We start from the raw sequence: 230,089 nt of genomic DNA on the forward strand, positions 1-230,089 counted from the left end.
AGGCAAAGCTCCCAGTGGGGATAAGACTGTGCGATGACCGAGTCGATGCAAGCTTTCAGAAGCGTTTCATCGGTATTGTAAACCGGCACCAACACCGAAATTAATGCAGGACTCTCAAGGCCCTCAAGATAGCTGCGGATGGTTTCAGAGCTCGGCAGGCCATTGACTTCTACCTCATCTATCCATTTCTGGTAGGAGAGTTCGGCCTCGTTGACAATAAAGGTTTCCGCGTACTCTTCGAGAAGGCGGGTCTCGCGTGCGGCGTCGTCCTCGGCATCCGCCAACTCGGCTTTCTTTGCCGTCCCGTCACCTTCATCCGTTTCCGGAGCAGATCTACCCACTCCCGCAAGGACCTCGGCCTTTTTCAAGTCCATGTACTCAGGAGCAGTCTCGACAAGACGCCCGGCAATCGCATCCCAAGCCTCTTCGGCATCGACATTGTCGATGCATAGTCGCTCCAGACGGAAGCTTCCTTCCCGCTCCCATGGGTCAAAGCGTATGTTGACAATACTTCGCTCAAGCTGAATCACCCTTGTCGCCAGTTTCCCTGACTGGAAGGGTATGGGATAGGCGTGAGTTTCACTGAAGCCCTCTCCGTGATCGATATATAGCTTGGCGACCTGGTGCTGATACTCGCCACTGAGAACAAATTCGATACGACACCACCCAGGCTCGATGACTCGACCTCGGCGATGACGAACGACGAAGGCCGGATCGGTACCGTGGGAACGCCAATGGAACTCCCCTTCCAGGCGGCGCTCGAGCTGCTGGGCAGCGGCAAGCGTAAATTCACAGCCTTCGCAGCACTTCAGATATCCATCCAGCCCCGACCAAGGGTGCGGGATCTGTGGCGTCTCGATCTTTTTCAGCACCGGATCCTCCAACCGGAACTCTCCAGGTCGAGTCATCGGGTCCAGCCGCAATGCCTGTGTTCCCATCGGCAAGTAAATGACCAGGCTCTGGTGGCCGCTCTTTTCCACATGACGGGCCCACACGATATCTGCCTGGAAACCATCGCCATAATCAATATAGAGACACTGATCCACTGCCTGAGTCGCCGAAAAGTCGTATTCGAGACTGAACCATCCACCTTGGCGAAGCACAGCGGGATTGATCGGGGTGAGCAGGAACTGTGGATCTCCACCGCGAGATACCCAGACCACCTTGTTATTGCGGGTCATCAGCTCCAGTTCATGGATCGGCAGCAAGTCCATGCGGGAGCATTTTTTGATGTACTTGTGATACAACCCACCGAGATCTCTCAGCGGTTTGGTCGCTCGCCAACTGAAGGAAGTCTGCATTCGCCTCAGGCGTGCCGACAACGCCAGTGTAGCCAAGTGTGGTGATTGCGAAGAGGGAGGGCCGCTTCTTGGTTCATGTTCTACCACGTCTACTTCCTCAGGCAATTACTAGTAGCCAGGAGCCTCGACAAACGACATCCCTCGAGCATCCTTATCGGAAACTCGTGGCTCAATGTTGTCCAATGGCCAGTCGATTGACAGGATAGTATCTGCCCAGTGCACCGACATTTCGTCTGAAGGCGCGTAATAGTCAGTACACTTGTATACAAACTCGGCATCGTCACTGGTAACGTAGAAACCATGTGCAAATCCAGGTGGTACCCAGAGCATCTGCCGGTTGTCTTCGTTCAAGAAAACGCCTACCCACTTACCATAGGTGGCACTGGACGTTCGCATATCAACGGCTACGTCGAATACCTCTCCCCTGACTACTCTCACCAGCTTTCCCTGGGGATGCTTCAGCTGATAATGCAGTCCCCTGAGTATCGAGCGACTCGACCTACTATGGTTGTCCTGAACAAACTTGTGTTCACCACAGACTTCATCAAATGTTTCCTGGCGAAAGGTTTCCATAAAGAAACCTCTTTCGTCACCGAACACTTTTGGCGTAAATAGCACGACATCAGGAATAGCCAGCCTTTCAACTTTCATGCACGTCACCTCCACCATCAGGTAGCCTTGTCACTGACCAACAGCCTTCGCGGCCAGAAGCTGTAGCAGGTATTCCCCGTATCCTGTCTTGGAAAGGCTGTTTGCCTGTGAAAGCAGGAACTCGTCACTGATCCAGCCTTGAGTCCAGGCAATCTCTTCCAGACAGGCTATCTTCAGCCCCTGTCGATGTTCGACTGTCTGCACGTACTGCGCTGCCTCAAGTAAACTGTCATGAGTACCTGTATCCAACCAGGCAAATCCTCTCCCCAAACGCTCTACGTGAAGTTCACCACGGTGTAGATATTCATTGTTGATCGAGGTTATCTCCAACTCTCCCCGAGCCGATGGCTTGACGCTCCGCGCGATGTCCACCACGGAGTTGTCATAAAAGTACAAGCCCGTCACCGCATAGGATGACTTTGGTTTTTTGGGCTTTTCCTCAATAGAGACCGCACGCCCTTTCTCATCAAACTCGACAACACCAAAGCGTTCCGGGTCTTTGACGAAATAGCCGAACACTGTGGCACCTCGAGCCTGGTCGGAGGCTCTCAGAAGTTGCTCGGAAAAGTGTTGTCCGTGGAAGATATTATCGCCAAGGACGAGACAGACAGGAGAATCACCAATAAACTTCTCGCCGATAATAAAAGCCTGGGCCAGTCCCTCTGGCTTTGGCTGCTCTGCGTAGGACAAGGAAACACCAAATTGGTCACCGGTACCGAGCAACTGACGGTAGACCGGTAGATCATCCGGTGTAGATATCACCAGTATTTCTCTTATTCCTGCCAACATTAGCACCGAGAGCGGATAGTAGATCATCGGCTTGTCGTAGACAGGGAGAAGCTGTTTTGAGACCCCATGGGTAATGGGGTGAAGTCTCGTACCGGAGCCTCCGGCAAGGATGATTCCCTTCCGATTCATGGCGGTAACCTCTAGTTTTCGGACAACGCCTTGCGGCGGCAGGCCTACCTTAGGTAGTCCTTCATGGTGAGAGACAACTGTCCCCTCCAGTCAGGGAGCGAGATGTCGAAGGCGTTCTCAAGACGAGAGACCGACAGCCGGCAGTTGGGTGGACGCTTTGCTGGTGTGGGATAGTCCTTCGTCGCCAGACGAGACAGCTGGTCGTCGCAGAGCATGAGAGGAAGGCCGTGCAGACGGGCGAGACGAAAAATCTCTCGGGCAAAGTCATACCAGGACACGAAGCCCCGTGGTGCCAGATGGTAGAGCCCGGTCAGTTCGGGACGAGAGCGGTAGACTTGCCACCCATGCAAGGTCACGTCAGCAATCAGGCGTGCGGGCGTAGGGGCCCCCACCTGGTCGTCGACAATTGCCAGGGACGCCCGCTCCCGCCCCAGACGCAGCATGGTCTTCATGAAGTTGTTGCCCCTGGCACTGTAAACCCAACTTGTCCGGAAGATTTGTGCGTCGCATCTACTGGCGAGCACCGCCTCGTCGCCGGCAAGCTTGGACTGGCCGTAGCAAGATAAAGGGTCGGTTGGACTATCTTCCGTCCAGGGCCGAATGCCATCGCCTGGATAGACGTAGTCGCTGGAATAGTGCGTCAACAGTGCCCCGTGATCGGCACAATAGCGTGCGAGACAGCCAGGCAGCTCTGCATTGAGTCGAAAGGCAGTCGCCGTATCGGTCTCTGCCTGGTCCACCGCGGTGTAGGCAGCAGCATTGATCACCCACTGGGGGCGATAGTGGTCCAGACAGCGTTTCACCGCATCAAGGTCGGTCAGATCCAGGGTCCTGCGGTCAGGCGCATGAAGATCCAGATGGATGGCTAGCGCCTTGTGAAGCTCATGGCCCACCTGGCCCGAGGCACCAAGCAAGAGCCCACTCATGACAACACCCCCAGGCGCTCGGCCCGGTAGCTACCATCCTGCACCGCCTTCCACCACGACTCGTTGGCCAGATACCAGGACACTGTCTTGCGAAGGCCAGACTCGAAAGTCTCTCGTGGCTCCCAGGCCAACGTGTGCTGAATGTAGGATGCATCGATGGCATAGCGCCGGTCGTGGCCAGGCCTGTCGGCGACGTAGGTGATCAGATCACGATATTCGCCCTTGTCCGGAGCCATTTCCGTCAACAGGTCACAGATTGTGTGTACCACTTCGAGGTTGGTTTTCTCGTTATGGCCACCAATGTTGTAGGTATCTCCAACCTTTCCCTCGCTGGCAACCAGCACCAGGGCGCGCGCATGGTCCTCGACATAGAGCCAGTCTCGTACCTGTCCACCATCACCGTAGACAGGAAGAGCCTCTCCATGCAGCGCATTGAGGATCATCAGAGGAATCAGTTTTTCAGGAAAGTGAAACGGACCATAGTTGTTTGAACAATTGGTCACCAGGCAAGGCAAGCCATAGGTGCGCGTCCACGCCCGCACCAGGTGATCCGATCCCGCCTTGCTGGCCGAGTAGGGCGAACTAGGCGCGTAGGGGGTCTGTTCGGTGAACAGGCTGCCATCATTCTGGAGGTCTCCGTAGACTTCGTCGGTGGAGATGTGGTGAAACCGAAAACCATCGGCCTTGTCGCTGTCCTGTTGCCTGATTCCTTCCCAGTACCCGCGTACCGCCTCGAGCAATACCAGAGTGCCCACCACATTGGTCTGAATAAAGGCGCGAGGCCCGTCGATGGAGCGATCAACGTGGCTTTCAGCGGCCAGATGCATCACCACATCGGGGCGGTACTTGTCCAGAATTCTGCTCATTGCCGCGCCATCACAGATGTCCGCTCTCTCGAAGATATAGCGAGGATCGGAGGCGACAGACGCTACGGATGCCAGATTGCCGGCATAGGTCAGCTTGTCCACATTGACGACACGATGAGGGGTGTGGGTAATCAACTCCCTCACCACGGCCGAGCCGATAAAACCGGCACCACCGGTCACGAGAAACGTCTTGATCATGAAAGAACCCCGAGAGGACTGGAAATTCTGCCCGCCCCGCCAGGGAGGACGCTAGAAATGGCATACGGGCGGGAAGGAAGAGAGGATGACAGGAAGCGTGAGCCCTGAGCTCTTCAACATGAAGGGCTTAATTGTGGCAGCCGTCCGACGACAGCTATCGGTAGTTCCATCAGCAAGAGCGTCAGTCTCTGTGGTCCTGGACGATCAGCCACAGCATGCTGGCAATGAAGGCAAGGAACAGAGTGACGATCACAAAGATGGTCAGGTTGTAGAGGCGCTCAGGACGCGTGGCGTACTCGGGCAGTAGAGGGCTCTGCAAGATACTGATCTGCTTAAGCTTGCGAGCAGCCTCGATGCGCGTGCCCTCCAATGCACCGAGAGCGCTGGCATAGGTATCCTGGGCAAAGCGAGCCCGCAGCTCGAGCCGCTGATACTCGGAGGACAGGCGGTTGAGGGAGTCTCCTGTGGCCTTTGCCAGTCGCTCACGCTCCTGATCGATCTGACGACGCAACGCAGTGATTTCGCTCTCGACTCTCACCATGTCCGATGAACGCTGGCTGGAAAAGCTGGCCAAGGCGCTACGCCGAGCTTCCAGTCTTGCCAGCTCACCTTCCAGACTGGCCACCACCTGGTTGAGGCTGTCCACGGTCGAGGTAGGAGACACCAGGCCATGCTCGTTCTGATAGTCCAGGAGATCCGTGCGTGTCTGATCCAACCGATCGGACAGGCGCTCTACCTGAAGCTCGAGGAACCGTACCTGATCCTGAGCCAGGCGCTGCCCCATGGCATTCATGTGCGCTTCACCTTCCGCCAGTAAAAGCGAGGTCAGTTGCTGGGCAAACTCGGGAGAGAAGCCCTGGACCTCCAGCTTCAGGACCCCTGCGTAGTCATCGAGCGTTACCTCTACGCGACTCAGGTAATACTCGTGAAGGTCTTCGATGGGAGCCTCGGCGTCCCACAGACGAGCAGGAAAGTCACCGTTCTCACTGTAATGAGACCTCAGGTCGAGCCGTTCATCAGCCTTCTTGAGCATATCCACAGAAAGCAGATACTCCCGCAAAAGCAACATATCGCTATCGACGCTGGCACCGGAAAGCAGGCTCGAGAAGTCGAAGGTTGGGGCAGCGATCTGTGGGCTTTCCAGTACCACGACGGCCTCGGATACGTACCGATCCTCGGCCCAGACTAGCCAGTAGAAGGACATGGCCAATATCGACAGGCAGGCAAATGCCCAATGGGGCTGCCGAGCAATCCATCGCAACATTATCTTGGCTTCCTTGCTGGAGCGACGTCGCGGGGCATCCGGACGCCTCTGAATGCGAGCACCACCGTCGGGATCTAGTCCTCAGTGAGCGACGCCTTGCCATCGCCTGGTGGCTACCGTTCTTTCTTCTCGAAACCCTTCTCCGACTCCTTCCGCGAATCCTTCCCCGAATCGTCCTTGCCACTGGCGGGTGTGGCTCGCTTTTTCGTCTGTACCGCGCGACGAACCTCATGCAAGCGCTGCTTCGCCAGGTGAAGGCGAGCAATGAGCTCCTGACGGACCCTCGGGTCGACCAGTTCGTCTGCGTTCTCACGCCCCATCTCCAGAGCATCGAGGCGCTTCTGGATACGCTCCAGCTGCTGTCTGCGCTTGCCCAGCAATGCCTTGAGCGTATCCAGGGACATTGTGTCGATACCCGGTGTCGGCGCAGGTGACGGATACCGGGGTGCTTGCGGCTCGCCATCGTGGCGTGGCCCATTGCCGGGGCCGCCGGTGGCCTTGGCCTTGGCCTTGCTGTCACTGTCCTGGTGATAGCTGCGAATGGCGTCTCTGATATCGTCAAACCAGAACGCCTCGCCATGCTTCAGATAGATGCCTGCCTGGCACAGTTCGCGCAGTATGCCTTCGCTGTGGGAGACCATGACCAGGCTTGCGCGATTGACCCTGTCCTTGAAGGCACGGGTCGCCTTGGCCTTGAATACCCGATCGCCCACCGAGGTCGCCTCGTCAGACAGATAGACATCGAAATCAAACGCCAGCGACAGACCAAAATTGAGTCGCGCACGCATCCCGGAGGAGTAAGTACGAATCGGGTCATCGAAGGCCGGCCCGAGCTCTGCAAATTCCTGCACCTTGTCGATGATGGCTCCGACGTCACGACCACCACCATGGACACGGGCAACAAACTTGACGTTCTGACGGCCACTCAAGGCCCCCTGAAAACCTCCGGCCAGTCCCATCGGCCAGGAGACCCGAGCATCGCGCCGGATAGAGCCCCTTTCAGCCGTATCCATGCCGGCAATCAATCGCAGCAGGGTCGACTTTCCCGCGCCATTTCTCCCCAACACTCCAACGCTTACGCCGTGGGGGATGGTCAGGTTGATATCCTTCAACACCCAGTCCCTGACCTTGTGATGGTGATAGCGCTTGTAGAGGTGTTCTATCTGGATCATTGCGCCATCAGCCGATGTCGAAACCGAAGGTGTAGCATCAATCCTAGTGACAGCAGTGCCAGCGTCACCATCCAGTAATAGGGGGCACTGGTACCAGGGACCTGCCAATACCCTTCAAAAAAACCGCCACGTAGTCGCTCCAGACCATGAACAATCGGGTTGAGCAACAGGTACTCACGCATCCAGTGGGGCATGTGATGGATCGGGAAAATGACACCGGATAGGATCAACAATGGCATGATCATCATCCGTAGCACGATCGCCACCTCGGCGATGAGGGTGGCAAGCACGGAGACAATTAGCCCAAGCGCCAGGCCCAGCAGCCAGAGCGAGAGCCACCACGCCAGTGCCAACAGGGCGTCGTCAGGTGCCAGCGCCTCGACCTTGAGCAACATGCCGCCGAAGATGAACAAGAGAAATATCAGTGATCGCAGAAGCCCCTCCAGGGCGTTGCGCACCAACACCGGGTCCACGGGCCTGACCTGCCGATAGGCGAACAGCGCCTGGTTGGCCTTGATGGCTCCCAGCCCTCTAATCATCCCTTCGCGAACCAGAAAGAATCCCATCAGTCCGACCACCATCCATGGGATGAAAGGGGCTCCCACGATAAGGGCGTCTCCGCGGATGAGACTGCGGATGGCCACCATGATCAGTGTGAAGAACACAGGTTCCGCGATCATCCAGAACCAGCCCAGGCGATCCGACATGGTGCGCGCAATGGCCTCTCGCAGGAACATGGCGTACCAGACGCTACGCGTCACCGCCCAGGGGTGGCGTTGCACGGAGTTGCCAATCATCGACATGCTGCCCCCCACTAGAGATCGATCGCCACCTTGGTGGCCACGGCAATCTGATAAAGGATCTGGGTCAGGCTGGTTGCCAACTGAAGATTCTTGGTGGGGACAGCCGGCATCACCAGAATCTCGTCTCCTGCACGCAGGGTGATATCGTCGGCATTCCGCACCGCGCCGTTCTGGCGAACCACCAATATGTTGTCCTCATCGCCACGCTGGGTAAGACCACCTGCGGCATCAAGATAGTGGTCGAGACCAGAACCCGGCTGATAGACCACCGCCTGTGGCACGACCACCTCTCCGCTGATGAGCACCGAATCCATGGCCTCCGGCAACGTGATGACGTCACCGTCCTGCAACCGAATGTCGGCAACCCCTTGATCACTGGCGACCACCAGTCGACCGCTGGGTTCGAGCTGTCGCGCCCGCGCCACAAACATCTGAATCAGCTCGGCCTCGCGAATCCTGATTCTGGCCTCCTCATCGGTGGATGACGATGTTCCCAGATAGGTCGTCTCCAGGCGGCGGAGACTATCCTCGAGCGCCTCTTTCTGCTGCCGTGCTACGCTTTCTCGGCGAATCGACACATTGTGGCTGGCCGACATGTCGGACAGGATGGCGACGGCGTCCAGCAACTCTCCGAGCCGGGCATCCCGCGGCAGGGCAAACCTCGACGGGCCCAGAAAACTCCCCTCCAGGGCAACCACGATGGTGCCTTCCTGATGATCTGCATTGAAGATCACCTCATCACCAGGCTGAACCTGGCGCGCGAGAAATTCGTCGAGCGTCAGGTAGGTGGCAACCGGGCCTGTTGCACGCTCTCCGCGCAGCAATACGTGAGACACACCACTCTTCAGGCGGGCCAGGCTTACCAGATCGCTGCCACTCAACTGGCCAGACTGTAGTTCGTATCGGTAGGCGCGTTCCACATCACCGGTCACCGCGATGGAGGGGCCTCGTTCACCCACCACGATAGTATCGCCGTCGCGCAACTGAGGCCGAGCGATCCTGCCATCCAGCAAAAAGTCGTAGAGATCGAAGCTTGCCAGGCGTTGCCCCTGACGCATCAGGCTGATGCTGCGATAGCTGCCAAGGGCGTTGTCGATCCCCCCGGCCTGATCGAGAAAGTACAGAATCGAATCCGAGGGGGTGCCCGCGTAACGTCCAGGGCTGTGCACATAGCCGGTGACATAGACACCGACGGGCTGAACGCCTTGCAGGTTGGTGTACACCTGCACGTTCTCGGGATAGATGCTCTGGATCGCTTCTCGAACCCGAGCATCCAACTGGCCATGACTCATTCCCTGCACGGCGAGGGGGCCGATCGACGGGAGAAAGATATTGCCCTGGGCATCCACGGGCACCACTCGATCGAATTCCACCGCCCCCCATGCTCTCAGGGTGACCTGATCGCCAGGTTTGATGCGATAGTCACGGTTGAGCCCATCTGCCATGGTGCCTCGAAACCCACCGGTAAAGAGGTTGGCGCCAAAGGGAGGAAGCAGTTCCACATCGATCGGTGACGGTATCGAGGGCGGCCCGTAGCGATCGTTGCTCCAGTTGGCGCGAGGCGAGTCATTGATCGTCCCCTCATCCGTCTGCTCCCGGGCCTGAGGCAAGATATCGTCCGGCAGGGCAATACCCTGCGCAGCGACCGAGTTCGCCATCGACCAGCTCACCATCAGCAACAACACAGGCAACGACAGCCGTCTTGCCAGATACAGCAGCGCCCTGCCGAGCCGTTCATCCATGATCGTCATCACCAGGTCTCCGCTCCGTTGTACAGCGCCGTTACCAGGCGACTGGTAAACCAGGCGCCTTCTCCCGACTTGCAGGCAACGGCCGCCAGTCGATCCCCGTTGCTCCGGCGAGTCACTGTCAAGTGACGACATATGCGCCTGCTGGCAGAGAAGTAGGGGGAGTCAGCCACCACCTCCACATTCGCTCCCCAGGGGCTACTCGATAGTGTGGTGGCGCTCCCGGCGGGGGTTTGGGCAAGAAACCGCGACAAGTCGCTGGAGGCAGGGATCCCGGAAGGCTCGCTCATGATCCCCTGGGCACTGTTCGGCTGAGTAAGCGGACGCTGAACACAGCCAGTGATCAGCACCGTAGCAAGAAGAAGCGTGACCGTGGCACCCCGGCGAAAGACGCTTTTCCTCGAAAGACCCGCCCCCCTTTCAGGCGCCCTTCCATCGGCTGGAATCGACCTTAAAAACGTGCAATATCGAAGCATAATCATAGCGAAATTCCCGACGTCGTCATGCGATAAACGACGAATAACTGTTACAGATGTTTTAGCAATTTCGCAATAATATCTTGCTCGCTCATTATCTCGGTATTGACGGAAACCTCTGGCTTCACAGGCGCCTCATAAGGACTATTGATGCCAGTGAAATCCAGAATCTTGCCTTCCCTCGCCTTCTGATACAGTCCCTTAGGGTCTCTCTCTTCACAGACATCCAGGGGCGTATCGACAAACACCTCGACAAAATCATCGCTAAGAAACAGCGCCCTGGCCGCCTCTCTGTCTGCTCGAAACGGCGAAATAAATGCGGTAATAACGATCACCCCAGCCTCTGCGAACAGCCGAGCAACCTCACCGACTCGCCGAATATTCTCCGCCCTGTCCTGCTCCCCCATGCCAAGGTCCTTGCATAGCCCATGCCGGACATTGTCGCCATCCAGCAGCATGGTGTGATACCCACGTCGATTGAGCTCCACCTCCAGAGCATTGGCGAGGGTCGACTTGCCGGAGCCCGATAACCCGGTAAACCAGACGCAGCAGCCACGGTGGCCATTGATCCTCTCTCGCATGGTCTGGGTTACCGTGGTGCGGTTCCACACCACGCTGGCCTTGCTGTCGTGTTTGCGGAATTCGTAGGGCAGCTCCGCATCCGACGGACTGTGGATCATCCCGGCACCGACGGTAAGATTGCTCAATCGGTCGATCAGAATGAAGCAGCCCGTGCCAGGGTGGGTACGATAGTCGTCGACAGGTATCGCGGTGGTGAGCTCGACACGGCAACGCGCGATAGCATTGAGATCCAGCTGCTCCCCATGCCGTTGCTCCAGGGTGTTGACGTCCACCAGGTAGTCGATGGCGACAACCTTTCCCGCAAGGTCCCGAGTGGCCAGCTTGATGTCATACAATTTCCCAGGTTCCAACGGGGACTCGTGCATCCACACAATATCGGCCACGAATTCCGACCGAAGCGGCACCTGATCATCGACCCCGACGATCCAGTCTCCGCGCGATGCATCGATCTCGTCACACAAGGTGATGGTCACCGCTTGCCCGGGAAATGCCGCATCGAGATCACCATCCATGGTAACGATGCGCTTCACCTGACTGGTGGTACCGCTCGGCAGCACCTTGACCGCCAGTCCGGGAGTCAAGACACCGGAGCTGAGGGTGCCCGCGTATCCCCGGAAATCCAGATTGGGGCGGTTGACGAACTGAACCGGCAAGCGCACATCTCGCAGATTCTGGTCGTGCCTGATCTCGACCTCTTCCAGCAGCGTGAGCAGGCTGGGGCCGTCATACCAGGGCATCTCGCTGCTGGGCTCGACCACGTTGTCGCCTTTCAGCGCAGACAGCGGGACAAAATGTATATCCCGGGCTTCGAGTCGATCCATGACGAGCCGATACTCGTCGACGATCTGCAGATAACGATCTTCGTCATACGCCACGAGATCCATCTTGTTGACCGCTACCACAAGGTGCTCTATGCCCAGCAGGTCGCAGATGAAGCTATGGCGACGCGTCTGGGTCTGCACACCGTGTCGAGCATCAATCAGTATGATCGCAAGACTGGCCGTGGAAGCGCCGGTCGCCATGTTGCGGGTGTACTGCTCATGCCCCGGCGTGTCGGCAATGATGAACTTGCGTCTCTCGGTGGAGAAGAACCGATAGGCCACATCGATGGTGATCCCCTGCTCACGCTCTGATTGCAGGCCATCCACCAGTAGCGCGAGATCCACCTCGTCACCGGTGGTGCCGCTGGTGCGAGATGCCTGGGTGATGGCGGCCAGCTGATCCTCGTAGATCATCTTGGAGTCATGCAGCAGGCGCCCGATCAGAGTGGACTTGCCATCATCGACACTGCCGCAGGTAATAAAGCGCAGCAGGTCCTTGTTCTCGTGTTCCTTCAGGTAGCGTTCGATGTCGCTGGCGATCAGCTCGGATTGATGGGACATGACGAATTCCTGGTAGAGGCGCAAGCCACAGCACCCGGACAAGGATGCCGAGGAGACTAGGGCTGAACCGGAGTGCAATCTGGAGACTGGAAGAGCGGAGCGTGGAGGAATGCGGCGAGCCACGCAGTCGCGGCCTTTGCCGTCTGGTGAAGCGATGGGTGTAGCCGCCTTCCCGGGAACACCCCCATCGGCAATCCGCGAATTCAGTACAAGACGGCAGGCGAACATTCATTCCAACTAATTTAGAAATACCCCTCGCGCTTCTTCTTTTCCATCGACCCCGCCTGATCATGATCGATGGCTCGACCGCTGCGCTCGCTGGTCCGCGTCAGCAGCATTTCCTGGATGATTTCGGGGAGAGTCGCGGCTCGAGATTCCACCGCACCGGTCAGGGGATAACAGCCGAGGGTACGGAATCTTACCCAGCGTTCCTGGGGCGTCTCGCCCTTCCGCAGCGGTAGTCGGTCGTCGTCGACCATGATCGTCATGCCATCCCGCTCCACCACTGGCCGCGGTGCGGCGTAGTACAACGGCACAATGGGGATTCCCTCGAGATAGATGTATTGCCAGATATCCAGTTCCGTCCAGTTGGAGAGAGGAAAGACGCGAATCGACTCCCCCTTGTTCACCTTGGCGTTATACAGGCTCCACAACTCGGGACGCTGGCTCTTCGGCTCCCACCGATGATGCCTGTCACGGAAGGAGAAGATGCGCTCCTTGGCACGACTCGCCTCCTCATCCCTGCGGGCACCCCCAAAGGCTGCGTCGAATCCATGGTGATCAAGTGCCTGCTTGAGAGCGGCGGTCTTCATCACGTCGGTATACTTGGCGCTACCGTGATCAAAGGGATTGATATCGGCCGCGACCCCCTCCTGATTGATATGCTCGATCAGCTCCATGCCGGACTGCTTCGCCATGAGATCGCGAAAGGCGATCATCTCGCGGAACTTCCAGGTGGTGTTCACGTGCATCAACGGAAAGGGGGGCGTGCCGGGAAAGAAAGCCTTGCGCGCCAGATGCAGCATCACCGATGAATCTTTGCCGATCGAGTACATCATGACCGGAGAACGGAACTCGGCTGCGACTTCTCTGATGATATGGATCGATTCGGCCTCCAGCTGTCGGAGGTGTGTCTGGCGATCGGGTAGTAGTTCCATGACGGATCGAAGTCCTCGGAAAGGGAAACACTCGCCGGCGGAATGCGTGGACTCGGCCGACTCGACCCGCGTGACGTAGCCGCAGCCGTTGGCCCGAATAGCCCACAGCAGCACCAAGGCTCCAGGCACCGGAGAGTGGGCGCGGCATGTGATCCGCGAGTTGGTGCAGGAGAGGGGCACTGGACCTGATGGCGATGAAGCACGCTACCGCCCCGGGATGTCACGGACGCCTTCCCATGCCCTGCTTCAACGAATTTTGCCCTCGACCGTGGTAGCAAACAGACGAGTAACATTGATAACGGTTCATTAACACTTGATCACAATCATCGATACTAATGTTTTTGTACTTCTCCATCCAGACACGGGCGAGGTTATTGGCGGGCAATAAACGGTTACTGCATAGAGAGTAATCCGCCTCCCTTTAACTATGCTGCAATACAAAAAAATATCTAAAAGGCCATAATCCACACACGCCAAAAAAATCATCAAAAGATCAAAAAAATCAAAGGCATAACAAAAAAACAAGGACCAGAAAAAGCATGCTCATTGCAATAATGTCGTTACGGCACATTTAAAAGCTTCGTGCCTAGTTCTTCGGTACAATAATTAAAGCAAGTATTGGATAATTTAGGTTAGGCGTGAGTCACGACCGGCATAGAACTTTAATAATTAACTGCGACGGTATTGTTTTTCATTAAAACTTCACCATCTTGGCGAAGAACATTTCTTGATCGTCAGAAGTGCCAGCATCCAACAAATGTAATCTTCTAACGCCCCGCCTCGGCGCCAAGGCCATGAGGGGGCGCCCGGAGGGCCGCTTTTATGAGGGAGTCGCCATTGAGCAGGGCAACTAACTGTGCCGAACTTTAGCTCCCAGGCCGCTCCAGGCGCGCGCTTCCTCCAGTCTGATCCTTCTCAAGGAGGCCCTCCTGGCCCCCAATCGACGTTCCGCCATCACCGGGCACGTGATGACGGGCGCCCTGCAGGGCGCGGAGGAACACAAGAATCAGAAGGCAGAGAGGGACAGAGACAGAGAGGGACAGAGACAGAGAGGGACAGAGGGACAGAGCGACAGAGGGACAGAGGGACAGAGAAAGGTAGAGGCAGAGAAAAGTAGAAAGTAGATAGCGTGGGGCCGGTCATGGGAGAGACCACCAAGGGACACCGCGCGCCCCGGCATCTCTCGTCGAGAGGAGGCCGGGACGCAGAGTGCCTGCTGGCCTGGTGTAACAAGCATGGCAGGGAACAGCTCAGGCTCTGCGCCGCCAGGGGGAAGAACCTGGGCTGGAACTGGAGGGTTGAAGTGGAAGGTTGAAGTGGAGGGTTGAAGCGGGGGCCGGAAAGCCCCGGCCCACTAACAGGGCATCAAGCGGGGGTTGGCGCGGCAACCCGCTCGGGGTGATTGGCCGGCGCTGAGGCAGAGCTGGCAGCCTCACTCAGGGTAAATCCTGCCACCATCCGCCCCAGTCGGTCGGCCTGTTCCAGCAGGTGCTCGGTGGCAGCAGAAGACTCTTCGACCAGACTCGCGTTCTGCTGCGACATGCGGTCCAGCTCCGCCACCGCGATATTGACCTGTGCGATACCTTCGCTCTGCTCTTCCGCCGCCACGCTGATCTCGTCCAGGCTCAACGTGACGCGCCCGACCTGTTGAACGATCTCGCCCATGGTCTCGCCCGCCCGGCGCACCAGCTCGGTACCGCTGGCCACGCGCTCGCCGGAGGTCTCGATCAAGCTACGAATTTCACGGGAAGCCTCGGCGGATCGGGTGGCCAGTTGGCGTACCTCACTGGCCACCACGGCGAAGCCACGGCCATGCTCCCCGGCCCGGGCCGCCTCCACCGAAGCATTGAGCGCCAGCAGGTTGGTCTGGAAGGCGATACCATCCATCACCTTGACGATGGCGCCGATCTGCACAGAGGACTCGGTGATCGACTCCATGGTGTCCACCACCTGGTCCACCACCTCACCGCCTCGCTCGGCGACGTCGGTGGCCTCCCCCGACTGCCGCCTGGCATCGCGCGAGGCCGCCGCCGTATGCGCCACGGTGCTGGTGATCTCCTCGATCGATGCCGAGGTCTGCTGCAGGCTCGATGCGGTCGTTTCGCTGCGCCGCGACAGGTCCTGCCCTCCCAGTGCGATCTCGCCGGCGGCAACCCGCACCGACTCGCTGCTGTCCCGGATGGTGATCATCACCGCCTCCATGCGCGACACGAAGCGATTGAACGCACTCGCGATCTGGGCCACCTCATCCTTGCCGTCCTCCGGCAGGCGGCGGGTCAGGTCTCCGTTGCCACTGGCGACGTCGGCCATGGCATCCCGCGCAATCGACAGTCGCTTGAGCGCGAGGGTCAACAGCACGCTCAGCAGCAGCAGTGCCACCAGGCCGACGATCACCAGAGTCCAGAGCGCTGCCTGTGTCACCTGCTGAAGGCTGGCACCGGCCTCCCGGCTGTCCAGGGCAATCACCAGTCGCCAGTCGGTACCGCTGATGGGCGTGGCGAGAAGCTCGCGCTGCCGTCCGCCGATGTCTACGGTGACAGGGCGTGCCTGGTCACCCAGCTGCGTCAGGAAATCCGGCGTCAGACGCGCAGACAGCTCGGTCGCCGGCGCCAGGCTCAGCGTGGCATCAGGATGCGCCACCAGGGCTCCCTCACCATCGACGAGGAAGGCAAAACTGCTCGGCGTCGGCGCGATGTCGGCCACCACATCGATCACACCGTCGATGGTGATATCGCCACCCGCCACCGCCTCGAGCCTGCCCTCATTAAAGAAGGGCGTGGCGAAGGTCACCACCAGCCCCCCCGTGTTGGCATCCTTGTAGGGAGGGGTCACCACGGTCGCTTCAGCCTCAACGGCCTGCTGATACCAGGGGCGCTGACGCGGATCATAGTCTGCGGGGGCATCCCAGCCGTCGGAGAAGATCGCATCTCCGCTCGCGGCCTCGGCCAGATAGGTGGTGAGAAAGCCGCCACCGGCCTGCAACTGCAGCAGCGCCGCCAGGGGATCGGCATCGGACACTGCCGGCGCCAGTGCCTCGAGCTGGCGTGCGTGGCTCGACACCCACTCATCGATGGCCACCCGATTGCCTTCGGCGACCGAGGCCAGCTGCTGCGCATCCTGGCGCTCCTGATGGTGATGCAGAATGCTGAGGTTGACCGCTCCATTGATGGCCAGGGCCACCACTATGACGGCCACGGTGGTCAGCAGGAGCCGAAATCTCAAGGAATGAATCATGTCGCTCTCTGTCAAGGGTTACGCCTTGCGGCTGCAAGGTCGACACAAGCGACTATCGGCCATCGAGAATGCCTCTTTAGCCCAAGTTTGACGATTACCCCCTTTCGCCTCCCGAATGGCTCCCGAATGGCTCCCGAACGGCTCCCGAGCGACTCATCGACGATAGGGAAACGGGCCGCGCCCGTCAGGCGCTGACACCCTGCGTCAATCGTCTGGCCTGCCGGCGCTCGCGCCAGGCCTGCAGCCCCCGCCACCACGAGCGTTGCGTTCTTACCGTCATCTCGCCGATGCAGGTGTCGTCGTCTTCGTCGGACAGCTGCATGTGCGCACTGGATTGCCCCAGCGCCAGGGCGGTGCCAGTCAGACGTTCGGCTTCCTCCCGTGAGCGCTCGACCATCTGGGCGTTGCGCTGGGTAACAGCATCGATCTCGGCCATCGCCCGATGAATCTGATCGAGGCCCTGATGCTGCTCTCCGGCGGCCTGTTCCAGTTCTGCGATTCGGCCCCCCAACTGCCCGACTGCCGCCGCTATCCCCTGGATCGACAGATCGGCGGCGCGGGACTGCCTCGCGCCATCGGCCACGCTCTTGCTGGAAGCACCGGTCAGGCTGCGAATCTCGCCGGCCGCTTCGGCGCTGCGCGCCGCCAGGCCGCGCACCTCCGCCGCTACCACCGCGAAGCCTCTGCCGTGCTCGCCGGCACGGGCAGCCTCCACCGAGGCATTGAGGGCCAGCAGGTTGGTCTGAAAGGCAATATCGTCGATCAGCTTGACCATCGCCTGCACCTGGTCGGCATGGCGCTGGATCTCGTCCATGGCCGCCGCCACCGCTGCGACGCCCTCGCTGCCCTTGCTGGCACGCTTGCCCACATCGCCCGCCAGGCGGTTGGCGTCCCCCAGATGCTGCACCGTCTGGGCCACCGTCGCCGTCAATTGCTCGAGGCTGGCGACCGTCTGCTCCAGGGCCGATGCCTGGCGCTGGGTACGGGTGGCCAGTTCGCGACCATCATCGAGCATGCGTTCGGCATTGTGACGCAGGTCATCGCTGGTCTCGCGAATCCCGCGAATATTCTTCACCAACGCCCGTCGCAGTGACTCCACGCCCCGATACAGCTGGCCCACTTCGCTGCTGCCCATATCGGGCAGGCGACGCTCGAGTCGGCCCTGGGCCATCGCCTCGAAGTGTTCCAGCAGCTGCTTCAACGGGACCAGCAGGTAGCGTCGAACCGTCAGAGCCATTGCCATGGCCAGCACCAGAGCCAGGGTGAGCGCCGCCGCCAGGGCGAGGTTCATGCTGTCTGCCAGGTGCCTGAAGCCGGCAGCCAGTCCCTCTTCCTGCTCCAGCGCCAGGGTGGAAAAGGCCTCCACGCTATCGACAAAGGCCTGGCTCATGCTGGTCAGTCGAGCCTGGCCCGAATCATAGGCGCCAAGATCTCCCTCCTTGAGCAACATCAGCTGCAGCTCCAGGCCGGTGGATACCAGCGAGCGGAAGTGGCGCTCGAGCGTCGCCTTGTTGTCTGCCTGGGCCTCGCCGACATCGATCGCCATGAAGGCCTCGAAGGCCTCCCTGGCCTCGCTCAGCAGCGTCTCGGCAGAAGCGATCACCGGACCCGGTCGATCGAAGGACGGCACCCGCGTCAGCCTGGCCGCCCGATCCATCTCGACGCGTGAACGAAAGACCCTGGTCTGGGCAAGATTGAGCAGACGGAACTGACCGACGTGCTCGTCGCGCATTACATCGAAAGCCTCTCGTCCCTGCTGGTTGGCATAAAGGCCCAGTCCACCCAGTCCGACCATCAATATCAGGAAGAGAGACAACGCCAGCAGCCCGCTGGCACGTATGGAGAGCGTTCGAAAAGACGTCATGGAGCGAATATCCCTGGTTGCCCCGCTTCTCGGGCGAGCGGGTGCCGAAGGAATATCAGCAAAACATTACATAAAAATGTCGGCAGACGATGGGGGGATCGCCGAGGGGGTAGCCGAGCGCGGCACCTACACCTGCATGTTCATCACATCCCTGTAGGCCGATACCAGGCGATTGCGCACCTGCTGGCCCATCTGAAAGGCCACGCTGGCCTTCTGCATGTCGACCATGACGTCGTTGAGCTCGACCCCCGGCACCCCGGCCTGGAAGGCCTTGGCCTGCGAATCGGCGGTGGCCTTGAGCTCGTTGATGCGCTGGATCGACGACTTCAAGGCGTCGGCGAAGCCGGCGTCGGCCTGGGCCGCCTCGGTGTTGCCCCCCAGTGTCGGGGACGACACCTGGCTGGCCTCGCGGGCCATGGTGGTCATCTGGGCAAGGGCCGATTGCATCGCGGGAGTCGACATGACGGGTCCTGTGTCTCGTTGGCCGGTGACGGAGGCGCATCGCCTCCACGACAGCAAGCCTAACAAGAGCGAGCGCACCGTCATCGAAGTAAATGGCCGTCAAAACATGGGCTATTTCGATCATTGGCTGGCCACAGCCCCGGGATAATGGGCATCAACACAGAACCGGGCACCGCCCGCGGCCACCCGACCCACGGACCACCGGTCATGCCAATGAACAGCCCCCATTTGCCGTCCCCCGACGGGAGTCGTCCATGAGCTCAGCGGCCTCCGCCTCAAGCTCCGGCCCCCTGTCCGGGCTGACGTCCCGCTTACGCGGCAAACCCCTGATTCCCTTGATGATCGGGGGCGCCGCCGCGATTGCTCTGATCATCGCCCTGGTGATGTGGGCTTCGCGCCCACAGTACCGAGTCCTGTTCAGCAATCTCAGCGAAGCCGACGGCGGCGCCATCATCACTGAACTCGATAGCCGCGGGGTGCCTTATCGCTTTTCCGCCGGCGGCCACGCCTTGATGGTGCCGGACGACCAGCTGCACACCCTGCGCCTGCAGCTTGCCGAACAGGGCCTGCCCCACGGCGGCAACGTCGGCCTCGAACTGATGCAGGATCAGGCCTTCGGTATCAGTCAGTTCGCCGAGCAGATCAACTACCAGCGCGGCCTGGAAGGCGAGCTGGCCAGATCCATCGCCTCGTTGGGCCCGGTGGCCAACGCCCGTGTCCATCTGGCCCTGGCCAAGGACTCGGTGTTCGTACGCGAGCGTCAGCCGGCCAAGGCCTCGGTGGTGCTGACACTCGAGCCTGGCCGACGTGTCGGCGAGGGCCAGGTGGCTGCCATGGTCCACCTGGTCTCTTCCAGCGTGCCCGACCTGGCCGGTGAAGACGTCACCGTGATCGACCAGAACGGGCGCCTGCTGTCATCGGCCGACGCTGGTGGGCTGGGGCTGGACGGCTCGCAGCTGGACTACGTCGCCGAAATCGAGCGTTCCTACCAGCGGCGCATCGAGGACATCCTGGCGCCGCTGGTCGGCCATGCCAACGTGCGTGCCCAGGTCACCGCCCAGATCGACTTCTCCCAGCGTGAAGAGACCCAGGAGCGCTACACCCCGAACCAGCCGCCCGCACAGGCGGCGGTCCGCAGCCGCCAGACCAGCCTGGACATCAATGGCCAGGGTGACCTGGCCAGCGGCATTCCCGGCGCCCTGAGCAACACCGCGCCAGGTACCGCCGCGTCACCCATCGACAACGGTGATGCCGCGCAGCCGGACAACGACGAGGCCGCCGCCGATACCGTCGAACAGGAAGAGGCGTCACCGCAACGCCTGCGGCGCGATGACGTCACCAACTACGAGCTGGATCGACAGGTATCGCATGTGCAGTACCAGAAGGGAGGCATCGAACGCCTGTCCGCCGCGGTGGTGGTGAACTACCAGGACGGCGTCGATGAGCAAGGCGAAGCCACCCTCACCCCCCTGTCAGCGGAACAACTCGCCGAGATCGAGGCACTGGTGCGTCAGGCCATGGGCTTCTCGGAAAGCCGCGGCGACGCCCTGTCGGTGGTCAACAGTGCATTCGCCCAGGCACCCGAGGTCGAAGCCCCCACCTGGTGGCAGGACCCGATGGTCCATCAACTGGCCAAGGAACTCGGTCGCTATCTGCTGATCATCCTGGCCGTCGCTCTGCTCTACCTGCTCGTGCTGCGTCCGCTGATCCGTCGTTATACCGAGGCTCCGGTGGCCCCGGCCCCCATGCCCAGCGCCTTCTCGGCACGGGTCGGCGACGACGAGAGCGACGACGAAGAGGCGTCCGAGGGTGACAGCGAGACGACCGACGGTGAGGACGCCACCTACGGCCGCGACAACCGCCGCCGGCGCAAGGCCAGCGCCTACGAACAGAACCTCAACGACCTGCGCGAGCTGGCCCAGGAAGATCCCCGCATGGTCGCCATGATCGTACGCAGCTGGATGAACGCCAATGACTAACATCGAAGCCTCGAGCGGCATCCGCCGCAGCGCCGTACTGCTGCTGGCCCTGGACGAGGACAGCGCGGCGGAAGTGTTCAAGTTTCTCAATGCCAAGGAAATCCAGCAGCTATCGAGGGAGATGACCCAGCTCGGGCAGATCTCCCACGAAGAGATGCGTCGCGTGCTGCACGACTTCCACACCGAGACCGAGGAGTTCATCGGTCTCAACATGAACTCCAGCGAGCACATCCGCTCGGTGCTGACCAAGGCGCTCGGCACCGAACGGGCCTCCAGCCTGATCGAGGACGTCCTCGAAACTGCCGGCACCAGCAGCGGCATCGACGCCCTCAACCTGATGGAGCCGTCCATGGTGGCGGAGCTGATCCGTGACGAGCATCCACAGATCATCGCCACCGTGCTTGTGCACCTCGAGCGCCACCAGGCGGCCGACGTGCTCGAGCTGTTCGACGACAAGCAGCGCAACGATGTGGTGCTGCGCATCGCCACCTTCAGCGGCGTCCAGCCGGCGGCACTGCAGGAACTCACCGAAGTGCTCACCAGCATGCTCGACGGCCAGAACCTCAAGCGCAGCAAGATGGGCGGTGTACGTACCGCGGCGGAGATCCTCAACCTGATGAACACCACCCAGGAAGAGGCCGCCATCGACACCGTGCGCGCCCACAGCGAGGACCTGGCTCAGAAGATCATCGACGAGATGTTCCTGTTCGAGAACATCGGCGATCTGGACGACCGCAGCATCCAGCTGTTGCTCAAGGAGATCGAGACCAACAGCCTGGTCATCGCGCTCAAGGGAGCCCCGGAAACGCTCAAGGCCAAGTTCCTGGTCAACATGTCCCAGCGCGCCGCCGACCTGCTGCAGGAAGACATGGACGCCAGGGGGCCCATTCGCATCTCCCAGGTGGAGACCGAGCAGAAGGCCATCCTGCAGGTGGTGCGTCGCCTGGCCGACAACGGCGAAATCGTGCTCAGCGGAGGCGACGAAGCCTATGTCTAGGACACCTCGATTCAGTGAACCTGGCACGCCGGCGAGGAGGGTCTCGGCATGAGCCAATGGCGCCGCTGGAACATGGGCGAGCTGCCCGAGGAAGGCGACGACGGCACCACCGAGGCCGCAGCGACCCCGCGCCCGCCCACTCGCCAGGAACTCGATGACGAACGCCGCCGGGCCCGCGAGACGGGCCACCGCGAGGGCCATGTCCAGGGCCACCAGAAGGGCTACGACGAGGGCTACCAGAAAGGACTGGCCCAGGGCCTCGAGCAGGGCCTGGCCGAGGGCCGCGCCCGCGCCGAGCAGGAGATCGCCGACGCCCTGGACAAACGCTGTGAAGAGGCCCTGGCACCGCTTGGCCGACTCGTCGACGAGTTCCGCACGGCACTGTCCGAGCTGGACGATGCGGTGGCCGAGGATCTGACCGACCTGGCCCTGGCCACCGGCCGGCAGCTGGCGGATGACGCCCTCAAGGCCCGGCCACGCCAGGTGGTGGAGCTGGTCCAGCGGCTTTTGCACACCGATCCGCCCCTGGTGGGACGCCAGCGCCTGTGGCTGCACCCGCTCGACCTGCGCCTGGTGGAGCGCCACCTGGGCGAGCAGCTCGAGGCCGCCGGCTGGACCCTGCGCGCCGACGAGCGTCTGCACCGTGGCGGCTGCCGGGTCAGCGGCGAACAGGGCGATATCGACGCCACCTGGGAGCGTCGCTGGCAGGCGGTGAATCGCCAGGTGCGCAGAAGGGCCCCGCGCCACACCCCCGAACCAGAGGATCATGGCGTCGCCCACGAGGACGATGCGCCATGAACGGCCCCCAGACCCACCAGCAGCGCTGGCAGCACGCCCTCAAGGCCGTCGCCCATCGCGTCGAGCCCCTGCCCATGACCAGGGCCACAGGCCGCGTGGTGCGCGCCACTGGCATGGTCATCGAAGCCGTCGGCCTGCAGGTGGCGCTGGGTGACAGCTGTCGCATCGAGCTTCCCGGCACGGCAGATCACACCGCTGCCGGCTCAGCGCACGACTACGCCGAGGCCGAGGTCGTCGGCTTCGCCGGCGATCGCCTGTTCCTGATGCCGCTTGGCGAGATCAGTGGACTGATGCCCGGCGCCCGGGTGCTGCCCCTGGGCGACGGTAGCGTCAATGCCTCGCGACGCTTTCCGCTGGGCGAGAGCCTGCTGGGCAGGGTCGTTGACGGCACCGGGGCTCCGCTGGACGGTCTCGGTGAACTGGATGACGCCCCCCGGGCGCCATTGGCCACACCGCCGCTCAACCCCCTGTCTCGTGCTCCCATCGAGGAACAGATCGACGTCGGCATCCGCGCCATCAACGCCCTGCTCAGCGTCGGCCGCGGCCAGCGCATGGGCCTGTTCGCCGGCTCCGGCGTCGGCAAGTCGGTGCTACTCGGCATGATGGCGCGCTACACCCGAGCCGACGTCATCGTGGTCGGACTGATCGGCGAACGTGGCCGCGAGGTCCAGGACTTCATCGACAACATCCTCGGGCCCGAGGGCCGGCGCCGTGCCGTGGTAGTGGCGGCCCCCGCCGACACCTCGCCACTGCAACGACTCAAGGGCGCCGCCTACGCCACCCGCCTGGCCGAAGGCTTTCGCGACGACGGCAAGAACGTGCTGCTGATCATGGACTCGCTGACCCGCTACGCCATGGCCCAGCGCGAGATCGCCCTGGCCATCGGCGAACCTCCGGCGACCAAGGGCTATCCGCCCTCGGTGTTCGCCAAACTGCCGGGGCTGGTGGAGCGCGCCGGCAACGCCGAGCCCGGTGGGGGATCGATTACCGCCTTCTATACCGTGCTGACCGAAGGCGACGACCAGCAGGACCCCATCGCCGACTCCGCCCGCGCCATCCTCGATGGCCACGTGGTGCTGTCGCGCAGCCTGGCGGAATCCGGCCACTACCCCGCCATCGACATCGAAGCCTCGATCAGCCGGGCCATGAACGCCATCGTCGACGACGGCCAGCGCCGCCAGGCCCAGGGCTTCAAGGCCATGTTCTCGCGCTACCAGCGCAACCGTGACCTGATCAGCGTGGGCGCCTACCAGCCCGGCCACGACCCTCGCCTGGACGAAGCCGTGCGCCGCTATCCGGATCTGGAAGCCTTTCTGCAACAGCGAATCGACGAATGCGCCACCCTCGAGGCCTCGCGTCAGGCGCTCTCGTCCACCCTGGGAGGAACCCCATGAGAACCCCTCTGGACACCTTGACCGAGCTGGCCCGGGACGCCCGCGACCAGGCGATGCAGCACCTTGCCAGCGCCCGCCGAGACGAGCGTCAGGTCGCCGATCAGCTGTCGTCGCTGGAACACTACCGACAGGAATACGCAGAGCGTCTGCACCAGAACATGCGCAGTGGCATCGATCCGGCCACCCTGCACAATACTCAGCGCTTCCTGCTGTCGCTTGACGATGCCCTGGCCACCGCACGACGAGCGCTCCAGCAACAGCGCCAGAAGGTCAGCGACAGCCAGCGCGAGTGGCAACACGAACAGCAGCGCCTCAGCGCCTACGACACCCTGGCCGAACGCCGTGCCCAGGAAGGCCTGCGCCAGCAGGCCCGCCAGGAACAGCGCTCCAGCGACGACCTGATCAACAGCCGACTGCAGCGCGGCAGCGCCATGCCCGGCGGCTACTGACCTCAAAGGAACTCACCATGGACCTCACCCTGTTGGGCCTGGCAGGCCCCGTTTCTTCCCAGGCCAGTGGCAGCAAGGGCGCCGCCGCGCCGATCGGTGGCGACTTCGCCCAGCGCCTGGCCGCACTCGGCGGCCAGGCGGCCCCCCTCGACAATACCGGGCGCCCCGCCAATGGCCAGGCCAGCGACACGGCGCTCAGTGATCAGGACCATAGCGAGCCCCAGGACTGGACACTGGCACTGCTGGCCGTTGCCTCATCGGCCCCGGGCCCCCACGGGCAGCCCGCTGCTGACGCAGGCCAGCTGGCGTCATCAGGACTCGGCGCACCAGGCTTGAACGGCGCACCGCGGGACGCTACAGGCGCAGCGCTTGCCGGGCAGCTCCCCGGCGGGGCGCATGCACTGCTGACACAAGGCGGCGCCGCAAGTCAGCAGGCACTACCGCTGGACGTCGCAGCCCAGGCCACACCGGCGCTCGCGACGTCTCCGCCATCAGGGCCGTCGGCGCAGGCTCAGCTTTCGCCCCTGGTTCGGGTCCAGGTCCAGAATCAGGCCCCAGCACTGCAGAGCGCCGCCCTCGACGCCACCGCCGCCACGGAAAATGCGCCCGCCCAGTCACGCCTGGCACAGGACGCGCTCCCGGCGCTGCATCGACTCCCCAGGGCCGAGCATCCGGTGGATCGCGCTCCCTCGGCGGCGCAGCAGGCAGCCATGGCCGCCGGCAGCAATGCGCAGGGTAATTTACAAGGACAGGCACCCGTTGCCCCGGCGGGCCTCGCACCCGGCGCCCTGGCTCCAGACACGTCCGGCTGGATGGCCCAGGGCACAGGGTCAGGCGCTGCGGAACTGCGTCCCGGCGAGATCCTTGCTGGCGCTGCCCGGGGCGAGGCCGACGCTTCGCTGGATGCCGTGCTCTCGCCCACCGCCTCACAGGCACGGGGCGCGTCGCCCTTTGGCTCCTCCCTGGCCGCCGCCATGCCCCCGGGTACCAATGCCTCACTGTCATTCAACCAGGCCGCCTGGCCGCAGCAGCTCGGCCAGACCCTGGCAAGGCTGTCCAGCCAGGGCGGTGCGGGCGAACAGCAGGTCGAGTTGCGCCTGCACCCCGCCGAACTCGGCTCGCTGGGGGTGACCCTCAAGCTGGGCGAGCACGGTGCCCAGGCCCAGTTCTTCTCGGCCCACTCCCAGGTGCGCCAGGCCCTTGAGCAGGCCATTCCCCAGCTTCGCGAAGCCCTGGCCGAACAGGGCATCCAGCTCGGTGACGCCTCGGTGAGCGACCAGGGCGCACAGTTTGGCGGCCAGCAACCCTCGGACTCTCGCGGCCAGCCATCGCTGGCAGCCTCCGGCCAGGGCAAGGGCGAGCCGATGGAGCCGGCCACCACGGCAAGCTCTGCCCCTGACCAGCGCCACGAGTCAGACGATGGCCGCGTGGACATCTACGCCTGACGCATAGGGCTGGACACGCGCCTGACCTGCGCCTGACCCACGCCCTTCCAGGCACCCCCTGCCGCTACACAGCGTGAGCGGCGGGGCTCACCCCACAAATACCCAAGATAGGCACGAACTCGGTGCCTGTTCTCGCCATCGATCGCCGATGCCTGACGGCATACTAAGGTTGCGGCACGCCCGCACGCTAGTACATTACCGCCCCTCGAGGGGCCACAGGCTCAGGACTTCAGGACATGGCGAAATCTCGACGGCTCATCTGGTGTCTGGTGATCCTGGTCATCCTCGCATCCTTCGGTGCCGCGGCCGGGTTCTACCTGCTGTACCAGGAAAAGGCGCACGCAGAATCAGCAGACACCTTCGGCGAGCATATGGCTCAGGCCAGCACCGGCGCGGTTGAAGATACGGCGCCCATCTACCTGAAACTGGAGCCCTTCACCGTCAACCTGGCCGAAGACAACGCCGGACCGCGCCTGTTGTACGCCGGCCTGACCCTCAAGCTCAGCGATGACGCTAGCCTCGAGACGCTGGAACAGCACCGTCCCCAGGTGCGTAACCAGCTGTTGTTGCTGCTGTCGGACCGCGAGGCCGAGACACTGGTCAGCGCATCGGGCAAGAAGGCCCTGGCCGAGGATATCGTCGCCACCCTGGAAGACGTGCTCGGCCCCGAGCGTCCGCGCATCCATATCGATGATGTGCTTTTCACCGAGTTCATCGTCCAATAGGTCGCCCCCATGTCTCAAGACGATCTCCTGTCCCAGGAAGAAATCGACGCACTGCTCAAGGGCGTCAGCGGCGACGACGATGCCGAGGGCGAAGACAATGCAGCTCGAGGGCGCTTGCGCCCCTTCGATCCGGCCAATCAGCAGCGCATCATCCGCGAGCGTCTGCAGGCCCTGGACATCATCAACGAGCGCTTCGCCCGTCACTTCCGCACCGGCATGTTCAACCTGCTGCGGCGCAGCGCCGACATCAGCGTCGACGCCGTGCGCTACCTCAGCTACAGCGAGTTCTCGCGCAACGTGCCGGTGCCCACCAACATCAACATCATCGCCATGAAACCGCTCAAGGGCTCGGCCCTGATCGTGTTTCCCCCGAGCCTGGTGTTCATGGTGGTGGACAACCTGTTCGGCGGTGACGGCCGCTTCGTCACCAAGTCCGAAGGGCGCGAGTTCACCAATACCGAACAGCGCATCATCCAGCGCGTGCTGAACATGGCCATCGATGGCTACAGCGAGGCCTGGAAGTCCGTCTACCCGCTGGACATCAGCTACCTGCGCTCGGAGATGCAGTCCAAGTTCGCCAACATCACCAACTCGCCCAACGAGATCGTGGTCAGTACCAGCTTTCATCTGGAGGTCGGCAACCTCTCGTCCAGCTTCCAGATCTGCATGCCCTACAGCATGATCGAACCGCTCAAGGACCTGCTGACCAACCCGTTGAGCGAGAACAGTCGCGACAAGGACGGCGCCTTCCACCGGCGTATGGCCGGCGAGCTGCGTCATCCAGAGGTAGAGCTGGTGGCCAACTTCGCCACCATCGACTCGCGCATCGCCGAGGTGATGGCGCTGAAGGTCGGTGACATCCTGCCGCTCGAACTGCCCGATACCGTCACCGCCCAGGTCGACGAGGTGCCGGTGATGGAATGCGAATACGGCAGCCAGCGCGACCAGCGCGCCCTCCGAGTCCTGCGGATGTTCGACCACGCCGCCGGTCACCAGCCCAGCAACGCCTTCGTCAAAGGCTCTCGGCCTCCTTCCAAGGAATCGCACCATGACTGACCCCAATAAACCCGACTCCCCTGTCGGCGACGACGACTGGGCCGCCGCCATGTCCGAACAACAGGACGATGCCACCAGCGATGGCGCTGGCGAGGACGACCCCTGGGCCGATGCCATGGCCGAACAGCAGGCCGCCGAGGAGAACCCGGGCGAGCAGGCCCCAGAAGATACCCCTGCCGCAGCGCGCGCCGCAGGAGACAGCGTGTTCCGCCCGCTCGGTGAAAGCACCTCCTCCAGCGCTGCCCGCGAGCTCGACATGATCATGGATATCCCGGTCAAGCTGACCGTGGAGCTTGGTCGCACCCGCCTGACCATCAAGCAGTTGCTGGAACTGGCCCAGGGCTCGGTGGTGGAACTGGAGGGGCTGGCCGGTGAGCCGATGGACATCCTGATCAACGGCTACCTGATCGCCCAGGGCGAAGTCGTGGTGGTCGAAGACCGCTACGGCATCCGTATCACCGAGATCATCACCCCCTCAGAGCGGGTGCAGAAGCTCAACCGATGAACGAGACCACCTCCAGCGCCGCCGTCGACGGACTGGCCCAGGGAGGCGACAGCCTGCTGGGACTGGCCATGCTGGGCAAGACCGCCGCCGCCCTGGCACTGATCATCGCCATTCTGCTGGGCCTTTCCGCCTGGCTGAAGCGGCGGGGCGGCGGCTTTCACGGCCAGCAGTCCCGACTCAAGGTGGTCGGCTCCACCGCCGTCGGTCAGCGCGAGCGCGTGGTGGTGGTTCAGGTCCAGGATCGCTGGCTGGTGCTCGGCGTCGGCGGCGGTCAGGTCAATCGGCTGGACAGCCTGCCCGCCCCGACCGACGAGGCGACGCCCGCCCAGCCGGACGCGCCGCAGGGTGACAGCTTTGGCGAGCGCCTGGGCCAGGCTCTCAAGGCCAACCTTGGTCGGCGAGAGCGGTGATGCGACAGTTGATACTTCTTCAGCACAGCCTCTACTCCCGTCCCTGGACGCCACTGGTGGCCAGCCTCGGACTGGCCCTGGTTGTCTGTCTGCTGGCTGCCGGCCCGGCCCAGGCCCAGCAGATCCCGGGCCTGATCAGTGAACCCATGGCCGATGGCGGGCAGAAATGGTCGCTGTCGCTGCAGACCCTGCTGCTGCTCAGCGCCATGGCCTTTCTGCCCACGGCGCTGCTGATGATGACCAGCTTTACCCGCATCATCATCGTGCTGAGCCTGCTGCGTACCGCCATGGGCACCGCCTCGACGCCGCCCAACCAGGTGCTGCTGGGCCTCGCGCTGTTTCTGACCGCCTTCATCATGTCTCCGGTGCTCAGCGACGTTTACCAGGACGCCTGGCTGCCGCTGTCCACCGACGCCATCGATTTTGGCCAGTTCATCGAGCTCGCCCAGCAGCCCTTTCGCGAGTTCATGCTGGGCCAGACCCGAGAGCCGGACCTCGCCATGTTTGCCCGCCTGTCCGAGGTCGGCCCCCTGGCCGGTCCCGAGGACGTGCCGTTGCAGGTGCTGGTACCGGCCTTCGTCACCAGCGAACTGAAGACCGCCTTCCAGATCGGCTTCACCATCTTCATCCCCTTTCTGATCATCGACCTGGTGGTCGCCAGCGTGCTGATGTCACTGGGCATGATGATGGTCCCGCCGGTGACCATTTCGATGCCGTTCAAGCTGATGCTGTTCGTGCTGGTGGACGGCTGGCAGCTGATCATCGGCTCGATGGCGGAAAGCTTCTATTTATAGGCCCCCGACGACAGGGCCCCGGCGAAGGCCTACGGGCCCAGACAAGGCGGCGCCAGCAAGGAGACTCGTCATGCATCCCGAAACCGTCATGAGTTTGGCCTACCAGGGCATGCGCGTGACCCTGCTGCTGGGGGCGCCGCTGTTGCTTACCGCGCTGTTCACCGGCCTGCTGGTCAGCCTGTTCCAGGCCGCTACCCAGATCAACGAGATGACGCTGTCGTTCATTCCCAAGATCCTGGCCGTGTTTGCCGTGCTGGTGCTGGCCGGTCCCTGGCTGCTGCAGCTGATCATCACCTTCACCCGGGAGCTGTTTACCAGTATCCCGGCGCTGGTGTCCTGAGCCGGGCCGCCTGCGCTGAAGCCACCGGCCCTATCCCCGAGGCGCCCGCGTCCTGATGGTCGAGATCACCTTCACCCAGCTGCATGCCTGGCTCAGCCTGTTCCTGTGGCCGTTCATGCGCATCACCGCGCTGATGCTGAGCGCCCCCCTGTGGGGCCACAGCGCGGTGCCTACCCAGGCCAAGATCGGGCTGGCCGGTGCCATCAGCGTGGTCATCTCGCCGATGCTGCCACCACTGCCCGATGTCCCGGTGGCCTCCTGGGCCGGCCTCGGCCTGGTGGTCGAACAGCTGATCATCGGCGTGGCCATGGGCCTGTGCGTGCGGATCATCCTGGTGGTGGTACAGGCCACCGGTGAGTTTATCGGGCTGCAGATGGGCCTGGCCTTCGCCACCTTCTTCGACCCTTCCAGCGGCACCAACATGGTCGTGATCTCGCGCTTTCTGTACATGATCACGCTACTGATGTTCCTGGCGGTGAATGGCCACCTGATCGTGCTGGAACTGTTGATCACCAGCTTCGAGACCCTGCCCATCGGCATCCAGCGCTTCAACCCTGAAGCCTTCATCCTGCTGGCCCGCTACGGCGGCACCATCTTTGCCACCGGCCTGCTGCTGGCGCTGCCGCTGGTCGCCCCGCTGCTGACCATCAACCTGGCACTCGGCATCCTCAATCGCGCAGCACCCCAGCTGACCGTATTCAATATCGGCTTCCCCACCTCTCTCAGCGTCGGCCTGGCACTGCTGATGGTCCTGATGACCGACCTCGGTCGCTTTCTGCAGCGCCACTTCCACCAGGGTCTGGATTTCCTGCAGTCGCTGCTCGACACCCTGGCGCCCCTGGCAAGCTGACGGTGCCGGAAGCGATTGGAAGCCAGGCGCGATATCAGACTCGCGAACGACCCCGATCAAGCCGTGACTCACCGGGCTGCAGGCAGCGGCACACCCGAGACCAGGGCGGCTAGCGCCACGCTGATACGATGGACCCCCGATCATCGGCGAGATGCAGGCACGCATGGGCGCTTCACCACACACGGACGAGCAGGACAGGCAGCCCACCGCCCTGACGGCGACCTATGCTTCGACAGACAACCATGCCCCGACAGACGACCAGGCCCCGACAGACAACCAGGCCCTGACGGCGACCGATGCCCTGGCCCGGCTACCGATACTCGCCCCCTGCCTGCCGGAATTTTCCCGCATTCGGCCCTGGCGCCAGCGCCACCGTTGCCGCCCCGCCGCCGTGCTCGGCTGGGGCAACCGGGGGACCACCCGTCGCGCCAGGCGCCTGGCGACGGACAAGGGCCTGCCCTTCGTCGCCCTGGAAGACGGTTTCCTGCGCTCCTGGGGGCCCGCCGACGAAGGCTTCGCCAGCCTCTCCCTGGTGGTGGATCATAGCGGCATCCACTACGACGCCTCCCGGCCCTCCGATCTCGAGACCCTGATCAACCACGCCTACATCGACGCCACCGAAGAGGTACGGGCCAACGCCTTGATGGCGCGCCTGCGGCTCGCCCGACTGTCCAAGTACAACCACGCCCCTGACATTCGACTGGAAGATTCGTCCCGCTCCCGGGTACTGGTGGTGGACCAGACCCGGGACGACGCTTCCATTGTCGGCGGCGGGGCCTCGGAGGCCACCTTTGTTCGTATGCTTGAACAGGCCCTGGAAAGCCATCCCGAGGCCGAAATCCTGATCAAGATCCATCCGGAGGTGATCGCCGGGCGACGCCAGGGCCACCTGCTGGGGGCCGCCGGCCGTCCCCGCTGCCGCCTGATCACCGACGACATCAATCCCTGGGCCCTGTTCGACGTGGTCGAGGCGGTCCATGTGGTCACCAGTCAACTCGGCTTCGAGGCGCTGCTGGCGGGCCTGCCGGTCACCTGTCACGGCCTGCCGTTCTATGCCGGCTGGGGCCTCACCCAGGACCGACAACGCTGTGCGCGGCGTCAGCGACCGGCATCCCTGGCCCGGGTATTCGCCGCCGCCTACCTGCGCTACACACGCTACGCCAACCCCTATACCGGCGAGCCAGCGACGCTGGGCGACACCCTGGACCTGCTGGAGGATCAGCGCCGTCAGATACAGCGCGGCGCCGGGCACTGGCGATGCTACGGTCTGTCGCGATGGAAGCGCGGCTTCGTGACGGACTTCCTCGGCCCCCTGTCGCGGGTCGAACAGCTGCCACTGAGCTCGCTGAAATCGACCGATTCATCGTCTGAAACGGCATCCGACCCAGCACCCACGCCAGTGAATCATCTGGTGTGGGGCAGCCAATATCCCCGAAGAGACGATGTCCATCGCATGGAAGACGGTTTCCTGCGCTCGGTGGGGCTCGGTATCGATCTCACTCGGCCGCTGTCGCTGGTCATCGACGGGGCCGGCATCCACTACGACCCCACCCGTCCCAGCGAGCTCGAGGAACTGATCGAGAATGGCGAGTTCAGCCCGCGGGACCACCTGCGCGCACGCAGCCTGATCTCGCGGCTGGTACAACGGGGTCTGTCCAAGTACAACGACGGCCACGACGCCTCGCCCAAGCCCGGTTTGCCAGCGCTGCCCAGCGATCGTCCCCGGCTGCTGGTGATCGGCCAGGTGGAAAGTGACGCTTCGGTACGTCACGGTGCCTGTGAGATCCACACCAATCGCGCCCTGCTTGCAGAGGTGCGCCGCCGCCACCCCAACGCCTTCCTGCTCTATCGTCCCCATCCGGACGTGGTCGCCGGCGTACGCCAGGGCGAGCAGGTTCCCGCCGAGGCCTACGATGTGCTGGCAGCAGAGGGCAACATCACTGCCCTGATCGATCAGGTCGACGAGGTTCATACCCTGACCTCCCTGGCGGGCTTCGAGGCGCTACTCCGCAGTCGCCCGGTGATTACCTATGGCCTGCCGTTCTACGCCGGCTGGGGACTGACCCGGGATGAGGCAGCGACGCCCCCTCGGCGATGTCGGCGCGCCACCCTGGAAGAACTGGTCGCGGCGGCACTGATCCACTATCCCGGCTACGTGGACCCCGCTACCCGCCAGCCGATCAACGTCGAGACCGCGATCACCCTGCTCGAACGCCAACGCCAGCAAGGGCCAAGGCTGAGGCTGTGGCAACGCCTCTACCGACAGGTCCGGCGCTATCTGTACGGGCGCTATTGAGACGGAGCGCCAGTCCTTGCCCCTTGCCCCTTTTCCACCACAGGAGGACTCGACAGATGACGGCCCCCCAGCGCCAGATCCTGATTACCGGTGCCACCGGCGCCATCGGCGGCGCCTTGGCGCGCCACTACGCCAGGCCAGGGCATCATCTGGTGCTTCATGGGCGTCGCCAGGACACGCTGGCAGAGATAGGGCAGCGCTGTCGCGACCAAGGCGCCGAGGTCAGCCTGGCGAGCGGCCCCCTGGAAGACAACGATGCCCGACAGGCCTGGCTTGCGGGGCTGTCACGGACGCCGGATATCGTGATCATGTGCGCCGGCATCAACACCGGCGTGGTCGATCGCCGCGACGGCGAATCGCTTCAGGCAGGACGTCAGCTGATGGAAATCAATCTACGCGTGCCAATGGAAATGGCACGCCAGCTTGCCCCTGCCATGCAGCGCCGAGGCCGCGGCCAGCTGGTTTTCATCAGCTCGCTGGCCGCCTGGCATGGGCTGCCGGTCACCCCCAGCTACAGCGCCAGCAAGGCTGGCATCAAGGCCTACGCCGAAGCTCTGCGCGGAGGGCTCGCCAGCGATGGCGTCGGCGTCACCCTGGTGATGCCAGGCTACGTGGATTCGGCCATGGCCCGGGCGATGCCCGGCCCCAAGCCGTTCACCTGGTCGCCCGAAAGGGCGGCCCGGCGCATTGCCACGGCCATCGATGCCAATCGTCCCAGGGTCAGCTTCCCGCTGCCACTGTGCCTCGCCACCCAGGGACTGACCCTGTTGCCGCCGAGGCTGGCACAGGCCTTGATGCGATGGTTCGGCTACGGCGTGCCCTGATGTCGTCTGCGCAAGACACCAGGGAAGCAGTGGCCACATAGGCCCCTGCTGCTGACGCCCGAATTTCATCAATCACGTCGGTTTTGACACCAAAACTTGCCGATAGAACGCCAACTTTCCCTCGCACAGGCATTATCTGCACAGGATTTCGCACGCCACGCCCCTTGATGCTTAACAATGGCCGTCACTCATGCCAACTCCTGAAGTCGACGTCATCGACCGCTGATCTGCACGATCGCCCCGCCAGCGTCAGACGCTACGCCAGACATCCTGGCAGGAAGCCGGCTTCGCCCATCAAGGATGATCCCATGCACAAGCCACAGTTCTCCCCGCCCCGCAGGACTCCCTGCCATGCCGCCTCGAGGCTGTGTGCCTGGCGATCCCTTCCCCTCGCCCTGATCCTTGGCAGCGCCTCGTCGAGTGCCCTTGCACTTGACGTCGACCTCGCGCCACTCGACCAGAACCCCACCACCTTCGTTGGCACCCTGGAAGATCGCCCCCTGACCCTGGAGTTGCTCGGTCAGCAGGCGGTGACAGGAGGAAGCCGCGTGTTCGTGAGCATCAATGACAGACCCGTCACCCTGAGGCTACCTGCGGGCATCACCCTGGCAGAGGTCGATGGTCAGACCCCGGTGGTGCTCAGCGACGGCGAAGGCAAGGTGCTGCTCGCCGGGCGCCTCGATGCGCTCGGCCGTGATCGCACCCTCGCCCTGGCCGATGCACTGGGCCTGCTGGAACTCGACCAGACCCTGTACGGCGCACAGAAACAGGCTATGGCCCAGAACTTCCGGCCGGTCACCCAGCGCATCGACGCCACCATGGCGCCACTCGGCGACGGCCCCTATCAGCGTCCGCCGGGGATAAGTGTCTGGAGCACCGCCGAGATCGGCGATCTCGACGGCGACACCCGAAGTTCGGACTACTCCGGCGATGGCAAGGTCGCCCTGCTGGGCATCGACTACCGCTACCGCAACCTGCTGGTCGGCGTGGCCGCCGGCAAGAGCGAGATGTACCTGGATGGAAAAAGTGGTGGCCACACCGACCTGGGCGGCGAGATGGTCGCGCCCTACGCCGCCATCGCCCTGCTGAACGACCGCCTGGTGCTGGACGCTACCTTGCTGTTTCAGGACCTGGACGGCAGCGCACGACGCGACTATCTGGTCGAGGGCATCGATCTCGACGGCGATCGCTGGGGCGCGCGCGGCGCCGCCACCTACCACCTGCCGAGCTATCAGCTGACGAGCCAGCACCGGATCGACTCAAGCCTGACCCTGGGTGGGACCTATCTGGATGACGATGTGGATGGCGACTACCTGCAGGCGGAAACCGACTACGGCGAAGAAACCGGCGAAGTCTTTGCCGGAGTTCGACTGGGTGCCGACGTCTTCACCGGCCGCCTGTTCGCCGGCCTGCTCTACCACTACGACGTGTCCAGCGACGTGGACGACGACGCCGACTTTCTCGAAGGGAGCGATGACGATCGTACCGTGCTGGAGCTCGGTGCCACCCAGCGACTAGGCCGCGGCGTGGACGTTACCCTCGCGGGCCAGACGACACTGGGCAGCAGCGCTACCGAATACGACGTGATCAGCGCCTCGCTGTCCTACGACTTCTAGGCCTTCCAGGACCGCCTGGCGCAAGAGGCGTAGGCCCGAGTATTCAAACTAGTCAGGTGCAGGGGCGGACTCGCGCTGGGCCAGTCGCGCCAGCAGCAACAGCGAGGCCGAATAGTAGTCGTCGCCGGGGGCCAGGCCCGCAGGCATCGCCCGGCGGTCGCGGCCGGCCAGCGCGCGAATCGCCAGCACCCCGCGGGAGGCGGCGTACTCCGCCCGGGCCTCGCTGTAGACGTCGATCCAGGCCGGTGGCGGCTGGCGAGCGGGATCGTTCCACAAGGCCAGGATCGGCGAGACACCGGGACGATCGAGCTGGTCTGCCCAGGCCAGGTAGAGCGGGATACGCACCGCATCAAAGCCGAAGCGGGGCGGCCAGCCCGGCGCCGGAGCCAGGCTGCCGTCGGCGTCAAGCCGCAGCCAGTCGGTGGGCAACCGATAGCGACCGAAGCGGCCTTGCTCGAGCAACCTCAGGCCGTCTTCCACCAGCGTTTCCCAGCCCGCACCCGGCTCCGCCTGCGCAAAGTCGAGCAACGCCGGCATCACCCAGTAGGACAGGTTGAGGTCGACGTAACCCTCGCCACGAAACCCCTGCACCCCCGGCAGCAGCACCCGGTAGCCGCCGCGCTGCACCACCAGATACTCGGCGATGGCCTCGCGGATCATCGCGGCCGCCTGGGCGTAGCGGGGTTCCTGCCAACGGCTGGCGGCGCGCTGCAGCGCCCAGGCGATCAGGATGTCGCCATCACTGGCATTGTTGGGGTCCGCCACCGGTGGCACGTTGGTGGGGTCGTAGCGCCAGGAAAACAGCGCCACATCGGTCCGCGCCAGATGCAGTCGGGTCCACTGCCACAGCCGATCGAAGGCCTCGCGATCCCCCTGGGCCTCCGCCAGCAGCATGCCGAAGCCCTGCCCCTCCGAGTGGCTAACGTCGCCGTTGCCGCTGTCGAGAATGCGACCGTCGGCGCTCATGAAGCGGCTCTTGTAACGCTCCCAGCTCTCGTCGGCCGGTGCCGCAAGGGCAAAGGTCAAGGAGGCCACGGCGACCAGCAACATCGCCGTCAATCGGCGCCAACACGGGCCGGCATCAGTGGCCGGCGACTTCTTCCCTTGCATAGACGAACTCCAGAGGTTTTCCCGCCTCTGCCGTCACCACCCGAAGGGGCACCGAGCTATCGCCCCCCTGGCGTTCCAGCCATACACCATAGGCCCCGGCCAGCAGCGCACTGGCGGCACGGGCGCCGCGGGCTCGCTCGGCCTCGCTGTGACCGGCAACGGGATAGGCACCATGTTCGATGGTCAGCCGAGTTTCCCCGGCGGTCAATGACACCCAGCCCCAATCGCGCGCACGCCAAAGCTCGTTGAGGGTTCGCTCGAGCCCCTCCAGGGTCTGCTGGTCGGGCAGCATCAGTTCACTGGCCATTCTGGCCCCGATATGGCGCAGAAAAGTGCCTGCATCCTGCTCGCCGCCGGAGGCATACAACTCTTCCAGCAGGAATCGCAGCACATCGTTCCACTGTGACGCACAGTGGGTGCTGTCGAAGTACGCGAGCGAGCGGCGCCGGGCCGCGTCAAGGTCACTCATCTGCTCCCCCAAGGGTGTAGTCCAGGTACAGCCATGCCGAGGTCTCGTCATAGTCGCCGAAGGTGTCGTAGCCAAGGCGGCCACCCACCTTCATGTCATTGGTCAGCTGGTAGGAGGCGTCGCCTCCCAGGGTCAGGCCAAAGCCGCTTTCGCTGGAGGCGCTGTAGCGCGACTCCACCGCCGCGTCGGCATCGGCCAGGTCATCGAGCAGCGCCTGGGATTCGCCGTCGGTGGGGAAGAAGTCCTCCGCCGCCTCGGAGTAGCTCTGGAAGCCCGGCGACACCCTGGCGGAATAGGACCAACGCCCACGCTGCTCGCTGAAGCTGATCGGAAAGGCCACGCTGATATGGTCCTGCGGGCTGAAGTAGCCCCCGTGCCCGAACGAGTAGCGACTCAGGTTGCGATCGAAGTCGAGGTAGTTGACGTGCACCCCGGCCTTGAGCTCGCGGTCACGCTCGTTGATCGGACGCAGGTAAGCCCCCATGCCTGCCTCCAGCGAGTCGTTGTCGGCCACGTTGTCGCCGGTGTAGCGATAGCCGCCCAGGCTGACGTAGGCACCACTGTCGCCATTGTCGAAGCTGTAACCCAGCGCACCCCCGGTCTTGACCACGCCGCCCCAGTGCTCGCCGCTGACCGGATCGCGGGTGCCGGCGTAGGACAACAGGCTATCCTTCACCGCGCGGCGTTCCGCGGTCAGGGTGAACTCCCCGGAATCGCCTACCTTCGGGTGCAGGCGCAGGCCCCCGACCAGTTGGGACTGGTCGAAGCCCAGCGGAGTGGTGCCGACGTCCACGTCCAGCAGATCGCTGCGAAAGCCCAGTGACAGACCCACCCCGGCGTCGCTCTGGGAATCCGCCGACACGTCCAGGCCGTCGCCCCCCACCTGCCCCAGCCGGGACAGGTAGTCGCCGGTGACCCCGGCGCTGACATCGTCATCGCTTGCCAGCTCACCGATGGCCTCGACGATCGCCATGCGGCCGAAGCGACGCTCGGCGTCGCCGGAGGGCGTACCGGCGGACCCGTAGGCCGGGGTCACCGTCAGCTCGGCGCGGGAGCGACCAAAGACCGAGGAAAAATCGCCGGAGGTGAAGGTGGTGGGTGTTTCCACCCGATCGAACTGACTCAGGCCTTCCTCACCACTGCGCACCACCAGAGCGAGCCCACCCTGTGCCTTGGGCGATACCGCGCGGCGCACCTCGGCCATCATCCGCTCGACCTCATCGATCAGCGGCGAAGCCTGAGGAGCTGCCTCATCGGCCGAGGCCCCAGCCCCTGATCCCGTCCCTGAGCCAGCGCCCGCGGACAACGAGCCGCCAGGCAGCCAGGCGGGCCGTCCGCCACCAGCGCCACCGCTGGCGTTCTCGAAGGGGTTGTCGCCGGTGGTCGTGGCCAGCGCCAGCGACTGCTGCGGATCGGCGCGCAGCTCGCTGCGCGCCTCACGCAACAGCGCCAGGGCCTGGCGGTCCTGGCCCTGGGCCCGGGCCAGCCCCGCCCGCGACAGCAGCCAGCGAGGTCGATCCTGAGCGTTGGCCGGCGGCGCCACCAAAAGCTGCGACGCTCGCACGCTATCGCCCTGGGCCAGGGCCGCGTCGGCGGCCCCCAGGCGGGCGTCATCGCTCTCGGGAAAGCGGCTCAGCGTGTAGTCGTAGAGCTGCCCCGCCTGACGCTGGCGCCCCCCGTCCTGATACAGCCGCGCCATCGCCAGCAGCAGCGCCTGATCTTCGGGGCGTTCGCGCAGGGCGCTGGCCAGCACGTCATAGGCGCTGGCCAGCTGGCCCTGCTGGCGCAGCCGGTCTGCCTGGGCGACCCGGGCGCCGATCATCGCTTCGTCCAGCGCCGCACGAGCCGCCAGGCCAAAGTCGTCGCGCGCCTCGAGTCGCTGCACCAGCGCCTTGGCCTGGCGGTCGCGGCCGGCGCTCGCCAGCACCGCCACGTAGCCGGTGTAGGCTTCCACCGGCGCGTCCAGCTCGCCGGCGGTATCGGCCTCGACCAGCTCGAAGGCCCGGCTGGTCAGTCCCATCTGCTGATAGCGCTGGGCCACCTGGGCGCGGACTCCCGGATCGCTGGTGCTGGTCAGTACCTCATCGAGACGCTCCAGCGCCGAGGCGCGATCCCCCCGGTCCCAGGCCGCTTCGGCGGCCGCCAACGCCGACTGAGCCTCGGCCTGATCGGCCAGTCGCTGGATGTCCTCGTCGCGCAGCGCCAGCGGGATCGCCGCCAGATAGCGTCGGGTCTGGTCCCAGTCGCCCTTTTCACTGGCATACAGCGCCGCGGCCTGAAGCTGGGGCGCGCTGGCCTCGCTCAGGTTGAGCGGGCGAACCAGGTGGCCAGCCTCATCGACGCGCCCCTGGCGGTCCAGCAACCGAGCCAGATCCAGGCGCACCCAGGGGTCCGCGGGCGCCAGCGCCAGCGCTTCGCGAAGGGTCGCTTCCGCCTCGCTGGCGCTCTGACCGGTGGCCTGCTGCCGCAGCGCCTGGGCCCGGGCGGCGCCCAGGTCGCCAAGCTGGGCACGAGCGCTGGCCGGCAGACTGGCGGCCAGCGCCTCGGCCTCGGACCAGCGCTGCTGGCGTCGATAGACGTCGACCAGACCGAGCTTTGCCGAGGTGTCATTGCCCAGACTGAGGTAACGTTGTTCGGCCTGATCGAGACGTCCCTGGCGCTTGAGCAGATCGGCCTGCAGCAAGGTCGCCGCCCGCGCCCCGTCGCCACCATCACGGGTCAGCGGCGTCACCAGTTCGAGCGCACGATCCAGTCGCCCCGCCCTGGCCTGGGCGCGCGCTTCCCCCAGTCGAGCATAAAAGGCCGCGCTTTCGTAGGCGGCCTGCCATTGGTCGCGTCGCTCGGGTGCCAGCCGGATCGCCTGCTCCAGCGCGTCTCGCGCCTCGGCGAAACGTTGCTGGCGCAGCAGGGTCAGCCCCAGCCCGCCCTGGGCATCGGCGTCGTCCGGGGTCTGCTCGAGCACCTGCTGGAACTGCGCCTCGGCCTGGTCCAGCCGCTGCTGCTCCAGGCTGTCGTACCCCTGAGCCCTGGCCTGGGCCGCCTCGCGCTCCGGCGGCAGGGTCATCTTGTCGGCGAACAGCTCGGCGATCTGGCTATCCTCAGGATGCGCCTGCTGATAGGCGGCATACAGGTGCTCGTCTGCGGGGGTCGCCTCGAGCCACTCCAGCGCCTGACGCCAGGCGCGATCGGCGGCCGCATCGCCGGTCGCAGCGCGCTCGGCCAGACGCTCGATACCCTGGCGACGCGTGGCTTCACGGTAGCTCAGCACCTGGCCCAGCGCGGTGGCCAGCGCCGGCTCGTCGGGATGTTCACGCGCCATCGCCGCCAGGCGGTCGCGAGCCTCGCTCCAGCCATTGTCGGTGCCGGCCAGGGTCAGGTAGACCTCCGGCGCCAGCCTCGGCGGAACCGCGTCGCCCTCGAGCACCGCCCGATAGCTGGCCATGGCCTCGGCGTAGTTGCCCGCCGCCGCCTGGGAGCGGGCCTCGGCAAGCCGCTGGCCGTCGGCACGCCGCAGTTTCTGTTCCTGCGCCAGCGCCTCGACCCGGTCATCCTCCGGGGCCACCTCGGCCAACCGTGCCTGCCAGCGACTGGCCTTTTCCATATCGCCATCGGTCAGCGCATATTCCGCCAACAGGTACAGGGCACGCCGGTTGCCCGGGTCGGCATCGAGCACCCGCTCGAGGGACTGCTCGGCCAGATCGGCGCGCTGCCGATCCCGCCAGAAGCGAGCCTGCTCGAACAGCGGCGCCAGGGCCTGATCGGTTCCCTGGGCCTGGGCCGGACTCTGGTCCTGCGCCAGCGCCGGGACGGAAGACAGCGTCAATGACAGCAGGGAGCACGACAGCAGTCCTGTCGCACCGGCGCTGCGAACCTTGAACAAACGCATGTGTTTCATCGGCGTGGCGCTCCCCTGGTGTTGTCACTCTGCCCCTTGCCGTCGGCCACCGGGGTGTCGACGCGGCCTCCAGGAGCGTCGGCCTGGGCTTCAGGAGCGTCGGCCTGGCCCCCCTGCAGGCGCCGTGCAGCACGGCGAGCCAGTCCTCGGTGGCAGACCAGCCCCAGCAGTGTCACCACCACCAGCAGCAGAACCGCCATGGCCACCAGGTTCTGGCCCAGCATCCAGCGCAACCTCATGTGCCAGGGCATCTCGCCGACGCCCTGACGCGGCCCTGCGCGAAAACTTTCGGCACTGCCCTCGACAGGAATAAGCGCCAGATCACCATACACCGAGCGGCTTACCTCATCGTCGCCCAGTCGCGCCACCAGCGACGGCAGCGCCTCGGCGTCGTCGGCGACCGCCGCGACCACGAAGCGCGAACGGTTCAAGGGTGACGGCAGGCTGACCAGCCCCTGGGACACCTCGCTGTCCTGCAGCGCCTGGGCGGCCTCTCGCCACAGCGGCCGCCAGTCACCCAACAGCCAGTAGCGCCAGCGTTCCATCCAGGGCACCTCGGCCACCGCCAGACGCCCCTCGTCGGCCCGGTAAACGCCGGCGTCGAACAGCGACGTCTGCGCCAGACTGTCGAGGTCGGCGACCACCAGCAGATCCTTGTCGGTCAGATCGCCGGTGAGGGAAAGCCCTCGACGCACCTCGATGCCAAGGGCGGGATAACCGGTAGCGCCGGCGATACGGCCCACGCTGGTCAACAGCGCCGATAACTCGCTCTCGTCGGGGGCCTCGGGCACCAGCGCCACGCTGGCACCAAGATCCGCCTGACGCGAGAACGGAAACCCCGCGCTGACGAAGGACGACAGCGACGGCATGACGCTGAAGTGCTCTGCCCGCCGCAGGTCCAGCGTGGTGGTGGGCAGGATTCGGCTGATAGCGTCCTCACCCAGCCCAGGCGCGCAGTCGACCCCGTCTGCCACCGCCAGGTGAAAGTAGAACTGCAGGCGATTGTTGCCGTAGAGCAGGTCCCTGGGCAGCAGGACCTCGGCGCTCTGCTCCCGGCCCGCGCCTACCAGGCGTTGCCACAGCCGCTCCAGCGCCTTGCCCGACTCCACCGGCAAGGCCGCGAGATATTCGCCGTTGAGGCTGACATCGAGGCTCGAGGCGATGGGATCGAGCCAGGGCTCGTCGGGAAAACGATAGTCGACTCTCAGCCGATAGTTCTGACCGGGCCACAGAAACAGATCCGGCGGCACCCTCAGGCTCAGGGCGTGCTCCCGGGCGGACAGCCCGCGTGCCACGAAGCCCTCGGGTTCGCCCAATGAGGCCAGGCTGGCCGGGGTTTCGACATCGACCCAGCGCGGCGCGTCATAGGGCTCGCGAGGGGCTGGCGGGCTCAGTCGTTCGTCATCCAGGCGCAGCCGTTCGCCGCTCAACGTCACCGGCGCTGCGCTATCGAGACTCTCCCCGAGTCCCGACAGCGCCAGGCCGCGGGCGGCCCGGGCCACCTCGACGTCACTGTTGCCCACCACCAGCAGCAGCTTGAACAGCGGGTTGCGCGGATTGGGACGCATCAACAGGGTCGGCCCCTCGACCTGCGGCAGGGTCAATCCCGCCAGACGTTGCCCCGAGCGCCCGATCACCACCGCGTTGTCCAGCGGCAGGCGATCGTAAAGTGCATCGACCTGTAGCTGCCCGGCCTCGGCGTAGCGTCCGAAGTGCGAGGCAATGATGGCCGCCCCGCGCAACTGGGCCTCAGACGCATCGCGGGCCATCACCATCGCCACCCGACTGACATCCGCCGTCGCGGCATCGATAAAGGGCCTCGGCAGGCGGGCCAGCTCGTCGGGGGTCGGCAGCCGCTGCAGGGTCAAGGCCAGCCTGGATTCGGGGGCGATCTCCACCCTGCCGACGGCCTGGTCATCACCGTGGCACTGCTGGGTCGCCTGCCCCAGCAGGCGAAACTCCAGGCGATTGAAGGGCAGGATCAGGGCCGAAGGGATATCCAGGCGCTGGGTCATGCCGCCGGCGTTGAACTGGTCAAGGTCGATGGTCTGAAGCGTCTCGCCGTTGAGCAGCACCCCGAGTTGGCTGTCGGCCGGCAGGTCACTGTGTGACAACGACAGCGACAGCGACGCAGCCACCGCCACCTCATCATCGCGCAGCGAGAATGCAGTACCCGAAAGCCGGGTGTTCGGGGTCAGGCGCAAGGTCTCGTCAGCGGCCAGCAGCGGGATCGACAACTCGCGCCGGGTCGGTTGCAACGGCTGGCTGACGCTGTCCAGATCCAGCCGACCGTCCTCGCCGAAACGCAGCGGAGGCAACGTCTCGCCCGGTACCGAGGTGTCACCCGGCACGTCACCAAAACCGCCGGCCTCGTGCGTCACGCCGATCGTCGGCGCCGGGACCTGGGCCCAGACCCGGTGCGAGACCATCAATACCCCGAGCACGATGGTGGCCACCAGCATCACCGGCGCCAGCCAACCTCGACTAAAGCGCCCCTGGGTCAGCCCCCGCACCGGGCTACGGAAGTGCAGCCCCTTCTGCTGCCACTGGTGGAAGAACAGTCCCACCACCGAGCGCACCACATGCCACAGTGACGCCAATGGCCGGTCCTGGGGATGCGGTGCCTCGGGAATCCAGGCGTCGGCACGCCCCATGACCACCCGCACCAGTTCTCTGCGCTGGCGCAGCGGCAACTCATCGAAACGAAAGCGCAGTGAGTCATCGGCACCGGAAGCATTGACCGAACACACGGGAAACATCAGCCCCCGTCGATTGAAGGTGATCTCCAGGCACTCCACCTCGCTGCCCAGGGCCGAGCGCTTGCCCTCCACCAGGGCGCCCCCCATGGACAGGTTGGCGGTCCAGCTCTGCACCGCATGGCCACTGGCCAGATGCAACACCACCGGAAGACGCGCCTCGACCCGCACCGAGCGCCGCAGCTGGCGCGTTTCCCGTGCCACCGCGATGGCCGCCAGCAGCACCAGAATGCTGACGGAGGCCCACATCACGTTAAACAGCATGACGCTGGTCTGGACATCGAACAGATCATTCCAGAAGACCCGCACCAGCCCCCACACCACCGCCGCCACCAACAGGCCAAGCACGAACAGATGGGGACGCACCGCCTCACCGTCGAAGTAGCCCTCCTCCAGCAGTCCACCCTTCTCGGTGACATTGAACTTGCCCCGACGCGGGCTGAGCAGAGTCACCAGGGTCGGCTTGAGCAAGTGAAAGGCCAGCACGCTTTCGTAGATCTCGCCCCAGAAGGAGTAGCGGAAGCGCCCCACCAGCCGCGAGTTGGTGTAGATCGCGTGAAACAGATGCGGCAAAGCGTAGACGGCGATCATCTGCGGCGACGAGGCAATGACGTGCAGATCAAACAACAGGTAGGCCAGGGGTGCGGTCAGGAACACCAGGCGAGGCATGGCGAACTGGAAGTGCAGCATGGCGTTGAGGTAGCAAAGCCGCTGCGGCAGGCGCAGGCCACGCCCCCACAACGGATTGTCCAGCCGAAAGATCTGGGTCATGCCCCTGGCCCAGCGGGCCCGCTGGCCGATGTGCAGAGACAGTCGCTCGGTGGCTAGGCCAGCGGCCAGGCGCACCCCCAGGAAGGCCGTGTTCCAGCCACGCCGCTGCAGCTTGAGGGCGGTATGGGCATCCTCGGTCACGGTTTCCACCGCGAAGCCGCCGATCTCTTCCAGCGCGCTTCGCCGCATCAGTGCACAGGAACCGCAGAAGAAGGCCGCATTCCAGTAGTCGTTGCCCTTCTGCACCGGCCCGTAGAACAGCTCCCCTTCGTTGGGGATGTCCGCCCCGGCGACGAGGTTGCGCTCGAATGGATCCGGGGAATAGAAGTGGTGAGGCGTCTGCAGCAGTGCCAACCGCTCATCGGCGACAAACTCCCCCACCGTGGCCTGCAGAAAGGCCCGGGTCGCCACATGGTCGCAGTCGAATACGCAGATCAGCTCGCCGTCGGTCAGCCCCATGGCGTGATTGAGGTTGCCCGCCTTGGCGTGGCTGTTGTCTTCCCGGGTGATGTAGCCGACCCCCACCGCCGCGGCGAAGGCGCCGAACTCGGGTCGCTTGCCATCGTCCAGCACATAGATACGCATGCGATCCGCCGGGTAATCGATGTTCTGGGCGGCCAGCACCGTGTCCCGCACCACCTCGAGACTCTCGTTATAGGTGGGGATATAGATGTCCACCGTCGGCCAGCGCGTCGCATCCGGCGGCATCGGCCGGATCGTGCGCTCCAGCGGCCAGGCGATCTGGAAGTACCCCAGCACCAGGATCACCCAGGCGTAACACTCGGCGGCCAGCAGACCGTAGCCGAACACCGCCTCGACCTGGGTATCGAACACCAGCGTCTCGCTCAGACGCCAATACAGGTAGCGGGTAGAGACCAGCACCGACAGCAGCATCATCGCCTGGCGTACCCAGCCACCACGAAGGCGAGCCAGCACCAGCAACGCCAGCATGCCGACACCGGCGAACACCAGCTGGCGCTCCAGGGTCAACGGCGTGGTGACAAGCAGGGCAGCCAGGGGCGCCCCCAGGATCAGCGCCAGCAGACGCGCGCCCAGTGACGCAGAGGAAGAGACGTTCATGGGCATCCTATAGCGCCGGGGCGACCACCCCATGGGACTGGAGTGAGGGGAGCAGACGACTGACGCTGCGGGCCAGGGTGTCGATATCGTGGGCCGCCGCCGAGGCTGGCGCGTAGTCGAAGATCGACTGCTCGCAGGCCAGCGCCTCGGGAATCGCCTCGTCACGATGCACGTTGCCGAGCAACGGACTGCCCAGGCGATCCTGCAGGAAGTCGGCCACGTCGCTGGAAAGCCTGCGGCGTCGATCCACCTGATTGATGATGTAGTAGGGCCTGACACCAGGCCCCATGAAGTCGCCGCCTTCGATACGCGGCAACACCGACAGCGAGGCACTGTCGGCCAGCAGCACCGCCACCTGGATGGCATCGGCAGCGCCCATGGCGGTTAGGCTCGGCGACGGCCCAGGCGGTAGATCCGCCAGCACCACACAGCGTGGCTCGTTCAGCAGAGGCCCCAGGCGCTGGGCCACCGCTTCGGGGTGCGCGCCGAGCCAGGACTCGAACGCCAGGCGCTGGGCGTCGCTGACCTCGCCATAGGGCAACAGCTCGATACCGCTGGCACTGGGCACCAGCAGGCGTCGCCAGTCATCGATCTCCACGGCCTGGGCGACAAAACCTCGCCCCTCGCCGAATCCCAGCCCGAAGTGCAGTCGCAGAGCGTTCTGCACGTCGAAGTCGATGACCACCACCCGGTGCCCGAGACGCTTGAGGGCGTGAGCCAGATTGGCGGTCAGCGTTGTCTTGCCGACGCCGCCCTTGGGCGACGACAGGGAAACCAGATTCATTGAGAGATTCGTTTGAGCAGAGGTTTGAGCGGCGTTTCCTTGCCGGTAGCGGCCTCGGACGACGCCTTGTCCGGGGCACTGCGAAACAGATGGCCAAAGCGCCCGGCAGGCGGCACACGTGCCTCCCCAGGAGGCGAGGCCTCACCCACGCTCAAGGCGTTGGTGGCAGGCGCCTGGTGCTCGACCCGCCGCCCAGCGGGTGGTTCGCTACGCTCAGCGACGGCCGAGGGGGCGGGCCGGGCGGCAGGACCAGAGGCAGGCTCGGGGGCCGGGGCTGCGGGAAGCTTTTCCAGCGTCGCCCAGGCCTTCCCCTTGCGCGCAGGGGCCACCTCGGCTGCCGTTTGCAAGGGCTCTGGGCGAGCACCTGGCTCGGCGCGTGACGGCCTGTCACCAGGATCGACGTCGTGGCCCGAGAGCTGGCCAAGCAGCCCCCAGCGTGGCTGCCCCGCCTCCTCATTGGTGCGACCAAACGCCTGGTAGCCTGCGGTATCGGAACCGGTCTTGCGCAGGAAATCCTGGATATCGTCCGAGGCACTCATCTTCCGTCTCCAACGGGCCAAGGCACGCCTCTCCCATGCCTGGTCCGTCACGGCACCGGCAAGAGAGAATGCGGGAAAGATGCTTCGACCAACGAAGCACATGTCGACCAAAGAGGCATATTACTACCACTTTTGTGCCGCTACCGCAGCAAGCGATCTCTCAACGCGCCTTGCGACAATTGCCTGATTCCTCGTCACTTCTCAAGCATAGCCACGCCAGAGCCTACCTTCAGGCGGGCCAACGGCCGCGCCTCCAGCAAGCAAAAACTCAGAAAAATGAGTGAGAAACCTATGGGGCCAGGACAGCCAGGGATAGCGCACCGCCAAGGGCCACAGCCCTCGGGACACCTGAAACCGCAGAAAGAAAACGATCGATGTGGCAAAAAAAGGCCGATCCGAGCCACGGCCCGAATCGGCATAAATTTCTAGAATTCAAGCGCTACTGTGCCAGGGCGGCAACCAATGCCTGCTCCCAGCGCGCGTCGCGCTGGCCACACACGACAAAGAACGGATTGAGCAGCGACTCACCACGATTGCAGCGCAGCGGCTCAAGGGTCTCTGCGTCCAGCACCAGTCCACCGGCGGCGGTGACCACCGCCTGGGCGGCGGCGGTGTCCCACTCGCAGGTCGGTGCCAGGCGCGGGTACAGATCGGCCTTGCCCTCCGCCACCAGGCACAGCTTGAGCGAGCTACCCATCGAGGTGCACTCGGTGGCCGGCAAGCGTGCACAGAAAGCCTCGAAGGCCTCGGCACCATGGCGGCGGCTACCCACCACCACCCAGGGGGCCTCGCCGGGGTCCGGCAGTTCACGCGCATGGATCGGCTGGCGCGACTCGCCCTCGGATCGCCAGGCGCCATTGTCCTGTTCACCGAACCAGGTCACCCCCAGCACCGGCGCGTGGACCACCCCGAGCACCGGGACGCCATGCTCGATCAGCGCCACATTGAGGGTGAATTCACCGTTGCGATTGACGAACTCCTTGGTGCCATCCAGCGGGTCCACCAGCCAATAGCACGACCACCCAAGACGTGTCTCGGTCGCGATCTCCTCGGATTCCTCGGACAGCACCGGCACCTCCGGCGTCAGTCGTCCCAGCAGCGCCACCAGGGCGTGGTGGGCGGCCAGATCGGCCTCAGTCAATGGGCTATCGTCGTCCTTGTGCTCGACCTCGAAGTCGCGCTGATAGATCTCGAGCACCAGTCGACCGGCCTCTTCCACGCCGGCGACCAGGGCATCCTTGTGTTCACTGCTCAGAGAAACGGGCACGCAAGACTCCTTGATATAAGGCCCGATCGGGGTCGACACGACGGGCCGATACACAGTACCGGGAAGGCCAGGTCTTCCCGGAAATCGTGGTGCCAAGCTTAGCGTGAGTGGCGTATCGAGCGCAGGGCTGCAAGCGGATCGGCACGGGTCCGACGCCGCGTGCTCAGGACGAGATCAGCGGCAGCCACAGCCATAGCGCCAGCAGCGCGGCCAGCAGTACCGGCGGGGTCAGCTTGAGCCCGACCTTCATGTACTGGCCCCAGCTGATGTGGGTGCCCTTTTCCGCCAGCACGTGCAACCACAGCAGAGTGGCCAGGCTACCGATGGGGGTGAACTTGGGCCCCAGGTCGTTGCCGATGACGTTAGCGTAGATCATCAGCTCCCGGGTCAGGTCGCCGACCTGGGCCTGGTCGATGGCGAGTGCCCCCACCAGGGTGGAGGGCATATTGTTCATGATCGAGGCCAGCAGCGCCGAGGCCACCCCGGTACCCAGCGTCGCCACCAGGGTGCCCTGCTGGCCGAGCCAGGTCAGCAGGGCGCTGGCGTCTTCGGTCAGCCAGGCGTTGCCGAGCCCGTAGACCACCAGATACATGCCTACCGAGAACAGCACGATCTGCCAGGGCGCGCCCTTGAACACCCGCGACAGCGAGATCACCGTGCTGCCCCCGGCCTGGTGCCAGCGACCGGCCAGAGCGACCAGCACCAGCGCCGCGCTGCCGGTCACCAGCGCCACCGGCACGCCCAGCGGCGCGGTGACGAAGAACGCCACCAGCAACGTCGCCAGCACCGGGAAGGCGGCGCGGAACACCAGCGGGTCGCGGATGGCGTGGCTCGGCGCCTCGAGGCGTTCGACGTCGTACTGCTCCGGTATATCGCTGCGAAACATCCAGGTCAGCACCAAGAGGGTCGCCGCCAGCGAGACCAGGTCCACCGGCACCATCACCATGGCGTAGTGGTTGAACGAGATATCGAAGAAGTTCGCGCTGACGATATTGACCAGGTTGGAGATGATCAGCGGCAGACTGGTGGAGTCGGCGACGAAGCCGGTGGCGATGATGAAGGCCAGCGACGACTGAGGCGAGAACTTCAGGCGCAGCAGAATCGCCATGACGATGGGGGTCAGCAGCAGCGCGGCCCCGTCATTGGCGAAGAAGGCCGCGATCACCGCCCCCAGCAGCACGATCAGCGGAAACAGGCGGCGTCCGTTGCCACCGCCCCAGCGCGCCACGTGCAGCGCCGCCCAGGAGAAGAACCCGGCCTCGTCGAGGATCAAGGAGATCAGGATCAGGGCGACGAAGGTGAAGGTCGCGTCCCACACGATGTCCCACACCACCAGCACATCGGGCAATTGCACCACCCCGACGGCCAGGGCCACCGCGGCGCCCCCGAGGGCGCTGGTACCGATACCGAGGCCCTTTGGCTGCCAGATCACCAGCACCAGGGTCACGACGAAGATGGCGAATGCCAGCATGGAAAACTCCCTGTCAGAGACTGTCCTGATTGACCCGCGAAGACACCTGCTCGGCGCTTTCGACCCGCTCGGAGTAACGCTGGGTCAGGTAACCGTCACGGCCACGGTTGAGCCAGGTGAACTTCATCAGCTCCTCGCACACGTCGACCACGCGCAGATACAGCGGGGACAAGCGCATCCGCCCCGCCTCGTTGAATTCGTTGAAGGCCTTGGGCACCGACGATTGATTGGGGATGGTCAGCATGCGCATCCAGCGCCCCAGCTGGCGCATCTGGTTCACCGTGTTGAAGCTCTGGCTGCCACCACACACCTGCATCAGCGCCAGGGTCTTGCCCTGGGTCGGGCGAACCCCGCCGAGTGACAGCGGAATCCAGTCGATCTGGGCCTTCATCACCGCCGTCATGGCGCCGTGGCGCTCGGGACTGACCCACAGCATGCCCTCGGCCCAGCTCGCCAGATCGCGCAGCTCGGCGACCTTGGGGTGGTCGGCCTCGGCGCCATCGGGCAGCGGCAGCCCCTGGGGCGAGAAGGTACGCACCTCGGCGCCGAAGGCCGCGAGCAAGCGCCCGGCCTCCTCGGCCAAGAGCCGCGAGTAGGAACGCTCGCGCAGCGAGCCGTACAGCACCAGGATGCGAGGCGCATGGCGTGGCGCGCTGGGCGGGGCCAGCTCGTCCACGGCGATAGGCCGCCACAGCTCCGGATCGATGTTGGGCAGGTCCTTGAGCAGGGTATCGGGGCTCATGTGCGGTTTGCCTCCAGCGTGACGGTCTCGCCGTCTTCCTTGGTGAAGCTGTCGCCCTCGATGGCCGACAGCGGCGCCTCGACCAGCGCCAGTACCCGCTCGGAGGGACGGCACAGCGCCGCGCCCCTGGTGGTCACCACGATGGGTCGGTTGATCAGGATGGGGTGAGCCATCATGGCGTCGATCAAGGCCTCGTCGTCGAGGCGGTCATCGCCGAGGCCCAGCTCGTCGTAGGGCGTGCCCTTCTGGCGCAGCAGTGCCCTGGGCGTGATGCCCATGGCCTCGATCAGCTCGCCCAGGCGCTCGCGGCTGGGCGGTGTCTTCAGGTATTCGATGACCTCGGGCGATTCGCCGGAGGCCTCGAGCATGGCCAGCACGTTGCGCGAGGTGCCGCAGGCCGGGTTGTGGTAGATCAGCGTCATGGGGTCTCCGGGAGGCGCTCTTGGCTATCGAGGCTGTCGTGGCTCAGCAGGTCCTGGTGTCGTCACCGGTGGCGGGGCCCAGCAGGTCGGCCAGGGGGTTGCACACCTCCGGCCGGCTGGCGCAGCAGTCGCGCACCAGAAAGTCGAGGGTGGCCACCATGTGCGCCAGGTCCGCCCGATAGACGATGGAGCGGCTTTCCCGGCGCTGGCTGACCAGCCCCGCCCGGCTGAGCACGCCAAGGTGGGCCGACAGGGTGTTGTGGGGCACCTCCAGGCGGCGGGCCAGCTCGCCGGCAGGCAGGCCTTCGGGCTCGTGGCGCACCAGCAGGCGAAAGGCAGCGAGCCGGGTGGGCTGAGACAGCGCAGCGAAGGTGTCGAGGGTCGGTTGCAGATCGTCTTTGTCCATATGTCCGGAATTATGGACATATTGATGTGCGGGTCAAGTACTTCTTGATCCAGGGCATCTCGCTTGCCGTCACCCTGGCCAAGAACGACAAAGCGGCGACGTCCAGCAAGACGCGCCGCTTTTTGGTTGAGGGGGCTGTCACACGACGACGATAGAGTCGTGCTACCTGCGCGCTATACCAGCGCTACATCGACCCTACATATAGTTGAACAGCGACAGGTCGCGAATGCCGATAAAGGCCTGCTGGGCGGCCTGCATGCCTACCTGACGCATGCTGTACTCGGAGATCGCCTGGTTGTAGTCCAGATCGACCAGGTCCGACATGGTCTGGGCGTAGTTGAGCTCGCGGTTGCCGCTGACCGAGTCGATCACGTCCAGCTCGTTGAGCCGCGCGCCGACCGAGGCCCGCTTGGTCAGCACGTTGTCGAGGCTGGCGTCCAGCTCGCGCATGGCGCCGTTCAGGGTGTTATGCAGCGTCGCCTGCTTTGCGGGGGTGTCGGCGGGGGCTTCCAGCACCGACAGCACCTTCTCGAAGGTGGTGAAGACGTTGGTGTTCATGGTGTCGGCGGGACCGAAGGTCACGCTGTCGCCGGTCGCAGGCGCGCCTTCAAGCTCCAGGCGCAGGCCACCCACCTCGACGCTGGTGCCTTCGGGGTCGTAGGGCTGATCTTCCAGGGCTGCACCGGCGCTTACCCAGGAGCCATCGTCTTGTTCGACCTTGACGCTGTAGGTGGGGGCGTCGTCGGTACCACCGAACTCCACCTGGTAGCGCTTGCCGTGGCCGGCGTCGCTGTTGTCGACCACATCGGGGCCGGCGAAGGTCACACTGCCGCTGTTGTCACCCTGCTCGGCCACGTAGCCCGCGCCGCTGGGCACGCTGGTGAAGATGTCGGCGCCGGTATCCCCCACCGCCATCAGTCGCGAGGCGTCCACCTGCTGCTCGCGCACCTTGTCACCGCCCACGTACTCGATGCCGTTGCCGCTGTCGGTGAAGGGCTCAGCGCCATCGGCGTAGCCACCGAACAGGTAGCGACCGTTGCCGTCGGTGGCGTTGGCCTGACCGATCAGCGTCTCGTAGACGCCGCGCAGTTCACTGGCGATGGACTGCCGGTCGGCATCGCTCAGGGTGTCGTTGGAGGCCTGGATCACCAGCGCCTTGGCGCTGGCCAGGGCGTCGCTTGCGCTGTTGAGCACGCTTTCTTCCTGGGACAGGGCGTTGCGCGCGCTGACCCGGGCATCGGTGTACTGCTGGGTCACCGCCTGGGCCTGGCTGACCGCCACCGCCCGGGACGCCGCCTGGGGGTCGTCGGAGGGATTGACCACCCGCTTGCCGCTGGCGAGCTGCTGGCTCAGGTGAAGAAACTCGGACTGCTGACGGTTGAGCGAGCTGACGCTCTGGTCGTACATGGTGACGGTGCTGATACGCATGCTCTGCTCTCCTTAGCCGCGCAGTCCGAGGATGGTGTCGACCACCGAGGTGGCGGTGTCGATGACCTTGGCGTTGGCCTGGTAGTACTGCTGATAGCGGATCAGGTTGGCCGCTTCCTCATCCAGGTTGACCCCGGACTCGGACAGCTTCACCGCGCTCAACTGCTCGGTCAGCCCCTGCTGGGCCGCCAGATTGACCTGCACCACGTTGGTACGGTTACCCACGTCTCCGACCAGCGAGGCGTAGGCCTGGCTCAGGGTGGCGCTGCCGCCCACGCTCATCTCGTCCTGCAGCCCCTGCAGGGCCAGGGCGTTCTCGTTGTCGCCGCTGGCGCCGGTTTCCCCGGCGGCGGCGATCTTGTCGGGATCGCTGATGGCGGTGTCGAAGCCACCCGCGGCGCGGCGCACCGGCTGCACCTCGAAGCGATCGCCGTCGGCCAGGGCGCTGGGGTCATCGATGCCGAGCGTCACGCCGCCAAAGGTCAGGGTGTTCTCGGTGGCGTCGAAGCTCGCGTCCACCGCCTCGCCGGTGTCCTTGCGGGTGACCTCGAAGGTCGGCGGCGAGGCCGAAGCGTCGCTGACCTTGACCTCGTAGTCGGCCGCCTCGAGGTCTTCGATCTTGTCGATGTTGAAGCTCGCGGTGACCGTGGCGCCGCCGCTGTTGGCGTCGTTGGCAAAGACCCGCGGTTCGCCGATGTCGAACATGTCGCCACCGCTATTGCCATCCAGATCGTAGCCATCGGCGTGCTGTTTATTGAAGGCCACCGCCATGGACACCGCCAGCTGGCCGATCTGGTTCTGGGTGCGATCCAGGGTCTCGGAGCGGAACTGGATCAGCCCGCCGAGCGAGCCGCCCTGCAGGCTGTCCTCATCGAGTCGCTGCAGGCCGCCGCCGGGGTCCTGGTAGCCCACCACCACCCGCTGGGGATCGCTGGCCGAGGCCACCGCCTTCAACTGGTAGGACTCGGTGCCGGCCACCAGCGGCTGGCCGCCGGGCAGGCTGACACGATAGGAAGAACCGTCCTGTACCGTCAGTTCCACCCCGATACGCTCGCTCATCTCGGTGACCAGCTGGTCACGCTGGTTGAGCAGCGCGTTGGGGGCCTCGCCGGTCTTGGCCTTGGCCAGGGAAATCTCGCGGTTGAGCGAGGCCAGCTGCTCGCTCTGGTTGTTGATCTGGGTGATCTCGTCGCGGATCTGGCTGTTGATACCGTCCTGCATGTCCTGCAGGTAGCTGTCGAAGGCGCGGAACTGGGCGCTCAGGGTGTCCGCCGCGCCCAGCACGCCCTGACGGGCGGCAGGGTCCGAGGGGGCCGAGGCCAGGTCTTCCAACGACGAGAAGAAGTTCTGCATCAGCGGTGCCAGACCGGCGTCCTGATCGGCCAGCAGGCTGTCGATCTGGTTGATCTGGGTCTGGTAGGCGTCCAGCGCCGAGCTTGAGCTCACCGCACCATTGAGCTGGTCGGCCACGTACTGGTTGAACTGACGCTCGATGTCGTTGACCTGGACGCCCTGGGTCCCGCCGCTGCCCTCGCCCAGCACCGTGATCTCGCGGTTGTAGCCCGGTGTATAGACGTTGCTGATGTTGTTGCTGGTGGTGGTCAGGGCGTTCTGGGCGGCATTCAGGCCGCTCAAGCCGATGGAGAACATGCTCATGGTGGAATTCCTTTCGCCGATAGCCTGTTTATCGGCCGAATGGCCGCTGGCTTGAGAGCCTCGGTACCGCAAAAACCATTAATTTTCCGGGCGACTAGGCGCTGTCCGAAAAGTCGACGAGCGAAGGTTAGACAAGGCAAAAATCGGTGAGAAAGCGCAGTTTACGGGGTGTAAATGAGCATGTTGATCCGATTTTTAACGCCGTATTACCGAGCGCAGGCACTTTTCAGACAAGCCCTAGAAGACCTGGGTGGGGTTGGCGCTTATATCCGCCCTGGCCAGCCAGTCGCTGCCACGCTCACCCGCGGTGGCACCCGCATCCACCTTCTTGGCGGCTTCTGCTGGCGATGCGCCGACATTCGCGGGTCGAGCCTCGCCGGCCGCCACGCGGGTGGCGCCTGCGCCGTCATCGATCGGGCCGAAGGTGTGCATCACCGCGATCAGCTTGGCGGCGTAGGCCGGGTCGGTGGCGTAGCCGCCCCGCTGTAGCGCGTGGGCCGCGGCCTCGGCGTCCGGCGCGGTGGTGACCTCGGCGTAGCGGGCGTTGTTGCTGATCAGCCTGGCGTAGTCGGTGAAGGCCTCCTCGAAGGAGCCGTAGACCCGAAAGTCATCGCGAATACGCTGGCGTTGGCCGTCTTCCACCTCGTGGGTGGTAATACGGGTGGTGGGGCCGTCCCAACTGCTGCCGGCCTTGATGCCGAACAGGTTGTGACTGTTGTTGCCGTCGGCGGTGGCGATCTCGTGACGGCCCCAGCCGGTCTCCAGCGCCGCCTGGGCCAGGATCAATTCCGCCGGCACGCCGGAGGCGCGGCTGGCGGCCTGGGCCGGGGCGGCCAGCTTGTCGAGGAAGGCCTGGACATGGGCCGGGGTGTCGCGTGCCTCGCGCCCGCTGATGCGCTCCTCGGCCTGGGCGGTGGTCATGCCCTGGCTGACGGCGCCCAGCTCGTCGAGGAAGTTGGTCGGCGCCTCGACCTCGCTGTCTGCCGGCGCGTCCGCTCTCAGGGCGTTGGACAGCGGACGCGGCGTGCCACGGGGAATGCCCGCGATCAGTGCCTCGACATCCTTGGCCTGGCTGGCCTCGGGGCCACGTAGCTGGGCCATGAGCTGGTCGGCCAGGCCGATGCCGCGGCTGGCCATGGTCTGGGACCACTGCTGGTCGAGCAGCGTCTGGTAGAACTGGGTCTGCTTCGAGTCGGTCAGGCCAGAAGACGGCACTGCGTCGCGCATGCTCTTCATCATCATGTTGATGAACATCGCCTCGAACTGGCGCGCCGCCTCCGCCGCCGCCGCCGGGTCCTGCTGGCGGGCGCTGGTCTTGAGTCGCGCCAGCCCCTGCATGTCCAGCGCGAAGCCGGCCTGGCCGACGCTGCCGGTGGCCCGGCTGGCGCCGGACAGGGCAGAACCCGAGAGTCTTGTTGCGGGCCCCGAAGCCAGCCCTGTCATGGGCCCAGATGAAAGATCAGAGATAGCCATCAGATGATCTCCAGCTCGGCTCTGAGCGATCCCGCGGCCTTGAGCGCCTCGAGGATCGACATCAGGTCGTTGGGGGTCGCGCCGAGGGCGTTGAGGGCGTCCACCACGTCGAGCAGATTGGCGCCTTCGACCACCTGCAGGGTGCCCTGACCCTCGTCGATGGTGATATCGGAGTCCGGTACCACCGTGGTCTCGCCGCCACGGCTGAAGGGCGCCGGCTGGCTGACGCCGAAGGCGGTGTCGATGACAATCGACAGGTTGCCGTGAGCCACGGCGGCGCGCTTTAGCGTCACGCTGCCGTTGAGCACGATGGAGCCGGTGCGCGAATTCAGCACCACCTTGGCCCGGGCCGGCATCGGGGTGACGTCGACGTTCTCGACACGGGCCATGAAGTTGACCCGGGAGTTGGCGTTGGTCGGCCCGTTCAGGGCGATGACCCCGCCGTTTCTGGCCGAGGCCACCGGGTAGTCGAAGGTGTCGTTGATCGCCCGGACCACGCGCTCGGCGGTACCGAAGTCGGCCTGGTTGAGCTGCAGCTCCAGCACGCCGTCACGGCTGCCCAGCGCCAGCGGTACCGTCTGCTCGACCATGGCGCCGCCGGCGATGCGCCCGGCGGCCTGGTGGCTGATCTGCACGCTGGAGCCGGCGGACTCGGCGCCGGCACCGTTGATCAACAGGTTGCCCTGGGCCAGGGCGTAGACGTCGCCATCGGCGCCCTTCAATGGTGTCATCAACAGGGTGCCGCCGCGCAGGCTGCGGGCATTACCGATGGAAGACACCACCACGTCGAGGCGCTGGCCGGGCTGGGCGAACGGCGGCAGGTCCGCGGTGACCATCACCGCCGCCACGTTGCGCAACTGCATGTTGGTGCCCGGCGGCACGGTGATGCCGAGCTGGGACAGCATGTTGTTGAGGCTCTGGCCGGTGAACGGCGCCTGCATGGTCTGGTCACCGGAGCCGTCCAGGCCCACCACCAGGCCGTAGCCCACCAGCTGGTTGTCGCGCACCCCGGCGAAGCTGGCCAGGTCGCGGACCTTCTCGGCGCGAGCCAGGTGGGAGAAGGCCGACAGCGCGATCAGCAACACCAGCATCAGGCTGCCGAGGGTCAGGGTGGGGCGACGGGAGACAGGGTTTCTCATCATGCTCGGCCTAGAAGGGGGAAACGTTCAGGAAGAACCGCTGCATCCAGCCCATGTGCTGCGCCTCGTTGATGTAGCCGTTGCCCACGTACTCGATGCGCGCATCGGCCACCGCCGTGGACGGCACGGTGTTCTGGGTGGTGATGAAACGCGGATTGACCACCCCGCCGAAGCGGATGAACTCGGTGCCCTGGTTGATCGCGATCTGCTTCTCGCCGCGCACCCTGAGGTTGCCGTTGTTCATCACCTCGATCACCGAGACGGTAATGGTGCCGGTAAAGGAGTTGTTGGCCTCGGAGCCACCGCCGCCCTCGAAATCTGTATCGCCGTCGATCTCGAAGCCGTAGTCCATCAATTCCTCCAGGCCTTCCGGCACCTGGGAGAAGGTCAGGCTGGAGCCGCCGTCACGGTCGGCGTTGGAGCGGGAGTTCTTGCTGGCGCTGACCTCTTCGTCCAGCACGATGGTCAGGATGTCGCCGACGCTGCGCGGACGACGATCCTCGAACAGCGGCTGATAGCCCCGGGCCTTCTGGAAGATCGAGCCGTTGGCCACCGGCAGCGGTCGATCGGGGATCTCGATCTGCTCCTGCTCGCCCACCACCGAGGCGTGGGGAATCTGGGCGCAGCCGGCAAGCGTCAGCAGCACCAGGGCCAGCGCCAGTGTCGCCAGGCGCAGAACAGCATGAGCCCCACCGTGTGGCGCGCCAGATGATGAGGTCGTGTCAGGGTGCATGGCCGTCTCCAGTGCCACCGAGGGGCGTTGGCAAATTATTGTCGGGGTCATGGCTAGAGTTGTGCCAGGCGCGCCAGCATCTCATCGCTGGTCTGCACCGCCTTGGAGTTGATCTCGTAGGCACGCTGGGTCTGGATCATGCTGACCATCTCCTCCACCACGTTGACGTTGGAGGTCTCCACATAGCCCTGGAGCAGGCGGCCGGCGCCGTTCATGCCCGGCATCAGTTCGTTGCGCGGCCCCGATGAGCTGGTCTCGAGGTACAGGTTGCCGCCGATGGACTGAAGTCCGGTGGCGTTGACGAAGGTGGAGATGGTGATCTGGCCCACCTCGTCGGACTCGCTGGTGCCGGGCTGGGTCACCGAGACCACGCCGTCCTCGCCGATGTCCACCGACAGGGCGTTGTCGGGGATGATGATGGCCGGCTCCAGCGGGTAGCCGTTGGCGGTGACCATCTGGCCGTTCTCGTCGAGCTGGAAGCTGCCGTCGCGGGTGAAGGCGGTGGTGCCGTCGGGCATCAGCACCTGGAAGAAACCCTTGCCGTTGATCGCCAGGTCACGCGAGTTCTCGGTAGCCTCGAGCCCGCCCTGGGTGTGCAGGCGCTCGGTGGCCACCGGACGCACGCCGGAGCCGATCTGCATGCCCGAGGGCAGGCGGTCCTGGACGTTGTTCTGGGCGCCGGGCTGGCGCATGTTCTGGTACAGAAGGTCCTCGAACACCGCCCGGGACTGTTTGAAGCCGTTGGTCGAGACGTTGGCCAGATTGTTGGAAATCACGTCCAGCTGGACCTGCTGGGATTCGAGTCCGGTCTTGGCCGTCCACAGCGACTTGATCATGGTTCTTCTCTCCCTCGGTCAGGAGACTCCCCTGACCGCTCAATAATTCGGCCCTGGCCGTCGGTTGAAGGGCTCAGCCGTTCAACGACAGCAGGCTGTTGGCCTTCTGGGCGTTCTCGTCGGCGGTGCTGATCATCTTGGTCTGCAGCTCGTAGCGCCGCGCCACATCGATCATCGCCACCATGGACTCCACCGGATTGACGTTGCTGCCCTCCAGCGCCCCGCTGACCACCCGTACCTGGTCGGAGGCCGCCAGGGCGGCAGGCTCGCCATTCTCTCCGATGGAGCGAAACAGGCCGTCGCCGCCCCGGGTCAGCTCGCCGGGCTGCGGCTCGACCAGCTTGAGCCGGCCGATCTCGGCCAGGGCGTCGGGGTCCTGGCCCATGCCGATCGCACTGATGGTGCCGTCGGCACCGAGGAACAGCTCGGCCTCCAGCGGCACCTGGATCGGCCCACCCTCGCCGATCACCGGGCGCCCCACCGAGGTCAGCAGGCCGTTGCCATCCACCTGCAGGTCACCGCGTCGGGTGTAGGCCTCGCTGCCGTCATCGCTTTCCACCGCGAAGAAGCCGTCACCGTCGATGGCCACGTCCAGGGTGCGACCGGTGCGGGTGATGGCCCCCGGGGAAAAGTCCGCCCCCGGGGTCGAGGCGGCGGTGGACACCCGGGTGTCGAGACGCGCCTCGCCCTCGACCGGCACCGCGCGCATGGCGTGAAGCTGGGCGCGAAAGCCGGTGGTCGAGGCGTTGGCCAGGTTGTGGCTGACCACCGACTGCTGCTCCATGGTCTGGCGTGCGCCGCTCATGGCGGTGTAGAGCATGCGATCCATCTACGACTCCCCTGGAAGGTGTGAGAGGCCGCTGCCCGAGGCAGCGGTCCGGCGTGGTCATCAGCGCAGGTTGATGGCGGTCTGCAGCACTTCGTCCTGGGTCTTGATGGTCTGCGAATTGGCCTGGTAGGCGCGCTGGGTGACGATCATGCTCACCAGCTCCTTGGCCATGTCGACGTTGGAGGTCTCGATGGCGCCGGACTGAATGCCGCCCAGCAGGCCGGTACCCGGGGCACCGACCAGCTCCTGGCCGGAGGCATCGGTGGCGGCCCAGGTGTTGTCACCGGCGGGTGACAGGCCCTCGGGGTTGCGGAAGCTGGCCAGGGCGATCTGGCCAGCCGGGCGGGTCTGCTCGTTGGAGTAGCTGCGCACTACGGTGCCGTCACTGTCGATGCTGATGCCGACCAGGGCGCCGGAGGTATAACCGTTCTGGTTGAGCGAGGTGGTGCTGGCGTTGTTGCCGAACTGGGTGGAGCCGGAAATATCGAAGGTCAGTGCCATGTCGTTGGCGCCGCCCAGGAAGGGGTCGTTGGGAAAGGTCAGTGCGAACTGGCCGTTACCCGGTGTCGTCAGCTGGCCGTTCTCGTTGAACGTCATGTCCATGGTCTGCGGCTCGGCAGGGGTGGCACCATCCATCAGCACCATGCCGTCCATCGCGGTGGTGGCGGTCCACTGGTTGTCGCCGGTCTTCTCGTAGTAGACGGTGACATTGCGCGGGTTACCCAGCGAGTCGTAGGCGGTGAAGTTGTTGGAGTAGTGGTAATCGACCGGGACACTGGCGGAGCCGTCGGAGCCCGCCAGGGTGACGCTGTTGAGGTCTTCGCCGACGACCTTGCGCGAGTCCAGGTTGAAGGTGGTGGACACCTCGGTGGTGGCGCTGGCCGGCATCTCGTCGGCCTCGATCTGCAGTACCTCGGGCTGGCCGCCCACCTGGACCGCACCGGCGGCGTTGACGCCGTAACCCATGATGCGCGCGCCCTGGGCGTTCTGCAGGTAGCCGTCCGGGGTCATGGTCAACTGGCCGTTGCGGCTGTACACCACCTGGCCGTTCTGCTCCATGCGGAAGAAGCCGTCGCCGCTGATGCCCAGGTCCAGCGGCCGGTTGGTGGACTCCAGGTTGCCGCCGCTGAAGTCCTGCAGCACGGTGGAGACCTTGGTACCCAGGCCGATCTGGGAGTTGGCGAAGACGTCGGCGAACTGCGCACTACCGCTCTTGTAGCCCACGGTCTGGGAGTTGGCGATATTGTTGCCCAGCACGTCCAGGCTGTCGGCGGCGGCGTTCAGACCACTCAGCGCTTGTGAAAAACCCATGTCACTCTCCTTATACGTTTCCCTGCGTCGATGACCCGACGGTCATCCTGCGTTCGCTACAGAATCTGGCGGATATCGCTCAGCGCCACCTGCCCGTAGACGGCACCCAGATCGAGTTGCACCTGGCCGCTGTCATCCGCCGGGGACACCCCGCCGACCTGGGCGTAGTTGAGCGCGGTCACCGCAAGCTCCTCGCCCTCGACACCGGTGGCCTCGATGCTGACGTGATAGGCACCTTCGGGGGCCGCCACGCCTTCACCTGTCATGCCGTCCCACTGGAACGACTCGGTCCCGGCGGAGGCCGGGCCCAGGTTGTAGCTGTTGATGACCTCGCCGGACTCGTTGGTGATGGTCACCTTGACCTCGGCGGCGGGGCTTTCCAGCTCGACGCCAAAGGGCGTGGAGACCGGCGCGCCTTCATCGTTGTGGGCCATGACGATGCGATCCCCCGGCACCAGCACGCCCTTGCCGATCAGCCCGGTGGCCTGCAACGCCTGGCCGGCGTTGATCTGGCCGGTGATCGACGACATGGTCTCGTTGAGAGACTCGATGCCGGAAACCGTGTTGATCTGGGCCAACTGCGAGGTCATCTCGCTGTTGTCCATGGGATTGAGCGGATCCTGGTTCTGCAGCTGGGTCACCAGCATGGTCATGAAGTTGTCGCCGAGCTCGTCGGACGCCTGCTTGGAGCTGGCCTGAGCAGTGGCGGCGTTGACCGACTGGTAAACGCTTGCATCGATGGTGTTGGCCATGGGATCAGCCCTCGCCCAGGGTCAGGGTCTTGAGCATCAGCTGCTTGCTGGTGTTCATGACCTCGACGTTGGCTTGATAGGAGCGGGAGGCGGAGATCATGTTGACCATCTCGCCCACCGGGTCGACGTTGGGCATCGCCACGTAGCCGGCGTCATCGGCCAGCGGGTGCTCGGGGCGATACTCCTGGCGCAGCGGCGAGGGGTCCTCGACCACCTCACGCACACCGACGCCGCCGATGCCATCGCTGGCGGCGCGGGACTCGAACACCGCCTGGCGGGCGCGGTAGGCCTCGCCGTCGGGGCCGGCCACGCTGTCGGCGTTGGCCATATTGCTGGCGGTGACGTTCATGCGCTGGGCCTGGGCGGACATCGCCGAGGCGGAGATATCGAAGATCGAAAACATCGACATGGGGCGCTCTCCCTGCTTGGAAACTGAGATGGACCGGGCTTACTGCTCGGGCTGCATGGCCTGCTTGAGGCCCTGGATGCGACTGTTGAGGATCGTCAGCGCGGCCTGGTAACGCACCGAGTTGTCGGTGAAGGCGGCCCGCTCGCGGTCCATGTCCACGGTGTTGCCGTCGAGGCTGGCCTGCTCCGGTACGCGGTACTTGAGCTCGCTGCCGCCCAGCGACATGGCCTGACCATGGCCCGACAGGTGATGGCTGGACGTCCGCGCCAGGGCCAGACCCGGCTGATTCGCCCCCTTGGTCGCGGCTTCCAGGGCCTGGGAAAAGTCCATGTCGCGGGCCTTGTAGCCGGGGGTATCGGCATTGGCGATATTGCTGGCCAGGACCTTCTGGCGTTCCTGTCTAAGCGACAGGGCCTGCTGGTGAAAAGCGAGCGAGGCCTCGAGCTGATCGATCATCCCGGTGCGCTCCGTAAGCAAGGGAACAAAGAGACAAGGGGTTCGACGATGAAGAATACCCAGGCCCCTGTCTGCACAAAGCCGTGAACAGCCCCCATTACCACGCCCATTTCAGACCATGCGTCGATGCCCGCTTCTCTACACTGGTGTGCCATGGCCCTTGAATGGCCAGGAAAGCGCCCTTGAAACGGCCCAGGGCGCTACAGATCGCACCGACCACCGGTAACCCGATGTCTCGATCCTCATCTCTTGTACAAGCCACTGCTTCCCTGTCCTGGGTCATCGCCCGGGCGGCGCTGGTACTGTGTGTCAGCACGGGCTTTGCCGCCAGTACCGGCCACGCCGCCGCCCAGGCCAGCGGCCAGGCGGTCGATGACGGCGGGGTCGATGCGGGCACCGGGGAAGCGCTGACACGGGTGGAGAGCTTTCTGTTCGAGCAGGCCCTGGCCGACGGCGCCCGGCCAGGCGATCTGGAGATTCAGGTATTCCCGCCGGCGGCAAGCCTCGCCGACTGCCGCCAGCCCGAGCCCTTCCTGCCCCGGGCGGGGAGTCGTCTGGCCGGACGCGTCTCGGTGGGACTTCGCTGCGAGGGTGAGCGCCATCGCAGTCGCTATCTGCAGGCCGAAATCACCCGGCTGGGCGAGCGCCTGGTGGCGGCGCGGGACATCGCCCCCGGCGAGCGCCTGAGCGCCGACATGCTGACCAGCGAGCGCTTCGACGTAAGCCGCCTGCCGTCCCAGGCGCTGACCGATCCACAAGCGGCCATCGGTCAGATCGCCCGACGCGGGATTCGCCAGGGTCAGGCGCTGTCGGCCCATCAGCTGACATCACCCAAGCTGGTGAGACGCGGCGAGCAGGTCGCGGTGGAAGCCAGTGGCCGGGGCTTTCGCATCAGCCGCCAGGGCGAGGCGCTGGAGGCCGGCGGCCTCGGCGATATCGTGCGGGTAAGGGTGGATCGGCGCCAGATCCTCGACGCCCGGGTGGTGGAACACGGCCGGCTGGCGGTAACCTACTAGGACGTTGATGAAAAGTGCCTGCGCTCGGTAATACGGCGTTAAAAACCGGATCAACTTGCTCATTTACTGCTAGTAAACTGCGCTGTCTCTCCGATTTTTGCCTTGTCTAACCTTCGCTCGGCGACTTTTCGTAAAACGCCCAGGACATATCTGCGAAGCGGCTGCGCTCGGCGACTTTTCGGGTGGCGGCCTGGTGGGTTTCCACAGCTAGACGGGCACAAAAATCATCCGTGCCAGCCGGCCAGACCTAAAGTTCTTGTTCTTGCGGCCGATGATGTACATAGACGCAGACATTCGGATCAACGGCGACAGCCAGCGCCTGGTCCCATCGCCATTCTCGTGAGGCCTTGCCCGTGAAGATCGATTCGCAACATCCTCTGACCCGCCCCGCCCACAGCGAGGGGCCGCAGCAGAGCGACAAGCTCCAGCAAAGCGAGACGCAAAAAGCCGCTGGCGCCGGTGTCGAAGCCGGTGCCCAGGCCCACCTGAGCCGCCCGGCGGCGGATACCAGCCAGGACATCGACAGCGCCCGGGTCGAACAGATTCGTGACGCCATCCGCGAGGGTCGCCTGGAAATCCATCCCGAACGCATCGCCGACGGCCTGATCGACAGCGTCCGCGACATGCTCGGCGATGGTTCAGAGGGCTCGCGGTCGTGAGTCTGGCCCGACTGCTCGACCAGCAGCGTGAGCGACTCGCCGAGCTGCTGGCCCTGCTGGGCGAGGAACAGGAGTGCCTGGTCCAGGGCCAGGTCGACAGCGAGGCGCTGGTGGCGCTCGCCGGCCAGAAGTCCGAGATCCAGCAAAGGCTTGCCGAGACGGAAGCGCGCCGCCATCAGGTCCAGTGCCGACTGGGCTACCCCGATGACCGCGAGGGCACCCTGCAAGCCGCTCGCGACGCCGGCTGCGAAGCCGCCTGGCAGGCCACCATGGCACTCGCTAGGGAAGTCTCCCGCGCCAACCTGCGCTGTGGCGAACTGCTGGCCCTGCGCATGGAGCACAACCAGCGCATGCTCGACCAGATCCACCGCATCGCCAACGCCAGCGTCTACCAGCCCGACGGCCGCACCCGGCTGCAGCCTTCTCGGCTCAACGTCTCGGCCTGATTTCCTGGTTCAAGGTCTTGGCTTGCCGCTTGGGCTCTCAGCTTGGACTCTCAGCCTAGACTCTCAACATCGGGCCTGACGCCTCCTCTCGGAAACACCTGCCCGGCTCTGCCACCTTGCTGGCATCAATGCCTGGCTCAGATCGCTATCGCGGGATGCGCGCCGGAGGCCGCCCAGTCCACCAGGGCCTCGCTTTCCAGCGGCGCACCGACAAGACGCCCCTGAATCCGAACCAGCCCCAGCGCCTTGATGGTATCGAGCTGTTCGGCGGTCTCGACTCCCACCGCCACCGCGACGAACTCCAGCGCCTCGAGGCAGCGCATCAGCGCCGCCACACTCTGGCGCATGCTGGTGGAGGGATCGGCCAGGGTCTTGAGGGTATCCGGCCCCAGCTTGCCCAGGGTCACCGGCAGCGAGGCCATGCCGAACAGATCCACCGGGGAGCGGCCCAGCCCATCGACGCCGAGCCGCACGCCCAAAGCGACGATACGCCTTAACAGGTGGGACTGGCGGTGGCCCACCTCGAACAACCCCGCGCCATCCACCTCCAGGCACAACCAGTCGAGGCACTCGTGGCGATAGTGGCCGCCCGCCTCTTTCTCGGCACCCGCCTCCCCCTTCGCGCCAGACTCGCATAGCTGGCGCAGGTAGAGATCCAGGGCGCGGCCATCGAAGCCGTCCTGATCCAGCAGGCAATGGTGAATGTTCACCGAGATATCCCAGTCACCCAGCTCGGAGCCGGCCTCGCGCCAGCGCCGGCGCTGGGCCACGACTTCCTTGAGCACCCAGCGATCTAGCCGGTCGACCAGCTGCATTTCGGCGGCGAGTGCGACAAATTCCCCCGGCGCGACCTCGCCACGCTGAGGATGTCGCCAGCGCACCAGCGCCTCGAGCCCGCAGCAGCGCCGAGTGATCAGATCGAACTGGGGCTGATACACCAGATAGAACTGCTGATCGGGGAACATCAGCGCTTCCTGCAGCTCGTGACGGAAGCGCTGCTGGCGCTCCATCAGACGCTGCAGGCTGCCGTCGTAAAAGGCGAAACCACCAGGCACGGCCTCTTCCAGCGCCTTTTCGGCGTGGGCCAGCAGCTCACCGGCTTCCTCGCCGTCTTCCGGGCACAGGACGATGCCGATACGCGGCTCGATCAGGGCGGGCCGATAGCCGGACAGGGTAAAGGGCGGTTCCAGCGCCTCGAGGCAGCGGTCGGCCACCAGTTGCAGGGTCTCCGGCGTGACCGGATGCTCGAGCAGCACCCCCCAGCGTTCGCGATCGACTTGCACCACGCTGTCTTCCCGGCGCAGCACGTTGACCAGTCGACGTCCGGCCCGGCGCGACACCCGCGACGCCATCTCGCCGCCATGGTCCACCAGGATGCGCGACAGGCCATGCAGCTCGATCAGCATCACGCCCAGGCGCTGGCCCAGACGGTCGGCGCGATCGAAGGCGTGGGACAGGCGGTCCTCGAAGATCCAGGTACTGGCCACATTGCCGATATCGGCATGGCGGCGATCCAGTACCGCGTCGGCGTCGGCGTCGAGATCGACGAAGGTGACCAGCCACATCAGCGGATCGGTGCCGCTGTCCAGAGCCGCATCGGCGCCTCGGTCGAAGGCCACGCAGGACATCAGCCCCAGCCGGGCGCTAGCGCTGTCATCCACCGCAAGCCAGGCCTGCTGCCAGTCCTCGCCGGGTGACAGGGTATGGTAGCTGCCCCGCTCCCCCAGCAGATTGACGAAGGGGCGAAACAGCTCGTTGAGGTTGCGGCCCTGCAGCTCGCCACCGGTGGGACAGGCCAGCTCCGTCAGCGCGGTGTTGGCCCATACCAGGCGGTCGTTGGCATCGATCAGCGCCAGCCCCACCGGGGCGCGGTCCAGCACCAGCCCCGCCACCACCGAGGGGTGATGGGCGACCTTGCCGGCGGAGGCCGCCTGCAACAGCGTCGTCGGGCCCAAGCCCGCTGATCGATCCTTAGCCATGAGCCCTGCCCAGATAGAGGTAAGCGGTGCGCATTACCTAATATAACCACTATCGGCTAGGCCGGCGTACTCTTGAGGACCGACATGAACGGTTTTTACATGAACAGGGCTAGCGCGGACGCAGGCGCAGGGCGTCCATGCCACCGTCCACCGGCAGGCAGACCCCCACCGTCGAGCGATTGGCGGGATCGGCCAGATAGGCCACCGCCTGGGCCACCTCGGCGGCGGCGACCAGCCGTCCGTGGGGCTGGCGGGCCTCCAGCGCCGCACGCTCGGCCTCGGGGTCAGGCGCCTGCGCAAGCAAGCGGCCGATCCAGGGGGTATCCGCGGTGCCGGGCGAGACACAGTTGACCCGAATGCCCTGTTGCAGGTGATCGGCCGCCATGGCTCTGGTCAAGGCCAGCACGGCGCCCTTGGTCGCCGAGTACAGGGCCCTTTGCTGAATCCCCGCGGTGGCGGCGATGGACGCCATATTGACGATGGCGGCGGCGTCCGACTCGCGCAGATGAGGCAGCGCCGCCCGAGACACCCGCGCCATGCCGGCGACGTTGACCTCCCAGGCACGCGCCCACTCCTCATCCGGGTTGCCCGCGACATCGCCCTGGGCACCGATGCCTGCGTTGTTGACCACGATATCGATACGCCCCAGCGCACTGGCGACGGCTGCCACCGCGCGCTCTACCTGCTCGCTGCTGGCGACATCGCACGCTTCCCAATGGTGTTGATTGGCGGGATCTTCGCGATCCAGCACGGCAACGCGGGCGCCTTCAGCGGCCAGGCAGTCGGCGATCGCCGCGCCGATGCCCGAGGCGCCGCCGGTGACGATGGCCACCCGTCCTTCGAATCGAGCTGTCATGGATTAGTCCTCCCAGGCACGAAATGTCTGACGCTGGCGGCCCAGGCCGTCGATCTCCACCTCGACCACGTCGCCCGGCTTGAGGTAGTCGAAGCGCCCCGAGACGGCCACCCCTTCGGGGGTTCCGGTAGAGATGACGTCGCCGGGCTCGAGCTGCATGTACTGCGACAGATCGCGCACGATCTCGGCGCAGCCGAAGATCATGTCCGAAGTGCGGGAGTCCTGGCGCGGCTCGCCGTTAACCCAGGAGCGCAGGCCCACATCGGCGGGATCGAAGGCGTCGGCGGTCACGATCCAGGGGCCCAGCGGCATATAGCCCGGGCTGCACTTGCCCTTGCTCCACTGGCCGCCGGAGACCTCAAGCTGGAACTTGCGCTCCGACAGATCGTTGGCGAGCACATAGCCACCGATGTGGCTGGCCGCTTCCTCCAGCGAGTCGCAGTAGCTGGCGGTGCTGCCGATCACGATGGCGAGCTCGACCTCCCAGTCGGTCTTTTCCGAACCGCGCGCAATGGTGACGGTGTCGTCGGGGCCGGCGACGGTGTTGGGCGTCTTGAAGAAGACGATGGGTTGCTTCGGCGGCTCGGCGCCGGACTCGGCGGCGTGGGCGGCGTAGTTCTGGCCGATGCAGATCACCGAGCCCACCGCCGCCACCGGCGAGCCGTGGCGAACCTCGTCGGCAAGCTCGACGGCGGTCAGCCGTCCGGCGTCCAGCAGCTGGCGAAGACGCGCCACGCCGTTGTCCTTCCAGAAGCCTGGCCCGAAGTCGCCCACCGGTGAGGCGTCGTAGAGCACACCTTCGACCTCGACCAGCGGCATCTCGTTACCCATCGTTCCACGGCGCAACAGCTTCATGTGTTCTCCTTCAGCAGGCCTCGCGCCTGCAGTTCGTTCCAGAAGGCCTCGGGGATATCGCACGAGGCCAGTGCATGATTTCGCTTAACCTGCTCAGGCGAGCGCATTCCGGCCATGACGTTGACCACGGCGGGGTGGCGCCACGGAAAGGCCAGCGCCGCCGCCGGCAGGCTGACGCCGTGGGCTCGCGCCACCGCGGCGAGTTCGCGGGCACGTTCGAGCACCGCCTCTGGTGCCTGGCCGTACTCGTACCAGGCGTCGGCGGGAGGCTCGTCACGCGCCAGCAGGCCCGAATTGAAGGCGCCGACGGCGACCACTCCGACCTGGTGCTCCAGGCAGGCGCTCATCAGTCCTGTCTGCTCCTGCTCCAGCAGGGTGTAGCGACCGGCCAGCATGATCAGGTCGGGCCTGGCCTGATCGACGAAGCGCTTGAGCATACCGGCGTCCTTGGAGCCCACGCCCCAGGCCGCGATCCTGCCCTGCTCGCGCAGGCGTTCGAGCTCGGGGACGGCCCCCGCCAGGGCTTCCTCGAAGCGATCCGTGGGCTCTTCCGGGTCATGGATCCAGAGGATGTCCACCGACGCCATGTCGAGGCGCGCAAGCGAGGCCTCCAGGCTCTGCCTGACGCCCTCGGCGGTGTAGTCACGCCGTCGGGTCAGGTCATCGGCCACGTGGAAGCCGTTGGCCTCGTCGCTGCCCTGGGGGGCAGGATTGGGCTCCAGCAGGCGCCCCACCTTGGTGGAGATGACGTAGTCGTCCGGCGAACGCCCCTTGAGCGCCTTGCCCAGGCGCTGCTCGGACAGCCCGAGCCCGTAGTGCGGAGCCGTGTCGTAAAACCGCAGCCCCAGCTCCCAGGCGGTGTCCACGGCGGCCAGGCAGTCCTGTTCGGGGGTGACCTTGCCCATGTTGCCGAACTGCGCCGCACCGACGCCGAGGCCCTCAAAGGCACGGCGCAGCTTGGGCGGCAGACGGCTGGCGATCGGCGATGTGGTCATCGGGCATCCCTCCTCTGATAGATGTTCAAGGCGTTGTCCTCGGCAACGGCCTGGCGCTTTTCTGCGGGCACCCGCGCCAGCACCCGCTCGCACCAGTCCTTGGGGTCCTGGCTGATCGGGCTGTCGCTGCCGAGCAGGCAGCGCTCGGCACCGAAGGTCTCAAGCGCCACGTCGACGATGTCCGCGGCGTGGCGCTCGAGTTCGTCGGCGTCACGGCACTCCGCCGGCAGACCGGACAGCTTGCAGTGGACCCTGTCGAGCTCGGCCAGGCGCGCCAGATTGCGCTGCCAGGCCTCTCGCGCGACGCCATCACGCGGGTTCGGCTTGCCCATATGGTCGAGCACCACCGTCAGCTCCGGCACCCGCTCGAGCAACGCCAGCAGGCGCGGCAGCTCCCGATCCCTGACGCAGGCATCGAAGGGCAGGCCCCAGTCGGCCAGACGCTTCAGGCCCTCGACCAGGACGGTCGAATCAAACAGCTCGCGGTCCTGCAGCAGGCGTCTGACGCCGACCACCTGGGGCACCTCGGCCAGACTCGCCAGCGCCCGCTCGGCCTGGGGAAGCTCCAGCGCGACGCTCGCCACCACGCCGTGGACCCGCCGGTCCTGCTGGGCCAGCGAGATCAGCCAGGCGGCTTCCTCGGCGGGGTCCGGGGCGTCGGCCTCGACCAGCACGTAGCGGCGGTCCTGGCCATCGGGAATCGGCGCCCGGGCGGGCAGCCCCGCATCGGCGAGCCAGGGAATCCGCACCGCACCGGTGTCCCAGACGTGAAGGTGGGTATCGATCATCACGGAACGCCTATCGTCAGCAGAAAATTGGAGTAGGGGCGGCACTCGCCGGTGGCCACCACCAGGCACACCTCGGGGCCGCGGCAGGCGTCATAGAAGGCCCAGCGATCCAGACTCGACCAGGCGATCTGCTGGCCTCCCCCATGGCGGTGGTCGGCCAGCCGCTGGCGGCACTCGACCACCGATTCGGAGGCGCCGCCCTCGGCGTCGGCCATGTAGGTGACCTCTTCCACGAACACCGCCTGGGCCAGCGTCTCCATCACCGACAGCACCGGCACCATGCCCTCGCACAGGTTGAGGTAGACCCGGCTCGCCGCTGGCGGCGCACCGGTCGAATGCGGATATAGCGCGTCGGCCACCAGCACCCTGGCGCCATGACCCGCGGCGGCCAGGCCCTCGAGCAAGGGCGGATTGAGCAGCGGGCCGCGGATCATGCCGGCACCGCCTGGCGCCGACGGGTCCACTCGGTGCCGTTCGGCCAGGCCCAGGCCGCCAGCGTCTCGGCCTTGATCTCGGCGGAATACCCCGGCTCACGCGGCAATGTATAGGCGCCATCTCGCACGACGCAGGGGTCGACGAAGTGTTCGTGCAGGTGATCGACGAATTCGGCCACCCGCCCGTCCACGGGCCCCGACACCGCGACGTGGTCGATCATCACCAGGTGATTGACCAGCTCGCACAGCCCCACCCCGCCGGCGTGGGGGCAGACGGGCTTGCCGAACTTCCTGGCCATCAGCAGCACCGGGATGATCTCGTTGACGCTGGCAAGACGGCAGGAGTCGATCTGCACGTAGTCGACCGCGTTGGCCTGCAGCAACTGCTTGAACAGCACCCGGTTCATGCCGTGCTCGCCGGTGGCGACGCCGATGCCGAGCGGGCGCACGCCATCGCCGATGCTGCGATGCCCCAGCACGTCATCCGGGCTGGTGGGCTCCTCGATCCACAAAAGGTCGTGATGGGAAAGCGCCTCGACCCGCTCGATGGCCTCGGGCACCTCCCAGATCTGGTTGGCGTCGATCATCAGCGCCACGTCGGGGCCGATCACCGAGCGAGCGATCCCCAGGCGACGTTCGTCGTCCTCCGGATTGGCGCCGACCTTGAGCTTGATATGGCGGTAGCCCTCGTCCATCGCTTCCCGACACAGGCGGGCCAGCTTCTCGTCCGAATAGCCGAGCCACCCCGCCGAGGTGGTGTAGCAGGGAAAGCCCTGCTCGCTCAGCTCGGCGATGCGCTCCTGCTGGAAGGGCCGCTGTTCCTTGAGCATCGCCACCGCCTCCTCGGCGCTCAGCACGTCACCCAGGTAGCTGAGATCCAACTGCTCGACGAGCACCTCCGGCTCCATCTCGCAGACCAGACGCCACAGCGGCAGCCCCGCATGCCGGGCCGCCAGGTCCCAGACGGCGTTCATCACCGCCGCCCGCGCCAGGTGCACCACCCCCTTGTCCGGGCCCAGCCAGCGAAGCTGCGAATCCGCCGCGAGTTCACGATAGACCGCCCCCGGGCTCTTGCAGACCTCGGCCGCGTCCCGGCCGACCAGCGGCTGGGCGAGGGCCTCCATGGCCTGCAGGCAGATCTCGTTGCCGCGACCGATGGTAAAGGTGAAGCCGCACCCATAGAGCGCGCGGTCATCGGTGACCAGCCTGAGATAGGCCGCCGAGTAGTCGGCGTCCTTGTTGACCGCGTCGGAGCCGTCGCTGCTGTCCGAGGTGGGAAAACGCAGATCCACCAGTTCGATTGAGGTGATGACGGACACGTATCGTCCTCCAGATTCATCAGATGTATTAAAGTGCTGCCGAAGTTTTCGATAGAATGGCGGGATTCGATCACCCCTTCCGAGCCGGAGCCCCTGCCATGACGCCGCCGCCCCCGTCCGAAAGCGACCAACGCCGCCCCTCCCAGTACGAGGTGGTGGTGCAAGGCATCCAGGAGATGATCGTCTCCGGTGAAATCGCTTCCGGCGACCGCCTGCCCGTCGAGTCGATCCTCGCCACCCGCTTCGCTGTCTCGCGCAGCTCGCTGCGCGAAGGGGTCAGGGCGCTGGTTGCCATGGGCATCCTCGAGACCCGCCAGGGCTCCGGCACCACCGTTACCTCGCTGGACCCGGGGCTGCTGCTGAAGCCCCTGGAGTTCTGGGCAGGCATCCAGGCCGGGACCTCGTCCCGCGACCTGCACAATGTGCGCCAGGCGCTGGAGGTGGAGGCCGCGGCGGTGGCGGCGCTGCGCCGAACCGACGAGGACATCGAGCGCCTGAAGGCCGTACTGGCCGAGGCCGAGCCCGCCATCCAGGCGCTGGACCACGAAGGTGCCATGGCCGCCGACCTGGAGTTCCACCTCAGCCTGGCGAGGATTTCCCGCAACCCCGTGCTGGTCGCCCTGCTCGAGGCGCTGTCGCGGCCGACCCTGCGGATGCGGCTGTGGCAATCGATCCACCTCGGCGGTCGTATCGCCATCACCCACCAGGAACACCTGGCCATCCTCAATGCCGTCGTCGCCGGCGACCCCAGGGGCGCCCATGCCGCCATGCAGACTCACCTCGCTCAGGTCGCCGTGGTGCTGCGGGACACCCCCGATTCGCGTTAAGGCGCTGCCAGTTCAAGAGACGCCAGCTCAGGCCAGATCACCCTCGTTGCTGGTCTCGGGCCGCGGATGACGCTGCACATAGACGCCGAAGGCCACGATCACCGCGAAGCACACCGCCACCACCAGGTAGCTGGTCTGGGCCGAGGTGATATCGATCAGCCAGCCCTGGGCCAGCGGCACCAGGGCGCCACCGACGATCGCCATCACCAGGCCGGCGGCGCCGTACTTGGTGTCCTGCCCCAGCCCTTCCAGCGAGATGCCGTAGATGGTGGGGAACAGCAGCGAGATACAGGCGCTCAGCAGCACCAGGGCCACCGCGCCGAGCAGGTTGCCGCTGAACACCGCCACCAGCGACAGCGCGACGCCGAGCACGCACATCCCGGTCATCAGCTTGCGCGGGTCCACCCGACCCATGACACCGACCATGACGAAGCGCGACACCAGGAAGACCAGCAGGGAAGCCTGCAGCCAGTAGCCGGCCTCTTCGCTGCCGACGCCCAGCGCCTCGGTCACGTAGTGGATGGTGAAGGTCCAGGTGCAGGTCTGGGCGGCCACGTTGAAGAACTGCGCCACCACCCCGAAGGCATAGCGACGGTTGCGCACCAGCCGGCCGAGGCGACTTCCCGACAGCGCCACCGTCTCGCTCTTGCGGTCCGCCATCAGCGCCTCGTGGCGCGGCACCCGCACCATGGCGATGGCTATCGCGATCACCACATAGACCAGTGCCAGGGTGATGTAGGGCCCCATCACCGCCTGCAATTCCGCCGACTGCATCTCGGTCAGCGCCTCCTGGGTGAGCGAGGCGCGCTGCTCGGCGGTGGCCGGATTGACGTGGGGCAGGATAAACACCGCGGCCAGCAGCACCCCCAGGTTCGACCCCACCGGGTTGAACGACTGGGCGAAATTCAACCGCCGAGTGGCGTTCTCGCGCGGGCCCATCGCCATCACGTAAGGATTGGCCGAGGTTTCGAGGATCGACAGCCCCGCCGCCAGGGTGAACAGCGCCACCAGGAACATCGAGTAGGTCATCATCTGGGAGGCCGGCATGAACAGAAGCCCCCCGGTGGCCGCCAGCAAGAGGCCGATCAGCACGCCACCCTTGTAGCCCAGGCGCGAATTGATCCAGGCCGCCGGGATCGCCAGGGCAAAATAGGCACCGTAGTAGGCGAACTGCACCAGCGACGCCTGCAGCGCGCTCATCGAGAACACCGAGCCGAACACCGACACCAGAGGATCAGTGAGGTTGCCGGCGAGCCCCCAGGCGGCAAAGCAGGTGACGATAAGCACAAAGGGCAAGGTCATGCCCCTGTGCAGAAAAGAGGACTTTTCCGGCGCCGACTGTTGCTCAGCCGCCGCGGTAGAGGATGCATCCACAAGTGACTCCTTGTATGTATTTGTATGTGGTTATCGAGACAATTGATCAGATGAATTTAGCTAGTGAGGGAGAAGCTAGTCGAGGTGCCACGTGAATACAAGAAATGAGAGATAAGACAAACGTCTTAGGGGATACGGCAGAGGTTATTGCAATGCTCTGTTTTAAATGAATTTTTTGTCGCTGCGACGTGGAGCAGAAAAAGCTCAAGACAGAGGCAGCACCAGGGGCGTCAGGCGAATGGCTTAGGCGCTGCCCACCGCCCTTTGCGAAAGATAGATACGATGAATAGGTCAGCCCGGCTGGCTATCGCTATGGGGGGGGGAAAGAGGAGAGAAACCTGAATTCAAGCAACAAGCGCAGCAGCTGCGGTATTCAGGGCTCCTGAATATTCCCCCAGGAAAACCTGTGCCGGTGTGCGATAGCCGAGACGCTTTCGGGGGCGGTCATTCAGCTTCTCGACCCCCTTGCGCAGCTTGGCATCGGTGACCTGTCGAAAGTCTGTTCCCTTGGGAAAGTACTGTTGTATCAGGCCATTGGTGTTCTCATTGGTCCCACGCTGCCCGGAGCAGTAGGGATCGCAGAAGTAAGTCGCTGCCGTTACCGCATTGGCCACGATCTCGTGATCCGCGAATTCCGAGCCTTTGTCCAGGGTGATGGTTAGGACAGCACCGCGGCGAGGTTTTAGCAGCTGAATCATGGCCTTTTGCGTCAGCTCAGCCGAAAGCTTGGGCAACCGTGCCGCCAGCAGATAGCCGCTACGGCGCTCGACCAGCGTGTCCAGGCCCGACTGCTTGTGCCCCCTGGACCACGGTGTCGCCCTCCCAGTAGCCAATGAAGCGCCGTTCATCGATCTCAGCCGCGCGATGCTCGATGCCCACGCGGTAGGGAATCTTACCAAGTCCTGCGCTCTTGGCTTGAGCCCGGTGCTTGCTGCGCCGTTTGGGCTGGCGGAGGTGCTTCCAGAGATCGCCACCGGAGGCCTTGTCATCCCAGATCAAGGAGTAGAACCACTGGGGACTGACGCCGACACCAGACAAGGGCGACATGAAACCGCTGATTTGCTCTGGACTCCATTCCTCTCGCAGCCGGTCGACGACAGCGGCAATCATGCTGGGCAAGCGCTTTGTCCTCTTCCAGGCAGTGCGTCACCGATGATCACTGCAGGATGGCGCTATCTCAGGATCGTAACCGCTGTCGATGGCGTTCCGACGCAACTCCCGGCTGACCGTGCTGTTGTCGATGCCAAGCTCTCTGGCTATCTGGCGTCGGCTCACGCCCAGGTCATAACGGACATAGATCTGGTATCGTTGGGTCTGGGTCAGTTGTCGGTATCCCATGCACTGCTTCACTTTGGACGGTGTGCCGAGATGAGTACCGGCGCTGCCTCTCCTGCCTCTACCTCGCGGGCCAAAGTGCTGCGGTTAATTTATGAATCCAGGTATTAAGTGGCGAAAAAAGTTTGTGTTAATGATAGTCAATACTATTCAATACCAAGCCAAAGCATGCAGATGGTAAGCCGACCTTTCAATATGGGGGATATACAGCCATATCGCCTTGAGTCGGCGCCTCAGCCGAAGGGAAGAACAGGCAGAGGCAGGTAGCAATATAGAAGGAAGAAGGCGTAGAGAGCCGCCTGAGCCGATCTTGATCTATTTTTCGTCCAGCATCGCCAGCGTATGTACCTTCTGGTCGCGGACGGCGCGATCGAGGATGGCGTGAAGCTGTTCAACGTCCTCAGGCATCTCGGACGCCATCCCGGTCGCCTCAAAGCGTTCGAGGGTCTGGTGGGTATCGTCGATGACCGCTTGAAGTTCATCGATTACTTGCTGGCATTCGTCTGTTGTCATATTTGCCTCAAGCTACCCATCAAGTTCTGTCAGAATATTATGTCGAGTTGGCACTACTCATAGCCGTCCAGAAAGCGACATAGCTTCTCGCCAAGCAGGAGAAATAGCGTGATGACCACGGTGATGCCAAGACGCAAGCCAGCAACTTCATAGGCCGCACTACCAACAATCGAAGCCGCTTGTAGGGCCTGAAAGAAGAGATAGACCCCTGCCACCACACTCAGCACTGCGGCCGAACGAAAAGCATTGGCCAAGGTAAAGGGGCTGGATGTCGCGAAAGTGCCGGGCTCATCTTCCTGTGAATGAGACTCGCTTTCGTGAATTTTATCGTTTTGCATATGCTAGCTACTTCTCTATTCAACTTGAAAAAAACGACTTTCCGGAAAGGTCGGCTATCAGTCGTTTCATGTGAATCAAGCGTCCACCATCGTCAGCGTATACTTCCGCTACTGAGTCACAGCTTTTCTTAAACCTCAAGCATCTCAGTACCTATACTCGCTCCCTCGATGCGTCGAGCATGCTGAGTATCTTCGATGGCGGTTTGTAGTTTATCGATGACTTGCTAATAGTCAGTGCTGGTCATTTTTTCTCCAAAATAACTTCCCCTTCAAACACCGAGCCATCGGGTGCCGTATACTTCCCCTTTCCTTTGATAGAGTAACCGTTATAAATCAGGAAAATCAGACTGGCACTCAGGCTTAGGGCCAAAACCGCTGGGGTTAGCGTCGCTCCACCTGCTGCAATTCCCACTGCTCCGGCGGTCCACCCTACAGGGTTCCAGAAACTCACTGCCGCAAAACCGGCACCGCCCACCACTGCGACCAAAGCCACCTTTGATGCTGTTTTTATACGGACAACATTAGCGGCCAAGGACTGGTTGGTAATGATTATGTTTCTTGTCTCAGATTTTAAGGCCTGCTTCAGCTCTTCCTTGCTACTGACCAAAGCATATTCCGTCATGTTGTCACCTGAATAGCTAATAGCATAAACGGGGCCTTTCGGCCCCGTCGTTACTTACCACTTCAGCCTTGCGGCCAAGCCTTAGCTTAGCCCAGCAGGGACAGCACGGACTGCGGCACCTGGTTGGCCTGAGCCAGCACAGAGGTACCGGCCTGCTGCAGGATCTGCGCGCGGGTCATATTGGCCACTTCCACCGCGTAGTCGGCGTCTTCGATACGCGAACGGGCGGCAGACAGGTTGGTCTCGGTGGTGCTCAGATTGGTGATTGCAGACTCGAAACGATTCTGGATCGCACCCAGTTCTGAACGCTGCTCATCGACCATCTTGAGCGCACTATCTATAGTGCCAAGCGGATTCGCTGTTGAAGAAAGACCTGCTGCAACGTCATCGTCATAGGCAGTTGCCAAACTATCAAGATCCGCGGAGTCGGTCGCGTCAATGTTAGCACCGATAGCGAATGTACCAGCCGAAGCATCAAAGGCAATATCATCGGCGGCTGTGCCTGTTGCATCGAGTTTATACAAGTTACCATTATCATCTTCGATGGCATAATTTGCATAGGTCCCGGCGTCCGCATCGAAATCACCGTAGCCACGCAGCGTTAAACTTTGTCCATCCAAAGCCCCACCTGACGCGGTGAGAGCACCTAGCCCAGAGAAGTCGACAGGCGTGGTAGTCTCCACACCTCCCGCACTTGTAGAAGTGATTTCGGTGATGGGACCAGACAAAGCACTGACGTTGAACCCATCAAGCCCAAGGCTTGCACGATCAGTTTTTTCCAAGTTGACACTGATGTTCTCACCATCGTTAGCACCAACTTGGATACTGAGATTTTGCGTACTAGCAAGAACCTTTACGCCATTGAAGTCAGTTTCTTCAGAAATACGATCAATCTCATCGAGACGCTGGTTAATTTCGTCCTGAATGGATTGTTTATCTTCAGTAGAGTTTGTTCCATTCTGGGCCTGAACGGTCAGTTCACGCACACGCTGCAGGTTATCGTTAACCTGGTTGAGCGCGCCTTCAGCAGTCTGGGCAACGGAGATACCGTCGTTGGCATTGCGCTGGGCCTGGGACAGACCAGTGATCTGGGAGGACATGCGGTTGGCGATGGCCTGGCCGGCGGCGTCGTCCTTGGCGCTGTTGATGCGCAGGCCGGAGGACAGGCGCTCCATGGAGGTGGTCAGGGCGCTCTTGGACGCGTTGAGGTTCTGCTGACCAATCATGGAAGTGATATTGGTATTGATCACGGACATGGTGTCATCCTTCCTTAAAGGGTTGGGCTCCATTGGCGGACCGTCTTGGCCTGCCGCAACGGCGCCGTTGGCCGTTACCCTCTTTATCGGTGGCTCGTCGAAAAGCTTTAGCCCTGGCGGGCAAATTTCTTTGGAAGGCTCTTGCCTGGGGGCTTGCTTGACCGCCTGCTGGGCCGCCTGCGGCTGCTTTTCACCGGGTCTGCGCCGGCTCTTTACCGGGGCTGCGCCGCTTTTCATCAGGTCCGCATCAGGCCTGCACTCGCTCTTCACTCGCTCGCCCCCCTCACCGGCTCTTTATCGGCTCTTTATCGGCTCTCCATCGGGTCTTCACCCGCGCTTAATCGGGTCTGTGACTGTTCTGCATGCTTTCCTGTGCCCTCTTTGTGCCCATTCGCTGAAGCATGCCCTCTACGGTTGTCCCCCTCGCGCCCTTGCTGGACGCTGACTCTGGTAGTGGATGCTGACATCAGGGGCTAGCACTCGCGGGTGATTGAGGTATGTTGAAGACTGTTTTGGTGCCATTTCGAGCAAACGCGTCCAGGGATACCGGACCGCCCGTCCAAAGGCGCCTTTGCCTCGGGCGGTAGACGCACCACGGTGGCCGCTATCAACGCTGTCGCCTGCCATGCTGTGAGGATGGCGAGTCTTCGTCATAGCGTCGGAAGGACAAGGAAATGAGCGCCCGGAAGCAGGGTCGCCAAGGGGGTCGTGGGTAGGATGCCGTTTAGACTGCGCGATGTGGCGGAAGATGCCTGGCTGCTGATGGCCTCCAGCGGACTGCTGATGGTCGGCGCTGCGGGTCTCGCCGCCTGGTTGATCCACCCGGTGGAACAGCCGCTGCTGGTCCCCGATGTGGCGCTGGCAAGCCTCGCTGGCGGCGGCGGCGTTCTGCTGCAGGTACTGCGCAGACCGCGTGGCCGCAGCGTCTGCGGCCTGATGATGCTGCTGCTGGCGCTGTACGCCATCGTCCATGACCTGGTCGCCAGCGGCCCTGCCGACGTGCAGTCGCTGCTGACCGGCGGTCCGCGCATGACCAGCTGGGCGGGCCTGGCGATGCTGCCGGGCTGCGTGGCCCTGATGATCGGGGTGGAGCATCGCCAGGGCTCCTTCTGGTGGCGGTTGTCGGGGGGGCTGCTGCTGCTGATCGGCGCGATCTTTACCGTCTGGCTGGTGATTCCTGGCCAGGCACCCAAAGTCTGGGAGGTGACCCGCAGCACCTCGCCCATGGCGGTGTGTCTGCTCTACCTGATCGCCGGCCCGGCCTCGCTGGTGGCTGCCTCACGCCCGCCCAACCGCCCGCTGCGCCTACAACGCGCCAGCATCGCGGTGGCCTGTGCCGGGGTACTGCTCAGCAGCCTGGCCTGGCTGTCGCTCAACCATGTGCGCCAGAGCCACGTCCAGCAGGACGCCGCCAATACCCTGACCAACATCGAAGAGCGCGCACGCGGCCAGATGGCGCTACACCAGCGCTGGCTCGACCGCCTGGCCAACCGTGCCGGCGAGCAGACGACCGACGCCAATACCCTGGCCGACGTCATCACCTTCTATCTGCGAGACGTACAAAGCCTGGAGAGCCTGGCGCTGTATCGCGGCGACCAGCGGCTATGGCTGCGCTCACGGCGTGCCCAGGACAGCGTCTGCCGCTTGAGCGAGGCACTGCCCAGGCCGGCCCGCGGCGAACTACGGCTGGAGTTGCCCGACAACCCGCTGGCGACGTCGGCACGCATGGTCAGGACCCTGGCCGATGAGGATCTGCGCCTGGTCGCCTGCATCGATCTGCCCGGCACCCTGGCCCCCAGTCACCGCAGCGTTGCCGACCGCACCCTGCTGGCCGTCACCGACAGCCAGGGCGTCTGGTGGTGCGGTTTTGGCGAAGACACCTGGCAGGTCAAGGACCCGACCCTACCCAGACTGGCCGAGCAGACCCTGGAGCTGGACGGGCGCACCCTGACCCTGCGCGCGCTGCCAGGCCCCGACAGTGACTGGTGGCTGGCCGGCAGCCTGCCGGCAGTGATCACCTTGATCGGATTGATCATGTCCTACAGCCTGGCCATCAGCCTGTCGTTGATGCGCACCCTGCTGTGGCAGACCCAGAGCCTGGTGGCCGCCCAGGACCAGCTCGAAAGCTACCAGGGCATCCAGTCGATGATCGCCCGGGAGGCGCCACTGACCGAGACCCTGGAGGCCTGCTGCAGGCTGTTCGAGGGCCACCTCCCCAATGCCATCGCGACCGTGTTGACCCTGGACCCCGGCGGCGAGACCCTGAGCCTGACCGCGGGCCACAGCCTGCCATCTGAGATGGCACCACTGCTCGCCAGAACCCCGGTGGGCGGCACCTTCGGCACCTGGGCCAGCGCCGCCGCGGCGAGGGCCCCCCGGGCCAGCGACGACATCACCGAGGACCCGGCCTGCGCCGGCGTGCACCCGCGCCTGCGCGACGGCGAGTTGATGGCCTGCTGGGCCTACCCGGTCATCGCCAGCGATGAACGCCTGCTGGGGGTGGTCAGCCTGTTCTTTCGACACCCGCCGGCACAACAGGCCGAGCCCAGCAGGCGTATCGAGCGCTGCCTGGAGCTGGTCGCCCTGGCGGTGGAACGCGACCAGGACCGCCAGGCGCTGTTCCAGAGCGAACAGCGCTACCGCTCGCTGTTCACCTACAACCCCGACGCCATCTACTCCCTCGACCACGAAGGCATCTTCGTCGCCGCCAACACCACCTGCTCGACCCTTACCGGGGTGCCGCTGGGTGACATCCTGGGGCGGCACTACGAGGTCTTCGTCAAGGAAACGGATCGCTCCTGGGTGCGCGACGCGGTGCGCAAGACGCTCAAGGGCGAGGTGACCCGCTACACCCTGCCCATCACCACCCCCCTGGGCAGGCGGGTGATGGACATCACCAACCTGCCGATCATCATCGACGGCGACATCAGCGGCACCTTCGGCATCGCCAAGGACGTGACAGAGCGCCACGCCCAGGAGACCCAGCTGCGCATCCTGCAGCGCAGCGTCGAGGCCAGCATCAATGGCATCGTGATCGCCGATGCGCGCTCGCCGGAGCTGCCGATCATCTACGCCAACCCGGCCTTCATGCGCATGACCGGCTATCCCGAGGAAGAAGTGCTGGGGCGCAATTGCCGTTTCCTGCAAGGTGAGGAGAGCGATCCACAGGTGGTGGCACGCATTCGTCGCCAGCTGGCAAACCACAGCGAAGTCCGCGCCACCCTGCTCAACTATCGCAAGAACGGCGAGGCCTTCTGGAACGACCTCTACATCTCGCCGGTGATGGACAGCGAAGGTGAGGTCTCTCACTTCGTCGGCGTCCAGCACGACATCTCCGAGCACAAGGCCTACGAGGAGAGCCTGGCCTACCATGCCAGCCACGACGCCCTGACGGGCCTGGCCAATCGCGCCCTGTTCGAGGATCGCCTGCGCCACGATTTCGCCCTGGCCAAGCGCCAGTCCCACCATCTTGGCGTGCTGTTCATCGACCTGGACGAGTTCAAGCCGATCAATGACAGCCTCGGCCACGACGTCGGCGACAAGGTGTTGATCCAGGTCGCCCAGCGGCTCACCGAGGCGCTCAGGCCCGGGGATACCGTGGCCCGCTTCGGCGGCGACGAGTTCGTGGTGCTGCTGCCGGACCTCGACGAGCCCGAGCAGGCGGTGACCCTGGCCGAACGTCTGCTGCCGAAGGTGGCCCAGGCCTACCGGGTCGGCGAGCATGAGCTGCACGTTACCGCCAGCATCGGGGTGGCGGTGTCCAGCGACGTCACCATCGAACCGATGCAGTTGCTGCAGCAGTCCGACATGGCCATGTACCAGGCCAAGCACCAGGGACGCAATGCGCTGCAGCACTTCAGCCAGGACATCACCTGGGGGGTAAACGAGCGGGTGGCGATGCGCCATGATCTGCAGGCCGCCATCGACGGTGACCAGCTACGCCTGCACTACCAGCCGGTGTTCGACAACCACCGGGCGATCATCGGGGTCGAGGCGCTGCTGCGCTGGGAGCACCCGGTACGCGGCCAGGTGCCGCCCCAGGACTTTATCGCCCTGGCCGAGGAGACCGGCCAGGTCATCGCCATCAACCACTGGGTGCTGACCCGCGCCTGCAGCGACCTGCAGCTCCTCAACGAGGCCGGCCTCGAGGGCCTGGCGGTGGCGGTCAACCTGTCGCCGCTGCAGTTCCGCCGGGCCAACTTCCTCGAGACCGTACGCGACACCCTGAACCAGACCGGGATCGAGGCCCACCAGCTCACCCTCGAGCTGACCGAGGGCATCCTGATGCACGACACCCCGAACGCCATCGAGACGCTGCAGTCGCTGCGCGACATGGGTGTCGAGGTGGCCATCGACGACTTCGGCACCGGCTTCTCGAGCCTTGGCTACCTCAAGCACCTGCCGGTCAGCACGGTGAAGATCGATCGCACCTTCGTCCAGGGACTGCCGGACAACCAGGAGGATGGCGCCATCCTCCAGGGGATCATCGCCATGGCCCACCACCTGGAACTGATGGTAGTGGCCGAAGGCATCGAGCACGAGGCCCAGCACGAGTTCCTGCTGCAGCATCACTGCGACGCCTTCCAGGGCTTCCACCTGGCCCACCCCATGCCCTTCGAGCGCTTGACCCGCTTTCTCGGCGAGCATCGCCTGGCCAGCCAGCGCGATGCCATCGACCGCTCCCGGCGCAAGCGTCACTCCCAGGCCTGACAACGCTTGACCTGAGTCACCACCCACGCCGACTGTCTAGCCCGAGCACGGTTGGCAGCCTAAAGATCCGGCACATTCTGCCGATACTCCGAGACAACGTATGCCAGATGTCGTCGAGGAGTCCCGCTGGTGCCGGACCAACAAGAATTCGAGGAAGTACGCGCCCCCCAGGAAATCGCCAGGCTGCTGGACTGCTTGAGCGGCCCCCAGGGGGCCGCACTGGCGTGGGAGGAAGGCAATGGAACGCCGACACCGGTGCTGCTGATGGAGATTGCCCCGGGGGAGTCCATCACCCTGGACATCACCGCGGTGGAGGGGCTTCACCGCCAGCTTAAGCAGGGCAAGTCCTTTCGTCTGGTCGGCTACTGCGAGGGCATGATCACCCGCACTCCGGCGATCACGGCCGCCGACGGCGAGGTGACCACGGCGCCGAGCGAGGCGGCGCTGTCGCGGGAAGCCAGCCGCTCGCCCGGCCAAGGCGTTCCGCTGCGCCGGCTGTGGCGCTGCCCCTACCCGAACCAGCTGGAGCGGCTACAGCGCCGTCAGAGCTTTCGCGCGCGCCTGCGCCTGGGCATGGCCGCCGAGGCGGTGCTCAGAGACGGCGATAGCCAGGACTTGCACGGCGACCTGATCGATCTGTCGGTGGACGGCTGTCGCCTCGACCTCCCGCGCACCGCCGCTCCTGTGCTGACCAACAGAGAGCTGCCGGTGCCGCTGGAGCTGGGCTTTCCCGATGGCACCCGTCTGGCGCTCCAGGCCGTCGTGCAACATCATCGCTTCGACCCCGAACGGCGGCTGGTCGAGGCCGGCTTTCGCTTCGTCGGCGTCGGTGCCCACCAGGATCGCACCCTGTGGAAGCTGGTACGCGAGGTCGAACGCGAGGCCGCGCGCATCGCCGAAGGGGTGGATTCCAGGCGACCGCCTTCGCCGCTGTTTCAGCTACCGGCAGGGCGCCGCGGCCCGCGCCTTGGCCGTCGCGAGGCGGAAGCCTACCCCACCGTCATGACCCAGCGGCTGTCCCGCGTAGCCGGCTACCTGCACGCCCAGGCGATGGAGCTGATTCAGGGCGGCTGCATCCACGGCCCGCGCCTGTCGCGCCAGGCCGACCATCTGCTGGCCCTGTACGACGAAGACCGCGACGGCGTGCTGTTCGCGCTAAGGTTCCTGACCCGTGAGTCCTGGCCGGTACGCCACGGCCTGTCGGTGGCGATCCTGTTGATCGACCTGCTGGAAGACAGCCTGCCCGGCGAGTTGCGCAAGTCCATCGTCGCCAGCGCCATGATTCATGACCTGGGCAAGGTGCTGCTGCCCGAGCCCCTGCGCCTGACGCCGACCTTCGGCGACGCCGAACGCAATCGTCTGGTCCAGCACGTGGGCTGGCTGCGCGAGCGCCTCAGCCACTGCGCCTGGATCAACGCCTCGGTGTTCGAGGCCACCGCCTGCCAGATCAACGAGCGCCTCGACGGCAGCGGCTATCCCGCCGGCATCCGCGACGACGAGCTACGTGAGCTGGCCCGGGCCAGTGCCGTGGTCGACGCCATCGATGCCATGCGTGCCCAGCGCCCCGACCGTCCGCCCTGGCGTCTCGCGGCGATCTACCGCTACCTGCTCGACCACCCCGACAAGTTCGACACCAGCTGGGTCAAGCGCTTTATCCGGCGCTTCGGACTGTACCCGATCGGCTCGCTGGTCCGCTTTGACGACGCCTCGCTGGGCTGGGTGCTGGCGCTGGACGACCAGGACCGACCCTCGCGGGTACAGCGCATGGCCGGCAAGCCGCCCAGCCAGGTCCCACGGGAGCCGCTGATCGGCCCCGTGGTGGAAGGCGAGACACTGGCCGCGCTGGGCGAGATCCAGGCCGAGGTGATCATCGGCGCCTGAGGCTCAAGTCAAATGAGCAACCGCCGATAACCCGATATACCAAGCACAAGGGCGCCTGTTCGAGCCACTGGCCTGCCGGCGTTCTGTCACACTGCCCCCATCACACAGGAAGGACGACATGGCCTCGATCTCATCGCTCGGCATCGGTTCCGGTATCGACCTCAACGGGCTGCTCGATCAGCTCGAGGCGGCGGAGCAAAAGCAGCTGGAGCCCATCGTGGCCCAGCAGGCGAGCTATCAGGCCAAGATCTCCGCCTACGGCACCCTGGAAGGCGCGCTGAACAGCTTCCAGGAGGCGGTCGACAAGCTCGGCGACCCGGCGCTTTACCAGAGCCTGTCCAGCAGCGTCGAGGGCGAGGGGATCAGCGCCAGCGCCAGCGAACTGGCGAGCCCCGGCCGCTACGACGTCGAGGTGACCCGGCTGGCCCGAGCCCAGAGCCTGGCCAGCGACGGCTTCGACGCCAGGGACAGCGAGCTGGGCGCCGGCACCCTGAGCCTTACCGTGGGTGGCGAAGACGTCAGCATCAGCCTGAGCCAGGAAGACAGCACCCTGGAGGGACTGCGCGACGCCATCAATGACGCCGAGGCCGGCGTCAGCGCCTCGATCATCAATACCGGCGACGCCGACAACCCCTACCGTCTGGTGCTGTCGAGCGACAAGACCGGCGCCGAGGCGTCGATCAGCGCCGTGAGCTTCGTGCCGGATGACGCTGCCGATACCGAGCTGCAGGCCAAGCTGGCGTTCGACATCGCAAGCCCCGACCCCGACGACACCGGCGCCGGCATGCACCAGTCGGTGGCCGGTGAAGACGCGGCACTGACGGTCAACGGCATCGCCATCACCAGTGCCTCCAACAGCGTCGAGGGGGCCATCGAGGGCGTCGACCTGACCCTGACGGACGTCGGCGAGACCACGGTCAAGGTCGAGTACAACAACCTGGCCCTGCGTGAAGCGGTCAGCGGCTTTGTCGACAGCTACAACGAGCTCAAGGACACCATGGGCACGCTGACCAGCTTCGACGCCGAAAGCGGTGCCTCGGGCGAACTGCTTGGCGACGCCACCCTGCGCAGCATCGAATCGCGGCTGCGCGGCACCCTGTCCGGCGGCGTGGCCCAGGGTGACTTCCGCACCCTCAGCGATATCGGCATCACCCTGCAGCTCGACGGCACCCTTGAACTCGATGACGAGCGACTCGACGAGGTCATCTCCAGCGAGCGCGGCGACCTGGCCGACTTCTTTACCGGTGGCGAGGACGGGGTAGGTCTTGCCGACAGCCTCGACGACACCCTGGGCGCCATCCTCGATGACGGCGGCCTGCTCGACAATGCTACCAGCGGGCTCGAGACCCGCATGGAAAGTCTCGATCGCCAGTACGAGCGCACCGAGCAGAGCATCGATGCCACCGTGGAGCGCTACCGCAGCCAATTCGGGCAGCTGGACAGCATGATCGCCAGCATGAACCAGACCAGCAGCTACCTGACCCAGCAGTTCGATGCGCTGAACGCCCAGCTGAACCAATAGCCCTGAGCCCGCCAGACCCAGCCGAGGAGACAACCAGTGACACAAGCACAGGCCACCTATGGCCGCGGCGCCGGCGCTTACGCCCGCATGGGGGTGGAGAGCGGCGTGATGTCGGCCAGCCCCCACCAGTTGATCGTGATGCTGTTCGACGGCGCCCAGGCGTCGATTCGCGCCGCCCGCCTGCACCTGGAAGACGGTAATATTCCGGCCAAGGGCGCCGCCATCTCCAAGGCACTGGATATCGTCAACAGCGGCCTGCGCGCGGTGCTGGACGGCGAGCAGGGCGGAGAGGTGGCACTGCAGCTCGACAGCCTCTATGACTACATAGCGCGCCGCCTGCTCGACGCCAACCTGCGCAACGACGCCAGTGGCCTCGACGAAGCCGAACGCCTGATCGAGGATATCGCCTCGGCCTGGCGCGAGATCGGCACCACCACCCACTCCTGAGCGCTTGAGGTCCTAGATGCCACCGCTTGCCGAGTACCACGGCCCAGATACCCAAGGCCCAGATACCCAAGGCCCAGATGTTCAAGCCCCCCTGCTGTCTCGCTATGAGGCGCTGCTGGCGCTGACCGAACAGATGCTGTCGCTGGCCGCCGACCACGCCTGGGACGAGCTGATTGCTATTGAGGGCGACTATGTCAGCCAGGTTGCCGCTCTCGACAGCGCTGCACGTGATGGAGCGACACTCGATGGCGCGGCACCGATGGCAAGCCTCGACGCCGACGAGCGCCAGCGCCTGGGCAGCCTGCTGGAGGCCATTCTGGTCAATGATCTGGCGCTGCGAGAAAAGCTGGTTCACCGCCGTGACGAACTCGGCGAACTGCTCAAGGTGTCGCGCAACCAGCAGGACCTGCACCGCGCCTACGCCGGTGGCCGGGTGGTCAACGCCGGCACCCGCTTTCGACGCGAGACGCCGTGAGCGGCATCACACCGCTGATCGATACCCTGCTCCACCAGGTGCTGGGCAAGCGTGTCGACGTGCCCCCGACCAAGGACCCCAACGCCCCGGTCCAGCCGGTAGACCCGGGACGGGGGCCAGGCGCGGTCCATAGCGACTCGCGCCTGGACGCACGGCGGCCGCAGCAAGCCGCCGCCACCACCGGCCAGCGCCCGGCAACACCGAACGCCGAGGTCCCCACCGACAGCGATCGTCCCGCCTCCACCATCACCCGCTTGAGCGCACCGGGTGCTCGCATCGCCGAGCTGCTGGCGCGTTTTCCGGCGCCGCCCTCGGCGCTGACATCGACGGGTCCCCTGCTGACGGCGAGCCCCGCCCAACAAGCGGCCCCGAGCGCGTCGCCGTCGACGCTAGGCGCCACACACGGCGCCCCGGCCACCACGGCAACCAGCGCAACGGCCGGGCTGGCCACTGGCCCGTCGGGGCCCGCCGTCACGATGCTCGCCGAGCGCCTGGGCGAGCGCGTGCGCGACAGCGGCCTGTTCTACGAGTCCCACCTCAATCGCTGGTTTCACGGCAACCTGGACCGCGCCCAGCTGGCACGGGAGCCCCAGATGTGGCGCGCCCTGGTGTTTCGGCCAATGGCCAGCGAGGCGAATGCTCAGACCTCTGGGCACTCCCCCGTTTCCGGCTCTGGTCAGCTTTCTGCCAAAGCAGACGCAACGCTCGGGCAATCGAACACTCAACCGAGCACTCGACAGAACATTGCGCCCGCCTTCCCGCTGGCGCCCTGGCGCAGCTCCCAGCCGGCCGGCTATCTGCCCAGCCTGGCGACGACGATCGCCGCCGATGCCCAGGGCGTCTCGAGCACGTCGGGCGATGCCGCCGCCGCCCGTCGCGAGGGCGCATCCCCAAGCGGCGTCCACGAGAGCCTCGCTCCGCTGGTGCGCCACCAGCTCGAGATGCTGGCCACCCCGGTGCTGCGCTGGGAAGGCGACGTCTGGAGCGGACTGTTCATGGCGCTCGCCATTCATCCCCCGCAACGGGAGCCGGATCATCAGGGCGGCGGCAAGGGCCGCGATGACAACAAGGACGAGGAACACGCCTGGCGCACCGAGCTGGAACTGGAGCTGGCCGAACATGGCTCGCTCAGGGTGTCCGCGCTGCTCGGTGAAGAGCACCTGAGCCTGCGCCTGGCGACGTCCGCCGAGGGCCTGAGGGATCGACTCGAGCAAGGGCGCGAAACACTGATACAGCGCCTTGAGGGCCATGGCTTCGCCCGGGTGGAGCTGACCATCACCGAAGGTGACAGCAGGTCTGCCGAGGAGCTTCCCAAGTGAGCGATGACCAACCCGCACCCTCACGCCGCCATGCGGTGGCGCTGAGCTATGGTGAAAATGATCAGGCACCGAGAGTGATCGCCAAGGGCTACGGTGATATCGCCGAGCGCATCATCGACGAAGCCCGCCGCCAGGGAATCCACGTCCATGATGAACCGGCGCTGGTGGGCCTGTTGATGCAGCTCGATCTGGACGAGCAGATTCCGCCTCGTCTCTACCAGGTGATCGCCGAACTGCTGGTGTGGGTAGGCGAGCTAAATGCGAGCGACTCGCGAAACAGAATGTAATAAAATGTACAGGACTAATTAAACTTGGGTTTTTTTGGCGTCGTAAATATCGGTTTTCTTTGAATATTCACTTTTCTTGATACACATCAAACGGACACCGTTGAAGCTTTTTCCTCCCTCCTGGCTTGCGCCACACTGATAGCAATCGACAATACCTCGAATGGTGGACACGGACCTGACACTTAAACGTCAAAAAGTTCCGATAGTGTCCGTCCGCACCTATTCAGGTATATCGGCAATACCTAAAGCTGGCGATGATCAGCAAAAAAAACGATCAAGGCAGGGAACCCATGAGCAATCAGTCACTGATCGACGAGATTCAGGAGTTGAATCTTGCCTATCTTCTGCTGGCCCAACGTCTGTTGGCCGAAGACCGCACCACCGCCCGTCTGCGTCTGAACATCAGCGAAGAACAGGCCGAGCTGCTGGAAAGCTTCAATGCACGCCAGCTGACCCGGCTGTCACGCACCAACCAACTGCTCTGCCAACTGGGGCTCGGCTCCACCGAGCAACTGCGTCAGGTGGTGGACAACCCGCGGGAACAGGGCCTGGCTCACCTCCACTCCTCGCTGTTGATGGCCTGCAGCGCGGCCTCTACCGGAGGCGCGCTGACATGAGCACCAAGAGCCTGGTCCAGGAGATGCATCAGGTGCAGCTCGCCATCGACCTGATCGAACTCGGTGCGCGTCTGCAGGTCCTGGAAACCGAGACCGACCTCAGTCGGGCCCGCCTGATCCGGCTGTTCAAGGAGGTCCGCGGCATGTCACCGCCCAAAGGCATGCTGCCGTTTTCCACCGACTGGTTCATCACCTGGCTGCCGAACATCCACTCGTCGCTGTTCTACGCCTTCTATCAGCGCCTGCAGGACCAGGGATGCGAGCGCATGGAGGCCTTCGTCAAGGCCTACCGGCTGTACACCGAGCAGATCGACATCGACGCCGCCGAGCCGGTGCTGGGGCTGACCCGGGCCTGGACGCTGATCCGCTTTTTTGAAAGCGACCTGCTGCAGTTGACGCCCTGCACCCGTTGTCATGGCAACTTCGTGGCCCACGCTCACTCGCCGAGCCACGACTACGTCTGCGGCATCTGCCAGCCACCGTCCCGCGCCGGCAAGACCCGCCGTCGCCAGGCGCAGAAGGACGAGGCCGCCAAGGCGGCAGAGACGCCAGCGATTGCAGGGCCGGTCAAGCATCTGGCTTGACCCCTCTTTACCACCGCAGGCCGCAGGGCGACTCCTTGTCGGGGCGCCCTGCGGCAGTCCAGTCTGCGTTTATCCGCCCTGTTTCACTCGCCCTACTCCCTTCTCGCTAGGCCCCACCCCCTCGCCCTCTCACTCTCTTACCCTCTCTTTCTCCGCTCTCTCCCTCTCTACCTCTCTACCTTCACTCTGTCTTTACTCTCTCCCCCTTCTTCCTTGGGCCCACCGATCCTGCATATTTTTTCGTTGAACGGTGATTTCACGGCTCAAGTCTGTCGCCGGCACGCCGATAACTGAAGCAGAACGTCTTCCACGTCTCTGCAAAGGATAGTCGTCGTGCTGATACCTATTGGATTCGCGGTCGTGCTGCTGTCGGTATTCGGGGGCTTTGTGCTCTCCGGCGGCAGCCTCGGCCCGCTGTTCCAGCCGACCGAACTGCTGATGATCGGTGGCGCCGGCGTTGGCGCCTTCATCGCCTCCAACCACGGCAAGGCGCTCAAGGCGACCTTCCGCATCTTTCCTCGTCTGAGGCGCTCCAAGCGCTACGACAAGGCCATGTACATGGAGCTGATGGCGCTGCTCTACCGCTTGCTGGCCAAGGTGCGCCGCGACGGCATGCTGGGCATCGAGCGCGACATCGACAACCCCGCCGAAAGTGCGCTGTTCAGCGAGTACCCCAAGGTCGTCGCCGACCCGATGATCATGAACTTCCTGACCGACTACCTGCGCCTGATGGTGGCCGGCAGCATGGACCCGATGGAAATCGACGAGCTGATGCTCCACGAGATCGAGATGTTCGAGCAGGAGGCGCATATTCCTGCCGACGCCATCGCCAAGGTCGGCGATTCCATGCCCGCCTTCGGCATCGTCGCCGCGGTGATGGGGGTGGTGAAGGCGCTGAGCGTCACCGCCGCCGATCCCGCCGAGATGGGGGTGATGATCGCCCACGCCCTGGTCGGCACCTTCCTCGGCATCCTGCTCGGCTATGGCTTCATCAGCCCGCTGGCCTACCGCATCGAACGCCAGACCGGCGAGTCGATCAAGATGCTGCAGTGCCTGAGGGTTACCCTGCTGGCCAGTCTGCACGGCTATCCGCCGCAGCTGGCGGTGGAGTTCGGCCGCAAGGCGCTGCACACCAGCGAACGCCCGAGCTTCAAGGAGCTCGAGGACCATGTGCGTGACGCCAAGGCCAGCGCGGGGGCCGCATGAGCAGCCCCAACCAGCGCCGACCGATCATCATCCGCCGCAAGAAGGTGGTGCATCGCCACCATGGCGGTAGCTGGAAGATTGCCCTGGCTGACTTCATGACGGCGCTGATGGCGCTGTTTCTGGTGATGTGGATCCTGTCTTCCGCCAGCCGCGAGACCCGCGAGGGCGTGGCCGACTACTTCAGCATGCCGCTGCTGGCCGCCATGACCAATGGCGACAGCGTGGCCATGAGCCCCCAGGTCATCCCCGGCGGTGGGCCCGACGTGACCAGCCAGCAGGGCGAGCGCATGCGCATCGACCTCAAGCGCCAGACCCGCCCCAGCGAGCAGCAACGACGCGCCTTCCGTGACCTGCAGCAGCGCATCGAGCTGGCCATCCAGCAGGACCCCAGCCTGCGTGGACTGCGTGACCAGCTGCGCTTCGACATGACCCAGGAGGGGCTGCGCATCCAGTTGCTGGACGACGAGCAGCGGCCAATGTTTGCCCTCGGCAGCGACCGCGTGGCGCCCTACCTGCGCAATCTTCTGCGCACCATGGCGCCACTGCTCAACGACCTGCCCAACGACCTGAGCATCAGTGGCCATACCGACAGCCTGGCCTACCTGAACGGCCGGGGCGGCTACAGCAACTGGGAGCTTTCCTCGGACCGCGCCAACGCCTCGCGCCGGGAGCTGCTCGATGGCGGCCTCGAGAGCGACAAGCTGCTGCGAGTGGCAGGCCTCGCCGACCAGGTGGTGATGCCTGGCACCGACGCCGATGACCCGATCAATCGACGTATCGAACTGGTGGTGCTGTTTCCCAGCGTCGCCGAGCTGATTCGCCACCCCGGCACCCTGGATCCGCGAGCCCCCAGGCCCGCTAGGGGAAGCGGTGAGGCCCAGCTCGCCGGTCCCCTCGAGGACATCGAGGCACGCTTTCACACCGCCCTGGCCAATTCCCCAGCGTCGCCGCCAGACGAGCCGCACTGAACCAGAACAAGGGTGACACAGGCATGGATATCACCGACTTCTACGACACCTTCTTCGAGGAAGCCGAAGAACTGCTGGCGGACATGGAACGCCATCTGCTGGAGCTGGACCCAGCAGCGCCGGACACCGAGCAGCTCAACGCCATCTTCCGCGCCGCCCACTCGATCAAGGGCGGCGCCGGTACGTTCGGCTTCGAGATCCTGCAGCGCACCACCCACCTGTTCGAGAACCTGCTCGACCATACCCGGCGCGGCGAGCTGCGCCTTCGCCCCGACATCGTCGACACCTTTCTGGAAACCAAGGACATGCTCAACGACCAGCTCGACGCCTACCGCAACGAACAGGCGCCGGACCAGGAGGCCTACGAGCGCATCTGTCAGACCCTGAAGACCCTGGCACTGGAGGAGATTGGCCAGGCCTTGGACGGCGGCGCCGAGCCTGCGGCACCTGCGGCGGCGGCAGCGGCTGATCCGGCCCCCGCCCCGGCGGCGACGGCTCCGCCCCCCGACTCGCCCGCGGATCAAGCCGCCACCAGTGAAGCGCCTTCACAGGACGACGGCACGGCCCTGGTGGTGGCGCTGATCGGCGTCGCCGACAAGGACCGCGAGCTGCTGGTGGAAGAGCTGGCCCAGCTCGGCGAGGTGCTGGAGCGACGCGGCGACGCCCAGCGCCATGAGGTGGTGCTGTCCACCAGCGTCAGCGCCGAGGATATCGAGGCGGTGATGTGCTTTATCGCCGAGGCCGACCAGGTCGAGATAGGTCCCTGCCAGAGTGTCGCTGACACAGCCCCCGTTACCGGCACTGACAGCGCCCCGGAAAGCGCTGGCGCCGGCGATACCGCAGAAAAAGCCCCCGCCGCCCCAGCGCCTGCGGCCGAGCCAGTCGCTGCGACGCCCGGCGCTGATGCCGGCCCCGCCGCCGCTGCTGCCACTGCCCCCGCCGCCGCCACTACCGCGGATGCCGGCTCGTCCCCGCCGCGCCAGCAGCGCAAGACCAGCGCCAAGCCGGTCAAGGAGGCCAGCTCCATCCGCGTCTCGGTGGACAAGGTCGACCAGATCATCAATCTGGTCGGTGAGCTGATCATCACCCAGTCGATGCTCGACCAGACCGTCAGCGAGCTCGACGCCGCCGCCGATCCGCGCCTGCTCAACGGCATGAGCCTGTTGCAGCGCAATGCGCGGGATCTGCAGGAGGCGGTGATGTCGGTCCGCATGGTGCCGATGGACTACGTCTTCAGCCGTTACCCAAGGCTGGTCCGCGACCTGGCCTCCAAGCTCGACAAGGACGTGGAGCTGACCACCGAGGGCGAGTCCACCGAGCTCGACAAGAGCCTGACCGAGCGCATCATCGACCCCCTGACCCACCTGGTACGCAACAGCCTGGACCACGGCATCGAGTCGCCCGAGGCGCGCCTTGCCGCCGGCAAGCCGGCGACCGGGCGGCTGACCCTGTCGGCCCAGCACCAGGGCGGCAACATCCTGATCGAGGTGATCGACGACGGCGCCGGCCTGGACCGCGAGCGCATCCTGCCCAAGGCCCGCGAAAGCGGCCTGAACGTCTCCGACGCGATGAGCGATGACGAGGTGTGGCAACTGATCTTCGCCCCCGGCTTCTCCACCGCCGCCCAGGTCAGCGACGTGTCCGGCCGCGGGGTCGGCATGGACGTGGTCAAGCGCAACATCCAGGCCATGGGCGGTCACGTCGAGATCCTGTCGCGCCAGGGCCAGGGCACCACCACCCGCATCGTGCTGCCGCTGACCCTGGCGATCCTCGACGGCATGTCGATTCGGGTCGGCGAGGAGACCTTCATCCTGCCGCTGTCGGCGGTGCTGGAGTCGCTGCAGCCCTCCCGCGACAACCTCTACGCCATGGCCGGCGACGACCAGGTACTGCAGGTGCGCGACGAGTACCTGCCGGTGGTGGCGGTCCATTCGGCGCTGGACGTGGCCAACGCCCGCACCGAGATCACCGAGACCATCGCCGTCATCGTCCAGGGCGAAGGGCGCCGCTACGCCCTGCTGGTGGACGACCTGATCGGCCAGCAGCAGGTGGTCGTCAAGAACCTGGAAACCAACTACCGGCGGGTGCCGGGTGTGTCCGCCGCCACCATCCTGGGTGACGGCAGCGTGGCGCTGATCCTGGACATCGCCGATCTGCACCGCCTCGACCGCGAGAAGAAACAGCGACGCCACCACGATACTCGCGGCGCCCACCTTTTGCCTGAATCCCAGCCCCTGACGGAGGACCTTTCAGCATGAACCAGCACACCGATCTGGCAGCACAGGCGGCCACCGACCTGAGCCATCGTGAATTCCTCGTGTTCTCCCTGGGCGACGAGGAATACGCCATCGACATCCTCAAGGTCCAGGAGATCCGCGGCTACGAGAACGTCACCCGCATCGCCAACGCCCCGGCCTTCATCAAGGGCGTGACCAACCTGCGCGGCGTCATCGTTCCCATCGTCGATCTGCGCATCAAGTTCCGCCTGGAGCGGGTCGAGTACGGCGGCCAGACCGTGGTGATCGTGGTCAACGTGGGCACCCGCGTGGTGGGCATCGTGGTCGATGCGGTATCCGACGTGATGACCCTGGCCCCGGAACAGATCAAGCCGGCCCCGGAGTTCGGCGTGACCCTGTCGTCGGACTACCTGAGCGGCCTGGGCAGCCTCGAGGACCGCATGCTGGTGCTGGTGGACATCGACAAGCTGTTGACCAGCGACGAAATGGCCCTGGTCGAACACGCCGGTGACGGCGCCTGACGCCCTCTGCTCCCGATCTATCCGGTCCCTGGACCCTTGAAACGACGCCCGTACAGGAAAGGCACGTGAAGCGACTCAATGACATGACGGTAAGGCTGAGCTGGACGCTGGTCCTGGGCACCTTCGCCCTGCTGGTGGCGCTGCTCAGCGCCCTCGGCCTCTATATCACCTCGCTCAGCGAAGACTCGATCCAGCGCCTGAACGAGGTCAACGTCGACCAGCAATCCGCCCTCAACCGGGCCAACTCCCAACAGCTGTTCCTGCAGCTCGAACTGCGCGACATCCAGGCCGGACTGCTCGACGCGGTGTGGCCCGAGGAGCGTGAACCGCTGATCGAGGCGGCGGCTGCCCTCGACGACGACCTGGCCACCCTGGAGGCCACCTTCGCCGAGTTCATGGCACTGCCGAGCCGCCCCGAACAGGCCGAGCGCATCGCCGCGGTGGAAGCGGCCTTCCGCGCCCTGGTCGACCAGGGGCTGATCCCGCAGCGGGCGGCGCTGGCAGAGGGCGACACCGACGCCTTCACCCAGAATCGTGAAGGCCTGATCGCGCTCAGCGACGCCTTCTACCAGGCAGCCGTGGACTTCTTCGTCGCCGCCGAGAGCAACGGCGCCGCGCTCTACGACACCTTCCTCGAGAACATGGGGCTGCTGCAGTGGGCCATCGTCGCCGTGCTGATTATCGCCGCCCTGACCATCGGTTGCGTGCTGTGGGGTGTCACGGTCAACGTGATTCGTCCGCTGGGGCGGCTGGTCGGCTACTTCGAGGCGGTGGAGTCCGGTCGCCTGGACCAGCAGATTCCCGAGCGCGGCAACAACGAGATCGGCCGTCTCTACGCCTCGCTGGCCAAGATGCAGGCGGGGCTGGCCGGCACCGTGGGCGCGGTACGCGACAGCGGCAACCTGATCTACCAGGGTGCCCAGCATATCGCCGGCGGCAACAACGACCTGTCCGCGCGCACCGAACAGCAGGCCGCGTCGCTGGAGGAGACCGCCTCGAGCATGGAGGAGCTGTCCTCCACCGTCAGCCAGAACGCCGACAACGCCCGCCAGGCCAGTCAACTGGCCAACGAAGCGAGCAGCGCCGCCGGCCGCGGCGGCGAGGTGATGCAAAGCGTGGTCACCACCATGCACGACATTCGCTCGGGCTCTCATCGGGTCGCCGACATCGTCGGCACCATCGACGCCATCGCCTTCCAGACCAACATCCTGGCGCTGAACGCCTCGGTGGAGGCGGCGCGTGCCGGCGAGCACGGCCGCGGCTTTGCGGTGGTCGCCGAGGAGGTGCGCAAGCTGGCCAGCCGCTCGTCGGAGGCGGCACGGGAGATTCGCGAGCTGATTGATGCCTCGCTGAACCAGGTCGGCTCGGGCACCGAACTGGTGGATGAGGCCGGCCAGGTGATGCAGGAACTGGTCACCTCGGTCACTCGCGTCAGCGACATCATGGACGAGATCGCCTCGGCCACCAGCGAGCAGAGCCACGGCATCGGCCAGGTCAACGACGCCATCAACCAGATGGAACAGGTGACCCAGCAGAACGCCCAGATGGTGCAGCAGGCCGCCTCGGCCTCCAACCAGCTCGAGGCCGAGGCCAGCCGTCTGGCCGCCACCATGAGCCGCTTCCAGCTGGCCGACAGCGGGGCCGATGCCGACCACAGCCAGGACGAACTGGCCCGCTGGATGCCGGCACTGCGATCGAGCCAGCGCGACGCCGAGGCCAGCCGCCACGCCGGGCAAAGACCCGGAGCCGGCCAGACCAACAGCAACACCAGTACCAGCACCAGCCAGCACGACAGCAGCAGCGACGACGAGTGGGAGTCGTTCTGACGACCTCACTCAGGGCTGCCCGGGGACACCCCTAATGACCTCGGGCAGCACCCGCGACAACGACACAAGAAAACGACCATGCAGGGGGCAAGATGCGAAACAATCAACCGACCACCCAGCGGGAATTCGTGCTCGATGACGATCATTTCCTGATCTCCCGCACCGACCTCCAGGGCCGGATCACCTACGCCAACCCGGCCTTCGTCGAGGTCAGCGGCTTTGCCCGCGACGAACTGATCGGCGAACACCATAACGTGGTGCGCCACCCCGAGATGCCGCCGGCCGCCTTCGCCGACCTGTGGAAGTGCCTGCAGGCCGGCAGGACCTGGCAGGGGCTGGTCAAGAACCGCCGCAAGAACGGCGACTACTACTGGGTCAGGGCCAGCGTCTCGCCGCTGGAAGAAGGCGGCGAGGTGGTCGGCTACGCCTCGGTGCGGGTCAAGGCATCTAGCGACGAGATCGCCCTGGCCGAGCGCGCCTACGCCGACTACCGCGCCGGCAAGCGCCGCCCCCGCTACGCCCTGCGCCAGGGCCAGCTGCGCCGGCGCGGGCTTTTCGGTGCCCTGGGACGACTGAACCTCAAGAGCATGAAGGCGCGTCTGATCGGGCTGATCGGGGTGGCGGCGGTGCTGCTGGCGGCCAGCGGTGCGATCGGGCTCTACGCCGAGCGTCAGTCGGTGGGCTATCTGGCGTCCATCCACCAGGACGGCCTGCAGGACGTGGCCAGCCTGCAGCGCATGGATCAACTGATCACCCAGGGGTATTCGTCGCTGGTGGGCAAGGAGCGCATGGCGCTGATGGACAAGCGTGAGGAGCACGCCGCCGAGCTTTCGGTGATCCAGCAGAGCCTCGGCGGACTGTGGGAGCGCTATCGCGAACGCGAGGTCAACCAGACCGCCCTGGCCGACATCTTCGAGCGCCAGCTCAATGAGTACCTGGAGAACTCCCTGGGCAAGTCGATCGATATCCTCACGGGTGAAGACAGCTATGAGGTGTTCGTCGCCCTGCCCAACCACATCGGCGTGGTAGAGGCCGAGGGCAAGGCGCTGTCCGATCGGGTCACCACCTTGATCCAGGACAAGCAGGCCGCCGCCAACGCCCTGGCGGCAAAAGCCAGTCAGATGCAGCAGACCATGCTGATGGTGCTTGCCGGGGTGCTCGGTGCGGGCCTTTTGCTGCTGGTGTTGATCGGTGGCCTGACCCTGCGTGCCATGCTCAAGCCGCTGCGCGAAGTGGAGCGTTTCAGCCTGCAGATCGCCTCGGGCAACCTGGGCGCCGAGGTGCCCAGCGCCCGGCGCGACGAGATGGGCCGCGTGATCGCCGGCCTCGACGTGATGCGCAAGAGCCTCGGCAGCATCATCGGCGACGTCAACAAGGCCATCGGCCAGGTCACCCCGGCGGTAGCCGATATCGCCAGGGGCAACGAGGACCTGTCGGCGCGTACCGAGCAGCAGGCGTCGTCGCTGCAGCAGACCGCCGCCAGCATGGAAGAGATGACCACCACCGTCGCCCACAACAGCGACAACGCGCGTCAGGCCAGTGGTCTTGCCTCGGACAACGCCGAGCGCACCCAGGCCACCAGCGAGCTGATGCAGCGCCTGGTGGGCAACATGGGCGAGATCACCGAGGGCTCGCGCAAGATGGCGGAGATCATCTCCACCATCGATGCCATCGCCTTCCAGACCAATATCCTGGCGCTGAATGCCTCGGTGGAAGCCGCCCGGGCCGGCGAGCAGGGTCGTGGCTTTGCGGTGGTGGCCGGCGAGGTACGCAAGCTGGCCGGCCGCAGCGCCGATGCCGCCAGCGAGATCCGTGGGCTGATCGACGACGCCAACCAGCGGGTCGACGGCGGCGCCGAACTGGTGCGCCAGGCCGAAGCCTCCATGACCGAGGTCATGGAAGCCACCACCCGGGTCAATGACATCATGGCGGAGATCACCGCCGCCTCCAACGAGCAGAGCAACGGCATCGTCCAGATCAACCAGGCGGTGACCGAGATGGACCAGGTGACCCAGCAGAACGCCGCCCGTGTCCAGACCTCCGCCGCCGCCGCCTACCAGCTGCGTGCCCACAGCGAGGCACTGGCCTTCGCCATTCGCGCCTTCCGCCTGAAGGGCTCGGCCCAGGAAACGGTGAGCGAGAAGCGCGAGCGTCAGGACCCACGGACCGACGACAGTGCGCCGCGACGCGAGCCGGCGCCCGCCGCCCAGACACACCATGAGGAGTGGGAAGCCTTTTGAACGAGCCCCTGGCACCACCAGGCAGCTGGAGCACGAGCGAGGGGATCCCCTCGCTCGAGCGTGACCTGCTGCTGACCGAGCGCGACTTCAGCCGCATTCGTCAGCTGATCCATGAGCGGGCCGGCATCGTGCTGGCCGAGCACAAGCGCGAGATGGTCTACAGCCGTCTGGCCAAGCGCCTGCGCCATCATGGTCTGACCCGCTTCAGCGACTATCTGGAAAGACTCGAACGACGTCCGGATGCCAGGGAATGGGAGGCGTTCACCAATGCCTTGACCACCAATCTGACGGCCTTCTTCCGTGAGGCCCACCACTTTCCGCTGCTGGCCGAGCACGCCAGTGGCCGTACCGGCGGTTACCGAGTGTGGTGTGCCGCCGCCTCCACCGGCGAGGAGCCCTACTCCATCGCCATGACGTTGAGCGATGTCTTCAGCGGCAATACCGGCAAGTTCGAGGTCATCGCCACCGATATCGACACCGACGCCCTGGCCCGGGCCCGCGCCGGGGTCTACAGCATCGAGCAGCTCGCGCGGCTGGACGAGGGCCTCAAGCGGCGCCACTTCCTGCGTGGCAAGGGCCGCCACGAGGGCATGGCGCGGATTCATCCCGACGTCAGCCAACGTGTTGCGTTCCAGTCGCTCAACCTGCTCGCCCCGAGCTGGGGCCTGGAAGGCAAGTTTGACGCGATCTTCTGCCGTAACGTGATGATCTACTTCGACAAGCCGACCCAGACGCGGATCCTCGAACGCTTTGCACCGCTGCTCAAGCCCGACGGCCTGCTGTTCGCCGGCCATTCAGAGAACTTCTCCCAGATCAGCGACGCCTTCCGTCTGCGTGGCCAGACCGTCTATCGACTGGCCGGGCGCTGAACGACGCCTAAAGATCCCTCCCCGGCAGCCGATAACACAGATACTGGCCCATCCCCCTAGGAGAGCTGCTTGAGCGCCCCCAAGATCAAGGTGTTGTGCGTCGATGACTCGGCCCTGATTCGCAACCTGTTGAAGGAAATCATCCAGTCCCAGGCGGACATGGAGGTCGTGGCGGTGGCGCCCGATCCGCTGGTGGCGCGGGATCTGATCAAGCGCCATAACCCGGACGTGCTGACCCTGGACGTGGAAATGCCGCGCATGGATGGCCTCGACTTTCTCGAGCGGTTGATGCGGCTGCGCCCGATGCCGGTACTGATGGTGTCGTCGCTGACCCAGGCCGGCTCCGACATCACCCTGCGCGCGCTGGAGCTGGGTGCGGTGGACTTTGTCGCCAAGCCGACCCTGGGCATCCGCGACGGCATGCTCGACTACGCCAATGACATCGCCGCCAAGATCCGCGCCGCGGCACGCTCGCGCCCCCGCCAGACGCGACCGAACCAGGAGCCGCCCAGGCGCCTGTCGGCACCCATCATCGGCAGCGAGAAGCTGGTCGCCATCGGCGCCTCCACCGGCGGTACCGAGGCCATCCGCCAGGTGCTCGAGCCGCTGCCGGCGGCGAGCCCCGCCATCATCATCACCCAGCATATGCCCGGCGGCTTTACCCGCTCCTTCGCCGAGCGCCTGGACCGGCTGTGCCAGATCTCGGTCAAGGAGGCCAGCGACGGCGAGCGCCTGCTGCCCGGCCACGCCTACATCGCCCCGGGTGACATGCACCTGGAGCTGGCCCGCAGTGGCGCCAACTACATCGCCCGGCTGCACGACGGACCGCCGGTCAATCGCCACCGCCCCTCGGTAGACGTGATGTTCGACTCGGTGGCACGCCTGGCGGGCGCCAACGCGGTGGGCGTACTGCTCACCGGCATGGGCAAGGACGGCGCCGCCGGCCTTGTGAAGATGCGCCAGGCCGGCGCTTCCACCCTGGCCCAGGACGAGGCCAGCTGCGTGGTGTTCGGCATGCCGCGGGAAGCCATCGCCCTGGGAGGGGCGGACGAAACCGTCGCCTTGCCTGAAGTGGCGCCGAGGATTCTCGCGCTGGTCGCCGCCGCTGGCCGTGCCCAGCGCGTCTGATGGTCGCCCAGGGAAGGGCGTATTCGCTCAAGGAGTTCACCGTGTCACTACTACGCAATATTCGCCTGCACACCCTGATGATCGTGATGCTGGCCAGCCTGCTGGTCGCCTCGGTCATCGGCCTGGGGATCGGCATGCTGAGCAGTCACAAGGCTGCCGACACCCTGTCGCTGCTCAACCGCATCAACGTCGAGCAGCTCAACGCGGTCAATCGCGGTGACGCCCTGCTCAACGAGGCACTGCTGGAGATCGAGGTCGCCGCCACCAGCCAGCAACTGGATCGGCTGGACAAAGCCCAGGAGCTGATCGTCAGTGCCGAGTCCCACTTCGACCGTTTCGCTGCCGTCCCCCGCACCTCCCAGGGTGAGGCCGTCGGCGGACGCATCGAGGACCGCTACCCGGTGGTCATGGACGGCGCCGTCAAACTGATCGAGGCACTGCGCGATGGCGACAGCGAAGGCTTCGAGGCCGGTAGCCTGGCGCTCGCCCCCGAACTTGCTGAGCTCAACCAGGCACTCGATGAATTCAGCAGCTACGCCGACGCCCGCGGCAACACCATCGTCAGCGACTTCGAGCGTCAGTCACGCCTGGACCGCGGGCTGGAGCTGGCGGCCCTGGCGATGATCCTGCTGGCCATCGCCGGCGCCTACCTGCTGTTGAAAAGCCTGGTGATCAAGCCGCTGGCACGGGCGGTAGAGAGCCTGGACGCCATCGCCCACGCCGACCTGTCGCGACCGATCCAGGTGCGGGGCGACAACGAGATCAGCCAGCTATTTCGTGCCATGCAGGAAATGCAGCTCAAGCTTGGCCAGACCGTCAGCGAGGTTCGCCGGGGCGGCACCCGCATGGCCAGCGGCAGCCACGAGATCGCCTCGGGCAATGTCGATCTGGCGACCCGCACCGAACAGCAGGCGGCCTCCATCGAACAGACCGCCGCCAGCATGGAGCAGCTCACCACCACGGTGTCCCAGAACGCCGACAACGCCGGCCAGGCACGCCATCTGGCAAGCCAGGCTTCAACCACCGCCGAGCAGGGTGGCCAGGTGGTCAGCCAGGTGGTGGAGACCATGGAAACCATCAGCCAGGACTCGCGCCAGATCAGCGAGATCACCGGGATGATCGATGCCATCGCCTTTCAGACCAACATCCTGGCGCTCAACGCCTCGGTGGAGGCGGCACGGGCCGGCGAACAGGGCCGCGGCTTCGCGGTGGTCGCCGGCGAGGTCCGCAGCCTGGCCAGTCGCAGCGCCGAGGCCGCCGGTCGCATCAAGTCGTTGATCGAGACCTCCACCAGCCGTGTCGACGGTGGTACCCGACTCGCCCGCCAGGCCGGCGAGACCATGGCAGAGGTGGTCAGCTCGGTGCGCCGGGTGCTCGACATCGTCGACGAGATCGCCGTGGCCTCCCGCGAGCAGAGCGACGGCATCGGACAGATCGGCCAGGCGGTAGTACAGATGGACCAGACCACCCAGCAGAACGCCTCGCTGGTGCAGCAGGTGTCACGCGCCGCCGAAGACCTGGCACTGCAGGCGCGCCAGCTGGCCGCCGAGGTGGAAGTGTTCCGCCTGCCAGCAGGGCTCGAGACAGATGGCCCTGACATGCCGTCAAGCGCGCCGGGGCAGCCGCTGACCGCGAGAACTGGCAGCGGCCCTGACGACCTCGATGACGATGGCCGCAGCACAGACAGCAGCGATGGTCGCCGCGAGCCCGAGGCCCGCGCGAGCCAGCGACACGACGAAACCGAATGGGAGGCCTTCTAGGCCTCCACCCCAAGCGATAACGACGACGAGGACCCGTATCAATGGCCGACAAGAACATGCGCATCCTGGTGGTGGATGACTTTCCCACCATGCGCCGCATCGTGCGCAGCCTGCTCAAGGAGCTGGGCTTCACCAATGTGGAAGAGGCCGAGGACGGCCAGGACGGCCTGACAAAACTGCGTGAAGGCGGTTTCGACTTCGTGGTCTCCGACTGGAACATGCCCAACCTGGACGGCCTGGAGATGCTCAAGGCCATCCGTGGTGACGATGCCCTGAAGTCGCTGCCGGTCCTGATGGTGACCGCCGAGGCCAAGAAGGAAAACATCATCGCCGCGGCGCAAGCCGGCGCCAACGGTTACGTGGTCAAGCCGTTCACCGCTGCCACCCTCGAAGAAAAACTCAACAAGATCTTCGAAAAGCTCGGTATGTGACGCCCTGGCGCCACGAGGAGACAACGATGACACAACAGCAGATCGCCAGCGCCGCCCCCGGGCCCAACGCCCAGGGCGACGACCTGGTCCAGCGCATCGGCCAGCTGACCCGCATGCTGCGTGAAAGCATGCGCGAGCTGGGCCTGGACAAGGAGATCGAAAAGGCCGCAGAGGCCATCCCCGACGCCCGTGACCGCCTCAGCTACGTCGCCACCATGACCGAACAGGCGGCAGAACGCTCGCTCAACGCCATCGACCGCGCCCAGCCGCTACAGGATAGTCTGAGCGAACACGCCAAGGCGCTGGACGATCGCTGGCAGCAGTGGTTCGACGCCCCCAAGGAGCTCGACGAGGCCCGCGACCTGGTCAGCGACACCCGTGCCTACCTGACGATGGTGCCGGAGAACACCCAGGCCACCCAGAAGGAGCTTTTGGAGATCCTGATGGCCCAGGACTTCCAGGACCTGACCGGCCAGGTGATCAAGCGCATGATGGACGTCATCCGCGAGATCGAGGACCAGCTGGTGCAGGTGCTGATCGACAGCGTGCCCGAGAGCGAAGCCCGTGACAGCCTGCGCCGGCGCAACGAGGATTCGTTGCTCAACGGCCCCCAGGTCAAGCCTGAGAGCAACGACGTGGTGGCGAGCCAGGACCAGGTCGACGACCTGCTCGACGAACTGGGTTTCTAGCCGCCTCGCCAAGGGCCGCGCGCCTACCATCCCTTCCCGGGATCACACAGGGCTTCCCCCATCAGGGGGTAAGCCCTCTTTCTCGTCACCTTTTCGGGCCTTTGAACTGGCCTGCCCAAGGGACAATGGGCCATACCAGAACTTGTGCCCGTTGATCCCCCATGGCCGACAGCTCCAGCGATCAGGAAAAGACCGAAGAGGCCACCCCGCGACGCCTTGAGAAGGCGCGCGAGGAAGGCCAGGTAGCGCGTTCGCGGGAACTCGCCACCTTCATGCTGCTGCTCGGCGGCGTGGTCGGGCTGTGGTCCATGGGTGCCATGCTCTACGGCCAGCTGGGCAGCGTGATGGAGCAGGCCTTCCTGTTCGAGCGCCGCGAGGCCATGGAGACCATGCCGATGCTGTCCCAGGCGCTGGACCTGGGCAGTCGCACCCTGCTTAGCCTGATTCCGCTGTTTCTGCTGCTGACCCTGATCGCGCTGGTGGCGCCGGCGCTGCTCGGCGGCTGGCTGGTGTCGGCCAAGGCGCTCAAGCCCCAGGCGTCGAAGCTGAACCCGGTCAAGGGCCTCAAGCGCATGTTCTCCACCCAGGCCCTGGCGGAGCTGGGCAAGGCCATCGCCAAGTCGGTGCTGGTGGGCGGGGTCGGCCTGGGCTTCGTCTACCTGCATCGGGGTGAGGCGCTGAGCCTGATGGAATTGCCCATCGCCGCGGCGCTGGCGGCATCGATGAAGCTGGCCGCCGAGGCCAGCGCGCTGATGGTGCTGACCCTGGTGGTGGTGATCCTGATCGACGTGCCCTACCAGCTATGGAGCCACGCCAAGAAGCTGCGCATGAGCAAGGAAGAGATCAAGCAGGAGCACAAGGAGTCCGAGGGCGACCCCCAGGTCAAGGGCCGCATCCGCCAGCAGCAGCAGGCCATGGCCCGAGGCCGCATGATGAGCCAGGTGCCCGACGCCGACGTGGTGGTCACCAACCCCACCCACTACGCGGTGGCGCTGAGCTACCGCGAAGGCAGCATGGGCGCACCACGGGTCGTCGCCAAGGGCGCCGACGCGGTGGCCGCGCGCATCCGCGAGCTGGCCGGTGAGGCCGGCGTGCCACTGCTCGAGGCGCCGCCCCTGGCGCGCACCCTGTACCGCCACGTGGACCTGGATCGCGAGATTCCCATGGAGCTCTACACCGCGGTGGCCGAGGTGCTGGCCTGGGCCTTCGGCCTCAAACGCGCCGCCAGCGAAGGCGAGACGCCGCCGCCCGCCCCAGAATCCATCCAGGTGCCGGCAGAGCTTGCCGTGGCCGCCTCCACGCCAGAGCGCAATGTGACAGCAGACGAGAGACAACCATGACCCCAGCGCCTGACCACAGCGCCATCGCCAGCCCGGCGGGAGACCACGGATGAAGCCGTTGTCCCAGTACCTGACCCGCCGCGACTGGATGGCCGAGATCCCGATGAAGGTGCTGGCCGGCCCGCTGTTGATCATCATGATCCTGGCGATGATGATCCTGCCGCTGCCGCCCTTCGCCCTGGATGTGCTGTTCACCTTCAACATCGCCCTGGCGGTGATGGTGCTGCTGGTCAGCATGTTCACCGAAAAGCCGCTGGACTTCGCCGCCTTCCCTGCGGTGCTGCTGTTCACCACCCTTCTGCGGCTATCGCTCAACGTGGCCTCCACCCGGGTGGTGCTGATGAATGGCCACGAAGGCGGCGACGCCGCCGGCAAGGTCATCGAGGCCTTCGGCCAGTTTCTGGTCGGCGGCAACTTCGCGGTGGGTCTGGTGGTGTTCTTGATCCTGGTGATCATCAACTTCATGGTCATCACCAAGGGCGCCGGGCGCATCGCCGAAGTGGGCGCACGCTTCATGCTCGACGCCATGCCGGGCAAGCAGATGGCCATCGACGCCGACCTCAACGCCGGTCTTATCGGCGAGGAAGACGCCAAGCGACGGCGCGCCGAGGTGGCCCAGGAGGCCGACTTCTACGGTTCCATGGACGGCGCCAGCAAGTTCGTGCGCGGCGACGCCATGGCCGGCCTGATCATCATGGTGGTCAACGTGCTGGGCGGGCTGATGATCGGCCTGATGCAGTACGACATGGCCTTCTCCGACGCCGCCCGCACCTACATCCTGCTGACCATCGGCGACGGCCTGGTGGCCCAGATCCCGGCGCTGGTGATCTCTACCGCCGCCGGCGTCACGGTGTCCCGGGTCAACACCGACCAGGACGTCGGCCAGCAGATGATCAGCCAGCTGTTCGTCAATCCCAAGGTGCTGATCCTGGCGGCCGGGGTGATGGGTCTGCTGGGCCTGGTGCCGGGCATGCCCAACCTGGTGTTCCTGTTGTTTACCGGGTTGCTTGCGACCCTGGCCTGGTGGCTGACCCGCCAGTCCGAGAAGCGCCTGGTCGAAGAGCAGGAAAGCGCCGCCCCGCCGCCACCCCCGGAAGCCCCGGAGGCGAGCTGGGACGACGTCCAGCTGGTCGATACCCTGGGCCTGGAGGTCGGCCACCGGCTGATTCCGCTGGTCGACGCGCGCCAGCAGGGCGAACTGCTTGGCCGGATCAAGAGCGTGCGCAAGAAGTTCGCCCAGGAGGTCGGCTTCCTGCCACCGGTGGTGCATATCCGCGACAACCTGGAGCTGGACGCCTCCACCTACCGGGTCACCCTGAAGGGCGCCGAGATCGGCCGCGCCGAGGCCTGGCCCGGGCGCTGGCTGGCCATCGACCCCGGCCAGGTGTCCGGCGAGCTGGACGGCACCCCGACCCAGGACCCGGCCTTCGGCCTGCCGGCGGTGTGGATCGACGCCGGCCAGCGCGAACGCGCCCAGGTCTACGGCTACACCGTGGTCGACGCCAGCACCGTGGTCGCCACCCACCTGAACCACCTGCTGCACCGCCACGCCTCCGAGATGCTGGGGCGCCAGGAGGTGCAGAAGCTGCTCGACAAGCTCAGCGCAGAGCAGAAGTCGCTGGTCGAGGAGGTGGTGCCCAAGGCGCTGTCGCTGACTGCCTTCACCCGAGTACTGCAGCAGTTGCTGGACGAGGACGTGTCGATCCGCGATCTGCGCACCATCCTCGATACCCTGGCCGAGCACGCACCCCATCAGCAGGACCCCAGCGAGCTGACCGCCCTGGTGCGCATCGCGCTCGGCCGCGCCATCACCCAGCAGTGGTTCGCCGGACAGGAATCGCTCAACGTCATCGGCCTCGAGCCCCAGCTCGAACAGGTGCTGCACCAGGCCATGAACGGCAACGGCGCCCTGGAGCCGGGTCTGGCCCAGACCCTGATGGACCAGACCGAGGCGGCGCTGGGCCGCCACGAGGCCACCGGCGAGCCGCCGGTGCTGGTGGTCACCCCGAGCCTGCGCCCGGTGCTGGCACGCTTCCTGCGCCGTCGACTGCGCCACCTGGTGGTGATGTCCCAGGCCGAGATCCCCGACGACCGCATGCTGCGCGTCACCCATCAGGTCGGGGGAATGTGACCATGCTCCCAACCTTGATCCTTGCCCGGAGAACCCAGTGTGCGCCGAGGCGCCTGGCGACACTCGCCCTGCTGGCACTGTGGCTGATCGCCAGCGGCGCCCAGGCCTTCCCCGGTGCCTGGACCGCCAACGCCCCGCGCATGACCGTCGCCTCGAGCCAGCTCGACCAGTCGTCGCGACCGCTGACGCCGCCCTCCGCCAGCGTCGAGGGTGTGATCGAACGGGTGGTGTGGCGCTACCACGCAGCGCCTGGCGCCCGCCTGCAGGGTCGCCTGTGCCATGGACAGCGCTGCCTTCGCCTTAAGGCCGCCCACGGCAGCACCGAACACTTCGCCGGCCTCGACGCCGCCGGCCCCTTCGTCTTTCGTTTTCGTCTCCTGGATGGTGAGTCGCCGCTCGTTGTCGACGGCATGAGCGTGATCGTCAACCACCGTTGAGGCTGTCCCAGAGGAAAGTGCCATGTACACCGCACAAGGCAGAATGGAGCATCAGTCCCAGCTCGAAGCCTACCTCCCCATGGTGCGTCGCCAGGCCCTGGCGCTGCAGGTCAAGCTGCCCGCCGGGGTCGACCTGGATGACCTGATCCAGGCCGGCATCGTTGGCCTGCTGGAGGCGCTGGGGCGCTTCGATGCAAGCCAGGGCGCCCAGTTCACGACCTTCGCCAGCCAGCGGGTGCGCGGCGCCATGCTCGACGAACTGCGCAGCCGCGACTGGCTGCCGCGCAGCGTACGCCGCCAGGCCCGGGCACTGGACGAGGCCACCCGCGAGCTGCAGCAGCGCCTCGGCCGCCCCCCGGAGGAACACGAGATCGCCGAGGCGCTGGACATGGACCTGGTCAGCTACCGACGCCTGTTGAGCGACGTCAACAATGGCCAGCTGATGCCCTTCGAGGAATTGCTCGCCGAAGGCAACGAGCATCGCTTCAGCGACCAGATCGGCATGGCGCCGCTGGCCGAACTGCTCGACGGCGAACGCCGCGAGGCGCTGGTCGCCGCCATCGCCGAGCTGCCCGAGCGGGAAAAACTGCTGATGGCGCTCTACTACCAGGAGGAGCTCAACCTCAAGGAGATCGGCGCCGTGCTGGGAGTCAGCGAGTCCCGGGTGTGCCAGATCCATAGCCAGGCGGTGAGCCGACTGCGCGCGCGATTAAGCGAGCACTGAGCCGCTCCGACAACTCAGCGAAGAAAGCGAAAGAAGAAAGCGAAAGAAGAAAACCACCGGCAAAACGGCAGGTTAGAAAGAGCGGCCGACTAGAGGGAACAGCCACCCCATAGCCATCTCTTATCAGGATTATCGGACCATTCAATTTATCCAATTGCTCGTTTCTGCGTAAGGTGAGCCCTGTCTTCAGACAACACACCCATCGCTCAAAGGAGACGGGAATGTCCCTGATCAACACCGAAGTCAAGCCGTTCAAGGCCACCGCTTACCACAACGGCGAGTTCGTCGACGTCTCTAGCGACGACATGAAAGGCCAGTGGAGCATCGTCTTCTTCTACCCGGCCGACTTCACCTTCGTCTGCCCGACCGAGCTTGGTGACCTGGCGGACAACTACGAAGAATTCAAGAAGCTGGGCGTCGAGATCTACAGCGTCTCCACCGACACCCACTTCACCCACAAGGCCTGGCACGACAGCTCCGAGACCATCGGCAAGCTGCAGTTCCCGATGATCGCCGACCCGACCCTGACCATCTCACGCAACTTCGAGGTGCTGATCGAGGAAGACGGCCTGGCCGAGCGTGGCACCTTCGTCATCGATCCCGAGGGCAAGATCCAGATCGTCGAGATCAACGCCGGCAACATCGGCCGCAACGCCGAAGAGCTGCTGCGCAAGGTCAAGGCTGCCCAGTACGTCGCCGCCCACCCCAACGAGGTGTGCCCGGCCAAGTGGAAGGAAGGCGAAGAGACCCTGGCGCCGTCCCTGGACCTCGTCGGCAAGATCTAAGCCTTGTCCGCAAGATCTGACACTTGACCGAAAGTGTCTTGAGCAAGATGTGACTGCGCCAAGGCTGGCTGACTCAGCCTTAGTGTCCCTTGTCGCAGTCACGGCGCCTCGCCAGAGGCGCCCGTCACCCCTGAGGTGACACCCTTTTCCCCACCGGGTCGTTCGTCTCGGTCGTCCTACCAGTCGCTTATGCGAGATCGGGTCCTTCGGCCCGGTGGGGATTCTGCGGCCCAATGATCGGCCAGTTCGCCGATACCGGCACTACGCCCCCGCCGCAGACCACCATTTTCCGATTTTTATCAGGATTGCCGCTGTCATGTTGGACGACTCTCTCAAGCAACAGCTGAAAGCCTATCTCGAACGTGTCACCCGCCCCTTCGAGCTTGTCGCCACCCTCGATGACGGCGACAAGTCCAGGGAACTCCACGGCCTGCTCAGCGACATCGCCGCGCTCAGCGACCACATCAGCCTGTCCACCGAAGGCACGGACGCACGCACACCGTCGTTCGCCCTTTATCGTGATGGCGCCCCCACCGGGGTGGTGTTCGCCGGCATCCCCATGGGCCACGAGTTCACCTCGCTGGTGCTGGCACTTCTGCAGGTCGGCGGGCATCCGCCCAAGGCCAGCGACGAGGTGATCGAACAGATCCAGGCGCTGGACGCGGACATGCACTTCGAGACCTACTTCTCGCTGTCCTGCCAGAACTGCCCGGACGTGGTCCAGGCGCTGAACCTGATGGCCATTCTCAATGCGCGGATCTCCCACGACGCCATCGACGGCGCCCTGTTCCAGGACGAGGTCGAGGCCCGCGAGATCATGTCGGTGCCGAGTGTCTACCTCAACGGCGAACCCTTCGACCAGGGCCGCATGACCCTCGAGCAGATCCTGGCCAAGGTCGACACCGGCGCCGAGCAGCGTGAAGCCGAGAAGATCAGCGCCAAGGAGTCCTTCGACGTGCTGACCATCGGCGGCGGTCCCGCCGGCGCAGCCGCCTCCATCTATGCCGCGCGCAAGGGTATCCGCACCGGCGTCGCCGCCGAGCGCTTCGGTGGCCAGGTGCTCGACACCATGGCCATCGAGAACTTCATCTCGGTGCAGGAGACCGAAGGGCCCAAGCTTGCCACCGCGCTTGAAGAGCACGTCAAGCAGTACGACGTCGACATCATGAACCTGCAGCGTGCAGAAGCTCTGGTGCCGTCAAGCGAGCCGGGCGGCGAGCACGAGGTGCGCTTCGCCTCCGGCGCCAGCCTGCGCGCCAAGACGCTGATCCTGGCCACCGGCGCCCGCTGGCGCGAGATGAACGTGCCCGGCGAGGCCGAGTACCGCAACCGCGGCGTGGCCTACTGCCCGCACTGCGACGGCCCGCTGTTCAAGGGCAAGCGCGTCGCGGTCATCGGCGGCGGCAACTCCGGCGTCGAGGCGGCCATCGACCTGGCCGGCATCGTCGCCCACGTGACCCTGTTCGAGTTCATGGACGAGCTGCGTGCCGACGCCGTGCTGCAGAAGAAGCTGCGCAGTCTGCCCAACGTCGAGATCATCTCCGGTGCCCGCACCACCGAGATCAACGGCGACGGCAACCGCGTCACCGGCCTGAGCTATGAAGAGCGCGCCAGCGGCGAGCTCAAGCAGGTCGAGCTGGAAGGTGTGTTCGTGCAGATCGGCCTGGTGCCCAACACCGAATGGCTCAAGGACTCGCCGATCGAGCTCTCCGAACGCGGCGAGATCGTCACCGACGCCCACGGCATGACCTCGGTCCCCGGCATCTTCGCCGCCGGCGACGTCACCACCGTGCCCTACAAGCAGATCGTCATCGCCGTGGGGGCAGGTGCCACCGCCGCCCTCGGCGCCTTCGACTACCTGATTCGTCAGTAAGGTCGAGCCCTCGACCACGACAAAGCTGTGTTCCCTGAAGACACCGTCTGGCTTCCCTGGCCGCGGTGTCCACGACCAGGAAGGTCGTGATTGGTGCCCTGTATCCGGAGATGGCTGCTGAAGCCTGACGGCGCCGTGAGCCGCTATGCTGCGTTGCCGCTTCTCGCCGTAGAACCACTACGGCTCGTCGCGGCGCCTTGCCTGACGACCCACTGCACTCGACATCACTTCAGCGCATCCCCGACACAGGACACATGCCGCCCCCCTTCGGGGCGGTTTTTTTTGGTCTATTGATCGCCGTCCACCAGTACGCCGTAGCACTCCGGTCGCCGGTGCAGGCAGAAGTTGAAGATGTGCTCTCGTATCTCCCGGGTGCGGTCCAGGTCGCATTCGTGGACGATCAGCTCATCCTCCAGGGTGCTGGCCATGGCGACGATCTCGCCGGTGGGGGCGATGATGCAGCTCTGCCCCAGCAGGTCGCAGCCTTCTTCGCGGCCCGCCTTGGCGACGCCCACCACCCACATGCCGTTCTGATAGGCCCCGGCCTGCATGCACAGATGATTGTGGAAGCCCTGCAGGTGGTCATGCTCCGGCACCGGCGGATAGTGGATCGGGGTGTTGTAACCCAGCATCAACAGCTCGACCCCCTTGAGCGCGCTGACCCGGTAGGTCTCCGGCCAGCGGCGATCATTGCACAGCGCCATGCCCATCTTGCCGCCGAAGGCCTCCCAGCAGCCAAAGCCGTCCTCGCCAGGTTCGAAGTAGCGCTTCTCCAGATGCTGGAAGGGCCGCCAGGGTTCGTGCTCATGATGGCCCGGCAGATGCACCTTGCGATACTTGCCCACCAGCTCACCGGCCTGATCGACCAGGATCGAGGTGTTGTAACGGTGCACCCGGCCACCCGACTCGATGCGTTCGGCGTAGCCCAGGTAGAAGCCGATACCCAGTTGCCTAGCCGCCTCGAACAAGGGCCTGGTGGCCTCACCCGGCATCTCGCCTTCGTAGAAACCATCGAGTTCGTCGGCATCGTCGAAAAACCAGCGGGGAAAGAAGGTGGTCAACGCAAGTTCGGGAAACACCAGCAGGGTCACGCCACGCCGGTGCGCCTTGTGCAGCAGCGCCAGCATCCGCTCGATCACCCGGGAACGGGACTCACTGCGTGCGATGGGACCCAGCTGGGCCGCGCCTACCACGATTTGTCGACTCATGGATTCTCTCTCGGGACGTCAGGGGACTGGCACAGCTCGAGCAGCACCTGCAGCAGCACGTTGGCTCCCGCGGCGACATCCTCGGGCGCGGTGTACTCCTCGATGTTGTGACTGATGCCGCCCACGCTCGGCACAAAGATCATCGCCGTTGGACAGACCCGCGCCAGCATCTGGGCGTCGTGGCCGGCGCCGCTGGGCATGCGACGCACGCTGTAGCCCAGGCGGCGCGCGGTGGTCTCGACCAGCCCCACCACTTCAGGATCGAAGTCCACTGGCTCGAAGCGGGCCAGGGAGCGTCGCTCGAACGCCAGCCCCTCCTCTTCGGCGACCTGCCGGGCGAAGCGCTCCACGTCCTCTTCGACCTGGCGCAGCACGCTATCGTCGGTATTGCGAAGATCCACCGTCATGTTGGCGCTCAAGGGGACCACGTTGATCAGATCCGGGGTGAACGCCATGCGTCCCACGGTGCCCACCTGATGGCCGCCGGCCTGCTCGACGCGTTGCCGGACGTAGGCGGCGGTGGCCACCGCCCCATGGGCAGCGTCATGTCGCAGCGACATCGGCGTGGTGCCGGCGTGATTGGAGCAGCCGTCGAAGCGATACTCCGACCAGGAAATGCCTTGAACCTGCTCCACCGCGCCGATGGTGATGCCCTGCTGTTCAAGCACCGGCCCCTGTTCCACGTGCAGCTCGACAAAGGCGTGCGCCTCGGGGCGGCCCACCGGCCGCTCGCCCACGGCACCGATACGCGTCAGGCAATCGGCCAAGCTCTCGCCGTCGATCCCGCGGGTGGACAGCGCCTGCTCCAGTGGCATGCCGCCCACATAGACCAGGCTGCCCATCATGTCCGGCGCGAAACGCGCGCCTTCCTCATTGGTAAAGAAGGCCACGCACAGCGGCCGGCGCGTCTCGATACCGGCCTGATTGAGGGTCTGGACCACCTCGAGACCGGCCAGCACCCCAAGATTGCCGTCATAGAGACCTCCCGTGCGCACGGTGTCGATATGCGACCCGGTCATCACCGGTGGGCCGGGCTGCTGCCCCGGACGCAGACCAAACACATTGCCGATGGCGTCCTGGTGAATCTCGAGGCCGAGCTCCTGCATCCAGCCCATCACCCGCTCACGGCCGAGGCGATCTTCCTCGCTCAACGCCAGGCGGCAGACCCCGCCCCCCGCCAACGCGCCGATCTCGCCCAGTTCGTTCAGTCGCTGCCACAGGCGTTCGCCGTCGATTCGCAGATCATTCCACATGGTTGGCCCTCCCGCGTGCGATGACGTCCTCGGCACTGGCGCCGACCAGTTCACGATAGACCTCGGCGTCGGTGGCACCTTCACTGCCGATCAGCAGCACTCGGCTATTGCCTTCGAGGCCCAGCCGGGCGCCCAGCTCCGGCTCTTGACTAGCCAGCAACAGCCCCACCAGACCGGCAACCGCGCTTTCCCCGGCGACCAGCGCCGGATCGCCGCCAACGCCCTCGGCTAGCAGCTTCATCGCCTCCACAGCTGCTTCATCACTGACCGCCAGATAGTCGTCGATGCCTTCATCGAGCACCTCCCAGGCCAGCAGCGACACCTCGCCACAGGCAAGCCCCGCCATCAGGGTGTCGAGGTCGCCATCGACCGCCACCGGCTCGCCGCTGCGGGCGCTCTCGAGCAGACAGGCAGCGCGCTCCGGCTCGACCACGATCACGCGCGGGCGATTCACCCCATAGGCCTCCCACAGCTGGGCCAGGGTCGCGGCGGCGAGTCCCCCCACACCGCCCTGGACGAAGCAGTGGGTGGGCGGCTGATCGAGCTGATCCACCGCCTCGTCGACCATCACGCTGTAGCCCTGCATCACATCCCGTGGCACCTCCATGTAGCCGGGATACGAGGTGTCCGACACCACGAACCAGCCGTATTCGGCCGCGTCGCTGGCGGCCTGACGGACCGAATCGTCGTAGTTGCCGGCGACCCGGCGGATCTCGGCGCCGAAGTCGGCGATGGCCTGCTCCCGCCCCTGGGAGACGGTGGCGTGCAGATAGATCACGCAGCGCACGCCGAACTGACGAGCACCCCAGGCCACCGAGCGACCATGGTTGCCGTCGGTGGCACAGCACACGGTCAAACCGTCCAGCGCGTCGCGATACTCGCCGGCCATCAGCGCCTCGCTGGTGACCTGCTCGCCGAGCCGACGCTTGATCAACCGCAGCACCGCGTAGGCGCCGCCGAGGGCCTTGAAGCTTTTCAACGAGAAGCGCTCCGACTCGTCCTTGTAGTGGATCGCCGCCACCCCCGCCGCCGCCGCCAGGCCGTCGAGGCGCACCAGCGGGGTCGCTGCGTAGCCGGGCCAGCGGCGTATCTCGTCCCGCGCCTGCTCGAGCGCTGCCTGATGGAGGATCGCGCGCTGACGCTCGCCGATGGGCGCACCGGGCGTCACGCGTGGGTTGGCGACGTGGCGCCAGCGGGAATGTTCGATCAGCGCGGTCATGGGGTCTCCTGGAGTCGGTGGGAAGCGGTCGTCGAGCCCCTGGGCGGGGTGGCGGGCAAACCGAGGGCGGTGGGGCCCTGGCCTGGCAAAGGTCACCTGGCCTGAATATCTCACCTCAATCTGAAACCATATTTTCACTTTGTCAATTATTGAAAATACATTTTCACATCGCTTTACCACGTGCCATACTGCTTTCATGACCGACACGACCCACGCCGACATGACCCACGAACAGAGCCTCAGCCACGAACAGAGCCTCGAAGCCAGGCTGCGCGCCCACCACCAGGACCTGCCTCCGGCGGAGCGCCGACTGGCCGAGCTGCTGCTGAACTTTCCCGGTGACATCTCGCGCTACAGCGCGGGAGAACTGGCCGAGGCCGCCGGTACCTCTCGAGCGGCGGCGTCACGCCTGTTTCGCCGGCTCGGCTACCGCGACTTCAACGAGGCCAGACAGCAGGTGCGTGACGCCCAGCGCTGGGGCTCGCCTCTGTACCTGTCCAGCGCCACCGAGGCCCGTCGACCGGCTCCTGGCGACAACCGTGCGACAGGCCAGAACGCCACCGGCCATGACAGCGGTGCGCTTGAGCAGGGTACCGGCCTGGAAAGTGCCGCCCAGGGAGGAGCTGACCAGAGCGGCAGCTCGCGCCAGCCGTCGGCACGCGGGACGGAGGGCCAAGCGCTGTCAGGGAGCCAGGGTGCACTGGGTGGGCTTGATGCGGATAGCGCACTCGGGATGCACCTGGCGCAGGAACAGGACAACCTGGCGCGCAGCTTCGCCGAGCTGGACCAGGCGGCGCTAGGCGAGGCCATCTCGGCCCTGGGCAAGGCGCCCCGGGTACACCTGGCGGGGTTTCGCAACAGCCAGATGCTGGCGAGCTTCTTTCATCGTCAATTGCAGTTGCTCAGGCCCGATGTCCAGCTGCTGCCCCGGCCAGGCCAGACCCTCGGCGAGGACCTGGTCGACGTAGGAGCGGATGATCTGGTGATACTGATCGCGCTGAGGCGACGCACCGGCCAGGAAACCAGCCTGCTCGACTGCTGCCGTCAGCAGGGAGCCAAGACCCTGCTGCTGGTCGATCCGACCTGCCCGACCACCCTGGCAGGCGACTGGCGCCTGGAAGCACGGGTGGCCTCGGCTTCACCCTTCGACAGCTACGCCTCCTGTCTCAGCATGATCCAGGCGATCTGCACCATTTTTTACCGTCAGAATATCGATACCTGTCAGCAGCGCCTGAGGGAAGTCGAAGCGCTTCATGACAGCCTGGATGAGCTCTCCAGGCTGTAACAATATCTTCTGTAGTGATGAATATACGGGGACATTAATGTGCCAAAAAGCCGTTAACCCAGTGACTACTTATCTCATGACGGAAAATTTCTAGAAACCATATATTCTGATAAACCGACACATTCACCACAAGGGTTCAAGCGCGAAAGCCAGTCTGCACCAAGGTGAACACCCGCTTGCACCATTTATTATCACCTCGAGCTTTATCGGGTCGAAAAAGGAAACATTGAACACAGCAATATACTGAAAAAACAAGAGAAACCCGACTCTGGCACCAAAGATGTAAAGAACAAACACAAGACACGACGGGAGCCAATCACCATGTCACGAACCCTTGACCTGGCGGCACGACTGAGCCACACCCTGGACCAATGGGTGGAGCGTTGCTGCGTCATTCTGCTCGCCGTTCTGGTCGTCACCGTCTGGACCGGCATCCTCGCCCGCTATGTCCTTCCCTGGAACCTTACCTTTACCGAAGAGATGGCCCGTTATCTGATGATCTGGGTCGCGCTGCTGGCGATCTCCATGGGGATATGTCGGCGCCAGCATGTCGGCATGCTGGTACTCTTCGACCGACTTCCGGCGCTTCTCCAGCGTGTTCTTGCGCTGTCCTTCGACCTTATCGGCATCGCCTTTTTCGCGGTCATGTTCTTCTACAGCCTGACCTACGTCGAACGCGGCTTCAGTCAGTCCACCATGATCTTCGGGGTTCCCAAGGGTTACCCCTACCTGATCCTCCCCATCGCCTCCGGAGTGGCGTGCCTGCAGCTCGCTCTGTCTGCGCTGAAGGACATGAAGCGTACGTCCCCCCAACCGGCGCTCGAGCGCACCTGAACAGGAGTCGCCCTCATGGTGCTAGTCGCCTCTGCCTTCTTTCTGCTGCTGGTCATCGGCATGCCGGTGGGTATCGTGCTCGGCGTCGCCGGGCTGCTGGGACTCGTCGACATGGGCGGTGGCAGTTTTCTCGCCATGGTCCCTGACAAGTTCTTTTCTGGGCTGAACCTGTTCCCGTTCCTGGCGATGCCGTTCTTCATCCTCGCCGGCGAGATCATGAACCGTTCCGGGCTGACCTTGAACCTGGTCAACTTCGCCCAGTCACTGGTGGGCTGGCTGCGCGGCGGCATGGCCCACTCCAACATGCTGGCGTCGGTGATGTTCGCCGGGCTCACCGGCTCGGCCACCGCCGACGCCGCCGCCTTCGGCAATACCCTGGTGCCGGCAATGAAGAAGGCCGGCTACAGCGGTCCCTACGCCTGCGCCGTCACGGCGGCCGGCTCCATCATCGGTCCGATCATCCCCCCATCCACCCTGGCCATCATCTACGGCTCGCTGATGGGAGTGTCGATCGCCGGGCTGTTCGCCGCCGGGATCATCCCCGGGCTGCTGCTGTGTCTGGTGTGCATGTGCCTGATCGCGGCCACCGCCCGCCGCCTCAACCTGCCCAAGGATGAACAGGGCACCAGCCTTGCTCGTATTCTCAAGGAATTTCGCCTGAGCCTGCTGGCGCTGATCCTGCCGGTCTTCATCCTCGGCGCCATCCTCACCGGCATCACCACGCCCACCGAAGCCGCTGCGCTGGCGGTGTTCTACGCCCTCTTTGTCGGCTGCGTGTGCTATCGCAACATCGGCTGGCGTGATCTCTACGAGATGCTGGCGAGGACCGCGCTGATCACCGGGGTCATCTTCCTGATCATCGCCTCGGCCTCGATCCTCGGCTGGTGGATGACCTTCAATCAGATCCCCCAGCTGATCGCCGACGCCTTCCTGTCGGTGTCGCAGTCACCCGTGGTGGTGGTCACGATGATCGTCGCCCTGCTGCTGTTCATCGGCCTGTTCATGGATATCAACGCTGCGTTGATCATCCTGGCGCCGGTGCTCGCCCCCCTGGCCGCGACCATCGGGCTTGAGCCGGTACACGCAGGCATGATCATCATCCTGTCGCTGACCATCTCGCTGATGACACCACCGGTCGGCGCCTGCCTGTTCGTGCTGGCGTCGGTGACCGGCGAGCGCATCGAATCGATCACTCGCTCGCTGTGGCCCTTCATCGTGGTCGAGCTGCTGGTGCTGCTGGCCACCGCCTACTGGGAACCCATCAGTCTGGCCATCCCGCGCATGCTGGGACTGGCGGGCTAATCTATTGCGGCGCCAGGCGCCGCTTGTCCTCGACGCAGTGCAACACCCAAGGCGCCTGGCTCGCTCGGCGGGCGCCAACAACAACGCAAGGAGTGAACCATGTCTCGACTGCCCCTCCCCGTCGCCCCGCGTACTGCCCTGGTGGGCGCCGCTCTCGCCGCCGCCCTGGTCGCCAGCGCCTCGACCCAGGCCGCGACCACCATGCGCATCGCCCACCTCAATCCGCCGGACCCCACCGCCAGCAACTCCGGCGCGATGACCGCCGTGTTCAAGCAGCTGGTGGAGACCGCCACCAACGGCGAGATTCAGATCGAGATCTTCCCCGCCGGGCAGCTGGGCGAGGATGCCAACGTCATCAATCAGGTCGGCCAGGGCATCGTGCAGTCCACCATTTCCTCCGCCGGTGGCGTCGCGGAACACTATCCGCGTATCGGCATCTTCGATATTCCCTTCGCCTTCCCCAACATCGCGGTGGCCACCGAGGTCATCGACCTGGACAGCGACTTCGGCAAGGCCCTGGCCGAGGACCTCGAAGCCGAGACCGACGGCCTCAAGGTGCTGGGGCTGCTCGACAGCGGCGGCTTCTTCCAGTTCACCAACTCCCAGCGTCCGATCGAGACCACCGACGACATGGACGGACTGCGCATTCGCACCATGACGCTGCCCACCCACGAAGCGATGATCAATGCCCTGGGGGCCGAGGCCACGCCACTGGCCTGGTCCGAGGTGTATACCGCGCTGCAGACCGGTGTGGCCGACGGCCAGATGAACCCGATCCAGCAGACGTCCTTCGCCAACTTCGACGAGGTGCAGTCCTACCTGACCGTCAGCAACCACCTGATCACGCCCTACATCTGGCTGATCAACGAGGACTTCTACAACGGGCTCGACCCCGAGCAGCAGAAGGTCATCGACTGGGCCGCCGATGTGGCGGTGGACGCCGGCCGCTCGATGTCGCGGATCATCGAGGCCTCCGACAACGGCCTGCCGAAGCTGGCCGACGGCATGGAAGTCAACGCCATCACCCCCGAGGCCCGTCAGGCCTTTATCGACAAGGCCCAGCCAGCGGTGCGCGAGGTGATCAGCGAGCGCTACGGCAGTGAAGGCGAAGCCCTGCTGGCGAGCATGCTCGACGCCATCGATGCAGCCGACGCACCCTGATGTCGCCTCGCCCGCGATAGCATTTCCCAAGCGCCCAAAAACGATCAGGCCGCTCCCCGTGGGGAGCGGCCTGATCGTTGGTCACTGTTGCAACTTCAGTTCGACGGTGTCAGCCGGTTTTCGACCATGGCACTTGCTCCGCTGATGTCCGGAAGGCACTCGCCCTGGGCGAGTCGCTCGAGGATGCGTTCTTCCTGGCGCTGCAGTTCCAGGGTGTGGTCGATCACCGCGTCGACCTCCGACGGCGGCAGTACCACCACGCCATTCTCGTCGGCCAGCACCACGTCGCCGGCGGATACCACCACTCCACCGACGCTGACCGGCAGGTTCATGGCACCGCCCTGGTCGGCGAGCTTGGTGGTCAGCGACGAGACGCCGCGGCTCCACACCGGGAAGCGCTTTGCGCGCAGGGTAGCCAGGTCAGTGGCGGTGCCGTCGATGATCACCCCGGCCAGTCCCAGGCGCGAGCCGACCTCGGTCAGCACCCCGCCCCAGCAGGCGTGACGACGATCGCCCTGGCGATCGATCACCAGTACATCGCCGGGACGTAACAGGCGCATGGCGTGGTTGAGCAGGGTGCCATCTCCCGGCGGCAGCGACAGGGTCACGGCAACCCCGGCCACCCGCACCTCGTCGAGCTGGCAGCGGATCTCGGGGTCGATAAAGCCCTCTTCGCGGAAGTGACCGATGGTGGCGGTCTCGCACTCGAGCAGGCGCTGATGGCGGGCGGGGTCCAGCGGGGCGGGCAGGTCGGCGATGGTGTACACAGCGTTTTTCCTTATATCAGGCTCGGCAGCCAGGTGATCAGTCCCGGCACCCAGTACAGCATCAGCATGCCGAACAGGAAGCACAGCACGATCGGCCAGGCGGCGGCGTAGATGGTCGGCATCGACACCGAGGGTGCCCCGCCCTTGACCGCGAACAGGTTGTAGCCGAACGGCGGGGTCAGGCTGCCCACCGCCAGGTTGATCAGAAACAGCGTCCAGAACCACACCGGGTCGAACCCGTAGGCCTTGACCAGCGGGGCGTAGATCGGGATGACCACCATCATGAAGGCGATCTGGTCGATGAACATGCAGGCGATAAGCGGGATCAGCATCAACAGCAGCAGCATCAGGCCGGTGTCCAGGTCCATGGCGGTGGCGGCGGCCACCAGCCCGGAGGTGGCCCCGGTAAAGGACAGAAGCTGACTGAACAGCTTGGAGCAAGCCAGGATGGTGATGATCATGGCGCTGATCGACAGCGACGACAGCAGCGCCTGTCCGGCCATCTTGAGGCTGAACTTGCGGTAGTAGAAGGCCACCAGAATGGCCCCGAGCACGCCGGTGGCGGCGGACTCAGACGGCGTCGCCACCCCCAGCATCATCAGCCCCAGCACCGAGAAGATGATGATCGAGAACGGCGCCATGTTGGCCAGCGCCCGACCGCGCTGGCGCCAGTTGCCGCCGCCCGAGTCGTCCACCGCCGGTGCCCGCGACGGGTCCAGCATCATGCGCACCACCACGTAGGTCACGAACAACCCGGCCAGGAGCATGCCCGGAATGATGCCTGCGATCAAAAGGCGAGCGATGGAGACGTCGACCATGGAGCCGATGATGATCACCAGAAGGCTCGGCGGGATGATCGGTGCAAGGCCGGCGCCGCCGAGGATCAGGCCGATCGACAGGCGGTCGTCGTAGCCACGCTGCTGCATCGTCGGTAGCGCCGAACGGCTGAGCATGGCGGTCACCGCCAGGGCCGAGCCGGACAGCGCGCCGAACAGCGTCGACAGGGCCACCACGAAGAAGTACAAGCGGCCCTTGATGCGTCCCATCAGGGTGTCGAGGGAGTCGAAGATGACGTCGATGGAGCCCGAGCGGAACAGCAGCTCGCCCATCAGCACGAACAGCGCGATGGTGGTCAGCGTCTCCGAGGTGACGGTGTCATAGACGCTGTTGGCGAACAGGCCGAAGCCGGCGCTGCCCATCAGCCAGAAGGTGCCGGCCACGTTGATCGCCAGAAAGGCCACGAACACCGGCACGCCGAGGGCGAACAGCCCCATCAGCAGGGCGACGGCCAGGCCCAGGGTGACATACCACTCCATCGTCTACGCCTCCTGCCGTGGACTGTCGCTGGGCCACTCGACGGTGGCGGGCAGCAGCGCGCGCCGCAGAAAGTGCAGCGCGGTATTGGAAAAGCCGTAGCCGATAAAGCTCGACACCCACACCTTGGGGATATCGAGCCCCATAGCGGTGGTGGTGCCGCTGGCCAACTGGCGAAGGCTCTCGCTGATCAGCATCCAGGCTGCCAGCGCACACACCGCCGCGGTCAGCAGCGAGGTGAAGCGCTCGAAGCCCTGTCGACGGGCGGCGGGCAGGCTGTCCTGCAGCACGCTGATGGCGATGTGCCCACGGGTCCGGGCGAGTTCCGGCATGGCCAGGCTGGCCGACAGGCACAGACAGTAGGCGACGATGGAGCTCGACCACAGGGTCGGGGCGTTGAAGAAGTAGCGGGCCACCACTTCGATCCAGAAACACACGACGATGCCACACAGGGTGGCACCGCCGAGGTAGAAGCCGAATCGCGTGAGGCCATCGTGCCAACGGGCAATGGTAGCCAGCATGGGAGCGATCCGATCAGGGGGTCATGTCGTTGCTTTCGGCGATCTCGCGCATCTTGGCCACCGCCTCCGGCGACTTGTCGAGGCCGAGCTGCCAGATGCCTTCGGTCACCAGCTCGTCGAGACGCTCGGCGTCTTCCGGGGCGAACTCGGTTTCGTGCATGCCGAGCTCCCGCAGGCGCGCCCATTCCTCGACCGCCAGTTCGTCGAGCACCCCGGCGATCTCGCTTTCCAGCGCCTCGCCCTGGGCCAGCAGCACCGACTGCTGCTGCTCGTCGAGGCCATTGAAGGTGTCGAGGTTCATCAGCAGGTAGGTGTAGGTCTGGCCGAAGGTGGGCTTGGAGAAGTAGCCCGCCACCTCGTGCCAGCCAAGATCCTCGACGCCGTTGAGGCCCCAGGCAGCGCCGTCGATGACGTTACGATCCAGTGAGGAGTAGACGTCGCCGCTGGACATCAGCACCGGCGTGCCACCCAGGCCCTGGGTCACGTTGGTGTAGGTGGGGCTGCCGCGCAGACGACGTCCCTCGAGGCCCGGCGAGCCTTCGATGGGCTCCTTGAGCACGTACTGGAAACCGCTGGAGCCGAGCGGCGGAATCGCCAGCAGCTTCAGGCCGAGCTCGTTGTAGTGGCTGTCGATGAAGTCCCACAGGCCGGACTCGCGGGTCTTGGCAGGATCGACGAAGACCCCGTCCATGGCCGCGCCGACACCGGTGGTGTTGGTGTGGTAGGCGCCGTGGGTGTAGAGCAGGTCGAACACCCCTACCGAGACCGGCTGCAGCTGTTCGAACGGCGGCACCACGTCGGGGCCATTGAGGCTGATGGAGACCTCGCCGTCGCTGGCGCCCTGGACCTTGTCGATGTAGCGCTGGGCGACTTCGCGGGTGTAGGCCGAGGTCAGGTCGTAGCTCGACAGCATGCGCAGATCGGTGGCCTGGGCATCGGGTGACAGCGCCGACAGTGACAGGGCAGACAGCGACAGCGCGGACACGGTCAGGATGGAGCGGGAGAGTCGGGACAGGGAGCGATTCATGGTCTTCCTCGCGTTTATGGTTGTTATCATCCGTGGCCGAGGCGGGATGCGTCCGGCAGAAGGATCTTCGATACCACTTCAATCTAGTCAGGCCGACACACCGGGGTCAATGGAAAGGCACCGATCGAGTTTTTCGATTTTTAATATGTAGAATTTACAGAATTTATACAACAAAATGAAAATATAAAAACCAGAAAAATAAAGAGCACTATCTTGTGAAAAATCTCGTATTAAAGGGCTATTATCTCGAAGTATTTTACGCCAAACATGATGAGACAAAACGCCAATAACGCCTGATAAACCAAATAATACAACGACTTATATAAAACACCCTCTTTCGCACAGACGCCCGCCCAGCTCCATCGTCGTTATTGCCACAGGCGACAATTTCGACACCCTATCGGCCACCTTTCAGCAGAAGAAAAACTATTTCCAGCAAGAAGGGATCGACTCGCCTGGCCGGTTACCCTCGACCAGGCCGAAGCTGGCAGGAGGTAACCCATGCCCGACAACGGCCGACGGTGTATTCTCTGACAACAGCTTGGCCAACCATACACAGGCCAACATCAGGGCGCCTTCGGCGAGGACAGATCGTCCCCACGAGCGCCTCTTGCTGACAGAAATGAAAGGAGCCGGTGATGCGGCCGATTCACGACACCCTGGACTGGAACCTGCTGCGGACCTTTATCGTCATCGTGCAGGAAGAGAGCGTGAGCAAGGCGGCGGTGCGCCTGTACCTGTCTCAGCCGGCGGTGAGTCTGTCGCTGAAACGGCTGGAAGAACGGCTGGGCCAGAAGCTGATCGAGCGCGACAGCCATCGCTTTCGGGTGACCCAGGCGGGTCAACTGGTGTACCGCGAGGCGGTGGATATCTACGCCAATGTGGCACGCCTGGCGGCCTCGGTGGGGGAGTCGGACCCGGAGGTGGCCGGCCACGTCTCGCTGGCCTTTATCACCGGTATCCAGTGTCGCTTTCTCGACAGCGTGCTGGCGGCCTTCCATCGTCGCTATCCGCAGATCACCTTCGAAATCGAGGACATGTCGAGTCAGGAGGTGCAGCACGCCCTGTCACAACGCCAGAGCGCGCTGGGTATCTGTCTGGCCCAGAGTTGCCCGGACAACCTCGACAGCCAGGTGCTGGCGCGCCAGCGCTATCGGCTGTACTGCGGGCGCAGCCACCGCCTGTTCGGCCGCGACAGCCTGCCCATGGAAGAACTCAAGCAGGAGGCCTACGTGTCCTTTGGCAGCGAGCAGCTCGACGGGGTGCTGTCGCCGCTGGCGGTGTTCCGCGCCCAGCACGGCCTCAAGGGCCCGGTGGTGGGGCAGTCCAGTCGCCTGCAGGAGATCCAGCGCATGGTCATGGCAGGCTGGGGCATCGGCTGCCTGCCGGAGCACCTGGTGGCTCGGCAGGTGGCGGACGGCGAGCTATGGCCGCTGCCGCCTTACGACGGCGTGGCCGATATCGACCTGCACCTGATGTGGCACCGCGAAGGCCGCGCCAGCGTGGCGGAGACAACCTTTATCGAGTTCTTCCTCACCAGCATGGCCAAGGTGCCCATGGAGCACCGCCTGACCACCGGTATCGACGTGGCCGACGCCGCCCAGGCGCCCCTCGCTTTTGACGATACGCCATAGGGCAGCCTGTTCAACGCGCCAGGGCAGCCTCGCGGATGGCACTCAGCCGCTTGCCCGGGGCGATGCCGTCGGCCTCGTAGCGCAGTTCGATCAGCGCCGGACGGCGTTCGCGCTCGGCGAAGGCCAGGGCGCGCTCGAAGGCGGCGTCGAAGTCCTCGTCCCGCTCGACGATCTCGCCCAGGCCGCCGTAGGACTCGACCAGGGTGGTGAAGGCCGGGTTGGTGAAGGTCAGGGCGATCTCGCGGCCGGGGAAGTCGTTTTCCTGGTGGGCACGGATGGTACCCCACATGCCGTTGTTGAACAGAAGGATCACCAGGCCGACATCGTACTGCAGCGCCACGCCCAGCTCCTGCAGGTTCATCTGGAAGCAGCCGTCACCGGCGAAGCACACCGCCGGGCGGTCGGGGTGCTCGAGCTTGAACGAGATCGCCGCCGGCAGGCCGTAGCCCATGGAGCCCACCGTCGGCGCCAGCGAGCTGCCAAGCCCGGCGAAGCGCACGTAACGGTGGGCGTACAGCGCATAGTTGCCGGCCCCCACGCTGATGCAGCCCTGGCCATCCAGGCGACGATCGACGCTGGCGGCGACCTTGTCGAGACTCAGCGGCCCCGGGGCCGGCTGGGGCTCAAGCGTCGCCAGGTAGTCGGCGCGCGCGGCGCGGGTCTGGTCGGCCCAACGCGGTGAGGTGTCCGGCGCCAGCCCGTCCAGGGCGGCGGCGAAGCCCACCACGTCGGCGTTGATGGCAAGCTCGGCATGATAGACCCGGCCCAGCTCTTCGGGATCCGGGTAGACGTGCACCAGCGTCTGGCGCGGGGTCGGCGACTGGATCCACGAGTAGCCTTCGCTGGTGGCCTCGCCCATGCGGGTGCCGACGGCGATCAGCAGGTCGCTGTGCTCAAGCCGCTCGCGCAGGGCGTCGTCCATGGCGAAGCCGACGTGGCCGACAAAGCGCGGATCGCGCTGGTCGAAGCACTCGAGCCGGCGCCAGGCCACCCCCACCGGCAGATCGAAACGCTCGGCGAAGGCCGCCATCTGGGCCTGAGCCTGTGCCGTCCAGCCGCTGCCACCGATCAGCAGGAAGGGCCGCTCGGCCTCGGCCAGACGCGCCTTGAGCGCCTCGAGCTGAGCCGCGCCGGGGTGGGAATGCAGCTTGGCCATGGGCTGGGCGTCGGCCACCTCGGCCTCGCCCCACAAGGTGTCTTCCGGCAACGCCAGCACCACCGGACCGGGACGCCCGCTGGTGGCGACGCGATAGGCCCGGGCGATGTACTCGGGGATACGATCGGTGGCATCGATCTGGGCGACCCACTTGGCCATGGGGCCGAACATGCGACGGTAGTCGATCTCCTGGAAGGCCTCGCGCTCGACGAAGTCGTTCCCTACCTGGCCGATGAACAGGATCATCGGGGTCGAGTCCTGAAAGGCGGTATGCACCCCGATGGAGGCGTTGGTGGCCCCCGGGCCACGGGTCACGAAGCAGATGCCCGGCTCGTTGGTCAGCTTACCGTAGGCCTCGGCCATGTAGGCGGCGCCGCTTTCCTGACGACAGACGATGGGCTCGATGGCGCCCCGATGCTCGTTGAGGGCGTCGATGCAGGGCAGGTAGCTTTCCCCCGGCACCAGGAAGACCCGGCGGGCGCCGTGGGCGCGCAGCTGGTCCATCAGGATCTGGCCGCCATTGCGGCGCGCAAGGGACGTGGTTGGCGAAAGCGTGGAGGCTGGCAGGCTCATGTCAGGGTTCTCGATATCGTTGTTGGTAAAGACGGTTCAGGCGTCTGTCAGGGCGCGGTGCAGCGGGGCGATCTGTTCGGGCAGCACCACGCAGCGGGCACGAAAGCCCCGCGCCATGGCCCACTCGAGGTCTTGCTCGAAGCCCTCTCGGCAAGTCCAGGGGCCGTCGATGGCCAGACACTCGGCCTTGGCGCAGGCGTCGACGAAGCGCTGGCGCCAGGGCGCCAGGACGCTGGCCCGCTCGCCTGGCTCGGCGTCGGCGGCAACGCCCAGATCACGCGACAGATCGCCACTGCCGAGAAGCGCCGCGCTCACCCTTGGGCTTGCCTTGAGGATCTCCGCTGCGGCGCCCACACCGACGGCGCTCTCCAGCGTCGGTATCAGCGCGGTACAGCCCTGTTCGAGGCCGACGCGACGCTCTTCGCGGGCCAGTGCCAGGGCCAGCAGCACGATGTCCATGGAGGACTCGACCTGGGGCAGGAAGATGGCCGCTGGTCGTGCCCGCATCAGCGCCGCCAGCTCGCCCTTGCCGCCCTGGGTCAGCGGGTTGATGCGCGCCATGGGCAGCCGCTGGTGCTGCCGGCAGCGCTCGGCGAAGGCGACAAAGTCGTCGCAGGCCTGGCGGCGATCGGCGGCCGGGGTGAACTCCTCCAGGTCGACGATGATGGCCTCGGCGCCGCTATCCAGCGCCTGATCCAGGCGTGCCGGGTCATGCCCCGGCACGAACAGCCAGCTGCGACACTGGGTCAGGGACAAAGGAGTCGGAATCAAGGACGCCATGGGTCACTCCATCAGGTTCGGCAGGAACAGCACGATGTCGGGCACGAAGGTGATCAGCAGCAGTACCGCGATCATCGCCCCGAGCATCAGTCCCAGGTAGCGCAACGACTCCATCACGCTGATTCCGGCGATGCGGCAGGCGGCCATCAGGTCGACCCCCAGCGGCGGCGTATTGGCGCCGATCGCCAGGTTCACCGTCAGCAGCACCCCGAAGTGCACCGGGTCGATGCCGTACTGCACCAGCAGCGGCATGACGATGGGGGTGACGATGATGATGATGGCGATGCTTTCCATGAAGGAGCCGAGCACCAGCAACACCACGGTCAGCAGCAGCAGTACGCCATAGCGGCTGTCGGTGATCTCGCCGATCAGTGTGGCGATGGCCTGGGGCACCTGTTCGTAGGTCAGGCCCCAGGCGAACATGCCGGCGGCACCGATGATGACCAGGATGGCGCCGGAGGTCTCCGCGGTGGCGATGACGCTGTCGACGATGTCCCGAAGGCTCAGGCTGCGATAGACCAGGGTGCCGACGATCAGCGCATAGACGATGGCCGAGGCGGCGGCTTCGGTGGGGGTGAAGACGCCGAAGCGAATGCCTCCGATGATCAGCACCGGCACCAGCAGCGCCGGCAGGGCAGCGATAAAGGCACGCTTGCGCTCGCCGGGCTCGGGCCGGGTACCACCGGACCAGCCGTTGCGGCGTGACACATAGATGGCCACCCCCACCAGCGCCAGGGTCAGCAGCAGGCCGGGGATCACGCCGCCCATGAACAGCTTGCCCACCGAGGTGTTGGAGGTGGTGCCGTAGACGATCATCACGATGCTCGGCGGGATCACCGTGCCGATGGAGCTGGCGGTGCCCACCAGGGCGCTGCTGAAGCCGCGGTGATAGCCGCTGCGCTGCATCGCCGGCAGCAGCATGCTGCCGATGGCGATGACGTCGGCCACGCCGGAGCCTGACAGTGCCCCGAACATCATGCAGGCCAGCACCGCGACCACCGCCAGGCCGCCACGGATGTCGCCCACCAGCGCCATGCACAGACGCACCAGACGCTGGGTCAGTCCGGCGTGATTCATCAACTGGGCGGCCATCACGAACAGCGGGATGGCCAGCAGAGTGAAGCTCTCCATGCCCGCTACGAACTGCTGGGCGGAGACCATCATCGGCGCCGCACCAAACATCAGCAGATAGGACAGCACCGCCAGGATCAGGCCGAAGGCGATGGGAATATCGATCAGGATCGCCAGGGCGAAGACGCCCACCAGGGTCAAGGCACCAAGGGTCATGAGGCGTCCTCCTGTGACAGCGGATCGCTCGCCAGCAGATGGTCACACTGCGCCAGCGCCATGCCGGCGCAGCACACCGGCACCGACAGATACACCAGCCCCGCAGGTAGCTGCAGCGCCGTGGTGGTCTGGCTCATGGTCAACCAGGCCAGGTCCCAGCCGGCCTTGGCCAGCAGCAGTAGCATCACCAGCAGTAGCAGGTCGGTGGCCCGGGTGATCAGCCGGCGAATGGCAGGGGAGCCGACCAGCAGCGGCATCAGTCCGGCGCTCAGGTGGCTGCGCTTGTAGGTGCAGGCCACGCCGGCCAGCAGCGCGGTCCACACCAGCACCAGCTGGGGCAGCTCTTCGGCCCAGTGGGGCGGCGCCCCCACCACCCAGCGCATGAACACCGAGTAGGCGACCAGCGCCGCCAGCAGGGCGGCGCCGATGCCGGCCAGCGCCAGGCACAGGCGCGAGACGAGACGCGCCACGGGATGCAGCAGGCCGTGCACGGTCATCGCGCTCACTGCCCTTCGCGGTAGCGCTTCACCAGCGCCATCAGGTCGCTGCCGAAGACGTCTTCGTAGTCGGCCCAGACGCCCTGGACGGCGGCATTGAACGGCGTGGTATCGACCTCGTTGACGCTCATGCCTTCGGCCTCGAGCTCGGCCACCAGGCGCGAGTCGTCCTCCTGGGTCATCCGGCGCTGTTCGTCACGCCAGGCGTCGGCCAGCTGCTGGACCGCCGCCTGGTCGTCCTCGGACAGGCGCTGCCAGACGTTGTTGGCGACGGTCAGGCAGGCCGGTGCCCAGACGTGCCCAGTCAGCGAAACGTAGTCCTGGACCTCGAAGAAGGACGAGGAGTGGATGATCGACAGCGGGTTTTCCTGGGCGTCAAACACCCCCTGCTGCAGCGCCGAGTAGAGCTCGCCGAAGGACAGCGGAGCCGGGCTTGCGCCAAGCGCGGTGAAGGTATCCAGTCGCATCTTGTCCGGGGTTACCCGGATCTTCAGACCGGCCAGGTCCTCGGGGGTCTCGACCGGGCCCTGGTTGTTGGTGACGTGGCGGAAGCCGTTCTCCCACCAGGACAGGATCTTCATGTTGTAGTCGGAGGCGATGGCTTCCAGCGCCTCGCCCAGCTCACCGTCGTAGGCGGCGTAGGCGTCCTGGCGGTCCGCCCAGGAGTAGGGCAGCTCGACGATGCCGAAGCGGGCGTCCAGCGGCTGGAAGGAGCCGCAGCCGATCACCCCGGCGGGCACGCTGCCGATCTGCATGCCTTCGACCATGGTCTTTTCGTTGCCGAGCTGGCCGCTGGGGAAGACCTGGAAGTTGACGCGACCCTCGGTGGCCTCGCGCACTTCGTCGGCGAAGCCTTCAGCGGCGATATGCCAGCTATGGGTAGGGGCCAGCACGTGGCCGAGCTTGATGTCGAGGGCCTGGGCCGAGGTGGAAAGACCGGCGAAGGCGCCAAGCGCCAGCAGGGGGAGCATCCTGGAGGTCATGGGGGTACCCGTTGAGTCGTTGTGATTGTGATCTGGGCCCGCCACCGCTTTGTTGACGGCAAGACAGGCGTCACTTGAGACTCGGCCAGGTAGGCGTATTAGACAATTTTCAAGATTTTATGCTTTGCATAAGCCTGATTTATGCAAAGCCATTGGACAGTGGTCAGGGTGGCCCTTCGACAGGCCTCGGGCGGCAACCACAAGTGCTTGCAGACACTTCTTTAACGCACTGTTCAAGAACCATTTTTCTGGCGCAAATGGGGACATTTGCGGTTGTGATTGGCGCCGTTGACGGCTCCACGGCGATAGTCAATCCAGCGTGGTGGTCAGCGTCGAGGCTGGCGCCAGCGCAGGATGAGAACCACCGCCCTGTCGGCCAAGAATTACAAGGAGCCCCTATGCAACTGCCCTCTCTGATCGAGATCCCCAACGGTGAAAAGGTCACCCCCACCTTCAGCGACGCCGAGATGCAGGGCCGCCTAGCCCGTCTGCGCCAGCACATGGCCGAGCAGCAGGTCGACGCCGTGGTCCTGACCTCCTATCACAACATCAATTACTTCAGTGACTTCGTCTATTGTCGCTTTGGCCGCGACTATGGACTGGTGGTGACCCAGGAAGGCTTTACTACCGTCACCGCCAACATCGACGGCGGCCAACCGTATCGGCGCAACCGTCTGGGCGACAACATCGTCTACACCGACTGGCAGAAGGACAACTTCTTCAAGGCCATCATGCGGCTATGCGAAGGCAAACGACGCATCGGGGTGGAGTTCGACCATCTGACCCTGGCCAACCGCGACAAGCTGGAAAGCGCCCTTGGCGAGGTGGAGCTGGTCGACATCGGCGTACCCACCATGCAGATGCGCATGATCAAGTCCGCCGAAGAGATCGCACTGATCCGTCAGGGCGCGCGTATCGCCGACGTGGGCGGTGTCGCGGTACGCGACGCCATCGCCGCCGGGGTGCCCGAGTACGAAGTGGCGCTGGCCGGCCAGAGCGCCATGGTGCGCGAGATCGCCAAGACCTACCCGCAGAGCGAGCTGATGGACACCTGGGTGTGGTTCCAGTCCGGCATCAACACCGACGGCGCCCACAATCCGGTCACCAGCCGTCGCGTGCGTCCCGGCGACATCCTGAGCCTGAACACCTTCCCGATGATCTCGGGCTATTACACGGCGCTGGAGCGCACTCTGTTCTGCGAGCACGCAAGCGATGCCCATCTGCGGCTGTGGGAGATCAACTGCGAGGTCCATGAGCGCGGACAGCAGCTGATTCGCCCCGGCGCCCGCTGCAGCGACATCGCCCACGAGCTCAACGAGATCTTCGCCAGACACGACGTCCTCAAGTACCGCACCTTTGGCTACGGGCACTCCTTCGGCACCCTGAGCCACTACTACGGCCGCGAGGCGGGTCTTGAACTACGCGAGGACATCGACACCGTACTGGAGCCCAACATGGTGGTGTCGATGGAGCCCATGCTGATGATTCCCGAAGGCCAGCCCGGCGCCGGTGGCTACCGCGAGCACGACATCCTGGTGGTCAAGGAAGACGGCGCCGACAATATCACCGGCTTCCCCTACGGGCCGGCGCATAACATCGTGGGTTGAACCGATCCGGCGATCACCGGCCGGGACGTGACATGGGGGGCCGCTCGCCCCCCATGTCGGCGAGCCCGGCCCTGAGGTAGTCCAGCACGTGGTGCGCCGCCACGGACAGCTCGCCGGTCTGGTAGTGCAGGCCGAAGGTGACGCGCCCAAGCTCGGGCAGCCGATCCGCCCCATCCACGCAGTGCAAGTGGTCGGGGCTGACGCTGCGCGCCAGGGCGGTCACGCCCAGGCCCTCCTCCACCGCGGTGAAGATACCGAGCAGGCTGGTACTGGCGTAGCTCACCCGATAGGGCATCGCCCTGGCCCTCAACGCCGCTTCCGCCGCAGAGCGGTACAGGCACCCTAGGGGATAGGTGACCAGAGGCAGCGGCGCTTCACCCTCCAGCAATGCCGTGTCGCCGACCACCCAGACCAGGTCATCTACCCGGATATCCCGAGCATCGCGATCATCGTCGACCCTTTCCGGCTCCATCACCAGGGCGATATCGTAGTGGTGCCTGTGAAAACGCTGGAGTATGACCCTGCTGATCTCACAGTCGACCTCGACCTCGATATTGGGGTAGACCCGCGCCAGATTCCTCAGCACTCGCGGCACAAATGCCAGCTCGAAATCGTTGGGAATACCTAGCCTTACCTTGCCACTGACGCCCCCTCCGCAAAGCTTCTCCACCAGCCGGTCATTGATCGCCAGCATGGCCCTGGCTTCCTGGTAGAGATAGTCACCATCCTGGGTCATTTCCAGCTGACTTCCGCGCAGAAACAGGCGAGTACCCAGCATCTCCTCGAGCTTCTTCATCTGCAGGCTGATGGCGGGCTGGGAACGCCCCAGGCGCTCTCCTGCCGCGGTAAAGCCTCCCAGCTCATTGATGGTCACGAAGGTACGCAATAACTCACTCGGTATCGTCTTCAACCTGGGGCCTCATTGGCATAGATCATGCATCGATTTGTCGTTCTTATTGGTCGCATCAGCGGCAAGAAAATACCTTGAATCTGTCGATGGAAATCGACGCTACCTCTCGACGACTGCCGATTGTCGACGTCCAACAACAAACAATAGAGGCTTCTTCATGAACTCCTGGGTATTGACCACCTTTGCCATTCTAACGCTCTCCATGCTGATTCACACCGGTGCAGCCTACCTGCGTCGAGAACTCAAGGCCCGCCAACCGAGGTGACGCACATGGACTCCTTTACCCTGTTCAATTGGGCGCTTCTGCTGATGACCTTCGGCCTGATGCTCTATCTGGGCTACCTGTCCTCGCGGCGCATGCGCAAGGATGACGCCGCCGGCTTCCTGGTCGCCGGGCGCTCGCTGGGGGCCTTCGTCGGTGCCGGTACCATCGTTGCCACCGGATTCAGCGGCTGGGGCTTCATGGGCTCGCCCGGGGTCACCTACCAGTTTGGTGCCATCGAGGTGCTGGGCAACTTCTTCTTTGCACCAGCGATGGTCATCGCGGTGCTCTACTTCGCCCGCTTCATGCAGCGCAAGGCGATCGATATGGGCAGCAACACCATCCCCGAGTACATCGGCCAGTCCCACGGCGGCGGCGCCATGGGGCGAGTGCTGCAGGCGGTATCGGCGATCATCACCGTGGTGCTGCTGCTGGTCTTCCTGACCAGTCAGATCAAGGCGGTGGGGCTTCTGGGTGCCAGCTGGCTGGGCATCGAACTCGATCAAAGCGCCATGCTGATGGTCGGGGTGATCATCCTCTACACCATGCTCGGGGGGCTGGCCGCGGTGGCCTGGACCGACACCATCATGGTCTGGGGCATGGCCCTGGCGGCGGTCATCATCGTCATCCAGATGCTGACCACCATTGACGTGAACGAGTGGGAAAGCGGCTTGAACGCCATCGACCCGGAGCTGTTGAACCCGACCAACGGGGCCCACTACGGCGCCTCCCGAGGCAACGTCTTCCTGGTCCTGCCCTACGCCTTTCTGTTCGCGGCGGTGCTGCCGTTCATGGCGATCCGCTTCCTGGCCTTCAAGCCCGAGGTCAAGCTGCACAAGGTCGGCATCTACGTCGCGGTGCTCGGCGGCCTGCTCAGTCTGATTCCGCTGGTCGGGCTCTACGTCAGGGTCAAGCTGCCGGGACTGGCGGATCCCGACAGCGCCATGCCGGTCTATCTCGAGCAGTTCATGCATCCGGCGATCCAGGGCGTCATCACCTTGTTCATCATCTTCGCCATGAAGTCTACCGCCAACTCCCTGTTGCACACCGTGGCCTCCAGCGTCTCCCATGACCTGCGCCTGGCGATCTTTGCCGAACGACAGCCTTCGGCACGGCGCGTCCTGGGCCTGAACCGGGCCGCGGTGCTAGTGCTCGGCGTGCTGGCACTGCTGATGATGCTCTACGCACCGCCCTTCATGCTGTCCTGGCTCGGCATCCTCGGCACCGGCACCCTGCTCGCCAGCCTGATCGGCCCGGTGTTCATCTCGACCTTCTGGCAGGGCTCGGCCTGGGGGGCGCTGGCGGCCATGCTCGGCGGCTTCTTCACCAGCGGCTACATGATGCTGTTCGCCGATGTGGGCTGGTTGATCGGTCCGCTGACCGGCTGCGTGGTGTCGTCGGCTCTGTATATCGGCGTGACCCTCGTCGGTCGCAGCCATCGCGCCCATGCCCGCCATCCGAACGCATCCCTCCCTGACCACCCTGCTTGACCGAAGCCCCCCCGACTCGCCTTCAGGATCAGGGTTCTGAGGTTTAGGCAAAAAGACAGGCCGCCTTCCGGGGCGGCCATTCTCGTGAAACCTCCGTCACCCAGCGAATAGTCGCAGTCGAACCTGAGCATCATGGCCGAGAACCGGCTGCTCTCATGATCCAGATCATTGGTGCGAAGCGCTTTAGCATATTCCTCTCAACTTGACGCTTTCATGGGTCGATAACCCTGGCATCGCTGCTAATCGGAGGCAGTCTGAGCGATGAGCAAGCCAGGAAATGACTTCGCTCAACCCATGACTGCCGGTTGGCCCCTCCCAGCATGAGCCCTCTGCCAATGACATCACTCCTTGATCGCCTGACCATGGGAAGAAAGTTCTTCCTGGTGCTTTTCTTTCCGCTGCTTTCCATCCTGTGGATGACGCTCTCCACAGTGCTGGAACGCCAGGCGGTCGTCACCCGGATGGATAGCCTTCAAGAGGTGGCGATCCTCGGGCGTCATTCGGCCAACCTGGTGCACGAACTTCAGCGCGAACGGGGGATGACGGCCGCCTTTCTCAGCAGCCAGGGCCGCAACTATCACGCAGAGCTACCGGTGCAACGTGAGGCGACCAATATCGAGGTTGAAGCGTTCGCCCGCTACATCGCTGACATCGACTTTTCCCGTCAAGACCCTCGAATCGAAGCACAGGTCGATCTGGCAAAGCGTCTGCTTGAGGAGAAGGATGGCCTACGGCGCAAGGTCGATGGTCTCGACATATCTGCCGAAGCATCGACGGACGCTTATACCAACATCAACGAGGCGCTGATCGATATCGTCGCCAAGCTGACCTTTGGCGTCGATCAGGGAGAGGTCGCCCGTCAGCTGACGGCCTATTACGACCTTTTGAACATCAAGGAGCTGGCCGGCATAGAACGGGCGGTACTGGCGGCATCTTTCAGCGCCGACGCGATATCGCCAGTAATGTTCAGGAAGCTGCTTTCGTTGATCGTGAAGTCCGATGTGCACAAGAAGAACTTCTTCGAGCTTTCATCACCGAGGGTTCAGGAGGAGCTCAAGACGCTGACCGACAGCGCACTTGGCGAGCGTTTGAATGCCATGCGCAGCGTGGTCCTCGACAAGGCCTCAAGCGGCGGCTTCGGTATCGATCACCAGGAGTGGTTCGAGGCCCAGACCGAGTATATCGATGGCATTCAGCAGATCTCCCGGTCGGCGGATCAGTACCTCCTGGCACGTATTGACGACTTGCAGAAAGCGTCCTTCAGCTACCTGCTCAAGCACGCCCTGGTCATGCTTGCCGTCCTGCTCGTCACCCTTGCCTTTTCGATCATCACCGCCCGCAGCGTGGTTCGCCCCCTCAAGGCGGCCCTGGCAGATATCCACGAGCAGAAGGATGACCTGACCAAGCGACTGGCGGTCCCCGGCAAGGACGAGCTGTCGCAGCTTTACCGCGCCTTCAACGACTCGCTGAGCAATATTGCCAGCCTGGTGGTCAACCTCAAGAAAAGCGCCAACGCCGTCGAGGCGGTCAGTGGAGAAATCACCCGGGGCAACCAGGACCTGGCGAGCAGAACGGAGCAGCAGGCGGCCTCACTGATCCAGACCGCTTCCAGCATGGAGCAGATCACCGCCACCGTGAAGCAGACCTCTGATTCCGCTCGCCAGGCGCAGGAAATGACCCGTGAAGTCGCCTGCCGCGCCAACGACCTGAGCCAGAACGCCGCCCAGACCCGAACGGCCATGGAACAGATTCGCGACGCCAACCAGGAAGTCACCAGGATCGTCGAGGCCATCGACGACATCGCCTTCCAGACCAATATTCTGGCCCTGAACGCTTCGGTGGAGGCGGCGCGCGCCGGCGACCAGGGTCGAGGGTTTTCGGTGGTGGCCTCGGAGGTGCAGAAACTCGCCAGCCGCTGCGCAGAGGAAGCCACCCTGATCCGCCGGTTGATCACCACCAGTACGCAGCGGGTCGACAAGGGCGAGCGCCTGGTGACCTCCACCAGCGAGGCGCTGGTCACCATCTCCGAGCATGCCCAGCAGACGGCGACCCTGGTGTCGGAGATTTCCACCGCGGCGACCGAGCAGTCGCTGGGTATCGAACAGATCACTCAGGCACTGGCGCAACTCGAGGACGTCACCCAGCGCAACACCGGCCTGGTCGAACGCGTTGCCACCGCCAGCGAGTCCCTCGACAAGCGGGCTCGCGACATGGCCTCGCTGGTGGGCCGCTTCAAGGTCGATGTGCCAACGGCCCTTCACGCCACGTCGGAAGACGGGCCGCTTATCGGCTCACCCCAGGCCACCCTTGTCGACTGCCACGCATAGGCCCTACAGGTTCCCCGCCTTGCCGCCCTTCCGGGCGGCTTTTTTTATCAGGCATGGAACCCACACAAACAAAACCTCGTTTTATTTTTGATGAATCATCTTTGACAATATTGAAACGCAATTCTAGCCTTGCTGATGCCACCCCAGCACAACAAGGAACAACGCCGTGCTCGAACACGACCATCTCAGCCGTTTTCTCTCCCACCGCCATTCCCTTTGCCAGCCCCTTTACCAGTCCCTTCGACACCCCCTTCGCAAGCCCCTGATCGTCGCGCTGTCGGCCCTGGCCGTCTCCTCCTTCGGTGTATCCTCCATGGCCGCCGACGAGGGTACGCCTCCGGCGCAAGTCTTCGACCTCACGACCTGGAAGTTGACCCTGCCCATGGACGCCGACGGCGACGACGACGTCGACGAGATATCGGTCGGCGAGCTTCAGTCCTATCAACATCCGGACTACTACTATCTGAACGACAACAATAATCTGGTCTTCGTGACCCCCAACAGCGCCTTCACCACCCCCAATTCCAGCAATGCACGCACCGAACTGCGCCAGATGCTGGCCGGCGCCGACGACGCCTTCGGCCCCAAGGCACCTGAGCAGAACTTTGCCCTCGCCTCTCACCCCGAGGCTGACCGCTACGCCCAGATCGGCGGCTACCTCGATGCTACGCTGCGGGTCGATCACGTCGCCGAGCGCACCGACAAGCCCGACCGGGCAGCGGCCTATTCGGTGGTCATCGGCCAGATCCACGCCGGCAAGGACGAAGCGGTGCTGGCCCAGGACAATGGCTTCGGCCACGGCAACGAACCGCTGAAGATCTACTACAAGAAGTTTCCCGACCACGAGACCGGCTCGGTGTTCTGGAACTACGAACGCAACCTCGAGAAGGATGACCCCGAGCGCATCGATATCAGCCACGCGGTGTGGGGCAACGACTGGAGCGGCAGCGAGGATCCGGGCGAGGCGGGCATCGCCCTGGGCGAGAGCTTCCGCTATCGGGTCGAGGTCAAGGACGACGTCATGCACCTGACCTTCGCGTCAGACGGCCACCCCACCCGCACCTTCGAGCAGAACCTGGCCGACAACGTCGGTCCCGACGGTGAGGTCGACGAGGCCGACCATCCGCAGGGATACGCCGGTGACTGGATGTACTTCAAGGCGGGTTCCTATAACCAGTGCAACACCAAGCCGGAATCTGGCGCCTGCCTGGGTACCGGGGTGTGGGAAACCGACCAGCAACACGGCGACTACGCCCAGGTCGTGTTCAGCGAGCTGGATAGCGGCCCGGTCGAGTAAGCGTCCAGCGAGCGCCCGGTAACGTCCACGCCAGAGAAGAGAAACGTCCACGCCAGAGAAGCGTAACGTTCACGCCAGGGGCGAAGCTGCCGCTCGCTCCTGGCCAACGGCGCTCGGCAACAAAGGCCGACTTGATCCAGATCAGCAAAGGCGCTTTCGCCTCAAGGGCGAACTTTGGCAGAAAACCGTGCACTTTCAAGCATGTGCTCGTGCAGCAATGGGCAAATTCAACGGCAGTGAATGGCCCGATTCGAGCGCTCGATGCCCCCCTGCCGACCTACCCTCCAGACATGAAAAAGGGCCTACGACAGCGTCGTAAGCCCTTGAATTCTATGGCGCGCCCTAAAGGATTCGAACCTTTGACCTTTGCCTCCGGAGGGCAACGCTCTATCCAGCTGAGCTAAGGGCGCGCGGTGCCGCCTGAACCTGTCACGCGGCGAGCCATATCCTACCTTACGCACCCGCCGGTGTCCACCCAAGGGCATGCCCAAGCCCCGCAGCGCCACCTTCCCGGCGACGGGCGACATTTTCCCGTCTCGAGCGATCTCGCTATACTGCCGGCACAGCGTGACGCCCGGCGATAGGGACGATGGCCGTGCTCGGCGCCACCAACAATAACTTCCATCAAGCGACCGTTACAGAGGTGGTGAGAGTGAAATCCAGCAAGCTGATCATGGGGTGTCTGATCACCCTGGGCCTGGGCTCCGGCCAGGCGATGGCACAGGACGATGCCGAGCGTGACGCCATGGCCGAGCGCCTGGCCCCGGTAGGTTCTGTGTGCCTCGAAGGCCAGGAATGTGGCAGCGCCATGGCCGCCGCGTCAGGCGGCGGTGACGCCGCGGCGTCGGGCGGTGGCGTCGATGGCGAAGCCGTCTACGGCGGCATCTGCATGGCCTGCCACGATACCGGCGTCGCCGGCGCACCCAAGCGCGGCGACGAAGCGGCCTGGGCCGAACGCACCACCAAGGGCTTCGACACCCTGCTGGATCACGCTCTTAACGGCTTCAATGCGATGCCGGCCCGTGGCGGCAACCCGAACCTGTCCGATGAAGAAGTCCATGCGGCGGTGGCCTACCTGGTCGAGCCGGTGATGGAAGTGCCGTCAAGCGACGCAGGCGCCAGCGAGGCGGCCCCTGCCGAAGAGACAGCATCAGACGACAGCGCCGCCGCTGCCAGCAACGAAGCAGCAGGTGAGGACGCTGCCGCCACCGATGCGGCTGGCGGCGACGACGCCGCTGCAACCGATGCAGGCTCTGCCGAGGTCGACCCGGCGGTGGCGGCCATCGATGGTGAAGCGGTCTATGGCGGCATCTGCATGGCGTGCCATGAAGCCGGTGTCGCCGGCGCCCCGGTTCGCGGTGACGCCGCCGCCTGGGAACCGCGCCTGGCCAAGGGCATGGACACCCTCTATGACCACGCCATCAACGGCTTCAACGCGATGCCGCCCAAGGGTGGCAACCCGAGTCTGTCCGATGACGAGATCAAGGCGGCCGTCATTTACATGACCCAGTAAATCGACTCACGCGATATAGCAGCGGGGCGCCCATGGGCGCCCCGCTTGCGTTGGTCTGCTGGCGAGGCCTGGTCCTGCACTCGGGTCGTGCCAAGCCTTGATGCCATCGGGCTTATCCACAGCCTGTGGCGATCCAGCGGCTGTGGATGGATTCAGTCCAGCAGCGAGCGCAGCCCGGCGATGGCGCTCTTGCCCCGCTCCTGCTTGCGCTCGGGGTCTTCCCGATCGGCGCGTCCTTCCCACTCCAGATCATCCGGCGGCAACTCGTCGAGGAAGCGGCTGGGGGCGCAGTCCATCAACTCGCCGTAGGCCTTGCGCTGGCGCGCCAGCGTCATGGTCAGGGTACGCCGGGCACGGGTGATGCCAACGTAGGCCAGGCGGCGCTCCTCCTCCACGGTGCCGGCCTCGATGGAGTTGCGGTGAGGCAACAGCTCTTCCTCGAGACCCATCAGGTAGACGTGGGGGAACTCGAGGCCCTTGGAGGCGTGCATGGTCAGCAATTGCACACGATCCGAGTCATCTTCTTCCGCTTGTTGCTCGAGGATATCGCGCAATACCAGGCGCGAGATCGCCGATTCCACGTCGTCGGTTTCGGTATCGGTGCTGGCGGTGTTCTCTTCCGGATCGGCCTGCATCGACTTCTCGAGCTGGTCGATCAGGATCCACACGTTGGCCATGCGCCGCTCGGCGATGGTGGGGGCGCTGGCGTTCTGGTAGAGCCAGGCCTCGTAGTCCATCTCGCGCATCATCTCGCGGATCGCGGCGATGGCGTCGCCCTGGTCCATGCGGCGGCGCACCCCATCGATAAAGTGGGTGAACCGCGTAAGCCGCTCCACCGCGCGGGCCGGCAGCTGCTCGGCCAGCCCCAGCTCGTGACAGGCGGCGAACAACGAGACGCCGCGCTCGGTGGCGTAGTTGGCGAGCTTCTCCAGGGTGGTCGGGCCGATCTCGCGACGCGGCACGTTGACGATACGCAGGAAGGCGTTGTCGTCGGCCGGATTGATCAACAGCCGCAGGTAGGCCATGGCGTCCTTGATCTCGCCCCGGGAGAAGAACGAGGTGCCGCCGGACAGCTTGTAGGGAATCTGGTAGTGCTGCAGCTTCAATTCCAGCAGGCGCGCCTGGAAGTTGCCACGGTAGAGCACCGCGAAGTCACGCCATTCGGCGCGCTCCTTGATCCGGCGGGTCAGGATCTCGCTGGCGACCCGCTCGGTCTCTGCCTCCTCGTGGCGCGTGACCACCACCCGGATCGGATCGCCCTGGCCCATGTCCGACCACAGGGTCTTGTCGTAGACGTGGGGGTTGTTGGCGATCAGGGTGTTGGCGGCGCGCAGGATGGTGCCGGTGGAGCGGTAGTTCTGCTCCAGCTTGATCACCTTGAGCCGCGGAAAGTCTTCGCCCAGGGTCACCAGGTTCTCCGGCCGGGCACCGCGCCAGGCGTAGATCGACTGGTCATCGTCGCCGACCACGGTGAAGGTCTGGCGCTCGGCCATCAGCATGCGGACCAGCATGTACTGGCTGACGTTGGTGTCCTGATACTCGTCCACCAGCATGTAGTGGATCTTGCGACGCCAGCGGGCCAGCGCCTCGGGGTCGTCGCGCAGCAGTACCACCGGCAGCAGGATCAGGTCATCGAAGTCCACCGCGTTGTAGGCCTTGAGGTGGCGAACGTAGGCCTCGTAGACCCGGGCGGCGTACTGCTCGTCTTCGGTGGCGGCGTGGGACAGCGCCTGGCCGGGCAGGATCAGGTCGTTCTTCCAGTTGGAGATCACTCCCTGGACCTGATTGATCTGGTCGGCGTCGACCTGGGCGTCCTTGTTCATCAGATCGCGCAGCAGCGCCTTGGCGTCTTCCGGATCGAACAGTGAAAAGCCCGGCTTGTAGCCCAGCGCCTTGAGCTCGCCGCGGATGATGTTGAGGCCGAGCGTGTGGAAGGTCGAGACCGTCAGGCCGTGGCCTTCACGCCCCTGCAGCATCGAGCTGACCCGCTCCTTCATCTCGCGGGCGGCCTTGTTGGTAAAGGTCACCGCAGCGATGCGCCGGGCGCTCATGCCGCATTCCTGGATCAGGTAGGCGATCTTGGTGGTGATCACGCTGGTCTTGCCGGAGCCGGCCCCGGCCAGCACCAGGCAGGGACCGTCGATGAAGTGCACGGCCTCGCGCTGACGCGGGTTGAGGCCGCGGATGCGTTCGCGGATCGTCTTCACAGGTGCGTTCATGCGTCGTCCTGGGCGCCGGGCTGGACATCGAGTCGCGCCGCGCCGTCGAAATCGAGTTGTCGCCAGGCCTCGAACACCAGCACCGCACAGGCGTTGGACAGGTTCAGGCTGCGGCTGTCCGGCAGCATCGGGATGCGCAGGCGCTGCTCCGGCGGCAGTGCATCGAGCATCGCCTGGGGCAGGCCTCGGGTCTCGGGGCCGAATACCAGGGCGTCGCCGGAACGATAGTCGGGCTCATGGTAACCACGCCGCCCACGGGTCGAGACGGCGAAGACCCGAGAGGGCGAAACCTCGTCGATGAACGTCTGCCAGTCGGCGTGGACCCGGACCCGCGCCCACTCATGGTAGTCCAGCCCCGCGCGCCTGAGGCGCTTATCGTCTAGGGTAAAGCCTAACGGCTCAATAAGGTGCAGGCGAAATCCGGTATTGGCGCACAGGCGTATCAGATTGCCGGTGTTCGGCGGAATCTCGGGTTGATAGAGCACCACGTCGAGCATTGGACATCACCAGGATCGCGGCGGAGGACGATGTGAGGCAGGGAGATCACCGAGGCCCTCCTGGGAGGAAGACCTCGGCGCAAGGAAGCCATAGCGACTCAGGCGCTGACGCCGTAGCGTTCGCGGTAGGCGCGGATGGCCTCGGCGTGGGGTTTGAGGGTGTCTCCCCCGCTCTGTTCGAGGTAGGCCAGCACCTGGTCGAGGCCGACGATGCTGACCACCGGGATGCCGAACTCGGCCTGCACCTGCTGGATGGCGCTCTTGTCGGTGTCGTCGCTGGCGCGCTCCTGGCGGTCCAGCGCCACCACCACCCCGGCGGCCTGGGCGCCGGCGCCGTCGATCAACCCCATCACCTCACGGATCGCCGTACCGGCGGTGATCACGTCATCGATGATCATGATGCGACCGTCGAGCGCGGCCCCGACGATGTTGCCGCCTTCGCCGTGGTCCTTGGCCTCCTTGCGATTGAACGCAAAGGGCAGATCACGGTCATGATGGTCAGCCAGCGCCACGGCGGTGGTCGCCGCCAGCGAAATGCCCTTGTAGGCCGGACCGAACAGCACGTCGGCCTCGATCCCACTTTGCTCGATGGCCTTGGCGTAGAAGCGCCCGAGGCGCGCCAGGGCGCGGCCGGTCTTGAACAGGCCGGCGTTGAAGAAGTACGGGCTCACCCGCCCCGACTTCAGGGTGAACTCACCGAAACTGAGCACGCCCTCGCCGATGGCGAACTCGATGAACTCCCGCTGGTAGGGATGAAGGCGCGCCGCGCCTGGCGGTTGAGGTGCCATGTCAGCCACGAGGCCTCCTGTCCAATTGCCTGGCCTTATCACGTTTTTCTCGACCGGCCATTTACCCAAACGTCGAAACGTCGGGTATCATACACGCGCGACGCAAAAGGGACCACGTATGAAAATCGCCACCATCAATGTAAACGGCATCCGCGAGGCCGTCGGTCGAGGCTTTCTCGACTGGCTCGCCAACCAGGACGCCGACGTTGTCTGCGTCCAGAACATCAAGGCCAAAAGCTTCGAGCTGGACGACAGCATTCTTTATCCTGAGGGCTACGAGGGTTACTTCCTCGACGCCGAACAGGACGGTTTCTCAGGGGTCGGCCTCTACTGCCGCAAGATCCCCAAGGCCATCATGTACGGCCTGGGCTTCCCCCAGTGCGACCATGAAGGACGCTTTCTGCAGGCCGACTACGATCGCTTCTCGATCGCCAGCTTCCTGATGCCCGACGGCAGCGATCCTGACGCCAAGCAGGCGTTCATGGCCCAGTACCAGGAGTACCTGTCGAAGATGGCTCGCAAGCGCCGCGAGTACATCATCTGCGGCACCTGGCACATCGCCCACAAGACCATCGATCTGGCCAACTGGGCCGACAACCAGACGACGCCCGGCTTCAAGGCCGAAGAGCGCGCCTGGATGGACCAGGTGTTCGGCCCCACCGGTTTCATCGACACCTTCCGTGAGATCAACCGCGACGGTGACGAGTACACCTGGTGGCCGGCGCTGGACCAGGATCAGCCGCGCTCCCGTCAGGAGGGCTGGCGCCTGGACTACCAGATCGTCGGGCCGAACTTCCGTCGCCATATCACCGACGCCTGGATCGACTACGACGCCACCTTCTCGGAGTTCGCGCCGCTGATCGTCGAGTACGACCTGCAACTGTAAGCCTCCCTTCGTCGCCGTCTGGCCCGGGTCCGGGGCCGGACACGAAAGCGCCGGCCCCCCGGGGGGCCGGCGCCTTCGTTCATGCGACTCATCTCGTCACGGCGACCGCTCAGGCGCGATTGCCGAGCGCCTCACGCTGGTGCTCGAACAGCTCGTTACCGGCCTTTTCGGCCAGATCCAGCATGGCGTTGAGCTGACCACGGGTGAAGGTGCCGGACTCTGCGGTGCCCTGGACCTCGATCAGCTCGCCGGATTCGCTCAGCACCACGTTCATGTCGGTATCGGCGCTGGAGTCTTCCGGGTAGTCGAGATCCACCACCGGCTGACCGCGATAGAGCCCCACCGACACCGAGCTTACCAGCTGCGAAAAGGGGTCGGTCTTGATCAGTTTCTCGCGCTGCAGGTAGCGGATGGCGTCGATCAGCGCCACGCAGCCCCCGGTAATCGAAGCCGTACGCGTGCCACCATCGGCCTGGATCACGTCGCAGTCCACGGTGATGGTGAACTCGCCAAGCTTCTTCAGGTTCACCGCCGCACGCAGCGAACGCCCGATCAGACGCTGGATCTCCAGGGTGCGGCCGCCCTGCTTGCCGCGTGACGCCTCGCGCCCGCTGCGCGAGTGGGTCGCCCTCGGCAGCATGCCGTACTCGGCGGTGACCCAGCCCTGCTTCTTGCCCCGCAACCAGCGCGGCACGCCGGCCTCGACGCTGGCGTTGCACAGCACCTTGGTGTCACCAAACTCGACCAGCACCGAGCCTTCGGCGTGGCGGGTGTAGTCACGGGTGAGACGAATCTCGCGGGTCTGGTCAAAAGCGCGTCCGCTGGGACGACGGATGTCCGTGGACATGGCACCTCTCTTGGTCGACACGCCTCTTGCCGCGGCATCGCCTGGCGCAGCGAAGGGGACGACGTCGATCATGGAATGGAAAACGAAGGCCGCCCATTCTACACGCCTTGACCGATGAATCGGGTACACTGCGCTCACCGGTGTCGAGCCCACCCTCGACGGCCTTGCGACACCACCGCGCCCGACGCCAGGAATTCGCCAGGAAATCGCCAGGAGACCCGCCATGGTTCACAGCATGACCGCCTTTTCGCGCCAGGACCTCGAGGCCGACTGGGGCAGCCTGCAGCTCGAGCTGCGCAGCGTGAACCAGCGCTACCTGGAGCCGCACTTCCGTCTGCCCGAGGCCCTGCGTGACCTGGAACCCGGCTTCCGCGATGCCCTGCGCAAGCGCCTGGCACGGGGCAAGATCGAGTGCACCCTGCGCTTCGATGCCAGCGACAAGAGCGACAGCCTGAGCGTCAACCATGAGCGCCTCGCCGCCCTGTCATCGGCCCTGGCCGAGGTACGCGCCACCCTGCCCGAGGTGCACATGCCCGACGCCCTGGCCATGCTCGGCCATCCTGGGGTGCTCGAAGGCGGAGGCCTCGATCTGGACGCGGTCAAGCAAGCCGCCAACCAGATGTTCAAGCAGGCCCTGAATGACCTGGTGGAAGGCCGAGCCCGGGAAGGCGAGCAGCTCAAGGCGCTGATCGAGGAGCGTCTGGCGGCCATCCATGAGCTGGTGGCCGAGGTACGCGAAAGGATGCCGCAGATCCTCGAACGTCAGCGCACCCAGCTCGAGGAGAAGCTCGCCAACCTCAATGTCGAGCTCGACCCCCACCGGCTCGAGGCCGAGGTGGTGCTGATGGCCCAGAAGGCCGACGTCGCCGAAGAGCTCGACCGCCTCGACACCCACGTCACCGAAGTCGGCCGCCAGCTTAAGCAGAAAGGCCCCATCGGCCGTCGCCTGGACTTCCTGATGCAGGAGCTGAACCGCGAGGCCAACACCCTGTCGTCCAAGTCCGTGGTCGCCGACACCACGCGCTGCGCGGTGGAATTGAAGGTACTGATCGAGCAGATGCGCGAGCAGATTCAGAACATCGAGTAGAATCCACCAAAGGCCATCAAAAACCATTAAACCACTGTTTTTAAATGGAAAAAAGGTGCAAGAAGTCCACCAAGTTCCACCAACCTCCCCGGAAATCCAGATCATATAGGGGAGTAAAACGGGGAGAAAAAGTATTGCCTCTCCTCCCTCCGACACATACCCTTACAGATACTCCCCAACTATGTCGATCCGAGTGCATGACCGGGAGCAAGTGGGGGGGGTGCCCGCTGGCACTCTAAATGCCGTTGGAAAAAGGCCCACTAGGCGCCAGTGACGAGCTCATATGACATTAAGCCGACTATCTAGCCCAAGCCTAGCCCGAGTAGTTATCAAACAGTCGTTTGTTTTATTTTCCGCGGGGGACGAGAGGAAATAATGGGAAGCCTTACCGCTAAGAAGAGCCAGTCGCTTGTCAAGGAGGGTAAAGCAGGGCGCTACAGCGACGGCAACGGCAACGGCCTATACCTGATGATACCGAGGAAAGGAACTCCTTACTGGATGTTGCGATACACGCTGTTTGGCAAGCGGCGTGAGATGACGCTGGGCAAACATGCCCACCTCTCTCTCGCCGAGGCTCGGACGAAAGCGGTTGAAAACCAGAAGTCTATACGCGAAGGCCTTGACCCCATCGAGGAACGCAAACGCGATAGCCAAGCCTTGATCAGGACAGTGGAGGACCTGTTTGCTGACTGGTACCCAGAGCTAGAGAGAAGACTCAAGCACCCAGCTATCCCAAAGCGGATATACAAAAAAGAAGTGGCGCCCCTCATCGGGGGTAGATCGCTGGATGCTGTCACCCCAATTGATATCCGTGAAATAATTAGAAGAGTAACAAATAGCGGTAGGCCGACAATAGCTAATGACACACTGATGTATCTTAAACAGATGTTCAACCACGCCATAAAACTGGGAATTTTAACTTACAACCCAGCATCCGCTTTCAACGTCAACGACGCAGGCGGTATTGAGAAAAGCCGCGATAGGGTTTTGAGCCTCGATGAGATTCGCAACGTTTTCCAAGCCTTCAGAGACAATAGCGACAGCTTCAGCCGCGACAACTACCTCGCCTGCGCGCTACTGCTCGTCCTGGGGGTACGTAAGACCGAACTTACCGAAGCCCAGTGGTCAGAATTCGACCTTAAGAACGGCCGGTGGAACCTGAGCGGTGAGCGCAGTAAGACAGGCGCCGGGATCGTCATTCCCCTCCCACCGCAAACCATCGGCTGGCTGGAAGAGCTCAAGATCCGTGCCTGCGGCTCGGACTATGTCTTTCCTAATCGCCGCAGCAGTAAGCGGGCCCACATGGGCAAAGACACGCTGAATCGTGCCATTGCCAAGCTATTTGGCAAGGAGCCTGGCAAGAAGCCGCAACCAGAGAACCGGATGGGCGATATCACCGAGTTTACTGTGCATGATCTACGCCGCACCTGCCGCAGCTTGCTCGCTGCCGTTGGTGTACCGGGGCATGTCGCGGAGCGTTGCTTGAATCACAAGCTCAAGGGCGTCGAAGGCATCTACGACCGTTACGACTACTTCGACGAGCGAAAAGAAGCGATTATCAAGGTCGCAAACCTTCTTGGCCCTGCAATAAATCTTCCCTAACTCACAACGTAAATTTCTACACACCAACGAGCTATGGTGATTTCTGGTGTACGGGAGGAGGTCGGAAGGGTGGCGTATCCTGTTGATTGATCACGACCAAGATCTCAATCAACACGAGTGGATACGCCATGACCGATTCTGCCCTCCGAGCCCTATCGCAGCCAGAACCCGAGGTCACCGTCAAGGTGCCCAAGGTACGGGACCGGAGTGGCGGCAAGGCCTGCTTCAACAGCACCCTGTTGCCGCCCTACCTGAAGCGGGCCCGCAGCGTCGAGGAGCTGATTCCCTGGCTCTATCTCAAGGGCATCTCCACCGACGATTATCAGGAGGCTCTGTCGGCTCTGCTGGGTGACCAGGCGAAGGGCCTGTCGGCCAACACGGTCTCGCGATTGAAGGCCCAGTGGTTAGACGAACGCAAGGCCTGGTGTCAGCGGGATCTGGCGGACCGCCGTTACGTCTACTGGTGGGCCGATGGCGTCTACAGCAACGTGCGTCTGGATGACCGCCTGTGTTTGCTGGTGATCGTTGGCGTCACGGCACATGGCCGCAAGGAACTGGTTGCCGTCGAGGATGGCCATCGCGAGTCGGAAGCCAGCTGGAAAGAGCTGCTCACGGGCCTGCGAGAGCGTGGCCTGACGGAATCCCCCAAGCTGGCGATCGGCGACGGTGCGTTGGGCTTCTGGAAGGCACTGAGCAAGATCTATCCAGCCACGGCGCACCAGCGTTGCTGGGTTCACAAGACCGCCAATGTGCTGAACAAGCTGCCCAAGTCGGTGCAGCCCAAGGTCAAGGCCGACCTTCACGAGATCTGGATGGCTGAGACGCGCGAGGCAGCCCATCAGGCCTTCGACCGCACGCTGAAGCGCTTTGGCGCCCAGTACCCCCAGGCGATGGAATGCCTGGCCAAGGATCGGGATGAACTGCTGGCGTTCTACGACTTTCCGGCAGAGCACTGGGTGCACATCCGCACTACCAACCCGATCGAGTCGACCTTCGCCACGGTCCGTCTGAGGACGAAGCGCAGCCGGAACTGCGGCTCCCGGGATACGACCCTGGCGATGGTCTTCAAACTGCTCCAGACTGCCCAGAAACGCTGGAGGCGGATCAAGCACTTCCAGAAGTTGGAGCTGGTCGTCAGCAACGTCAAGTTCCAGGACGGGGAGCAGGTAGCCGATCAATCAGACAGGAATGCGGCCTGACCGCCATCCACCAGATTTGACGATAACTCCAAAACGAGCAGCAACAGGCTCATTGCTTAACACAGGTTCCGATGGGCTGTAGGGCCAAGGTGCATTGAGTACGCTCTGAGTTTCGGGGTCGTGAAAGAGCGACTTCACAGTGACCGGTGGCTCATCATCGTGTGATGCATTGGGAAACGAAAAAGAAGGTCCTGTATCGGGCATAGGTGAAGTCTCTGCGGCATCATCAAGCTCATCAGAAGCCACCTTCCTAGCTTGCTCACGCCAATGCTCACTCAGGCCAAACCTCTGCCGCCGGTGCCTGGTACTAGCTCCCTCGTGTCCCACTGTATGAGACTCGTGGTTATCCTGACTATGATCCGTCATTCCCTACCTCGTGCCTTTTCGCCATCGAATATCTCGCAAAGCCTATCACACGGACCTCTGGCACCCGCTCTTCCCGATCCCCCTCGTTAGCGGTGATACCTCAGGCTTCTCAAGCTAGGCGACTACACGGCCGAGACAGTAGAGGCGACATATCGTCTCGATCACCACCCTCTTTCCCACGAAATGGCGCTGAGCGGCCCAGAGCCGCTTTTATGCTGTGAGATACGGAAATCATTAGGTAGCGACATAAAACGCCGCACAGGGCGGCACGGCGCAATAACGTCGCCATCTCTATCCACAGCCCACTAACTTGGGAGGCCAAGCATGAAATTTTCACCCAACAGACGTATCAACTCCATCATGGAAGCCCTGCTGGCCCCCAACAGCTGTCAAGGTCTTCGCTGCATCGCATGTCGGAGTTCTTCAAGACTGTAAGTTTCAAAAGATGGCTGCATGGAATGTCAGAAGCTGGCAGCACCACAACGACGAGCCCCTGCATGACCTACCAGTCATGCAGGGCGGCGATCAGCGGGCACGACACCTTCCCTTGATGCACATGGCATTCATCGACCAGCCGGGATAAGGCGACCTCGATGCGGGTCAGATCAGCCAGCCGGGCGCGCACGTCGTCAAGCCGCTGTGACGCCAGTTCCGCCGCCTCGCTGCAATGAGCACCATCCTCCAGAGCCAGTAGCTGCCCGATCTCGTCCAGGCTGAATCCCAGCCGCTGCGCCGCTTTCACGAATTTCACGCGCGCCACGTCGGCGCTGCCATAGCGCCGGATGCCGCCAGGAGGGCGCTCCGGCGTCGGCAACAACCCCCTGTGCTGATAGAAGCGGATCGTTTCCACATTGACCCCGGCCGCTTGGGCAAAGGTGCCGATGGTCAGATTTTCCGGTGCCTCATTCATCGAGCTTGACTCCGTAGTTGACTACGGAAGTAACGTTAGCGTATCGACCAAGAATTCAGAAGGACAATCTCATGCCGGAATCCAAGAACGGTCGTGGTGCCCTGGCAGCCGGCGGCCTCGCTGCGATCCTCGCTTCGACCTGCTGTCTCGGGCCGCTTGTGCTGGTCGCACTGGGCTTCTCGGGCGTCTGGATCGGCAACCTGACGGCCCTGGAACCCTATCGCCCGTTCTTCGTGGGAGTGGCACTGGTGGCGTTGTTTTTCGCCTGGCGCCGAATCTACCGGCCTGCCACCGCTTGTAAGCCAGACGAAACCTGCGCGATGCCACAGGTTCGCACGACGTATAAAGCCATCTTCTGGATCGTCGCTGCCTTGGTGCTGATCGCGCTGCTGTTTCCTTACCTCCTGCCCCTGTTCTATTAAGAGGAGATCACCATGAAACGACTCGCTGCCTGTATTGTGCTTTCCGCGACGCTCGCTACGTCGGCCTGGGCCGCCCCGCAGACCGTGACGTTGTCGGTGCCGGGCATGACCTGTGCCGCTTGCCCTCTCACCGTCAAGGCCGCCCTCAACAAGGTAGACGGCGTCTCGCAAGTCGATGTGAGCTACCCGGATCGTGAGGCGGTGGTCACCTTCGACGATTCACGAACGTCCGTCGAAGCATTGACCGAAGCCACCACCAACGCCGGCTACCCCTCATCCCCGACACCCTCGGAAGCGGATCGGGAGTGACCATGAAGAACCCCAAGACCCTGCTGCGCGCAAGCGTGATTGGCACCGTCCTGATGGCGCTGTGCTGCTTTACACCCATCCTGGTGATCCTGCTTGGCACCGTTGGCCTGGCGGCACTGACCGGCTATCTGGACGTGGTGCTGCTTCCTGCCCTGGCCTTCTTCATCGGCCTGACCCTCTATGCGCTATGGCGCAAGAAGCAATACGACGCCTGGGGTGACAACGCCTCTACCGATTCAAGGAATTCCCCTCATGAGTGATGACAAGAACCCGCACATCGCGGTGATCGGCAGCGGTGGAGCCGCCATGGCGGCGGCTCTAAAGGCCGCCGAACGCGGCGCCCGCATCACCCTGATAGAACGCGGCACCCTCGGCGGCACCTGCGTCAACACCGGCTGTGTACCTTCCAAGATCATGATTCGCGCGGCCCATATCGCCCACTGGCGCACGGAAAGCCCCTTCGATGCCGGCCTGAGCAGCCAAGCGCCGGTGGTAGATCGGGCCAAGCTGCTCGAGCAGCAACAGCGGCGTGTCGAGGAACTGCGCGATGCCAAGTATGAAGGCATACTCCGCGACCACCCGGCCATCACGGTCCTGAAGGGGGAGGCGCGGTTCGTCGATGCCCATAGCCTGACGGTCACGCTGAATGAGGGCGGCGAGCAAACCGTCCGCTTCGATCGCGCCTTCATCGGCACCGGCGCCCGACCGGCAGAGCCGCCGGTGCCGGGCCTGGCCGATACCCCATACCTAACCTCCACCAGCGCACTGGCCCTGGACACCCTTCCCGAACAGCTGATCGTGATCGGGGCCTCGGTGGTGGCCTTGGAACTGGCCCAGGCCTTCGCCCGGCTGGGCAGCCGGGTCACGGTGCTGGCCCGCAGCCGTCTGCTCTCCCAGGAAGACCCGGCGGTGGGTGAGGCCGTAGAGGCAGCCTTCTACTGCGAGGGCATCGAGGTGCTCAATCAGTCCCAGGCCAGCCGCGTGGACTATACCAATGGCGAGTTCGTGCTGGACACCAACGCCGGGACCCTTCGTGCGGACCAACTGCTGGTGGCCACCGGACGGACACCCAATACCGAGGCCCTGAACCTGGCGAGCATCGGCGTGGAAACCGTGCGCGGGGCGATTCTGGTGGATGAGCACCTGCAAACCACGGTACCGAGCCTCTATGCCGCCGGTGACTGCACCGATCAGCCGGAGTTCGTCTATGTCGCCGCCGCCGGGGGCAGTCGGGCCGCCGTCAACATGACCGGGGGCGATGCCACCCTAGACCTCAGCGCCATGCCGGAGGTGATCTTCACCGATCCCCAGGTGGCCACCGTCGGCCTCACGGAAGCCCAGGCACTCGAGCAGGGCTTTGACGTGGAGACCCGCGTGCTCGATCTGGAGAACGTGCCGCGTGCGCTGGTCAATTTCGACACCGGTGGTTTCATCAAGATGGTGGCCGAACGCGACTCGGGGCGGTTGCTGGGGGTGCAGGCGGTGGCGGGGGACGCCGGCGAGCTGATCCAGACGGCAGTGATGGCACTCCGCGCGCGCATGACGGTACAGGCCATCGGCGATGAGCTGTTCCCCTACCTGACCATGGTGGAAGGCCTCAAGCTCTGCGCCCAGACCTTCACCAAGGACGTGACGCAGTTGTCCTGCTGTGCGGGGTAATGATTTCAATATTGCATGAAATCATTGTTTCATCTAACGTTGAATCATGGACCAATATGATGATGACCTCGTGGCAGCCAAGCTAGCCGCTCTTGCTCACCCCGTCCGCCTGGCGGCCATTCGTCAGCTAGCGGCGGCAGGGCCTGCCGGCCTGGCGGCAGGCAAGCTCGCCGAGCGGCTGGGTACGGCGCCGAATGCACTGACCTTCCACTTGCAGAAACTCGCGGTCGCAGGCCTGGTTGCGTCGCGCCGTGAGGGCCAGTTCGTCTATTACCGCGCGGAGTTCGACGCCTTGCTGGCAATGACGGACCACCTGGTCGGCGCTTGCTGTCGTGAGTCAGACGCCAGCTGTGGCCCCCGCTGCCCCACCTCCGGCAGCCGGTAAGGTGCCGCCGGTTTCTCAAAGATCACTCATCAACGTCATCAAGAGGAGCGCAAGATGATCCAAACCACTCGCGCCAAACCTTCTTGGCTCAGGTCTATCGGCATCGGCATCGCGGTGTCGGCGCTGACCGCCATCGTGATGGTGACATTGCTGAAAGCCGGCGTATCGCCCTTCCCGCAGCCACCTTCCCTGGCCTTCGCCGAGACTCTGCTAGGGCGGTCTCTGCCGTTGCCAGTCGGCCAGCTCTTCCATACGGCCTACGTGACTTTCTGGTCGGGGGTGTTCGTGCGCTATTTCCCGCGCAAGACCCTACCGACCGCGCTGGGCCTGGCCGCCGTGCTATGGGGGGTGATCCTGGTGGTGTTCTTCCCCGTGGTGGGCTGGGGGTTCGCCGGCCTGGCGATCGGTCCCCAGCTGATCCCGGCGTCCGCCCTGCCGCACCTGCTGTTCGGCCTGCTACTGTGGGGACTGGACCGCTACGTTGCCAAGCCGTCTCACGCCTGAGCCCGGAGATCTGCCATGCCAACGATCGATACCGCGACCCTGCGGGATTGGCAGCGGCGGTACCGGAACGTCGCCCTGGTGGATACCCTGCCGGCCGCTGCCTTCGCCAAGGGGCACCTGCCGGGGGCCATCAACATCGTCTCCGACGATATCCTGGACGAGGCGCCCCGACGGCTTCCCGACAAGCAGGCGACCATCGTCGTGTACTGCGCCAGCGAGGACTGCTAGCGGGCCGGCCGTGCCGCCGAGCGCCTGACCCGCCTCGGCTACACGGCGGTCTTCCACTATGTGGGCGGTAAACGGGCCTGGCAGGCCGACGGGTTGTTACTGGAACACTGAGAGGGACGCTTGCCCGTGCGCGACTGGATGGAACGGCAGCAATCCTGGATCTATCTACTCTTTATCCTGGCGGGCCTGGCCATCGGGCTTCGCCAGCCAGACGCGACTGCCCGGCTCGAAGCCTTCCTCTGGCCGCTGCTTGGTGGGTTGCTCTATGCCACCTTCACCCAGGTGCCGCTGACGCGGATCGGCCAGGGCTTTAAGGGTTGGCGCTTCCTGGCGGCGCTGCTGCTCGGTAATTTCGTGGTGATTCCCATGGTCCTAGGTGGGCTGATGGCCATGTTGCCTCTGAAGCCCGCCGTGCAGGCCGGCGTACTACTGGTGCTGCTGGTCCCCTGCACCGACTGGTTCATCAGCTTCACCCACCTAGGCAAGGGCGATGCGGGCCGAGCCATTGCCGCCACGCCGGTGCTGTTGCTCATGCAGTTGCTGGCTTTACCGGTCTATCTCTGGCTCTTTCTGGGCGCGGAGTGGTTCCAGGCAGCGATCAGCACCCACCTCCTCAGCGCCTTCGCGGGATTGATTCTCACCCCCTTGGCCCTGGCCTGGGTGACCGAGCGGCTGGCCGAGCGTCACCTCAATGCCAGACGGTGGGTTCATGGCCTGGGCCTACTGCCCGTACCCCTGCTGGCACTGGTGGTCTTTGTCATCGCGGCCTCCCAGGTGACGACCGTGGCCGGCCTCGGCGGGGTCTTGCTGCAAGTGCTGCCGATCTTCGTCGCCTACCTGGCCTTTGCCGCCATCCTGGGCAAGACCCTCGGCAGGCTCTTCCGGCTCTCCGCGCCATCAGCCAGGACTCTGACCTTCAGCTTCGGCACACGCAACTCCTTCGTGGTGCTACCCATCGCCCTGACGCTGCCCGATGCCTGGCAAGCCGCCGTGGTGGTCATCGTCTTCCAGTCGCTGGTCGAGCTGTTCGGCATGGTGGTGTACCTGAGATGGGTGCCAGGCAAGTTGATCCCGGAGCCCTCTCACACATAGCCCTTGCAGCTCCCCATCCAATTTCCAGGAGTAAAATGTGATCGAACGTGGTGTTCGGCTGCCTCAAGGCGCAACGACGAACCTTGCACCGTACTCCTAGCCAAGCCCCCTCGGCAGCCCCCTGAACCGTACCGATCCTCTACGGAAGATAGGGGCGATGGACAGTGACTACTCAGGCACCGCTGGCAAGCCTTTCGAGGTCAGCAACCACGGCCTCCATAGGATCGCTGTCGCGGATCAGCAGGCGCGCCTCTCCCTGATCATTGAAGGCGAAAACAGCGCTGGAGTGCGACACATCATAGTTGCCTTCGCTGTCCTCTTCGCCATACCCGTAGGTCACCCGATAGCGGCGTGTCAGTTCATCGAGGGCCGCTTTATCCCCCGTGAGGCCGATGAACTGGGGGCCGAAGGCATCCGTGTACTCTCGCAACGTCTCGGCGTCATCGCGACGAGGGTCGACCGAGACGAAGAGCACCTGAATGTCGTCGCGCGCCGCCTCATCCATGCGTTGGGTGGCGGCGTCGAGGCGCGCGAGGGTGGTGGGACAGACATCGGGGCAGTGAGTGAAGCCGAAGAACAGCAGTGTGCTCTTGCCGAGGAACTGATCGGCGTTGACGTCTTTGCCGTTCTCGTCGACAAGCTCGAACGCCAGGGGAGGCATGAGCCCCGAGATATCCTTGGTCTGCCAAGGCGGCTCGCTGCAGCCCGCAAGCCATAGGGTCACGAATAGTGCCATGATCCATCGGTGCATCCTGCTCCCCCTACTGTGCTGTCGGCGCCACGGCGCGGAAGGTGACACGCTGTCGCTGCTCGCCGGCGAAATGAAGGTTCACCTCGATGTCGTCACTAACAACGAGGGGGCGAGTCCGTTTCATGAGCATGAGATGATAGCCCCCCGGTGCGAACTCGATCTGCTCCCCCGCTGCCAGTTCTAATTGGGCGACGGGTTGCATACTGGTGATGCCATCCTGATTGACAGTGCGATGCATGGTGACATTGCCGAAAGCGGGGCTATCCGCTCCTGTCAGGGTGACGCCCATCTCACTGGTATTCGTGAGGGTGAAATAGCCTGCCGCGGGCAGGTCCCCGGGCAGAAGCCGAAGACGCGCCTCGCTGACCTGCAGTTCGGCAGCAGCCACCGTGCCGGGCGTCGCGATCAGCAGCAGGAAGGCCCAGCACCAGCGTTTCGCCAGGCGCGGCAGACTAGCGTGTGGCGTGAGAGACATCAGCGGCATCCTCCTTGCGGGCGTCACGGAACAGAAAGCTGAGAATGATCAGAACCCCAATGGCACTCATCATCGAGGCGGGAATCCAGGTCAGCAGGCCGCCGAGGAGTTGGTCAGTCAGAGGATCCAGCGGCCAGGCGCGACCGCAAACCTCGTAGACATCGAAGATCACGTCGCGACTGAAGGTGATATAGGCGCCCAGGAGAATTTGCGGGGGGATCACCGCCAACAGGATGGCGACACGCTTGCCATAGCCGAGACCGCCTTGTTGCGGCGAGCGGCGATCCAGGATCAGCCACCAGAACAGCAACCCATCCAGCGCCATGCTCCAGTTCATCACCTGATAGAGATCAGCGCTGAGCATGGCGTCGAAGTGGATCTCGGGAATCAGCCAGAAATAGATCAGCCCGACGAACAGTAGGGGGGCGATCAGTGGATGCTGCAGAGTCCGATAAACAGGACGCAGCAGGCGCGCGGCCAGGCTCCACCCGGGGAAGGGTCTGATTCGAGTCGGCAAGCCGTCTGCCAGTACCGGCAAGGGGGCGGCCAGGGCGATCAGGAGGGGGCCGGCGTGATGCAGCACCAGGTGCTGGGCCCGATGGGTAAAGAACATGTACTGGGCGAGGTAGTCGTAATGAGTCTGGGTGACGCCATAGATGGTGGCGACACCCAGCAGGTAGGCCAGGATTCGGCCCGCGCCGGTGGCCTCGCCGCGCCGTCTGCGCTGCCGCAGGCCTCGCAGGTAGAGCACGATGGCCAGCAGGCAGCTCGCCGACCAGGTCAGTGAGAACTCCCACGGCAGCAGGTAGCCCAGAGCGACGTCGAGCTCGATAGCCCTTCCCTCCCCAGAATCGGCACGCCAATGGTGAGCTTAGGAGCCCGCCGCACCATGCGGCAAGGTGGGCCTATAAACGCAGGCAAAGCCAGAGCCCGCACCTCGGTGCCTGGTAGGCGAGGAAGGCCGAGCCCCAACGCACCGCCAGTGGCCATGCAGAGGGCGATAGACCTTGGATAAGCCACGACCGAGTCAGCTCACGAGACTGACAAGACTCGCCATGTCGTCGTCATGGCCTACGCAGCGCGATTTCTGCGTAGATACCCTTGTAGCCAGTGTCGTGCTTTCTATCCGGTTCCGGCGCCGGCTTGGGGTTCAGGGACACCATGCGACCGCTGGGGTCATCCAATAGGCCGCGAAGCTGTCCATCATCGAAGCTCAAGCCCTCGACACCGCGTTGGTTGAGGCGTGTGACGGTGTCTTCCAACGCGGACATGCTGTGCCCTTCTTCTTCCAGCGGCGGGAATGCCTGAACCAGCGGCTGCTCTTCCTCCCAGCCGATCTTGATGGGTTGGTTGACGATTTGGACCTGGGTGTTCGGTGGCACGCGGTCGAAAATCGACTCGATGTCCTCAGGGAACATGCGAATACAGCCACGGCTGGCACGCATGCCGATACCATCCGGCTGGTTGGTGCCATGAATCAAGTAACCGTCGAAACCCAGGATAATGGCATGATCCCCCAGTGGATTATCCGGACCCGGAGGCACCACGCTGGGCGCCTTCTCACCGCGTGCCCTGGCTTCACGCTGGACCGACTCGGGTGGGTACCAGGCAGGGTTCTCGATATTCATGGTGGTTTCGGTGACACCGAGGGGGGTACCGAAGCCTTCACGACCGATGCCGATGGGATAGGTCTCAACGCGTGGCGTTTCACCATCGTCAACCTCCGGATAGTAGTAGAGGCGCAGCTCGGCGATGTTGATGACGATCCCGGTGCGCTCAGCATCGGGCAGGATGAAGCGCCCGGGTATGGTCACCTCGGTACCCTCGCCGGGAATCCAGAGACTCACATCCGGATTGGCGCGCACGATCTCCCTGTACCCCAGGTTGTGTCGCCTGGCGATATCGAGCAGGGTATCTCCTCGATCATCCACAGTTATGCGGTAGGTGTCGCCGATCACATTGCCTTCCTCAGGCAGCGGATAGTGGCCGCGGGGCCACTCGTTCTCCTCTTCGGCCTGAGCAACGCTAATGAGTGCCAGCCAACCGACCAGCACCCCCACCACTGAGCGTGCTCGGAGCTGCCACCATGGACCGTTCCTCGCTGTACTAGAGTGACGTTCCGATAAAGCCATTATTCTCTCCCTTTTCGACTGGACTATTATCATCCAGACCGACGTGTGTTGAGTTTCCATCCAAGCAGCACCAGTAAGGCGGCCAACACCCAGGTCGGCCAGCTACCGGTACGTGTGAACGGTGTGTTCCCCACCATGGGCAGCGCCTCGCCGCGGAGGCTCGTCGCCAGGAACTGTGGTGCGCGGGCCGTGACACGGCCCTGAGTATCGACGATGGCGGTCACCCCGTTGCTGGTGGCGCGGATCAGATAGCGGCCGTTCTCCAGGGCGCGCAGGCGGGCCATCTGCAGATGCTGCAGGGGGCCGATGGAGCGTCCGAACCAGGTGTCGTTGGAGACCGTCAGCAGCAGCTCGGCGTCGCGCGCCTGCTCGGCCACCCGGTCGGCATAGATGATCTCGTAGCAGATGGCGTTACCGATGGTGGTTCCGGCGGCGCGCAGCGGTTCCTGATCGTCGGTGCCAGGCGTCATGGTGGGCATGGGCAGGTCGAAGAAGGCGATGGTGCCGGCGAGCAGGCTCTCCAACGGCAGGTACTCGCCGAAGGGCACCAGGCGCGCCTTACGGTACTTTCCCTCGGCGTTACCCAGGCCGATCACGCCGTTGTAGTAGTCGCCGCCGTCGCGCTGCAGGATGCCGGTGAGCAAGGCGGTGTCGGGGACGAGGTTTGACTGCACCCGCTCCAGTATTGGCCGGGCCTCCTCCTCGAGCATCGGCAGGGCCGCCTCGGGCCAGACAACCAGGTCGAGGTCGTTGGACTGTGCAAGGGTCAACGCCGTATAGATACTGGCCGCCTCGCGCTGCCCCTCGGGAGTCCACTTGATCGCCTGATCCAGGTTGCCCTGCAGCAGGGCGACCCGCAGCGGCTCGCCGGCCGGGAAGGTCCACTGGGTCGGCAAGGCCATCGGGGCTAGCCAGAGAACAGCGATGGGCGCCGCGGCCCACCAGCGTCGTCTCAGCAGTTCCACGCCCAGGGTGCCGGTCAGGGCGGTGATCAGCGACAGCAGATAGACCCCGCCCACCGGGGCCCAGGCCGCCAGCGGCGAGTCTACCTGGGACGTGCCCAGCAGCAGCCAGGGAAACCCGGTAAACAGCCAGGTGCGCAGCCACTCGCTGAGTACCCAGATGCCGGCGAAGCTGAGGAAGGCCAGGCGTGGGCCCGTGACGCGGCGATAGAGCCAGAAGGGGACGGCGAAGAACAGCGCCAGGCTGGCCACGAACAGGCCGGTGAGGAAGAGCGCCAGGGGCGCCCCCGTATAGCCGTAGTCGTGGATCGCGACGAAGACCCAGGAGGCACCGGAGCCGAACAGGCCCACCCCATAGCACCAGCCGCGGAGGCCGGCCTGAGCGGGTGTCAGGACATGGATGCCGGAATAGACCAGTGCCACCGCCACCGGGCCCAGCCACCACAGCGCAAAGGGCGCGGCGCTGAGAGTGGTCAGTCCCCCGGCGGTCAGGGCCAGGAAACAGCCGAGGGCCGGAGAGATCCGGCCGGCAAGCGTCATGTACCGGACTGGCAGGTTCTCTGCATCCATGCCGTTACTCAGACGCTCTGGGGGAGGGACGCTCACGTAAGGCCGCAATCGCAAAGGCGATGACACCCAGGAACAGGGTGATATCCGCCAGGTTGAAGGCGGGCCAGTGCCACTCATGCCAGTAGACGTCCAGGTAGTCTACGACATACCCTCGTACCAGGCGGTCGATGCCATTGCCCAGCGCGCCACCCAGCATCAAGCTGTACCCCAGCGCCTCCAGACGGGGCCTGGGCCTGCACAGCAGGATCGTCAGGACAATAGTCACCATCCCTGTCAGGCCCAAGAAGAGATAGCGCTGCCAGCCGCCTGCATCGGCGAGGAAGCTGAAGGCCGCTCCCGTGTTCCACCAGTGGCCCCAATTGAAGAACGGGGCTAGCGGGATGGTCTGGCCATACGGCATCAGCGCCTGCACCAGCCCCTTGATGGCCTGGTCGGCCAGGCCGACCATAACGGCCAATGCCAACCAGTACCAGCGGCGCGGCACTGTCGGTATCCGCTCTGTCCTCATGACGTGGCTTCCTGGTAGCGCGGGCTTGCCGAGCCAGTCGTGGCATTATTGCCTGGCGAGAAGCGATAGCCCAGCAGCCGCATGGCGTTCAGGGTCACCAGCACGGTGGCGCCGGTATCCGCCATCACCGCGATCCACATGCCGGTGATGCCCAGCGCCGTGGTCACCAGGAAGATGGCCTTCAGGCCCAGCGCCAGGGCGACGTTGGTCTTGACGTTGCGCAGCGTGGCCCGGGACAGGGCGATCAGCTCGGCGATGCCGCCGACGCGGTTCTTGAGCAGCGCCGCATCCGCGGTTTCCAGTGCCACATCCGTGCCGCCGCCCATGGCGATGCCCACCTCTGCCGCGGCCAGCGCCGGCGCATCGTTGATACCGTCGCCCACCTTGCCGACTGGGCCTCGGCCGGCGGCCTGCCAGTCACGAACGCGCTGGGCCTTTTCCTCGGGCATCAGCTCGCCATGTGCCTCGATGCCCAGGCTGTCACCGATGGCCGCGACGGTACGCGCATTGTCACCGCTGAGCATCACCGCCTGCACGCCCAGGCGCGACAGCGCCGTCAGCCCCTCCCGGGCATCGTCGCGAGGTTCATCGCGCACGGCGATCAGGCCCAGCGGGCGCTCGCCTTCGACCAGCACGGCGAGAGTCTTGCCGGCGTGTTCCAGCTCGGCGATCCGAGCGGTCAGATCGTGATCGAGGGCGGCCTGCTCTGCCAGGTGGCGGGGGGTGATCAGGCTCAACTCACGCCCCTCGACCCGACCGGAGACCCCTCGGCCCGACAGGGCGCGGCTCTCACTCGCCAGTGGAAGGGAAAGGCCCAACTGCTCAGCGTGGGCGAGGATGGCCGTGGCGATGGGGTGGCTGGAGTCACGTTCCATCCCAGCCGCCAGCCTCAGGATCTCTTGCGTGCCCTGGCCAGTGGCCCAGTCCTCCACGTCGGTGACCTTGGGGGTGCCGGCGGTGAGGGTGCCGGTCTTGTCCAGCGCCACCGTCCGCAGCTTACCCAGCTGTTCGAGCACCGCGCCGCCCTTGATCAGCAGGCCCCGCCGGGCGCCCGCCGAGAGGCCGGCAGCGATCGCCGCGGGGGTTGAGATCACCAGAGCACAGGGACAGGCGATCAACAGCAGGGCCAGGGCGCGATAGATCGATTCCGACCAGGCCATGGTCGAGACCAGCGGCGGCACCACCGCCATCAGCAGGGCGAGCCCCACCACCGCCGGCATGTAGTAGCGAGCGAAGCGGTCGATGAAACGTGCCACCGGCGCCTTGGCGGCCTGGGCCTCCTCCACCAGGCGGATGACCCGTGCGATGGTGTTGTCCTCGGCGCCGCGGGTTACCTCCACCTCCAGGGCGGCATCGAGGTTGACCGTGCCGGCAAAGACGTCGTCCCCCGGCGCCCGCGTGCGGGGCACCGACTCCCCGTTGATCGGTGACTCATCCAGGTCGGATTCGCCGGTCAGAATACGTCCATCGCAGGGCACGCGGTCGCCCGGTCGCACCAGGACTCGCTGCCCAGGCGTGAGCGAGGCGGCCGAGACCTCACGGGTATCCCCATCCTCCATCAGCCTCGCCGTGGACGGCGTCAGGTCCGCCAGGGCCGAGATGCTGCGTCGCGCCCTCGACGCGGCCACCCCCTCCAGCAACTCGCCTACGGCGAACAGGAAGACCACCACCGCCGCTTCGGCGGCGGCATTGATGGCCAGGGCCCCCAAGGCGGCGATGCTCATCAGCATCTCGATGGTGAAGGGGTTGCGCATCTTCAGCGCACCCCAGGCGCCTTGTGCAATGGGCACCAACCCCACCAGGGTGGCCGCTACGAAGGGCCAGTTGCCTAGGCTAGGCCAGACCAGGCGGAGAACGAAGGCCAGAGCCAGCAGCCCCCCCGTGACGAGCACCAAGCGTCCCTTGGCGGTCTGCCACCAAGAGGCCGGAGCGGCATCCGCCTCATCTCCCTCATCATCGGTGGCAAGCTGGTAGCCGAGCTCGTTAAGGATCCGCTCGATCGCCTCATGAGAAGGCGTCGTATCCTGTTGAGGGTGAATCCTCACCGATCCGGTGACCGAACTGGCCGACACCTCCCCGATGCCCTCCAGGCGGCCCAGAGCGGCCTCTACCTTGCGCTCGCAGCCGCCGCAGTCCATGCCTTCCACCTGCAGTGTCAGCGTCGACGGGATGGTGCCTTGCGTTGGTTCGGTCATGGCGCTGCCTCTCCGAATGTCTTAATCTTGTCCGGAAGCATAATCCCTGTAGCAACTACAGGTTCAAGTCATGCAAGAGGAGCATCAGGATGCCGGAGATTAGCCATGCCATCGGTATCGGGGAGTTGGCTCGCCGTACCGGCTGCCAGCCTGAAACGGTGCGTTACTATGAGCGCATCGAGCTGCTGGAAAACACCTTACGGACTGAAGGGGGTCAGCGTCGCTACGACGAGCGCGCCGTCAGACGGCTGACCTTCATTCGCCATGCCCGGGACTTCGGCTTCTCGGTGGATGCGGTACGTGAGCTACTGGCGATGTCCGACCAGCCCGACATGTCCTGTCAGGAGGTCGATGCCGTTGCCAAGCATCACCTGGAGGAAGTGGAGACACGTCTGCAGCGGCTCTCGGCACTGCGTGACGAGCTCAGGCGGATGGTGAGCCAGTGTGATGGGGGGAAAGTCGAAAGCTGCCGGATCATCGAGGTGCTGAGTGATCACCAGCTGTGTATCAGTGAGACAGCCCACAAAGGCGCTCACGACTTTGGGTAACCTCCTGCGCGTCCCAGCGTGCCCTAGTTGAGACATTCAGGAGCAGCATGATCACCATGCTCCATTGAGACTCCCAGGGTCGCCTTGTTCTGGTGACCGCTGCGATGGTCTCGGGAGTGATCTCATGGCCAATGACATACACCATCACGCCGGCGGTGAGGCTGCCTAAAAACCCAGCGTGACTGTCGAGATACCTTCCATACCCCCTTCCCGGGTGAAGCGATTGCCGCTGAGGCGGTAGGGTCTCATGACGATAGGCAGATCGTGCCCACCGAGGCGGGTTGCATCGCAAGCCCGCCTGGTGGCTTATCGATTGTCCAATGCGGCCAGATCGGGAGCAGCGGACGTTCCAATGTTTTTTTGCAGACGTGTCCGAGCCTCGAAAAGTGCGCTGCGATACTCCTGGCGTGTGGGTGACTCACTCAGAAGGATGAGCTGCCCTTCCTCGAGAGGATCCACGGGGCGGTCATCCACTCTCACCTCGTAGTGCAGGTTGGGCCCCGTGGCGAGTCCGGAGGCCCCTACCTCACCCAGTTTTTCGCCGGCCTTGATGGAGTCCCCGACCGCCAGCCTGGCGACGAACCGGCTGAGGTGCGTATAGCGACTGATGGTGCCCGTCTCGTGCTCTATCTCGACGACACGACCATAACCTCCCCGGCGACCGATGAAGGAAATGCGCCCCCGTGCGGTGGCCATGACCGGGGTGCCGCGAGGCGCGGCAAGATCGATACCGTCATGACGTCGGACCTCTCCGGATACGGGATGGCGCCGGTTGCCGAAGGGAGATGTCAGGCGTGCGCCGAGAACCGGAATCTGCAAGGAGTCCAAGAGGCTACCATTTTTAAATAGCATCACGGTGGTTCTCTGGTCCGCCGGCCACAGCACCTCCAGCCGCTCCCCCTGGTCAACCAACCTCATATAGGTCAGACGGGGAGGCCCGACTCGAGTGCCATCCTCACGGCGATCTTCTTCCCACAGTAATTGCAGGCGCTCGCCCCCCGCGATATCACGGCGTGTGTCCATGAGTCCGCCCAGCAGCATGTCAAGCTCTGCTGCGAAACGCCTGGGTATCTCCTCAGCCTCCAAGGCGGCATAGAGTGACGTCTTGACATCTACTTCACGACCCAAGGTCAGGGTGTCGAGGCGAGGCTGGACAATGCGCGTCGACGGACGCTCACCCAGGGTGACGACGTACTGAATACCCGAGTCACGCTCGATGGCCACCGACACCGGCTGTCCCGTCGCCATAGAGGTGAAAGTGATACGATCTCCGGGCAGCAATCGTCTCGGGTCGAACCTGTTCGCCAGCGAGGTCGCCGCTTGGGTGCGCATCTCGGCATCCACGCCAAGCTGCTGCAGCAGTGCGTCCAGGGTATCCCCTGGTGCCACAGTGAGCTCTTGGGCGACGCGACCTTGTGCCCTGGCCGATACCGGCTTGGCCGGTGATAATCCGGCACGCTCTTGCCAACGGGCTTCAGCCAACACGGGGCTCAGGACCATCAGTCCCGCTAGCAACCAGCGTCGTGTCATGATGCATCCCCTTCGCCGGAGACCTCGGCTACCTCACGGTTAACGGCGTCGACCAGCTCCTGCATGCCGAAGGGGTCCAACAGCTCGCCATTGACGAAGAAGGTCGGCGTCTTGCTGATCTGGTTGGCCTCGACGTCAGCCTTGTCCTGGTCGAAGACCGCCTGTACCTCTGGTGAATTGAGCTGCTCTTCGGCTGTGGCTCTGTTCAGTCCGGCCTCGCTGGCGATCTCCATGATCGCTTCCTCATCGACACTGCCATGAGCCGCCCACTGGCTCTGCCGAGCCAGCAGCGCCTCCAGCACCGGTTGGAAGGCATCCTGGCGCCTGGCCACTTCGAGCACGCGAATGGCGGTTTCGGATACGTCTCCGTGGAAGGGGGTGTAGCGCACCACCAGCCGCACCTTCTCGGGGTAGGCTTCCAGGATGCGTTTGGTCAGCGGATAGAAGGCACGGCAGGCCTCACAGGCCGGGTCGAAGAACTCCACGACCGTCACCGGTGCCTCTTCCGATCCTAGGACCGGCGAGTGCGCGCGCACCAGCGAATTCTCGGCCTGTGCACCCTCTCGGCTCGCCGTCTCGGCGCCCATGCCCAACAACGAGGGCCTCGACACGATCACGATGATGGCCGTCAGCATCAACGCTCCGGCCAGGATAAACGTCGCCTTTTTGTACATTTTTCTCTCAACTTCAAAGAGTTAGGTTTAAAAAAGCTCAGGATACTGCTGAGTGGAGCTCAGCCGCTGTTGGGTGCCTAAGTCGGCGAATAGTGGCGTGTTATCCATGCCCATAAAGGTTGGCATCCTGATGTGCATAATCAATATGCTCGAATTCCAAGCTGGAGTGGCCAATGCCAAAGCGCGCTTTCAGCTGAGCTTTGATATCCGCCTTGATCGCCTCGAGCTGCTGCCAGCCGGCTTCCGTCGTCACCACGTGGCAGTCAAGCGCGGCGGTATTCTCCTGCATTTGCCATAGGTGAACATGATGCACATCCTCAACCCCTTCGACGCTGCGCAGGAGATCAATGACGGATTGACCATCGACATCGGGTGGCGAGCCCAGCATCAGTGTCCGGATAGGGGTACCTATCTCCGTAAAGGCAAGATAGAGAATATAGAGTGCAATACCGATCGTAATCGCGGGGTCTACCCAACGCATGTCATACAGCAGAATCAGTGAGCCCCCGATGATCACGGCGATGGACGCAAAGGCATCAGACAGGTTGTGCAGGAAGAGGGCGCGGATATTGACGCTATGTTTTTGCATCGACCAGGTGAGCAAGGCCGTTAGCGCATCGACAAGAAGAGCGACAATGCCAATGATAACGACTATCCAGCCCTGAATCTCTGGCGGGTCGATCATGCGCATGAAGCCTTCGTAAATTAGATAAATGCCAACGATAATGAGGGTGGTGTAGTTGATCAGCGCTGCGACAACCTCGATTCGGCCATAGCCAAACGTCATCTGTGAGTCGGGCGGTCGTCTCGCGATCTTGCGGGCAGCAAACGCAATGACAAGCGCAGCCATGTCGGAAAAATTGTGCAGCGCATCCGCGATCAGCGAGAGGCTTCCCGCCAGAATGCCCCCAACGATCTGGGCAAGGGTCAATATCCCGTTGGCCCAGATGGCGATACTCACCCGACGGTCACCAGAGGTGGGGGCAAGATGGGGATGATCGTGATGATGTCCCATGCGTCATCCTTGTGGTGTCACCTGATGACCCAGCAGTATAAAACCTATAGCAACTCAAGCTTCAAGCCCGAACTCTGTTGAAGGCCGAGCCGGGGTTAGGAGTACGGAACTTTGCATAGTGGGCACTGTACCAAGTTGGCTACCATGTTCCATGCCCCCGGAAGGAGCCCATTGTGATACCCAAGCCTTACTCGCACGCCTGGCTGATGAGCTTAGCTTTACTGCTGATGGTGGCAACGCCAGCCCTCGCCGAGCCACAGCTGCCGGACTTCACGGAACTGGTCGACGAGGCCGCGCCGGCCGTGGTCAACATCTCCACCTCCCGCAAGGTCGAGAGGTCCATGACGTCCTCACGGCAATTTGGGGGGCAGGAGGTGCCGGAGATCTTCCGTGACTTCTTCGACGACCGCTTCCCGATGCCACCTGGCGGTGCGCCCAATCGCAATGAAGAGCCGCGTCGGTCACTGGGGTCGGGCTTCATCTTCGATCAAGACGGCTACATCATGACCAACGCGCACGTGGTCAAGGAGGCCGACAAGATTCTGGTGCGCCTCAACGACCGTCGCGAACTCTCGGCCGAGCTGGTGGGGGCCGACGAGAAGACCGATGTGGCGGTCCTCAAGGTCGAGGCGGATAACCTACCCACCCTGCAACTGGGCAACTCCGACAACCTCCAGGTCGGCCAGTGGGTCGCCGCCATAGGCTCACCCTTCGGCTTCGACCACTCGGTGACGTCCGGGATCATCAGTGCCATCAACCGCACCCTGCCCCAAGACGTCTACGTTCCCTTCATCCAGACCGATGTGGCGATCAACCCGGGCAACTCGGGCGGACCACTGTTTAACCTCGACGGTGAGGTCGTGGGCATTAATTCCCAGATCCTGACCCGTAGTGGAGGCTACATGGGCCTCTCCTTCGCCATTCCCATTGATGTGGCACTGGATGTGGCCAACCAGCTCCGTGAAGAGGGGTACGTGAGCCGCGGCTGGCTGGGCGTCAGCATCCAGCCGGTATCCAAGGACCTGGCGGAGTCCTTCGGCATGGAGCAGGCCGAGGGTGCCTTGATTGCCCAGGTCGAGCCCGGCAGCCCTGGGACAGAAGGCGGCCTCAAGGCCGGTGATGTCATCCTTGAGGTGAACGGCCAGGAAGTGGACCACTCCACCACGCTGCCGCGCCTGATCGGTGAGACGGCCCCCGGCGAAGACGTTGATCTCTCCGTGTTGCGCGATGGTCAGCAGGAGACCATCACGGTGGAAGTTGGCGAGTGGCCGGATGCCGGCCCCGGTCAATCCGATGGCGACCCGGTTCGACTGGGCATCGCGGTTCAGCCGTTGAACGACATGGAGAAGCGTCGGCTTGGCATCGATCACGGGGTGCGCATCGTCAAGGTGGCCCCCGCCGGACATGCCGCTGCCGTCGGCATTCGCCCCGGCGATGTGCTGGTCAGACTGGGCCAGCAGCCGGTAGAGAGTCCGGAACAGCTGAAGGAGATGCTGACCCGCCTGCCAGATGATCAAGCGGTGCCTGTTCTGCTCAACCGCGAAGGCCGCACCTACTTCGTGGCCCTGCGAGTGGGCAATGGTGACTAACCGCGACTGAGTAGCGTTCAATACATCAGCACAGCGGCGCCCTGGCGAACAGGATCGCTGGGGCGTTTCTTCAGACTCTCGTACATTCTAGGCTCTGTCCGAAAAGTCGGCGAGCGAAGGTTAGACAAGGCAAAAATCGGTGAGACAGCGCAGCTTACGGGGTGTAAATGAGCATGTTGATCCGATTTTTAACGCCGTATTACCGAGCGTAGGCACTTTTCAGACAAGCCCTAATGCACGGCTGGGGGGGGTATCCGGATTTAATGGTTGATGCGTCAACCTACTGTTGGTGCATGCTTCCCTCGCTAATTCCAGCAAGAACCCCACACGCCTCAACTTCCCGGCCATCGTTGCAACTCGCTCTCAGTGAAACGAGTTGTTTCTCAAGCGCCTGTAGAGCGGTTATCTGCGAGCGCACGTGAGAGATGTGATCATCGAGCAAAGCGTTCACGGCGGCACAAGGTTGGTGAGGGTCGTCCTGATACCTCTGTAGCTCGTGAATCTCTGCTAGCGACAGGTCCAGGATTCTGCAGCGACAAATGAAAGCCAGCCGCTCACCATGTTCCTCGGTATAGACACGGTAACCGTTCTCCTGCCGTTCAGGCGACGGTAACAGGCCCTGTCGTTCATAGAAGCGGATCGTCTGTGTATCGACCCCTACCAACTCTGCCAACTGACCAATACGCACCAAGCTCCTCCTCAACGGATTCTCTCCGCTCTGTTGACCTTATAGTGACTATATGGTTTTAAATGATAGCCCGATAATATTCAAGTGGAGTCGTATCATGAGCAAAACCTGTGGAGCCCCCTGTGACGGCGATGCGACGCCCATAGCGGATACCGATATGCGTCGCTCCTCCGAAGCATCGGGGAAATGGGTCAGCGTTTATGCCGTGCCGAAGATGGACTGTCCATCGGAAGAGCGAATGATTCGCCTTGCCCTGAACGGCTTTGAGGAGATTCGGGTGCTGTCCTTCGACTTGTCGAACCGCCGATTAGAGGTCGTGCATGACGGCGAGGTCGAGCCCATCACCGCAAAACTGACAACCTTGGGGCTAGGAGCCTCGCTTCAGGAAACGGCCGCTGCCGATCCTGAGTCGATCAAGGCGGTCGGTGACACGTCGGCCTCTGCCGCGCAGGAGTCCGGCACCCTGCGTTGGTTGCTCGGTATCAATGCGGTCCTGTTCGTGGTGGAAATGACGGCCGGCCTGATCGCGCACTCCACCGGCCTGATTGGAGAATCCCTAGACAATTTTGCCGATGCGGCCGTGTACGGGCTCGCCCTGTATGCGGTTGGGCATAGCGTAAAAATGCAGGTGCGTGCCGCGCATCTTGCAGGTGTGCTCCAACTGATTCTGGCGGTTGGCGTACTCGCAGAGGTGGTCAGGCGCTTTGTATTCGGTAGCGAGCCTGAATCGCTGATGATGATGGCTATCGCATTCGTCGCATTGATTGCCAATACCAGTTGTCTGCTGCTGATATCCAAACATCGAGAGGGCGGGGCGCACATGAAGGCAAGCTGGATATTCTCGGCCAATGACGTGGTGATCAACCTGGGGGTCATCACCGCCGGCGCCTTGGTCGCGTGGACCGGAACCAATTATCCGGATCTGATTATCGGCACCATCGCGGGGGTCATTGTGCTCAACGGTGCCAGGCGCATTCTGGCGCTCAAGGGTTAAATAATGTCTATTAATAGCTATTCAGTGGCCTGCTGAGCCAGTTCACCTAGCAAAGTCACCTCAAGCACGACGCCAGTGTTGCGAAGACACTCTGGAGCCTGGTGGCCTCCCTCGCCACGGGCAATGGCGCGCGTCCGATCTGGACGCCTTTCGTCAGGATCCGGTCACGGCGAAGCTGCTGGGCATCGAGACCGTGCCGGCGAGAGGCCGCCTCGGCAAATACCTGGTACGCATGGGGACGGTCCACCTCGACGCGCTCCAGAGCATCGCTCGCTACTGGGCAAGGCACTTGGCGCCGCCGATCCTGGACTATCAGGTCAAGACCCTGAGCTATGTGCCAGTGTTCGTGGATGGCACCGCCATCGAAGTGGATGGCCAGTTGTTCGGGGAATCGCCTCATTACACGCGAGCTTGATCAGCGGGGAACAGCACCCCCCCAGAAATTGAAGCCAGCGAACCTCGGGACCTTCGAAAGATAGCCCGTCTCCATCCGCTGGATACCGAAGCCTGCGTGCCCGATAAGCTCGGGTATGTCGCGGTTGAGATGGCAGCCCCCCGCCACTCTGCGCCACAGGGGATTGATACGGCGCTGCCACTGGCGTACGGCTTCGTCGGGCGCCGTGCCGTGTTCGCAGAACAGCAGTTGGCCACCCGGCTTGAGCACGCGACGCATCTGCTCCAACGCCCGGTGCCAGTCCGGAATCGTGCACAGGGTGTAGGTGAGCACCACGGTATCGACACTGTTGTCGTCGAGAGGGACCTCCTCGCCCGGCAGGTCCAGCCAGCGCACCTCGAACTGTGCGCTGGCGACGTTGTGGCGGGCCTTGCGTCGCATGCCTTCGGAAGGCTCGAGCCCCCAGACCAGCTCGACCCGGTCCGGATCGTAGTGGGGAATATTGAGCCCGGACCCCATACCCACCTCCAGAACACGGCCCCGGGCTTGCGGCACCACGGCCGCCCGCTGACGATCGACCACCGTGTTGCCACACGCCAGGTGGAGGAAATGCGGCAGAACACGATTCTCGTAGAAGGACATCTGTATCGTCATCCCGTGTGGTTGCCAGGTGATCGAAATACGGTGTGATCGAAACCAGACCGGTTCGTTATGCCACCACCTTGAAGTAGCGCATCATACCGGCATCCTCATGCTCCATGGTGTGGCAGTGGTACATGTAGAACCCCTCGAAGTCCTTGAAGGTCAGAGCGATGCGCACCCGTTCCTCCGGGAACACCAGCACCGTGTCATGCAATCCCGCGTCGATGATCCCATCGTGCAGGTCCGTCTTGCCGCCCGCCGATATCCGCTCCTGAACCAGGAATTGCAGTCCATGAACGTGCATGGGGTGCGGCATCATGGTGTTGTTGACGAACTCCCAGATCTCCGTCTGCGCCAGCCGGACGATCTCGTCATCTGCCACCGTCGCGCCCTCCATCTGCCGGCCGTTGATCGTGAACCCCTGCATCATGCGCATGCCCAGCTCGAAGCGGCGTACTGGCGTATCGGCCTGAACCGGGGAGGCCGGCAGGTCTTGAGCCAAGCGTTCCGGCAGGGTTTCCGCATCGTTCGCCCGTGCGACGACGGCGAAGGTAACTAGCGAGAGCCGCTCGCTTCCCATCATGTCGCGCATCATGCCTCGATCCATCATCTCGCCCATTCGATCACCCATCATCCCTCGATCCATCATGCCGCCCATTCGATCGCCCATCATGCCCCGGTCCATCATGTCGCCCATTCGCTCGCCCATCATGCCGAGTTGGTACTCCTCGCTCACCAGCTGTACGGACTCTCCCGGCTCGGTGTCGCCAAAATCGACCCACAGATCGATCCGTTGGGCCGGCGCCAGTGTGACCGAGCGGCGCCGCTCGGGCTTGGCGAGCAGGCCACCGTCGGTGCCGATGACGGTCACCGCCCGGCCATCGCTCCAGGCCAGCTTGTAGATGCGCGAGTTGGAGCCGTTGAGCAGGCGCAATCGATATGGCTGCGTGGACACCTCGCGTCGCGCGTCCGGGTGGCCGTTCACCAGTACCCGCTCCCCGCGAAAGCCCTGCATGCGGGTCATCATCGCCCCCATGCCACCATCGTCGATGTACTGAAGCTCATTGCCATTGCTAAAGGTGCGATCCTGCAGGATGAGGACCAGTTCCCGCTCTCCGTCGGGGAGCTCCAAGGCACGCTCGGCGTCGTCGTTGATGATCAGTGGACCGGCAAGGCCGGCGTAACTCTGAAAGCCAACCCGGCCACCATCGGGGCCGTGAGGATGGGGGTGGTACCAGTACAGACCGGCACGATCCACGACATCGAAGGCGACCGCCATGCTCGTCGCTGGCGCGATCGGCAGGCGCGGTTGACCATCCACGTCCGGTGGTACGTGCAGACCATGCCAATGCACGGTGGTGTCTTCGGGGAGATCGTTGTCGATGCGTACCCGCAAGCGCTGACCACGACGCAGGCGAATCAATGGCCCCGTATAACTCTCACCCACGGGCGTCAGGGTATCTTCAGGCCCGACGATTCGCTCGGCCGTGTAGCGCCAGACGTCGCTCGGCGCACCGGGCAGGATAGCCACCTTGTCGGGACGGGCTCGCACACGCAGGTCGACGTCGAAGGGCCCCCCCATGGCCGTTGACGCGGACGCCGCCCGCAGAGCGGGGCGATATCTCCCGGTCCATACCCCGGCCCCCACCAGGGTCGACAACGCCGCCACACCGCCGATGCGGCGCAATACGCTACGTCGCTGCAGGTCGACATAAGCCATGATGCTCCCCCTCCTCTATGGTTGTCGGCGGCCCCGGCTCATAGCTTGGCGGCGCGTAGCCGCAGTGCGTTGGCGATGACCGAGACCGAGCTCAGGCTCATCGCGGCGGCGGCGTAGATGGGACTGAGCAGCCAGCCGGTGAACGGAAACAGCGCCCCGGCGGCCAGAGGCACCCCCAGGCTGTTGTAGACGAAGGCGAAAAACAGGTTCTGGCGGATATTGCGCATCACCCAGCGACTGAGATGGCGGGAGCGAACAATGCCGGAGAGATCCCCTCTCACCAGAGTCACCCCCGCGCTCTGGATGGCGACATCGGTCCCCGTGCCCATGGCGATACCGAGGTCAGCCTCGGCCAGGGCGGGGGCGTCATTGACGCCGTCGCCGGCCATGGCGACCACGCGCCCGGCCTCGCGATGCTCGCGCACGATACGCCCTTTATCTTCCGGCAGTACGTCCGCTTCAATTTAGTCGATACCAAGTTGGCGCGCCACGGCTTCGGCGGTGGTACGGTTGTCGCCGGTGAGCATAACCAGGCGCAGGCCATCCTCTTTGAGCGTCCGGATCGCCTGTGCGGTGGTTTCCTTGATCGGGTCCGCGACACCGATGAGTCCCATGACCTGATCATCGGCCACCAGGAACATCACGGTTTGCCCTTCGGCTTGCAGCGTCTCGGCACGCTGCGTCCATTCCCGCGCCTCCACACCACGTGTTTCGAGCAGCCGGGCATTGCCAAGCGCAAGCTCGCGTCCTTCGACCCGACCGGTGACCCCCATGCCGGTCACCGCCTCGAAATCGCTGGCATCGCTCAGCTCGACATGATGCTCTTGCGCAGCACTGACAATGGCCTCGGCCAACGGATGTTCGCTGCCTCGCTCGAGGCTGCCGGCAAGTTGCAGCAACTGCGCTTCATCACTGCCGGAAACGGGCTTGAGGGATCGACCCGGGGTTTACCCTCTGTGAGGGTGCCGGTCTTGTCGACGACCAGGGTGTCGACTTTCTCGAAACGTTCCAGTGCCTCGGCATTCTTGATCAACACGCCCGCCCGGGCCCCGCGACCGACCCCAACCTGGATCGACATCGGCGTCGCCAAGCCGAGCGCACAGGGACACGCGATGATCAGCACCGATACCGCGGCGATCACCGCGTAGGCCATCGCCGGCGGTGGCCCCCAGATCCCTCAGGCAATAAATGCCAGGATCGCCACGATAACCACCGCGGGGACGAAATAGCCGGCGACCACATCGGCAAGCCGCTGAACGGGCGGCTGCGAACGCTGCGCTTCGGCCACCATTTCCGCGATCTGCGAAAGCACCGTGTCCTCGCCGACCTTGTCGGCGCGCATGACGAAGCTGCCCTGACCACTCACGGTGCCGCCGATGACCGTGTCGCCCTCGCGCTTCTCGACGGGAAGGGACTCCCCGGTCACCATCGACTCGTCCAGCGTGCTGTGGCCTTCGAGCACCTCGCCATCGACCGGCACCTTGTCACCGGGGCGTACCCGTAGACGGTCACCGGTACACAGCTCGTCGAGCGAGACCTCCTCGTCATTGCCCTCGGCATCGATGCGTCGTGCGGTCGGCGGCGCGAGATCGAGGATCGCGCGCAGCGCACTGCCGGTCTTCTCGCGGGCGCGGGCCTCGATCACTTGACCGAGCAGGATCAGCACGACGATCACCGCCGCCGCCTCGAAATACACGCCGACCGAGCCATCGGCGTCACGGAAAGTGGCCGGGAATATCCCAGGGGCGAGCGTGGCGACGACACTGTAGCCATAGGCCGCCCCCACACCGAGGGCGATCAGCGTGAACATGCTGAGGTTGCGTGTGACGAGGGACTTCCAGCCACGCAGGAAGAATGGCCATCCGGCCCATAGCACCACGGGCGTGGCAAAGATCAGTTCGATCCAGTGACCACTGCCGGCGGGCAGCACCTCATCCACCCAAGGGCCGATACCGGGCAGCACGCTGCCCATGGCGACGAACAACACCGGCAGCGTCAGCAGGCCGCCCACCCAGAAGCGTCGGAACATCTCGAGAAACTCGAAGCTGCGTTCCTCTCCGGAAACGCGGGTGAGCTCGAGTGCCATGCCACACTTGGGGCAGTCGCCGGGCTCATCCTGCCGCACCTCCGGATGCATGGGGCAGGTATACTGGACCCTCGACGACGGTTGCGGCTTGACGGGTTCCAGCGCCATGCCGCACTTGGGACACTCCCCCGGCTCCTCGCTCTCTACGCCAGAACACATGGGGCAGAAATAATTGGCCTTGCCACTGGGCTTCGACGCAGCCGCCGAGGTGGCGGCAAGCACGGCGCCTGGATCCTCGCGAAAGTGCTCGGCGCACTGCTTGCTACAGAAATAGTAACGCTCACCGCGATGCTCGACGCTCTCCGTCGAGGCGGGATCGACGCTCATGCCACAAACGGGGTCTTTTTCCATGAAGAACCCTCCATTGTACAAAAGGTTTCTGTTGCGTGGTCGGTGGCGTTTCTCCTCGCTGATATGAACAGGTTACACCTTGCCACCGCCGCCGACCCGACTATCCCAGTGTCGCCAGCGAGGGAAACCAGTCGACCATGATGCTGGAAAGCCGCGTCATGGTGCCCGAGACGATGGCGATGCCCATCAGGATAACGATCGTGCCGGCGACTGGGCGAGCATAGGCGCTCCACCTACCCAGACTTTGCCGATGCAGGGCGAATCGATTGATCAGCAGGGTGCTGGCGAGAAAAGGCAGCGCCAGGCCCGCCGAGTAGGCGCTGAGATAGAGCATGCCGGCCTGGGCACTGGCGGCGCTGGAGGTGGCCATCAGGATGGCGCCCAGGATGGGGCCGATACAGGGCGTCCAGCCGATGGCGAAGGAGATCCCGAACACCGTCGCCGACAGCGGGGAGCCACCCTGGACGTTCGGTGTGAACTGAAGGGTGCGCTGGAACAGCGGCAACCGGAACACACCGGTCATGAACAGGCCCAGCACGATCACCGCCGAGCCGGCGACCCAGTTGAATTCCTGGCGATACCCCCGCATCAGCTGGCCGATACCACTGGCGCCGAGTCCCAACAGGATGAACACGATGCTGAAGCCGAAGACGAAGAAGGCACTGAGGATCAATGCCTCCAGGCGTCTATCGGCCTTGCCGGCACTCCCGCCCGTGACCACCGACAGGTAGGCCGGCAACAGCGGCAAGGTGCAGGGCGAGAAGAAGGAAACCAACCCGCCGGCGAAGGCGCCAATCAGACCGATAGAAGAGAGAGATTCCAAGGCGTTACGCTTCCTGGGGGGGGGCAAGGTGCTGGGCGCGAAGCAGCCTGGGGCCGGCCGCCTACTTCGGACATGGTTAGGCAGAGAATTCTAAGGGTTGCGCCTACCTCAAAGTCATCCATGAGTTAATGCCTTTTGATATAACGTAAAAGAATAGACTCCTTTCCTCGAAAGCCCTTGACCTTAAAGTTGACTTAAAGGTTATCGTGCGTAGTGCATCATCCGACACTTACCATAGATAAGGATAGTGAGATGACCCTACAGCTAGGGGAGATAGCTCCCGATTTCACGATCGAATCCACCGAAGGCACGCTTGGCTTTCATCAGTGGCTGGGCAAGGACTGGGCCGTACTGTTCTCGCACCCCGCCGATTATACGCCAGTCTGTACCACGGAACTTGGCGCGTTTGCCAGGCGAAAGGACGAGTTCGCCGCGCGTGGCGTCAAGCTGGTGGGGGTATCGGTCGACCCCCTCGCTTCTCACCACGACTGGGCGAAGGATATCGAGCAGACCCAGGGCGCGGCCCTGAACTATCCCCTACTGGCGGACGAAGACCAGGTGGTGGCGACGCTGTATGGAATGATCCACCCGAAAGCCGACCCCAAGGTGACGGTGCGTACCGTCTTCATTATCGATTCCGACAAGAAAATTCGCCTGACCTTGACCTATCCGCCCAGCACCGGGCGCAACGTCGACGAAATCCTGCGGGTCATCGACTCGCTTCAGCTAACCGACAAGCACAAGGTTGCAACGCCCGTCGACTGGCAAACCGGTGACGATGTCATCATCTTGCCATCGCTCACGGATGACGACGCCAGACAACACTTCCCCGACGGCTGGGATGCCAAGACACCCTATCTGCGGGTCGTGCGCCAACCGGACTAGTCGAAGTCACGACTCGTGACTCAGGCTGCCCGGCCCAGTCGGGCGGCTAGAAGCTCCGATTCACAGTGCGAGAGGTGAAGCCATGCAAACCCTCAGTATCGGTGAGCTTGCCGAACGTAGTGGGATCGCCAGTCAGGCGATCCGATATTACGAGAAAGAGAAGCTCATGCCCGCCCCCCCACGGACGGAAGCCAACTATCGGCGTTATCCCCTGGATGCCGTGGCCCGGTTGCAATTCATCGTCCATGCCAAGCAGTGGGGCTTTACGCTCGACGAGATCCGTGAGCTGTTGATCCTCCAGGATGCCAACGGCGACCGGGCACAGGCCAAGCGCATCGCCGGCGAGAAGCTGCACAAGATTCGCGAGCAGATCAAGCATCTCTCGCAAATCGAGGCTGTGCTGTCCAAAACGCTTGAAGAATGTACAGGCGAAGGACCGATGCAGGAAGGCTGCCCCATCGTCGACGCCATCGCCGATAGGGACGAATGAGCGGCCTCGTCGCTTCTGGCAGTGTAACGCAGGAGTCCCGAAGCGCGCACGCTGGGCTGATGAAGAACCAAGTTGGGGGAGACCGCAATGGCGGAAAACGTCGATATCGAGATTCGGGGCATGTCCTGTGCGTCCTGCGTCGGACGGGTTGAGCGGGCCCTCGGCCAGCAGCCGGGCGTGATTAACGCTCAGGTGAACCTGGCCACACAGAAGGCGGCGATCCAGATAGAGGGAGGCTCCACGACGGCCAGCCTGCTCGACGCTATCGTAACGGCGGGCTATCAGCCGGTGGTGGAGAGCCTCGAGATTCCCGTCGCCGGCATGAGCTGCGGATCCTGCGTCTCGCGGATAGAACGAGCGCTCGGCAAGCTGCCCGGCATGGTGGAGGTGAGTGTCAATCTCACCACCCAGAAGGCCTTCGTCCGTTTCCTGCCGGGGACCGTATCGCTGGCACGCATTCAGCATGCCATCCGCGAGGCGGGCTATGAACCGCAGGAAACCGAGTCGCAGCAGCAGGCGGACGACGAGGATCGCGAGGGACGACAGCTTCTCCACCGGGTCATTCTCGCGGCAGTGCTCACCATCCCGGTGGTCATCATCGCCATGGGAAAAGTGATTCCCGACTTTGATGCGCTCTTGGCGAGTCTGATGCCGCATCGCGGCTGGATGGGCGTCGAGTGGCTGCTGACCACGCCCGTGCAGTTCTATGCCGGGGCGCGCTTCTATCGCGGTGGTTATGCCGAACTTCGACATCTCAACCCGGGCATGAACAGTCTGGTCATGATCGGCTCGAGCGCCGCCTACTTCTATTCGGTCGTCGCTCTGCTGGTACCCGGCTTTTTCCCGGCTGATACCGCCGTGAGCTACTTCGAGGCGGCGGCGGTGATCGTGACGCTGATCCTGTTGGGACGCTACTTCGAGCACATCGCCAAAGGCCGTACCTCCGAGGCGATCAAGAAGCTCCTGCAGTTGCAGGCGAAAACCGCCCGCGTCATCCGCGATGGCGAAGCGGTCGAGGTGCCGATCGAGGCCGTCGTGCCCGGCGATCGCATCCTGGCCCGCCCGGGCGAGCGTATCCCGGTGGATGGCATCGTTGAAGAAGGCCATTCCTTCGTCGACGAGTCGATGATCAGTGGCGAACCGGTACCGGTTGCCAAGCAGCAGGATGCCGAAGTCGTCGGCGGCACCATCAACAAGAACGGCGCGCTTACCTTCCGCGCCACTCGGGTCGGTGCCGACACCGTGCTGTCACAGATCGTCAAGATGGTGGAAGCGGCACAGGCCGAGAAACCCCCGATCCAGCAGTTGGCCGACAAGATCGCCGGTGTCTTCGTGCCCGTGGTCATCGCCATCGCCCTGATCACCTTCGGGGTGTGGTTCGCCGTCGGGCCGGCCCCGGCGCTGTCCTTCGCCTTCGTCACCACGGTGAGTGTGCTGCTGATCGCCTGCCCCTGCGCGATGGGCCTGGCCACCCCGACTGCGATCATGGTCAGTAGCGGCAAGGGGGCCGAGATGGGGGTGCTGTTTCGCAAGGGCGCGGCGCTCGAGACGCTGGCCAAGATGGATACCGTCGTGCTGGACAAGACCGGCACCCTGACTCAGGGTCGCCCCGAGCTGACCGACTTCGAAGTGATCGAGGGGCACGAGAATGAGGTGCTGCGACTGGTCGCGGCAGTGGAAGCCCAGAGCGAGCACCCCATCGCCGATGCCATCGTGCGCGGCGCCCAGGCGCGTGGACTCGAGCTGCCGGCCGTCAGCCATTTCAGCGCCGAGCCGGGCTACGGCATCGAAGCCGACGTCGCCGGTCACCGGCTTTACGTAGGGGCCGATCGCTACATGAACCGGCTCGGGATTGGGCTCGGCAAGGCGGAAGAGCGCGCCAAGGCGCTTGCCGAGGATGCCAAGAGCCCCCTCTATGCCGCGGTGGACGGCCGACTCGCCGCGGTCATCGCGGTGGCCGATCCGCTCAAGGAGGGCTCGGCCGAAGCCATTTCAGCACTCAAGGCGCTGGGGCTGGAAGTGGCGATGCTCACCGGCGACAACCGCGCCACCGCCGACGCCATCGCCCGACAGGTCGGCATTCAGCGCGTACTCGCCGAGGTGCTGCCTGACCAGAAGGCAGACCAGATCAAGCGACTACAGGCCGAGGGCGGTAAGGTCGCCTTCGTGGGCGACGGCATCAACGATGCACCGGCGTTGGCACAAGCCGACGTGGGCATCGCCATCGGCACCGGGACGGATATCGCCATCGAGGCCGGCGACGTAGTGCTGATGCGTGGCGACCTGAGGGGAATCGTCAATGCCGTGGCGCTCTCCAAGCGTACCCACCGGACCATCATCGGGAATTTCGTCTGGGCCTATGGCTACAACGTGGCGCTGATCCCCGTGGCGGCGGGCGTGCTCTATCCGTTCATCGGCGTATTGCTCAGCCCCATGCTGGCGGCAGCCGCCATGAGCGTCTCCAGCGTCTTCGTGTTGACCAACTCGTTGCGGCTACGCCGCTTCACGCCGGATATCGATGACGCTTCGCCGGTGACGGGCGGTGAACCCCAGGCGGTTCGGGCCCGCCAAGTCTGAGTAGCAAAATTTAATAGGAGACCAAGATGATGGGAAGCGAAGCATGCACGTGGGGGATGGCAGGGATGGGGCTCATTTCCATCCTGCTGATTATCGCGCTGGTGTTTGGCGTCGCCGCGCTCGCCAAGTATCTGTTCTTCGGAAAGAAGCGTGATAGCTGACAGCCCATCGCTACAAGCAGGCACGATTCCGGGGTTGATCAGAGAGCGACAAAGAGACCGTTCATGAAGAAAATCATCTATTCCACTTATTGCCTTGTTATTGCAGGGCTGTTCGGTCTCATTACGCTCCCCGCTCTGGCGAAGGAAACGGGGGACGATTCGCTTGAAGGCCACCAGGCCATTAGTACAGCCGCTACTGGAGCCCCCCTACCCGCATCGATTACGGCATTATTGGATCAAGGACTCAAATTCCATGGAACCTTTAATGCCCCTGGAGATATACAAGGTTATGCCTTGTCCTATGATAATGAGCCCGTGGCGGCTTATATTCCCTCCACTTCCGACCACGCCATCATCGGTACCTTAATTGATCCTCAGGGCAACGCTGTAATGGAACACCAACTTCAAGCTCTGGTGCTGGAACCGATGCTGGAAGCTACCTGGAGCGCGTTCGAGGACACTCGCTTCATTCCGGAAGGTCCTGATAGTGCGTCACATATCGTGTATACGCTGACCGACCCCAATTGTCCCTACTGCAATGCGCTGTGGAAGAGCTCACGGTCTCTAATCGATCAAGGTGAGCTTCAGCTTCGTCATGTGCTGGTCGGCGCTCTGTCAGAGGATAGTCTCCGCAAGGCGGCCGCGATCCTTGAGTCGAATGCCCCAACCAAAGCCCTCGAAACCCATGAATTGAACTTCCGCAATGGCGGCATCAGTCCGGTAGTGCCGTCGGAGGAGAGTCGAGCGCTTCTTAGGCGGCATGCCCAGCTCATGCGCGAGGCCGGCGCCACGGGAACGCCGACCAGCTATTACCGCGATGATGAAGGTAATGTGCAGCGCATCAATGGTGCGGTGTCGACCGACCGGCTTCGCAACATATTAGGTGTCGAATGACGCGCCATAACGGCACAGGAGTGACATGAGATGTCACCTCACACAACTGAGATGAGTATGGCAAGTACGCTCGGTGTAAAACACAGGCTCATGTTGGGAGCTTCTGTGCTGATTGGCTTGGTGATCCTCTATTGGATCCTAATGGAGACCGGTGCCTTATCGACGCTCACCAATAAGCAGGCCCTGCGTGAGTGGGTTGGCCAGTTGGGGGTCTGGGGGCCATTGACCATTATCGCCATGATGATAGCGGCCATAGTCATGAGCCCGATACCCAGTGGGCCGATAGCCATGGTGGCCGGTGCGATCTACGGCCCTCTATGGGGGACGGCGTATGTGGTCATCGGTGCTGAGGCCGGCGCGTTGCTCGCCTTCGGCATCGCTCGCCTGCTCGGCTATGAGGTGATCCATCGCTGGTCGCGTACTAGTCCCATCCTCAACTGGCTGGGCAAAGAACGCTCTCAGACGGGGTTGATGCTCGTCGTATTCGCATCGCGATTAGTGCCATTCATTTCGTTTGATGCCGTCAGCTACGCGGCGGGCCTTACACCACTGGCCTTCTGGCGATTCTTGATTGCCACGCTGGCTGGCGTACTTCCGACGGCGTACCTGATCGTCATGTTCGGCGAAGTCCTGATTACCGCCGACTCCCGCGTTCTCACGGTCGCGTTGATACTGCTCAGCGGTATCACGCTCCTGCCGCTCTTGGCGAAACTCGTTTGGGCCCTGCATCGAAAGCGACGGACTAGCTCCAATTGACGGCTGCCGATGCCGATTGCCTCGTCCCAAGAAATCACGCGACTCAAGCCGGAATCACCATGCTCGTCAAAATCATTCCTGAACTCGGTCTCTTCGCGCTGATCATGGCGCTGGGCCTGGCGTTTATACAGGCGTTGGTTCCGTTAGCGGGTGTCACGCTCCGCCGCCCACTCTGGATGGCCTTCGCCGAGCCCATGGCAGGGGGGCAGTTCGCCTTCTTGCTGGTGGCCTATGCCAGCCTGACCGCGAGCTTCCTGCTCGACGATTTCAGCGTGTCCTATGTGGCCAACAACTCCAACTCGATGCTGCCGTGGTATTACAAGCTCACGGCGGTGTGGGGGGGGCACGAAGGCTCGGTGCTGCTATGGAGCCTGATCCTCAGCGGCTGGGGCTTCGCCGTCAGCCTGTTCTCGCGGAACCTGCCGCGTGACATGCTGGCCCATGTCCTGGGGGTCATGGGCATGGTAAGCACCGGATTCTTGCTGTTCATCCTGATCACGTCGAGCCCTTTTGAACGTCTGCTGCCGGGAGTGCCTCAGGACGGCGCCGATCTCAACCCGCTGCTACAGGACGTCGGGCTGATCTTCCATCCCCCCATGCTCTATATGGGCTATGTGGGCTTCTCGGTAGCTTTCGCCTTTGCCATCGCTGCCTTGCTGGGAGGGCGGCTCGATGCCGCCTGGACACGCTGGGTGCGGCCCTGGACCAATATTGCCTGGGCCTTCCTCACCACGGGCATCGCGCTGGGTAGTTGGTGGGCCTACAACGAGCTGGGGTGGGGCGGCTGGTGGTTTTGGGACCCCGTGGAGAACGCTTCGTTCCTGCCTTGGCTGACCGGGACGGCGCTCATCCATTCGCTGGCAGTCACGGAAAAGCGTGGCACCTTCAAGAGCTGGACCGCCCTGCTGGCGATCTTTACCTTTTCGCTGTCGCTGCTGGGCACCTTCCTGGTGCGCTCCGGGGTGCTGACGTCGGTGCATGCCTTCGCCAATGACCCGTCACGGGGCATTTTCATTCTGGCACTGCTGGGGTTCACGGTGGGCGCTTCCTTGCTGATCTTTGCCCTGCGTGCGCCGCGGATGAGCGGCAATGTGGGCTTCGGCTGGTTGTCTCGTGATGCGCTGTTGCTGATCAACAATATCCTCTTGGTCGTCATGACCGTGACCGTTTTGCTGGGCACGGTCTATCCGCTGATTCTCGATGCCCTGGGGCTGGGCAAGATCAGCGTCGGCCCACCGTACTTCAATACGCTATTCGTGCCGCTGACCGTGCTGCTGTGTGCCTTCATGGGGCTAGGCCCCGTGGCGCGCTGGAAGCAGATGGCGGGGCGCGAGTTGATGCGCCGACTACTTCGGTCCGGCATCGCCGCGCTGATCATGGCGGCGGCGGTGCCGTTCCTCTACGGCGGAGAATGGAACGCCGCCGTGGCGCTGGGACTGGTCATGGCCCTGTGGGTCGTGCTGGCGTTGATCCGTGACCTGTTCGACAAGACCCGCCATGCCTCCTCCCCCCTGGCCGGCTTGCGCAAGCTGTCGCTGGCGCATTGGGGCATGGTAGTCGGCCATCTGGGCATGGCCATCACCATCGTGGGCGTGGCCATGGTGTCGAACTATGCCATCGAGCGTAACGTACGTCTTGCCGTGGGGGAGCGTGTCGAGATAGGCGGTTACAGCTTCACCATGACCGACCTGAGCGAGCGCCGCGGTCCCAATTTCCTGGCCGATACGGCAGCCCTTGAGGTGGCACGTGATGGCCAGCATGTCACCACCCTACGGCCCGAGAAGCGATTGTATATTGCCCGCGGTCAGCCCATGACCGACGTCGCCCTTCGCCCTGGGCTGCTGCAGGACATTTACGTGGCGCTGGGCGAAGACTTGGGTGACGGTGCCTGGGCCATGCGAATCCAGATCAAGCCGTTCGTACGCTGGCTCTGGCTGGGGGCGTTGTTGATGGCCACTGGCGGTCTGCTGGCGGTGGCGGACCGTCGCTATCGGCGTCAGCGCTCAGTGGCAGCTGACTCCACTCTCCTCCGTGAGGTCCATACATGAAACGGCGACTGTTACTGCTTTTCCCCTTGCTGGTTTTCCTGGGACTGGGTTTCTTTCTCTACCGAGGCTTGGCCATGGATCCCAGTGCCCGCAATTCGGCACTGCTAGCCCAGCAGTTTCCTGCCTTTTCCCTCTCGACACTGAAGGATCCCGGTGCCCGGGTCGATGAGTCGCTGTTGCACGGGCAGGTCACGCTGGTCAATGTCTGGGCCGAGTGGTGTCCGACCTGCAAGGAGGAAATGCCCCAGCTGCTGACACTCGCTGAGCGCGGCGTGCGCTTGGTCGGCATCAACTACAAGGACACCCGCGTCAAGGGGCGGGAGTTTCTCGACGAGTTCGGCGACCCCTTCGAAGTCAATATCTTCGATCCGGATGGCGATCTGGGGTTCGAGCTCGGCGTCTACGGTGTGCCGGAGACCTTCCTCGTCGATGCCGAGGGCATCATTCGCTATAAGCACACGGGCTATATCACTCCCGAGGATGTCGAACGTGTCGTGCAGGAGGTGGGCAAATGGCGTTGATGACCCGGGCCGGCCTGCTGTTGCTCTTGTTGATAACGTCGGTCCCTGTGCTGGCGGATTCGGCTATCGAGGTGCGTGACTTCGAGAGGCCAGTAATGGCCGAGCGCTATCGTGATCTTACTGCCTCATTGCGCTGCCCCAAATGCGATGCCCAGGCCATCGACAGCTCGGATTCCCCGGTGGCTGCCGACATGCGCGAACGCGTTGCAGATTTGTTACGCGAAGGGCGATCCGATAAAGAAATCCTCGATTACATGGTCGCACGCTTCGGCGAATTCGTGCTTTATAACCCGCGACTCGACGAGCGTACCTGGCTGCTATGGGGATTGCCGTTCGTGCTGGTGATGATCGGGGGGTTTATCGTGGCGGTCTTCGTCAGCAAACGAAAGCATGCCCAGGTTCGAGCGCTCAGCGCCGAGGAGCGCGAGTACCTCAATGCCCTGTTTAACCGCGAGGGGAGCGAATGAATCTGCTCTGGTTGGGCATCGCCCTGTTACTGTTGCCTGCCCTGTGGCTCGTGATCCTGCCGCTGAGACGGACCCGCCCGCTGCACGATGCTCAGCAGGCCTTCGAAACCAAGCAGCGCACCGATGCCCAGAACGTGGCGGTCTATCGTCAGCGCCTGGCCTCGCTGGAAACGGCCCATGCACGCGGCGAGCTCGACACCGCGCGAGTCGAGGAGGGTCGGCTGGAGCTCGAACGCAGCCTGCTCGAGGATACCCAGGTACGCCGACGCACACCGCTCAAATCCCCCCAGGCCGGACGGTTGTTGGTGCCGCTGGTGATGGTGGCGTTGGTGGTGGCCAGTCTGCTCTGGTATCAACGGGAAGGCGCCGAGGGCGATCTGGCACTGTATGCCGTGCATCAGGAGGTGCGCAACTCGCCTGACGGCTCGCTGGCGATGCTGATCGAGCGGCTCGAGGAGCAGGCCAAGCGACAGCCGGACAATCCCAAGGTGTGGATGTCGCTGTTTCCTCTGTACCGGGACAGCAATCGGGGACGTGATGCCATCGCCGCGCTTGAGCGCCTGATTGAGCTGGAGGGTCGACAGCCTTCCCTGCTGGCGCAATTGGCACAGATCCAATTCTTCGTCGCCAATCGCTCGATGACCGAGGAGGTCCAGGCACTGGTCGACGAGACCCTAGACAAGGATCCGCGTCAGCCGACGGTGCTCGGCATGCTGGGCATCCATGCCTTCGATCGCGCCCGCTATGAAGAGGCTATCGATTACTGGCGACGCGCGATCGCCGGCTTCGACGACCCCGGCTCGGCGGAAGCGCTGCGGGAGGGCATTGCCGTGGCACAACAGCGCCTGGACGCCTCGTCCGACCAGGTCGATGCCCATCAAGCCGCGCAGGACGGCGCGTCGCTCGCGGTCAGGGTCGGCCTCGCCGAATCGCTCCGCGAGCGGGCCGCGCCGGGCGACACGGTGTTCGTCATCGCCCGCGACGTGGCTGGTGAATTGCCGCCACTGGCGGTGGAGCGGGTCACGGTTAGCGACCTGCCACTCAAAGTGACCTTGGGCGACAACGATGCCATGACACCCCGAGCGCGACTCTCCCAAGTCAATGAGGTGCGCCTGACGGTGCGCGTCTCCGCATCGGGCGAAGTCACCCCGCAGCCAGGCGACCTGATCGGCGAGGCGGGACCGGTGACACTCGGCGAGCCGGACCCCCGGTCGAAGTCACCATCGGCCGCGTCGTCGAGTAATGCAGACCTATCGCAACCTAATCCGGCAACATCCATTGTCTGCCAAAACATAAGGAAGACTCATGCTGCAGTATCCGCAGATTGATCCCGTGGCCATTTCCCTTGGTCCCGTGCAGATTCACTGGTATGGCCTGATGTATGTGGTCGGGCTGGCCGCCGCCTGGTGGCTAGGGCGTCGTCGAGCCCATCGCCTGGGTTTGAGTCACGATGATATCGGCGATCTGATTTTTTACGCTGCCGTGGGGATCATCTTGGGTGGCCGCCTGGGCTATGCGCTGTTCTATGGGCTCGACCAGTTGCTGGCCAACCCCTTGTGGCTCTTCAGGGTCTGGGACGGGGGCATGAGCTTCCATGGCGGCCTTGCCGGTGTGCTCATCGCCGCCCTGCTGTTTGCCCGCAAGCATCGCCTGGCTTTTTTCCAGCTGACCGATTTCATCGCCCCGCTGGTGCCGATCGGCCTGGGCGCCGGGCGCCTCGGCAACTTCATCAATCACGAGTTGCCGGGACGTATCAGTGACGTTCCCTGGGCCATGGTCTTCCCCCCCATGATGGGGCTGGGGCCGGAGCCGCGGCACCCTTCAGCGCTTTATGAGTTCGCCCTGGAAGGCGTGGTGCTGTTTGCCGTGCTATGGTGGCTGTCGCGCCGACCGCGCCAGCGGGGCCTCATCTCCGGGCTGTTCCTGGTGCTGTATGGCGCCTTCCGCTTCACCGTGGAGTTCGTGCGCCTGCCCGATCCTCACCTTGGGTTCGTCGCCTTCGGCTGGCTGACCATGGGGCAGCTGTTGACCCTGCCGATGCTCATCGCGGGGCTGGCTCTGGTTGTCTGGTCAATGCGTCAGCCAGTGGATAGGGCGAAAACGGCGACGGCCTCATGAACACGGCCTTCACCTTTCTGCTGGTGCTGCTGTTCGTCGCCACACCGGTAGCGGCCCGTGGAGAGTTTCCCGCGGGCAGTGGCAAGAGCTCCCCCTTCGGTACCTCGGCTCAACGGGAATTCCTGGCGACTAAAGAAGCCTTCCGGGCCAGCGCCTGGCGAGACGATAGGCGGCTCTACGTCGGTTTCGTCATTGCCGAGGACTATTACCTCCACCGCCATCGGTTTGCACTGGAAAGTCGCTCTCCGGGCGTCAGTTTCGGTGAGCTGGCAATTCCCCCCGGCGAACCCATGGTGCACGCGTCTCTGGGGGAAATCGAGGTGTTCTATGACCAGGTGGTATTCAGTGCGCCCATCGAGGCGAGCGACACCGCTGCCGAGCCGCTGGCCATCACGGTGACCTTTCAGGGGTGTTCCGACCTGGGACTCTGCTATCCGCCCGAGCTGGTCGAGCTTGACGCGCTGTACGGTTCCCCCTCCGGCAGCCTTCGATTCTCCTCCTCGTGATACTGGGAATAGCGAAGAAGGAGCGCCTTGATTGGATCCCACCGACCTCAGCCTGCCGCCGCTGGCGGCGGCCTTCGTCTTCGGCCTGCTCGGAGGGGCGCACTGCATCGGCATGTGTGGCGGGATCATGAGTGCCCTGACCTTTGCCGTGCCCTCCAGCATGCGGCAGCCGGGACGCCTGGCCGGCCTGCTGCTCGGCTACAACCTGGGCCGCATCAGCAGTTACATGATCGCCGGCGCTCTGGTGGCGCTACTCGGCTCCGTGCTCAATCATGCCCTGGACGGCATCGCCCTGGTGCTGCGTATCCTGGCGGCGGTCATGCTGATTCTGATGGCGCTGTATATCGCCAACTGGTGGAAGGGGTTGCTACGTATCGAAGCCCTGGGTCGCTCCCTGTGGTGGCGTATCGAACCGCTAGGTCGAGGCTTGATGCCCGTCGTGAAGGTACCCCAGGCCTTCGCGCTGGGCTCGATCTGGGGCTGGATGCCCTGCGGGCTGATCTATTCAATGCTGGCCTGGAGTCTGGCCGTAGCCGAGCCGCTACGCGCCGCGGCGATGATGGGGGCCTTCGGGCTTGGCACCCTCCCCGTCGTCCTGGCGACCGGTATGGCTGCCCGGCGCATCTCGCTATGGATTCGCCATCCAGCGACCCGCACGCTGGCGGCGTTGCTGATCATCGCGTTTGCCGTCTGGCAACTCTGGCATCTGCACTCCATGACCGGCATGGACGATATGGCCAGCATGGCGCCGTCGCATCACTAATGGCAACCGCACGGGCCATCCGTCACGATAGCCGGTTGTGCCGATCCCAGCGATTCGATCAGTTGCTTCAGGCTAGGGGCCTCGGAACCATCATCATGGTCGATGCTTTCCAACCATCGCGCTATCGCCTGGAGTTCATGGATCCGCGAGCGAATGTAGCGCCCTTGTTCAGCCAGGGGAGCGTACGTATCGCTAACCGGAGGCATGTCGTGCTCCGCCCAGGTCAATATCTGCTTGATGTCTGGGAGACCGACTCCCAAAGAGCGAAGGCAATTAATGAGACGCAGGCGACCCAGTGCCTTCTCGTCATAGAGTTGATAGCCGTTGCGCGAGTCCCGTTGCGGTCGTAACAACCCCTCACGGGTGTAGTGGCGTACCGTTTCCGCAGTGACCCCACCAGCCCGAGCCAGTTCAGTGACTCGCATTGTCTTTTCCTCACCTGCCCGTTTTCAGACAGCCTACAACCGTGAGGCCGCCCAAAGGTCAAGGTATGGCTGTAGCGTTCAACTGGTGGCCTGCTGCATAAAGCGGGAACGCAAAAAATAAAGTCTTGACCTTGAAGTTGGCTTTAAGGATATCTTTCCAGCAAGCAGCGCTGCTGCCAGGTAGAAATCCAAGCCAGGCCTTCTATCAGCCTTGCTGGTGGAAAGGTGATTCCCAGAAAGATTGAGGAGAAGTGTCATGCGGAAACGTCACACAGCAATCTTGACTGCCGCCATCATCGTCGCCAGCAGCTTCGGAGCCGGCTCGCTTCTTGCGCAGGAAGAGAATCAGCAGACGCCAATGGAGGGCGACATGATGCAGGAGGGCAGCATGCACGACATGATGGGAATGATGCGTGAAATGAATACCATGATGAAAAACTGCAATGCCATGATGGAAAATATGCAACAAGGCCATGAAACCGACAGCAACACCTGAAGTGGCACTGGCCGGGGCTGCTCCGCATAGGAGCAGCCTTCGTTAGAACTGGGTAACGCGAAGGGAGGACGGTACGTGAAAAAGAGCTGTATACACCACTACTCGTCTTGGCATTGATGCCCAGTTCTCCTGTCTTTTCCCATTCCCTCGAAGATACCGAGGAAGAGCTGCAAGAGTGGGAACGTTACGCCCAATTCATCGACCAGCCATCGCCGGAATTTTCGTTGAATAATACAGACAGCAATGGCGTGTCGTCTTCCGACTTGGAACAAAGCGTCGTGGTGCTCAATATCATCCACTCGCGCTATCAAGAAGCCTGCCCGGTGCATATGAACCTGATTGCCGAGGTGCAAGAGCGAGTCAACGATACCGGCCTACGAGATGATGTTGAATTTATCACCATCGCTACCGACAGCGAGGACTTTGCCGGCACGCACAACAACATGCGGGCCTACGGTGAAAATTTCGATCTGGACCCCGCCAACTGGCGGTTTCTTTATCGAAGCGAAAATGAGTTTGTCGACACCACACGCCAGGTCGCGGAAGCCTACGGTCTGAAATTCGACGATGTGGCCGAGGGCGTCCAGGCGCATGGCGTTGTGACTCATGTCATCGACCAATCAGGACGGATACGGGCCCGCTTTCATGGGCTCAAATTCGATCCGGAGCACCTAGTTTACTATGTAAAGGTGTTGGCAGAAGGACCAGAGACATTATCCACCGGTGTGTGGGATCGCATTCGCCATACTGTCGTCAACACCTTCGATTAATGCCGCGAGAGTATAGCCGGCCTAGCTGCCGAACGTTCTCGTGAACTCTATGGAGCCTTAGCGTATGAAACACTGGAAAGCGCTGACCATCGCTTCTCTATTGACCTTCCCCCTGACAGGGTTGGCAACCGAGACGTCGGCAACCCTCTACAAGAACCCCAACTGTGGCTGTTGCGCCGAATATGCCAAGTATCTCGAACGAAACGGGTTCGAAGTGGAGACAATCGATACTCACGATCTCGCGAAGATGAAAGCCGAACACGATGTTTCCGAGAAACTGCAGGGTTGCCATACCACGCTCATCGACAACTATGTCTTCGAGGGCCACGTACCCGTGGAAAGCGTCACCCAGGTACTCGAAGAGAAACCTTTCATCAAAGGCCTGAGCGTACCCGGAATGCCACTTGGCTCACCGGGGATGTCGGGCGAGAAACAGGGCCCACTGGAGGTTTACATCCTGGCCTTTCAGCCGACCGATACCCCTGAAGTTTACGCCACCCACTGAAGGTGAGCCTTGGTCATGAGACAACTGATCGGGACCAGTTGGGTAGCGGTGGCATTGTGGGGAATGATCACCTCTTTGGCCGTCGCCGAACCACCCAAACGTGTGGGGCCGAATGGGTTTCTTCTCTGGGAAAGCCCACGCGAGGTGTCGGAAATTAGCTTCGAGGCTGGCGACGGTACCCCGCTGACGCTGACCACTTTCGGAGGAAAGCTGATCCTGCTCAACATCTGGGCGACATGGTGTGGCCCTTGCCGCGAGGAAATGCCCACCCTGGATGCCCTCCAGGCTGAATTGGGTGGTACGGATATCGAGGTCGTCGCACTCTCGATCGATCGCAAAGGCATCGAGGTCGTCAACGAATTCTATCAGGAGGTGGGGATCGAGCATCTCGCTCCCTACGTCGATCCAACCGGCATGGCCAGCGCGAACCTCAGTGCCGTGGGTATTCCCACGACGCTTCTGCTCGACCGCCAGGGCAGGGAGATCGGACGCCTGGTCGGGGAGGCCGAGTGGGATACCCCTGAAATGATCGACTTTCTTGCCGAAACCATAGAAACCACCCAGGAGGACGCGCCATGAGTTGCTGTGACGACAAGCCCCAAAAGGGCCAAGAGAAAGCCGGACTGAAAGGCCTGGTAACAGGCCCACGCCGCTGGATGCTGCTGGGCGCTGTGGCGGTGGCTGGTGGTCTTGCCATGGGCTGGGATCAACTGGTCCTGCTGGGCATCGCCCCTATCCTGGTGACCCTGTTGCCTTGCCTCGTCATGTGTGGAGCAATGTGTATGCTGAAATGCAAGGACAAGAAAGGCAAGGCTACCGAGCCGGGCGAAGCCCCTGACGTCCAAGCCAACGTGGAAGCCACTACCGCGGTAACCACGGAGACGGCATCTGCCAATCGCCAAGCAGCGGATCACCAGGTGCCATCCGAGCGCCCCGACTCCAAGCTCCAAGCCTAGCCACGGGATTAAGGGGGGATGTGGGAAGTTGCCAATATCGGCCTGGCCACGGCCTTTCTGGCGGGCCTGACCTCGTTCGCTTCGCCCTGTGTCTTGCCGCTCGTGCCTAGCTATCTCTCCTTCGTGGCCGGGCGCTCGCTGGGGCAGATACGGGAAGCGGACCGGCGGGAGCGGCTCCGGGTATTGACCCAGTCAATATGGTTCGTGCTCGGGTTCTCCACGGTATTCCTGATGCTGGGTGCCAGTGCCACGGCCATCGGTCGCCTGCTGCTGGTCTACCGCCAGGAAGCCAACCTGGTCGGCGGTATCATCGTCATCCTGTTCGGTGCCTTCATGACCGGGCTCATTCCGCTGCATTGGTTACAGCGAGAATGGCGATTTATCGGCAGGCTTAAGGAAGCGGGCGGGGGGCCCAGTGCGGCTTATCTGCTGGGTGTGGCGTTCGCGTTCGGCTGGACCCCCTGTATCGGCCCGATCCTGGGCGCCATTCTGACCGTCAGCGCCTCGACGGCCAATGCCCCGAGCGGAATGGCGTTGCTCGGCATCTATTCGCTGGGCCTGGGGGTGCCCTTTCTGTTGACGGCGGTGTCACTCGATCGCTTCCTGCAACACCAGAAATTTCTGCGCCGCTGGGGCCGGGTCACGCATCTGGCGGCCGGGCTGATCATGATCCTGATGGGCATCTTGATGATCACCGGCAAACTGACCGAGCTGTCCTATTGGTTATTGCGCACCTTCCCGGCGCTAGGCAGCATCGGCTAGCCATTATTCGAGGAAATATTGCAATGAACAAGATCACGAGTCGCTTCTGGCGTGCCCTGTCACTGACGAGCTGGGTCATGGCCAGTCTGAGCTTCGTCAGTATGGCCGGGGCCGCCGAGGAGGCATTGCCGTCGCTGAGTTATGACCAAACAGGCGAACGGCTGCTCAAGGTCCAGGCCAACCAGCTTTTCGAAAGCACGGATGGCCGAGCGGCCTGGACGATGATTCCCTTGCCCGACGAAGTAGCGGAGGGACGGTTGGTAACGGTATCGGCAACAGCCGAACATGCCCTCTATATCGCCGGCCCCTCGATCGGGGTGCAGCGCAGCACCGATCATGGAGAAACCTGGCAGGAACTCAACGATGGCTTGCCTAACCAGGACGTTACCGCCTTGGACGTGCACCGCCATCAGCCCGAGACACTCTATGTGGTGATTGCCGACGACGGCCTCTACCAGAGTGAGGATGCCGGCACGACCTGGAAGAAGATGGATAGCGGTCCTGCCCAGGCCGTTCGCCGGCTCATCCACTCCGATATGGAGGGGAGCATGCAGACTGGCTGGCTCTATGCGGTGTCCGACGATGCGGTTCGCCTGTCGATGGATTGCTTCTGCGGCTGGCGACCGACCGGGGAGCTCGATGCCGGCAGGGTCTATGATCTGGCCTACAAGCTCGACGATCCCGAACACGTCTATGTGGCCACGGAGCAAGGCCTGTGGCGCAGCGACAATGGCGGCCAGGAGTGGCAGCAAGTAAAGGGTGATGGCCCGACGTTCGTCACGCTTACGCTTGCGCCGCAGGGAACGCTCTATGCCCTGGATCGCGAGGGGGAGCTCATGCGCAGCGAAGATCAGGGCCAAACCTGGACACCCCCCGATGCGTAAGCGCTGGATCCTCGTCACAACGTGGCTGCTGATGAGTGCCGCCGGGCAGGCCATGGCGGGGGGTGGCCCCTCTTCGCGCGATACCTCTCGGCTGGAAGAGGGAGAAAGGATCTACCAGCAGTACTGTGCCAGCTGCCACGGCAGCGAGGGCGAGGGCCAGCCGAACTGGGAGCGCCAGAATGCCCAGGGCGAATTGCCCGCTCCCCCTCACGGGCCGGAGGGGCATACCTGGAAACACTCCGATGCGATGCTCTACCGAATCGTCGCCGAGGGATGGCGCGATCCCTGGAACAAGACCGAGAGACTCACCATGCCGGCCTTCGAGAATGTCCTGACCCCCGCCGAGATCCGCTCCGTGGTGAACTATCTCAAGACGCTATGGACGCCGGAGCAACGACGTCATCAGGCGGAAGAAAGCGAGGGAGCCCCATTTCCGTCGCAGAGTGATTAGCTGTGGGGCTAGGGAAGCGCTGCGTAAACACCTCCGCAGCTGACGGAGAGTCAACCGCAGGGTAAAACCTGGCTTTCTTGCCACTGTCTGACCAAAGCCAACCGATGAAGCAGATTTCTGTCGCTCAGGCTCAGCAACAGAACAAGAAGAAGGTTCCCCGCAGCGAACGGTGTCTGGGAAGCCTTGAACAGGACATCATGCACGCCCCCAAGGTCAGTAGCGGCATTTTCACCACTACGCTGCTGACATTACTCTCAATACCAGCCCAGAGATGGTGGACATTTCATCGCACGCACGAAGCCCCCTGCGAGAGCGTCACCTTGAGCTGATTGTGGTCGGTTTGCATTTGCTCTCAGCTAGGACTGTCTCTCTCCTACCAGATGGGGAGTAAGATGGGTAGGAACAAACAAAAAACTATGCACAAAATAAAACCAACCAACTGTTTTATAAATAAAAAAACATCAAATTACATCTTCAGATCCAGAATATTGAGTGAGGGCCGCTGTATCCGCCAAGGCCAGCCGAGCATTCAGCACAGAAGACGCCTTGACCCTGGTTAGCGCATCCACTTGACTGTGAATCAAGTGGATTGGGAGTTCCCGGTCGGCGCTACAGCCTCGGTGGTTTCACTGGGACTTTTCGCTTTTTGTATCCACCGTTTTTCCAAGTCGATCAGTGTGGGTAGGGGCGACTTGGCTCAACCGTGTTCCAGCGGTTTTTGAAGAACCGGATGGTCATGGTTCGATGAACCGACGGGGTGATGATGCCAAGACACCAGGCACGATGACGCAGCGACCTGCGCAAGCAACACAGACTCCATAGCAGATCACCCCAGCTGCTCGATCAACTCGCCGATCAATTCGCGGTGCTCGCCGTGCCAGTGGTAGGCCACATAGGCCTTTAGCTCGATGACGGGCGCGTCCTTGACCACGAACAGCCGCTGCCGGTCACACCAGGGGGCGACGATGTCCTGGGGCAGGTAGGCGGCGCCGCCACACTCGAGCAGCAGGCCGAGGGCGATGCGGCCGCTGTTGACCCTGCCTCGCGCCAGTTGGCGCTGCGGGAAGCTGCTCTCGTGGATGCTGGCAAACGCCGTGCCCCACTCGACCCGGATGTAGCCTTCGCCCACCGCCTGCTCGGCGCTTCTATCCGGCTGGCTTGAGACCATCACCAGCGGGATGGTCGCCACCTCCTCGACCCCTACGCCACTGATGCGCGGGGTGTCGTAGAGGAAGCCGACGTCGACCATGTTGCGCTCCAGCTTCTCGACCACCCGCAGCGGGGTGCTTTCTTCGGCGCGAACGCCCAGCGTCGGGTAGGCGCGGTAGATGGTGGCGAGCCAGTCCTGCAGGAAGATATCCCAGAGGCTGGCGACCCCCGCCACCACCAGACGCCGCTGGTGCCGCTCGCTCAGGGCGGTGTCCTCGTAGGCTCGCTCCCAGGCGTCGAGCAGAAAGCGGGCGTGACGCTCCATGCGCTCCCCGGCGGGGGTCAAACCGATGTGGTGATGGCCGCGGCTGAACAGCGACAACCCCAGCTGCGCCTCGAGTTGGCGTATACGTGAGCTGACCGTCGAGGGCGAGACACAGAGGCTCTCTGCGGCCTTGCCGAAATTGCGCAGCCGGCTGACCTCGAGAAAGGTCTTCAGCAGTTGGGTATCCAAGGCTCACCTATGCGGTTTTTTTGTTCGTGAAGCGCAAAAAATTTTGTTTTTCAGGATACCCGCATTTCTCTAGGCTTGCCCGACCCCCTACTTCTGCCCACCTGAGGTTCCGCCATGGCGTCTTCCCCCAAGCGTTATCTGCCCTTCCTGCGCTGGGGACGTGGCCTCGACCGCCGCACCCTGTCGGCGGACATGATGGCGGGCCTTACCGGCGCCATCCTGGTACTCCCTCAGGGTGTGGCCTATGCCTTCATCGCCGGGCTGCCACCGGAGGTCGGGCTCTACACGGCGATCGTCGCGGCCACGGTGGCGGCGCTGTTCGGCAGTTCCTGGCACATGATCTCAGGCCCCACTGCGGCGCTCTCCATCGTGCTGGCCAGCGTGATCGGCGGCCTCGGCACGCTGACACCCGACCAATACCTGGGAGCGGCGCTGACCATCACGCTCCTGGTCGGTCTGATCCAGCTGGCCATGGGGCTCTTGCGGCTTGGCAATCTGGTGAGTTTCATCTCTCACACGGTGGTCATCGGCTTCACCTCTGGTGCGGCCATCCTGATCGCCACCAGTCAGATGGAGCACCTGCTTGGCGTGTCCATCGACGCTCAGGGATTCCTGGCCGAGCTGTCAGCGCTGTTCCGGGCGCTGCCGGATATCAACCTCTACGCATTGGCCATCGGGCTGATCTCGCTGATCACCTCGCTGGTAGCACGACGCCTCCATCGTCGTAGTCCTCACCTGCTGCTGGGCCTGGCCGCCGGCAGCCTGGCCTGCTGGTTGATGGATGGCGCCGCCCACGGTGTGGCGCTGGTCGGCACCCTGCCCGGGACCCTGCCACCCGTTACGCTGCCCGAACTGACGCCGGACAGCCTGCGCGTGCTGACCTCCGGCGCCTTCGCCATCGCCCTGCTGGGGCTGATCGAAGCGGTATCCATCGCCCGCGCCATTGCCCTGCGCTCGCGTCAGGTGATCGACGGCAATCAGGAATTCATCGGCCAGGGCCTGTCCAATATCGTGGGGGGCTTCTTCTCCTGCTACGCCAGTTCGGGCTCCTTCACCCGCTCCGGTGCCAACTATGACGCAGGCGCCCGCACCCCGCTGGCCTCGGTGTTCGCCGCCCTGCTGCTGTCGCTGATCCTGATCTTCGCCCCGGGGATCACCGCTTATCTGCCGCTACCCGCCATGGCTGGAGGCATCCTGTTGATCGCCTGGAACCTGATCGACGTCCCGCACATCGTCCATCTGGTACGCGTCAGTCGCCACGAGGCGATGGTGCTGGTCGCCACCGTCTCCGCTACCCTGCTGGTGGCACTGGAGTTCGCCATCTATATCGGCGTGCTGCTGTCACTGGTGCTCTATCTAAAGCGCACCTCGCGTCCCACCGTCCTTGAAGTAGCGCCGCGCCAAGATCATCCCCGGCGACTCATCCGCAACGTCAGACGCTATCAGCTTGAGCAGTGCCCACAGCTCAAGATACTGCGCATCGACGGCTCGCTGTTCTTCGGCGCCACCGACCACGTGCAACGTCGTCTTCGCGCCTTCACCGCAGAGCCGGGCTCCCGTGCGCTGATCATCGGCAAGGGCATCAACTTCATCGATACGGCGGGCGTGGAGATGCTGCTGCAGGAGGTCCGTCGCCTGACGGACCAGGGGGGCGAGCTGATGATCAGCTCGCTCAAGGGTACGGTGATGGACGAGCTGCGCCGCCGCGGGGATCTGAAGAGAATCGGCGAAGCTCGCTTTTTCGAAAGTCCCGAGGCGGCCATTGCCTCGATTACCCCGGCGCTGGATCCAGACGTCTGCCAGGGCTGCGCCAAGCGTGTCTTCGGCGAGTGCGCGTCGAAGCCCTCGCCTGAACACGGTGTCCTGGCAAGCCAGGTCTGATCAGCGGCGCCCGGAATGGGAAATTCGGCGGGGCCGCCAGATTCAGGCTCCGAGGACGTCCTTCAGCGCCGCCAGACAGGCGTCCACTTCCTCCAGGGTGTTGTAGTGGGCCAATGACACCCGGGTGACCGAGGGCAGGCCCAGGGGGCGCAGGATATTGCCGGAGTAGGCGTCGTCCTTGCGGGCGTGGACGCGAATGCCACGCTTGCCGAGCTCGGCGACGATCTCCAGTGCGTCTCGGTCCTTCACGCAGAACGAAACCGCGCCTTCCCGCCAGGGCGAATCCGCCTCGCCGATCAGGGTCACGCCGGGCAGGTCCCTGAGTCCGGTGACACCATCGACGCCGTCGATCAGCCGACGCATCAGCGCGGCCTCCTGGTCATGCATGGCCTGGCCGGCGGCCAGCAGGCGCTGACGGCGGTCGCTTTCGTCGGTGAAGTGTCCTCCCAGCCACTCGAGATAGCGGACCATCTCGTGGGCGCCGGCCCAAGCGGCAGGATCGCGGCTACCCAGCTCCCAGGCGTCGTCCGGCTTGCCCGCCAGGCGGTCGTGATCGGCGCAACTGAGTCGCGGCGAGACCCAGGCGTAGCCGTCGTTGAACGGGCAGAACACCTTGTACAGCGACACCGCATAGGCATCGACGCCGTAGTTCGATACCGCCAACGCACCATGGGGGGCATGCTGGATGCCGTCGACGATGATGTAGCAATCCGGTGCGATGGCGCGAATCGCCTCGGCGATGGCGGCCACGTCCTGGGTCATGCCGGTCACCGGGCTGGTGTGCAAAACGGTGGCCACACGGGTCTCCGGCGTCACGACGCGGGCATAGTCCTCGGCGGTGGCGCGCCCCTGATGCGGATCGAAGGGCACCGTCAGCCGCTGCCTGCCGGTGCGCCTCGCCCACTGCGCGGTGGCGTCAAAGGTGGCGGGGTGCTCGAGCTCACAAGCAACGATGTTGCCGCCCGCTGGCGCGGCACTGGCGGCGGCGCGAATCACCCGGAACAGGCACTCGGTGCCGGTCTCGCCGCCAAACACGGTGCCGTCCTCCACCCCCAGCAGGCTGGCCATGGCGTCGCGGCCTTCATCGATCATGCGCGAAATGGCCCGGGAGGCGTCATTGTCGCGATGATCGTTGTCCGGCAGCGCGGCCACTTCTGCCATGCGCGCCACCACGGCCTTTAGCGTCAGGGAACCGCCGGCGTTTTCGAAGAATATCCGGGGGCCGGTGTAGGGGCAGCGGTCGACGTGGTGAAAGCGAGCGCGCACCTGACTCATCAGGGCGTCGTCAAATACCGCCACGCTGGCTTTGATGGAAGGCTTCAATGTCTGCATCTGATCGTTCCTTGGTGGCAGCGGAACAGCGAACCTCACCCCCAGCCGGGCGCCAGAACGAGGCAAGGGACGCTACCCGATCCTTCCTCGTTCGTCCGGAGTTATCGAGAAGCTTGCTCATAGTAGTACGCCCTGGCTGACCGGATGGCAAAAATGCAGCACACTGGGCGCCTGAACTTTGGTCGATCCAACGTTACCGTTCGAGTGACATCGTGATAATCTGTCCCTTGAACGACGGCCGTAAATTGACGCTATTTCACCTTTCACAATGCTCAACCATCCCGGTGATTTTTCCCTGGTGAAGGGCGAGCCTTCTGGCGAGACAATGCCATGACGAGTGACGCCACCTCCGCTGCACCATCCAAGCCGGAAGCCCTGGCCGAGGAGCTCGTCTATGATCGCATCGTCGACGCCCTGATCGACAAGCGTCTGCGTCCTGGCGAGCGTTTGAACGAGGCCAAGCTCGCCAGCGCCTTTAAGACGCCGCGTAGCCGGGTACGTCGCGCACTGAACCGGCTGACGGCGGAGCGTCTGGTACGCTTCGAGATGCACCGGGGCGCCTTCGTCTCGCTGCCATCGGTGAAGGAAGCCTACGATATCTTCGAGACGCGGCTGCATATCGAGGGCGCGGTGGCGCGGATCGCCTGCGAGCGTATCGACGCCGAAGGTATCGCCACGCTACGTCGCCACCTGGCGCTGGAACATCAGGTCTTCGAGGAGCACCAGCCCAGCGTCAATCGTATCTCCGGCGACTTTCACCTGATGCTGGCGGAGCTGACCGGCAACGACGAGCTGATTGCCATCGTACGTCCGATCATCCGACGCTTCTGCATCATCCAGTCGCTGTACGAACGCTCCACCGGCGTGCTGTGCCTGACCCACGAGCACCAGACCCTGGTCGATCTGATCGAAAAGCGCGACGCCGAGGGCGCCGCCGCGTCGATGATGGAGCACTGTCGCCACATCTTCTACAGCCTGGACCTGTCCGAGCGCCGCCGCGCCGAGGCCAACATCTACGATATCGACATCGACGATCCGCTGGGCTAAAGGGCCGGCCAGACCGAAAAACCCGCCTAAGCAGGAGACAAGGCCGGCCCTGAGGCTGGGACATGCGTAGCAGAAAGGGGGCCAGAAGCCCCTTTTCTACATTTCCACCACGTCATTGCCAGCTTCTGGCCCCCGCCCTCAGAGCGCTGCGTCCAGCGCCTCGATCAGTCGGTCCACCTCGGCCTCGGTGTTGTAGTGCACCATGGACACTCGCACCACGCCCTGGATGTCCATCAGACCGAGATCCTCGGTCAAGCGGCGGGCGTAGAAGTCGCCGTAGCGGATTCCTACCTTGGCCTCGTCGATCTTGCGCACGATCTCGTCAGACTGATGCCCTTCCACGGTAAAGCTGATGGTCGCGACGCGATGTTCGATATCGGCATCCCGCCTTCCGATGATGCGAACGCCTTCTTTTCCAGAGAGATAATCGAGCAGTTTCTTGCTCAATATCGCTTCATGTTTCGCGATGGAATCGAAGGCTATTTCCAGCTTTTTCCGCTTGTCACTTTCACCACTATCGCCCGACAGCGAGGTCAGATAATCCAGGATACCGGTGGCTGCGTAGGTCAGCTCGTAGTTGGGATTTCCCGGCTCCATCTTTCCTGGAATCTGCTCACGCGTGAAGAAGTGATGGTAGATATTGTCCAACTCCAGCAGGCACTCCTTTTTCACATAGAGCACCGCGTGATGGGGGCCAAATACCTTGTACAGACTGAAGCCGTAGTAGTCGACGTCCCAGTCCTGGACGTCGATGGCCCGGTGCGGGGCGAAGGCCACCCCATCGACACAGATGCGAGCGCCGGCCTCGTGGGCCATGGCGGCGATCCGCTTGATCGGATTGATGGTGCCGAGCAGGTTGGAGACGTGGGTCACGCAGACCAGGCGGGTGCGCTCGTTGAGCAGTTCCGCCAGGGTGTCCAGCTCCAGCTCCAGGGTCTCGGGATTGCAGTTCCAGAAGCGCAGCTTGACGCCGCGCTGCTCGAGGCGCATCCAGGGGCCGACGTGGCTCTCGTGGTCGGTGTTGGTGACGATGATCTCGTCACCCGGGGCAAACTGGCTGGCCATGGCGTCGGCCAGCAGGCGGAACTGGATGGTCGAACTGGGACCGAACACCAGCTCTTCCACGTGGCGAGCATTGACCAGCGTCGCCACCGCCTGGCGACCGGCGTCGACCTTGGCCTTGGAATTCTGGCTGGGGGCGTAGCTCGCGCCGAGCTGCACGTTGTCGCCCAGCAGATAGTCGCTGATGCGCTCCACCACCATCTTCGGCACCTGGGCACCGCCGGCGTTGTCCATGAACACCCAGTCGCTTTCAAGCGAGGGAAACTGGGCTCTGACGCGTGTCAGATCAAGGCGAGCGTCTGAGGATGAATCGAGTGACATGGGAAGTCCTTGAATTGGGGTCGAGAGGCGATACATAGACGTCGAGAGACAAGGCCGGGGCGAAACAAGCGCCGAGCCAGCCGTCGAACAGGCGCCACGACTCAGTGAGCCAGCACCGACTGGAAAAAGGCGCGGGTTCGGTCTTCCTGCGGCGCCGAGAAGATCTGTTCGGGAGCGCCTTCCTCGACGATCTGGCCGGCCTCCATGAAGATCACCCGGTCGGCGACATGGCGGGCGAAGCCCATCTCGTGGGTCACCAGCAGCATGGTCACGCCGGTGCCGGCCAGGGTCTTGATGACGTCGAGCACCTCGCCGACCATCTCCGGGTCCAGCGCCGAGGTGGGCTCGTCGAACAGCAACACGCGCGGCTCATTGGCCAGCGCCCGGGCAATGCCGACCCGCTGCTGCTGACCGCCGGACAGGGCGCTTGGATACTTGTACATCTGCTCGGCGATGCCGACCTTTTCCAGCAACTCCTTGGCCCGCGCCTGGGCATCCCCCGGGCTCATGCCACGCACCCGGATCGGCCCCAGGGTCACGTTCTCCAGCACCGTCATGTTGGGAAACAGGTTGAAGCTCTGGAACACCATGCCGACGTCCTTGCGCACCTCGATCAGCTCGGGGCCGGGCTGGACCCGCACGCTGTCGACGTAGATGTCACCGGCGCTGTAGGCCTCCAGATGATTGATGCAGCGGATCAGCGTCGACTTGCCGGAGCCCGACGGGCCGAGGATCGCCACCACCTCGCCTTCGCGTACCTTGAGGTCGATGTTCTTGAGGGCGTGGAAGTCGCCGTAGTACTTGTTGACCCCTTCGAGCGAGATGATCGCTCTGGGCGCCTCGGGCAGACCAGCCTCGAGCGGGGGAAGGGTAGTGCCCTGGGTTGTCCGGGTTTCATTGATCATGGCAGTTCTCCTGTCAGGCCCGGCCCTGGGCGAAGCGTTTCTCGAGCAGACCGACCAGGCGCACCAGTGGCAGCAGCACCGCCAGGTAGAGTAGCGCCGCGCCGATCAGCGGTGTCGGGTTGGCCGCCAGCGCCTGGGCCTGGGTGGCCTGCTTGAGCAGGTCTGGCATGGCCACCACCGAGGCCAGGGCGGTGTCCTTCATCACGTTGATGCAGTTGCTGGTCAGCGGCGGAATGATCAGCCGGATCGCCTGGGGCAGGACCACGTCGCACATCACCCGATACTGGCTCAGGCCGATCGACTGGGCGGCCTCGAACTGGCCCCGAGGCACCGCCTCGATCCCGGCGCGGTAGATCTCGGCGGCGTAGGCGCTGGAGATCATGGTCAGGGCGGTGCAGGCCGCGGCGAACGGTGACAGGGTGATGCCGACGAACGGCAGCGCGTAGTAGACGATGACCAGCCACACCAGCACCGGCAGCGAGCGAAAGACGTCGATGTAGGCAATGGTGAGAAAACGCAGCGGCTTGGGGCCGTAGAGGCGCAACAGCGCCAGGCCAAGTCCGCCGATCAGCCCCAGCAGGATGCTCAGAAAGCCCAGCATCAGGGTCATGCCGAGCCCCTGCAGGAGCATCGGGAAGGTGCGCACCAGCACCTCCCAGTTGAAGAATGTCTGGACCAGGTCCATGGATCGTCTCCACGATCGAGGGTAATACGCTGGCCGCGGCGGTCACCGCCGCGGCCACGGGACTTGCTGGGCCAGGTTTACTGGGCGGAAGGCATATCGCGCACTTCGACGGTGCTGGTGCCGGCATCCGGAGCGGCGCCGAACCAGGTCTCGTGCAGCTCGGCAACAAAGCCTTCCTGCTTGAGTTCGCTGATCACTTCGCTGGCCTTGGTGGCAAGCTCGGCGTCCTTGGCGAACATCATCGAGTACTGCTCACCGCTGGGGATGCGGCTGACCACCTCGAGGCTGGGCTTGTCACGCACGTAGTACTGCACCGCCGGAATGTCGGAGATGTAGGCGTCCAGGCGGCCGCTGGACAGGTCCAGCATGGCCGGCTGCAGGCCTTCATAACGACGGATTTCCTTGATCCCGTACTGCTCCTGGTTCTCGCTGGTCCAGATGTCGCCGGTGGAGCCGGTATCGACGCCGACCACCTTGCCGTCCAGGTCCTCGAGCCCGCTGATGCCCTTGCTGGTGTGGGTCGCCAGGGACTGGTCGCTGTCGTAGTAGGGCTGGGCGAAGGACACCGACTCCAGACGCTCGTCGGTGATGGTGATGGAGGACACCGCCACGTCGATGCGCCCAGACTGTACCGCCGAGAACAGGCCATTGAACGGAATGTTGCTGATCTCGACCTCGTCGAAGCCCAGGCGGCTGCCGACCTCGTTGACCAGGTCGATCTCGAAGCCAACGTAGTCACCGCTGTCGTCCTGGAACTCCCAGGGCAGGTTGCCGATGTTGGCACCGACCTTGAGGGTTTCGGCCATCACGCCGCCTGCTGCCAGGCCGGCGGAAAGGGCGGTGGCCAGCACCAGGGAACGCTTGGAGAAGGTCTTGTAGGAAAGGCTCATGGGATATTTCCTCTGGTTATTGTCGTTGTTGCGGGTACAGCAGAAAACACGGGGGGTCACCGGCGACGTCAGACGACGCCGGTCGCTTCACCTTCCCGGGCAAGCCAGGCCCGGGCGATCTCTTCACGGGTGGCGAACCATACGCCCTCGTGGGCCTGGGCATAGGCAATAAAGTCCTTGAGCGCACGAATCTTGCCGGGGCGCCCGACCATGCGCGGATGCAGGCCGACAGACATCATCCTGGGGCCGCGGGCCGACTCCTCGAACAGCACGTCGAAGCCTTCCTTGAGGTTGTCGAGAAACTCACGCCCCGAGGTAAGCCCAGGAGAAAGCCAGAAGCGGAAGTCATTCATGTCGGTGGTGTAGGGCACCACCAGCTGACGACTGCCCGCCACCTCGGTGAAGTAGGGTACGTCGTCGTTGTAGGCGTCGGAGTCGTAGAGGAAGCCACCCTCTTCTACCAAAAGGCGCCGGGTGCGCACGCTGGGTCCGTAGCGGCAGTACCAGCCCACCGGGCGCTTGCCGGTGGTGGCGGTGATCGACTCGATGGCCAGGCGGATGTGCTCGCGTTCCTCGTCTTCGCTGAGGCGAAAGACCTCCTCCCAGCGATAGCCGTGGCTGCAGAATTCGTGGCCATCGCCGCTGGCGACACGGGCAACGCGGGGGTTCTGCTCCAGCGCCACCGCGCAGGCAAAGAAGGTCGAACGCACGTCGGCCTCGCGCAGGATGTCGAGGATGCGCCAGATGCCGACCCGCGAGCCGTACTCGTACATCGACTCCATCGCCAGATTACGGGTGCCAGCGGGAGTTACGTAACTCCCCCACTCGGTCATCGACTCCTGGTCGTCGTCGCCCATGGCGAAGGACCTTTCAGAGCCCTCCTCGTAGTTGACCACGATATTGACCGCCAGGCGGGCGCCATTGGGCCAGGCCCCGGTGGGGGGTGTATCGGCGTAGCCGACCAGATCACGCTGCGGGAGCATCCCGTTTCTCCTGAGGTCGCCAAACAAGTGACGACCCTGATTGTTGGTGTTGTTATCGACCGTCTGGCGGCCTTGTCAGGATTGCACGCAATTCTGCGTGCGATGTGAACAATAAAGCACAACCGTACTCGCAGCGCAAATGGCAACTAGACTTTGTACGAAAAGCCGGCGAGCGATGGTTAGACAAGGCAAAAATCGGTGAGAAAGCGCAGTTTACGGGGTGTAAATGAGCATTTTGACCGGGCTGGCGCACCAGCCGATTTTTAACGCCGTATCACCGAGCGCAGGCACTTTTCGGAGAAGTCTTAGCCAATGGTGGGGTATGGGCCGGCTATCCAGCAGTAGATCCCGCTTTTCTGCGAGCCAACGTCCTCGCTCCCGCTTGTCGTTTTTCGTCGTGGCCTTTCCGATCGCGGACATGGGTTTTGCCCTGTAATTCGCAACGCTTTAGGGTTTTCATGGGCGGAAAATGTATTTTTCGTTCCGATTTTCTCGTCAAAGCAGGAGCTCCCGATGAAAACCACCGAGGCCGCCGCCCGCCAGCACGGCGACAGCGGCAAACGCCGCTTCTTCGGCCATCCCTGGCCTCTCGCCACCCTGTTCGGCATGGAGGTGTGGGAGCGCTTTTCGTTCTATGGCATGCAGGCGATCCTGTTGATCTACCTGTACTACGAGGCCAGCCGTGGGGGCCTGGCGATCGACCAGTCGGTGGCCATCGGTATCGTCGGTGCCTACGGCAGTTCGGTCTATCTGGCCACCATCCTCGGCGGCTGGTTCGCCGACCGGGTGTTCGGCGCCGAACGCACCCTGTTCTATTCGGGCATCGTGGTCATGCTCGGGCATATCGCCCTGGCCATCCTGCCCGGTGTCTACGGCGTCACCGCCGGCCTGATCCTGGTGGCGCTGGGCAGCGGCGGGGTCAAGGCCACCTGTTCGGCGCTGGTGGGGTCCCTGTACGAGCCCGGCAGCCCCCGACGCGACGCCGGCTTCTCGATCTTCTATCTGGGTATCAATATCGGCGGCTTTGTCGGCCCGCTGCTGACAGGCCTGCTGCAGCAGAACGCCGGCTTCCACTATGGCTTCGGCATCGCCGCCGTGGGCATGGCCATCGGTCTGGCCCAGTACACGGCGGGACGCAAGGGACTGCCCGATGATCAGAAAGCCGCACCGGACCCCATCGCGCCGGCGACCCTCAAGCGCTACCTGGGTATCGCCCTGGTGGTGCTCGCCGTCGTGGTCGGCGCGGCCCTGGCAGGCTGGATCCGTGCCGACAATCTCTCCGGGGTGATGCTTGGCATCATCGCTGTAGCGGCGCTCTGCTACTTTGCGGTGATCCTGCGCTCCACCCACGTAAGCCCCGAGGAGCGCAGCCGGGTGCTGGCGTTCATTCCGCTGTTTCTGACCAGCGCCGCCTACTGGGCGCTGTACAGCCAGTCCTACACCGTGATCACCGCCTTCTTCGATCAGCGCGTGGATCGCAGCCTGTTCGGCTGGGAGATCCCGGTGGGCTGGCTGGTGTCGGTGCAGGCGCTGACCATCATCCTGTTCTCGGGGGTGTTCGCCTGGTTGTGGACGACGCTGGGCAAGCGCCAGCCGTCGTCGGCCGGCAAGTTCGTGATCGCCATGGCGATCATCGGCGCCACCTTCCTCGGCTACCTGCCGTTTCTCGGCAGCGAAGGGGCGAGCATGCCGCTGGCCATGCTGGTGCTGTTGCTGCTGGGCTTCACCGCCTCGGAGCTGTGCCTGTCGCCGATCGGGCTGTCGGTGACCACCAAGCTGGCGCCGCGGGCCTTCCAGACCCAGATGATGGCACTGTTCTTCCTCTCGCTGGCGCTCGGCTTCGCCGCCGGCGGCAAGCTCGGCGCCTTCTATACCGAAGACACCGAAGTCGGCTACTTTATTGCCATGGCAGCCATCGGTGGCGTCAGCGCCCTGCTGCTGGCGGCCTGCCTGCCGTTCATTCGCCGGGCCATGCGCGGCGCGGACTGAGCTACCGCCAGGGTCGGCCAGCGCTGGCAGCAAGAAGCTGGCCGACCTTGTCTCTTTCGCCACTCTTTCGACACAGGATGTAGGCATGCCTTCCGACCACGCCATCCCGGGCCTTTCCATCAGCGACCATCGCCTCGAGGTGCCGCTGGACTGGTCCCACCCGGACAGCGGCGAGACCCTGAGCCTGTTCTACCGCGAGGTCTGCGCGTCAGACCGTGTCGACGAGGAGCTACCGCTGTTGCTGTTCCTGCAGGGTGGCCCCGGCGGCAAGTCGCCACGCCCCACCGAAAATGGACCGGGATGGCTGCACGAGGCGCTCAAGCATTATCGGGTGATCCTGCCCGACCAGCGTGGCACCGGGCGCAGTTCGCGCATCACCGAGGCCACCATGGCCGCCTTCGACAGTGACGAGGCAGGCGGTGACTACCTGGCCTGCTTCGACGCCCATGCGGTGGTCGCGGACTTCGAGCACCTGCGCAAGACCCGCTACCAGGGCGCCACCTGGACCACGCTGGGCCAGAGCTACGGCGGCTTTCTGACCCTGACCTACCTGTCCTACGCGCCTCAGGGACTGAGCCGCTGCTACATCACCGGTGGCTTGCCGGCGCTCGACGCCGACCCCGACGAGGTCTATCGGCGCACGCACCGTCGAGTGGAGCGCAAGCTTGAGGCGTATCTGGCGCGCTTTCCCGATGATCGCGAGCGGATCGACGCCATCGCCGACCATCTGCTGGACCACGATGTCCGCCTGCCCGACGGCGACCGACTGAGCGTGCGCCGCTTCCAGAGCCTGGGACTGATGCTGGGCATGGGTGACGGGGCCGAGCAGCTCCACTGGCTGCTCGAGGAGGCCTTCACCGACGACACGCGAAGCGCCCTCAACCATCACTTCCTGGTGGAGGTGATGACGCTGACCGGCTTCGACGAGAATCCGCTGTTCGGCGCCATCCACGAGAACATCTACGCCAATCCTGAGCGCCTGTGCGACTGGGCCGCCGAGCGCCAGCAGGGGCCACAGTTCGACGAGCGTCATCGCCCGCTCAGGCTGACCGGCGAGATGATCTACCCCTGGATGTTCGACGAGGTTCGTGCCCTCAAGCCCTTCCGTGGGGCGGTACACCAGCTGGCCCGGCGACCTCTGGCCAGCCCCTTCTACGACGCCAGACAGCTCGCCGCCAACCGGGTGCCGGTGGCGGCGCTGATCTACTTCGACGACATGTACGTGGACGCCGAGCTGTCGCTGGCCACCGCCGAGGCGATCCCGCGGCTACGCTACTGGATCACCAACGAGTACGAGCACGACGGGCTGCGCCAGGACCCCGGGGTGTTCCGTCGGCTCAAGGCGATGCTGGACGATTGACACTCATCAAGGACGCTGACCATGACCCCTTCCCACTGCGCGGGTGTCCCCGCCGGCAATCCCTTCAAGACCGCCATGGCCAGTGGCCAGGCCAGAATCGGCCTGTGGCTGTCGCTGGGCGACCCCTACTGCGCAGAGATGTGCGCCAGCGCCGGCTTCGACTGGCTGCTGATCGACGGCGAACACGGCCCCAATGATGTGCGCTCCATGCTCGCCCAGCTGCAGGCGGTCGCCGCCTACGACAGCCACCCGGTGGTTCGGGTGGTGAACGGCGAGACGGCACGCATCAAGCAACTGCTGGACATCGGCGCCCAGACCCTGCTGGTGCCGATGGTCGACACCCCGGAGCAGGCCCGCGCCATGGTCGCCGCCACCCGCTACCCACCGGACGGGGTGCGAGGTGAAGCCTCCGCCATCGTCCGGGCGTCACGCTGGAATGCACGGCCTGACTATGTGCATCGGGCCAACGACGAGATCTGCCTGCTGGTCCAGGCGGAGAGCGTGATCGCGCTGGATAACCTCGAGGCGATCTGCGCGGTGGACGGCGTCGACGGGGTCTTTGTCGGGCCCGCCGACCTGGCCGCTTCCATGGGCCACCTCGGTGACGCGGGCCATCCCGAGGTCCAGGCCGCCATCGACGAGGCCATCGCCCGCATCGTTGCCAGCGGCAAGGCCGCCGGCGTGCTCACCGGTGACCCGGAGCTTGCCAGACACTATCTCTCCCTTGGTGCCAGCTTCGTGGCGGTGGGGCTCGACGTCAGCCTGATGATGCAGGCGGTGCGCCAGCGTGCATCGGAGTTTGCGCTTGGCCCGCAGGCGGCCGATTCACAGGAAGATTCGTCCTCCAGCGCTGGCCCCGGGTCCCAGGGACCTTACTGACCTGATACCGGCCGGGGGCCCTGATCACACCGGCCGGGGGCCCTGATCACACCGACCGGGGGGCCCTGCTGCCACCGGCCGGGGACGTCACCACTCGCCGCCGCCGCGCTCCAGGGCGGCGGCGATGGCCTGGGGAATCGGCTGGCCGCTGCGCTCGCTGGCGAACAGGTACTCGCCGGCCGGATTGACCTCGAAGAACACATGACGCCCCTCGGGTGTGACCCTTAGATCGATGGCGCCGTAGGCCAGTCCAAGCTCTCTCATCAGCGCGCGCAGTCCGGTCTCCACCTCATCCGGCAGGGTATAGGGGAAGACCTCGGCGCTGCCCACGCCACTGCGGTAGTCGACCTCGTACTGCGGCTCGCTCCTGAAGGCGGTCGCGAACATCTCGCCGGCCACCGCGGTGACGCGCAGATCCAGCGCCAGCGGGATGTACTCCTGAAAGATCACCGGCGCCAGACGAACCGCCTCGAGCCTGGCCATCTCGTCCTGGCCGACCTTGAGGGTCTCTCGCGGCGCCTCGACGATATTGCGAAAGGCCTTGCGCACCACTCCACCGTCGCCGTGGCGGGCGATAAACTCGGCAGCGGCGTCCGGGCGATTGGTGATCAGGGTATCGGGAATCTCGAGCCCCAGCCGGTGGGCCAGACGATGCTGGGTCAGCTTGCGCTGGGCGCGTTCGTCGGCCAGCGGATGGTTCATCCAGAAGCTATCCAGGGCATACCACAGACCAAGCACCGCCTCCTGGGTCTCGGACCAGGCAAACAGCCGTTCGGTGCCGTCGCCCAGGGCGGGGTCCAGGTCAAAGGAACGGATGCGCCGGTTCCATACCGAGCGCACCTCGTCCAGCGCCAGCCGGCGCCCGTCGCCAAGTTCCAGCCAAAGGCTGTCACCGCTGGCACCTGCGTAGGCCAGGATTCCCAGGCGCCGGGGGAAGTCGGCGACGTCGATCACCTCCACCGGCGAGTGAAGATGGGGTAGTACCCGCTCGACATGGGCATTGTCTGCAAACGACAGGATCAGGATCATGCTCGGCTCCCTCGAAAAAGGCGGGCACCGACAGGGTGCCCGCGGGTCCTGTCATCGCTCACCGTCCACCAAGCTGCACGTAGGCCGCCCAGGCCTGCTGCCAGGCCAGCATCCCCTGCTGATCGAGCATGCCCTGCTGGTAGAGCTGGGCGTACTGCGCCAGCAGTTGAGCGTACTCGCCAAGCAACGCCTGGCTCTGATCCTGCTCGCCTCCGCCATCCGCCACCGGCGGCTTGAGCGAGGCGCCCGACGGCGCCTGACCGGTGGCCAGCACAAAGGGCTGCAGCGGCTGGGCTGGCTGCATCGGTTGCATGGGCTGGACGGGCTGGTTGCCCCAGCCCCCCGGTAGCGGATTCTCGAAGGCCTGCTTGCCGCCCACGGGGCCTTCCACCAGTTGCTTGGTCGGCACTTCGAAGATCTGCTTGGGAGGCGGGTCAAGCGGCTTCCATTTGCCCGGCTCCAGGCCTGGATCCTTGCCAAAGTCCTTGGGGTTGTCCTTGGGCAACTCCTTGCCGCCGTCCTTGATCCCATCCTTGATCAGGTCCTTCGGTCCCTCCTTGACGCTCTCCTTGACCGGCTCCTTGACGAACTCCTTGGGGTTATCCTTGGGCCGCTCTTTTGGCGGATCCTTGATCGGTTCCTTGGTGAACTCCTTGGGGGTGTCCTTCGGCAGCGCCTTGGGGTGCAACGGCGTGCACGACACCATCTCGCCGATGGCGCTGCGGGGGCCATCCAGGCAGGCCTGCATTCGTGCCACCTGGCCCTCGGTGAACATCACCATGGTGTCGTCGTCGACGTAGTCCATGTAGTTCATAAACATGTCGCCATCGGGGCCGTTGTCGCAGGACACCTTGGGAAAGGTCGGCTTGCCCAGGTTGGCGCCGCCCTGGTTGGGGGTGTCGTCGACGAAGTCCGAGCCAGAGCAGCCGGTGCCGTCGTCTCCCCAGATATGAAAGAGATTGAGCCAGTGGCCTATCTCGTGGGTAGTGGTGCGCCCCAGGTCGAACGGCGCCCGGGCGGTGCCCATGTTGCCGAAGCCGGTATAGGTCACCACCACGCCGTCGGTGGCGGCGGGTCCGCCGGGGAACTGGGCGTAGCCGAGCAGGCCACCGGAAAGCGGGCAGACCCAGATATTGAGGTATTCGTCTGCGGGCCAGGCATCCTTGCCGCCGCTGGCGTCGGCCTTGACCTTGTCGTCATCGACAAAACCGCTGACGTCGGTGCGGGTGCGGGTGATGCCATCGGTGGGGTTGCCGTCGGGATCGCTGGCGGCCAGCGCAAACAATAGCCTGGCATCGGCGGCCACCGGCGCGAAGGGCGCAGGTACCGTCGAGATGTCGGCATTGGCCTTGCGAAAGTCCTCATTGAGGATCTCGATCTGGCTGTCGATCTGCTCCCGCGAGATGTTCTGCTCGTCGGTGTTGTAGACCACGTGGACGACCACCGGGATGCGGGTGCACCCCGGACGCTGGACGATGGTGCCGCGCATGGCACGAAAGGCGTGTTCCTCGATGCGCGATCGCCGCCTGGCATAACCGGGGTCCTGGTCCAGCAGTCGCCGGTGAACCGCCATGGTGCCACAACAGCGACACCGTTCCGGATGGGTGGTGTTATCGGACATGCAAGCCTCCCCGCCGGCCAGCCGGTCGGCGTCGTGAGTACAGGTTCAATGGCCAGCAACTGGCCTCAAGTGGCCCCACAACGCACGGTATTGGCGGCGTTGGTGGCCTCAATGACGGGTAATGATCAGAAGATCGTCCTCCAGCGCATCGATATCGTAGTCACCGTCCCAACCGGGCAGTGTCAGGTGCAGTTGATCGCCATCACGCCGCCACTGGCCACGGGCATCGCAGGCAAGGCGGTCGGCGGCGTCTCCGGTGTGGAGCTCGACGGCGCCGTCCTGGTGCAGACACAGGCGCCTTCGCGGCATCCGCGAGGGGGTGACGGCCGGCGAATCCGGGTGCCGCAGCACCGTGCAGTCGCCGATGCCTTCCTCGCGCATCTCGATCCAGTCTCCGCACAGGTCCTTTGGCATCACATCCTCCTGATCGGTCTTGTCTTGCTTTACCTGATCTTGTCTTGCCTGTTCTCGTCTCGCCGGGGCGTCACTCGATCACTGGCTGGGTTAATGGCTGAGTGAGTGGCTGGGTGAGCGGCCTTGCCACTGGCTCGTTCAACGGCCCGTTGACCGAGACCGTCGCTCCCATTCCCTGCGCGAGCGCAGCAACTCCAACCGCTGCCAGGCCTGACGCCAGCCGGCGTCCAGCTGTGCCGACCAGACACCTTGTCCCTGCCAGCGACGATACTGGGCCAGCAGTGCTTCATGGTGGGCCTCGAGCTGGCGCCAGGGGTCGCCCAGGTGGTGGCGCTCGTCGCCACGACAGTGGCATTCCGGCAGGGGCGGGGCGTCGACCGCGTGCAGGCCAGCGCTGGTGGCCACAAACCCCAGGTTCATTGCCACGATCTTCATGGCGTAGGACGGATCCACCGTGGCCAGTACATCGTTCGGTCCGTGGATGGCGTCATTGGCGCCGTCGGCCCCTTCGATGGTCAGCACGGCGGGGATGCCGGCGTCGATAAAGGGCACATGATCACTGGCAAAGGGGTTGAGCGAGACCTGCAGTTCGAGATCGGTGAAGCGGCCTCCCGCCGCACTCAGGCCATCTATCATGTCCTGGCTGAGGGGCGCGCCTTCCAGCAGTACCGCCGCAGGTGTGGCGTTGATCGAGCCGATCATGTCCATATTGAGCACCCCGGCGATGCGCCCCCGCTCGGCAGCGGAGAGTCCCGCCACGAACTGGCGGCTACCGTGCAGCCCCTGCTCCTCGCCGCCGAACAGCACAAAGCTCAGGTCATCATCGAAACGCTGCCCGGCCAGCACCTCGGCCATCAGCATCAGCGCCGCCGAGCCACTGGCGTTGTCGTCGGCGCCCGGCGCCGGTGCGGACGGACCGCCCTGATGGTTGACGCTGTCCAGGTGAGCGACCACCAGCCAGTGCCGGGGGCTGGCGGCCTGCCCCGGCAGCCGCGCCAGCAGGTTGATGCTGCTGGCGCCGCCGGGCAGCGTTACCTGCTGGCGATCCACGGCCAGCCCCGCCGTGGTCAGCTGAGACTCGGCCCAGTCCACCGCCTGGGCGTACTCGGCGCTCGATGATAGGCGCGTCGGATAGGCCACCAGCTGACTCAGTAGGGTGACGTAGCGGGCCTGGGAGGCCGACGCGACGACAGCGTCGACGGCCCGGGATCCTGCGGCGTCGCGACGAGGCGCAACCTGGCGAAACAGACGGGTCGATTCGCTTAAAGGGAACAGGCGGAAGCAGGGCGCTTCACTTTGCTCAAGGGGTTTGTTGATCCTGTTGGCCTCGGACCTGGGCAGGTCCACCACCAGATAGCGCCCCGCATCCAGCAGCACCGGGACCTCGGGATGGGCCTGCTGGAACAGCCGACCCTTCTGGCAGACACCGTGCAGCCTTCCCTGGCCCAGGTCCTGGACCATCGCGTCATCGGCGTCATGCAGGCTCGTGGCCTCGCGGACGGCCCGCCAGCGGGCGTTGGCGGCGACCAGCAGCCGTTTGCGTCCAGCCTCCACCAGCCAGCCACCGGCTTTCTCGACGCGCTCGGTCAGCGTCGCGTCGCCGCTCCTTGCCTGATGCAGTTCGACCTTCATGTCGACTCCCTGCCGTCAGCGCGTGCGCCGAACCATCGGTTTCGGCGTCGCCACGACGACCGCCGCTGAACCGAGGAATGGGGCTCAACGGACTTAGTCGGGTGGTACTGAACTACTAAGGTAGTTCGTTCCTCACTCGCTGCCATCACTCGTCACGACAATCACGCGTCGATATCGGCACGATCACTTGCCGGCGCACACATGCCAGACTATTGATTTTCAATCAAACATTAAGCGCAGTGGAGAATTTTGAAGAGATCAGCCTGCTGGTCGTGTCAAAAAAAGAGCACAGAAAAACAGTACACTGCGTATAGGTGAAACTTCTTCAACAGAAATGCGCTAAAGCTGAGCGCTTTTTCACAGTGGTAAAATTAACAACACGATAGCTCGCCGTGGCGCTGGAGAGCGCCCCGGTTCGACGACACATAACCGTCACTTACCCGCATTTTAGCCCTATCTAATCGACAAGATTGACGTTTTCGGCGCTAGAACCCACCTTTCGGATGCCTTATACTTTTGTCGTAAATTTACGATCTCAACACCCATCGGGATCGTTTTCGTTTTCCAGGAGGCCCGATGGCAATCTCCATCACCCATCTCAGAGCTCGTCATCCTCGCCTGGCGGAGCTCGCCCTGGCCCTCGGTGGCTTTGGCATCGGTACCAGCGAGTTCGTGATCATGGGCTTGATGGAGCGTGTCGCCCAGGACCTGTCGGTCAGCGCCGCCGACGTCGGCTACGCCATCTCCGCCTATGCCCTGGGGGTAGTGGTCGGTGCGCCACTGATCTCGGCACTAGCCGCGCGGGTGCCCCGGCGCACCCTACTGATCTGCCTGATGCTGGTGTTCGCCGTGGGCAACATCGCCAGCGCCCTGGCGACCAGCTTCTGGCCCTTTGTCGGTCTGCGTTTTCTTGCCGGCCTGCCCCACGGCGCCTACTTCGGCGTGGCCGCCCTGGTGGCCGCAGCAGCGGTACCGGTGGAAGAACGCGCCCGAGCCATCAGCCGGGTCATGCTGGGGCTGACCAGCGCCATCGTGATTGGCGCGCCGCTGGCCACCTGGGCCGGCCAGTGGTTCGGCTGGCAGTTCGCCTTCTTCGCGGTGGGCGTCGTGGCCTTTGTCACCATGGGCCTGATCAAGCTGTTCGTGCCGCGCCAGCCGCATGACGTCAAGGCCAGCCCCAAGCGCGAACTGACCGCCCTGGTCAAACAGCGGGTGCTCTACACCCTGGGCGTGGCCAGCATCGGCTTTGGCGGCATGTTCTCGGTGTTCAGCTATGTGGTACCGACCCTGCGCGCCCAGGCCGACATGCCCGAGATGGTCGGCCCCTGGGTGCTGGCGATCTTCGGCATCGGCGGCATCATCGGCAATCTGGTGGGCGCCCGGGCAGCAGACAAGAACCTGATGAAGGCGGTGCCACGCATCCTGCTGTGGTGCCTGGTGGTCCAGGGCGCCTTCTACTTTGCCGCCGACAACCTCTACACCGGCATCCTGTTCGTCGGTCTGGTCGGCACCAGCATGGCGCTGGGTCCGGCGCTGCAGACACGCCTGATGGACGTGGCCGGCGACGCCCAGACCATGGCCGCCTCGATGAATCACGCCGCCTTCAACTGCGCCAATGCGCTGGGCGCCTATCTGGCCGGGGTCACCATCAAGGCCGGTGCGCCCTGGTCCTCCAGTGGCCTGGTCGGCGCCGGGCTCGCCCTTGGCGGCCTGGTGGTGTTCTATATCGGCCTGCGCGCCGAGAAGCGCAGCGACAGACGCCGCGCCGCGGCCACCGACTGCGCCAGCGAGAGCTGATCGTCCGCCCCGGACTCAGGCACCGCCTTCGTTGAGCGGAAAGCGCAATGACAGGCTCCGCGCCCTTGCCCAGGCGGTCCAACCGCCCATGGCGATGAAGCCCACCAGTCCATGCATTGCGCTGTGACGCCACCAGGGCCTCATGCCACCGACCAGAAGTAGCGCACCACGTGGAAGAAGATCGGTGCCGAGAAGATCACCGAATCCAGACGATCGATAAAGCCGCCATGTCCCTCGATCAGGTGACCCCAGTCCTTGATCCCGCGATCGCGCTTGATCGCCGACATCACCAGCCCTCCGACGAAGCCGAGCAGCGCGATCATCAGCGCCAGCAGCGCCGCCTGGCCCATGGAAAAGGGGGTCATCCAGGCCAATCCGGCCCCGACCAGGGTGGCACTGGCCACCCCGCCGAGGAAGCCTTCCAAGGTCTTGGAGGGCGATAGCCTGGGGGCGATACGCCGGCGTCCGAGCAGCTTGCCCCAGACGTACTGCAGGACATCGCTGAGCTGCACCACCACGATCAGAAAGGCGATCAGCAGCACGTTGCGCCCCTCGTAGCCGGGGATGTCCAGGCTCAACAGCGCAGGCACGTGGGATACGCAGAAGACGCACACCATCAGCGCCCACTGGACCTCGCTGACCCGCTCGAGAAAGCCCTGACTATCCCCTCTCAGGGCCGCCACCACCGGCAACAGCAGGAACGCATAGACCGGAATGAAGATCGAGTACATGCCGTAGTACTGGTGCCAGATGAACAGGTACTGCACCGGCAGCACCACGAAGAACACCAGCGCCAGCGCCCAGTGGTCGGCCCGTCGTGACGGCACCAGGCCGATGAACTCGCGCAACGCGGAAAACGAGGCGAAGGCAAACAGCAGCACCACCCCGGTCCTGCCGCCTAGCAGGGCGATACCCATCAACAGCGTCATGATCCACCAGGAGCGGATGCGCTGGTTGAGGTTCTCGATCACCTCGTTTTCGCCCTCGGGCGAATAGCGGCGGGCCAGTACGAAGCCAACGCTACTGGCCACCAGCAAGATCCCGACGATGGCGGCGAGCAGGGTGCCGAGACCGGCGGGAATCACGATATCAGTCATTCGGCGCCCCCTCCCTGGGGCCAGATGCCTCGGTAGCGGAGCCTGGGGTGCTGGTAGCTGGGGTGGTAGCGCCAGGGGTGGTAGAACCTGGATGCGCGGTGTCGGGTGGCGCGGTGACGGGTGACAAGGGGTCGCTGGGAACGCTGGCCCCGGCCGGCGCCAGCGCCTGCAGCGCCCGCTTCGCCCGGGCGAGAAAATCGGCCTTGTCCTCGCCCTCTATCCGAGCCAGCGGCTCGCCGTAGTTGAGCGTGCATAGCAGCGGCAGCGGTACCACCTCGCCCTTGGGCAGCACCCGATTGAGGTTGTCGATCCATACCGGCACCAGTTCTACCTCGGGATAGTCGCAGGCCAGGTGGTAGAGCCCCGGTTTGAACGGCAAAAGGCCCTTGTCATCGGTATTGCGGGTGCCCTCGGGAAACAGGATCAGCGAGTCGCCGCCGTCGAGCGCCTCACGCAGCACCGCCAGGGGGTCAGGTTGGCCGGGCTTGCGCTGGCGGTCGACCAGCACCCCCTTGAAGACGTCGTGGATCAGAAAGCGCCGCAGCCGTGACGCCAGCCAGTAATCGGCGCCCGCCACGGGGCGGGTGCGCGCCCGCAGGCGCGGTGGCAGGGTGGTCCAGATCAGCACGAAGTCGCCATGACTCGAGTGATTGGCAAAGTACAGCCGCTGACGTGCCACCGGCGCGACCCCCGACCAGATCGGCCTGGGCGCCGTCACCAGCCGTGCCACCAGCCGGATCAGCACCCCCGTCAACGCCGCCCGCCAGGCTATTCCTTTCATGTCTTATGCTCCCTTGCCCATGCTCGGACGTTGTTCCGCCCCGGCTGAATGACGCTCCCCGGATCCACCGCCGCCATCGGCTTGCCTTTGTCCGATCTCGCCGCACGCCCAGGCGGTCCCGTTTCCCTCTCCACGGCGCTTTTTCACGGGAGTTCAGGGGGAATTCACGGAGAGTCCAGGGGGAGCGATGGCCCCACCGAGCGACGTCGCGGGTCAGCCTGGGCGGATGCAGGCCCAGGCCCAACTGTGCCATACTTCGCCACCTTGTCGCCCGCGAAGTCGCCCGCGAACGGCGCACGATCCCCAAGGCCTCCAAGTGAAGACCCCGCCCATGTCCCAAGGTACGCTGTTTATCGTTTCTGCCCCTTCCGGCGCCGGCAAGACCAGCCTGGTGCGTGAATTGATCGAGGGTCTCGACGGCATTCAGGTCTCGGTCTCCCACACTACCCGCCCCATGCGCCCGGGCGAGGTCGACGGCGTGAACTACCACTTCGTCGACATGGCCACCTTCGAGGCGATGATCGAGCAGGGTGACTTCTTCGAGCACGCTCGGGTCTTCGACAACTGCTACGGCACCTCGCGCAGCGCCGTGGAGACACTGCTGGCCGCCGGTCAGGACGTGATCCTGGAGATCGACTGGCAAGGCGCCCGCCAGGTTCGCGAGCAGATGCCAGAGGCTGTCTCGGTGTTCATCCTGCCGCCTTCGCGGGAAGAGCTTGAACGCCGCCTGTCGAGCCGCGGCACCGACGACCATCAGGTGGTCAGCGCGCGCATGCGTGAGGCGGTCAGCGAAATGTCCCACTACAGCGAATACGACTTCCTGGTCATCAACGACGACTTCACCACCGCACTGGACGAGCTGCGCGCCCTGGTAGTGAGCCAGCGCCTGGCCACACCGCGCCTTGGACAGCGCCATGCCCCGCTGCTCGAGGCGCTTCTGTCCGACTAGAACACGCTTTCAAAGGCAAGTCGCCGAGGAGCGCGGGCAACCCACGCCTCCCACGGCTCGCTTTTCGGCGCTGCAACCAGACCCCGGCGTCTTGTCACAGGCGGCGTGACTCGAGTAATCTAGCCTGTCACTTCGCAGGTGCAACCCCCGGGCGCAATCGTCGACGGGGGCACAGTCCGTCTCGCCGACCGCGAAAGGCCAGCACCTGCCCGACACACCGTCTGTCAGATCAGGAAGGGCCCAATGGCGCGAGTTACTGTCGAAGATTGTCTGGAACACGTCGAGAACCGTTTCAAGCTGGTGATGATTTCCACCCAGCGCTCCCGGCAGCTGGCCCGTGGCTCACGCGACGCGCTGCTTCCCTGGGAAAACGACAAGCCCACGGTCATGGCTCTGCGCGAGATCGCCGAGGGCCTGATCGACCACAGCGTGCTGGACGAGCCGGTCGAGGCGCCCAGCCGCTTCCGTCCCGAGTACCAGGCCTCGCCCTCCGAGGAATGATCGTGCCGAAGGCGGCCGCGAGTCGCCCTTCGGACCTCTCATCACGCAGTCAGGGCACGCCACATGTTCACGATCGACGATCTGTCTGACCGACTCGGAGGCTATCTGCCCGCCGAGGAAATCCAGCAGGTCAGGCGTGCCTTCTATTATGCCGAACAGGCCCACGACGGCCAGCGTCGTCGCTCCGGCGAACCCTATGTGACCCACCCGCTGGCGGTGGCCAACATCCTCGCCAACATGCACATGGACCATCAGAGCCTGATGGCGGCCATGCTGCACGACGTCATCGAGGATACCGGGGTCTCCAAGGATGCCCTCGCCGGGCAGTTCGGCGAAGCCGTGGCCGAACTGGTCGACGGCGTCTCGAAGCTCACCCAGATCACCTTCGAGGACAAGGCCGTCGCCCAGGCGGAAAACTTCCAGAAGATGGTCATGGCGATGTCCCGGGATATCCGGGTAATCATCGTCAAGCTGGCCGACCGGCTGCACAACATGCGTACCCTGGGCGCGCTGCGCCCGGACAAGAAGCGCCGCATCGCCCGGGAGACGCTCGAGATCTATGCCCGGGTGGCCAGCCGCCTAGGCATCAATACCATCAGGGTCGAGCTGGAGGACCTGTCGTTCCAGGCCATCCACCCGATGCGCGCCGAACGCATCAAGCGCGCCGTGGCCAGCGCCAGAGGCAACCGTCGCTCGGCCATCCGTCAGGTGCAGAACGCGCTGCAGACCCGGCTCGACGAGCACGAGCTCAAGGGCACGGTGATCGGCCGCCAGAAGCACCTGCTGTCGATCTATCGCAAGATGCGCGACCAGCGAAAGTCCTTCGCCGAAATCATGGACGTGTTCGGCTTTCGCATCATCGCCGACGACGTCGACAGCTGCTATCGCATCCTCGGTATGGTGCACAATCTCTACAAGCCGGTCCCGGGGCGCTTCAAGGACTACATCGCCATCCCCAAGGCCAACGGCTACCAGAGCCTGCATACCACCCTGTTCGGCAACAGCGGCATGCCCATCGAGGTCCAGATCCGTACCCGGGAAATGGAGGCGATGGCCAACAACGGTATCGCCGCCCACTGGCTGTACAAGGCCGGGCAGACCTCCCACCCGATCGCCGAAGGCAGCCGCGCCAGGGCCCGGGAATGGGTCAAGGGGCTGCTCGAGATGCAGCGCCATGCCGGCGATTCGCTGGAGTTCATCGAACACGTCAAGAACGACCTGTTCCCCGATGATATCTACGTGTTCACGCCGAAAGGCGACATCATGGAGCTGCCGCAGGGCGCCACCGTGATCGACTTCGCCTACGCCGTGCACACCGAGATCGGCAACACCTGCATCGCCTGTCGCATCGACCGCCATCTGGCCCCGCTGTCATCGCGCCTGGAGAGCGGCCAGACGCTGGAGATCATCACCTCTCCGGGCGGCAAGCCGAACCTCGCCTGGCTCAATTTCGTCGTTACCGCCAAGGCGCGTTCGGCCATCCGCCATGCGCTCAAGCATCAGCAGCATACCGAAGCGGTACAGCTGGGACGCCGCCTGCTGACCAAGGCGCTGGGCGAGTTCGGCGTGCATCTGGAGGACGTCGGCGAAGACGTCATGGCACGGCTGCTCAAGGAGATGGAGCTGCAGAGCGAATCCGCCCTGCTCGAAGCCATTGGCCTTGGCAATCGCATGACCCAGGTGATCGCCCGTCGTCTGGTGGAACTGCACCGTGGCGAGCGAATCGCCCATAGCGAGGCCGCCGAGGACAGCTCCAGGGTCACCATCAGCGGTGTCGAAGGCATGGTGATCAAGTTTGCCCGCTGCTGCCACCCGTTGCCGGGAGACCCGATCATCGGCCATCTGTCGGTGGGCAAGGGCATCGTGGTACACCGCTCCGAGTGCCGCAACCTCCAGGAATTGAAGAGCGACCCGGAGAAACTGCTGACGCTCAACTGGTCGGACACCATCGACGAGGACTTCCCCGTGGCGCTGCGCCTCGAGGTCGAAAGTCGTCGCGGCCTGGTGGCCGAGCTGGCCGGCCTGATCACCGACGCCGACGCCAATATCGAGCGCATCGGCATCGAGGAGCGTGACGCCCGTCTCTCGATCGTCAATCTGACACTTTCTGTGCGTAATCGGACCCATCTGGCACGCATCATCAAACGACTGCGTAACCTTTCGCATATCGGCAAGATCTCTCGACTTGGCAATTGAGCCCCGACGCCAGGGCCGTCATCCCGATGACGGCCCTGGTGGTGGTGTTGCTATTTGCCGCTGACACGACATCAGGAGTCAACAATGAGCAACAAGGCTGTCATCAACACCGACCAGGCGCCCGCCGCCATCGGCCCCTACGCCCAGGCCATCAAGGCCGGCAACACCGTCTACATGTCTGGCCAGATTCCGCTGGACCCGGCCACCATGGAGCTGGTTTCCGACGACTTCGAGGCCCAGGCGCGCCAGGTCTTCACCAACCTCAAGGCGGTGTGTGAAGAGGCCGCAGGCTCGCTGCAGGACATCGTCAAGCTCAACCTCTACCTGGTCGACCTGGACAACTTCGCCACCGTCAACAAGGTGATGGAAGAGGTCTTCACCAAGCCGTACCCGGCGCGTGCCGCGGTCGGCGTCAAGGCCCTGCCCAAGGGCGCCCAGTTCGAAGCCGAGGCGGTGATGGTCATCGGCGACTGATGGACGGAGCCTGAGGTCAGGGTCCGAGGCGTCTGGATTTCCGGCCTCGCTCCCTGCCTGGGCAATCCGGGGATGCGACTGTTTCTTGCGCTCACGCCGCCGACTGCGCTGCGCCAACGCCTCGGCGGGCTGGCCGACCGGCTGCACGCCGAACTGGGCGGGCGCCGCATCCCCGACGACAACCTTCATCTGACGCTGGCCTTCCTCGGTGAGCAGAGCGACACCACCGCCTTGAAGCTGCGTCGCTGGGTCCAGCGCTACCCCTGTGCGCCCGGTCGGCTGACCCTCGACCACGTAGGCTACTTCCACCGGCCCGGCATCGCCTGGATCGGTCCTTCCTCTCCCCCCGACTCCCTTCTCAAGCTGCAGAGCGACCTGTCGCAACAGCTCACCCGATGGGGCCTGCCCCACCAACCGCAGCAATTTCGTCCCCATGTATCGTTACTGCGTAGTGCGATGACTCAATCAGCACAACCTTTATCAGAAGATTGTTTCTGCTGGCCTTATACTTCAATTCAACTAATACAGTCATCAATTAGTCATGAAGGCAGCCGATATACCACGCTCGCAACCAGTCGATAACTCGGTATGGGTAGCTCTGCCATCTGACCGATAGTGGCACCCTTGAGCGTAGGCTCCGGCCAGGCACAGGAACACCACCTTTCGTACACCCGGAGGGTCTGCCTGTTGACCGATCTACCTGGGGTTGGCCTATCGACAAGAGCTTTTCCGCTGTGCAGAAACCTCACGGCTATGCAGAAGAATGTGACCTGAATCACGAACGATGGTGGGACCCGGGACTAGCGTATTGCAGCACATCTGCATCATCGATATCCGGGCAAGACGCGACAGTGGCACGAGTGCGAATGCCGGTGTCGAAAGCCATTTGCAAAAGACAATAACGAACAGCGCTCGGGCCAGCGGGATTCACGACCCGAGGACACAACAAGGATAGGGGAATCGCCATGACTACCTCACTCGCCCGCCCGCTGGCCTGCTGCCTGCTCATGGGACTCGCCTCTACCGCCACGGCAGGCCCCACCCTCGGCCTCGGCTCCACCAGCGAGGGCACCGGGGCACTGGATCTGGGCTATGACTGGACCTTCGACCTGAGTCGCTATCATCCCTCACTGGACCTGCGCCTGGGCACCGGGGTGATCCTGTTCGAAGGCGACGACCGTAGCGCCAACCAGGCCTTCTACCTGCGTCCTGCGCTGCGCTACAGCTGGGACCACGTCTTCGTGGAAGGTGGCATCGGTGCCTCGGCCTTTATCGATACCCATATCGAGGACCGTGATCTGGGGAGCTCCTTCCAGTTCGAGGATCGTCTCGCCCTGGGTCTACGGATGGGCCCCTACGGCGATCTTTCGATCAGTGCCACCCACTACTCCAACGCCAGTATCAAGGAGCCCAACGATGGCTTCGAGCTGTATGCGCTCAACTGGCGCCTTGCCTACTGAAGCCTTGCGGGATGTGACCGACAAGGGTCAGACCCTGGCGATGCATTCGGCGCACTCGAGACACCAAAACGAATACGCTTTTATCGGACAAGACGTGCGCTGCACGATCTTGTCATGCCATTTTTAGCGATGACTCCCCGTTCGTCCTGAACGAGGCGGGGCAAGCGATCGCCCCCGCGCTGCCACTACCGCAAAAAAAGTCCGCAAGAAAAAGCCTGCAAGAAAAGTCCGCAAGAAAAAGTCGATAAGAAAAAGCCCGCAACCTTGTTGCGGGCTTTTTCTGCTAACTGGCCGGCAGTTTTCCATTGCCGGCCATGCGCTGTCGGACCTTGCGCTGTCGGTCCTTTTGAAACCCTCGTCGATCCGGTGCTCGACGCCGGCCTTACTCCACCACGCCGGCCTTGAGAAAACCGCCTTCCTTCAGCACCTGGGTATAGCCGTCACGGAAGGTCGGGTAACGGAAGCGATACCCGCTGTCGATCAGCAGGCTGGAGTCGCAGCGCTTGCTGGCCCTGCGACGCAGCGGTGACTGAATGGTTTCGGTACATTCCACCTTGAGCTGTTTCGCCAGCCAGGTCATTACCTCGTTGAGCGGGGCCGGCTCGGTGTCACTGGCCAGGTACAGGGGCTCGAGGGTGGCTCCCTCCAGCGCCTTGCCGATCAGATGGGCCAGCACCCCGGCGCAGTCATCGCGGTGGATGCGGTTGGAGTACATAGTCGGTGACGCCGGCGCGATGCGGCCCTCGCCCACCTGGCGGATCAGGCGATCACGCCCAGGGCCGTAAATGCCGGAGAAACGCACCACGCTGCCGGGCAGATCATGTTCGATCAACGCCTGCTCGGCCTCTCGCATCAGCACACCGGAGAAACCGGTGGGTTCTGCCGGGCTGGTCTCGTCCACCACCTCGCCGTCGCGCTGGGCGTAGACGCTGGTGGAGGACACGAAGAACACGTGGCGAGGCGCCTTGTCACGGGTGGCCATGGTCGCCAGTACCGCCTTCAGGCCCTCGGGGTAGGCGGCGCGATAGGCTTCCTCCTCGAAGCGGTCGGCGCTGACCACGTAGACCAGGATGTCGGCATCGGGCAGTTCAGCCAGCGTCTCGGGGTCGGCAAGATCGACCTTGACGCCTTCGATACCCGAATCCGCCAGGCACTCGGGCCGGCGACGCGCGCCGATCACCCGGTGTCCACTGGCGAGCAGCTCGCGTCCCAGCGTTATGCCAATGTCGCCACAACCAACAATCAGTGTCGTTGTCTTCACCTTTACCGCGTCCCCCTGATATAAAATCCCTATGAGGCTCCGGCCCGGAGACCCGCGCGTCCAGCGTCTGGCGCCTCGATCAATACCCCGGATAGAGGATGCCGATCGGCACCATCATGACTCTAACAGAACTCCGCTATATCGTAACCTTGGCTCAGGAGCGCCACTTTGGCCGCGCCGCCGAGCGCTGTTTCGTCTCCCAGCCGACCCTCTCGGTGGCGGTGAAGAAGCTGGAAGAGGAGCTGGAGGTTGCCCTGTTCGAGCGCTCCAAGTCCACGGTACAGGTCACACCCCTCGGCGAAAAGATCGTGGAACAGGCCCAGCGCGTACTGGAGCAAAGCAGCGCCATCAAGGAACTGGCCACCGCCGGCCGGGACCAGTTGGCAAGCCCCTTGCGTATCGGTGCGATCTATACCATCGGGCCCTATCTGTTCCCGCACCTGATCCCGGAGCTGACCCGCGGCGCGCCCCAGATGCCGCTGTACATCGAGGAAGGCTTTACCGGCGGGCTGCGCCGCAAGCTCAGAAATGGCGAGCTCGACGCCATCATCGTGGCGCTGCCGTTCACCGAGACCGACGTCGTCACCAAGCCGCTCTATAAGGAAGACTTCGAGGTGCTGCTGCCGGCGGAGCATCCCTGGGCCGAGCGCGAGACCATCGCCAAGGAAGACCTCCTCGATGAACGCCTGCTGTTGCTGGGCGAAGGCCACTGCTTCCGCGACCAGATCCTCGAGGCGTGCCCGGCGATCAGCCACAAGCTCAACAGCCCCAACAATACCCTCACCGCCGAAGGCGGATCACTCGAGACCATCCGCCATATGGTGGCCTCGGGACTCGGCATCACGGTGCTGCCACGCTCGGCCATCGGCACCAGCCACTACGAGAGCGGCATGCTGATCAGCCGCCCCTTCACGGATCCCCCCGGACGTACCGTGGCGATCGCCTGGCGCGCCAGCTTTCCCCGGCCCAAGGCCATCGATGCGGTGACCGAAGCCATCGCGCGCTGCCGCGCCGCCGAATCGGAGACTCCGTGAGCGGGCTGGCGGACCCGGTCACGACGCTCAAGGGGGTCGGCGAGGCGCTGGCCCTGAAGCTGGCCCGGCTCAAGGTGGAGCGAATCGAGGACCTGCTGTTTCACCTGCCGTTGCGCTACCAGGACCGCACCCGGATCACCCCTATCGCCACCCTGCGAGGGGGACACGAGGCGGTGGTCGAGGGCGAGGTATCCGCCGCCGACGTGGTCCGCGGTCGCCGCCGCAGCCTGCTGGTACGACTACGTGACGGCAGCGGCATCCTCAGCCTGCGCTTCTTCCACTTCTCGCCGGCGCAGCAGCAGCAGTTTCGCCCCGGCGTGCGGGTGCGTGCCTTTGGCGAGGCCCGCGCCGGCGCGACCGGTCTGGAGATCTACCACCCGGAATATCGTCTGATCGGTGGCAGTGAACCGCCGGTGGAAGACCACCTGACACCGATCTACCCCACCACCGAGGGGCTTGCCCAGGCACGTCTGCGGGCGCTGATCGATCAGGCCATGACGCTGCTCGAAGAAACCCCCGAGGCGCTGCCGGACTACCTGCCGGAAAACCTGCGTCAGCGCTTCGGCCTGGCCTCGCTGCACGATAGCCTCGCCACCCTGCACCATCCGCCCCCCGACAGCGACGTCGAGGCGCTAAGCGACGGGCATCACCCGGCCACCCGGCGATTGGCCATGGAAGAGCTGCTGGCCCACCAGTTGAGCCTGCGCGAGGTGCGCCTGCGCATTCAGTCGGACGGCGCGCCGGAGCTGCCCAGCGGTCGCAGCCTGAAGACTCGCTTTCTGGCCCAGCTGCCGTTTTCGTTGACCGGCGCCCAGCGTCGCGTGCTCGACGAGATCGGAGCCGACCTGGCCAGGCCCGCGCCAATGCTGCGTCTGGTCCAGGGCGACGTCGGTTCGGGCAAGACCGTGGTGGCGGCGATGGCGGCACTGACGGCCATCGCCGGCGGCTGCCAGGCCGCCATCATGGCCCCCACCGAACTGCTGGCCGAGCAGCACTACCGCGCCTTCCGCGACTGGTTTGCGCCGCTGGACATCGACGTGGCCTGGCTGTCGGGCAAGCTCAAGGGCAAGGCGCGCCTGGACACCAAGGCCGCCATCGCCGACGGTCGAGCGCGCATGATCGTCGGCACCCACGCCATCTTCCAGGATGATGTGGTGTTCTCTCGTCTGGGCCTGGCGATCATCGACGAACAGCACCGTTTTGGCGTGCATCAGCGTCTGGCGCTACGCGAGAAGGGCGAACAGGGCGGGCTGACGCCCCATCAGCTGGTGATGACCGCCACCCCGATTCCTCGCACCCTGGCGATGAGCGCCTACGCCGACCTGGACGTCTCGGTGATCGATGGGCTGCCGCCCGGGCGTACCCCGGTGACCACCGCTGTGGTGCCGGACGAACGCCGGCCCGAGGTGATTCAGCGCATCCGCTCGGCCTGCGACGAGGGCCGCCAGGCCTACTGGGTCTGCACCCTGATCGAGGAGTCCGAGGCGATGACCTGCCAGGCCGCCGAGGTGACCCACGAGGAGCTGACCGAGGCTCTGCCGGGCCTGGCCGTCGGCCTGGTCCACGGGCGCATGAAGGCGGCCGAGAAGGCCGAGACGATGGCCGCCTTCAAGAGCGGCGAGCTGGACCTGCTGGTTGCCACTACGGTCATCGAGGTCGGTGTCGACGTGCCCAACGCCAGCCTGATGATCATCGAGAACCCCGAACGTCTGGGGCTATCGCAGCTGCATCAGCTGCGTGGCCGGGTGGGGCGCGGCAGTACCGAGAGCTACTGCGTGCTGCTCTACCATCCGCCGCTATCGGAGTCCTCCAAACAGCGCCTGTCGGTCATGCGCGAGACCACCGACGGCTTCCGCATCGCCGAGCGGGACCTCGAGATTCGTGGCCCCGGAGAGGTGCTGGGCACCCGCCAGACGGGGCTGGCCCAGATGAAGATCGCCGACCTGGAGCGTGATGCCGACCTGTTGCCGCGCATCACTCCACTGGCCGATGCCCTGCTCGAGCAGGCAGCAGAGGCCAGCAGGCCACTGATCAGGCGCTGGCTGGGCGAGGAAGCCGGCCGCTATGGCCAGGTGTGAACCGGGTGTAGACCAGGTGTGGGCCGGGTATGGATCAGGTGTGCCTCACAGGTGCTTGAGCAGACGCTGCAGCCGATCAAGATCCTGGGCGTCGCCCACCAGTCGAAGCTGGCCGGCCATCATGGCATCGAGGAAGGTGCGCTGGGAGGGGCGCCGGAGTACCTTGATCGCGGTCTGACTGTCCTGGAAGCGTAGTTCCAGATCGAGATCCACCGGCAGTCCACGCTGACTCTCGATCCCCGTGGGGCGCATGCGATAGTGGCGCGCGATGGACAGATCTTCGGTGGCGATGCCCCAGTCGAGCCCACCCCGGTCTTGCAGACGTTCGCGGAATCGCGCCTTGCGCTTGAAGGCCCGCTTGAGCATGACGCCCAGCAGCCACAGCATCAGTCTCAGGGTCATGTTGCCTCACCGGTCGACGGGTAGGCGCGGCCCGCTACCGGGCCGCGATATCGATCCACCGCCTGGAGGACAGGCGGTGGTAGTCGTCACCTCAGCGGGCGACTGCGTCCTTGAGCCCCTTGCCGGGCTTGAAGGCGACTGTCTTGCTGGCGGGAATCTTCAGCGGCTGGCCCGTCTGAGGGTTCTTGCCGGTGCGGGCGGCACGCTCGCGCACGGTGAAGGTGCCGAAGCCGATCAACGACACGTCCTGGCCGGAAGACACGCTACCGGTGATTTCGTCGAGGATGACGTTCAACACCTGGCTGGCCTTGTCCTTGGATAGATCGGCACGCTCGGCAATCGCCGCGGCGAGTTCTGGCTTGCGCATACAGCCCTCCTGGTTTGGCTTGATACTCCGGTGCCGTGACACCGGCATCATTGTTATGGAAACACTGTCCGAGTGTCCACACGGGCAGTCCCCGGCCCTGCGCCGTGACAACAGGATCGTTGACCACGACGATGAACATCACGGTGCGCTCAGCGCTTCCTGACTGTCTTTCGACTAGCGAGAGCCACCGCCGACGGGACCTTGCCTCTTCCATCGGAACGAAACCGGCGATACGACACCGGCCAGCCACACGTCGTGGCGGTCGTCGCCGATAGAATTGCCCTGCCTCGGTGGCACCTTCAACGACGGCTGTATCGCGTACAACCCGCGCCGTTGACGAACCTAGCCTAGCAACGGCGGTGCCGCCCGCGCCAGTTCGACTTTCCGACGAACGCATTTTCCCGTCAACGCAAAGCCCTGCAGACGCCCTTCGTCATCCTCGGCCAGGGCGCTGATATCCTCGCCGTCAGCCTCGATTCGCCAATGCACCTTGTCGGTCATCGGCGGCAGCGCCACCACCGGCAGCAGCGGCGTCTTGACCAGCACCGGCCAGGGCCCGTAACGCACCTGGGTGGGACGACCACACAGGGTCGCAGCCAGCGCCTTGGCCGAAGCCTGCAGCGGCTGCACGTACATGGCATTGACGCCATCCACCGAGGCCACATCACCCAGCGCATGAACACGAGGATCGGAGCTTTTAAGGTAGCGATCGACGACGATAGCATCACCATTTGTCGCGATACCGGCCTCTCGCGCCAGCCGAGAGCGCGGCTTCAGACCGGTGGCCACCAGCACCATATCCGCCTCCAGCTCATGGCCGTCGTCGAGGTGCACACCGATGTCACCACCGGCACCTTCGAGCCTGCTCACCAGACGGCCATGGATGACGTCGATGCCGGCCTCGATGAAGGCCTGGCTCAGGGTCTGACCCAGCCGCCGTGGCAGCAACCTGGGCAGCAACGAGGGTTCAGGGCCGACCAGGCAGACGCGATGACCACCGGCGTGCAGATCGTTGGCAAATTCACAGCCGACCAGTCCGAGGCCGACGATGGCCACCCGAGCCGGGCGCCCCAGCGCCTCGAGGCCTGCCGAAAAACGCCGATAGTCGTCGAGATCATTGATCGAGAACACCCGTCCGGCCAGGGCATCGGGAATCTCGAAGGGCGCCACGGGGCTGGCACCGGTGGCAATCACCAGATCCGACCAGGGCAGGCGTTCCTGGCCCAGGCTCAGGGTGCGCGACGCCAGATCGATGGCATCGACCCTGGTGTGGGGACGTACCACCGCGCCCAGTTGATCGGCCAGTTCCAGCGCCGAGCGCGCGGCCAGCCGATCCGCCGCCAGGCCCTTGGCGAAGCCGGTGGACAGCAGCGGTTTGGAATAGTCATCGCCTGAGTCGGCGCTGATCAGGGTGATCGGTCGGTGGGCGTCCAGCGCCCGCACCTGGCGTGCCAGGCCTATGCCCGCCATGCCGGTACCGATGATGGTCAAGGGTCCTTGCATCGCTTCCTTCGACTCTGCCGACGACCGCCGGGCGGTCGCTGTTGAAGCTGGGCCGGCCCGCACGGGGCCACACCAGCGGGTGAGTGCTGGGCCACATGGTACACTATGCGCCGACCGACCGGAGCACCGCCCTCCGGTGACGACAGCCCTGCCGAGGCCGCATGACACAGCTTCCTTCCACATTCCGCTCCCTGGGGGAGCGCTCGGGGTCCGAACCGGGTAATCCCGCGCCAGCCACAGCCGCTTCGCCGAATGCCGACGCGGCCGATATCGTCGACCCCGGCTGGGTGTCGCTGGCCTCCGGTGGCATCGCGGTGCCCGCTGACTGGCACGCCTGGCTGGCCTCGCGGGACTCCCTGACAGAACGCCTGATCGAGGCGGCAGGCGCCGGGCACTTTCGCGTACGCCTGCTGGCGGAGGCCAAGGGCCTGCCGTGGCCTGACGAGGCCCACGTGCTGGGCCTGGCCAGCGACGAGCAGGCCTGGCTGCGCGAGGTCGCCCTGTGCGTGGACGAGGAGCCCTGGGTGGTGGCGCGCAGCGTGGCACCGATCGTCGAGCGTCACGACGCTCCCTTCGAAGGCCTCGGCGAGACCTCTCTCGGCAGCTGGCTGTTTCGCCAGCCCGATCTCGAGCGCAGCGCCATTCAGATCGGCCGTAACACCAGGCCGATCCACGGCTATACCGGACTGTGGCAACGCCGCTCGGTATTTCGTCACAGCGGCTGGGTGCTGCTGGTGCAGGAGAGCTTTATGCCGACCATGGGCCGAGCGTTGTCGCTGTCGGCCTCTGCCACCGGCTGACTAGCTGTCGCTCACCGGCTGTCACCCCGCCATCGCCCTTCCGTCGCCACCTTCGGAGCGAGCCGCCTGGCTGGTCATGGCCGTCGGCTCGCGCTAGGCTGCGCCAAGGCTTCTCGGCGATGTTTCTCCGAGGAGCGACTGTTGCCCGGCTTACGCCTCATTTTCGCCTGACCTGCGCCAGAGCATGAGAGAGACCGATGGATCGTTCGCTGCTGCGTCCCCCTGGATACCTGAACCGAATTCCCGACTTTCTGGCGCTGATGCGTCTGGACCGCCCCATCGGTACCTGGCTGTTGATGTGGCCGACCCTGTGGGCGCTTTGGGTGGCCTCCGAGGGCATTCCGGCCCGTGACACCCTGCTGATCTTCGTCGCCGGCGTCTACCTGATGCGGGCGGCGGGCTGCGTGGTCAACGACTACGCCGATCGCCACTTCGATGGCCACGTCAAACGCACCAAGAACCGACCGCTGGCCACCGGCCGCATCAGTGAGCGGGAGGCCAAGGTGCTGTTCGTGTACCTGCTGGGATCGGCCTTCGCGCTGGTCTGGCTGACCAACGGCTTTACCGTGTGGCTGTCGTTGATCGGAGCGGTGCTGGCCGCCAGCTATCCCTTCATGAAACGCTACACCCACTTCCCCCAGGTGGTGCTGGGCGCAGCCTTCTCCTGGGCCATTCCGATGGCCTTCGGCGCGGTGCTCGGCGAAGTCCCGATGGTCGCCTGGCTGCTGTTTACCGCCAACGTGCTGTGGACCGTGGCCTACGACACCGAATACGCCATGGTCGACCGCGACGACGACCTCAAGATCGGCATCAAGTCCACCGCGGTACTGTTCGGCCGCTGGGACACCCGTATCATTGCGCTGTTGCAGCTGGCTACCCTGGGGCTGCTGGCCTGGGCCGGCAGCCTGCTGGCGCTGGGCGGCTTCTTCTGGCTCGGCTGGCTGGCCATGGGCGCGACCTTTGTCCACCAGCAGCGGCTGATCAAGAGCCGTGACCGCGACCGTTGCTTCCAGGCCTTTCTCAACAACCACTGGTCGGGCCTATTGCTGTTCGCCGGACTCGGACTGAGCCTCTACCCCTCCCTCGGGTGAGGGAAATGCCCGTCTCGGTCGCTCGACAATGGATACAATGTCATCTAATTGTCACATTGACGTGGTGTCATTTGTCACCGTCGAGTGTAAGACCCTGACCAAGAGGCTCCCGGGATGACCGCCAAGACCGTACTGATCGTCGATGACGAAGCCCCGATCCGCGAAATGATCGCGGTGGCGCTGGAAATGGCCGACTACCGGGTGCTCGAGGCGGACAATGCTCAGGCCGCCCACGCCATCATCGTCGATGACCAGCCAGACCTGCTGCTGCTGGACTGGATGATGCCGGGCACCAGCGGCATCGAACTGGCCCGCCGGCTCAAGCGCGAGGAAACCACCGCAGAGCTGCCGATCATCCTGCTCACCGCCAAGGGTGAGGAGGACAACAAGATCCAGGGTCTCGAAGCCGGCGCCGACGACTACATCACCAAGCCATTCTCGCCGCGAGAACTGGTGGCCCGACTCAAGGCAGTGCTGCGAC

At 64.2% G+C, this 230,089-nt stretch carries 209 protein-coding genes, 1 tRNA gene and 3 pseudogenes (2 of these 213 only partly in view); 110 read left to right on the forward strand and 103 right to left on the reverse strand.

Annotated elements, in window-relative coordinates:
- The 14 genes from NFG58_RS20190 to fliE all read right to left on the reverse strand — a co-directional run.
- Positions 1-1,301 carry the start of a glycosyltransferase family 2 protein gene (locus NFG58_RS20190; protein WP_348827243.1) on the reverse strand. 1,504 nt of this gene lie to the left of the window's left edge, so 1,301 of the gene's 2,805 nt are visible here — the first part of the coding sequence; its start codon is at positions 1,299-1,301; its stop codon lies beyond the left edge, outside the window.
- Positions 1,302-1,409: 108 nt separating this feature from the next.
- Positions 1,410-1,952, reverse strand: coding sequence for a dTDP-4-dehydrorhamnose 3,5-epimerase (rfbC, locus tag NFG58_RS20195; protein ID WP_108132204.1), 543 nt, complete (start codon positions 1,950-1,952; stop codon positions 1,410-1,412).
- A gap of 30 nt (positions 1,953-1,982) precedes the next feature.
- Positions 1,983-2,870: a glucose-1-phosphate thymidylyltransferase RfbA gene (gene rfbA / locus NFG58_RS20200; protein WP_108132084.1), complete on the reverse strand. Its 888-nt coding sequence runs from the start codon at positions 2,868-2,870 to the stop codon at positions 1,983-1,985.
- 44 nt (positions 2,871-2,914) lie between these two features.
- Complete coding sequence (gene rfbD, locus NFG58_RS20205; RefSeq protein ID WP_348827244.1) at positions 2,915-3,796, reverse strand: dTDP-4-dehydrorhamnose reductase; 882 nt, start codon at positions 3,794-3,796, stop codon at positions 2,915-2,917.
- Positions 3,793-4,860: a dTDP-glucose 4,6-dehydratase gene (rfbB, locus tag NFG58_RS20210; protein WP_348827245.1), complete on the reverse strand. Its 1,068-nt coding sequence runs from the start codon at positions 4,858-4,860 to the stop codon at positions 3,793-3,795. The genes rfbD and rfbB overlap by 4 nt, the downstream gene beginning before the upstream one ends.
- A 181-nt stretch (positions 4,861-5,041) precedes the next feature.
- Entirely contained in the window at positions 5,042-6,064 is a 1,023-nt protein-coding gene (locus tag NFG58_RS20215) for a chain-length determining protein (protein WP_348827246.1), read from the reverse strand.
- Between the two features lie 173 nt (positions 6,065-6,237).
- On the reverse strand, positions 6,238-7,296 hold the full coding sequence (locus NFG58_RS20220) for an ABC transporter ATP-binding protein (protein ID WP_108132081.1): 1,059 nt from the start codon (positions 7,294-7,296) through the stop codon (positions 6,238-6,240).
- On the reverse strand, positions 7,293-8,099 hold the full coding sequence (locus NFG58_RS20225) for an ABC transporter permease (protein WP_222568689.1): 807 nt from the start codon (positions 8,097-8,099) through the stop codon (positions 7,293-7,295). Before NFG58_RS20225 ends, NFG58_RS20220 begins: the two co-directional genes overlap by 4 nt.
- Positions 8,100-8,110: 11 nt before the next feature.
- The gene (locus tag NFG58_RS20230; RefSeq protein ID WP_222568688.1) at positions 8,111-9,850 is read right to left on the reverse strand and encodes a polysaccharide biosynthesis/export family protein; all 1,740 of its coding nucleotides are present in this window, start codon (positions 9,848-9,850) and stop codon (positions 8,111-8,113) included.
- A 523-nt stretch (positions 9,851-10,373) separates the two neighbouring features.
- Positions 10,374-12,287: a sulfate adenylyltransferase subunit CysN gene (gene cysN, locus NFG58_RS20235; RefSeq protein ID WP_348827247.1), complete on the reverse strand. Its 1,914-nt coding sequence runs from the start codon at positions 12,285-12,287 to the stop codon at positions 10,374-10,376.
- Between the two features lie 242 nt (positions 12,288-12,529).
- Positions 12,530-13,444 carry a sulfate adenylyltransferase subunit CysD gene (gene cysD / locus NFG58_RS20240; protein WP_045992429.1) on the reverse strand — a complete coding sequence of 305 codons (915 nt, stop codon included), beginning with the start codon at positions 13,442-13,444 and terminating at the stop codon, positions 12,530-12,532.
- A gap of 1,365 nt (positions 13,445-14,809) precedes the next feature.
- A complete protein-coding gene (locus NFG58_RS20245) occupies positions 14,810-16,678 on the reverse strand; it encodes a methyl-accepting chemotaxis protein (protein ID WP_222516330.1) in 1,869 nt (622 codons plus the stop codon).
- A 184-nt stretch (positions 16,679-16,862) separates the two neighbouring features.
- Entirely contained in the window at positions 16,863-18,542 is a 1,680-nt protein-coding gene (locus tag NFG58_RS20250; protein ID WP_348827248.1) for a methyl-accepting chemotaxis protein, read from the reverse strand.
- Between the two features lie 126 nt (positions 18,543-18,668).
- Complete coding sequence (gene fliE, locus NFG58_RS20255) at positions 18,669-19,004, reverse strand: flagellar hook-basal body complex protein FliE (RefSeq protein ID WP_045992432.1); 336 nt, start codon at positions 19,002-19,004, stop codon at positions 18,669-18,671.
- A 254-nt stretch (positions 19,005-19,258) separates the two neighbouring features.
- On the opposite strand from fliE, the gene fliF reads away from it, so the two are divergent.
- The 16 genes from fliF to NFG58_RS20335 all read left to right on the forward strand — a co-directional run bounded on the left by fliF (position 19,259) and on the right by NFG58_RS20335 (position 35,482).
- Complete coding sequence (fliF, locus tag NFG58_RS20260; RefSeq protein WP_213230255.1) at positions 19,259-20,983, forward strand: flagellar basal-body MS-ring/collar protein FliF; 1,725 nt, start codon at positions 19,259-19,261, stop codon at positions 20,981-20,983.
- Positions 20,976-21,980: a flagellar motor switch protein FliG gene (gene fliG / locus NFG58_RS20265; RefSeq protein WP_045992434.1), complete on the forward strand. Its 1,005-nt coding sequence runs from the start codon at positions 20,976-20,978 to the stop codon at positions 21,978-21,980. Before fliF ends, fliG begins: the two co-directional genes overlap by 8 nt.
- Before the next feature lie 48 nt (positions 21,981-22,028).
- Positions 22,029-22,778 carry a flagellar assembly protein FliH gene (gene fliH, locus NFG58_RS20270; RefSeq protein ID WP_348827249.1) on the forward strand — a complete coding sequence of 250 codons (750 nt, stop codon included), beginning with the start codon at positions 22,029-22,031 and terminating at the stop codon, positions 22,776-22,778.
- A complete protein-coding gene (gene fliI / locus NFG58_RS20275) occupies positions 22,775-24,172 on the forward strand; it encodes a flagellar protein export ATPase FliI (RefSeq protein ID WP_348827250.1) in 1,398 nt (465 codons plus the stop codon). The genes fliH and fliI overlap by 4 nt, the downstream gene beginning before the upstream one ends.
- Positions 24,169-24,621, forward strand: coding sequence for a flagellar export protein FliJ (fliJ, locus tag NFG58_RS20280; protein WP_045992437.1), 453 nt, complete (start codon positions 24,169-24,171; stop codon positions 24,619-24,621). The genes fliI and fliJ overlap by 4 nt, the downstream gene beginning before the upstream one ends.
- A 17-nt stretch (positions 24,622-24,638) precedes the next feature.
- The gene (locus NFG58_RS20285; protein ID WP_348827251.1) at positions 24,639-26,066 is read left to right on the forward strand and encodes a flagellar hook-length control protein FliK; all 1,428 of its coding nucleotides are present in this window, start codon (positions 24,639-24,641) and stop codon (positions 26,064-26,066) included.
- A 236-nt stretch (positions 26,067-26,302) separates the two neighbouring features.
- Positions 26,303-26,791 carry a flagellar basal body-associated protein FliL gene (fliL, locus tag NFG58_RS20290; protein WP_045992438.1) on the forward strand — a complete coding sequence of 163 codons (489 nt, stop codon included), beginning with the start codon at positions 26,303-26,305 and terminating at the stop codon, positions 26,789-26,791.
- Between the two features lie 9 nt (positions 26,792-26,800).
- A complete protein-coding gene (fliM, locus tag NFG58_RS20295) occupies positions 26,801-27,847 on the forward strand; it encodes a flagellar motor switch protein FliM (RefSeq protein ID WP_045992439.1) in 1,047 nt (348 codons plus the stop codon).
- A complete protein-coding gene (gene fliN, locus NFG58_RS20300) occupies positions 27,840-28,352 on the forward strand; it encodes a flagellar motor switch protein FliN (protein WP_348827252.1) in 513 nt (170 codons plus the stop codon). Before fliM ends, fliN begins: the two co-directional genes overlap by 8 nt.
- Positions 28,349-28,762 (forward strand): flagellar biosynthetic protein FliO, encoded by a 414-nt coding sequence (fliO, locus tag NFG58_RS20305; protein WP_045992441.1) that lies wholly within the window; start codon positions 28,349-28,351, stop codon positions 28,760-28,762. The genes fliN and fliO overlap by 4 nt, the downstream gene beginning before the upstream one ends.
- Positions 28,762-29,556, forward strand: a complete 795-nt coding sequence (fliP, locus tag NFG58_RS20310) for a flagellar type III secretion system pore protein FliP (RefSeq protein ID WP_348827253.1) — start codon at positions 28,762-28,764, stop codon at positions 29,554-29,556. The genes fliO and fliP overlap by 1 nt, the downstream gene beginning before the upstream one ends.
- Positions 29,557-29,626: 70 nt before the next feature.
- Positions 29,627-29,896 (forward strand): flagellar biosynthesis protein FliQ, encoded by a 270-nt coding sequence (gene fliQ, locus NFG58_RS20315; RefSeq protein ID WP_045992443.1) that lies wholly within the window; start codon positions 29,627-29,629, stop codon positions 29,894-29,896.
- Between the two features lie 55 nt (positions 29,897-29,951).
- Complete coding sequence (gene fliR / locus NFG58_RS20320; RefSeq protein WP_108448597.1) at positions 29,952-30,746, forward strand: flagellar biosynthetic protein FliR; 795 nt, start codon at positions 29,952-29,954, stop codon at positions 30,744-30,746.
- 163 nt (positions 30,747-30,909) lie between these two features.
- Positions 30,910-33,042 (forward strand): capsular polysaccharide biosynthesis protein, encoded by a 2,133-nt coding sequence (locus NFG58_RS20325; RefSeq protein WP_348827254.1) that lies wholly within the window; start codon positions 30,910-30,912, stop codon positions 33,040-33,042.
- Between the two features lie 56 nt (positions 33,043-33,098).
- A complete protein-coding gene (locus NFG58_RS20330) occupies positions 33,099-33,866 on the forward strand; it encodes an SDR family NAD(P)-dependent oxidoreductase (RefSeq protein WP_348827255.1) in 768 nt (255 codons plus the stop codon).
- 308 nt (positions 33,867-34,174) lie between these two features.
- Positions 34,175-35,482: an autotransporter outer membrane beta-barrel domain-containing protein gene (locus tag NFG58_RS20335; protein WP_348827256.1), complete on the forward strand. Its 1,308-nt coding sequence runs from the start codon at positions 34,175-34,177 to the stop codon at positions 35,480-35,482.
- A 48-nt stretch (positions 35,483-35,530) separates the two neighbouring features.
- Here the strand turns inward: NFG58_RS20335 and NFG58_RS20340 are convergent, their stop codons facing one another.
- The 22 genes from NFG58_RS20340 to flgB all read right to left on the reverse strand — a co-directional run bounded on the left by NFG58_RS20340 (position 35,531) and on the right by flgB (position 62,216).
- Complete coding sequence (locus NFG58_RS20340; protein WP_348827257.1) at positions 35,531-36,532, reverse strand: glycosyl hydrolase family 8; 1,002 nt, start codon at positions 36,530-36,532, stop codon at positions 35,531-35,533.
- A 31-nt stretch (positions 36,533-36,563) separates the two neighbouring features.
- Positions 36,564-37,061: a cellulose biosynthesis protein BcsD gene (bcsD, locus tag NFG58_RS20345; RefSeq protein ID WP_348827258.1), complete on the reverse strand. Its 498-nt coding sequence runs from the start codon at positions 37,059-37,061 to the stop codon at positions 36,564-36,566.
- Positions 37,054-40,956, reverse strand: a complete 3,903-nt coding sequence (locus tag NFG58_RS20350) for a cellulose synthase subunit BcsC-related outer membrane protein (protein ID WP_348827259.1) — start codon at positions 40,954-40,956, stop codon at positions 37,054-37,056. The genes bcsD and NFG58_RS20350 overlap by 8 nt, the downstream gene beginning before the upstream one ends.
- Positions 40,953-45,563 (reverse strand): UDP-forming cellulose synthase catalytic subunit, encoded by a 4,611-nt coding sequence (gene bcsA / locus NFG58_RS20355; RefSeq protein ID WP_348827260.1) that lies wholly within the window; start codon positions 45,561-45,563, stop codon positions 40,953-40,955. Before bcsA ends, NFG58_RS20350 begins: the two co-directional genes overlap by 4 nt.
- 7 nt (positions 45,564-45,570) lie before the next feature.
- Positions 45,571-46,347, reverse strand: coding sequence for a cellulose biosynthesis protein BcsQ (gene bcsQ / locus NFG58_RS20360; protein WP_222568674.1), 777 nt, complete (start codon positions 46,345-46,347; stop codon positions 45,571-45,573).
- Positions 46,344-46,886, reverse strand: a complete 543-nt coding sequence (locus tag NFG58_RS20365; RefSeq protein ID WP_348827261.1) for a hypothetical protein — start codon at positions 46,884-46,886, stop codon at positions 46,344-46,346. The genes bcsQ and NFG58_RS20365 overlap by 4 nt, the downstream gene beginning before the upstream one ends.
- A 439-nt stretch (positions 46,887-47,325) precedes the next feature.
- Positions 47,326-48,153 carry a 3'(2'),5'-bisphosphate nucleotidase CysQ gene (gene cysQ / locus NFG58_RS20370; RefSeq protein ID WP_348827262.1) on the reverse strand — a complete coding sequence of 276 codons (828 nt, stop codon included), beginning with the start codon at positions 48,151-48,153 and terminating at the stop codon, positions 47,326-47,328.
- Positions 48,154-48,316: 163 nt separating this feature from the next.
- A complete protein-coding gene (locus NFG58_RS20375) occupies positions 48,317-49,624 on the reverse strand; it encodes an arsenic transporter (protein ID WP_348827263.1) in 1,308 nt (435 codons plus the stop codon).
- A 13-nt stretch (positions 49,625-49,637) separates the two neighbouring features.
- On the reverse strand, positions 49,638-50,366 hold the full coding sequence (arsH, locus tag NFG58_RS20380) for an arsenical resistance protein ArsH (protein ID WP_222516316.1): 729 nt from the start codon (positions 50,364-50,366) through the stop codon (positions 49,638-49,640).
- The gene (arsC, locus tag NFG58_RS20385) at positions 50,363-50,788 is read right to left on the reverse strand and encodes an arsenate reductase (glutaredoxin) (RefSeq protein WP_213230226.1); all 426 of its coding nucleotides are present in this window, start codon (positions 50,786-50,788) and stop codon (positions 50,363-50,365) included. The genes arsH and arsC overlap by 4 nt, the downstream gene beginning before the upstream one ends.
- A 43-nt stretch (positions 50,789-50,831) precedes the next feature.
- Positions 50,832-51,194 carry a metalloregulator ArsR/SmtB family transcription factor gene (locus tag NFG58_RS20390; RefSeq protein WP_348827264.1) on the reverse strand — a complete coding sequence of 121 codons (363 nt, stop codon included), beginning with the start codon at positions 51,192-51,194 and terminating at the stop codon, positions 50,832-50,834.
- A gap of 195 nt (positions 51,195-51,389) precedes the next feature.
- Positions 51,390-52,622, reverse strand: coding sequence for a flagellar hook-associated protein FlgL (flgL, locus tag NFG58_RS20395; protein WP_348827265.1), 1,233 nt, complete (start codon positions 52,620-52,622; stop codon positions 51,390-51,392).
- 12 nt (positions 52,623-52,634) lie between these two features.
- Positions 52,635-54,278 carry a flagellar hook-associated protein FlgK gene (gene flgK / locus NFG58_RS20400; protein ID WP_108132055.1) on the reverse strand — a complete coding sequence of 548 codons (1,644 nt, stop codon included), beginning with the start codon at positions 54,276-54,278 and terminating at the stop codon, positions 52,635-52,637.
- Positions 54,279-54,515: 237 nt separating this feature from the next.
- On the reverse strand, positions 54,516-55,616 hold the full coding sequence (gene flgJ, locus NFG58_RS20405; protein ID WP_287164084.1) for a flagellar assembly peptidoglycan hydrolase FlgJ: 1,101 nt from the start codon (positions 55,614-55,616) through the stop codon (positions 54,516-54,518).
- Positions 55,617-55,750: 134 nt separating this feature from the next.
- Positions 55,751-56,842: a flagellar basal body P-ring protein FlgI gene (locus NFG58_RS20410; RefSeq protein ID WP_274601887.1), complete on the reverse strand. Its 1,092-nt coding sequence runs from the start codon at positions 56,840-56,842 to the stop codon at positions 55,751-55,753.
- Between the two features lie 58 nt (positions 56,843-56,900).
- Positions 56,901-57,623 (reverse strand): flagellar basal body L-ring protein FlgH, encoded by a 723-nt coding sequence (locus NFG58_RS20415; RefSeq protein WP_045992589.1) that lies wholly within the window; start codon positions 57,621-57,623, stop codon positions 56,901-56,903.
- A 53-nt stretch (positions 57,624-57,676) separates the two neighbouring features.
- Positions 57,677-58,459 carry a flagellar basal-body rod protein FlgG gene (gene flgG, locus NFG58_RS20420; protein WP_045992588.1) on the reverse strand — a complete coding sequence of 261 codons (783 nt, stop codon included), beginning with the start codon at positions 58,457-58,459 and terminating at the stop codon, positions 57,677-57,679.
- 73 nt (positions 58,460-58,532) lie between these two features.
- Complete coding sequence (gene flgF, locus NFG58_RS20425; RefSeq protein WP_045992587.1) at positions 58,533-59,288, reverse strand: flagellar basal-body rod protein FlgF; 756 nt, start codon at positions 59,286-59,288, stop codon at positions 58,533-58,535.
- A gap of 60 nt (positions 59,289-59,348) precedes the next feature.
- Positions 59,349-60,599: a flagellar hook protein FlgE gene (gene flgE, locus NFG58_RS20430; protein ID WP_348827266.1), complete on the reverse strand. Its 1,251-nt coding sequence runs from the start codon at positions 60,597-60,599 to the stop codon at positions 59,349-59,351.
- A 56-nt stretch (positions 60,600-60,655) separates the two neighbouring features.
- The gene (flgD, locus tag NFG58_RS20435; protein WP_045992585.1) at positions 60,656-61,351 is read right to left on the reverse strand and encodes a flagellar hook assembly protein FlgD; all 696 of its coding nucleotides are present in this window, start codon (positions 61,349-61,351) and stop codon (positions 60,656-60,658) included.
- A gap of 4 nt (positions 61,352-61,355) precedes the next feature.
- Positions 61,356-61,760: a flagellar basal body rod protein FlgC gene (flgC, locus tag NFG58_RS20440; protein WP_045992584.1), complete on the reverse strand. Its 405-nt coding sequence runs from the start codon at positions 61,758-61,760 to the stop codon at positions 61,356-61,358.
- A 39-nt stretch (positions 61,761-61,799) separates the two neighbouring features.
- Positions 61,800-62,216: a flagellar basal body rod protein FlgB gene (flgB, locus tag NFG58_RS20445; RefSeq protein ID WP_108132049.1), complete on the reverse strand. Its 417-nt coding sequence runs from the start codon at positions 62,214-62,216 to the stop codon at positions 61,800-61,802.
- Between the two features lie 182 nt (positions 62,217-62,398).
- Between flgB and flgA the strand changes: the two genes are divergently transcribed.
- From flgA to NFG58_RS20460, 3 genes are all read left to right on the forward strand, one after another.
- The gene (flgA, locus tag NFG58_RS20450) at positions 62,399-63,232 is read left to right on the forward strand and encodes a flagellar basal body P-ring formation chaperone FlgA (RefSeq protein WP_348827267.1); all 834 of its coding nucleotides are present in this window, start codon (positions 62,399-62,401) and stop codon (positions 63,230-63,232) included.
- Positions 63,233-63,585: 353 nt separating this feature from the next.
- Positions 63,586-63,891, forward strand: coding sequence for a flagellar biosynthesis anti-sigma factor FlgM (gene flgM, locus NFG58_RS20455; protein ID WP_348827268.1), 306 nt, complete (start codon positions 63,586-63,588; stop codon positions 63,889-63,891).
- Positions 63,888-64,337 carry a flagellar protein FlgN gene (locus NFG58_RS20460; protein ID WP_045994752.1) on the forward strand — a complete coding sequence of 150 codons (450 nt, stop codon included), beginning with the start codon at positions 63,888-63,890 and terminating at the stop codon, positions 64,335-64,337. Before flgM ends, NFG58_RS20460 begins: the two co-directional genes overlap by 4 nt.
- Before the next feature lie 137 nt (positions 64,338-64,474).
- Here the strand turns inward: NFG58_RS20460 and NFG58_RS20465 are convergent, their stop codons facing one another.
- From NFG58_RS20465 to NFG58_RS20495, 7 genes are all read right to left on the reverse strand, one after another.
- Positions 64,475-66,292, reverse strand: coding sequence for an EAL domain-containing protein (locus NFG58_RS20465; RefSeq protein ID WP_348827269.1), 1,818 nt, complete (start codon positions 66,290-66,292; stop codon positions 64,475-64,477).
- Between the two features lie 133 nt (positions 66,293-66,425).
- Positions 66,426-67,172 (reverse strand): SDR family oxidoreductase, encoded by a 747-nt coding sequence (locus tag NFG58_RS20470; protein WP_108132045.1) that lies wholly within the window; start codon positions 67,170-67,172, stop codon positions 66,426-66,428.
- Between the two features lie 3 nt (positions 67,173-67,175).
- A complete protein-coding gene (locus tag NFG58_RS20475; protein ID WP_348827270.1) occupies positions 67,176-68,027 on the reverse strand; it encodes a fumarylacetoacetate hydrolase family protein in 852 nt (283 codons plus the stop codon).
- A complete protein-coding gene (locus NFG58_RS20480; RefSeq protein WP_348827271.1) occupies positions 68,024-69,022 on the reverse strand; it encodes an aldo/keto reductase in 999 nt (332 codons plus the stop codon). Before NFG58_RS20480 ends, NFG58_RS20475 begins: the two co-directional genes overlap by 4 nt.
- Positions 69,019-69,810 (reverse strand): amidohydrolase family protein, encoded by a 792-nt coding sequence (locus NFG58_RS20485; protein WP_348827272.1) that lies wholly within the window; start codon positions 69,808-69,810, stop codon positions 69,019-69,021. The genes NFG58_RS20480 and NFG58_RS20485 overlap by 4 nt, the downstream gene beginning before the upstream one ends.
- Complete coding sequence (locus tag NFG58_RS20490; protein WP_348827273.1) at positions 69,810-70,244, reverse strand: RbsD/FucU family protein; 435 nt, start codon at positions 70,242-70,244, stop codon at positions 69,810-69,812. Before NFG58_RS20490 ends, NFG58_RS20485 begins: the two co-directional genes overlap by 1 nt.
- Positions 70,241-71,563: an L-fuconate dehydratase gene (locus tag NFG58_RS20495; protein WP_348827274.1), complete on the reverse strand. Its 1,323-nt coding sequence runs from the start codon at positions 71,561-71,563 to the stop codon at positions 70,241-70,243. The genes NFG58_RS20490 and NFG58_RS20495 overlap by 4 nt, the downstream gene beginning before the upstream one ends.
- 98 nt (positions 71,564-71,661) lie before the next feature.
- Between NFG58_RS20495 and NFG58_RS20500 the strand changes: the two genes are divergently transcribed.
- On the forward strand, positions 71,662-72,390 hold the full coding sequence (locus NFG58_RS20500) for a FadR/GntR family transcriptional regulator (RefSeq protein ID WP_222568663.1): 729 nt from the start codon (positions 71,662-71,664) through the stop codon (positions 72,388-72,390).
- A gap of 27 nt (positions 72,391-72,417) precedes the next feature.
- Here the strand turns inward: NFG58_RS20500 and fucP are convergent, their stop codons facing one another.
- From fucP to NFG58_RS20535, 7 genes are all read right to left on the reverse strand, one after another.
- Positions 72,418-73,764, reverse strand: a complete 1,347-nt coding sequence (gene fucP, locus NFG58_RS20505) for an L-fucose:H+ symporter permease (RefSeq protein WP_222568662.1) — start codon at positions 73,762-73,764, stop codon at positions 72,418-72,420.
- A 344-nt stretch (positions 73,765-74,108) separates the two neighbouring features.
- Entirely contained in the window at positions 74,109-74,612 is a 504-nt protein-coding gene (locus NFG58_RS20510) for an IS30 family transposase (protein WP_222568661.1), read from the reverse strand.
- The gene (locus tag NFG58_RS20515) at positions 74,521-74,883 is read right to left on the reverse strand and encodes a hypothetical protein (RefSeq protein WP_222568778.1); all 363 of its coding nucleotides are present in this window, start codon (positions 74,881-74,883) and stop codon (positions 74,521-74,523) included. Before NFG58_RS20515 ends, NFG58_RS20510 begins: the two co-directional genes overlap by 92 nt.
- Before the next feature lie 531 nt (positions 74,884-75,414).
- Complete coding sequence (locus NFG58_RS20520) at positions 75,415-75,612, reverse strand: hypothetical protein (protein WP_222568659.1); 198 nt, start codon at positions 75,610-75,612, stop codon at positions 75,415-75,417.
- 53 nt (positions 75,613-75,665) lie between these two features.
- Positions 75,666-75,950: a hypothetical protein gene (locus NFG58_RS20525; protein WP_222568658.1), complete on the reverse strand. Its 285-nt coding sequence runs from the start codon at positions 75,948-75,950 to the stop codon at positions 75,666-75,668.
- Positions 75,951-76,191: 241 nt separating this feature from the next.
- Positions 76,192-76,572, reverse strand: a complete 381-nt coding sequence (locus NFG58_RS20530; RefSeq protein ID WP_222568657.1) for a hypothetical protein — start codon at positions 76,570-76,572, stop codon at positions 76,192-76,194.
- 86 nt (positions 76,573-76,658) lie between these two features.
- On the reverse strand, positions 76,659-77,828 hold the full coding sequence (locus tag NFG58_RS20535) for a FliC/FljB family flagellin (RefSeq protein WP_222568656.1): 1,170 nt from the start codon (positions 77,826-77,828) through the stop codon (positions 76,659-76,661).
- A gap of 717 nt (positions 77,829-78,545) precedes the next feature.
- Here NFG58_RS20535 and NFG58_RS20540 point away from each other — a divergent pair.
- The 26 genes from NFG58_RS20540 to ahpF all read left to right on the forward strand — a co-directional run bounded on the left by NFG58_RS20540 (position 78,546) and on the right by ahpF (position 110,835).
- A complete protein-coding gene (locus tag NFG58_RS20540) occupies positions 78,546-82,538 on the forward strand; it encodes an EAL domain-containing protein (protein WP_348827275.1) in 3,993 nt (1,330 codons plus the stop codon).
- 129 nt (positions 82,539-82,667) lie between these two features.
- Positions 82,668-84,419 (forward strand): HD domain-containing phosphohydrolase, encoded by a 1,752-nt coding sequence (locus NFG58_RS20545; RefSeq protein WP_348827276.1) that lies wholly within the window; start codon positions 82,668-82,670, stop codon positions 84,417-84,419.
- A gap of 118 nt (positions 84,420-84,537) precedes the next feature.
- Positions 84,538-85,941: a flagellar filament capping protein FliD gene (gene fliD / locus NFG58_RS20550; protein WP_348827277.1), complete on the forward strand. Its 1,404-nt coding sequence runs from the start codon at positions 84,538-84,540 to the stop codon at positions 85,939-85,941.
- Positions 85,942-85,977: 36 nt separating this feature from the next.
- On the forward strand, positions 85,978-86,388 hold the full coding sequence (gene fliS, locus NFG58_RS20555; RefSeq protein WP_045994764.1) for a flagellar export chaperone FliS: 411 nt from the start codon (positions 85,978-85,980) through the stop codon (positions 86,386-86,388).
- 16 nt (positions 86,389-86,404) lie between these two features.
- Positions 86,405-86,863, forward strand: coding sequence for a flagellar protein FliT (fliT, locus tag NFG58_RS20560; protein ID WP_348827278.1), 459 nt, complete (start codon positions 86,405-86,407; stop codon positions 86,861-86,863).
- Positions 86,860-88,182: a flagellar hook-length control protein FliK gene (locus tag NFG58_RS20565; RefSeq protein WP_348827279.1), complete on the forward strand. Its 1,323-nt coding sequence runs from the start codon at positions 86,860-86,862 to the stop codon at positions 88,180-88,182. Before fliT ends, NFG58_RS20565 begins: the two co-directional genes overlap by 4 nt.
- Positions 88,179-88,469, forward strand: coding sequence for an EscU/YscU/HrcU family type III secretion system export apparatus switch protein (locus tag NFG58_RS20570; protein ID WP_045994767.1), 291 nt, complete (start codon positions 88,179-88,181; stop codon positions 88,467-88,469). Before NFG58_RS20565 ends, NFG58_RS20570 begins: the two co-directional genes overlap by 4 nt.
- 290 nt (positions 88,470-88,759) lie before the next feature.
- Positions 88,760-89,086, forward strand: coding sequence for a flagellar transcriptional regulator FlhD (locus NFG58_RS20575; RefSeq protein WP_045994768.1), 327 nt, complete (start codon positions 88,760-88,762; stop codon positions 89,084-89,086).
- Entirely contained in the window at positions 89,083-89,670 is a 588-nt protein-coding gene (flhC, locus tag NFG58_RS20580) for a flagellar transcriptional regulator FlhC (protein ID WP_045994769.1), read from the forward strand. The genes NFG58_RS20575 and flhC overlap by 4 nt, the downstream gene beginning before the upstream one ends.
- A 333-nt stretch (positions 89,671-90,003) precedes the next feature.
- Positions 90,004-90,876, forward strand: a complete 873-nt coding sequence (gene motA / locus NFG58_RS20585; protein ID WP_045994770.1) for a flagellar motor stator protein MotA — start codon at positions 90,004-90,006, stop codon at positions 90,874-90,876.
- Complete coding sequence (gene motB, locus NFG58_RS20590; RefSeq protein WP_348827280.1) at positions 90,873-91,844, forward strand: flagellar motor protein MotB; 972 nt, start codon at positions 90,873-90,875, stop codon at positions 91,842-91,844. Before motA ends, motB begins: the two co-directional genes overlap by 4 nt.
- Positions 91,845-91,867: 23 nt before the next feature.
- Positions 91,868-94,102: a chemotaxis protein CheA gene (gene cheA / locus NFG58_RS20595; protein WP_348827281.1), complete on the forward strand. Its 2,235-nt coding sequence runs from the start codon at positions 91,868-91,870 to the stop codon at positions 94,100-94,102.
- Entirely contained in the window at positions 94,099-94,602 is a 504-nt protein-coding gene (locus NFG58_RS20600; protein WP_045992359.1) for a chemotaxis protein CheW, read from the forward strand. Before cheA ends, NFG58_RS20600 begins: the two co-directional genes overlap by 4 nt.
- Positions 94,603-94,667: 65 nt before the next feature.
- Complete coding sequence (locus NFG58_RS20605; RefSeq protein ID WP_348827282.1) at positions 94,668-96,428, forward strand: methyl-accepting chemotaxis protein; 1,761 nt, start codon at positions 94,668-94,670, stop codon at positions 96,426-96,428.
- A gap of 92 nt (positions 96,429-96,520) precedes the next feature.
- The gene (locus NFG58_RS20610; protein WP_348827283.1) at positions 96,521-98,668 is read left to right on the forward strand and encodes a methyl-accepting chemotaxis protein; all 2,148 of its coding nucleotides are present in this window, start codon (positions 96,521-96,523) and stop codon (positions 98,666-98,668) included.
- The gene (locus tag NFG58_RS20615; RefSeq protein ID WP_222516297.1) at positions 98,665-99,537 is read left to right on the forward strand and encodes a CheR family methyltransferase; all 873 of its coding nucleotides are present in this window, start codon (positions 98,665-98,667) and stop codon (positions 99,535-99,537) included. Before NFG58_RS20610 ends, NFG58_RS20615 begins: the two co-directional genes overlap by 4 nt.
- Positions 99,538-99,606: 69 nt before the next feature.
- Positions 99,607-100,665, forward strand: coding sequence for a chemotaxis response regulator protein-glutamate methylesterase (locus NFG58_RS20620; RefSeq protein WP_045992355.1), 1,059 nt, complete (start codon positions 99,607-99,609; stop codon positions 100,663-100,665).
- A 41-nt stretch (positions 100,666-100,706) separates the two neighbouring features.
- A complete protein-coding gene (locus tag NFG58_RS20625) occupies positions 100,707-102,425 on the forward strand; it encodes a methyl-accepting chemotaxis protein (RefSeq protein ID WP_348827284.1) in 1,719 nt (572 codons plus the stop codon).
- A gap of 41 nt (positions 102,426-102,466) precedes the next feature.
- Complete coding sequence (gene cheY / locus NFG58_RS20630; protein ID WP_213231736.1) at positions 102,467-102,856, forward strand: chemotaxis response regulator CheY; 390 nt, start codon at positions 102,467-102,469, stop codon at positions 102,854-102,856.
- 26 nt (positions 102,857-102,882) lie between these two features.
- On the forward strand, positions 102,883-103,545 hold the full coding sequence (gene cheZ / locus NFG58_RS20635) for a protein phosphatase CheZ (RefSeq protein WP_213231734.1): 663 nt from the start codon (positions 102,883-102,885) through the stop codon (positions 103,543-103,545).
- A 161-nt stretch (positions 103,546-103,706) separates the two neighbouring features.
- Positions 103,707-104,885, forward strand: a complete 1,179-nt coding sequence (gene flhB / locus NFG58_RS20640; RefSeq protein WP_045992351.1) for a flagellar biosynthesis protein FlhB — start codon at positions 103,707-103,709, stop codon at positions 104,883-104,885.
- Between the two features lie 49 nt (positions 104,886-104,934).
- Positions 104,935-107,016, forward strand: coding sequence for a flagellar biosynthesis protein FlhA (flhA, locus tag NFG58_RS20645; protein ID WP_348827285.1), 2,082 nt, complete (start codon positions 104,935-104,937; stop codon positions 107,014-107,016).
- A 2-nt stretch (positions 107,017-107,018) separates the two neighbouring features.
- Complete coding sequence (locus tag NFG58_RS20650; protein WP_213231728.1) at positions 107,019-107,453, forward strand: flagellar protein FlhE; 435 nt, start codon at positions 107,019-107,021, stop codon at positions 107,451-107,453.
- A gap of 22 nt (positions 107,454-107,475) precedes the next feature.
- Positions 107,476-108,177: an RNA polymerase sigma factor FliA gene (locus NFG58_RS20655; RefSeq protein ID WP_108132021.1), complete on the forward strand. Its 702-nt coding sequence runs from the start codon at positions 107,476-107,478 to the stop codon at positions 108,175-108,177.
- A 221-nt stretch (positions 108,178-108,398) separates the two neighbouring features.
- Positions 108,399-108,962 (forward strand): alkyl hydroperoxide reductase subunit C, encoded by a 564-nt coding sequence (ahpC, locus tag NFG58_RS20660; RefSeq protein WP_045992348.1) that lies wholly within the window; start codon positions 108,399-108,401, stop codon positions 108,960-108,962.
- Positions 108,963-109,278: 316 nt separating this feature from the next.
- Entirely contained in the window at positions 109,279-110,835 is a 1,557-nt protein-coding gene (gene ahpF, locus NFG58_RS20665) for an alkyl hydroperoxide reductase subunit F (protein ID WP_348827286.1), read from the forward strand.
- Positions 110,836-111,122: 287 nt separating this feature from the next.
- Here the strand turns inward: ahpF and NFG58_RS20670 are convergent, their stop codons facing one another.
- From NFG58_RS20670 to NFG58_RS20680, 3 genes are read right to left on the reverse strand one after another with little or no spacing between them, the layout of a single operon-like run.
- Positions 111,123-112,043, reverse strand: coding sequence for an N-carbamoyl-D-amino-acid hydrolase (locus tag NFG58_RS20670; protein WP_348827287.1), 921 nt, complete (start codon positions 112,041-112,043; stop codon positions 111,123-111,125).
- On the reverse strand, positions 112,040-113,296 hold the full coding sequence (locus NFG58_RS20675; protein WP_348827288.1) for a Zn-dependent hydrolase: 1,257 nt from the start codon (positions 113,294-113,296) through the stop codon (positions 112,040-112,042). The genes NFG58_RS20670 and NFG58_RS20675 overlap by 4 nt, the downstream gene beginning before the upstream one ends.
- A complete protein-coding gene (locus tag NFG58_RS20680) occupies positions 113,286-114,515 on the reverse strand; it encodes a diaminopropionate ammonia-lyase (RefSeq protein ID WP_348827289.1) in 1,230 nt (409 codons plus the stop codon). The genes NFG58_RS20675 and NFG58_RS20680 overlap by 11 nt, the downstream gene beginning before the upstream one ends.
- Positions 114,516-114,711: 196 nt before the next feature.
- On the opposite strand from NFG58_RS20680, the gene NFG58_RS20685 reads away from it, so the two are divergent.
- The 4 genes from NFG58_RS20685 to NFG58_RS20700 all read left to right on the forward strand — a co-directional run bounded on the left by NFG58_RS20685 (position 114,712) and on the right by NFG58_RS20700 (position 119,097).
- A complete protein-coding gene (locus tag NFG58_RS20685) occupies positions 114,712-115,800 on the forward strand; it encodes a MurR/RpiR family transcriptional regulator (protein WP_348827290.1) in 1,089 nt (362 codons plus the stop codon).
- 321 nt (positions 115,801-116,121) lie between these two features.
- Positions 116,122-116,634: a TRAP transporter small permease gene (locus NFG58_RS20690; RefSeq protein ID WP_108132015.1), complete on the forward strand. Its 513-nt coding sequence runs from the start codon at positions 116,122-116,124 to the stop codon at positions 116,632-116,634.
- Positions 116,635-116,649: 15 nt separating this feature from the next.
- Complete coding sequence (locus tag NFG58_RS20695) at positions 116,650-117,936, forward strand: TRAP transporter large permease (protein ID WP_181248614.1); 1,287 nt, start codon at positions 116,650-116,652, stop codon at positions 117,934-117,936.
- Positions 117,937-118,035: 99 nt separating this feature from the next.
- On the forward strand, positions 118,036-119,097 hold the full coding sequence (locus tag NFG58_RS20700) for a DctP family TRAP transporter solute-binding subunit (RefSeq protein WP_108132014.1): 1,062 nt from the start codon (positions 118,036-118,038) through the stop codon (positions 119,095-119,097).
- A 95-nt stretch (positions 119,098-119,192) separates the two neighbouring features.
- On the opposite strand, the gene NFG58_RS20705 is transcribed toward NFG58_RS20700, so the two are convergent.
- From NFG58_RS20705 to dctP, 4 genes are read right to left on the reverse strand one after another with little or no spacing between them, the layout of a single operon-like run.
- Positions 119,193-119,864, reverse strand: a complete 672-nt coding sequence (locus NFG58_RS20705) for a 4-hydroxy-4-methyl-2-oxoglutarate aldolase (protein WP_108132013.1) — start codon at positions 119,862-119,864, stop codon at positions 119,193-119,195.
- 11 nt (positions 119,865-119,875) lie between these two features.
- Positions 119,876-121,180 carry a TRAP transporter large permease subunit gene (locus tag NFG58_RS20710; RefSeq protein ID WP_108132012.1) on the reverse strand — a complete coding sequence of 435 codons (1,305 nt, stop codon included), beginning with the start codon at positions 121,178-121,180 and terminating at the stop codon, positions 119,876-119,878.
- 3 nt (positions 121,181-121,183) lie between these two features.
- Positions 121,184-121,699: a TRAP transporter small permease gene (locus tag NFG58_RS20715; protein ID WP_108132011.1), complete on the reverse strand. Its 516-nt coding sequence runs from the start codon at positions 121,697-121,699 to the stop codon at positions 121,184-121,186.
- Positions 121,700-121,712: 13 nt separating this feature from the next.
- Complete coding sequence (dctP, locus tag NFG58_RS20720) at positions 121,713-122,726, reverse strand: TRAP transporter substrate-binding protein DctP (RefSeq protein ID WP_162816416.1); 1,014 nt, start codon at positions 122,724-122,726, stop codon at positions 121,713-121,715.
- 638 nt (positions 122,727-123,364) lie between these two features.
- Here dctP and NFG58_RS20725 point away from each other — a divergent pair.
- Positions 123,365-124,360: a LysR family transcriptional regulator gene (locus NFG58_RS20725; RefSeq protein WP_045992342.1), complete on the forward strand. Its 996-nt coding sequence runs from the start codon at positions 123,365-123,367 to the stop codon at positions 124,358-124,360.
- Positions 124,361-124,370: 10 nt separating this feature from the next.
- Here NFG58_RS20725 and NFG58_RS20730 read toward each other — a convergent pair whose 3' ends face one another.
- From NFG58_RS20730 to NFG58_RS20750, 5 genes are read right to left on the reverse strand one after another with little or no spacing between them, the layout of a single operon-like run.
- The gene (locus NFG58_RS20730; protein WP_108132008.1) at positions 124,371-126,089 is read right to left on the reverse strand and encodes a thiamine pyrophosphate-binding protein; all 1,719 of its coding nucleotides are present in this window, start codon (positions 126,087-126,089) and stop codon (positions 124,371-124,373) included.
- A gap of 36 nt (positions 126,090-126,125) precedes the next feature.
- On the reverse strand, positions 126,126-126,869 hold the full coding sequence (locus tag NFG58_RS20735; RefSeq protein ID WP_222516292.1) for an aldolase/citrate lyase family protein: 744 nt from the start codon (positions 126,867-126,869) through the stop codon (positions 126,126-126,128).
- 3 nt (positions 126,870-126,872) lie between these two features.
- Positions 126,873-128,156: a TRAP transporter large permease gene (locus NFG58_RS20740; protein ID WP_108132006.1), complete on the reverse strand. Its 1,284-nt coding sequence runs from the start codon at positions 128,154-128,156 to the stop codon at positions 126,873-126,875.
- Positions 128,153-128,653, reverse strand: a complete 501-nt coding sequence (locus tag NFG58_RS20745) for a TRAP transporter small permease subunit (protein ID WP_261395367.1) — start codon at positions 128,651-128,653, stop codon at positions 128,153-128,155. Before NFG58_RS20745 ends, NFG58_RS20740 begins: the two co-directional genes overlap by 4 nt.
- A gap of 5 nt (positions 128,654-128,658) precedes the next feature.
- Complete coding sequence (locus tag NFG58_RS20750; protein ID WP_222516291.1) at positions 128,659-129,636, reverse strand: DctP family TRAP transporter solute-binding subunit; 978 nt, start codon at positions 129,634-129,636, stop codon at positions 128,659-128,661.
- Positions 129,637-130,034: 398 nt separating this feature from the next.
- Here NFG58_RS20750 and NFG58_RS20755 point away from each other — a divergent pair, with 398 nt between their 5' ends.
- A complete protein-coding gene (locus NFG58_RS20755) occupies positions 130,035-131,243 on the forward strand; it encodes a M24 family metallopeptidase (protein ID WP_045992100.1) in 1,209 nt (402 codons plus the stop codon).
- A 13-nt stretch (positions 131,244-131,256) separates the two neighbouring features.
- On the opposite strand, the gene NFG58_RS20760 is transcribed toward NFG58_RS20755, so the two are convergent.
- Complete coding sequence (locus NFG58_RS20760) at positions 131,257-132,153, reverse strand: LysR family transcriptional regulator (protein ID WP_222516290.1); 897 nt, start codon at positions 132,151-132,153, stop codon at positions 131,257-131,259.
- A gap of 270 nt (positions 132,154-132,423) precedes the next feature.
- On the opposite strand from NFG58_RS20760, the gene NFG58_RS20765 reads away from it, so the two are divergent.
- From NFG58_RS20765 to NFG58_RS20775, 3 genes are all read left to right on the forward strand, one after another.
- A complete protein-coding gene (locus tag NFG58_RS20765; protein WP_348827291.1) occupies positions 132,424-133,905 on the forward strand; it encodes a sodium:solute symporter family protein in 1,482 nt (493 codons plus the stop codon).
- A 335-nt stretch (positions 133,906-134,240) separates the two neighbouring features.
- Positions 134,241-136,232 (forward strand): nitrate- and nitrite sensing domain-containing protein, encoded by a 1,992-nt coding sequence (locus NFG58_RS20770; RefSeq protein ID WP_348827292.1) that lies wholly within the window; start codon positions 134,241-134,243, stop codon positions 136,230-136,232.
- A 166-nt stretch (positions 136,233-136,398) separates the two neighbouring features.
- Positions 136,399-137,529 carry a polysaccharide lyase family 7 protein gene (locus tag NFG58_RS20775; protein WP_348827293.1) on the forward strand — a complete coding sequence of 377 codons (1,131 nt, stop codon included), beginning with the start codon at positions 136,399-136,401 and terminating at the stop codon, positions 137,527-137,529.
- A 333-nt stretch (positions 137,530-137,862) separates the two neighbouring features.
- Here NFG58_RS20775 and NFG58_RS20780 read toward each other — a convergent pair.
- Positions 137,863-137,939 (reverse strand) — tRNA-Arg (locus tag NFG58_RS20780).
- 242 nt (positions 137,940-138,181) lie between these two features.
- Here NFG58_RS20780 and NFG58_RS20785 point away from each other — a divergent pair.
- Entirely contained in the window at positions 138,182-139,042 is an 861-nt protein-coding gene (locus tag NFG58_RS20785) for a c-type cytochrome (protein ID WP_231498572.1), read from the forward strand.
- A 152-nt stretch (positions 139,043-139,194) separates the two neighbouring features.
- On the opposite strand, the gene rep is transcribed toward NFG58_RS20785, so the two are convergent.
- From rep to pyrE, 3 genes are all read right to left on the reverse strand, one after another.
- A complete protein-coding gene (gene rep, locus NFG58_RS20790; protein WP_108132000.1) occupies positions 139,195-141,261 on the reverse strand; it encodes a DNA helicase Rep in 2,067 nt (688 codons plus the stop codon).
- Positions 141,258-141,758 carry a tRNA (uridine(34)/cytosine(34)/5-carboxymethylaminomethyluridine(34)-2'-O)-methyltransferase TrmL gene (trmL, locus tag NFG58_RS20795; protein WP_108131999.1) on the reverse strand — a complete coding sequence of 167 codons (501 nt, stop codon included), beginning with the start codon at positions 141,756-141,758 and terminating at the stop codon, positions 141,258-141,260. Before trmL ends, rep begins: the two co-directional genes overlap by 4 nt.
- 98 nt (positions 141,759-141,856) lie before the next feature.
- The gene (pyrE, locus tag NFG58_RS20800) at positions 141,857-142,546 is read right to left on the reverse strand and encodes an orotate phosphoribosyltransferase (protein ID WP_045992106.1); all 690 of its coding nucleotides are present in this window, start codon (positions 142,544-142,546) and stop codon (positions 141,857-141,859) included.
- Between the two features lie 118 nt (positions 142,547-142,664).
- Between pyrE and NFG58_RS20805 the strand changes: the two genes are divergently transcribed.
- A complete protein-coding gene (locus NFG58_RS20805) occupies positions 142,665-143,432 on the forward strand; it encodes an exodeoxyribonuclease III (RefSeq protein ID WP_045992107.1) in 768 nt (255 codons plus the stop codon).
- A 109-nt stretch (positions 143,433-143,541) separates the two neighbouring features.
- On the opposite strand, the gene rph is transcribed toward NFG58_RS20805, so the two are convergent.
- Positions 143,542-144,279 carry a ribonuclease PH gene (rph, locus tag NFG58_RS20810; protein WP_045992108.1) on the reverse strand — a complete coding sequence of 246 codons (738 nt, stop codon included), beginning with the start codon at positions 144,277-144,279 and terminating at the stop codon, positions 143,542-143,544.
- A gap of 223 nt (positions 144,280-144,502) precedes the next feature.
- On the opposite strand from rph, the gene NFG58_RS20815 reads away from it, so the two are divergent.
- The 3 genes from NFG58_RS20815 (at position 144,503) to NFG58_RS20825 (ending at position 148,167) form a co-directional block, all read left to right on the forward strand.
- Positions 144,503-145,366 carry a YicC/YloC family endoribonuclease gene (locus NFG58_RS20815; protein ID WP_108131998.1) on the forward strand — a complete coding sequence of 288 codons (864 nt, stop codon included), beginning with the start codon at positions 144,503-144,505 and terminating at the stop codon, positions 145,364-145,366.
- Between the two features lie 375 nt (positions 145,367-145,741).
- A complete protein-coding gene (locus NFG58_RS20820; RefSeq protein WP_348827294.1) occupies positions 145,742-146,968 on the forward strand; it encodes an integrase arm-type DNA-binding domain-containing protein in 1,227 nt (408 codons plus the stop codon).
- Positions 146,969-147,096: 128 nt separating this feature from the next.
- The gene (locus tag NFG58_RS20825) at positions 147,097-148,167 is read left to right on the forward strand and encodes an IS256 family transposase (RefSeq protein WP_108450087.1); all 1,071 of its coding nucleotides are present in this window, start codon (positions 147,097-147,099) and stop codon (positions 148,165-148,167) included.
- Between the two features lie 868 nt (positions 148,168-149,035).
- Here NFG58_RS20825 and merR read toward each other — a convergent pair.
- Positions 149,036-149,443 (reverse strand): Hg(II)-responsive transcriptional regulator, encoded by a 408-nt coding sequence (merR, locus tag NFG58_RS20830; RefSeq protein WP_045993860.1) that lies wholly within the window; start codon positions 149,441-149,443, stop codon positions 149,036-149,038.
- Between the two features lie 71 nt (positions 149,444-149,514).
- Here merR and merT point away from each other — a divergent pair, with 71 nt between their 5' ends.
- The 8 genes and pseudogenes from merT to NFG58_RS20870 all read left to right on the forward strand — a co-directional run bounded on the left by merT (position 149,515) and on the right by NFG58_RS20870 (position 154,042).
- Positions 149,515-149,865, forward strand: a complete 351-nt coding sequence (gene merT, locus NFG58_RS20835) for a mercuric ion transporter MerT (RefSeq protein WP_045993861.1) — start codon at positions 149,515-149,517, stop codon at positions 149,863-149,865.
- 12 nt (positions 149,866-149,877) lie between these two features.
- On the forward strand, positions 149,878-150,174 hold the full coding sequence (gene merP / locus NFG58_RS20840) for a mercury resistance system periplasmic binding protein MerP (protein ID WP_108450086.1): 297 nt from the start codon (positions 149,878-149,880) through the stop codon (positions 150,172-150,174).
- A gap of 2 nt (positions 150,175-150,176) precedes the next feature.
- The gene (merF, locus tag NFG58_RS20845) at positions 150,177-150,434 is read left to right on the forward strand and encodes a mercury resistance system transport protein MerF (RefSeq protein WP_045993863.1); all 258 of its coding nucleotides are present in this window, start codon (positions 150,177-150,179) and stop codon (positions 150,432-150,434) included.
- 10 nt (positions 150,435-150,444) lie between these two features.
- Positions 150,445-151,833 (forward strand): annotated as a pseudogene (merA, locus tag NFG58_RS20850) (mercury(II) reductase); the annotation flags it as partial.
- A 70-nt stretch (positions 151,834-151,903) separates the two neighbouring features.
- On the forward strand, positions 151,904-152,218 hold the full coding sequence (locus NFG58_RS20855; RefSeq protein WP_201771152.1) for a metalloregulator ArsR/SmtB family transcription factor: 315 nt from the start codon (positions 151,904-151,906) through the stop codon (positions 152,216-152,218).
- 54 nt (positions 152,219-152,272) lie between these two features.
- On the forward strand, positions 152,273-152,722 hold the full coding sequence (locus tag NFG58_RS20860; RefSeq protein ID WP_108450084.1) for a hypothetical protein: 450 nt from the start codon (positions 152,273-152,275) through the stop codon (positions 152,720-152,722).
- Between the two features lie 15 nt (positions 152,723-152,737).
- Positions 152,738-152,950, forward strand: coding sequence for a rhodanese-like domain-containing protein (locus NFG58_RS20865; protein ID WP_052704443.1), 213 nt, complete (start codon positions 152,738-152,740; stop codon positions 152,948-152,950).
- A gap of 126 nt (positions 152,951-153,076) precedes the next feature.
- Positions 153,077-154,042, forward strand: a complete 966-nt coding sequence (locus NFG58_RS20870; protein WP_348827295.1) for an arsenic resistance protein — start codon at positions 153,077-153,079, stop codon at positions 154,040-154,042.
- A 172-nt stretch (positions 154,043-154,214) separates the two neighbouring features.
- Here NFG58_RS20870 and NFG58_RS20875 read toward each other — a convergent pair whose 3' ends face one another.
- The 7 genes from NFG58_RS20875 to NFG58_RS20905 all read right to left on the reverse strand — a co-directional run bounded on the left by NFG58_RS20875 (position 154,215) and on the right by NFG58_RS20905 (position 161,635).
- Positions 154,215-154,793, reverse strand: a complete 579-nt coding sequence (locus NFG58_RS20875; protein WP_045993868.1) for an SCO family protein — start codon at positions 154,791-154,793, stop codon at positions 154,215-154,217.
- A 10-nt stretch (positions 154,794-154,803) separates the two neighbouring features.
- Entirely contained in the window at positions 154,804-155,268 is a 465-nt protein-coding gene (locus NFG58_RS20880) for a copper chaperone PCu(A)C (RefSeq protein WP_348827296.1), read from the reverse strand.
- Complete coding sequence (locus NFG58_RS20885) at positions 155,246-156,019, reverse strand: cytochrome c oxidase assembly protein (RefSeq protein WP_071211138.1); 774 nt, start codon at positions 156,017-156,019, stop codon at positions 155,246-155,248. Before NFG58_RS20885 ends, NFG58_RS20880 begins: the two co-directional genes overlap by 23 nt.
- 313 nt (positions 156,020-156,332) lie before the next feature.
- Positions 156,333-157,328 (reverse strand): L,D-transpeptidase family protein, encoded by a 996-nt coding sequence (locus NFG58_RS20890; RefSeq protein WP_239452581.1) that lies wholly within the window; start codon positions 157,326-157,328, stop codon positions 156,333-156,335.
- Positions 157,329-157,429: 101 nt separating this feature from the next.
- On the reverse strand, positions 157,430-158,902 hold the full coding sequence (gene lnt / locus NFG58_RS20895) for an apolipoprotein N-acyltransferase (protein ID WP_348827297.1): 1,473 nt from the start codon (positions 158,900-158,902) through the stop codon (positions 157,430-157,432).
- A 34-nt stretch (positions 158,903-158,936) separates the two neighbouring features.
- Positions 158,937-159,440, reverse strand: coding sequence for a signal peptidase II (lspA, locus tag NFG58_RS20900; protein WP_348827298.1), 504 nt, complete (start codon positions 159,438-159,440; stop codon positions 158,937-158,939).
- Positions 159,437-161,635 carry a heavy metal translocating P-type ATPase gene (locus NFG58_RS20905; RefSeq protein WP_035470168.1) on the reverse strand — a complete coding sequence of 733 codons (2,199 nt, stop codon included), beginning with the start codon at positions 161,633-161,635 and terminating at the stop codon, positions 159,437-159,439. Before NFG58_RS20905 ends, lspA begins: the two co-directional genes overlap by 4 nt.
- A gap of 89 nt (positions 161,636-161,724) precedes the next feature.
- On the opposite strand from NFG58_RS20905, the gene NFG58_RS20910 reads away from it, so the two are divergent.
- A complete protein-coding gene (locus tag NFG58_RS20910) occupies positions 161,725-162,183 on the forward strand; it encodes a helix-turn-helix domain-containing protein (protein WP_045993872.1) in 459 nt (152 codons plus the stop codon).
- Positions 162,184-162,489: 306 nt separating this feature from the next.
- Here NFG58_RS20910 and NFG58_RS20915 read toward each other — a convergent pair whose 3' ends face one another.
- The 3 genes from NFG58_RS20915 to NFG58_RS20925 all read right to left on the reverse strand — a co-directional run bounded on the left by NFG58_RS20915 (position 162,490) and on the right by NFG58_RS20925 (position 165,402).
- Positions 162,490-163,713: a M23 family metallopeptidase gene (locus tag NFG58_RS20915; protein WP_197037084.1), complete on the reverse strand. Its 1,224-nt coding sequence runs from the start codon at positions 163,711-163,713 to the stop codon at positions 162,490-162,492.
- Positions 163,710-164,348, reverse strand: a complete 639-nt coding sequence (locus NFG58_RS20920; protein ID WP_231498567.1) for a thioredoxin domain-containing protein — start codon at positions 164,346-164,348, stop codon at positions 163,710-163,712. The genes NFG58_RS20915 and NFG58_RS20920 overlap by 4 nt, the downstream gene beginning before the upstream one ends.
- Before the next feature lie 139 nt (positions 164,349-164,487).
- Complete coding sequence (locus NFG58_RS20925) at positions 164,488-165,402, reverse strand: cation diffusion facilitator family transporter (RefSeq protein ID WP_045993874.1); 915 nt, start codon at positions 165,400-165,402, stop codon at positions 164,488-164,490.
- Positions 165,403-165,608: 206 nt separating this feature from the next.
- Here NFG58_RS20925 and NFG58_RS20930 point away from each other — a divergent pair, with 206 nt between their 5' ends.
- Positions 165,609-166,991 carry a DegQ family serine endoprotease gene (locus NFG58_RS20930; protein ID WP_045993875.1) on the forward strand — a complete coding sequence of 461 codons (1,383 nt, stop codon included), beginning with the start codon at positions 165,609-165,611 and terminating at the stop codon, positions 166,989-166,991.
- 280 nt (positions 166,992-167,271) lie between these two features.
- On the opposite strand, the gene cadR is transcribed toward NFG58_RS20930, so the two are convergent.
- The gene (gene cadR / locus NFG58_RS20935) at positions 167,272-167,679 is read right to left on the reverse strand and encodes a Cd(II)/Pb(II)-responsive transcriptional regulator (protein ID WP_045991695.1); all 408 of its coding nucleotides are present in this window, start codon (positions 167,677-167,679) and stop codon (positions 167,272-167,274) included.
- 97 nt (positions 167,680-167,776) lie between these two features.
- Here cadR and NFG58_RS20940 point away from each other — a divergent pair, with 97 nt between their 5' ends.
- Positions 167,777-168,673: a cation transporter gene (locus NFG58_RS20940; RefSeq protein WP_045991694.1), complete on the forward strand. Its 897-nt coding sequence runs from the start codon at positions 167,777-167,779 to the stop codon at positions 168,671-168,673.
- Positions 168,674-168,905: 232 nt separating this feature from the next.
- A complete protein-coding gene (locus NFG58_RS20945) occupies positions 168,906-169,088 on the forward strand; it encodes a hypothetical protein (RefSeq protein WP_035470154.1) in 183 nt (60 codons plus the stop codon).
- Here NFG58_RS20945 and NFG58_RS20950 read toward each other — a convergent pair whose 3' ends face one another.
- From NFG58_RS20950 to NFG58_RS20970, 5 genes and pseudogenes are all read right to left on the reverse strand, one after another.
- Positions 169,089-169,709, reverse strand: coding sequence for a class I SAM-dependent methyltransferase (locus tag NFG58_RS20950; protein WP_035470151.1), 621 nt, complete (start codon positions 169,707-169,709; stop codon positions 169,089-169,091).
- Positions 169,710-169,776: 67 nt separating this feature from the next.
- Positions 169,777-171,429, reverse strand: coding sequence for a multicopper oxidase domain-containing protein (locus NFG58_RS20955; protein ID WP_348827299.1), 1,653 nt, complete (start codon positions 171,427-171,429; stop codon positions 169,777-169,779).
- A 38-nt stretch (positions 171,430-171,467) separates the two neighbouring features.
- Positions 171,468-172,328: pseudogene (locus NFG58_RS20960) on the reverse strand (HAD-IC family P-type ATPase).
- Positions 172,235-173,866: pseudogene (locus NFG58_RS20965) on the reverse strand (HAD-IC family P-type ATPase). The pseudogenes NFG58_RS20960 and NFG58_RS20965 overlap by 94 nt, the downstream one beginning before the upstream one ends.
- 100 nt (positions 173,867-173,966) lie before the next feature.
- On the reverse strand, positions 173,967-174,689 hold the full coding sequence (locus NFG58_RS20970) for a cytochrome c biogenesis protein CcdA (protein ID WP_124804560.1): 723 nt from the start codon (positions 174,687-174,689) through the stop codon (positions 173,967-173,969).
- Positions 174,690-174,941: 252 nt separating this feature from the next.
- On the opposite strand from NFG58_RS20970, the gene NFG58_RS20975 reads away from it, so the two are divergent.
- The 13 genes from NFG58_RS20975 (at position 174,942) to NFG58_RS21035 (ending at position 186,875) form a co-directional block, all read left to right on the forward strand.
- On the forward strand, positions 174,942-175,574 hold the full coding sequence (locus tag NFG58_RS20975) for a peroxiredoxin (protein ID WP_045991690.1): 633 nt from the start codon (positions 174,942-174,944) through the stop codon (positions 175,572-175,574).
- A gap of 82 nt (positions 175,575-175,656) precedes the next feature.
- Positions 175,657-176,064, forward strand: a complete 408-nt coding sequence (locus NFG58_RS20980; protein WP_045991689.1) for a heavy metal-responsive transcriptional regulator — start codon at positions 175,657-175,659, stop codon at positions 176,062-176,064.
- Positions 176,065-176,151: 87 nt separating this feature from the next.
- The gene (locus tag NFG58_RS20985) at positions 176,152-178,641 is read left to right on the forward strand and encodes a heavy metal translocating P-type ATPase (RefSeq protein ID WP_348827300.1); all 2,490 of its coding nucleotides are present in this window, start codon (positions 176,152-176,154) and stop codon (positions 178,639-178,641) included.
- A gap of 26 nt (positions 178,642-178,667) precedes the next feature.
- Complete coding sequence (locus NFG58_RS20990; RefSeq protein ID WP_275886765.1) at positions 178,668-178,802, forward strand: hypothetical protein; 135 nt, start codon at positions 178,668-178,670, stop codon at positions 178,800-178,802.
- Between the two features lie 63 nt (positions 178,803-178,865).
- Positions 178,866-179,696, forward strand: coding sequence for a thiol:disulfide interchange protein DsbG (gene dsbG / locus NFG58_RS20995; RefSeq protein ID WP_348827301.1), 831 nt, complete (start codon positions 178,866-178,868; stop codon positions 179,694-179,696).
- Positions 179,697-179,726: 30 nt separating this feature from the next.
- Positions 179,727-180,452 (forward strand): TVP38/TMEM64 family protein, encoded by a 726-nt coding sequence (locus NFG58_RS21000; RefSeq protein WP_348827302.1) that lies wholly within the window; start codon positions 179,727-179,729, stop codon positions 180,450-180,452.
- Between the two features lie 59 nt (positions 180,453-180,511).
- Entirely contained in the window at positions 180,512-182,500 is a 1,989-nt protein-coding gene (locus NFG58_RS21005; protein WP_348827303.1) for a heme lyase CcmF/NrfE family subunit, read from the forward strand.
- Complete coding sequence (locus tag NFG58_RS21010; protein ID WP_031217685.1) at positions 182,497-183,021, forward strand: DsbE family thiol:disulfide interchange protein; 525 nt, start codon at positions 182,497-182,499, stop codon at positions 183,019-183,021. The genes NFG58_RS21005 and NFG58_RS21010 overlap by 4 nt, the downstream gene beginning before the upstream one ends.
- Positions 183,012-183,488 (forward strand): cytochrome c-type biogenesis protein, encoded by a 477-nt coding sequence (locus tag NFG58_RS21015; protein ID WP_348827304.1) that lies wholly within the window; start codon positions 183,012-183,014, stop codon positions 183,486-183,488. Before NFG58_RS21010 ends, NFG58_RS21015 begins: the two co-directional genes overlap by 10 nt.
- Complete coding sequence (gene ccmI / locus NFG58_RS21020) at positions 183,485-184,816, forward strand: c-type cytochrome biogenesis protein CcmI (RefSeq protein ID WP_348827305.1); 1,332 nt, start codon at positions 183,485-183,487, stop codon at positions 184,814-184,816. Before NFG58_RS21015 ends, ccmI begins: the two co-directional genes overlap by 4 nt.
- Positions 184,794-185,606, forward strand: a complete 813-nt coding sequence (lgt, locus tag NFG58_RS21025; RefSeq protein WP_124804555.1) for a prolipoprotein diacylglyceryl transferase — start codon at positions 184,794-184,796, stop codon at positions 185,604-185,606. Before ccmI ends, lgt begins: the two co-directional genes overlap by 23 nt.
- On the forward strand, positions 185,603-186,112 hold the full coding sequence (locus NFG58_RS21030; RefSeq protein ID WP_240184315.1) for a protein-disulfide reductase DsbD N-terminal domain-containing protein: 510 nt from the start codon (positions 185,603-185,605) through the stop codon (positions 186,110-186,112). The genes lgt and NFG58_RS21030 overlap by 4 nt, the downstream gene beginning before the upstream one ends.
- A gap of 31 nt (positions 186,113-186,143) precedes the next feature.
- Positions 186,144-186,875 (forward strand): sulfite exporter TauE/SafE family protein, encoded by a 732-nt coding sequence (locus NFG58_RS21035; protein WP_108450074.1) that lies wholly within the window; start codon positions 186,144-186,146, stop codon positions 186,873-186,875.
- On the opposite strand, the gene NFG58_RS21040 is transcribed toward NFG58_RS21035, so the two are convergent.
- Positions 186,872-187,300, reverse strand: a complete 429-nt coding sequence (locus NFG58_RS21040) for a MerR family transcriptional regulator (protein ID WP_083970235.1) — start codon at positions 187,298-187,300, stop codon at positions 186,872-186,874. The two genes, NFG58_RS21035 and NFG58_RS21040, sit on opposite strands and share 4 nt — an antisense overlap.
- Before the next feature lie 256 nt (positions 187,301-187,556).
- Here NFG58_RS21040 and NFG58_RS21045 point away from each other — a divergent pair, with 256 nt between their 5' ends.
- The 8 genes from NFG58_RS21045 (at position 187,557) to NFG58_RS21080 (ending at position 192,124) form a co-directional block, all read left to right on the forward strand.
- Positions 187,557-187,796 carry a hypothetical protein gene (locus NFG58_RS21045; protein WP_045991679.1) on the forward strand — a complete coding sequence of 80 codons (240 nt, stop codon included), beginning with the start codon at positions 187,557-187,559 and terminating at the stop codon, positions 187,794-187,796.
- 116 nt (positions 187,797-187,912) lie between these two features.
- On the forward strand, positions 187,913-188,566 hold the full coding sequence (locus tag NFG58_RS21050; protein WP_124804653.1) for a redoxin domain-containing protein: 654 nt from the start codon (positions 187,913-187,915) through the stop codon (positions 188,564-188,566).
- Positions 188,567-188,630: 64 nt separating this feature from the next.
- Positions 188,631-189,071, forward strand: a complete 441-nt coding sequence (locus tag NFG58_RS21055) for a DUF411 domain-containing protein (protein WP_348827306.1) — start codon at positions 188,631-188,633, stop codon at positions 189,069-189,071.
- Positions 189,072-189,086: 15 nt separating this feature from the next.
- Positions 189,087-189,650, forward strand: coding sequence for a TlpA disulfide reductase family protein (locus NFG58_RS21060; RefSeq protein ID WP_348827307.1), 564 nt, complete (start codon positions 189,087-189,089; stop codon positions 189,648-189,650).
- On the forward strand, positions 189,647-190,027 hold the full coding sequence (locus NFG58_RS21065; RefSeq protein ID WP_348827308.1) for a hypothetical protein: 381 nt from the start codon (positions 189,647-189,649) through the stop codon (positions 190,025-190,027). Before NFG58_RS21060 ends, NFG58_RS21065 begins: the two co-directional genes overlap by 4 nt.
- Positions 190,028-190,045: 18 nt before the next feature.
- A complete protein-coding gene (locus NFG58_RS21070; protein WP_045991676.1) occupies positions 190,046-190,789 on the forward strand; it encodes a cytochrome c biogenesis protein CcdA in 744 nt (247 codons plus the stop codon).
- Between the two features lie 77 nt (positions 190,790-190,866).
- Complete coding sequence (locus NFG58_RS21075; protein WP_249742928.1) at positions 190,867-191,673, forward strand: YCF48-related protein; 807 nt, start codon at positions 190,867-190,869, stop codon at positions 191,671-191,673.
- A 31-nt stretch (positions 191,674-191,704) separates the two neighbouring features.
- On the forward strand, positions 191,705-192,124 hold the full coding sequence (locus NFG58_RS21080) for a cytochrome c (RefSeq protein ID WP_348827309.1): 420 nt from the start codon (positions 191,705-191,707) through the stop codon (positions 192,122-192,124).
- Positions 192,125-192,950: 826 nt separating this feature from the next.
- On the opposite strand, the gene NFG58_RS21085 is transcribed toward NFG58_RS21080, so the two are convergent.
- Entirely contained in the window at positions 192,951-193,787 is an 837-nt protein-coding gene (locus NFG58_RS21085) for a LysR family transcriptional regulator (RefSeq protein ID WP_348827310.1), read from the reverse strand.
- A gap of 114 nt (positions 193,788-193,901) precedes the next feature.
- Here NFG58_RS21085 and NFG58_RS21090 point away from each other — a divergent pair, with 114 nt between their 5' ends.
- The gene (locus tag NFG58_RS21090) at positions 193,902-195,668 is read left to right on the forward strand and encodes a SulP family inorganic anion transporter (protein ID WP_348827311.1); all 1,767 of its coding nucleotides are present in this window, start codon (positions 193,902-193,904) and stop codon (positions 195,666-195,668) included.
- 42 nt (positions 195,669-195,710) lie between these two features.
- Here the strand turns inward: NFG58_RS21090 and NFG58_RS21095 are convergent, their stop codons facing one another.
- Complete coding sequence (locus tag NFG58_RS21095; protein WP_348827312.1) at positions 195,711-197,000, reverse strand: aminotransferase class V-fold PLP-dependent enzyme; 1,290 nt, start codon at positions 196,998-197,000, stop codon at positions 195,711-195,713.
- A gap of 330 nt (positions 197,001-197,330) precedes the next feature.
- Between NFG58_RS21095 and NFG58_RS21100 the strand changes: the two genes are divergently transcribed.
- Positions 197,331-198,047 (forward strand): GntR family transcriptional regulator, encoded by a 717-nt coding sequence (locus NFG58_RS21100; RefSeq protein WP_108131992.1) that lies wholly within the window; start codon positions 197,331-197,333, stop codon positions 198,045-198,047.
- Positions 198,048-198,185: 138 nt separating this feature from the next.
- Here NFG58_RS21100 and NFG58_RS21105 read toward each other — a convergent pair whose 3' ends face one another.
- From NFG58_RS21105 to NFG58_RS21125, 5 genes are all read right to left on the reverse strand, one after another.
- Positions 198,186-199,430, reverse strand: a complete 1,245-nt coding sequence (locus NFG58_RS21105) for a cysteine desulfurase-like protein (RefSeq protein ID WP_348827313.1) — start codon at positions 199,428-199,430, stop codon at positions 198,186-198,188.
- 101 nt (positions 199,431-199,531) lie between these two features.
- Positions 199,532-200,335, reverse strand: coding sequence for an amino acid ABC transporter ATP-binding protein (locus tag NFG58_RS21110; protein ID WP_348827314.1), 804 nt, complete (start codon positions 200,333-200,335; stop codon positions 199,532-199,534).
- 13 nt (positions 200,336-200,348) lie between these two features.
- Positions 200,349-201,020: an amino acid ABC transporter permease gene (locus NFG58_RS21115; RefSeq protein WP_108131989.1), complete on the reverse strand. Its 672-nt coding sequence runs from the start codon at positions 201,018-201,020 to the stop codon at positions 200,349-200,351.
- Positions 201,021-201,097: 77 nt separating this feature from the next.
- The gene (locus NFG58_RS21120) at positions 201,098-201,910 is read right to left on the reverse strand and encodes a transporter substrate-binding domain-containing protein (RefSeq protein WP_348827315.1); all 813 of its coding nucleotides are present in this window, start codon (positions 201,908-201,910) and stop codon (positions 201,098-201,100) included.
- A 68-nt stretch (positions 201,911-201,978) separates the two neighbouring features.
- On the reverse strand, positions 201,979-202,893 hold the full coding sequence (locus NFG58_RS21125) for an allantoinase PuuE (protein ID WP_348827316.1): 915 nt from the start codon (positions 202,891-202,893) through the stop codon (positions 201,979-201,981).
- A 513-nt stretch (positions 202,894-203,406) separates the two neighbouring features.
- On the opposite strand from NFG58_RS21125, the gene NFG58_RS21130 reads away from it, so the two are divergent.
- From NFG58_RS21130 to hpaI, 3 genes are all read left to right on the forward strand, one after another.
- Positions 203,407-204,882, forward strand: a complete 1,476-nt coding sequence (locus NFG58_RS21130; RefSeq protein ID WP_348827317.1) for an oligopeptide:H+ symporter — start codon at positions 203,407-203,409, stop codon at positions 204,880-204,882.
- A gap of 85 nt (positions 204,883-204,967) precedes the next feature.
- The gene (locus NFG58_RS21135) at positions 204,968-206,242 is read left to right on the forward strand and encodes an alpha/beta fold hydrolase (RefSeq protein ID WP_348827318.1); all 1,275 of its coding nucleotides are present in this window, start codon (positions 204,968-204,970) and stop codon (positions 206,240-206,242) included.
- A gap of 21 nt (positions 206,243-206,263) precedes the next feature.
- Positions 206,264-207,121, forward strand: a complete 858-nt coding sequence (gene hpaI / locus NFG58_RS21140; protein WP_348827319.1) for a 4-hydroxy-2-oxoheptanedioate aldolase — start codon at positions 206,264-206,266, stop codon at positions 207,119-207,121.
- Positions 207,122-207,208: 87 nt separating this feature from the next.
- On the opposite strand, the gene NFG58_RS21145 is transcribed toward hpaI, so the two are convergent.
- The 4 genes from NFG58_RS21145 to NFG58_RS21160 form a co-directional block, all read right to left on the reverse strand.
- Positions 207,209-208,150 carry an MvdC/MvdD family ATP grasp protein gene (locus tag NFG58_RS21145; protein WP_045991663.1) on the reverse strand — a complete coding sequence of 314 codons (942 nt, stop codon included), beginning with the start codon at positions 208,148-208,150 and terminating at the stop codon, positions 207,209-207,211.
- 58 nt (positions 208,151-208,208) lie between these two features.
- A complete protein-coding gene (locus tag NFG58_RS21150; RefSeq protein ID WP_348827320.1) occupies positions 208,209-209,771 on the reverse strand; it encodes a M43 family zinc metalloprotease in 1,563 nt (520 codons plus the stop codon).
- A gap of 108 nt (positions 209,772-209,879) precedes the next feature.
- The gene (locus NFG58_RS21155) at positions 209,880-210,185 is read right to left on the reverse strand and encodes a hypothetical protein (RefSeq protein ID WP_045991662.1); all 306 of its coding nucleotides are present in this window, start codon (positions 210,183-210,185) and stop codon (positions 209,880-209,882) included.
- A gap of 138 nt (positions 210,186-210,323) precedes the next feature.
- Positions 210,324-211,817, reverse strand: a complete 1,494-nt coding sequence (locus tag NFG58_RS21160) for a M28 family metallopeptidase (protein ID WP_348827321.1) — start codon at positions 211,815-211,817, stop codon at positions 210,324-210,326.
- 576 nt (positions 211,818-212,393) lie between these two features.
- On the opposite strand from NFG58_RS21160, the gene NFG58_RS21165 reads away from it, so the two are divergent.
- A complete protein-coding gene (locus NFG58_RS21165) occupies positions 212,394-213,614 on the forward strand; it encodes an MFS transporter (RefSeq protein ID WP_045991661.1) in 1,221 nt (406 codons plus the stop codon).
- Between the two features lie 140 nt (positions 213,615-213,754).
- Here the strand turns inward: NFG58_RS21165 and NFG58_RS21170 are convergent, their stop codons facing one another.
- Both NFG58_RS21170 and NFG58_RS21175 read right to left on the reverse strand, forming a co-directional pair.
- Positions 213,755-214,711: a phosphatidate cytidylyltransferase gene (locus NFG58_RS21170; protein ID WP_108131982.1), complete on the reverse strand. Its 957-nt coding sequence runs from the start codon at positions 214,709-214,711 to the stop codon at positions 213,755-213,757.
- Entirely contained in the window at positions 214,704-215,492 is a 789-nt protein-coding gene (locus NFG58_RS21175) for a lysophospholipid acyltransferase family protein (protein ID WP_222567978.1), read from the reverse strand. Before NFG58_RS21175 ends, NFG58_RS21170 begins: the two co-directional genes overlap by 8 nt.
- 331 nt (positions 215,493-215,823) lie before the next feature.
- Between NFG58_RS21175 and gmk the strand changes: the two genes are divergently transcribed.
- The 6 genes from gmk (at position 215,824) to NFG58_RS21205 (ending at position 221,072) form a co-directional block, all read left to right on the forward strand.
- The gene (gene gmk / locus NFG58_RS21180; RefSeq protein WP_045991659.1) at positions 215,824-216,441 is read left to right on the forward strand and encodes a guanylate kinase; all 618 of its coding nucleotides are present in this window, start codon (positions 215,824-215,826) and stop codon (positions 216,439-216,441) included.
- A gap of 243 nt (positions 216,442-216,684) precedes the next feature.
- Positions 216,685-216,942 carry a DNA-directed RNA polymerase subunit omega gene (gene rpoZ / locus NFG58_RS21185; protein ID WP_045991658.1) on the forward strand — a complete coding sequence of 86 codons (258 nt, stop codon included), beginning with the start codon at positions 216,685-216,687 and terminating at the stop codon, positions 216,940-216,942.
- A gap of 63 nt (positions 216,943-217,005) precedes the next feature.
- Positions 217,006-219,138 (forward strand): RelA/SpoT family protein, encoded by a 2,133-nt coding sequence (locus tag NFG58_RS21190; protein WP_348827322.1) that lies wholly within the window; start codon positions 217,006-217,008, stop codon positions 219,136-219,138.
- Between the two features lie 84 nt (positions 219,139-219,222).
- Positions 219,223-219,612, forward strand: a complete 390-nt coding sequence (locus NFG58_RS21195) for a RidA family protein (RefSeq protein WP_108131980.1) — start codon at positions 219,223-219,225, stop codon at positions 219,610-219,612.
- A gap of 72 nt (positions 219,613-219,684) precedes the next feature.
- Positions 219,685-220,194 carry an RNA 2',3'-cyclic phosphodiesterase gene (thpR, locus tag NFG58_RS21200; RefSeq protein ID WP_124804546.1) on the forward strand — a complete coding sequence of 170 codons (510 nt, stop codon included), beginning with the start codon at positions 219,685-219,687 and terminating at the stop codon, positions 220,192-220,194.
- A 383-nt stretch (positions 220,195-220,577) separates the two neighbouring features.
- The gene (locus tag NFG58_RS21205) at positions 220,578-221,072 is read left to right on the forward strand and encodes an acyloxyacyl hydrolase (RefSeq protein ID WP_052704262.1); all 495 of its coding nucleotides are present in this window, start codon (positions 220,578-220,580) and stop codon (positions 221,070-221,072) included.
- Positions 221,073-221,454: 382 nt separating this feature from the next.
- On the opposite strand, the gene NFG58_RS21210 is transcribed toward NFG58_RS21205, so the two are convergent.
- On the reverse strand, positions 221,455-222,333 hold the full coding sequence (locus NFG58_RS21210; RefSeq protein ID WP_222567980.1) for an SDR family oxidoreductase: 879 nt from the start codon (positions 222,331-222,333) through the stop codon (positions 221,455-221,457).
- A gap of 116 nt (positions 222,334-222,449) precedes the next feature.
- Here NFG58_RS21210 and NFG58_RS21215 point away from each other — a divergent pair, with 116 nt between their 5' ends.
- Together NFG58_RS21215 and recG are read left to right on the forward strand one after the other, a co-directional pair.
- Positions 222,450-223,367: a hydrogen peroxide-inducible genes activator gene (locus NFG58_RS21215; protein ID WP_108132191.1), complete on the forward strand. Its 918-nt coding sequence runs from the start codon at positions 222,450-222,452 to the stop codon at positions 223,365-223,367.
- Positions 223,364-225,445, forward strand: coding sequence for an ATP-dependent DNA helicase RecG (gene recG / locus NFG58_RS21220; protein ID WP_222567981.1), 2,082 nt, complete (start codon positions 223,364-223,366; stop codon positions 225,443-225,445). The genes NFG58_RS21215 and recG overlap by 4 nt, the downstream gene beginning before the upstream one ends.
- 45 nt (positions 225,446-225,490) lie before the next feature.
- Here the strand turns inward: recG and NFG58_RS21225 are convergent, their stop codons facing one another.
- The 3 genes from NFG58_RS21225 to NFG58_RS21235 all read right to left on the reverse strand — a co-directional run bounded on the left by NFG58_RS21225 (position 225,491) and on the right by NFG58_RS21235 (position 227,717).
- Positions 225,491-225,847 carry a hypothetical protein gene (locus NFG58_RS21225; protein ID WP_045991653.1) on the reverse strand — a complete coding sequence of 119 codons (357 nt, stop codon included), beginning with the start codon at positions 225,845-225,847 and terminating at the stop codon, positions 225,491-225,493.
- Between the two features lie 91 nt (positions 225,848-225,938).
- Positions 225,939-226,214, reverse strand: coding sequence for an HU family DNA-binding protein (locus NFG58_RS21230; protein ID WP_045991652.1), 276 nt, complete (start codon positions 226,212-226,214; stop codon positions 225,939-225,941).
- A 342-nt stretch (positions 226,215-226,556) separates the two neighbouring features.
- Positions 226,557-227,717 carry an FAD-dependent oxidoreductase gene (locus NFG58_RS21235; protein ID WP_348815092.1) on the reverse strand — a complete coding sequence of 387 codons (1,161 nt, stop codon included), beginning with the start codon at positions 227,715-227,717 and terminating at the stop codon, positions 226,557-226,559.
- 161 nt (positions 227,718-227,878) lie between these two features.
- On the opposite strand from NFG58_RS21235, the gene NFG58_RS21240 reads away from it, so the two are divergent.
- From NFG58_RS21240 to phoB, 3 genes are all read left to right on the forward strand, one after another.
- Positions 227,879-228,517 carry a chorismate lyase gene (locus NFG58_RS21240; RefSeq protein WP_348827323.1) on the forward strand — a complete coding sequence of 213 codons (639 nt, stop codon included), beginning with the start codon at positions 227,879-227,881 and terminating at the stop codon, positions 228,515-228,517.
- A gap of 197 nt (positions 228,518-228,714) precedes the next feature.
- Positions 228,715-229,608 carry a 4-hydroxybenzoate octaprenyltransferase gene (gene ubiA, locus NFG58_RS21245; protein ID WP_348827324.1) on the forward strand — a complete coding sequence of 298 codons (894 nt, stop codon included), beginning with the start codon at positions 228,715-228,717 and terminating at the stop codon, positions 229,606-229,608.
- Between the two features lie 114 nt (positions 229,609-229,722).
- A protein-coding gene (phoB, locus tag NFG58_RS21250; protein WP_045991649.1) for a phosphate regulon transcriptional regulator PhoB crosses the window boundary here: on the forward strand, positions 229,723-230,089 show its 5' portion. The gene runs 323 nt beyond the window's last position; only the first 367 of its 690 coding nucleotides appear in the window; its start codon is at positions 229,723-229,725; its stop codon lies beyond the right edge, outside the window.

It is taken from the genome of Halomonas sp. RT37 (assembly GCF_040070525.1).
Classification (GTDB): Bacteria; Pseudomonadota; Gammaproteobacteria; order Pseudomonadales; family Halomonadaceae; genus Halomonas; species Halomonas litopenaei.

Bases quoted from the DNA above. Each gene is read 5' to 3' on its own strand.
- rfbC (WP_108132204.1), bottom strand. From the start codon at position 1,952: ATGAAAGTTGAAAGGCTGGCTATTCCTGATGTCGTGCTATTTACGCCA.
- rfbA (WP_108132084.1), bottom strand. From the start codon at position 2,870: ATGAATCGGAAGGGAATCATCCTTGCCGGAGGCTCCGGTACGAGACTT.
- rfbD (WP_348827244.1), bottom strand. From the start codon at position 3,796: ATGAGTGGGCTCTTGCTTGGTGCCTCGGGCCAGGTGGGCCATGAGCTT.
- rfbB (WP_348827245.1), bottom strand. From the start codon at position 4,860: ATGATCAAGACGTTTCTCGTGACCGGTGGTGCCGGTTTTATCGGCTCG.
- NFG58_RS20215 (WP_348827246.1), bottom strand. From the start codon at position 6,064: ATGTCCTTCTACTGGCTAGTCTGGGCCGAGGATCGGTACGTATCCGAG.
- NFG58_RS20220 (WP_108132081.1), bottom strand. From the start codon at position 7,296: ATGATCCAGATAGAACACCTCTACAAGCGCTATCACCATCACAAGGTC.
- NFG58_RS20225 (WP_222568689.1), bottom strand. From the start codon at position 8,099: ATGTCGATGATTGGCAACTCCGTGCAACGCCACCCCTGGGCGGTGACG.
- NFG58_RS20230 (WP_222568688.1), bottom strand. From the start codon at position 9,850: ATGACGATCATGGATGAACGGCTCGGCAGGGCGCTGCTGTATCTGGCA.
- cysN (WP_348827247.1), bottom strand. From the start codon at position 12,287: ATGTCCCATCAATCCGAGCTGATCGCCAGCGACATCGAACGCTACCTG.
- cysD (WP_045992429.1), bottom strand. From the start codon at position 13,444: ATGGAACTACTACCCGATCGCCAGACACACCTCCGACAGCTGGAGGCC.
- NFG58_RS20245 (WP_222516330.1), bottom strand. From the start codon at position 16,678: ATGATTCATTCCTTGAGATTTCGGCTCCTGCTGACCACCGTGGCCGTC.
- NFG58_RS20250 (WP_348827248.1), bottom strand. From the start codon at position 18,542: ATGACGTCTTTTCGAACGCTCTCCATACGTGCCAGCGGGCTGCTGGCG.
- fliE (WP_045992432.1), bottom strand. From the start codon at position 19,004: ATGTCGACTCCCGCGATGCAATCGGCCCTTGCCCAGATGACCACCATG.
- fliF (WP_213230255.1), top strand. From the start codon at position 19,259: ATGAGCTCAGCGGCCTCCGCCTCAAGCTCCGGCCCCCTGTCCGGGCTG.
- fliG (WP_045992434.1), top strand. From the start codon at position 20,976: ATGACTAACATCGAAGCCTCGAGCGGCATCCGCCGCAGCGCCGTACTG.
- fliH (WP_348827249.1), top strand. From the start codon at position 22,029: ATGAGCCAATGGCGCCGCTGGAACATGGGCGAGCTGCCCGAGGAAGGC.
- fliI (WP_348827250.1), top strand. From the start codon at position 22,775: ATGAACGGCCCCCAGACCCACCAGCAGCGCTGGCAGCACGCCCTCAAG.
- fliJ (WP_045992437.1), top strand. From the start codon at position 24,169: ATGAGAACCCCTCTGGACACCTTGACCGAGCTGGCCCGGGACGCCCGC.
- NFG58_RS20285 (WP_348827251.1), top strand. From the start codon at position 24,639: ATGGACCTCACCCTGTTGGGCCTGGCAGGCCCCGTTTCTTCCCAGGCC.
- fliL (WP_045992438.1), top strand. From the start codon at position 26,303: ATGGCGAAATCTCGACGGCTCATCTGGTGTCTGGTGATCCTGGTCATC.
- fliM (WP_045992439.1), top strand. From the start codon at position 26,801: ATGTCTCAAGACGATCTCCTGTCCCAGGAAGAAATCGACGCACTGCTC.
- fliN (WP_348827252.1), top strand. From the start codon at position 27,840: ATGACTGACCCCAATAAACCCGACTCCCCTGTCGGCGACGACGACTGG.
- fliO (WP_045992441.1), top strand. From the start codon at position 28,349: ATGAACGAGACCACCTCCAGCGCCGCCGTCGACGGACTGGCCCAGGGA.
- fliP (WP_348827253.1), top strand. From the start codon at position 28,762: ATGCGACAGTTGATACTTCTTCAGCACAGCCTCTACTCCCGTCCCTGG.
- fliQ (WP_045992443.1), top strand. From the start codon at position 29,627: ATGCATCCCGAAACCGTCATGAGTTTGGCCTACCAGGGCATGCGCGTG.
- fliR (WP_108448597.1), top strand. From the start codon at position 29,952: ATGGTCGAGATCACCTTCACCCAGCTGCATGCCTGGCTCAGCCTGTTC.
- NFG58_RS20325 (WP_348827254.1), top strand. From the start codon at position 30,910: ATGGGCGCTTCACCACACACGGACGAGCAGGACAGGCAGCCCACCGCC.
- NFG58_RS20330 (WP_348827255.1), top strand. From the start codon at position 33,099: ATGACGGCCCCCCAGCGCCAGATCCTGATTACCGGTGCCACCGGCGCC.
- NFG58_RS20335 (WP_348827256.1), top strand. From the start codon at position 34,175: ATGCACAAGCCACAGTTCTCCCCGCCCCGCAGGACTCCCTGCCATGCC.
- NFG58_RS20340 (WP_348827257.1), bottom strand. From the start codon at position 36,532: ATGTTGCTGGTCGCCGTGGCCTCCTTGACCTTTGCCCTTGCGGCACCG.
- bcsD (WP_348827258.1), bottom strand. From the start codon at position 37,061: ATGAGTGACCTTGACGCGGCCCGGCGCCGCTCGCTCGCGTACTTCGAC.
- NFG58_RS20350 (WP_348827259.1), bottom strand. From the start codon at position 40,956: ATGAAACACATGCGTTTGTTCAAGGTTCGCAGCGCCGGTGCGACAGGA.
- bcsA (WP_348827260.1), bottom strand. From the start codon at position 45,563: ATGAACGTCTCTTCCTCTGCGTCACTGGGCGCGCGTCTGCTGGCGCTG.
- bcsQ (WP_222568674.1), bottom strand. From the start codon at position 46,347: ATGAATCTGGTTTCCCTGTCGTCGCCCAAGGGCGGCGTCGGCAAGACA.
- NFG58_RS20365 (WP_348827261.1), bottom strand. From the start codon at position 46,886: ATGAGTGCCTCGGACGATATCCAGGATTTCCTGCGCAAGACCGGTTCC.
- NFG58_RS20375 (WP_348827263.1), bottom strand. From the start codon at position 49,624: ATGCTGGCATTCGCCATCTTCGTCGTGACCCTGGTGCTGGTGATCTGG.
- arsH (WP_222516316.1), bottom strand. From the start codon at position 50,366: ATGAGCCCCGATACCCTGCTCAAGGACCTGCCCAACATCGATCCGGAG.
- arsC (WP_213230226.1), bottom strand. From the start codon at position 50,788: ATGACGCTGATCTACCACAACCCGGCCTGCGGCACCTCGCGCAACGTG.
- NFG58_RS20390 (WP_348827264.1), bottom strand. From the start codon at position 51,194: ATGGACAAAGACGATCTGCAACCGACCCTCGACACCTTCGCTGCGCTG.
- flgL (WP_348827265.1), bottom strand. From the start codon at position 52,622: ATGCGTATCAGCACCGTCACCATGTACGACCAGAGCGTCAGCTCGCTC.
- flgK (WP_108132055.1), bottom strand. From the start codon at position 54,278: ATGAGCATGTTCTCCATCGGCTTGAGCGGCCTGAATGCCGCCCAGAAC.
- flgJ (WP_287164084.1), bottom strand. From the start codon at position 55,616: ATGCAGGGGCTGGCGCGACTCAAGACCAGCGCCCGCCAGCAGGACCCG.
- NFG58_RS20410 (WP_274601887.1), bottom strand. From the start codon at position 56,842: ATGCTGGTGTTGCTGATCGCGCTGTCGGCCTTCTCCCACCTGGCTCGC.
- NFG58_RS20415 (WP_045992589.1), bottom strand. From the start codon at position 57,623: ATGCACCCTGACACGACCTCATCATCTGGCGCGCCACACGGTGGGGCT.
- flgG (WP_045992588.1), bottom strand. From the start codon at position 58,459: ATGATCAAGTCGCTGTGGACGGCCAAGACCGGACTCGAATCCCAGCAG.
- flgF (WP_045992587.1), bottom strand. From the start codon at position 59,288: ATGGATCGCATGCTCTACACCGCCATGAGCGGCGCACGCCAGACCATG.
- flgE (WP_348827266.1), bottom strand. From the start codon at position 60,599: ATGGGTTTTTCACAAGCGCTGAGTGGTCTGAACGCCGCCGCCGACAGC.
- flgD (WP_045992585.1), bottom strand. From the start codon at position 61,351: ATGGCCAACACCATCGATGCAAGCGTTTACCAGTCGGTCAACGCCGCC.
- flgC (WP_045992584.1), bottom strand. From the start codon at position 61,760: ATGTCGATGTTTTCGATCTTCGATATCTCCGCCTCGGCGATGTCCGCC.
- flgB (WP_108132049.1), bottom strand. From the start codon at position 62,216: ATGATCGATCAGCTCGAGGCCTCGCTCGCTTTTCACCAGCAGGCCCTG.
- NFG58_RS20470 (WP_108132045.1), bottom strand. From the start codon at position 67,172: ATGACAGCTCGATTCGAAGGACGGGTGGCCATCGTCACCGGCGGCGCC.
- NFG58_RS20475 (WP_348827270.1), bottom strand. From the start codon at position 68,027: ATGAAGCTGTTGCGCCGTGGAACGATGGGTAACGAGATGCCGCTGGTC.
- NFG58_RS20480 (WP_348827271.1), bottom strand. From the start codon at position 69,022: ATGACCACATCGCCGATCGCCAGCCGTCTGCCGCCCAAGCTGCGCCGT.
- NFG58_RS20485 (WP_348827272.1), bottom strand. From the start codon at position 69,810: ATGATCGATACCCACCTTCACGTCTGGGACACCGGTGCGGTGCGGATT.
- NFG58_RS20490 (WP_348827273.1), bottom strand. From the start codon at position 70,244: ATGATCCGCGGCCCGCTGCTCAATCCGCCCTTGCTCGAGGGCCTGGCC.
- NFG58_RS20500 (WP_222568663.1), top strand. From the start codon at position 71,662: ATGACGCCGCCGCCCCCGTCCGAAAGCGACCAACGCCGCCCCTCCCAG.
- NFG58_RS20510 (WP_222568661.1), bottom strand. From the start codon at position 74,612: ATGAACGGCGCTTCATTGGCTACTGGGAGGGCGACACCGTGGTCCAGG.
- NFG58_RS20520 (WP_222568659.1), bottom strand. From the start codon at position 75,612: ATGACAACAGACGAATGCCAGCAAGTAATCGATGAACTTCAAGCGGTC.
- NFG58_RS20525 (WP_222568658.1), bottom strand. From the start codon at position 75,950: ATGCAAAACGATAAAATTCACGAAAGCGAGTCTCATTCACAGGAAGAT.
- NFG58_RS20530 (WP_222568657.1), bottom strand. From the start codon at position 76,572: ATGACGGAATATGCTTTGGTCAGTAGCAAGGAAGAGCTGAAGCAGGCC.
- NFG58_RS20535 (WP_222568656.1), bottom strand. From the start codon at position 77,828: ATGTCCGTGATCAATACCAATATCACTTCCATGATTGGTCAGCAGAAC.
- NFG58_RS20540 (WP_348827275.1), top strand. From the start codon at position 78,546: ATGCCGTTTAGACTGCGCGATGTGGCGGAAGATGCCTGGCTGCTGATG.
- fliD (WP_348827277.1), top strand. From the start codon at position 84,538: ATGGCCTCGATCTCATCGCTCGGCATCGGTTCCGGTATCGACCTCAAC.
- fliT (WP_348827278.1), top strand. From the start codon at position 86,405: ATGCCACCGCTTGCCGAGTACCACGGCCCAGATACCCAAGGCCCAGAT.
- NFG58_RS20575 (WP_045994768.1), top strand. From the start codon at position 88,760: ATGAGCAATCAGTCACTGATCGACGAGATTCAGGAGTTGAATCTTGCC.
- flhC (WP_045994769.1), top strand. From the start codon at position 89,083: ATGAGCACCAAGAGCCTGGTCCAGGAGATGCATCAGGTGCAGCTCGCC.
- motB (WP_348827280.1), top strand. From the start codon at position 90,873: ATGAGCAGCCCCAACCAGCGCCGACCGATCATCATCCGCCGCAAGAAG.
- cheA (WP_348827281.1), top strand. From the start codon at position 91,868: ATGGATATCACCGACTTCTACGACACCTTCTTCGAGGAAGCCGAAGAA.
- NFG58_RS20600 (WP_045992359.1), top strand. From the start codon at position 94,099: ATGAACCAGCACACCGATCTGGCAGCACAGGCGGCCACCGACCTGAGC.
- NFG58_RS20610 (WP_348827283.1), top strand. From the start codon at position 96,521: ATGCGAAACAATCAACCGACCACCCAGCGGGAATTCGTGCTCGATGAC.
- cheY (WP_213231736.1), top strand. From the start codon at position 102,467: ATGGCCGACAAGAACATGCGCATCCTGGTGGTGGATGACTTTCCCACC.
- cheZ (WP_213231734.1), top strand. From the start codon at position 102,883: ATGACACAACAGCAGATCGCCAGCGCCGCCCCCGGGCCCAACGCCCAG.
- flhB (WP_045992351.1), top strand. From the start codon at position 103,707: ATGGCCGACAGCTCCAGCGATCAGGAAAAGACCGAAGAGGCCACCCCG.
- flhA (WP_348827285.1), top strand. From the start codon at position 104,935: ATGAAGCCGTTGTCCCAGTACCTGACCCGCCGCGACTGGATGGCCGAG.
- NFG58_RS20650 (WP_213231728.1), top strand. From the start codon at position 107,019: ATGCTCCCAACCTTGATCCTTGCCCGGAGAACCCAGTGTGCGCCGAGG.
- NFG58_RS20655 (WP_108132021.1), top strand. From the start codon at position 107,476: ATGTACACCGCACAAGGCAGAATGGAGCATCAGTCCCAGCTCGAAGCC.
- ahpC (WP_045992348.1), top strand. From the start codon at position 108,399: ATGTCCCTGATCAACACCGAAGTCAAGCCGTTCAAGGCCACCGCTTAC.
- ahpF (WP_348827286.1), top strand. From the start codon at position 109,279: ATGTTGGACGACTCTCTCAAGCAACAGCTGAAAGCCTATCTCGAACGT.
- NFG58_RS20670 (WP_348827287.1), bottom strand. From the start codon at position 112,043: ATGAGTCGACAAATCGTGGTAGGCGCGGCCCAGCTGGGTCCCATCGCA.
- NFG58_RS20675 (WP_348827288.1), bottom strand. From the start codon at position 113,296: ATGTGGAATGATCTGCGAATCGACGGCGAACGCCTGTGGCAGCGACTG.
- NFG58_RS20680 (WP_348827289.1), bottom strand. From the start codon at position 114,515: ATGACCGCGCTGATCGAACATTCCCGCTGGCGCCACGTCGCCAACCCA.
- NFG58_RS20685 (WP_348827290.1), top strand. From the start codon at position 114,712: ATGACCGACACGACCCACGCCGACATGACCCACGAACAGAGCCTCAGC.
- NFG58_RS20690 (WP_108132015.1), top strand. From the start codon at position 116,122: ATGTCACGAACCCTTGACCTGGCGGCACGACTGAGCCACACCCTGGAC.
- NFG58_RS20695 (WP_181248614.1), top strand. From the start codon at position 116,650: ATGGTGCTAGTCGCCTCTGCCTTCTTTCTGCTGCTGGTCATCGGCATG.
- NFG58_RS20700 (WP_108132014.1), top strand. From the start codon at position 118,036: ATGTCTCGACTGCCCCTCCCCGTCGCCCCGCGTACTGCCCTGGTGGGC.
- NFG58_RS20710 (WP_108132012.1), bottom strand. From the start codon at position 121,180: ATGGAGTGGTATGTCACCCTGGGCCTGGCCGTCGCCCTGCTGATGGGG.
- NFG58_RS20715 (WP_108132011.1), bottom strand. From the start codon at position 121,699: ATGCTGGCTACCATTGCCCGTTGGCACGATGGCCTCACGCGATTCGGC.
- dctP (WP_162816416.1), bottom strand. From the start codon at position 122,726: ATGAATCGCTCCCTGTCCCGACTCTCCCGCTCCATCCTGACCGTGTCC.
- NFG58_RS20725 (WP_045992342.1), top strand. From the start codon at position 123,365: ATGCGGCCGATTCACGACACCCTGGACTGGAACCTGCTGCGGACCTTT.
- NFG58_RS20730 (WP_108132008.1), bottom strand. From the start codon at position 126,089: ATGAGCCTGCCAGCCTCCACGCTTTCGCCAACCACGTCCCTTGCGCGC.
- NFG58_RS20735 (WP_222516292.1), bottom strand. From the start codon at position 126,869: ATGGCGTCCTTGATTCCGACTCCTTTGTCCCTGACCCAGTGTCGCAGC.
- NFG58_RS20740 (WP_108132006.1), bottom strand. From the start codon at position 128,156: ATGACCCTTGGTGCCTTGACCCTGGTGGGCGTCTTCGCCCTGGCGATC.
- NFG58_RS20745 (WP_261395367.1), bottom strand. From the start codon at position 128,653: ATGACCGTGCACGGCCTGCTGCATCCCGTGGCGCGTCTCGTCTCGCGC.
- NFG58_RS20750 (WP_222516291.1), bottom strand. From the start codon at position 129,636: ATGACCTCCAGGATGCTCCCCCTGCTGGCGCTTGGCGCCTTCGCCGGT.
- NFG58_RS20755 (WP_045992100.1), top strand. From the start codon at position 130,035: ATGCAACTGCCCTCTCTGATCGAGATCCCCAACGGTGAAAAGGTCACC.
- NFG58_RS20765 (WP_348827291.1), top strand. From the start codon at position 132,424: ATGGACTCCTTTACCCTGTTCAATTGGGCGCTTCTGCTGATGACCTTC.
- NFG58_RS20770 (WP_348827292.1), top strand. From the start codon at position 134,241: ATGACATCACTCCTTGATCGCCTGACCATGGGAAGAAAGTTCTTCCTG.
- rep (WP_108132000.1), bottom strand. From the start codon at position 141,261: ATGAACGCACCTGTGAAGACGATCCGCGAACGCATCCGCGGCCTCAAC.
- trmL (WP_108131999.1), bottom strand. From the start codon at position 141,758: ATGCTCGACGTGGTGCTCTATCAACCCGAGATTCCGCCGAACACCGGC.
- pyrE (WP_045992106.1), bottom strand. From the start codon at position 142,546: ATGGCACCTCAACCGCCAGGCGCGGCGCGCCTTCATCCCTACCAGCGG.
- NFG58_RS20805 (WP_045992107.1), top strand. From the start codon at position 142,665: ATGAAAATCGCCACCATCAATGTAAACGGCATCCGCGAGGCCGTCGGT.
- rph (WP_045992108.1), bottom strand. From the start codon at position 144,279: ATGTCCACGGACATCCGTCGTCCCAGCGGACGCGCTTTTGACCAGACC.
- NFG58_RS20815 (WP_108131998.1), top strand. From the start codon at position 144,503: ATGGTTCACAGCATGACCGCCTTTTCGCGCCAGGACCTCGAGGCCGAC.
- NFG58_RS20820 (WP_348827294.1), top strand. From the start codon at position 145,742: ATGGGAAGCCTTACCGCTAAGAAGAGCCAGTCGCTTGTCAAGGAGGGT.
- NFG58_RS20825 (WP_108450087.1), top strand. From the start codon at position 147,097: ATGACCGATTCTGCCCTCCGAGCCCTATCGCAGCCAGAACCCGAGGTC.
- merR (WP_045993860.1), bottom strand. From the start codon at position 149,443: ATGAATGAGGCACCGGAAAATCTGACCATCGGCACCTTTGCCCAAGCG.
- merT (WP_045993861.1), top strand. From the start codon at position 149,515: ATGCCGGAATCCAAGAACGGTCGTGGTGCCCTGGCAGCCGGCGGCCTC.
- merP (WP_108450086.1), top strand. From the start codon at position 149,878: ATGAAACGACTCGCTGCCTGTATTGTGCTTTCCGCGACGCTCGCTACG.
- merF (WP_045993863.1), top strand. From the start codon at position 150,177: ATGAAGAACCCCAAGACCCTGCTGCGCGCAAGCGTGATTGGCACCGTC.
- NFG58_RS20860 (WP_108450084.1), top strand. From the start codon at position 152,273: ATGATCCAAACCACTCGCGCCAAACCTTCTTGGCTCAGGTCTATCGGC.
- NFG58_RS20865 (WP_052704443.1), top strand. From the start codon at position 152,738: ATGCCAACGATCGATACCGCGACCCTGCGGGATTGGCAGCGGCGGTAC.
- NFG58_RS20875 (WP_045993868.1), bottom strand. From the start codon at position 154,793: ATGCACCGATGGATCATGGCACTATTCGTGACCCTATGGCTTGCGGGC.
- NFG58_RS20880 (WP_348827296.1), bottom strand. From the start codon at position 155,268: ATGTCTCTCACGCCACACGCTAGTCTGCCGCGCCTGGCGAAACGCTGG.
- lnt (WP_348827297.1), bottom strand. From the start codon at position 158,902: ATGACGCTTGCCGGCCGGATCTCTCCGGCCCTCGGCTGTTTCCTGGCC.
- lspA (WP_348827298.1), bottom strand. From the start codon at position 159,440: ATGAGGACAGAGCGGATACCGACAGTGCCGCGCCGCTGGTACTGGTTG.
- NFG58_RS20905 (WP_035470168.1), bottom strand. From the start codon at position 161,635: ATGACCGAACCAACGCAAGGCACCATCCCGTCGACGCTGACACTGCAG.
- NFG58_RS20910 (WP_045993872.1), top strand. From the start codon at position 161,725: ATGCCGGAGATTAGCCATGCCATCGGTATCGGGGAGTTGGCTCGCCGT.
- NFG58_RS20915 (WP_197037084.1), bottom strand. From the start codon at position 163,713: ATGACACGACGCTGGTTGCTAGCGGGACTGATGGTCCTGAGCCCCGTG.
- NFG58_RS20920 (WP_231498567.1), bottom strand. From the start codon at position 164,348: ATGCTGACGGCCATCATCGTGATCGTGTCGAGGCCCTCGTTGTTGGGC.
- NFG58_RS20925 (WP_045993874.1), bottom strand. From the start codon at position 165,402: ATGGGACATCATCACGATCATCCCCATCTTGCCCCCACCTCTGGTGAC.
- NFG58_RS20930 (WP_045993875.1), top strand. From the start codon at position 165,609: ATGAGCTTAGCTTTACTGCTGATGGTGGCAACGCCAGCCCTCGCCGAG.
- NFG58_RS20940 (WP_045991694.1), top strand. From the start codon at position 167,777: ATGAGCAAAACCTGTGGAGCCCCCTGTGACGGCGATGCGACGCCCATA.
- NFG58_RS20945 (WP_035470154.1), top strand. From the start codon at position 168,906: ATGGGGACGGTCCACCTCGACGCGCTCCAGAGCATCGCTCGCTACTGG.
- NFG58_RS20950 (WP_035470151.1), bottom strand. From the start codon at position 169,709: ATGTCCTTCTACGAGAATCGTGTTCTGCCGCATTTCCTCCACCTGGCG.
- NFG58_RS20955 (WP_348827299.1), bottom strand. From the start codon at position 171,429: ATGGCTTATGTCGACCTGCAGCGACGTAGCGTATTGCGCCGCATCGGC.
- NFG58_RS20975 (WP_045991690.1), top strand. From the start codon at position 174,942: ATGACCCTACAGCTAGGGGAGATAGCTCCCGATTTCACGATCGAATCC.
- NFG58_RS20980 (WP_045991689.1), top strand. From the start codon at position 175,657: ATGCAAACCCTCAGTATCGGTGAGCTTGCCGAACGTAGTGGGATCGCC.
- NFG58_RS20985 (WP_348827300.1), top strand. From the start codon at position 176,152: ATGGCGGAAAACGTCGATATCGAGATTCGGGGCATGTCCTGTGCGTCC.
- NFG58_RS20990 (WP_275886765.1), top strand. From the start codon at position 178,668: ATGATGGGAAGCGAAGCATGCACGTGGGGGATGGCAGGGATGGGGCTC.
- dsbG (WP_348827301.1), top strand. From the start codon at position 178,866: ATGAAGAAAATCATCTATTCCACTTATTGCCTTGTTATTGCAGGGCTG.
- NFG58_RS21000 (WP_348827302.1), top strand. From the start codon at position 179,727: ATGTCACCTCACACAACTGAGATGAGTATGGCAAGTACGCTCGGTGTA.
- NFG58_RS21005 (WP_348827303.1), top strand. From the start codon at position 180,512: ATGCTCGTCAAAATCATTCCTGAACTCGGTCTCTTCGCGCTGATCATG.
- NFG58_RS21010 (WP_031217685.1), top strand. From the start codon at position 182,497: ATGAAACGGCGACTGTTACTGCTTTTCCCCTTGCTGGTTTTCCTGGGA.
- NFG58_RS21015 (WP_348827304.1), top strand. From the start codon at position 183,012: ATGGCGTTGATGACCCGGGCCGGCCTGCTGTTGCTCTTGTTGATAACG.
- ccmI (WP_348827305.1), top strand. From the start codon at position 183,485: ATGAATCTGCTCTGGTTGGGCATCGCCCTGTTACTGTTGCCTGCCCTG.
- lgt (WP_124804555.1), top strand. From the start codon at position 184,794: ATGCTGCAGTATCCGCAGATTGATCCCGTGGCCATTTCCCTTGGTCCC.
- NFG58_RS21030 (WP_240184315.1), top strand. From the start codon at position 185,603: ATGAACACGGCCTTCACCTTTCTGCTGGTGCTGCTGTTCGTCGCCACA.
- NFG58_RS21040 (WP_083970235.1), bottom strand. From the start codon at position 187,300: ATGCGAGTCACTGAACTGGCTCGGGCTGGTGGGGTCACTGCGGAAACG.
- NFG58_RS21045 (WP_045991679.1), top strand. From the start codon at position 187,557: ATGCGGAAACGTCACACAGCAATCTTGACTGCCGCCATCATCGTCGCC.
- NFG58_RS21050 (WP_124804653.1), top strand. From the start codon at position 187,913: ATGCCCAGTTCTCCTGTCTTTTCCCATTCCCTCGAAGATACCGAGGAA.
- NFG58_RS21055 (WP_348827306.1), top strand. From the start codon at position 188,631: ATGAAACACTGGAAAGCGCTGACCATCGCTTCTCTATTGACCTTCCCC.
- NFG58_RS21060 (WP_348827307.1), top strand. From the start codon at position 189,087: ATGAGACAACTGATCGGGACCAGTTGGGTAGCGGTGGCATTGTGGGGA.
- NFG58_RS21065 (WP_348827308.1), top strand. From the start codon at position 189,647: ATGAGTTGCTGTGACGACAAGCCCCAAAAGGGCCAAGAGAAAGCCGGA.
- NFG58_RS21070 (WP_045991676.1), top strand. From the start codon at position 190,046: ATGTGGGAAGTTGCCAATATCGGCCTGGCCACGGCCTTTCTGGCGGGC.
- NFG58_RS21075 (WP_249742928.1), top strand. From the start codon at position 190,867: ATGGCCAGTCTGAGCTTCGTCAGTATGGCCGGGGCCGCCGAGGAGGCA.
- NFG58_RS21080 (WP_348827309.1), top strand. From the start codon at position 191,705: ATGAGTGCCGCCGGGCAGGCCATGGCGGGGGGTGGCCCCTCTTCGCGC.
- NFG58_RS21090 (WP_348827311.1), top strand. From the start codon at position 193,902: ATGGCGTCTTCCCCCAAGCGTTATCTGCCCTTCCTGCGCTGGGGACGT.
- NFG58_RS21095 (WP_348827312.1), bottom strand. From the start codon at position 197,000: ATGCAGACATTGAAGCCTTCCATCAAAGCCAGCGTGGCGGTATTTGAC.
- NFG58_RS21100 (WP_108131992.1), top strand. From the start codon at position 197,331: ATGACGAGTGACGCCACCTCCGCTGCACCATCCAAGCCGGAAGCCCTG.
- NFG58_RS21105 (WP_348827313.1), bottom strand. From the start codon at position 199,430: ATGTCACTCGATTCATCCTCAGACGCTCGCCTTGATCTGACACGCGTC.
- NFG58_RS21110 (WP_348827314.1), bottom strand. From the start codon at position 200,335: ATGATCAATGAAACCCGGACAACCCAGGGCACTACCCTTCCCCCGCTC.
- NFG58_RS21115 (WP_108131989.1), bottom strand. From the start codon at position 201,020: ATGGACCTGGTCCAGACATTCTTCAACTGGGAGGTGCTGGTGCGCACC.
- NFG58_RS21120 (WP_348827315.1), bottom strand. From the start codon at position 201,910: ATGAGCCTTTCCTACAAGACCTTCTCCAAGCGTTCCCTGGTGCTGGCC.
- NFG58_RS21125 (WP_348827316.1), bottom strand. From the start codon at position 202,893: ATGCTCCCGCAGCGTGATCTGGTCGGCTACGCCGATACACCCCCCACC.
- NFG58_RS21130 (WP_348827317.1), top strand. From the start codon at position 203,407: ATGAAAACCACCGAGGCCGCCGCCCGCCAGCACGGCGACAGCGGCAAA.
- NFG58_RS21135 (WP_348827318.1), top strand. From the start codon at position 204,968: ATGCCTTCCGACCACGCCATCCCGGGCCTTTCCATCAGCGACCATCGC.
- hpaI (WP_348827319.1), top strand. From the start codon at position 206,264: ATGACCCCTTCCCACTGCGCGGGTGTCCCCGCCGGCAATCCCTTCAAG.
- NFG58_RS21145 (WP_045991663.1), bottom strand. From the start codon at position 208,150: ATGATCCTGATCCTGTCGTTTGCAGACAATGCCCATGTCGAGCGGGTA.
- NFG58_RS21150 (WP_348827320.1), bottom strand. From the start codon at position 209,771: ATGTCCGATAACACCACCCATCCGGAACGGTGTCGCTGTTGTGGCACC.
- NFG58_RS21155 (WP_045991662.1), bottom strand. From the start codon at position 210,185: ATGCCAAAGGACCTGTGCGGAGACTGGATCGAGATGCGCGAGGAAGGC.
- NFG58_RS21160 (WP_348827321.1), bottom strand. From the start codon at position 211,817: ATGAAGGTCGAACTGCATCAGGCAAGGAGCGGCGACGCGACGCTGACC.
- NFG58_RS21165 (WP_045991661.1), top strand. From the start codon at position 212,394: ATGGCAATCTCCATCACCCATCTCAGAGCTCGTCATCCTCGCCTGGCG.
- NFG58_RS21170 (WP_108131982.1), bottom strand. From the start codon at position 214,711: ATGACTGATATCGTGATTCCCGCCGGTCTCGGCACCCTGCTCGCCGCC.
- NFG58_RS21175 (WP_222567978.1), bottom strand. From the start codon at position 215,492: ATGAAAGGAATAGCCTGGCGGGCGGCGTTGACGGGGGTGCTGATCCGG.
- gmk (WP_045991659.1), top strand. From the start codon at position 215,824: ATGTCCCAAGGTACGCTGTTTATCGTTTCTGCCCCTTCCGGCGCCGGC.
- rpoZ (WP_045991658.1), top strand. From the start codon at position 216,685: ATGGCGCGAGTTACTGTCGAAGATTGTCTGGAACACGTCGAGAACCGT.
- NFG58_RS21190 (WP_348827322.1), top strand. From the start codon at position 217,006: ATGTTCACGATCGACGATCTGTCTGACCGACTCGGAGGCTATCTGCCC.
- NFG58_RS21195 (WP_108131980.1), top strand. From the start codon at position 219,223: ATGAGCAACAAGGCTGTCATCAACACCGACCAGGCGCCCGCCGCCATC.
- thpR (WP_124804546.1), top strand. From the start codon at position 219,685: ATGCGACTGTTTCTTGCGCTCACGCCGCCGACTGCGCTGCGCCAACGC.
- NFG58_RS21205 (WP_052704262.1), top strand. From the start codon at position 220,578: ATGACTACCTCACTCGCCCGCCCGCTGGCCTGCTGCCTGCTCATGGGA.
- NFG58_RS21215 (WP_108132191.1), top strand. From the start codon at position 222,450: ATGACTCTAACAGAACTCCGCTATATCGTAACCTTGGCTCAGGAGCGC.
- NFG58_RS21225 (WP_045991653.1), bottom strand. From the start codon at position 225,847: ATGACCCTGAGACTGATGCTGTGGCTGCTGGGCGTCATGCTCAAGCGG.
- NFG58_RS21230 (WP_045991652.1), bottom strand. From the start codon at position 226,214: ATGCGCAAGCCAGAACTCGCCGCGGCGATTGCCGAGCGTGCCGATCTA.
- NFG58_RS21235 (WP_348815092.1), bottom strand. From the start codon at position 227,717: ATGCAAGGACCCTTGACCATCATCGGTACCGGCATGGCGGGCATAGGC.
- NFG58_RS21240 (WP_348827323.1), top strand. From the start codon at position 227,879: ATGACACAGCTTCCTTCCACATTCCGCTCCCTGGGGGAGCGCTCGGGG.
- ubiA (WP_348827324.1), top strand. From the start codon at position 228,715: ATGGATCGTTCGCTGCTGCGTCCCCCTGGATACCTGAACCGAATTCCC.